The 230,686-nt window shown below is 38.3% G+C and carries 201 protein-coding genes, 9 tRNA genes, 2 rRNA genes, 2 pseudogenes, 1 riboswitch and 1 other annotated feature (1 of these 216 cut by a window edge); of the genes and pseudogenes, 117 read left to right on the top strand and 97 right to left on the bottom strand.

What is annotated here, in order from left to right; genetic code table 11:
• A protein-coding gene (locus C0T34_RS06800; RefSeq protein ID WP_098943775.1) for an SDR family oxidoreductase crosses the window boundary here: on the bottom strand, positions 1-222 show its start. The gene continues 600 nt to the left of window position 1, outside the view; only the first 222 of its 822 coding nucleotides appear in the window; it begins with the start codon at positions 220-222; its stop codon lies beyond the left edge, outside the window.
• A 357-nt stretch (positions 223-579) separates the two neighbouring features.
• Positions 580-709, top strand: a sequence feature (His leader region).
• A 44-nt stretch (positions 710-753) separates the two neighbouring features.
• Between C0T34_RS06800 and hisG the strand changes: the two genes are divergently transcribed.
• From hisG to hisIE, 8 genes are read left to right on the top strand one after another with little or no spacing between them, the layout of a single operon-like run.
• A complete protein-coding gene (hisG, locus tag C0T34_RS06790) occupies positions 754-1,653 on the top strand; it encodes an ATP phosphoribosyltransferase (protein WP_109849894.1) in 900 nt (299 codons plus the stop codon).
• A gap of 9 nt (positions 1,654-1,662) precedes the next feature.
• Positions 1,663-2,988 carry a histidinol dehydrogenase gene (gene hisD, locus C0T34_RS06785; RefSeq protein WP_109849893.1) on the top strand — a complete coding sequence of 442 codons (1,326 nt, stop codon included), beginning with the start codon at positions 1,663-1,665 and terminating at the stop codon, positions 2,986-2,988.
• Positions 2,978-4,060, top strand: coding sequence for a histidinol-phosphate transaminase (gene hisC / locus C0T34_RS06780; RefSeq protein ID WP_109849892.1), 1,083 nt, complete (start codon positions 2,978-2,980; stop codon positions 4,058-4,060). Before hisD ends, hisC begins: the two co-directional genes overlap by 11 nt.
• A 49-nt stretch (positions 4,061-4,109) precedes the next feature.
• Positions 4,110-5,177, top strand: a complete 1,068-nt coding sequence (hisB, locus tag C0T34_RS06775; RefSeq protein WP_109849891.1) for a bifunctional histidinol-phosphatase/imidazoleglycerol-phosphate dehydratase HisB — start codon at positions 4,110-4,112, stop codon at positions 5,175-5,177.
• A complete protein-coding gene (gene hisH / locus C0T34_RS06770) occupies positions 5,177-5,767 on the top strand; it encodes an imidazole glycerol phosphate synthase subunit HisH (RefSeq protein WP_098943780.1) in 591 nt (196 codons plus the stop codon). The genes hisB and hisH overlap by 1 nt, the downstream gene beginning before the upstream one ends.
• A 6-nt stretch (positions 5,768-5,773) precedes the next feature.
• Positions 5,774-6,511: a 1-(5-phosphoribosyl)-5-[(5-phosphoribosylamino)methylideneamino]imidazole-4-carboxamide isomerase gene (hisA, locus tag C0T34_RS06765; protein ID WP_109849890.1), complete on the top strand. Its 738-nt coding sequence runs from the start codon at positions 5,774-5,776 to the stop codon at positions 6,509-6,511.
• A complete protein-coding gene (gene hisF / locus C0T34_RS06760; RefSeq protein ID WP_098943782.1) occupies positions 6,493-7,266 on the top strand; it encodes an imidazole glycerol phosphate synthase subunit HisF in 774 nt (257 codons plus the stop codon). Before hisA ends, hisF begins: the two co-directional genes overlap by 19 nt.
• Positions 7,263-7,883 (top strand): bifunctional phosphoribosyl-AMP cyclohydrolase/phosphoribosyl-ATP diphosphatase HisIE, encoded by a 621-nt coding sequence (gene hisIE / locus C0T34_RS06755; protein ID WP_196556511.1) that lies wholly within the window; start codon positions 7,263-7,265, stop codon positions 7,881-7,883. Before hisF ends, hisIE begins: the two co-directional genes overlap by 4 nt.
• Positions 7,884-8,031: 148 nt before the next feature.
• Here hisIE and yiaY read toward each other — a convergent pair whose 3' ends face one another.
• Entirely contained in the window at positions 8,032-9,183 is a 1,152-nt protein-coding gene (gene yiaY / locus C0T34_RS06750; RefSeq protein WP_098943784.1) for an L-threonine dehydrogenase, read from the bottom strand.
• Positions 9,184-9,496: 313 nt separating this feature from the next.
• Between yiaY and C0T34_RS06745 the strand changes: the two genes are divergently transcribed.
• The 3 genes from C0T34_RS06745 to C0T34_RS06735 all read left to right on the top strand — a co-directional run bounded on the left by C0T34_RS06745 (position 9,497) and on the right by C0T34_RS06735 (position 13,957).
• Positions 9,497-9,994, top strand: a complete 498-nt coding sequence (locus C0T34_RS06745) for a YbaK/prolyl-tRNA synthetase associated domain-containing protein (RefSeq protein WP_098943785.1) — start codon at positions 9,497-9,499, stop codon at positions 9,992-9,994.
• Between the two features lie 431 nt (positions 9,995-10,425).
• Positions 10,426-11,775, top strand: a complete 1,350-nt coding sequence (locus tag C0T34_RS06740) for a dicarboxylate/amino acid:cation symporter (protein ID WP_204100975.1) — start codon at positions 10,426-10,428, stop codon at positions 11,773-11,775.
• Positions 11,776-12,613: 838 nt separating this feature from the next.
• Positions 12,614-13,957, top strand: coding sequence for a dicarboxylate/amino acid:cation symporter (locus tag C0T34_RS06735; protein WP_098943786.1), 1,344 nt, complete (start codon positions 12,614-12,616; stop codon positions 13,955-13,957).
• 74 nt (positions 13,958-14,031) lie between these two features.
• On the opposite strand, the gene nfsB is transcribed toward C0T34_RS06735, so the two are convergent.
• Positions 14,032-14,685 (bottom strand): oxygen-insensitive NAD(P)H nitroreductase, encoded by a 654-nt coding sequence (gene nfsB, locus C0T34_RS06730; RefSeq protein ID WP_109849889.1) that lies wholly within the window; start codon positions 14,683-14,685, stop codon positions 14,032-14,034.
• Positions 14,686-14,784: 99 nt separating this feature from the next.
• Between nfsB and C0T34_RS06725 the strand changes: the two genes are divergently transcribed.
• Together C0T34_RS06725 and C0T34_RS18300 are read left to right on the top strand one after the other, a co-directional pair.
• Complete coding sequence (locus C0T34_RS06725) at positions 14,785-15,153, top strand: helix-turn-helix domain-containing protein (RefSeq protein ID WP_075672530.1); 369 nt, start codon at positions 14,785-14,787, stop codon at positions 15,151-15,153.
• Between the two features lie 29 nt (positions 15,154-15,182).
• A pseudogene (locus C0T34_RS18300) lies at positions 15,183-15,278 on the top strand (type 1 fimbrial protein); the annotation flags it as partial.
• Positions 15,279-15,371: 93 nt separating this feature from the next.
• Here C0T34_RS18300 and gndA read toward each other — a convergent pair.
• On the bottom strand, positions 15,372-16,778 hold the full coding sequence (gndA, locus tag C0T34_RS06715; protein WP_023581264.1) for an NADP-dependent phosphogluconate dehydrogenase: 1,407 nt from the start codon (positions 16,776-16,778) through the stop codon (positions 15,372-15,374).
• A gap of 244 nt (positions 16,779-17,022) precedes the next feature.
• Here gndA and C0T34_RS06710 point away from each other — a divergent pair, with 244 nt between their 5' ends.
• The gene (locus C0T34_RS06710) at positions 17,023-18,603 is read left to right on the top strand and encodes a TerC family protein (RefSeq protein WP_098943788.1); all 1,581 of its coding nucleotides are present in this window, start codon (positions 17,023-17,025) and stop codon (positions 18,601-18,603) included.
• A 76-nt stretch (positions 18,604-18,679) separates the two neighbouring features.
• The gene (locus C0T34_RS06705) at positions 18,680-18,979 is read left to right on the top strand and encodes a hypothetical protein (protein ID WP_109849888.1); all 300 of its coding nucleotides are present in this window, start codon (positions 18,680-18,682) and stop codon (positions 18,977-18,979) included.
• A gap of 112 nt (positions 18,980-19,091) precedes the next feature.
• On the opposite strand, the gene dcuC (C0T34_RS06700) is transcribed toward C0T34_RS06705, so the two are convergent.
• The 5 genes from dcuC (C0T34_RS06700) to apbC form a co-directional block, all read right to left on the bottom strand.
• Positions 19,092-20,453, bottom strand: coding sequence for an anaerobic C4-dicarboxylate transporter DcuC (gene dcuC / locus C0T34_RS06700; protein ID WP_069367549.1), 1,362 nt, complete (start codon positions 20,451-20,453; stop codon positions 19,092-19,094).
• A gap of 275 nt (positions 20,454-20,728) precedes the next feature.
• On the bottom strand, positions 20,729-22,669 hold the full coding sequence (gene asmA, locus C0T34_RS06695; protein WP_098943790.1) for an outer membrane assembly protein AsmA: 1,941 nt from the start codon (positions 22,667-22,669) through the stop codon (positions 20,729-20,731).
• A 47-nt stretch (positions 22,670-22,716) separates the two neighbouring features.
• The gene (dcd, locus tag C0T34_RS06690) at positions 22,717-23,298 is read right to left on the bottom strand and encodes a dCTP deaminase (RefSeq protein WP_075672535.1); all 582 of its coding nucleotides are present in this window, start codon (positions 23,296-23,298) and stop codon (positions 22,717-22,719) included.
• Positions 23,299-23,365: 67 nt separating this feature from the next.
• Positions 23,366-24,007, bottom strand: a complete 642-nt coding sequence (gene udk / locus C0T34_RS06685) for a uridine kinase (protein WP_023581260.1) — start codon at positions 24,005-24,007, stop codon at positions 23,366-23,368.
• Between the two features lie 220 nt (positions 24,008-24,227).
• Positions 24,228-25,340 (bottom strand): iron-sulfur cluster carrier protein ApbC, encoded by a 1,113-nt coding sequence (gene apbC, locus C0T34_RS06680; RefSeq protein ID WP_075672537.1) that lies wholly within the window; start codon positions 25,338-25,340, stop codon positions 24,228-24,230.
• Positions 25,341-25,544: 204 nt separating this feature from the next.
• On the opposite strand from apbC, the gene metG reads away from it, so the two are divergent.
• The 6 genes from metG (at position 25,545) to sanA (ending at position 33,091) form a co-directional block, all read left to right on the top strand.
• Positions 25,545-27,572, top strand: coding sequence for a methionine--tRNA ligase (gene metG / locus C0T34_RS06675; RefSeq protein WP_098943791.1), 2,028 nt, complete (start codon positions 25,545-25,547; stop codon positions 27,570-27,572).
• A 134-nt stretch (positions 27,573-27,706) separates the two neighbouring features.
• The gene (locus C0T34_RS06670) at positions 27,707-28,180 is read left to right on the top strand and encodes a CidA/LrgA family protein (RefSeq protein WP_098943792.1); all 474 of its coding nucleotides are present in this window, start codon (positions 27,707-27,709) and stop codon (positions 28,178-28,180) included.
• Positions 28,174-28,875, top strand: coding sequence for a CidB/LrgB family autolysis modulator (locus C0T34_RS06665; RefSeq protein ID WP_192876265.1), 702 nt, complete (start codon positions 28,174-28,176; stop codon positions 28,873-28,875). Before C0T34_RS06670 ends, C0T34_RS06665 begins: the two co-directional genes overlap by 7 nt.
• Before the next feature lie 547 nt (positions 28,876-29,422).
• Complete coding sequence (cdd, locus tag C0T34_RS06660) at positions 29,423-30,307, top strand: cytidine deaminase (protein WP_109849887.1); 885 nt, start codon at positions 29,423-29,425, stop codon at positions 30,305-30,307.
• A gap of 213 nt (positions 30,308-30,520) precedes the next feature.
• Positions 30,521-32,218 carry an NAD-dependent malic enzyme gene (locus C0T34_RS06655; protein WP_088493349.1) on the top strand — a complete coding sequence of 566 codons (1,698 nt, stop codon included), beginning with the start codon at positions 30,521-30,523 and terminating at the stop codon, positions 32,216-32,218.
• Between the two features lie 141 nt (positions 32,219-32,359).
• Positions 32,360-33,091, top strand: a complete 732-nt coding sequence (gene sanA / locus C0T34_RS06650) for an outer membrane permeability protein SanA (protein WP_098943794.1) — start codon at positions 32,360-32,362, stop codon at positions 33,089-33,091.
• Here sanA and yeiB read toward each other — a convergent pair.
• From yeiB to C0T34_RS06635, 3 genes are all read right to left on the bottom strand, one after another.
• Complete coding sequence (gene yeiB, locus C0T34_RS06645; RefSeq protein ID WP_098943795.1) at positions 33,088-34,239, bottom strand: DUF418 domain-containing protein YeiB; 1,152 nt, start codon at positions 34,237-34,239, stop codon at positions 33,088-33,090. The genes sanA and yeiB overlap by 4 nt on opposite strands.
• A 14-nt stretch (positions 34,240-34,253) precedes the next feature.
• Positions 34,254-34,913, bottom strand: coding sequence for a GTP cyclohydrolase I FolE (gene folE / locus C0T34_RS06640; protein ID WP_023581251.1), 660 nt, complete (start codon positions 34,911-34,913; stop codon positions 34,254-34,256).
• Positions 34,914-35,061: 148 nt separating this feature from the next.
• Positions 35,062-36,231 (bottom strand): YbfB/YjiJ family MFS transporter, encoded by a 1,170-nt coding sequence (locus C0T34_RS06635; protein WP_098943796.1) that lies wholly within the window; start codon positions 36,229-36,231, stop codon positions 35,062-35,064.
• Positions 36,232-36,440: 209 nt separating this feature from the next.
• Here C0T34_RS06635 and moeA point away from each other — a divergent pair, with 209 nt between their 5' ends.
• From moeA to C0T34_RS06620, 3 genes are all read left to right on the top strand, one after another.
• On the top strand, positions 36,441-37,682 hold the full coding sequence (moeA, locus tag C0T34_RS06630; protein WP_109849886.1) for a molybdopterin molybdotransferase MoeA: 1,242 nt from the start codon (positions 36,441-36,443) through the stop codon (positions 37,680-37,682).
• A 5-nt stretch (positions 37,683-37,687) separates the two neighbouring features.
• Positions 37,688-38,455 (top strand): molybdopterin-synthase adenylyltransferase MoeB, encoded by a 768-nt coding sequence (gene moeB / locus C0T34_RS06625; RefSeq protein WP_098943798.1) that lies wholly within the window; start codon positions 37,688-37,690, stop codon positions 38,453-38,455.
• A 268-nt stretch (positions 38,456-38,723) separates the two neighbouring features.
• The gene (locus C0T34_RS06620; protein ID WP_109849885.1) at positions 38,724-40,424 is read left to right on the top strand and encodes an amidohydrolase; all 1,701 of its coding nucleotides are present in this window, start codon (positions 38,724-38,726) and stop codon (positions 40,422-40,424) included.
• Positions 40,425-40,513: 89 nt separating this feature from the next.
• On the opposite strand, the gene C0T34_RS06615 is transcribed toward C0T34_RS06620, so the two are convergent.
• Positions 40,514-40,978 carry a GNAT family N-acetyltransferase gene (locus C0T34_RS06615; protein ID WP_098943800.1) on the bottom strand — a complete coding sequence of 155 codons (465 nt, stop codon included), beginning with the start codon at positions 40,976-40,978 and terminating at the stop codon, positions 40,514-40,516.
• A 9-nt stretch (positions 40,979-40,987) separates the two neighbouring features.
• A complete protein-coding gene (locus C0T34_RS06610) occupies positions 40,988-41,566 on the bottom strand; it encodes a TIGR00730 family Rossman fold protein (RefSeq protein ID WP_109849884.1) in 579 nt (192 codons plus the stop codon).
• A 329-nt stretch (positions 41,567-41,895) separates the two neighbouring features.
• On the opposite strand from C0T34_RS06610, the gene rhtA reads away from it, so the two are divergent.
• Together rhtA and dps are read left to right on the top strand one after the other, a co-directional pair.
• Entirely contained in the window at positions 41,896-42,786 is an 891-nt protein-coding gene (gene rhtA, locus C0T34_RS06605) for a threonine/homoserine exporter RhtA (RefSeq protein ID WP_075672772.1), read from the top strand.
• Positions 42,787-43,060: 274 nt separating this feature from the next.
• Positions 43,061-43,567, top strand: a complete 507-nt coding sequence (dps, locus tag C0T34_RS06600) for a DNA starvation/stationary phase protection protein Dps (RefSeq protein ID WP_023581243.1) — start codon at positions 43,061-43,063, stop codon at positions 43,565-43,567.
• An 87-nt stretch (positions 43,568-43,654) separates the two neighbouring features.
• On the opposite strand, the gene C0T34_RS06595 is transcribed toward dps, so the two are convergent.
• From C0T34_RS06595 to dinG, 5 genes are all read right to left on the bottom strand, one after another.
• Positions 43,655-45,688 carry a TonB-dependent receptor gene (locus tag C0T34_RS06595; protein WP_109849883.1) on the bottom strand — a complete coding sequence of 678 codons (2,034 nt, stop codon included), beginning with the start codon at positions 45,686-45,688 and terminating at the stop codon, positions 43,655-43,657.
• Positions 45,689-45,749: 61 nt separating this feature from the next.
• Complete coding sequence (gene nrfD, locus C0T34_RS06590) at positions 45,750-46,895, bottom strand: NrfD/PsrC family molybdoenzyme membrane anchor subunit (RefSeq protein WP_098943804.1); 1,146 nt, start codon at positions 46,893-46,895, stop codon at positions 45,750-45,752.
• A complete protein-coding gene (locus C0T34_RS06585) occupies positions 46,892-47,716 on the bottom strand; it encodes a 4Fe-4S dicluster domain-containing protein (protein WP_098943805.1) in 825 nt (274 codons plus the stop codon). Before C0T34_RS06585 ends, nrfD begins: the two co-directional genes overlap by 4 nt.
• An 18-nt stretch (positions 47,717-47,734) precedes the next feature.
• Complete coding sequence (locus C0T34_RS06580; protein ID WP_098943806.1) at positions 47,735-49,291, bottom strand: [FeFe] hydrogenase, group A; 1,557 nt, start codon at positions 49,289-49,291, stop codon at positions 47,735-47,737.
• 947 nt (positions 49,292-50,238) lie between these two features.
• Positions 50,239-52,347: an ATP-dependent DNA helicase DinG gene (gene dinG / locus C0T34_RS06575; RefSeq protein WP_109849882.1), complete on the bottom strand. Its 2,109-nt coding sequence runs from the start codon at positions 52,345-52,347 to the stop codon at positions 50,239-50,241.
• A gap of 252 nt (positions 52,348-52,599) precedes the next feature.
• On the opposite strand from dinG, the gene C0T34_RS06570 reads away from it, so the two are divergent.
• The 3 genes from C0T34_RS06570 (at position 52,600) to fabZ (ending at position 55,076) form a co-directional block, all read left to right on the top strand.
• Positions 52,600-53,508: a LysR family transcriptional regulator gene (locus C0T34_RS06570; protein ID WP_098943808.1), complete on the top strand. Its 909-nt coding sequence runs from the start codon at positions 52,600-52,602 to the stop codon at positions 53,506-53,508.
• Between the two features lie 74 nt (positions 53,509-53,582).
• Positions 53,583-54,464, top strand: coding sequence for a dihydrodipicolinate synthase family protein (locus C0T34_RS06565; RefSeq protein WP_098943809.1), 882 nt, complete (start codon positions 53,583-53,585; stop codon positions 54,462-54,464).
• A 186-nt stretch (positions 54,465-54,650) separates the two neighbouring features.
• On the top strand, positions 54,651-55,076 hold the full coding sequence (gene fabZ, locus C0T34_RS06560) for a 3-hydroxyacyl-ACP dehydratase FabZ (RefSeq protein WP_098943810.1): 426 nt from the start codon (positions 54,651-54,653) through the stop codon (positions 55,074-55,076).
• A 61-nt stretch (positions 55,077-55,137) separates the two neighbouring features.
• On the opposite strand, the gene C0T34_RS06555 is transcribed toward fabZ, so the two are convergent.
• Together C0T34_RS06555 and purB are read right to left on the bottom strand one after the other, a co-directional pair.
• Positions 55,138-56,526, bottom strand: a complete 1,389-nt coding sequence (locus tag C0T34_RS06555; protein ID WP_098943811.1) for an MmgE/PrpD family protein — start codon at positions 56,524-56,526, stop codon at positions 55,138-55,140.
• A gap of 81 nt (positions 56,527-56,607) precedes the next feature.
• Entirely contained in the window at positions 56,608-57,975 is a 1,368-nt protein-coding gene (gene purB / locus C0T34_RS06550; protein ID WP_075672765.1) for an adenylosuccinate lyase, read from the bottom strand.
• A 403-nt stretch (positions 57,976-58,378) separates the two neighbouring features.
• On the opposite strand from purB, the gene metC reads away from it, so the two are divergent.
• From metC to sseA, 4 genes are all read left to right on the top strand, one after another.
• The gene (gene metC, locus C0T34_RS06545; protein ID WP_109849881.1) at positions 58,379-59,554 is read left to right on the top strand and encodes a cystathionine beta-lyase; all 1,176 of its coding nucleotides are present in this window, start codon (positions 58,379-58,381) and stop codon (positions 59,552-59,554) included.
• 34 nt (positions 59,555-59,588) lie between these two features.
• Entirely contained in the window at positions 59,589-60,956 is a 1,368-nt protein-coding gene (gene dcuC, locus C0T34_RS06540; RefSeq protein WP_098943813.1) for a C4-dicarboxylate transporter DcuC, read from the top strand.
• 283 nt (positions 60,957-61,239) lie between these two features.
• Positions 61,240-61,428, top strand: coding sequence for a hypothetical protein (locus C0T34_RS06535; RefSeq protein WP_174704117.1), 189 nt, complete (start codon positions 61,240-61,242; stop codon positions 61,426-61,428).
• Positions 61,429-61,441: 13 nt separating this feature from the next.
• Positions 61,442-62,284, top strand: coding sequence for a 3-mercaptopyruvate sulfurtransferase (gene sseA, locus C0T34_RS06530; RefSeq protein WP_109849880.1), 843 nt, complete (start codon positions 61,442-61,444; stop codon positions 62,282-62,284).
• A gap of 77 nt (positions 62,285-62,361) precedes the next feature.
• Here the strand turns inward: sseA and C0T34_RS06525 are convergent, their stop codons facing one another.
• The 3 genes from C0T34_RS06525 to rhlE all read right to left on the bottom strand — a co-directional run bounded on the left by C0T34_RS06525 (position 62,362) and on the right by rhlE (position 65,186).
• Entirely contained in the window at positions 62,362-62,610 is a 249-nt protein-coding gene (locus C0T34_RS06525) for a GlsB/YeaQ/YmgE family stress response membrane protein (RefSeq protein ID WP_098943815.1), read from the bottom strand.
• A gap of 209 nt (positions 62,611-62,819) precedes the next feature.
• On the bottom strand, positions 62,820-63,752 hold the full coding sequence (gene dusC / locus C0T34_RS06520; protein ID WP_098943816.1) for a tRNA dihydrouridine(16) synthase DusC: 933 nt from the start codon (positions 63,750-63,752) through the stop codon (positions 62,820-62,822).
• Positions 63,753-63,761: 9 nt separating this feature from the next.
• The gene (rhlE, locus tag C0T34_RS06515; protein WP_109849879.1) at positions 63,762-65,186 is read right to left on the bottom strand and encodes an ATP-dependent RNA helicase RhlE; all 1,425 of its coding nucleotides are present in this window, start codon (positions 65,184-65,186) and stop codon (positions 63,762-63,764) included.
• A 372-nt stretch (positions 65,187-65,558) separates the two neighbouring features.
• On the opposite strand from rhlE, the gene cecR reads away from it, so the two are divergent.
• From cecR to C0T34_RS06475, 8 genes are all read left to right on the top strand, one after another.
• On the top strand, positions 65,559-66,257 hold the full coding sequence (gene cecR / locus C0T34_RS06510) for a transcriptional regulator CecR (protein ID WP_098943818.1): 699 nt from the start codon (positions 65,559-65,561) through the stop codon (positions 66,255-66,257).
• 11 nt (positions 66,258-66,268) lie between these two features.
• On the top strand, positions 66,269-67,255 hold the full coding sequence (gene hlyD, locus C0T34_RS06505; RefSeq protein WP_098943819.1) for a secretion protein HlyD: 987 nt from the start codon (positions 66,269-66,271) through the stop codon (positions 67,253-67,255).
• A 13-nt stretch (positions 67,256-67,268) separates the two neighbouring features.
• A complete protein-coding gene (locus tag C0T34_RS06500; protein ID WP_098943820.1) occupies positions 67,269-69,038 on the top strand; it encodes an ATP-binding cassette domain-containing protein in 1,770 nt (589 codons plus the stop codon).
• Complete coding sequence (locus C0T34_RS06495; RefSeq protein ID WP_098943821.1) at positions 69,031-70,182, top strand: ABC transporter permease; 1,152 nt, start codon at positions 69,031-69,033, stop codon at positions 70,180-70,182. The genes C0T34_RS06500 and C0T34_RS06495 overlap by 8 nt, the downstream gene beginning before the upstream one ends.
• Positions 70,183-70,195: 13 nt before the next feature.
• Entirely contained in the window at positions 70,196-71,305 is a 1,110-nt protein-coding gene (locus C0T34_RS06490; RefSeq protein WP_109849878.1) for an ABC transporter permease, read from the top strand.
• Positions 71,306-71,370: 65 nt separating this feature from the next.
• Positions 71,371-72,786, top strand: a complete 1,416-nt coding sequence (locus C0T34_RS06485; RefSeq protein ID WP_109849877.1) for an AAA family ATPase — start codon at positions 71,371-71,373, stop codon at positions 72,784-72,786.
• Positions 72,761-73,396 carry a retron system putative HNH endonuclease gene (locus C0T34_RS06480; protein WP_109849876.1) on the top strand — a complete coding sequence of 212 codons (636 nt, stop codon included), beginning with the start codon at positions 72,761-72,763 and terminating at the stop codon, positions 73,394-73,396. Before C0T34_RS06485 ends, C0T34_RS06480 begins: the two co-directional genes overlap by 26 nt.
• 16 nt (positions 73,397-73,412) lie before the next feature.
• On the top strand, positions 73,413-73,853 hold the full coding sequence (locus tag C0T34_RS06475) for a glyoxalase (RefSeq protein WP_098943825.1): 441 nt from the start codon (positions 73,413-73,415) through the stop codon (positions 73,851-73,853).
• A gap of 137 nt (positions 73,854-73,990) precedes the next feature.
• On the opposite strand, the gene C0T34_RS06470 is transcribed toward C0T34_RS06475, so the two are convergent.
• From C0T34_RS06470 to moaA, 5 genes are all read right to left on the bottom strand, one after another.
• On the bottom strand, positions 73,991-74,701 hold the full coding sequence (locus C0T34_RS06470; protein ID WP_072070555.1) for a Bax inhibitor-1/YccA family protein: 711 nt from the start codon (positions 74,699-74,701) through the stop codon (positions 73,991-73,993).
• A gap of 194 nt (positions 74,702-74,895) precedes the next feature.
• Complete coding sequence (moaE, locus tag C0T34_RS06465) at positions 74,896-75,357, bottom strand: molybdopterin synthase catalytic subunit MoaE (RefSeq protein ID WP_098943826.1); 462 nt, start codon at positions 75,355-75,357, stop codon at positions 74,896-74,898.
• A 1-nt stretch (position 75,358) separates the two neighbouring features.
• Positions 75,359-75,604 carry a molybdopterin synthase sulfur carrier subunit gene (gene moaD, locus C0T34_RS06460; RefSeq protein ID WP_098943827.1) on the bottom strand — a complete coding sequence of 82 codons (246 nt, stop codon included), beginning with the start codon at positions 75,602-75,604 and terminating at the stop codon, positions 75,359-75,361.
• A complete protein-coding gene (gene moaC, locus C0T34_RS06455) occupies positions 75,601-76,080 on the bottom strand; it encodes a cyclic pyranopterin monophosphate synthase MoaC (RefSeq protein WP_098943828.1) in 480 nt (159 codons plus the stop codon). The genes moaD and moaC overlap by 4 nt, the downstream gene beginning before the upstream one ends.
• Before the next feature lie 39 nt (positions 76,081-76,119).
• A complete protein-coding gene (moaA, locus tag C0T34_RS06450; protein WP_098943829.1) occupies positions 76,120-77,100 on the bottom strand; it encodes a GTP 3',8-cyclase MoaA in 981 nt (326 codons plus the stop codon).
• A riboswitch (molybdenum cofactor riboswitch) is annotated at positions 77,090-77,232 on the bottom strand. It overlaps the preceding gene by 11 nt.
• A 279-nt stretch (positions 77,233-77,511) precedes the next feature.
• Between moaA and yvcK the strand changes: the two genes are divergently transcribed.
• Positions 77,512-78,450: a uridine diphosphate-N-acetylglucosamine-binding protein YvcK gene (yvcK, locus tag C0T34_RS06445; protein WP_098943830.1), complete on the top strand. Its 939-nt coding sequence runs from the start codon at positions 77,512-77,514 to the stop codon at positions 78,448-78,450.
• Positions 78,451-78,553: 103 nt separating this feature from the next.
• On the opposite strand, the gene C0T34_RS06440 is transcribed toward yvcK, so the two are convergent.
• The 6 genes from C0T34_RS06440 to bioB form a co-directional block, all read right to left on the bottom strand.
• Positions 78,554-79,504: a DUF1266 domain-containing protein gene (locus tag C0T34_RS06440; protein ID WP_098943831.1), complete on the bottom strand. Its 951-nt coding sequence runs from the start codon at positions 79,502-79,504 to the stop codon at positions 78,554-78,556.
• Between the two features lie 188 nt (positions 79,505-79,692).
• Positions 79,693-81,702, bottom strand: a complete 2,010-nt coding sequence (uvrB, locus tag C0T34_RS06435; protein ID WP_098943832.1) for an excinuclease ABC subunit UvrB — start codon at positions 81,700-81,702, stop codon at positions 79,693-79,695.
• A gap of 470 nt (positions 81,703-82,172) precedes the next feature.
• Positions 82,173-82,856, bottom strand: coding sequence for a dethiobiotin synthase (gene bioD, locus C0T34_RS06430; RefSeq protein ID WP_098943833.1), 684 nt, complete (start codon positions 82,854-82,856; stop codon positions 82,173-82,175).
• Complete coding sequence (gene bioC, locus C0T34_RS06425) at positions 82,849-83,613, bottom strand: malonyl-ACP O-methyltransferase BioC (RefSeq protein ID WP_109849875.1); 765 nt, start codon at positions 83,611-83,613, stop codon at positions 82,849-82,851. The genes bioD and bioC overlap by 8 nt, the downstream gene beginning before the upstream one ends.
• Entirely contained in the window at positions 83,588-84,751 is a 1,164-nt protein-coding gene (gene bioF / locus C0T34_RS06420; protein WP_109849874.1) for an 8-amino-7-oxononanoate synthase, read from the bottom strand. The genes bioC and bioF overlap by 26 nt, the downstream gene beginning before the upstream one ends.
• Positions 84,751-85,788, bottom strand: a complete 1,038-nt coding sequence (bioB, locus tag C0T34_RS06415; RefSeq protein ID WP_098943836.1) for a biotin synthase BioB — start codon at positions 85,786-85,788, stop codon at positions 84,751-84,753. The genes bioF and bioB overlap by 1 nt, the downstream gene beginning before the upstream one ends.
• Before the next feature lie 103 nt (positions 85,789-85,891).
• On the opposite strand from bioB, the gene bioA reads away from it, so the two are divergent.
• Positions 85,892-87,166 carry an adenosylmethionine--8-amino-7-oxononanoate transaminase gene (gene bioA / locus C0T34_RS06410; RefSeq protein ID WP_109849873.1) on the top strand — a complete coding sequence of 425 codons (1,275 nt, stop codon included), beginning with the start codon at positions 85,892-85,894 and terminating at the stop codon, positions 87,164-87,166.
• Positions 87,167-87,241: 75 nt separating this feature from the next.
• Here bioA and pgl read toward each other — a convergent pair whose 3' ends face one another.
• Complete coding sequence (pgl, locus tag C0T34_RS06405; protein ID WP_109849872.1) at positions 87,242-88,231, bottom strand: 6-phosphogluconolactonase; 990 nt, start codon at positions 88,229-88,231, stop codon at positions 87,242-87,244.
• Positions 88,232-88,380: 149 nt separating this feature from the next.
• Here pgl and C0T34_RS06400 point away from each other — a divergent pair, with 149 nt between their 5' ends.
• A complete protein-coding gene (locus C0T34_RS06400; RefSeq protein ID WP_098943839.1) occupies positions 88,381-89,202 on the top strand; it encodes a pyridoxal phosphatase in 822 nt (273 codons plus the stop codon).
• 79 nt (positions 89,203-89,281) lie between these two features.
• Here the strand turns inward: C0T34_RS06400 and modC are convergent, their stop codons facing one another.
• The 4 genes from modC to C0T34_RS06380 all read right to left on the bottom strand — a co-directional run bounded on the left by modC (position 89,282) and on the right by C0T34_RS06380 (position 92,384).
• Positions 89,282-90,346, bottom strand: coding sequence for a molybdenum ABC transporter ATP-binding protein ModC (gene modC / locus C0T34_RS06395; protein WP_109849871.1), 1,065 nt, complete (start codon positions 90,344-90,346; stop codon positions 89,282-89,284).
• Entirely contained in the window at positions 90,340-91,032 is a 693-nt protein-coding gene (modB, locus tag C0T34_RS06390) for a molybdate ABC transporter permease subunit (RefSeq protein ID WP_075672738.1), read from the bottom strand. The genes modC and modB overlap by 7 nt, the downstream gene beginning before the upstream one ends.
• 17 nt (positions 91,033-91,049) lie before the next feature.
• Entirely contained in the window at positions 91,050-91,820 is a 771-nt protein-coding gene (modA, locus tag C0T34_RS06385; protein ID WP_075672737.1) for a molybdate ABC transporter substrate-binding protein, read from the bottom strand.
• A 420-nt stretch (positions 91,821-92,240) separates the two neighbouring features.
• Positions 92,241-92,384, bottom strand: coding sequence for an AcrZ family multidrug efflux pump-associated protein (locus C0T34_RS06380; RefSeq protein ID WP_071788544.1), 144 nt, complete (start codon positions 92,382-92,384; stop codon positions 92,241-92,243).
• Between the two features lie 159 nt (positions 92,385-92,543).
• Here C0T34_RS06380 and modE point away from each other — a divergent pair, with 159 nt between their 5' ends.
• Positions 92,544-93,335, top strand: coding sequence for a molybdenum-dependent transcriptional regulator (modE, locus tag C0T34_RS06375; RefSeq protein ID WP_075672736.1), 792 nt, complete (start codon positions 92,544-92,546; stop codon positions 93,333-93,335).
• Positions 93,336-93,656: 321 nt separating this feature from the next.
• Here the strand turns inward: modE and C0T34_RS06370 are convergent, their stop codons facing one another.
• From C0T34_RS06370 to C0T34_RS06340, 7 genes and pseudogenes are all read right to left on the bottom strand, one after another.
• The gene (locus tag C0T34_RS06370) at positions 93,657-94,190 is read right to left on the bottom strand and encodes an SMI1/KNR4 family protein (RefSeq protein ID WP_239450321.1); all 534 of its coding nucleotides are present in this window, start codon (positions 94,188-94,190) and stop codon (positions 93,657-93,659) included.
• A 58-nt stretch (positions 94,191-94,248) separates the two neighbouring features.
• Positions 94,249-94,755, bottom strand: a complete 507-nt coding sequence (locus C0T34_RS06365; RefSeq protein ID WP_109849870.1) for a contact-dependent growth inhibition system immunity protein — start codon at positions 94,753-94,755, stop codon at positions 94,249-94,251.
• Positions 94,756-94,758: 3 nt separating this feature from the next.
• Positions 94,759-95,049 (bottom strand): annotated as a pseudogene (locus C0T34_RS18435) (hypothetical protein); the annotation flags it as partial.
• Between the two features lie 266 nt (positions 95,050-95,315).
• Entirely contained in the window at positions 95,316-95,762 is a 447-nt protein-coding gene (locus tag C0T34_RS06355; RefSeq protein WP_239450323.1) for a contact-dependent growth inhibition system immunity protein, read from the bottom strand.
• 524 nt (positions 95,763-96,286) lie between these two features.
• The gene (locus C0T34_RS06350; RefSeq protein WP_069369151.1) at positions 96,287-96,619 is read right to left on the bottom strand and encodes a hypothetical protein; all 333 of its coding nucleotides are present in this window, start codon (positions 96,617-96,619) and stop codon (positions 96,287-96,289) included.
• On the bottom strand, positions 96,616-102,000 hold the full coding sequence (locus tag C0T34_RS06345; RefSeq protein ID WP_109849867.1) for a DUF637 domain-containing protein: 5,385 nt from the start codon (positions 101,998-102,000) through the stop codon (positions 96,616-96,618). Before C0T34_RS06345 ends, C0T34_RS06350 begins: the two co-directional genes overlap by 4 nt.
• 15 nt (positions 102,001-102,015) lie before the next feature.
• Positions 102,016-103,557 carry a ShlB/FhaC/HecB family hemolysin secretion/activation protein gene (locus C0T34_RS06340; RefSeq protein ID WP_109849866.1) on the bottom strand — a complete coding sequence of 514 codons (1,542 nt, stop codon included), beginning with the start codon at positions 103,555-103,557 and terminating at the stop codon, positions 102,016-102,018.
• A 193-nt stretch (positions 103,558-103,750) separates the two neighbouring features.
• On the opposite strand from C0T34_RS06340, the gene modF reads away from it, so the two are divergent.
• Together modF and gpmA are read left to right on the top strand one after the other, a co-directional pair.
• Positions 103,751-105,217 carry a molybdate ABC transporter ATP-binding protein ModF gene (gene modF, locus C0T34_RS06335; RefSeq protein ID WP_109849865.1) on the top strand — a complete coding sequence of 489 codons (1,467 nt, stop codon included), beginning with the start codon at positions 103,751-103,753 and terminating at the stop codon, positions 105,215-105,217.
• A gap of 389 nt (positions 105,218-105,606) precedes the next feature.
• Complete coding sequence (gpmA, locus tag C0T34_RS06330; RefSeq protein WP_036938379.1) at positions 105,607-106,359, top strand: 2,3-diphosphoglycerate-dependent phosphoglycerate mutase; 753 nt, start codon at positions 105,607-105,609, stop codon at positions 106,357-106,359.
• Positions 106,360-106,434: 75 nt separating this feature from the next.
• Here the strand turns inward: gpmA and aroG are convergent, their stop codons facing one another.
• On the bottom strand, positions 106,435-107,493 hold the full coding sequence (aroG, locus tag C0T34_RS06325) for a 3-deoxy-7-phosphoheptulonate synthase AroG (RefSeq protein ID WP_109849864.1): 1,059 nt from the start codon (positions 107,491-107,493) through the stop codon (positions 106,435-106,437).
• A gap of 243 nt (positions 107,494-107,736) precedes the next feature.
• Positions 107,737-108,465: a nicotinamide riboside transporter PnuC gene (pnuC, locus tag C0T34_RS06320; protein WP_098943846.1), complete on the bottom strand. Its 729-nt coding sequence runs from the start codon at positions 108,463-108,465 to the stop codon at positions 107,737-107,739.
• 253 nt (positions 108,466-108,718) lie between these two features.
• On the opposite strand from pnuC, the gene C0T34_RS06315 reads away from it, so the two are divergent.
• Positions 108,719-109,606: an aminoglycoside 6-adenylyltransferase gene (locus C0T34_RS06315; protein WP_098943847.1), complete on the top strand. Its 888-nt coding sequence runs from the start codon at positions 108,719-108,721 to the stop codon at positions 109,604-109,606.
• A 178-nt stretch (positions 109,607-109,784) separates the two neighbouring features.
• Here C0T34_RS06315 and C0T34_RS06310 read toward each other — a convergent pair.
• From C0T34_RS06310 to C0T34_RS06260, 11 genes are all read right to left on the bottom strand, one after another.
• A tRNA-Lys gene (locus C0T34_RS06310) sits at positions 109,785-109,860 on the bottom strand.
• Between the two features lie 31 nt (positions 109,861-109,891).
• Positions 109,892-109,967 (bottom strand) — tRNA-Lys (locus C0T34_RS06305).
• Between the two features lie 154 nt (positions 109,968-110,121).
• Positions 110,122-110,889 (bottom strand): tol-pal system protein YbgF, encoded by a 768-nt coding sequence (gene ybgF, locus C0T34_RS06300; protein WP_098943848.1) that lies wholly within the window; start codon positions 110,887-110,889, stop codon positions 110,122-110,124.
• Between the two features lie 9 nt (positions 110,890-110,898).
• Complete coding sequence (pal, locus tag C0T34_RS06295) at positions 110,899-111,393, bottom strand: peptidoglycan-associated lipoprotein Pal (protein ID WP_075672729.1); 495 nt, start codon at positions 111,391-111,393, stop codon at positions 110,899-110,901.
• A gap of 45 nt (positions 111,394-111,438) precedes the next feature.
• Positions 111,439-112,734, bottom strand: coding sequence for a Tol-Pal system beta propeller repeat protein TolB (tolB, locus tag C0T34_RS06290; protein ID WP_075672728.1), 1,296 nt, complete (start codon positions 112,732-112,734; stop codon positions 111,439-111,441).
• Positions 112,735-112,876: 142 nt separating this feature from the next.
• On the bottom strand, positions 112,877-113,944 hold the full coding sequence (gene tolA / locus C0T34_RS06285; protein WP_098943849.1) for a cell envelope integrity protein TolA: 1,068 nt from the start codon (positions 113,942-113,944) through the stop codon (positions 112,877-112,879).
• A 28-nt stretch (positions 113,945-113,972) separates the two neighbouring features.
• Complete coding sequence (gene tolR, locus C0T34_RS06280; RefSeq protein WP_023581195.1) at positions 113,973-114,398, bottom strand: colicin uptake protein TolR; 426 nt, start codon at positions 114,396-114,398, stop codon at positions 113,973-113,975.
• A gap of 22 nt (positions 114,399-114,420) precedes the next feature.
• The gene (gene tolQ, locus C0T34_RS06275; RefSeq protein WP_075672726.1) at positions 114,421-115,107 is read right to left on the bottom strand and encodes a Tol-Pal system protein TolQ; all 687 of its coding nucleotides are present in this window, start codon (positions 115,105-115,107) and stop codon (positions 114,421-114,423) included.
• The gene (gene ybgC / locus C0T34_RS06270) at positions 115,107-115,502 is read right to left on the bottom strand and encodes a tol-pal system-associated acyl-CoA thioesterase (RefSeq protein ID WP_098943850.1); all 396 of its coding nucleotides are present in this window, start codon (positions 115,500-115,502) and stop codon (positions 115,107-115,109) included. The genes tolQ and ybgC overlap by 1 nt, the downstream gene beginning before the upstream one ends.
• Positions 115,503-115,811: 309 nt before the next feature.
• On the bottom strand, positions 115,812-116,219 hold the full coding sequence (locus tag C0T34_RS06265; protein ID WP_098943851.1) for a nuclear transport factor 2 family protein: 408 nt from the start codon (positions 116,217-116,219) through the stop codon (positions 115,812-115,814).
• Positions 116,209-117,579, bottom strand: coding sequence for an MFS transporter (locus tag C0T34_RS06260; RefSeq protein WP_109849863.1), 1,371 nt, complete (start codon positions 117,577-117,579; stop codon positions 116,209-116,211). The genes C0T34_RS06265 and C0T34_RS06260 overlap by 11 nt, the downstream gene beginning before the upstream one ends.
• A gap of 89 nt (positions 117,580-117,668) precedes the next feature.
• On the opposite strand from C0T34_RS06260, the gene C0T34_RS06255 reads away from it, so the two are divergent.
• Positions 117,669-118,556: a LysR family transcriptional regulator gene (locus tag C0T34_RS06255; RefSeq protein ID WP_109849862.1), complete on the top strand. Its 888-nt coding sequence runs from the start codon at positions 117,669-117,671 to the stop codon at positions 118,554-118,556.
• A 91-nt stretch (positions 118,557-118,647) separates the two neighbouring features.
• On the opposite strand, the gene ybgE is transcribed toward C0T34_RS06255, so the two are convergent.
• The 12 genes from ybgE to sdhC form a co-directional block, all read right to left on the bottom strand.
• A complete protein-coding gene (ybgE, locus tag C0T34_RS06250; protein ID WP_098943854.1) occupies positions 118,648-118,932 on the bottom strand; it encodes a cyd operon protein YbgE in 285 nt (94 codons plus the stop codon).
• The gene (cydX, locus tag C0T34_RS06245; RefSeq protein WP_088493409.1) at positions 118,932-119,045 is read right to left on the bottom strand and encodes a cytochrome bd-I oxidase subunit CydX; all 114 of its coding nucleotides are present in this window, start codon (positions 119,043-119,045) and stop codon (positions 118,932-118,934) included. Before cydX ends, ybgE begins: the two co-directional genes overlap by 1 nt.
• A gap of 12 nt (positions 119,046-119,057) precedes the next feature.
• Entirely contained in the window at positions 119,058-120,215 is a 1,158-nt protein-coding gene (gene cydB, locus C0T34_RS06240; RefSeq protein WP_098943855.1) for a cytochrome d ubiquinol oxidase subunit II, read from the bottom strand.
• A 14-nt stretch (positions 120,216-120,229) separates the two neighbouring features.
• Entirely contained in the window at positions 120,230-121,798 is a 1,569-nt protein-coding gene (gene cydA / locus C0T34_RS06235) for a cytochrome ubiquinol oxidase subunit I (protein ID WP_098943856.1), read from the bottom strand.
• Positions 121,799-123,282: 1,484 nt separating this feature from the next.
• The gene (gene sucD / locus C0T34_RS06230; protein WP_098943857.1) at positions 123,283-124,152 is read right to left on the bottom strand and encodes a succinate--CoA ligase subunit alpha; all 870 of its coding nucleotides are present in this window, start codon (positions 124,150-124,152) and stop codon (positions 123,283-123,285) included.
• Positions 124,152-125,318: an ADP-forming succinate--CoA ligase subunit beta gene (sucC, locus tag C0T34_RS06225; protein WP_075671649.1), complete on the bottom strand. Its 1,167-nt coding sequence runs from the start codon at positions 125,316-125,318 to the stop codon at positions 124,152-124,154. Before sucC ends, sucD begins: the two co-directional genes overlap by 1 nt.
• A gap of 161 nt (positions 125,319-125,479) precedes the next feature.
• Positions 125,480-126,685 carry a 2-oxoglutarate dehydrogenase complex dihydrolipoyllysine-residue succinyltransferase gene (gene odhB, locus C0T34_RS06220; protein ID WP_088493413.1) on the bottom strand — a complete coding sequence of 402 codons (1,206 nt, stop codon included), beginning with the start codon at positions 126,683-126,685 and terminating at the stop codon, positions 125,480-125,482.
• Positions 126,686-126,698: 13 nt separating this feature from the next.
• Complete coding sequence (sucA, locus tag C0T34_RS06215; RefSeq protein ID WP_098943858.1) at positions 126,699-129,503, bottom strand: 2-oxoglutarate dehydrogenase E1 component; 2,805 nt, start codon at positions 129,501-129,503, stop codon at positions 126,699-126,701.
• Between the two features lie 245 nt (positions 129,504-129,748).
• Positions 129,749-130,465 carry a succinate dehydrogenase iron-sulfur subunit gene (locus tag C0T34_RS06210; protein ID WP_006537662.1) on the bottom strand — a complete coding sequence of 239 codons (717 nt, stop codon included), beginning with the start codon at positions 130,463-130,465 and terminating at the stop codon, positions 129,749-129,751.
• Positions 130,466-130,499: 34 nt separating this feature from the next.
• Positions 130,500-132,266, bottom strand: coding sequence for a succinate dehydrogenase flavoprotein subunit (gene sdhA, locus C0T34_RS06205; RefSeq protein WP_023581183.1), 1,767 nt, complete (start codon positions 132,264-132,266; stop codon positions 130,500-130,502).
• On the bottom strand, positions 132,266-132,610 hold the full coding sequence (gene sdhD, locus C0T34_RS06200; protein ID WP_006537664.1) for a succinate dehydrogenase membrane anchor subunit: 345 nt from the start codon (positions 132,608-132,610) through the stop codon (positions 132,266-132,268). The genes sdhA and sdhD overlap by 1 nt, the downstream gene beginning before the upstream one ends.
• Positions 132,604-132,984 (bottom strand): succinate dehydrogenase cytochrome b556 subunit, encoded by a 381-nt coding sequence (sdhC, locus tag C0T34_RS06195; protein ID WP_129586864.1) that lies wholly within the window; start codon positions 132,982-132,984, stop codon positions 132,604-132,606. Before sdhC ends, sdhD begins: the two co-directional genes overlap by 7 nt.
• Before the next feature lie 623 nt (positions 132,985-133,607).
• On the opposite strand from sdhC, the gene C0T34_RS06190 reads away from it, so the two are divergent.
• Positions 133,608-134,891, top strand: a complete 1,284-nt coding sequence (locus C0T34_RS06190; RefSeq protein WP_098943859.1) for a citrate synthase — start codon at positions 133,608-133,610, stop codon at positions 134,889-134,891.
• An 80-nt stretch (positions 134,892-134,971) separates the two neighbouring features.
• Here the strand turns inward: C0T34_RS06190 and C0T34_RS06185 are convergent, their stop codons facing one another.
• Positions 134,972-135,733: a helix-turn-helix transcriptional regulator gene (locus tag C0T34_RS06185; protein ID WP_098943860.1), complete on the bottom strand. Its 762-nt coding sequence runs from the start codon at positions 135,731-135,733 to the stop codon at positions 134,972-134,974.
• Between the two features lie 101 nt (positions 135,734-135,834).
• Here C0T34_RS06185 and C0T34_RS06180 point away from each other — a divergent pair, with 101 nt between their 5' ends.
• From C0T34_RS06180 to C0T34_RS06155, 6 genes are all read left to right on the top strand, one after another.
• Positions 135,835-136,965: a multidrug effflux MFS transporter gene (locus tag C0T34_RS06180; RefSeq protein ID WP_109849861.1), complete on the top strand. Its 1,131-nt coding sequence runs from the start codon at positions 135,835-135,837 to the stop codon at positions 136,963-136,965.
• Between the two features lie 371 nt (positions 136,966-137,336).
• Complete coding sequence (locus C0T34_RS06175; protein WP_109849860.1) at positions 137,337-141,065, top strand: DUF4132 domain-containing protein; 3,729 nt, start codon at positions 137,337-137,339, stop codon at positions 141,063-141,065.
• A 25-nt stretch (positions 141,066-141,090) separates the two neighbouring features.
• Entirely contained in the window at positions 141,091-142,200 is a 1,110-nt protein-coding gene (locus C0T34_RS06170; protein ID WP_109849859.1) for an AAA family ATPase, read from the top strand.
• A 99-nt stretch (positions 142,201-142,299) separates the two neighbouring features.
• Positions 142,300-144,882: a DUF5682 family protein gene (locus C0T34_RS06165; protein ID WP_098943864.1), complete on the top strand. Its 2,583-nt coding sequence runs from the start codon at positions 142,300-142,302 to the stop codon at positions 144,880-144,882.
• The gene (locus tag C0T34_RS06160) at positions 144,869-146,023 is read left to right on the top strand and encodes a VWA domain-containing protein (protein WP_098943865.1); all 1,155 of its coding nucleotides are present in this window, start codon (positions 144,869-144,871) and stop codon (positions 146,021-146,023) included. The genes C0T34_RS06165 and C0T34_RS06160 overlap by 14 nt, the downstream gene beginning before the upstream one ends.
• A complete protein-coding gene (locus C0T34_RS06155) occupies positions 146,020-148,092 on the top strand; it encodes an SWIM zinc finger family protein (protein ID WP_098943866.1) in 2,073 nt (690 codons plus the stop codon). The genes C0T34_RS06160 and C0T34_RS06155 overlap by 4 nt, the downstream gene beginning before the upstream one ends.
• A gap of 97 nt (positions 148,093-148,189) precedes the next feature.
• Here C0T34_RS06155 and C0T34_RS06150 read toward each other — a convergent pair whose 3' ends face one another.
• From C0T34_RS06150 to seqA, 7 genes are all read right to left on the bottom strand, one after another.
• A complete protein-coding gene (locus C0T34_RS06150) occupies positions 148,190-148,933 on the bottom strand; it encodes a type 2 GTP cyclohydrolase I (RefSeq protein WP_109849949.1) in 744 nt (247 codons plus the stop codon).
• Positions 148,934-149,155: 222 nt separating this feature from the next.
• A complete protein-coding gene (locus tag C0T34_RS06145; protein ID WP_036912074.1) occupies positions 149,156-149,362 on the bottom strand; it encodes a YbfA family protein in 207 nt (68 codons plus the stop codon).
• Positions 149,363-149,709: 347 nt separating this feature from the next.
• Positions 149,710-150,003, bottom strand: coding sequence for a type II toxin-antitoxin system RelE/ParE family toxin (locus C0T34_RS06140; protein ID WP_098943869.1), 294 nt, complete (start codon positions 150,001-150,003; stop codon positions 149,710-149,712).
• On the bottom strand, positions 149,996-150,238 hold the full coding sequence (locus tag C0T34_RS06135; protein WP_098943870.1) for a type II toxin-antitoxin system ParD family antitoxin: 243 nt from the start codon (positions 150,236-150,238) through the stop codon (positions 149,996-149,998). The genes C0T34_RS06140 and C0T34_RS06135 overlap by 8 nt, the downstream gene beginning before the upstream one ends.
• A 157-nt stretch (positions 150,239-150,395) precedes the next feature.
• Complete coding sequence (locus C0T34_RS06130; RefSeq protein ID WP_098943871.1) at positions 150,396-150,878, bottom strand: DUF1456 family protein; 483 nt, start codon at positions 150,876-150,878, stop codon at positions 150,396-150,398.
• Between the two features lie 146 nt (positions 150,879-151,024).
• A complete protein-coding gene (pgm, locus tag C0T34_RS06125; RefSeq protein WP_098943872.1) occupies positions 151,025-152,665 on the bottom strand; it encodes a phosphoglucomutase (alpha-D-glucose-1,6-bisphosphate-dependent) in 1,641 nt (546 codons plus the stop codon).
• Positions 152,666-152,739: 74 nt separating this feature from the next.
• A complete protein-coding gene (gene seqA / locus C0T34_RS06120; protein ID WP_109849858.1) occupies positions 152,740-153,291 on the bottom strand; it encodes a replication initiation negative regulator SeqA in 552 nt (183 codons plus the stop codon).
• Between the two features lie 460 nt (positions 153,292-153,751).
• On the opposite strand from seqA, the gene ybfF reads away from it, so the two are divergent.
• The 4 genes from ybfF (at position 153,752) to fur (ending at position 156,493) form a co-directional block, all read left to right on the top strand.
• On the top strand, positions 153,752-154,534 hold the full coding sequence (gene ybfF, locus C0T34_RS06115) for an esterase (RefSeq protein ID WP_098943874.1): 783 nt from the start codon (positions 153,752-153,754) through the stop codon (positions 154,532-154,534).
• 212 nt (positions 154,535-154,746) lie between these two features.
• A complete protein-coding gene (gene ybfE / locus C0T34_RS06110) occupies positions 154,747-155,055 on the top strand; it encodes a LexA regulated protein (RefSeq protein WP_036912278.1) in 309 nt (102 codons plus the stop codon).
• Positions 155,056-155,328: 273 nt separating this feature from the next.
• Positions 155,329-155,856 carry a flavodoxin FldA gene (gene fldA / locus C0T34_RS06105; RefSeq protein ID WP_004244384.1) on the top strand — a complete coding sequence of 176 codons (528 nt, stop codon included), beginning with the start codon at positions 155,329-155,331 and terminating at the stop codon, positions 155,854-155,856.
• A gap of 190 nt (positions 155,857-156,046) precedes the next feature.
• On the top strand, positions 156,047-156,493 hold the full coding sequence (fur, locus tag C0T34_RS06100; protein WP_023581171.1) for a ferric iron uptake transcriptional regulator: 447 nt from the start codon (positions 156,047-156,049) through the stop codon (positions 156,491-156,493).
• Positions 156,494-156,572: 79 nt separating this feature from the next.
• Here fur and C0T34_RS06095 read toward each other — a convergent pair whose 3' ends face one another.
• The 4 genes from C0T34_RS06095 to nagE form a co-directional block, all read right to left on the bottom strand.
• On the bottom strand, positions 156,573-157,412 hold the full coding sequence (locus tag C0T34_RS06095; RefSeq protein ID WP_098943875.1) for a DUF817 domain-containing protein: 840 nt from the start codon (positions 157,410-157,412) through the stop codon (positions 156,573-156,575).
• Positions 157,413-157,961: 549 nt separating this feature from the next.
• Positions 157,962-159,356 (bottom strand): OprD family outer membrane porin, encoded by a 1,395-nt coding sequence (locus tag C0T34_RS06090; protein ID WP_098943876.1) that lies wholly within the window; start codon positions 159,354-159,356, stop codon positions 157,962-157,964.
• A 637-nt stretch (positions 159,357-159,993) separates the two neighbouring features.
• A complete protein-coding gene (gene glnS / locus C0T34_RS06085; RefSeq protein ID WP_098943877.1) occupies positions 159,994-161,661 on the bottom strand; it encodes a glutamine--tRNA ligase in 1,668 nt (555 codons plus the stop codon).
• Between the two features lie 197 nt (positions 161,662-161,858).
• Positions 161,859-163,901, bottom strand: coding sequence for an N-acetylglucosamine-specific PTS transporter subunit IIBC (nagE, locus tag C0T34_RS06080; RefSeq protein WP_098943878.1), 2,043 nt, complete (start codon positions 163,899-163,901; stop codon positions 161,859-161,861).
• Between the two features lie 354 nt (positions 163,902-164,255).
• On the opposite strand from nagE, the gene nagB reads away from it, so the two are divergent.
• The 13 genes from nagB to fghA all read left to right on the top strand — a co-directional run bounded on the left by nagB (position 164,256) and on the right by fghA (position 171,267).
• A complete protein-coding gene (gene nagB, locus C0T34_RS06075) occupies positions 164,256-165,062 on the top strand; it encodes a glucosamine-6-phosphate deaminase (protein WP_075671607.1) in 807 nt (268 codons plus the stop codon).
• Positions 165,063-165,186: 124 nt separating this feature from the next.
• The gene (gene nagA, locus C0T34_RS06070; RefSeq protein WP_098943879.1) at positions 165,187-166,347 is read left to right on the top strand and encodes an N-acetylglucosamine-6-phosphate deacetylase; all 1,161 of its coding nucleotides are present in this window, start codon (positions 165,187-165,189) and stop codon (positions 166,345-166,347) included.
• 13 nt (positions 166,348-166,360) lie between these two features.
• Entirely contained in the window at positions 166,361-167,593 is a 1,233-nt protein-coding gene (locus C0T34_RS06065; RefSeq protein ID WP_098943880.1) for an N-acetylglucosamine repressor, read from the top strand.
• A 411-nt stretch (positions 167,594-168,004) separates the two neighbouring features.
• Positions 168,005-168,081 (top strand) — tRNA-Met (locus C0T34_RS06060).
• 7 nt (positions 168,082-168,088) lie between these two features.
• Positions 168,089-168,173: transfer RNA gene (locus C0T34_RS06055), tRNA-Leu, on the top strand.
• Between the two features lie 27 nt (positions 168,174-168,200).
• A tRNA-Gln gene (locus C0T34_RS06050) sits at positions 168,201-168,275 on the top strand.
• Positions 168,276-168,316: 41 nt separating this feature from the next.
• Positions 168,317-168,391 (top strand) — tRNA-Gln (locus C0T34_RS06045).
• 32 nt (positions 168,392-168,423) lie between these two features.
• Positions 168,424-168,500, top strand: a tRNA-Met gene (locus tag C0T34_RS06040).
• 5 nt (positions 168,501-168,505) lie between these two features.
• Positions 168,506-168,580, top strand: a tRNA-Gln gene (locus tag C0T34_RS06035).
• A gap of 50 nt (positions 168,581-168,630) precedes the next feature.
• Positions 168,631-168,715, top strand: a tRNA-Leu gene (locus C0T34_RS06030).
• Between the two features lie 260 nt (positions 168,716-168,975).
• The gene (locus tag C0T34_RS06025) at positions 168,976-169,251 is read left to right on the top strand and encodes a metal-sensing transcriptional repressor (protein WP_036938507.1); all 276 of its coding nucleotides are present in this window, start codon (positions 168,976-168,978) and stop codon (positions 169,249-169,251) included.
• 19 nt (positions 169,252-169,270) lie between these two features.
• Positions 169,271-170,383: an S-(hydroxymethyl)glutathione dehydrogenase/class III alcohol dehydrogenase gene (locus C0T34_RS06020; RefSeq protein ID WP_098943881.1), complete on the top strand. Its 1,113-nt coding sequence runs from the start codon at positions 169,271-169,273 to the stop codon at positions 170,381-170,383.
• 53 nt (positions 170,384-170,436) lie between these two features.
• Positions 170,437-171,267, top strand: a complete 831-nt coding sequence (gene fghA / locus C0T34_RS06015) for an S-formylglutathione hydrolase (RefSeq protein WP_109849857.1) — start codon at positions 170,437-170,439, stop codon at positions 171,265-171,267.
• Between the two features lie 54 nt (positions 171,268-171,321).
• Here the strand turns inward: fghA and ubiF are convergent, their stop codons facing one another.
• Positions 171,322-172,509 (bottom strand): 3-demethoxyubiquinol 3-hydroxylase, encoded by a 1,188-nt coding sequence (ubiF, locus tag C0T34_RS06010; protein ID WP_109849856.1) that lies wholly within the window; start codon positions 172,507-172,509, stop codon positions 171,322-171,324.
• Positions 172,510-172,714: 205 nt separating this feature from the next.
• On the opposite strand from ubiF, the gene miaB reads away from it, so the two are divergent.
• From miaB to C0T34_RS05980, 6 genes are all read left to right on the top strand, one after another.
• Positions 172,715-174,145 (top strand): tRNA (N6-isopentenyl adenosine(37)-C2)-methylthiotransferase MiaB, encoded by a 1,431-nt coding sequence (gene miaB / locus C0T34_RS06005; RefSeq protein WP_109849855.1) that lies wholly within the window; start codon positions 172,715-172,717, stop codon positions 174,143-174,145.
• Between the two features lie 28 nt (positions 174,146-174,173).
• Positions 174,174-175,235, top strand: coding sequence for a PhoH family protein (locus C0T34_RS06000; RefSeq protein WP_109849854.1), 1,062 nt, complete (start codon positions 174,174-174,176; stop codon positions 175,233-175,235).
• The gene (ybeY, locus tag C0T34_RS05995) at positions 175,228-175,695 is read left to right on the top strand and encodes an rRNA maturation RNase YbeY (protein WP_109849853.1); all 468 of its coding nucleotides are present in this window, start codon (positions 175,228-175,230) and stop codon (positions 175,693-175,695) included. Before C0T34_RS06000 ends, ybeY begins: the two co-directional genes overlap by 8 nt.
• Before the next feature lie 71 nt (positions 175,696-175,766).
• Positions 175,767-176,648, top strand: coding sequence for a CNNM family magnesium/cobalt transport protein CorC (gene corC / locus C0T34_RS05990; protein WP_023581153.1), 882 nt, complete (start codon positions 175,767-175,769; stop codon positions 176,646-176,648).
• Positions 176,649-176,655: 7 nt separating this feature from the next.
• Positions 176,656-178,179, top strand: coding sequence for an apolipoprotein N-acyltransferase (gene lnt, locus C0T34_RS05985; protein ID WP_098943884.1), 1,524 nt, complete (start codon positions 176,656-176,658; stop codon positions 178,177-178,179).
• Positions 178,180-178,250: 71 nt separating this feature from the next.
• Positions 178,251-178,514, top strand: coding sequence for a hypothetical protein (locus tag C0T34_RS05980; RefSeq protein WP_226892323.1), 264 nt, complete (start codon positions 178,251-178,253; stop codon positions 178,512-178,514).
• Between the two features lie 16 nt (positions 178,515-178,530).
• On the opposite strand, the gene C0T34_RS05975 is transcribed toward C0T34_RS05980, so the two are convergent.
• The 4 genes from C0T34_RS05975 to C0T34_RS05960 form a co-directional block, all read right to left on the bottom strand.
• The gene (locus C0T34_RS05975) at positions 178,531-179,034 is read right to left on the bottom strand and encodes a protein disulfide oxidoreductase (RefSeq protein ID WP_098943885.1); all 504 of its coding nucleotides are present in this window, start codon (positions 179,032-179,034) and stop codon (positions 178,531-178,533) included.
• Complete coding sequence (locus C0T34_RS05970) at positions 179,034-179,765, bottom strand: DsbA family protein (RefSeq protein ID WP_098943886.1); 732 nt, start codon at positions 179,763-179,765, stop codon at positions 179,034-179,036. Before C0T34_RS05970 ends, C0T34_RS05975 begins: the two co-directional genes overlap by 1 nt.
• Complete coding sequence (locus C0T34_RS05965) at positions 179,765-181,804, bottom strand: protein-disulfide reductase DsbD domain-containing protein (protein ID WP_109849852.1); 2,040 nt, start codon at positions 181,802-181,804, stop codon at positions 179,765-179,767. Before C0T34_RS05965 ends, C0T34_RS05970 begins: the two co-directional genes overlap by 1 nt.
• Positions 181,805-181,888: 84 nt before the next feature.
• On the bottom strand, positions 181,889-182,278 hold the full coding sequence (locus C0T34_RS05960) for a metal resistance protein (protein WP_109393421.1): 390 nt from the start codon (positions 182,276-182,278) through the stop codon (positions 181,889-181,891).
• 365 nt (positions 182,279-182,643) lie between these two features.
• Here C0T34_RS05960 and C0T34_RS05955 point away from each other — a divergent pair, with 365 nt between their 5' ends.
• From C0T34_RS05955 to nadD, 8 genes are all read left to right on the top strand, one after another.
• The gene (locus C0T34_RS05955) at positions 182,644-183,537 is read left to right on the top strand and encodes an amino acid ABC transporter substrate-binding protein (protein ID WP_109849851.1); all 894 of its coding nucleotides are present in this window, start codon (positions 182,644-182,646) and stop codon (positions 183,535-183,537) included.
• Positions 183,538-183,652: 115 nt separating this feature from the next.
• The gene (locus C0T34_RS05950) at positions 183,653-184,393 is read left to right on the top strand and encodes an amino acid ABC transporter permease (RefSeq protein WP_069370058.1); all 741 of its coding nucleotides are present in this window, start codon (positions 183,653-183,655) and stop codon (positions 184,391-184,393) included.
• The gene (gltK, locus tag C0T34_RS05945) at positions 184,393-185,067 is read left to right on the top strand and encodes a glutamate/aspartate ABC transporter permease GltK (protein WP_006537724.1); all 675 of its coding nucleotides are present in this window, start codon (positions 184,393-184,395) and stop codon (positions 185,065-185,067) included. The genes C0T34_RS05950 and gltK overlap by 1 nt, the downstream gene beginning before the upstream one ends.
• On the top strand, positions 185,068-185,793 hold the full coding sequence (locus tag C0T34_RS05940) for an amino acid ABC transporter ATP-binding protein (RefSeq protein ID WP_098943889.1): 726 nt from the start codon (positions 185,068-185,070) through the stop codon (positions 185,791-185,793).
• Positions 185,794-186,119: 326 nt separating this feature from the next.
• Positions 186,120-188,702 (top strand): leucine--tRNA ligase, encoded by a 2,583-nt coding sequence (leuS, locus tag C0T34_RS05935; protein WP_098943890.1) that lies wholly within the window; start codon positions 186,120-186,122, stop codon positions 188,700-188,702.
• Positions 188,703-188,714: 12 nt separating this feature from the next.
• Positions 188,715-189,263 (top strand): LPS assembly lipoprotein LptE, encoded by a 549-nt coding sequence (gene lptE, locus C0T34_RS05930; protein ID WP_098943891.1) that lies wholly within the window; start codon positions 188,715-188,717, stop codon positions 189,261-189,263.
• The gene (gene holA, locus C0T34_RS05925; protein ID WP_109849850.1) at positions 189,260-190,294 is read left to right on the top strand and encodes a DNA polymerase III subunit delta; all 1,035 of its coding nucleotides are present in this window, start codon (positions 189,260-189,262) and stop codon (positions 190,292-190,294) included. The genes lptE and holA overlap by 4 nt, the downstream gene beginning before the upstream one ends.
• Positions 190,287-190,958, top strand: coding sequence for a nicotinate-nucleotide adenylyltransferase (nadD, locus tag C0T34_RS05920; protein WP_098943893.1), 672 nt, complete (start codon positions 190,287-190,289; stop codon positions 190,956-190,958). The genes holA and nadD overlap by 8 nt, the downstream gene beginning before the upstream one ends.
• A gap of 10 nt (positions 190,959-190,968) precedes the next feature.
• Here nadD and C0T34_RS05915 read toward each other — a convergent pair whose 3' ends face one another.
• On the bottom strand, positions 190,969-191,715 hold the full coding sequence (locus C0T34_RS05915; RefSeq protein WP_098943894.1) for a DUF1722 domain-containing protein: 747 nt from the start codon (positions 191,713-191,715) through the stop codon (positions 190,969-190,971).
• 391 nt (positions 191,716-192,106) lie between these two features.
• On the opposite strand from C0T34_RS05915, the gene rsfS reads away from it, so the two are divergent.
• From rsfS to crcB, 10 genes are all read left to right on the top strand, one after another.
• On the top strand, positions 192,107-192,433 hold the full coding sequence (gene rsfS / locus C0T34_RS05910) for a ribosome silencing factor (protein ID WP_098943895.1): 327 nt from the start codon (positions 192,107-192,109) through the stop codon (positions 192,431-192,433).
• Positions 192,434-192,435: 2 nt separating this feature from the next.
• The gene (gene rlmH / locus C0T34_RS05905; protein WP_004246050.1) at positions 192,436-192,906 is read left to right on the top strand and encodes a 23S rRNA (pseudouridine(1915)-N(3))-methyltransferase RlmH; all 471 of its coding nucleotides are present in this window, start codon (positions 192,436-192,438) and stop codon (positions 192,904-192,906) included.
• 37 nt (positions 192,907-192,943) lie between these two features.
• The gene (mrdA, locus tag C0T34_RS05900; protein WP_098943896.1) at positions 192,944-194,839 is read left to right on the top strand and encodes a peptidoglycan DD-transpeptidase MrdA; all 1,896 of its coding nucleotides are present in this window, start codon (positions 192,944-192,946) and stop codon (positions 194,837-194,839) included.
• A 5-nt stretch (positions 194,840-194,844) separates the two neighbouring features.
• Entirely contained in the window at positions 194,845-195,957 is a 1,113-nt protein-coding gene (mrdB, locus tag C0T34_RS05895) for a peptidoglycan glycosyltransferase MrdB (protein ID WP_098943897.1), read from the top strand.
• 10 nt (positions 195,958-195,967) lie between these two features.
• Positions 195,968-196,987, top strand: coding sequence for an endolytic peptidoglycan transglycosylase RlpA (gene rlpA / locus C0T34_RS05890; protein WP_098943898.1), 1,020 nt, complete (start codon positions 195,968-195,970; stop codon positions 196,985-196,987).
• A 122-nt stretch (positions 196,988-197,109) separates the two neighbouring features.
• Positions 197,110-198,321: a D-alanyl-D-alanine carboxypeptidase DacA gene (gene dacA / locus C0T34_RS05885; RefSeq protein ID WP_098943899.1), complete on the top strand. Its 1,212-nt coding sequence runs from the start codon at positions 197,110-197,112 to the stop codon at positions 198,319-198,321.
• Positions 198,322-198,521: 200 nt separating this feature from the next.
• Entirely contained in the window at positions 198,522-198,785 is a 264-nt protein-coding gene (gene ybeD, locus C0T34_RS05880) for a DUF493 family protein YbeD (protein WP_036912266.1), read from the top strand.
• 160 nt (positions 198,786-198,945) lie between these two features.
• The gene (lipB, locus tag C0T34_RS05875; RefSeq protein ID WP_098943900.1) at positions 198,946-199,590 is read left to right on the top strand and encodes a lipoyl(octanoyl) transferase LipB; all 645 of its coding nucleotides are present in this window, start codon (positions 198,946-198,948) and stop codon (positions 199,588-199,590) included.
• Positions 199,591-199,691: 101 nt separating this feature from the next.
• Positions 199,692-200,657 (top strand): lipoyl synthase, encoded by a 966-nt coding sequence (gene lipA, locus C0T34_RS05870; protein ID WP_075671558.1) that lies wholly within the window; start codon positions 199,692-199,694, stop codon positions 200,655-200,657.
• A 13-nt stretch (positions 200,658-200,670) separates the two neighbouring features.
• On the top strand, positions 200,671-201,045 hold the full coding sequence (crcB, locus tag C0T34_RS05865; RefSeq protein WP_023581134.1) for a fluoride efflux transporter CrcB: 375 nt from the start codon (positions 200,671-200,673) through the stop codon (positions 201,043-201,045).
• Between the two features lie 99 nt (positions 201,046-201,144).
• On the opposite strand, the gene cspE is transcribed toward crcB, so the two are convergent.
• Both cspE and C0T34_RS05855 read right to left on the bottom strand, forming a co-directional pair.
• A complete protein-coding gene (gene cspE / locus C0T34_RS05860; protein ID WP_023581133.1) occupies positions 201,145-201,354 on the bottom strand; it encodes a transcription antiterminator/RNA stability regulator CspE in 210 nt (69 codons plus the stop codon).
• Positions 201,355-201,551: 197 nt separating this feature from the next.
• Positions 201,552-202,025, bottom strand: a complete 474-nt coding sequence (locus C0T34_RS05855) for a methylated-DNA--[protein]-cysteine S-methyltransferase (protein WP_098943901.1) — start codon at positions 202,023-202,025, stop codon at positions 201,552-201,554.
• A 283-nt stretch (positions 202,026-202,308) separates the two neighbouring features.
• On the opposite strand from C0T34_RS05855, the gene C0T34_RS05850 reads away from it, so the two are divergent.
• The 7 genes from C0T34_RS05850 (at position 202,309) to proX (ending at position 210,221) form a co-directional block, all read left to right on the top strand.
• Positions 202,309-202,533 carry a glutaredoxin family protein gene (locus C0T34_RS05850; RefSeq protein WP_098943902.1) on the top strand — a complete coding sequence of 75 codons (225 nt, stop codon included), beginning with the start codon at positions 202,309-202,311 and terminating at the stop codon, positions 202,531-202,533.
• An 11-nt stretch (positions 202,534-202,544) separates the two neighbouring features.
• Entirely contained in the window at positions 202,545-202,964 is a 420-nt protein-coding gene (nrdI, locus tag C0T34_RS05845; RefSeq protein WP_109849849.1) for a class Ib ribonucleoside-diphosphate reductase assembly flavoprotein NrdI, read from the top strand.
• A gap of 5 nt (positions 202,965-202,969) precedes the next feature.
• Positions 202,970-205,096: a class 1b ribonucleoside-diphosphate reductase subunit alpha gene (gene nrdE, locus C0T34_RS05840; RefSeq protein ID WP_109849848.1), complete on the top strand. Its 2,127-nt coding sequence runs from the start codon at positions 202,970-202,972 to the stop codon at positions 205,094-205,096.
• Positions 205,097-205,120: 24 nt separating this feature from the next.
• On the top strand, positions 205,121-206,089 hold the full coding sequence (nrdF, locus tag C0T34_RS05835) for a class 1b ribonucleoside-diphosphate reductase subunit beta (protein ID WP_088493463.1): 969 nt from the start codon (positions 205,121-205,123) through the stop codon (positions 206,087-206,089).
• A 623-nt stretch (positions 206,090-206,712) separates the two neighbouring features.
• Positions 206,713-207,912 carry a glycine betaine/L-proline ABC transporter ATP-binding protein ProV gene (gene proV, locus C0T34_RS05830; RefSeq protein WP_088493464.1) on the top strand — a complete coding sequence of 400 codons (1,200 nt, stop codon included), beginning with the start codon at positions 206,713-206,715 and terminating at the stop codon, positions 207,910-207,912.
• Positions 207,905-209,104, top strand: coding sequence for a glycine betaine/L-proline ABC transporter permease ProW (gene proW, locus C0T34_RS05825; RefSeq protein WP_098943907.1), 1,200 nt, complete (start codon positions 207,905-207,907; stop codon positions 209,102-209,104). The genes proV and proW overlap by 8 nt, the downstream gene beginning before the upstream one ends.
• A gap of 121 nt (positions 209,105-209,225) precedes the next feature.
• Positions 209,226-210,221: a glycine betaine/L-proline ABC transporter substrate-binding protein ProX gene (gene proX, locus C0T34_RS05820; RefSeq protein WP_109849847.1), complete on the top strand. Its 996-nt coding sequence runs from the start codon at positions 209,226-209,228 to the stop codon at positions 210,219-210,221.
• A gap of 105 nt (positions 210,222-210,326) precedes the next feature.
• Here the strand turns inward: proX and C0T34_RS18405 are convergent, their stop codons facing one another.
• Entirely contained in the window at positions 210,327-210,458 is a 132-nt protein-coding gene (locus C0T34_RS18405) for a hypothetical protein (protein WP_259568489.1), read from the bottom strand.
• A 48-nt stretch (positions 210,459-210,506) separates the two neighbouring features.
• Here C0T34_RS18405 and C0T34_RS05815 point away from each other — a divergent pair, with 48 nt between their 5' ends.
• Positions 210,507-210,857: a ribonuclease G gene (locus C0T34_RS05815; RefSeq protein ID WP_098943908.1), complete on the top strand. Its 351-nt coding sequence runs from the start codon at positions 210,507-210,509 to the stop codon at positions 210,855-210,857.
• Between the two features lie 83 nt (positions 210,858-210,940).
• Here the strand turns inward: C0T34_RS05815 and C0T34_RS05810 are convergent, their stop codons facing one another.
• Positions 210,941-213,274: a TonB-dependent hemoglobin/transferrin/lactoferrin family receptor gene (locus tag C0T34_RS05810; protein WP_109849846.1), complete on the bottom strand. Its 2,334-nt coding sequence runs from the start codon at positions 213,272-213,274 to the stop codon at positions 210,941-210,943.
• A 550-nt stretch (positions 213,275-213,824) separates the two neighbouring features.
• On the opposite strand from C0T34_RS05810, the gene C0T34_RS05805 reads away from it, so the two are divergent.
• The 8 genes from C0T34_RS05805 to emrB all read left to right on the top strand — a co-directional run bounded on the left by C0T34_RS05805 (position 213,825) and on the right by emrB (position 223,379).
• Positions 213,825-214,460 (top strand): CDP-alcohol phosphatidyltransferase family protein, encoded by a 636-nt coding sequence (locus tag C0T34_RS05805; protein ID WP_098943910.1) that lies wholly within the window; start codon positions 213,825-213,827, stop codon positions 214,458-214,460.
• Positions 214,457-216,226, top strand: a complete 1,770-nt coding sequence (locus tag C0T34_RS05800) for a bifunctional alpha/beta hydrolase/class I SAM-dependent methyltransferase (protein ID WP_109849845.1) — start codon at positions 214,457-214,459, stop codon at positions 216,224-216,226. The genes C0T34_RS05805 and C0T34_RS05800 overlap by 4 nt, the downstream gene beginning before the upstream one ends.
• A gap of 104 nt (positions 216,227-216,330) precedes the next feature.
• The gene (locus C0T34_RS05795; RefSeq protein ID WP_109849844.1) at positions 216,331-217,662 is read left to right on the top strand and encodes a phosphatase PAP2/dual specificity phosphatase family protein; all 1,332 of its coding nucleotides are present in this window, start codon (positions 216,331-216,333) and stop codon (positions 217,660-217,662) included.
• Positions 217,663-217,672: 10 nt separating this feature from the next.
• On the top strand, positions 217,673-218,080 hold the full coding sequence (locus C0T34_RS05790) for a hypothetical protein (protein WP_098943913.1): 408 nt from the start codon (positions 217,673-217,675) through the stop codon (positions 218,078-218,080).
• Positions 218,081-218,246: 166 nt separating this feature from the next.
• Entirely contained in the window at positions 218,247-219,455 is a 1,209-nt protein-coding gene (locus C0T34_RS05785) for an MFS transporter (protein WP_098943914.1), read from the top strand.
• A gap of 492 nt (positions 219,456-219,947) precedes the next feature.
• Positions 219,948-220,475, top strand: a complete 528-nt coding sequence (mprA, locus tag C0T34_RS05780) for a transcriptional repressor MprA (protein ID WP_023581117.1) — start codon at positions 219,948-219,950, stop codon at positions 220,473-220,475.
• Between the two features lie 192 nt (positions 220,476-220,667).
• Entirely contained in the window at positions 220,668-221,846 is a 1,179-nt protein-coding gene (gene emrA / locus C0T34_RS05775) for a multidrug efflux MFS transporter periplasmic adaptor subunit EmrA (RefSeq protein ID WP_098943915.1), read from the top strand.
• A gap of 15 nt (positions 221,847-221,861) precedes the next feature.
• Positions 221,862-223,379: a multidrug efflux MFS transporter permease subunit EmrB gene (gene emrB, locus C0T34_RS05770; protein ID WP_098943916.1), complete on the top strand. Its 1,518-nt coding sequence runs from the start codon at positions 221,862-221,864 to the stop codon at positions 223,377-223,379.
• A 93-nt stretch (positions 223,380-223,472) separates the two neighbouring features.
• On the opposite strand, the gene C0T34_RS05765 is transcribed toward emrB, so the two are convergent.
• Complete coding sequence (locus tag C0T34_RS05765; protein WP_098943917.1) at positions 223,473-224,636, bottom strand: tRNA/rRNA methyltransferase; 1,164 nt, start codon at positions 224,634-224,636, stop codon at positions 223,473-223,475.
• Between the two features lie 230 nt (positions 224,637-224,866).
• On the opposite strand from C0T34_RS05765, the gene C0T34_RS05760 reads away from it, so the two are divergent.
• From C0T34_RS05760 to C0T34_RS05745, 4 genes are all read left to right on the top strand, one after another.
• Entirely contained in the window at positions 224,867-225,568 is a 702-nt protein-coding gene (locus tag C0T34_RS05760) for a tRNA-uridine aminocarboxypropyltransferase (protein ID WP_098943918.1), read from the top strand.
• 28 nt (positions 225,569-225,596) lie between these two features.
• Positions 225,597-228,266, top strand: coding sequence for a bifunctional acetate--CoA ligase family protein/GNAT family N-acetyltransferase (locus C0T34_RS05755; protein ID WP_109849843.1), 2,670 nt, complete (start codon positions 225,597-225,599; stop codon positions 228,264-228,266).
• A gap of 178 nt (positions 228,267-228,444) precedes the next feature.
• Positions 228,445-229,803 (top strand): CDP-diacylglycerol--serine O-phosphatidyltransferase, encoded by a 1,359-nt coding sequence (pssA, locus tag C0T34_RS05750; RefSeq protein WP_098943920.1) that lies wholly within the window; start codon positions 228,445-228,447, stop codon positions 229,801-229,803.
• 139 nt (positions 229,804-229,942) lie between these two features.
• Positions 229,943-230,290 (top strand): YfiM family lipoprotein, encoded by a 348-nt coding sequence (locus C0T34_RS05745; protein WP_098943921.1) that lies wholly within the window; start codon positions 229,943-229,945, stop codon positions 230,288-230,290.
• 76 nt (positions 230,291-230,366) lie between these two features.
• Here the strand turns inward: C0T34_RS05745 and rrf are convergent.
• Positions 230,367-230,482 (bottom strand): 5S ribosomal RNA (gene rrf, locus C0T34_RS05740).
• A 117-nt stretch (positions 230,483-230,599) separates the two neighbouring features.
• Positions 230,600-230,686, bottom strand: a 23S ribosomal RNA gene (locus C0T34_RS05735); the annotation flags it as partial.

The following is a 230,686-nucleotide window of genomic DNA, read 5'->3' as shown; positions in this document are numbered from 1 at the left end:
GATAATCAAGACATCCGTTTCCATTAAGTAATCAAAATCATCTCTATCACATTCAATTGCGGGTGTTAAATTCACTAAACAGCAGTCAACGCCACTCATTCTTGCTGCTTCTACGCCATCTTCGGTAGTTTTAGTCCCTTTAACTTGATAGCCTGCATCACGCAACGCAACGGCAAGTGGTAAACCTAACCAACCTAATCCTACGATGGTTATTCGTTTCATTTTGCTCCCCTACTTAAATGGCTTAATCAAAGTATGCTATATAATTTTCGTTTCGCCATTACTTATAAATACTACTTATATTTCGTGAACGTTTAGCATCTCCCTATATACTCTCCTACTTGTTCCATTAAGTAAATAAGAGAAATATTAAAATCACATTAAAAACAAAAGGTTATAAAATAATTAAATTATTATTAAAAAATAGGTTGCTTTCTGCTTTGTAAATCATGTAGGTTGAAAGGCAGACAAATTCTAAATGCAGGTTACTAAATACAGATTAACAGTAACGGGCATTATTAAATAACAAATAGTGTTATTAGCTAGGAAAATAATTATGTATAGCATTCAACTAAACCATCATCATCACCATCACCCTGACTAGTCTTTCAGGCGATGAGTGCTGGAAGACGTTTAAGAAACGCTTCCGGTGGTCTGAATGCAGATAACAACTAAAACCCCGGAAGGCAACTTCCGGGGTTTTTTTATAGCTAATTTTCATCACAAAAATATGGACAATGATAGGGTAATATTATGTTAGATAAAGCAAGATTAAGAATCGCAATGCAAAAATCAGGACGTTTAAGCGATGATTCTCGTGCTCTTTTAGCGCGTTGTGGCATCAAAATTAACTTAAATCAACAGCGCCTTATTGCTTACGCTGAAAATATGCCAATCGATATTTTACGTGTTAGAGATGACGATATTCCAGGATTGGTAATGGATGGCGTTGTTGATTTAGGGATCATCGGTGAAAATGTTTTAGAAGAAGAATTATTAAAACGTCGTTCTCAAGGTGAAAACCCAAGTTACTTGACGCTACGCCGTCTCGATTTCGGTGGCTGTCGCTTATCTCTGGCAACCCCTGTCGATTTCAACTATCAAGGTGCGGAATGCTTAAATAATACTCGTATCGCAACCTCCTATCCAAATCTGCTCAAACGTTATTTAGATCAAAAAGGTATCAAGTTTAAATCGTGTTTATTAAATGGATCTGTTGAAGTCGCGCCTCGTGCGGGCCTTGCTGACTCTATCTGCGACTTAGTTTCTACTGGTGCAACATTAGAAGCGAATGGATTAAAAGAAGTTGAAGTGATTTATCGCTCAAAAGCATGCTTGATCCAACGCGATGGTGAAATGGAAGCCGATAAACAAGCACTTATCGACCGCTTACTGACACGTATCCAAGGTGTTATTCAAGCTCGAGAATCAAAATACATAATGTTACACGCGCCAAGTGATTGCCTTGATGATGTGATTGCATTACTTCCGGGAGCTGAAAGGCCGACTATTTTACCTCTGGCTGGTGACCAAAGTCGTGTTGCAATGCACATGGTAAGTAGCGAAACCCTATTCTGGGAAACAATGGAAAAGCTTAAAGCATTAGGTGCAAGTTCAATTCTTGTTTTACCAATTGAAAAAATGATGGAATAAGGTGAAATAATGAAAACGGGTTTTAATACATTAACTTACTGGAATAAATGCACTAAAGAACAGCAACAAGTGCTATTAACTCGCCCTGCTATTTCTGCATCAGGTTCAATTACAGAACAAGTTGCTAGCATCATTTCACAGGTACGCAATGATGGGGATAAAGCGCTTAAAGCACTTAGCCAAAAATTCGATAAGGCAGCGCCGGAAAGTGTTTTGGTGTCAAAATCGCAAATCGATGAAGCCTCATCAAGACTTGATAGCAAAATAAAACAGGCAATAGCACAAGCGATGAATAATATTCGTCGCTTTCATGAGGCGCAAATTCCCAACACTATTAACGTGGAAACGCAGCCCGGTGTATTTTGTCAGCAAGTCAGCAGACCCATTGATGCAGTAGGGCTTTATATTCCCGGAGGTTCAGCGCCATTACTATCAACGGTAATGATGTTAGGTATTCCAGCCCGTATTGCTGGTTGTCGCAAAGTTATTCTTTGCTCACCGCCCCCTATTGCTGATGAAATTTTATATATTGCTCAACAAATTGGTATTGATGAAATCTTCCAAGTCGGTGGTGCGCAGGCGATTGCAGCCATGGCATTTGGTACGGAATCTATTCCTAAAGTTGATAAAATTTTTGGCCCCGGTAATGCTTATGTAACTGAAGCAAAGCGCCAAGTAAGTCAATCGCTACAAGGTGCAGCAATCGATATGCCAGCGGGGCCATCTGAAGTGCTAGTGATTGCTGATGCAGACGCAAATCCTGCATTTATTGCTGCTGACTTACTTTCACAAGCTGAACATGGCCCTGATTCACAGGTTGTATTATTAACACCGGATGAAACACTCGCCAGAGCCGTTATAGCGGAAACTGAAACACAACTGGCACTATTAAGCCGTGCTGAAATCGCGAAACAAGCACTTGCAGAAAGCCGTGTCATTATTACTCGTGATCTCGACCAGTGTATTGAAATCAGTAACAGCTATGGCCCAGAACACTTAATTATTCAAACCAATGATGCTGATGCTCGTGTTGATAGTATTACCAGTGCTGGCTCTGTTTTCCTTGGTGCTTGGTCGCCTGAATCAGCAGGAGATTATGCTTCTGGAACTAATCACGTTCTGCCGACTTATGGCTATACAGCAACCTACTCAAGCTTAGGCTTAGCTGATTTTATGAAACGCATGACAGTACAGAAACTCACCGCACAGGGATTATCTGATTTAGCGCAGACCATTGAAATATTAGCGCAAGCAGAACAACTCACAGCACACAAAAATGCTGTCACACTTCGTGTTAACGCTTTAGCTCAGGGGAAAAAGAGTGATGAAAACTGAATTTGATATCAATACACTTGCAAGAAAAAATGTACGTGAATTAACACCTTATCAGTCTGCTCGACGCTTAGGAGGAAATGGTTCTGTTTGGTTAAATGCAAATGAATACCCTATTGCACCTGACTTTACTTTTAATGAAAAAAACTTAAACCGTTACCCTGAATGTCAGCCTGTTAACGTCATAAATCGTTACGCAAAATATGCAGGTGTAGAGGCTAATCAAGTCTTAGTGAGCCGTGGCGCAGATGAGGCGATTGAGCTCCTTATTCGTGCGTTTTGTGAACCGGGTAAAGACGCGGTGCTTTATTGCCCACCGACATATGGAATGTATAGCGTTAGTGCTGAAACCTTCGGTATAGAACAGCGTGTTGTCCCTACACTTGCTGATTGGAGTCCAGATGTCAAAGCCATCGCATCACAGCTTGATAATGTAAAACTTATCTATCTGTGCAGTCCTAACAACCCGACAGGAAATCTTATTGAACCTTCACTTATTCGTGATGTATTAGCGTTGGCTAAAGGCAAAGCCATTGTTGCAATAGATGAAGCCTATATTGAATTTTGCCCACAAGCATCAATTGTTTCATGGCTTGAAGATTATCCGAATTTAGTTATTTTGCGAACCTTATCGAAAGCTTTTGCTTTAGCTGGGCTTCGTTGTGGCTTTACACTTGCCAACCCTCCTGTCATTGAATTATTACTAAAAGTGATCGCACCATACCCACTTTCAACACCTGTTGCAGATATTGCTGCGCAAGCGCTAACAGATGCCGGTATTGAGATAATGAAAAAACGAGTGGCGGAAATTTCACGCAACAGAGCTATTTTATCTGATTCGTTAAAAAAACTGCCTAATGTTGAACAGGTGTATAACAGTGAAACCAACTATATTTTAGTGAAATTCACTGATGCGACTCTAGTTTTCCGTACTTTATGGGAACGAGGGATTATTTTACGCGATCAACAGCGTCAATATGGGCTTAATGGCTGTTTGCGTATTTCTATCGGTACAGCAGAAGAATGTGATAGCGTGATTAATGCCATAAAAGATATTCAAACTGCAAACGTATAAAACATTAAAAACGATAACAATAAAAAATCGCAACTGAGGGATCTCAACCATGAGCCAAAAAATTCTTTTTATTGACCGTGATGGTACTTTAATCACTGAGCCACCAACAGATTATCAAGTTGATAGACTTGATAAACTCGCCTTTGAAAACGGCGTGATCCCCGCACTTACTGCTCTGCAAAAAGCGGGTTATAAACTCATTATGATCACAAATCAGGACGGATTAGGCACAGAAAGTTTTCCTCAAGCAGATTTCGATCCGCCTCATAATTTAATGATGCAAGTTTTTTCATCTCAAGGGATCTCATTTGATGATGTTTTAATTTGTCCTCATAAACCTGAAGACAACTGCCCTTGTCGCAAACCAGAAACAGGGCTTGTCACCCAGTATTTAGTTGATGGCGCACTAGATAAAAATAACAGCTACGTCATTGGCGATAGACAAACTGATATTCAGTTAGCTCAAAATATGGGTATCAAAGGCCTGCTTTATAATGCCAATGAACTCAATTGGGCTGTTATCACAGATCAGCTAACAAAAAAAGATCGCTATGCCCACATTGAGCGAAAAACCAAAGAAACACAAATTGCGATCGATGTTTGGCTTGATCGTGAAGGCGATAGCCAGATCAGCACTGGTGTCGGTTTCTTTGATCACATGCTTGATCAAATTGCCACACACGGTGGCTTTCGTATGAACATCAATGTTAAAGGTGACTTAGTTATTGATGATCACCACACGGTGGAAGACACCGGCCTTGCTTTGGGTGAAGCATTACGTGAAGCATTAGGTGATAAACGAGGTATTGCTCGTTTCGGCTTTACATTACCAATGGATGAATGCCTTGCAAGTTGTGCGTTAGATATCTCTGGTCGTCCACACCTTGAATATAAAGCCGAATTTAAATATCAACGTGTCGGTGATTTAAGTACAGAGATGATTGAACACTTTTTCCGTTCACTCTCTTACACCATGGGATGCACATTACACCTGAAATCGAAAGGCAAAAACGATCACCACAAAGCTGAAAGCTTATTTAAAGTCTTTGGCCGTACATTACGCCAAGCCATTCGTGTCGAAGGCAATACTTTACCAAGTTCAAAAGGTGTTCTGTGATGAAAGTGGTTATTCTTGATACGGGTTGTGCCAATTTAGCCTCTGTCGCTTACGCCGTTAAGCGACTTGGTTATGATCCAATTATTTCCTATGAAAAAAATGTTGTGCTATCTGCAGATAAACTCTTTTTACCCGGAGTAGGAACTGCTAGAGCCGCGATGGAACAACTCAAAGCACGCGAGCTAATTCCGCTAATTAAAGCGTTAACACAACCTGTTTTAGGTATTTGTTTAGGAATGCAAATATTGGCTTCACTAAGCGAAGAAGGTAAAGACATTCCTTTATTAGGTTTAGTTGATGGCACCATAGATAAGCTTGATACGGCAGGATTACCACTACCTCATATGGGTTGGAACCAAGTATTAGCAAAACCTGGTCACCCTCTTTTTCGTGATCTTGGTGATGATGCTTGGTTTTATTTTGTTCATAGCTACGCTTTAGCGCTCAATAAATCAACGATTGCTGAAACTGAATATGGCTCGCGTTTTAGTAGTGCAATTCAAAAAGATAATTTTTATGGAGTGCAATTTCACCCAGAGCGTTCAGGAAAAGCTGGTGCTCAACTTATCAAGAACTTTTTGGAGATGTAACCCGTTATGATTATTCCAGCATTAGATTTAATTGATGGAAAAGTAGTTCGTTTACATCAGGGTGATTATGCAAAACAGCGTGATTATGATGATAATCCACTGACTCGCTACCAACAATATGAGAAAGATGGTGCAAAATTACTTCACTTAGTGGATTTAACTGGTGCAAAAGATCCTTCAGCTCGCCAAATTCCGCTATTAAAAGAACTTGTTGCTTGTGTCACTGTGCCTGTACAAGTGGGTGGTGGCATTCGCACAGAAGATGATGTGAAATTGCTACTCGATGCAGGGGCAAGTCGAGTTGTTATTGGCTCAACCGCAGTCAGCCAACCTGAAATGGTAAAAACATGGTTTGAACGCTATGGTGCAGATGCCATTGTGTTAGCCCTCGATGTTCGTATTGATAAACAAGGTAAAAAATGGGTAGCTGTCAGTGGCTGGCAAGAAAACTCACCCTACACACTTGAAGATATCATCGAGCTTTATCAAAGTGTCGGATTAAAACATGTGTTGTGTACCGATATCTCTCGTGATGGCACATTAGCCGGCTCTAATGTCGAACTATATAAAGAAATTAGCCAACGTTTCCCCGATATTTTATTCCAAGCGTCGGGCGGCATTGGTGATTTACAAGATATCGCAGATCTTCCAGCATCAGGTGTTGCCGGTATTATTGTTGGTAGAGCATTATTAGAAGGTAAATTTACATTAAAAGAGGCGATATCATGTTGGCAAAACGCATAATTCCTTGTCTTGATGTCCGAGATGGACAAGTTGTTAAAGGTGTTCAATTTCGTAATCATGAAATCATTGGTGATATTGTTCCTCTCGCTGAACGCTATGCCAAAGAAGGTGCGGATGAACTGGTATTTTATGATATTACAGCATCTTCTGATGGTCGTGTTGTTGATAAAAGCTGGGTATCGCGTGTCGCTGAAGTGATTGATATTCCTTTTTGTGTTGCTGGTGGTATTCGCTCTGTTGAAGATGCAGGGAAAATTCTCTCATTTGGTGCAGATAAAATTTCAATAAACTCCCCTGCACTTTCCGATCCTTCACTGATATCTCGTTTAGCAGATCGCTACGGTGTGCAGTGTGTTGTTGTGGGTATTGACACTTGGTTTGATGAAAAAACCGATGAATATTTAGTTTATCAATTCACTGGCGATGAAAAACGAACACAACAAACGCACTGGAAAACCCTCGATTGGGTACGTGAAGTTCAGAAGCTAGGCGCGGGTGAAATTGTTTTAAATATGATGAACCAAGACGGTGTGAGACAAGGTTACGACCTAAAACAACTTGCTCTAGTACGCCAAGTTGCAGATGTTCCTATTATCGCATCAGGGGGAGCTGGCGAAATGTCACACTTTCTTGATGCATTTAAATTAGCCAATGTAGATGGCGCTCTTGCAGCCTCTGTTTTTCATAAACAAATAATTAATATCAACGAACTAAAACAGTATCTTGCAAAGAATGACGTTAAGGTAAGAATATAATGAATAATGAAACATTAGCGCAATTAGATTGGGAAAAAGTCGATAATCTCATGCCTGTGGTTATCCAAAATGCCATTTCAGGCGATGTATTAATGCTAGGTTATATGAATAAAGAAGCATTAAATGTCACTCTAGAAAGTGGAAATGTTACCTTCTATTCACGTACTAAACAGCGTTTATGGACAAAAGGTGAAACCTCAGGCAACTTCCTAAAATTAGTCAATATTTATCCTGACTGTGATAACGATACTTTACTTATTTTAGCTAATCCTATCGGCCCTACTTGCCATAACGGTACTGAAAGTTGTTTTGCCCCAGCACAAAGCCAATGGGGATTTCTCTATGAACTTGAGAATTTATTACGTGACCGCAAAAATGCCTCACCAGATAGCTCTTATACTGCCCGCCTTTATGCCAGTGGTACAAAACGTATAGCCCAAAAAGTGGGAGAAGAAGGTGTAGAAACCGCGTTAGCTGCCACTGTTAATGACCGAGAAGAGCTAAAGAATGAAGCCTCAGATTTGCTCTATCACTTAATGGTACTATTACAAGATCAATCACTATCACTCTCTGATGTAATAGGTTGCCTGCAAGAGCGCCATAAAAAAGCCGAATAATTTCTAGCTAATTACCCCCCCTCTAGAACTACCAGACTAGAAAGCGATACTTAAACAAAAAGCACCTCAATCAGAAATTCTGAGGTGCTTTTATTACTCAGTTAAGAGATAAAACAACAAGCATTAGTTGTCATTTATTTCTTACACATTACATTGCTTGGCGGAATAACTCGATAACATCACTTTCAGAACCCTGAACTGGGTTAGTGATTGCACAAGCATCTTTCAGCGCATTTTCAGCTAATGTTTTGAAGTCTTCTTCTTTCACACCTAATTCTTTCAGGCCTGCAGGAATACCAACATCTTTAGCCATTTTACGAATTTCTTCGATACACGCTTTAGCACCTTGCTCATCGCTCATTGCAGAAACATCAACACCCATTGCTTGTGCGATATCTTTTAAACGATCTGCGGCTGCTTGAATGTTATAAGCTTGAACATGGGGTAATAAAACCGCATTACACACACCATGAGGTAAGTTATAGAAACCACCTAATTGGTGAGCCATAGCATGCACATAACCTAAAGAAGCATTATTAAATGCCATACCTGCTAAGAACTGAGCGTAAGCCATGTTTTCACGAGCTTGTGCATCACCACCATTATCAACAACTTTACGTAAAGATTCGCTGATCATAGTGACAGCTTTTAATGCACACGCATCAGTAATTGGGTTTGCAGCACTTGAAACATACGCTTCAACAGCATGAGTTAATGCATCCATACCTGTTGCCGCAGTTAAACCTTTTGGCATACCAATCATTAATTCTGAATCATTTACAGATAACAGAGGCGTAACGTTTTTATCAACGATAGCCATTTTGATATGACGCGCGGTATCTGTGATGATACAAAAACGTGTCATTTCTGAAGCTGTACCTGCTGTGGTATTAATAGAAATAAGTGGTAATTGAGGTTTTTCAGAGCGGTCAACACCTTCATAATCCGCAATTTTTCCACCGTTAGAAGCGACTAACGCAATGCCCTTCGCGCAGTCATGTGGAGAGCCACCACCTAAAGAAATTACACAGTCACATTGATTTTCTTTCAGCAGAGCTAAACCCGCTTCTACGTTTTCAACAGTAGGGTTTGGTGCAGTTCCGTCATAAGTTACGCTAGAAATACCAGCTTCTGTCAGTAACTTACTGACTTTATCAACAACACCCAGTTGATTTAAAATGCTATCAGTGACGATCAACGCTTTATGAAAACCGAAGTCTTTCATTGAACTTACAGCATCAGCAAGACAACCAGCACCAATTTTATTTACAGAAGGGATATAGAATGTTGAAACTGCCATTATTGACTTCCTTTTTAGTAATTAAATCTACGTTTTAATATGTTCTATTCTTTTTATTCTTAAATTGATCATCATCAAAATAATGAATAAATATCAATTTGTTTATAATGTTAGTACAGGTAATTAAATAAAGAAGTCCAATTACCCTATTAATTCAATAGGATAATACTATTAACATATTATCATTTGTAACAAAATAATTTGAAAAGCTTATCAAAATAATCAAAACCAGCCGTGAACATCACAGCAGAATATTTTTTTTAAAGTCGTATAATGACCCTAAATAAATAACTTATTAAATCAGGAGCCATTGATGTCTTTGACTATTTTTGAGCAACTTACTACTTTATTAGATAACAACCACGCTACTTATCGTGTAATGGAACACCCTACCGCAGGTCGTTCTGAAGAAGTTGCAAAAATCAGAGGAACACAATTAGGACAGGGAGCAAAAGGACTTGTTTGCCATATAAAAGGTAACGGCATTAAACAACATGTTCTTGCAATATTACCCGCCGATAAACAAGCCGATCTATCAAAACTTGCTCACCAAATTGGTGGAACAAGGGCATCTCTAGCAAGCCCTAAAGAAGTGGATGATCTTACTCAATGCGTATTTGGTGCAATCCCTCCTTTTAGTTTCCACCCTTCATTAAAACTTGTGGCTGACCCTCTGCTCTTTGAACGTTTTGATGAGCTTGCTTTTAATGCAGGAACACTAGAGCGCTCAATTATTCTTAATACGCAAGATTACAAACGTATTGCACAACCTGAATTAATCTCTTTTATTCGAGATGAAGAAAGTGAGTAATAAAAATAACTGATTTATTTTTAACAATTACCCTAATCATAATTCAGTTAAGGGTAATTGTTATCATGATATCTATTCTTATTGTATATATAGATTTACACACCAGAAAGTAATATTAGATAATCTAACCTAAAAAAACGCCAACATTTAACACCAAAAATAATCAATAAATCAGAATAAATTCCATTAATTTCATATTACCTTGGCTATAACGCTACAGAATGTACAAAACAGAAATTTTTAACTATTTTTTTCGATTCAGCACTCAATAATTAACTAAATAGATTTTATGTTATTGACCTGATTTACTCGTACATTTAAGTTAGCTCCAATAAAAATACAATAATGTAAAATCTTATTTACATGTCGGTTATTTTCTAACATACAAATAAATATATAAACAATGTACCAATAGGTGCAGGGAAATCTTCATGCAAACTTCAACTAAAAAACAACCACTTTATAAAGTGCTATACGTGCAAGTTATCGTCGCCATCTTACTCGGTATCTTGCTTGGGCATTTTTACCCTGACGTGGGTGAATCCTTTAAACCGCTTGGTGATGGATTTATCAAAATTGTAAAAATGATCATCGCACCTGTTATCTTCTTAACTGTGGTAACAGGTATTGCAGGTATGAATAATATGAAAGCGGTAGGTACTGTCGCGGGTAAATCCATGGCTTACTTCCTGAGTTTCTCTACCATTGCATTAATTATTGGTTTGATTGTCGCGAATATTATTCGTCCTGGTGATGGATTGAATATTTCCCCTGCCTCATTAGATGCAAGCAAAGTAGAAAGTTATGTAGCAAAAGCACATGACTCTTCGATTGTTGGTTTCTTGATGAATATCATCCCTGATACTGTTGTCAGCCCATTAGTTAACGGTAATATCTTACAAGTTCTGTTTGTTTCTGTGGTCTTTGGTATTGCCTTAGCGTCTATTGGTACTCGAGGAGAGCCGGTTCTTAAGTTTTTACAAAACTTTTCTGAACCTGTATTCAAAATGGTCGGTATGCTAATGAAATTAGCCCCTATCGGTGCTTTTGGTGCAATGGCCTTTACTATTGGTAAGTATGGTATTTCATCAATCAGTAACTTGGTATTACTTGTTCTAACTTTCTATATAACTTCATTATTATTCGTTCTTGTCGTGTTAGGTGCTGTTGCAAAATATAACGGCTTCTCTATTCTCTCGTTAATTAAATATATTAAAGATGAACTTTGGTTAGTATTAGGTACCTCTTCTTCAGAAGCAGCATTACCTAGCTTAATGCGTAAAATGGAAAATGTAGGTTGTAAAAAATCAGTTGTCGGTTTAGTTATTCCAACAGGTTATTCCTTTAACTTAGACGGTACTAACATCTACATGACCATGGCGGCTCTATTTATTGCACAAGCGACAGGTATTGATCTTTCATTGACAGAGCAGATCACACTACTCTTAGTTGCCATGATAAGTTCAAAAGGTGCAGCGGGTGTGACTGGTGCTGGTTTTATTACTTTAGCTGCCACCTTATCTGTTGTACCTAGTGTTCCTGTCGCGGGTATGGCATTAATTCTAGGAATTGACCGCTTTATGTCAGAGTGTCGTGCATTAACTAATCTTGTGGGTAATGCTTGCGCCTGCATAGTTGTTGCTCGTTGGGAAAATGCTTTAGATAAAGAAAGAATGAATGATGTCTTTAGTGGCAGAGCATCAAGTGAATTTATTGAAGATGCTCCATTAGCGCCTATTGAAATTGAATCTGACAATGCAATTAAAATCCCAGTAAAATAAAGACCATTTTCTATGATCTATAAAAGAGCGCTGATGTGCTCTTTTATTTTTTATATTCCTTACCACTACGAACAAACACTTGTCTTTTTTATAATTTATTTATTATTGTCTCTTTTTCTCATAGATTATTATTTGCTTATTTTTATGATTTTTTAAATATTGGTTGGGTGGTTCTGCCATAATAATTGTTAGTAGTATTGTTCTTTTTTATATCGTTGTTGTGTCACCGTGTTTTCTCTCTATATATCGCTATTTATTTTGTTGCATTTGCTTTAGCAATAAAAATTCTGTTTTCTGCAATCATGCTACTTCGTTTTTTTATCTTGGTAAGAGATACTTCAGAGTTTCCTTCAATACTCGCCTTTATTATTGTTCTTTCTGAATGCTTATTTGTTTGTTGGTTAGAGTTTATTTATATTGAAGGGTTTATCAGTAGCTCATTTCTCCCTTAACAAAAAACTCAATAAAAACAAATAATTATAATCACACCCCCCATTTTCCCCTCCTCACCCCATATTTTTTACATTTTAATCATTTTATTCACCAAAAAACAAAACAAAATATACATAATTTTAAAGAAATACAATAAATTAAAACAAATTATAATTTCATTAACTTATTGATTTAAGAAAAATAAATTCCACAAATAGCGATAAATTGAAATTAAATCTAATTTTTTAGATGAAGAGCACAATATTTGATAAAATCAACTTTATTTTATTGACCTGATTTACGCATACCTTTAAGTTACCTGTCACAACATAATAAATGTAAATAATAATTTACATCATAATTTCTTTTTTATTTAGTCAATATCTTTCAGTTACAGGGAATTTTTATGCAGACTTCATCCCGCAAGCTCCCCTTTTATCGTGTGTTATATATCCAAGTTATTATTGCTATCATTTTCGGTATTCTATTAGGACATTTTTACCCTGATATTGGTGAGTCATTCAAACCTTTGGGTGATGGGTTTATCAAAATAGTAAAAATGATCATCGCACCTGTTATCTTTCTAACCGTAGTGACAGGCATTGCTGGTATGAATAATATGAAAGCCGTCGGAAAAGTAGCTGGTAAATCAATGATTTACTTTCTTACATTTTCTACGATTGCGCTCATCATTGGATTAATCACTGCCAATGTTATTCGTCCTGGTGATGGTTTAAATATCTCTCCTGAGTCATTAGATAGTAGCCGAGTAGAAATGTATGTCACACAGGCACATAACTCTTCTCTCGTTGATTTTTTCATGAATATCATCCCTGATACTATCGTTAGCCCACTAGTAAACGGTAATATCTTACAAGTACTGTTTGTTTCTGTGGTTTTTGGCTTAGCATTAGCATCAACAGGATCACGAGGTGAGCCTGTATTAAAATTCTTACAACATCTTTGTGAACCCGTCTTTAAGATGGTTGGTATGCTAATGAAATTAGCGCCGATTGGTGCTTTTGGCGCAATGGCTTTTACAATAGGCAAATATGGTATTTCTTCCATTGGCAATTTAATGTTGTTGGTAATTACTTTTTATTTAACCGCATTACTTTTTGTGTTAGTGGTTTTAGGTGCGGTTGCTAAATATAATGGCTTTTCTATCCTCTCTTTAATTAAGTACATAAAAGATGAGCTCTGGCTTGTATTAGGTACATCTTCATCTGAAGCCGCACTACCTACATTAATGAGTAAAATGGAAAAACTGGGTTGTAAAAAATCAGTCGTCGGCTTAGTTATTCCTACAGGTTATTCCTTTAATTTAGATGGCACTAATATTTATATGACCATGGCTGCCCTATTTATTGCACAAGCAACGGGCGTTGATTTATCGTTAACAGAACAAATTACATTACTCTTAGTTGCTATGATTAGCTCAAAAGGCGCAGCAGGTGTGACAGGAGCTGGTTTTATTACTTTAGCTGCAACATTATCAGTAGTACCTAGCGTTCCCGTCGCAGGTATGGCATTAATTCTAGGTATTGATCGCTTTATGTCAGAGTGTCGTGCATTAACTAATCTTGTCGGTAACGCTTGCGCCTGTATTGTTGTCGCTCGCTGGGAAAATGCATTAGATAAACAAAGAATGAATGATGTTTTTAGTGGGAAAATATCTAAAGAGACTCATTTAGATACCGATCTTACATCAGATAAAATAGATATTACTGAGCTTATTAAACAACGATAATCATTAACTAAAATAAAAGCTATAATGAAAAAACCTCACTTAATAAAGTGAGGTTTAAATCAAAAACTTAAAATCTAAATATCTGTGATAATTTCACTTTGTGGCAATCTTGATTTTGGCAAATTGTAGTTGAAATCATCTTCTTCTCTATAACCTAATGCAACAATTGTCACAGCATGAAGACCTTTATCATTTAAAGAAAATGTTGAATCTATTTTTGATAAATCAAAACCTTCCATTGGAAGAGCATCTATTCCTAACGTTGCGGCACCTAGTAATAGTGATCCCATATTTAAATAAACCTGCTTCTCTATCCAATGAGATAAATCACCAAGTTGTTTTTCATGTAGATTAACAAAAAATGATCTTGCGAGATTATTTTGCTCTTTAAATTCGGCTTCTGGATATCGTCCTGCTTGATCTTCTAATTCAAGCAAATGAGAGAGATATTCTTCAGATAACGTATTTCTTGCACACATAACCACAACATGTGAAGCACTTAATATTTTCTCTTTATTGAACTCATATCCACCCTCTGTTGAGCCAGCAATTTTCTGCTTAGCATCATCAGTTTTCGCGATGATAAAATGCCATGGTTGAGTGTTCACACTTGATGGGCTTAGTTGTAATAATGCTTTAATTTGTTCTAATTCTTGCTCAGGGATCACTTTGTTTTTATCAAAATGTTTTGTCGCATAACGTGTTTTCAATATCTTTAATAAATTCATTTATTACACCTATTCCAAAGTAAGACACTTGTATCGAGCACATTTTAATTATAATTTACTATCTGACAAGTACGTACAATTTATGTATATAGGATACAAATGGATACTGTCAAAAAGAATAGATATAACGACTACACCTATGATGGATGCCCTGTTGAAGCGTCTTTAGAGCTAATGGGAGGTAAAGGAAAAGGTATGATCCTTTACCATTTACAGGGAAAAATACTGCGATTTAATGAGCTAAAAAGAAAACTTATTTCAATAACGCCTCGAATGCTGACTAAACAGTTACGTGAACTTGAATCTGATGGGCTTATTGAGCGCAAAGTGTATGCTGAGATTCCGCCCAAAGTTGAATATAAACTCAGTGAAGATGGAGAATCACTCTCTCACGTTTTAGCGGCACTACAAAGCTGGGGAGAAGAAAGAGCAATACCTCTATTAGAAAGATCTGCCAATAGAAAATGATATGTGAAGATTGAGGTCGACACTTTTTAGCCACATTACCTTATACCATTCAATATTATGCAACAAGCACAACAACGGCTGGTAAAGTTAATAGTAGTGTTGTTTATACCCTGCAATATAAATAATTGGATATTTATTTTCATTAAATAAAAAAGGTACTCAATTTGAGCACCTTTTCTTTGTTATATTTTAATTATATAACCTAATATTAAATCTATTTATTCCATCCACTCTGTATGGAATACGCCATCTTTATCAGTACGTTTATAAGTATGCGCACCAAAGTAGTCACGTTGAGCTTGGATTAAGTTTGCTGGTAACACTTCTGCACGATAGCTATCGTAGTAAGAAATAGCAGCAGAGAATGTTGGAGTAGGAATACCTGCTTGCACTCCATAACAAACAACATCACGTAAAGCTTGTTGGTAATCATCAGCAATTTGTTTGAAATATGGTGCTAACAGCAGATTTGCAATGCTTGCATCTTCATTATAAGCATCTGTAATTTTTTGCAGGAATTGAGCACGAATAATACAACCCGCACGGAAAATCTTCGCGATTTCACCGTAGTTTAAATCCCAGTTATATTCGTCTGATGCTGCTTTCAGTTGTTGGAAACCTTGAGCATAAGAGACAATTTTACCTAAATACAGTGCGCGACGTACATTTTCAATAAAGGCTTTTTTATCGCCAGAGAATGCTTTGGGTGTTGGGCCTGATAATACTTTAGATGCAGCAACACGTTGATCTTTTAATGAAGAGATATAACGAGCAAATACAGACTCAGTGATAAGAGTAACTGGTACGCCTAAGTCTAAAGAGCTTTGGCTAGTCCATTTACCTGTACCTTTATTTGCCGCTTCATCAAGAATAACGTCAACAAGGTATTTACCTTCGTCATCTTTTTTACGGAAAATATCCGCAGTAATTTCAATCAGGTAGCTACTTAATTCACCTTTATTCCACTCGGTAAAGGTTTCTGCTAATTCTTCATTAGTTAGACCTAAAGAGTGTTTTAATACTGAATACGCTTCTGCAATCAGTTGCATATCGCCATATTCGATACCGTTGTGAACCATTTTCACATAGTGACCCGCGCCATCAGCACCGATATAAGTCACACAAGGTTCGCCTTCAGCAACAGCCGCAATTTTCTCCAATATTGGAGCAACTAATTCGTAAGCTTCTTTTTGTCCACCCGGCATGATTGAAGGGCCTTTTAATGCGCCTTCTTCACCACCAGAGACACCAGTACCAATGAAGTTAAAACCTTGTGCTGATAATTCACGGTTACGACGAATGGTGTCTTTAAAGAAAGTATTTCCGCCATCGATAAGGATATCGCCTTTATCTAAATGCGGTGTCAATGCAGCAATTGTTTTATCCGTTGCTTCACCCGCTTTTACCATTAATAAAATACGGCGCGGTTTTTCTAACGAATCAACAAACTCTTCAATAGAATAATTCGGAACCAGTTTTTTACCTGGATTTTCAGCGATAACTTCGTTGGTTTTATCGCTTGAGCGGTTGTAAATAGATACAGAATAACCACGGCTTTCAATATTTAGCGCAAGGTTACGTCCCATAACTGCCATACCAACCACGCCGATTTGCTGTTTTGACATGAAAATAACTCCCGTCTGAAAATAAACCTGCCAGTATCAATGTACTGACAATTTGTTAACCTGATCACATAGTAACTCACTCTCTCACTTGGTGGTAGTTATTGATGTAATTGGTATCACAATCTTTTAGACAAAATGAAATTATTCCCCTGCGATCGATAATAATTTATTGAAAATTTCCTTCAAATTGCTCATTATTCCCAAGTCGGCATATGCCGTCTTTATAGAAGGTAAAACAAACTGTATGGAATGGATCTTGGATCCGACGATCTGGGTAGGACTTTCCACCCTAATTGTTCTCGAAATCGTACTTGGTATTGATAACCTTGTTTTCATTGCTATTCTGGCAGATAAACTCCCAGCAAAACTAAGAGATAAAGCTCGTATAACAGGCTTATTGTGTGCCCTTGTTATGCGGATTGTGTTGTTATTTAGTCTCTCTTGGCTTATCACTCTGACAAAACCTCTTATTACACTGTTTGATCACCCTTTCAGTGCGAGAGATTTAATTATGCTTCTCGGAGGGATATTCTTGCTGTTTAAAGCCACTATGGAGCTTAATGAACGGCTAGAAGGTAAAGATCACAACGAAGGGAAACAACGCAAAACGACCAGCTTTTGGTCTGTTGTTGCACAAATTATCGTGCTAGATGCGGTATTCTCGCTTGACTCAGTGATAACCGCTGTGGGTATGGTTGATCATTTAGGCGTTATGATTGCGGCTGTCACTATTGCAATGTTCTTGATGATCCTTGCAAGTAAGCCTCTAACAAATTTCGTCAATAATCACCCAACCATTGTTATCTTGTGTTTAAGCTTCTTGCTGATGATTGGTTTTGCATTAGTTGCCGAAGGCTTTGGTTACGCCATTCCAAAAGGTTACCTGTATGCAGCGATTGGCTTCTCTATCATGATAGAAGTCTTTAATCAGCTAGCACAATTTAACCGTCGTCGCTTCTTGTCTGCTTCCCGCTCTTTACGTGAACGCACAGCAGAAGCGGTGTTACGTATTATTAATGGTAAGTCTGAATCTTCTGAATTAGATCCTCACACATCTGATTTAGTCTCCAGTTCAGAAGAAGTGTTTGATCCTCAAGAGCGCCAAATGATTGTGCGTGTGCTTGGTTTAAGCCAACGTAATGTGAACAGTATCATGACGTCTCGCCATGATGTTGAATACGTAGACTTGAATGCAACACAAGATGATATCCGCCAATTGTTGGAAAAGGATCCGCACTCTCGCCTCGTGATCACGGATGAACAATATAGCGATGAACCCATTGGTGTGGTCAATATTATTCAACTGTTGAATCAACAATTGCGTAATGAGCCTCTAAACTTACGTTTACTGGTCACACAACCATTGATCTTCCCTGAAGGTTTATCCTTGCTGCAAGCGTTAGAGCAGTTCCGTAGTGCTCATACACACTTTGCTTTTGTCGTAGATGAATTTGGTTCAGTAGAAGGGATCGTGACGCTGACTGACGTTATGGAAACCATCGCGGGTAACTTGCCAGTCAGTTCTGAAGAAAACGATTCGCGTCATGACTTAGTTCAAAATGAAGATGGGTCATGGACAGTTAATGGCTTTACACCACTTGAAGACTTAGTGCTTTATATTCCAATCAAATTGGATGAAAAACGTGAGTATGAAACCTTAGCGGGCTTGTTAATGGAACACTTACAACGCGTACCAACCGTTGGTGAAAAAATCTTGATTGATGGTATTGAGTTTGAACCATTAGAAGTGAATAACCATCGAATTAATAAAGTACGTATCGTTGAACCTAAAACTGACGATAATGAGGACGTAGACGAAGCGTAATCTCAATTAACACTTTAAATATCCGCCTTTATGGCGGATATTTTTTATCTGAAGATTGTGTCTACTGGAAAATAATATGCATACCAATGTCAGCGTTAAAATCGTTTGGTTAACCTCTGTTGAAGGAGGAAGACTATCACCACCTCCTTTGAGTGGTTTTTATTATCCAACCACTCAACTACCTTACGAACCAAATAATTGGGACCTTGCGATTGAAATCTTTCACACACAACAAGAGTCTAAACATTGGATAAGTGAGGGTAATATGCAATTTTTAGTTGAACATGCCCCTCATCATTTATTAGAAGAATTAGAAAAATTTGAAATATATGAAGGTACTAAAAAAGTCGCATATGCCTTTATTCAGTTTAAATAATTATTTTCTATACAACTTTTCTTAAGCCAATAAAAAACGGGCTTTGTTTTATCACAAAGCCCGCCAATAAAATTTAAAACAATAATCTTAGATTAATTCAATACAGTAACAATTAACCCAATGTACTTGGTACAAGAATTTCAGTCGCAACAATGACAATAACAAGACCAACTAATACAGGAACAGAAACACGTTTCATCACTTCGAAAGGTGAAATTTTTGCCATACCTGATACTGCAACCACAACACCAGAAACAGGTGATAATGTACGGCCTAAGTTTGAAGCTTGTAACATTGGAATCGTTAAATAAGCTGGGTTAACGCCCATATTGCTTGCTAAACGAGGAATTAATTCAACAAATGCATAGAATGGTGCGTTACCAGAGCCTGTGGTCATTGCCGCTAACATGGTAATTAATACCAATGCAATCATCATCACAATCGCACCTGAACCTAATGACTGAGCACCTTCAATTAATGCATTAATAAAGCCAACTGTTGTTAAACCTTGAGCAAATACCCCTGCTGCGACTAATAACATAACAACTTGAGCAAATGCATCTGCCATACCGCGGTAAGCAACTTCTAAACCTTCAAAAACTTGTTTTGCACTGAAGCTGCGAATAAATTCGATAATAGCCGCTAAAATCATACAGATGATGATAATGGCAACGATATGAAGTTCTGGTAACCATTTACCATCAAAAACGAGAACACCGATAATTGGTGTGAAAGGTAAAATCGCATAGAAACTTGGTGCGTGAGTTTTGATCTCATTCACGTCTAACATTTCTGTTTCGATATGCTCTTTACGGTCAAGATAACGCTGCCAGAAGAAATGAGCGATACACATACCAATAATTGCAGCAATAGAGATAGGTAATGTGGTTTTAAATGCGAAATCAATCAGCGGCATTTGAGACGCTTCAGCGGCTAAAATAACATCACCTGATGTTGGCGCTAAAATAATAGAAGCTGGAGACGCACAAATTGCAGCAGCAGCACCGCGACTAATTCCCATATTCACCATAACAGGAAATAGAGTTGCCATTAACAACACCCCTAAACCTGTTGCTGATGAAACAGCCAGTGACATCAAACATGCAACAATGTAAGCCGCAACCATCAAAAGATATGGTGAGTTAATCATTTTTAGTGGGCGTGATGCTAATTTAACAACAACATCATTAGCACCGATGTGTGTCATATAAGAAGCAAAACCACAAAGTATCATGATCATCATACCTAAATCGCCACCACGGCTCATTAGTAGATTTTTCACATACTCAACAATATCGATTAAGCCATAGCCTGTCGCAGTTGCACTTGCAGGTAAAACAGCTCTTCCCATAATAACGCTGATGATCAGTAATAACAGACCACCTGTCATTAAAACACCGGTTGGTGAATAGCCTTTTACAATATAACGTCCAACGCCTACAGCAACGAAGGCGCCGATAAGAATTTCAATCATTTATTTATCCTGTCTAACGTAGTCATTTATAAAATGAAGTTTTTTATTTTTATCATCATTTTTGCGTTTAGTGCGATTGACACACTCTGCCCAAAGGCAACGTTGCAGTGTATGACATATATCAAAAAAAACGACTATTTTTTTACATATACATAGCACGAATGCTTACTTTTCATTCAAAACATAAATTAAATGATAGATATAAAGCAAAAAGCACACCATTATCAAAATAGTGTGCTTTTATTAAGAATGTGATGAAGTTAAAAATCGTGAAATTAGATTTTCTTCAATAGCTGATTAAGTGCTTTTACTTCAGGGCTTTCAGCATCTTGTTTATTTAGCCAATTATCGATGGCTTGTTTCGCTTTTTGCTGTAATTGATCACGCAGTAATTTTTCAATATTAAGTTCATATTGCACTGCATTCCAATCCCCATAAAGCCTTAAAGGAATATCAATTTTAGCCAGTTGGCGAATAAATTCATTTTCTTTACCCCACCCTTTTTTAATATTAACCAATAATGTTACATCAAGATCATGACGTTGAAGGTTAACTTTACCCTGCCCTTTAATTTGATAAGCATCAGCTTGAGCATCAAGGGAACTAACCGTCAATTGTCCTTTTGGGGTTAATTTAAATTGGGCAATGACATTATCTGCTTGGGTGTAACTCTCAATATCTTCAGGATAAATTACTTTATCTGTCGCTTGAGCGACTGATTGCTGAATAACCTGCGGGACATTTAATCCTTGCATTTTAAATTGGCTAACAGATGTATTGAGCGTACCTTGCCAATAATGATAAAAGGCTTTTCGGTTATATCCCGCACCTTCTAAATTCCCTTTTACCGAAATTAATCCACTGAAATTTTCAGGTTGATTAAACACACGCAATAGCGGCTGTAATGGAATATTGTTCATTGTGACATCCACGCTGATATGTGCTGGCACAATGCTTGTAGAGATAACAGTTGGAAGTGAGAAGTCACCTTGAAGAACGTGCCCTGTTAAGGTTTGAATATTCAGCGAATTAGGATTATTTAGCGCATCAAGTTTAAAATTATTAATCTCTAAATCTTTATAAAGAAGCTTATTCAGTGCTAATTTCAGGGTAAATTCAATATCCCCCCAATGCGTTAAATCATATTCTTTATTTTCAATAGTAACCGAAGTAATAACCGGCTTTGCCATAATTGTGGTATTTGGCGCTGGCGCTGCATGTGCAGTATTAAATAATGAAAATGATGATGGCGCCTTATTATCTTTAGGGGCCAATAATACGGTTTCCGTTGTTTTAGCCGCAGCTAGCTCTGGTAACAACGTATTTAAATTTAATTGTTCACCTTTTAAATCAACCTGATAACGTGTTTTACCTGCAAATTCCGCACTGATATTACCTTGCAGTTGGCTATCATTAGCAGTGAGATTTAAGTTATCAAGTGAAATTTTTCTCACACCTTCATTTTGGATCGTAAAATCTGAGGTTAAACTTCCTGCTATGCCATTTTCAGGGATACCTATTCCTGATAAAGCATAATCTAACTGTGTGATATTACCTACAATTTTGTAAGGATAACTGTTCATATCCGCATTAGCGGCAACATTTAGAGTGATCTCACGACGGTCACGATTCACTTTCGTGGTCATCTCAAGACTAACTTGTTTTTTCTCGTCTGTTTTCAACGATAAATTAATATCACGTAAATTAAGCTGCTCACCATCTTTCATTTGCCAAATAATTAAGCTGTCTGAAATTTTTATTTTGGCGATATTCAATTGCCAATTATTGGCTCTAGGTTCGATTACTGGTACTGGGCGAGAAATATCTCGAGGAGTAGAAGGCGGTGATATTTTAGGAATAGCTTTGCTTTCTGGTGTTTGGCGAACAACGGCACCTTTAAGCATGACTTCTTTTACTTCAAGTTGATGAGAAAGTAGCGGTAATAACTCAACATCAAGACGCATATTATCGGCTGTAATTAAAGGCATTTCAGCACCGGGTGCTGTCAATGACATTTTACCACTAATAATGCTTAACTTTGGCCATACATGCCAACGCATATCATCTTGTAATGTAAGTTTATAACCGCTTTGTTTTTCGACCCTTTCAACAAGGTATCCACGGAAATCATTCGGGTTAATGAGTAAAACTAACGCTGTTAAGCCTGCCAAAATCACCACAAGCAAAATAGCCAGTGTTGTCAGAAACCTTTTCATACAATTACCCGTTTAGTGAAATATGATAATAATGATTATAAAGATAGTTAATCTTCACTAATCCGACTACCAACTGCACCTTGTTGATTTTTATATTTTGCATCTTGACGACGATTATAAGGTCTATCAGCAGAACCAGACATAGGTTCAAAGCTTAATGCACCAATCACCATACCCGGTCTTAATGCAAGAGGCAGTTTACCTGAATTGAAAAACTCTAATACGATTTGTCCATGCCAGCCGGGATCAATACGATGAGCGGTAACATGCACCATTAAACCTAAACGAGCTAATGATGAGCGTCCATCTAACCATCCAACAACATTGTCAGGCAAAGTGACTGATTCAAGTGTCACAGCTAACGCTAATTCACCAGGATGTAAGAAAAATGCCTCACCTTCAGGTAAAACAATTTCATCACTCATTACACGCTCTAGCGCTGCATTCACTTCTGCCTTAGGGCCACTTAAATCAATATAAGCTGCAGTATGACCTTGGAAAACACGGAATTGGTTTCCTAAGCAAACATCTGCTGTTGCGCCGTTAATTCGCTCGATGGGCGGGCGGGGTTCAATGACTAATTTACCTTCATCCAGCCACTGAATAATATCACGGTCGCATAATCGCATTTTATTTCCTTCTTCAAATTAAACAGGCAGTTTCATCATGCATGAAAGCTGCCCACAAATGAATCTATTATTCGCAGAACTGACCAATTTTTGCTTTCAGAATATCAATCGCAACACGGTTTTTACCCCCTCTAGGAACAATAATATCGGCATATTGTTTAGAAGGTTCAATAAACTGGAAGAACATAGGACGAACGGTTTTATTATATTGTTCAATGACTGAGTCTAAGCTACGTCCACGTTCATTCACATCACGTTTAATTCTACGCATTAAGCAAATATCTAATGGCGTATCAACAAAGATAGAGAAATCCATCTCTTCACGCAGGCGTTTATCTGTTAATAATAAGATGCCTTCAATGATAATAACTTTTTTGGGTTGAAAAGGAATGGATTCTGCTTTGCGAGTGTGAGCAACGTAGTCATATTGAGGGAGTTCGATGGTTTTTCCTGCTTTGAGTTCACACAAATGCTGATATAAAAGTGCGTGATCCATCGAATTTGGGTGGTCATAATTGACCTTATATCGTTCTTCCATCGTTAAATCACTTTGGTCACGATAATAACAATCTTCTGGTATCACACCGATATTATGATCACCTACTTGCGCTCTTAATTCGCGGTAAAGCGTACTTGCAATAAGACTTTTACCCGAAGCAGAAGCTCCAGCGATACCTACAATTGTGCACTGATGTGCTGTGTCAGCCATAATCAAAAACCTGGTTTGAAATAAAAAGAGGGATAACGTAATAATATGTAAATATTACGCTAGCGCAGATTATAGTTTTGAAATCACTCTGGTTCCAGCGTAAAACCAGAAATCTATTTGTTTTTTATCAAAAACAGTCGGAAATCGCATGTAAAAAATGGAAAGCCAAATGACTCTCCATTTAAATCAGCAAATAATTCAATGTATTATTGAACAGCAATTACACTGCGCGGAAAGAAATTTCCGTTGGGATTGCATCTCCATCCCAATACATTTGAGCAGAAACTGTTGATGCGATTTCGCGATAAATATCAGCAAACTCGCCTTCAGGATCACGCATCACTGTTGGTTGTCCGCGGTCTAAGTCTTCACGTAAAGAGATATGAAGAGGAACTTGACCTAATAATTCGCAATGATACTTCTCAGCCAATTTCGCCGCACCACCAGTACCAAAGATAGGTTCAAGGTGACCACAGTTGCTACAAATATGTGCGCTCATGTTTTCAATAATACCTAATACAGGCACATTGACTTTCTTAAACATGACAATCCCTTTCATCGCATCCACCAGCGCAATATCTTGTGGTGTTGTTACTACAACAGCAGCAGTTACTGGGATATTTTGAGATAAGGTTAATTGAATATCACCTGTTCCCGGTGGCATATCGATAACCAAATAATCCAAGTCAGGCCACAGCGTATCTTGGAGCATTTGCATTAATGCTTTGCTCGCCATAGGACCACGCCATACCATCGCATTATCATCAGTGACTAAATAACCGATAGAGTTAGACGCTAAACCATAAGCCATAATCGGTGCCATATGTTGTCCATCAGGAGACGTTGGACGCTCCATTGTGGTACCCAACATATTAGGAATAGACGGACCATAAATATCAGCATCAAGAATACCTACTTTAGCGCCTTCTTGTGCAAGTGCTAATGCAAGGTTAACTGCTGTACTTGATTTACCTACGCCACCTTTACCAGAGCTCACTGCAAGAATATTACGAACACCATTAACACCAGGCAGATCATTTGCGCGACGTAAGGTTGAAATATTGTGCTTGAGTTTCCATTCAATGGCTTTTGCACCAGTGATGTTGCGAAGTTCAGCTGTTTTTTCTTCGATTAGGACTTGGAAAGGTTTTTTCCAAACAAATGGCATCACTAATTCGATATGAAGAACATCGTCAATCATCGCACATTGATGTAATGCTTTTAGAGAAAGCAGATTACGTTTCAATGTCGGGTGTTCAAAAGTAGACAAGACACCTGAAACTTTTTCGTTCAGAATCTCAGGGGTGGTCTGCTCGGGGGATTTATCACTCATCCCGGCTCCTCTCGTTTTCATTATTTATTAAATATATGAGTGCATCTATCATATCAGATAGTAGATGACTACGATAATGCCTTACCTCAATTTGCCAACTGAAATTTCTCTTGCAAAAACTCGATTATTGCCCTAGCGACATCATGACGGATCGGTTACCATCAAAGTCCCTTTTATTAATTTTATGGAAGTAAGATCCTTACTATGTCTCACGTCGCGAATAAATTATTGGTAACCTGCGCGTTACCTTATGCTAACGGTTCAATTCATCTCGGTCATATCCTTGAGCACATTCAGGCAGATATCTGGGTCCGTTATCAACGAATGCGCGGCAAAGAAGTTCATTTCATCTGCGCTGACGATGCCCACGGCACTCCAATTATGCTGAAAGCTCAACAATTGGGTATAACTCCAGAAGCCATGATTGAAGAAATGAGCAAAGAGCATCAGCAGGATTTTGCAGGCTTCAATATCAGTTATGACAATTATCACTCTACACACAGTGAAGAGAGTCGCCAATTATCGACTAAAATTTATCTGGCACTGAAAAAGAATGGTCACATCAAAAGTAAAACAATTTCTCAGCTTTATGATGAAGAAAAAGGCATGTTCCTGCCTGACCGTTTTGTAAAAGGCACTTGCCCTAAATGTAAAGCGCAAGACCAATATGGTGATAACTGTGAAGTTTGTGGCTCAACTTACAGCCCAACAGAATTAATTAATCCACGCTCTGTCGTATCAGGTTCAACGCCTGTAATGCGCGAAACAGAACACTATTTCTTCGACTTACCTGCATTTAGCAATATGTTACAAGAGTGGATCCGCTCTGGTGCACTGCAAGAACAAGTTGCGAATAAAATGCAAGAATGGTTCGACAGTGGTTTACAACAGTGGGATATCACTCGTGACGCGCCTTATTTCGGTTTCGAAATTCCTGATGCACCGGGTAAATATTTCTATGTATGGCTAGATGCGCCGATTGGCTACATGAGTTCATTCTTAAACTTATGTGAAAAACGTGGTGATTTAAGTTTTGATGAGTTTTGGAATAAAGACAGCAAAGCTGACCTTTATCACTTTATTGGTAAAGATATCGTCTATTTCCACAGCTTATTCTGGCCTGCAATGTTAGAAGGTAGCGAATATCGCAAACCAACAAACTTGTTTGTTCACGGTTATGTCACCGTAAATGGTGCGAAGATGTCAAAATCTCGCGGCACCTTTATTACTGCTCGCGCTTATCTTGACCATTTTGATGCAGATTGCCTACGTTATTACTATGCAGCAAAACTTTCATCACGCATTGACGATATTGACCTAAACTTAGAAGACTTTGTTCAACGTGTAAACAGTGACATTGTTAATAAAGTGGTTAACCTTGCATCGCGTACAGCAGGTTTTATCAGCAAGCGTTTTGATGGCAAATTAGCAGATTCTTTAGATGATGCTAAGCTTTATCAACACTTTGTTGATATGAAAGAAACCATTGCACAATCATTTGAAAATCGTGAATTTAGTAAAGCTGTTCGTGAAATCATGGCATTAGCAGACGAAGCTAACCGTTATATCGACGAAAAAGCGCCTTGGGTAGTGGCAAAACAAGAAGGTCAAGATGCTCAGTTACAAGCAATCTGTACAATGGGAATTAACTTATTCCGCGTGTTGATGACGTATCTGAAACCAGTATTACCTTCACTAACAGAACGTTCAGAAGCCTTTTTACAAACCCAATTAACATGGGATGCACTAGAACAACCACTGTTAGGCCAAGAGATCACTAAATTCAAAGCGTTGTTTAACCGCATTGAAATGGATAAAGCCAATGCAATGGTTGAAGCATCAAAAAGCACCATTGCACCTGTAAAAGAAGTGACAGGTCCATTAGCAGATTCACCAATTCAAGAGACCATCAAGTTTGATGATTTTGCGAAAATCGATATGCGTATTGCTGAAATTAAACAAGCCGATTTTGTTGAAGGCTCAGACAAACTGCTGAAACTAATTTTGGACTTAGGAGGCGAAACTCGCCAAGTATTCTCAGGTATTCGTACTGCATACCCAGATCCTAAAGTGTTAGAAGGTCGCTTAACGGTAATGGTGGCAAACTTAGCACCTCGTAAAATGCGTTTTGGTATTTCAGAAGGCATGGTAATGGCAGCAGGCCCTGGCGATAAAGATATCTTCTTACTCAGCCCAGATTCTGGTGCAAAACCGGGCCAACAAGTGAAATAACAACCAAGATTCATTTGCCAAATAAATACATGGCGGGGTTCTATTAGAGCCCCGCTCTTTTTTTATTGTGATCCATAGCACACTTTCAAAATCGGTGTATGATAATTCTGTTAGTTGATTTGGGACACTTACTTATGAAATCTAAACGGGCACGATTGCAGATTACACTTTGGCATTATCTACGATCTTTTTTGGTACTTTATCTTTGTCTTTTTGCTGGTAATCTTATTTCAGCCCTCCTACCCTTTGCGGTTCCAGGCAGTATTGTTGGGTTACTGATCCTTTTTGGTTTACTTGCTTTCCAGCTTATCCCTTTGCGTTGGGTTAAACCTGGCGCCAATATCCTGCTGAAAAATATGTCATTACTCTTTATCCCTATCGGGGTAGCCGTAATGAATTATTATGATTTACTTAGTCAGCAGCTTTTCCCTATCGTTTTAGCCTGTATAGTCAGTACGTTTGGGGTTATGGCACTGGTTGCTTACTGTTCACATTATGTTCATCGGGAGCGTATTATCGTAGGTTCAAAACCAGATCAAGTTGAAGATGTTATTGAAACAAAAGAAAAAGATGATGATAAAGCATTAAGTGAGAAGAAAAAATGTTAGTGTTAATGAATATATGGTGGTCACTTCCTTTAACCATAATTATCTTTTATTTATCACGTAAACTTGCTGCTCGTTATAAATTACCTATATTGAACCCTTTACTTATTGGTATTGCGGTTATTATTCCTATCTTGTTAATTACACATACTCCTTACGAACACTATTTTGCTGGTAGTCGTATTTTAAATGATTTATTACAACCTGCCGTTGTTGCTTTAGCTATCCCGCTTTATCAGCAATTACACCAAATTCGCGCACAATGGAAATCACTGATAAGTATTTGCTTTATTGGTAGTGTTGCTGCCATGGTCAGTGGTACTGCGATTGCCTTATGGGCAGGAGCAACTCCCGAAATTGCCGCATCAGTCTTACCTAAATCAGTCACAACACCTATCGCAATGGCAGTTGCAGACTCCATAGGTGGTATTCCTGCAATCAGTGCTGCATGTGTTATTGCAGTAGGTATTTTAGGTGCCATTTTTGGTCACACTCTATTCAAGATATTGCGAATTCCAACTCACGCCTCTCGGGGATTAGCGATGGGAACCGTTTCGCATGCAGTAGGAACAGCAAGAGCGGCAGAAGTGGATTATATCGAAGGTGCTTATAGTTCATTAGCATTAATGACCTGCGGGATTATTACCTCTTTACTTGCTCCGTTTATCTTCCCTATTATTTTGCATCTTTATAGTTAATCTCATTTCCAGTGGTAAAACAAAAACCTTCGCCTAATTAAGACGAAGGTTTTTTTATGCCAATTCAGAAATTAATAAAGATACTTCGGTTAATTCACCCTTTCTAAGTTTCAATGCCATATTAATCATTGATGTAAAATGTGCATTTTTCACTATTTCAGTATCAACTAAGCCTTTAGAAGCAAGCCAATTTGCAATTTCACTTCAATCATAAAGGGGGTTTTTTCCTATAACACGCAAATAAGGTGTTGGAAATTTTCCATTAATTCATTCGCTATTTACAAGAAATAAACGTTTATTTTATAAGTACGGCATTAATAGATTTGGATTAGCGAGTTATCACAGAAGTGTTCAATTAAAATTTCATTCCCTTTGGAGATTTTTCATCTCACTATTTTTGAGAAAAATGCTATAAATTTGAGATATATCTCTCAATTAATGAATTTGTTGCAATTGTTTCATTGAAAATATGATTTTCATCACATATAAGAATGGGTAAAGATGCCTAGAATCTTATAATACAGAAAGATTAATGGGAGACTCATGTATGCATACTCGTTTTCAGGCAGTTTGGTCAGATTTATCCCCTCAGTTACAACAAGCACTTGCTCCTTATCTTGAGCAGGATGAATTCCCTGCAATGTTTACGGCAGAACAGGTCAACGCCATAAAAACACAGTTACAATGTAATGATGATGCCTTAGCCCTAGCACTTTTACCTGTTGCTGCTGCTTGTGCTGTTGCACCTATCTCTAATTTTAAAGTCGGTGCAGTTGCGCGTGGTGAAAGTGGTAATCTCTACTTCGGTGCCAATATGGAATTTGCTGGCGCTCCGCTACAACAAACTGTTCACGCTGAACAAAGTGCTGTGACTCATGCATGGTTACGTGGTGAATCTCGCTTAATCTCCGTCACTGTTAACTATACACCTTGTGGTCACTGTCGCCAGTTTATGAACGAATTGAACAGTGGCACCCATATTCAAATTCAGTTACCGGGTAGAAAAATGGCAACATTAGGTGATTATTTACCTGATAGCTTTGGCCCGAAAGATCTCAATATCACCTCTTTATTAATGGACAAAGTTAATCACGGTTACAAAATTGATAATCCTAGTGAATTAGCACAACAGGCACTACAAGCCGCTAATCGTAGCCATGCACCTTATAGTGAGTCACATAGTGGTATTGCTGTTCAAATGAAAAGTGGCAAGATTTTCCAAGGTAGTTACGCAGAAAATGCCGCATTCAACCCAAGTTTACCGCCATTACAAGCCGCATTAATTTTGTTAAATATGGCAGGTGAAAGTGTAATGGATATTGAATCTGCTGTCTTAATCGAAAAAACAGAAACAATTTTAACGCAATGGGATGCAACACAAGCAACATTAACTACTTTAGGTTGTCGCCAAATGCAACGCATCACTTTGTAAAAAGTTTTAACTTATTCCTCTAAAAATCTCTCCTAAAAAAGCATCAGCATGTAAATTTTGCTGATGCTTACCAGAAAAAGTTGTAACAACCGTATCTATCTCTCATTTCTAAGCATAAAAATCATAAAAAAATAACATAAGCTGTACATATTTTTATTATTTTGTAGGATCTACAATTGTCATGTGACTAACTGCCTTACAAGAGTATTTTTCATGGAACTGGAACACGAAAGTAAACGCCCTCTCTACATCCCGTATGCAGGTCCCATCCTGCTTGAATTTCCCCTGTTAAATAAAGGTAGTGCTTTCAGCGAAGAAGAACGCAGCACCTTTAACTTACATGGTTTACTGCCTGAAGCAGTTGAAACCATCGAAGAGCAGGTCGAACGCGCTTATCGCCAATATCTTGATTTCAAAAACGATAACGATAAACATATTTACCTACGAAATATCCAAGATACCAATGAAACCCTGTTTTACCGTCTATTGGAATCTCACCTAACTGAAATGATGCCTATCATTTACACACCAACAGTAGGTGAAGCTTGTGAACATTTCTCTGATATTTATCGTCGTGCTCGTGGTTTATTTATCTCTTACCCTAACCGCGCCAATATCGATGATATGCTACAAAACGCCACGAAACAGAACGTAAAAGTCATTGTTGTAACAGATGGCGAACGTATTCTTGGTCTAGGTGACCAAGGTATCGGTGGTATGGGTATTCCTATCGGTAAACTCTCTTTATATACCGCGTGTGGTGGTATTAGCCCAGCGTACACACTGCCTGTCGTACTTGATGTTGGTACTAACAATCCACAACGTTTAAACGATCCTCTGTATATGGGATGGCGTCATCCTCGCATTACAGGTGATGAATATAACGAGTTTGTTGATGAGTTTATTCAAGCTGTTAAACGTCGCTGGCCAAATGTTTTACTGCAATTCGAAGATTTCGCACAAAAAAATGCGATGCCTTTATTAAACCGTTATCGTGATGAGCTATGTTGCTTTAACGATGATATTCAAGGTACAGCGTCTGTTACTTTAGGTAGCTTAATTGCAGCAAGTCGTGCTGCTGGTCGCCAATTAAAAGACCAAACTGTCACTTTCTTAGGTGCAGGCTCTGCAGGTTGCGGTATTGCTGAGCAAATCATTGCCCAAATGAAATCTGAAGGTTTAAGTGATGAGCAAGCGCGTGAACGTATCTTTATGGTTGACCGTTTTGGCTTATTAACAGACAAACTGCCAAATCTACTTGATTTCCAAAGCAAACTTATTCAAAAAAGTGAAACCATTGCTGATTGGGAAACCGAAAGCGATGCAATTTCACTGTTAGAAGTGGTTAAAAATGCAAAACCAACTATTTTGATTGGTGTTTCAGGACAAGCAGGTTTATTCACTGAAGAAATTATTCGTGAAATGCACAAACACTGTGAACGCCCTATCGTAATGCCATTATCTAACCCAACTTCTCGTGTAGAAGCGCGCCCTGAAGATATTATCAATTGGACTGATGGACAAGCTTTAGTCGCAACGGGTAGTCCATTTGCACCAGTTAAATACAAAGATAAAGAGTATCCAATTGCACAATGCAACAACTCTTATATCTTCCCAGGTATTGGACTAGGTGTTATCGCTTGTGGTGCAAAACGTGTTACTGATGCCATGTTAATGGTTGCAAGCCGTGCATTAGCAGATTGCTCACCAATGGCAAAAGATGGTGATGGTTCACTGTTACCTTTACTGGCTGATATTCAGCAAGTTTCGCGTTATATCGCAAAACAAGTTGCAAAAGAAGCTCAAGTACAAGGTGTTGCTACCGTAACTTCTGATTCAGCATTAGAAGAAGCTATTGAACGTAACTATTGGTCACCAGAGTACCGTATTTACAAAAGAACCTCGTTCTAAGTAGCTTGAAACACTAAGTACCATTCTGAAAAGCGCGTCATTACTTAATATGAAGCGCTTTTTTCTTGCTTCCCTACCTCCGCTCAAGTAGCCTTAAGCATTATGAAAGTCATTCATTATTTGCGTCATTAAGGCAAGGAAATGCTAAAACGCCTCATTTATCTCTTTCTCACACTTTTTATTCTGCTTGCTGTCATCTTGATTGCCTGCGATCGCTGGATCGGTTGGAAAACCAATCCTTATATCTTTGAAGATGTGGATACGCTACCTGCTAAAAAGGTAGGAATGGTATTAGGCACATCGAAGTACTATACCAGCGGTTATATAAATCAGTTTTATCAATACCGCATCCAAGGCGCTGTTAATGCTTATAATAGTGGCAAAATTCAGTATTTATTACTCAGCGGTGATAATGCCAAGCACAGCTATAATGAACCGAATACGATGCGTAAAGATCTCATTAAAGCAGGCATTCCGGCCTCTCGTATTGTGATGGATTTTGCAGGATTCAGAACACTTGATTCAGTAGTACGAACAAAAGAGGTATTTGGTACAGACGGATTTACCATTATCACTCAGCGCTTTCACTGTGAACGAGCCGTTTTTATCGCATTAGAAAAAGGAATTGACGCACAATGCTTTGCGGTTGCATCCCCTAAAAGCATGTTTAAAGTACGTGTACGCGAAGTATTTGCCAGAGCAGGCGCAATGATTGATGTGTATATTCTAAACCGTGAACCACGCTTTTTAGGGCCGCCAGAAACTATTCCTGCAATACAATCTATTCCAGAAGGCATTAAAGGTTATCCTGCGGTTTCACCAGAGGAAGTCGAATCACTTCCTCTGAACGAAAATAATCATGAAAAAACCTAAAAGAATTGCGCTAATTTTGAAGTTGATTTACGCCAGATCCACTCTATTGGTCCTTGTGGAAAATAATGTAACCAAATCACAGCAAAAGCAATATTGATTGCCCAAATGATAGCAACAAAAGGCATCAATTCCGGTAGAGTATATTGATTAAATAGTCCCATACGCTGAAATAAATAAATCCCGATAAAGCTTTGCATTAAATAGGTTGTTAACGCCATTTTGCCAACACAACGTAAAGCATAGGCAAAATAAGAGTGTTGAATAATATCCCAACTCCAATAAAACAACGCAATATACCCCAAACTTTGCATCACTTGGATCAGCATGGTTAAAGGTTGTGCCAAAATAGCCGCCCAGCGGTAATCCCAATCAAGGTAATAATCCACCAGCACAATAGCTGTTTGTAAGCTTAAACTGATTGTGAGGAAATAAAGTGCCACATGGCCATAATGAGCACGACTAAATTTCTGCTGTAACCAACCCGACGCCATTAATGCAGAGCCCATCAACATCGCACCAAACAAAAACCAACTGTATTGACGTACTAGATTAAAAACAAAAAGACTTAGCTCATTCAAACGATAATAAACACTATTTAAATAAGGCCCTGTTTTCCAATCTGATTCAGCCAATTGAGAATATGGCGTGCTGTACCAAACGGTATCAATAAAGTCACGATAATAGTAAAACAACGCACCTAAAATAAGTGCGCCACAAAAATAGAGTATTACTCCCAATATAAACTGGTGTTTTGTCGCTATTGATTTAATAAACGCGAAAACAAATAAACCGCATATACTATATGGAAATAAAATATCACCTTCCCAAATGAATAGTGTGTGAATAAGGCCAATCAATGCCAGCACAACTAACCGCGATATATTAAAACGCGCTCCTTTATGCAAAAGGAGATAAAGCGTACCACCAAATAGCAACGCAAAAATAAAGAGGAATTTTCCTTGAGCAAACAGATTTAATGCCATCCATGTTATACGATCACCAAAAGAGGCTTCTCCCGAATGTAATGGGTTAAATGAAGCCACTCTTAATAATGCAAAACCTGAAATATTGAGCAATAAAATGCCAAGGATCGCCATTCCTCTCAACGCATCGAGAGCTTCGATACGTTGATGGGACGATTTATTCATTTTTATTTAAAATCTCAAAGATGACGAACAGCGCGCAAAAACTCCTGACGCGTATTTTGGCTCGATTTAAATAACCCACCTAACGAGGTAGTTGTTGTTGCACTAGTTGCATCACGAATACCACGAGCCTTAACACAGTAGTGAACCGCATCAATAGAAACAGCCACATTTTTTGTGCCTAGTAACGTTTGTAATGCGATAAGAATTTGCTGTGTTAAGCGTTCTTGAACTTGAGGGCGTTGAGCAAAGAATTGCACAATACGATTGATTTTAGATAACCCAATCACTTTATCTTTCGGGATATAAGCCACAATCGCTTTACCATCAATGGTAACAAAGTGATGTTCGCAAGTACTTGTTAATGTGATATCTCGTACTGTCACCATTTCATCAACTTGCATTTTATTTTCAATTAGCGTGATTTTTGGGAAGTTGTGGTAATCCAGCCCTGAGAAGATTTCATCAACATACATTTTAGCGATACGACGAGGTGTTTCAGCTAAACTATCGTCGCTCAAATCCAGATTTAACAGCTTCATCACTTCTGTCATATGATGTTCAATTTGCTGTTTACTCTCACTTGGAGAGAGTTTTGGTTCACGAAGAGGCGTTTCCAAACCGCGTTCAACTAACGCAGCATGCACCCATTGCGCCTCTTTACTTAATGATGACATTGGACTCTCCGATAAACACATTAATTAAGTAGCTGTTATCACACTGAGCAACAACAGCCTACACTTTAGATGACCTCAATCACATTATCCAGCGATACCGCATTTTTCGTTATGAAATTATTGCATTTTTGTATGAGCTATTTTTAGTTTACTGATGTTCTTTTTCTTTTAAACACACCAGAAAACCACCGATTATCAACACAATAAAAGCAACATAAAGTGCAGGTTCTAATTTTCCTGTTAATGCGGTTGAAAGTGAAGAAATTACGGGGCCAACTAATTGTCCGATGGCATAAAAAGTGGTGAGTAAACCCGCCATATAACGCCCATGATCAGGTGCTAGTTCTCTGCCTCGTAAAAAAGCAAGCTGTACAGCGCACATAAGACCGCCACCAATTAAGAAAGCGCCTATTGCAAGCCCTGTTATCGTCGGTATCCACTCTGCAATCAAAATACCTAATGCTTGTAACCAAAGCGTAATAGCTAAGCGTAACTGCGTATTTAGTATGTTACGCGTTAAAATGGCGATCCCGATACACAATGCAGCTGAAGCACCAAAAACAGGCCAAACAAATTGCGCGATCAAGCTACCCGGAAAACGCTCTGCCGCCATTTGAGAAAGAAATGTGGCAGGTAAAATATAACCAAATCCAGCAAAGGTATAACCCCAAATCAGCTTTTTCATCGCTGGGGTGAGCGTTAAAGGGGCAACTTTTACTTCTTCTCTGCTCATTTTCCAAGGTTTGGGAAGATGATAGCTCACATATATGGCACAAATAAAAGCAAGAGAACCATAAATTAACCACCCCGCCGTCGCACTCATTTGCCATTTCATAATTAACACGGCGAGAATACCGCTAATAAATATACCTGCACCCGTTCCTGCATAAACTGCCACACTTAATGCAGGTCGATTAAGACGAGCCAGTAACTCATTAGCCCATGAAGCCACCAACACTAGCGTCCAACCACTTGCCCAGCCAATAAAAAAGCGCGCAATACTATGTGTAAAAGCATCATTTAAAAAAGCAGATAACAGAGTGATTATCACCGCGCCCCAAAGACCAGCCCACAAACGATATCCTACACCTTTAATGGCTTTCATCGCATCATAAGAGCCCGCGAGGTAACCAAGATAATTAAATGCAGCGACAATGCCCGCACTTGTTAGCGTCAATTGATATTCTGCAATCATCAATGGCACTTGAGGTGTAAATGTAAAACGCCCTATTCCCATTGCAACCACTAAAGCAAGAAACCCACTAAAAGCGATATGAAAAGCTTGTGCTGAATGACTTTGGTGATTTGAAGTATTCATGGATATCCATTATTTTGTTTTATCATTTTAATGTGCCGCCCATTAATAACAGAACAAGCAACACATTAACCCCAGATAGTTAACATTTTTGTAATAAGAAGTTTCATTTCTTTCTATTCACAAGATGATCTCTGACATGATGATGTTCATCGTGATAGATTAGTATCATGAAATAAAACAGAACATTTCGATAGATCTTGGAGTATATGATGAGTCAATGTCACGTTAGCGGTTTATTATCTCTTGATGAAGCGCTAGAAAAACTACTTGAAAAACCGCTGGCAATTACCAATACCCTTAACATTCCATTAAATAACGCCGCAGATTATATTCTAAGTGAAGATATTACATCTCCACTGAATGTTCCGCCTTTTGATAATTCGGCAATGGATGGTTATGGACTTCGTTACGCTGACTTAGAAGCTCAAACTCCACTTCCTGTTGCAGGTAAATCGTTCGCAGGTATTCCTTTTGAAGGAGAACTTCCTGCAGGGCAATGTGTACGCATTATGACAGGGGCAATGGTTCCTGGAGGTGTTGATACTGTCATAATGCAAGAAGAAGCTGAAGTGACTGAAAATGGTGTCCGTTTTCCACACCCTGCTAAAAAAGGCCAAAATATTCGTCGTATTGGTGAAGATATTAAAGAAAACGACATTGTATTACCAGCTGGCACTAAGCTTTCAACAGCGCAATTACCTTTAATCGCCTCTTTAGGTGTAGCAACAGTACAAGTTTATCGTCGTTTAAAAGTGGCTGTTTTCTCAACGGGTGATGAATTACAAACCATTGGCCAGCCATTAAAAGCAGGTCAAATTTATGATACTAACCGCTTTGCGGTACGTTTAATGCTTGAAAAATTAGGATGTGAAGTCTTAGATTTAGGGGTTATTCCTGATTCACCGGAAAAACTGCGTGAAACCTTTAAAAAGGCTGATAAAGAAGCAGATTTGGTGATCAGCAGTGGTGGTGTTTCTGTGGGTGAAGCCGATTACACCAAACAAATTCTTGATGAAATTGGTGAAATTGGTTTTTGGAAACTTGCCATTAAACCGGGAAAACCTTTTGCCTTTGGTCGATTACATAATGCATGGTTCTGCGGTTTACCGGGTAACCCAGTGTCAGCAACCGTGACATTCTATCAATTGGTTCAGCCTTTGATCGCGCGGTTGTCAGGCTTTAGCCATTGGAAAGCGCCACAACGTTTCCAAGCTATTGCTCAATCACCATTAAAAAAATCAGCAGGTCGCCTTGATTTTCAACGTGGTATTGCAAGTATTAATGCAGAAGGTGTATGGCAAGTAGATACCTCTGGTCATCAAGGCTCACACGTTTATAGCTCCTTTAGTGTCGCTAATTGCTTTATCGTTTTAGAGCGTGAACGCGGTAAAGTTGCAACTGGTGAAACTGTTACTATTGAGCTATTTAATTCTCTATTAAAAAGTGAATAGCCTTTATGAGTATTGAATTAACCGATGAAGAAACGCTGCGCTACAATCGCCAAATTGTATTAAGGGGTTTTGATTTTGACGGGCAAGAGGCGCTGAAAAGTGCCTCTGTATTGATTGTTGGCGCGGGTGGCTTAGGATGTAGTGCCTCGCAATATCTTACCGCCGCAGGTGTAGGAAAACTCACATTATTAGATTTTGATACAGTTTCCCTTTCTAATCTTCAGCGCCAAATTCTTCATCGCGACGCCACGATTGGTCAACCTAAAGTGCTATCTGCAAAAGCGACATTAGAAGCCATTAATCCTCATGTCACGATAGAAACCGTCGATGCATTACTTGAGGATGAGGCTTTAGCCGAGCTTATTAGCCAACATAATATTGTTATGGATTGTACTGATAATGTGACAGTACGCGAGCAACTTAATCGTCTCTGCTTTCATCAGAAAAAGCCCCTTGTTTCTGGTGCAGCCATTCGAATGGAAGGCCAAATCAGTGTATTCACCTACCAAGATGACGAGCCTTGCTACCGCTGTTTAAGTCATCTTTTTGGTGATAATGCGTTAAGTTGTGTTGAAGCTGGTATAATGGCGCCTGTTGTGGGTACCATTGGCACATTACAAGCAGTTGAAGCCATTAAATTACTCACTGGTTATGGTGAAAACTTACATGGTAAGGTATTGATGTTTGATGCCATGCGTATGCAATTTCGTGAATTCAAATTACCTAAAAATCCGCATTGTGAAGTGTGTTCTGCCAAATCACCAGATAACTAACCACTTTCTATCTTAAATAAGGTAAGTCTAACTTCTTTAAACTTACCTTATCACCTTTTAAAGAGAGAGGTATTAATCTGTTTTTTAAGCATTTTAATTGCCCTCTAAGTCGTATTTTTCGTTAAGTCGATGTAATAAGCTTGTAGTATTCACTCTGATTTAATTCTACTATGACCGCCCGCGTCAAAACGCAACAGGATGCCCTATAAGCAGAATAATCATTTAAGCATGCGTTCTATGTGCTTAAAACGCAATACAAGGTAGAAGAATGACATTTCAAATTGCAGACACTCTCTATTACAACGGGCTTATTTATACCGCTGATCAAAATAACAATATTGTTGATGCTATCGCGATCAGCCAAGGTGTAATTATTGCTTCTGGTAAAAAAGAGGGCTTACTTTCTTACTGTAATGAAAATACTGAGCAGATTGATTTACAGGGAAGAATAGTCATGCCGGGCATTATTGATGCACATATGCACCCATTTTGGGGTGGCGCAACATTAGCGGGTTGCCATCTTGATTATCAATCGCTCTCTATCGATGACATTTTATTGCGTATTCAGAAATACCTTGATGAAAACTTTATTGATGGTGATACCGAATGGTTAAAAGTCTCCGCATGGTATCGTGAAGGTATGCAACCTGAAGGCGTGCAAATGACACGTTATCACCTTGATACCTTAAATACGACTCGTCCTATTTTGCTCTTTTCTAGCGATTGTCATAGTGTTCTTGCTAATTCTCGTGCTTTAGAGTTGTTAAATATCACCGCCGAAACACCCGATCCACCTGATGGAAATATTGAGCGTGATGGTGATAGAACACCTATTGGTATTCTTGAAGATGCGCCAGCAATGCAAGCCATTGATAGGTTACCGCCACTAACTGAAGCACAAAACCTGCAAATAGCCCGTCATGTTCAAAAATTATTAAATGAACAAGGCGTGACCACTATAATGGATGCGCGTGTAGGCGAGCCTCAATTACGCGCCTTTAATACATTAAGAAAAGCAGGCGAGCTGACTCTTCGCGTGGAGAATGCCGTTGAAATCACACCGGATGATGTACCTTGTATTGAAGATATTCCAAACGCTGTACTCCATGCTGCCACTCATTTTTCACAATGGCATCAAATCAGCGAAAATGCTCAACCTAGTGTTGCAATCCGCCATATCAAACTTTTCCTTGATGGTGTATTGCAAGCGCCGATTATGACAGCGCGCTTACACACACCTTATCGTATCAATGTTGGCACTGATGACACGCCACACTGGCAAGATTCTGATCATATTGGCGATCTCTATTTTCCACCTGAAATTTTAACGCCGCTAGTCACCGAAATTGCCCGTACTGGTTATCACCCTCATATTCATACTGTTGCTGAAGGTGCAATTAGTACGGCTCTTGATGCCATTAGTGCAATGCGTGAAGCCTTACCTGAGAAAGACATTAGACCGGGGCTTGCGCATAATGAATTGATGTATGAAAAAGATTACGCTCGTTTTACACAATTAAAAACCTACCCTTTTCTCTCCTTCCAATGGGCGGCGGCAGAACAGAGCAATATCGAAAAAGATATTGAAATGCTGGGTAAATCTCGCTGTGACTATCTAGAGACTGCTGGCAAGTTTATTGATGCTGGCGTTACTGTTGCTTTTGGTAGCGATTGGCCAATTGATCCACTTAATGAATGGTACGATTTTAAAGTCGCAATGACTCGTCAAAAAGATGCAACAAGTCCTCGTCTTGATAATGATCGTAACCTAACATTAATTGAAGTCCTACGTGCAGCCACTATTAATGCTGCTCAAGCATTGGATATGGATAGACAAATTGGATCATTAGAAGCCGGAAAATTTGCCGATTTTATTGTATTAGATAGAAACCTGTTTGAAATATCGGCAGAAGATGTTGAAAATGTCAGGGTATTGTGTACGATCATTGCGGGGAAACCCACAATTTAGCTGAATAATATAAGTAATAAACCCGTGTAAAGCGGGTTTATTTTTATCTATGCACTTAATCCTATGAGAATTAACGTAAATTGGATCTGCTATAAAGCAATCCCCATCACTGTGCTCACTTCTTTTAATCCTTCACGTTCGTAAAAACGTTTTGCTGCACCATTTTCAGCTAATACCGATAACTCGAGATGCGTCATTTTTTCTGATTTAGCCCACTCTTTCATCGCTGTTAATAATAAACTGCCTGCGCCTTGGCTACGTACAGAAGGATCGACAACAATATCATAAATATAAGCATATTTACGCTGAACCAAGCAGTTAAACATCGGTGTTTCTTGAATTTGCGCCATGCTAAATCCAACTACTTTACCGTCTAAATCTGCCACTAAAAGATGAAACTTATCATTTTTTATTCCATTAATAATAAAAGCTTCATCTTGCTTACCCGGTTTTAATCGATCGGGTTGTAAATTCGCCATTTCATTAAATAAATGGGTGTAAAGCGTATTAATTTCTTCTACATCAGACAAAATTGCTTTTCTTATTATTATCATTTTTTACCTTTATTTGTTGTAGGTTTTTACAGGGGGGGCAATATATGTTTCAAATTTATCTAATAATTGAATAGGACATTGTTCTACAATTGCCATATTGCGATATTTTTCATGTAAGAATTGTTCGTCCGCCATTTTATCAATCATCATTAATAATGGAGCATAGAACTGATTGATATTAAGTATGCCCAATGGTTTTTGATGCAAACCAATTTGGCTCCATGTAAAGACTTCACTAAACTCCTCTAATGTACCAAAGCCACCGGGTAAAGCGACAAAACCTTCAGCTAGTTCAATCATTTTACTTTTACGCTGATGCATGGTCTCAACAATATGCAGTTCAGTCAGATTGTTATGTGATATTTCACGCCCTTCTAATAGCGTAGGAATAACGCCAATCACCTTTCCGCCTTCGGCTAATACAGTATCAGCGAGTGTTCCCATAATTCCTACACTTGCACCACCATAAATTAAGGTAATATTACGTTTAACCAGCTCTTTGGCAAAAATAATTGCTTGTTCTTTATAAATAGGTGAAGCCCCTAAACTAGAACCACAATACACTGCGATAGATTTTATTTTACTCATTTTTTATTCTCTTTTAGCTAGTTAAAACGAGTTTGGAATTATACTGAAGGTACTTTTAATAAAAAAGGTTAAAAAAAGTGTTTTTACACTTTTTATCGCACATATATATTTAATCATTATCAACCCTTATACTTATAAGAGGCCGTTTTTTATTTTATTAAAAATAAATTAATTCTTAATAAAGCTAATTTAACTCAACCAATTTAAAATAAAAAATATTTATTAATGAATAACTATATTAAAACAGATAGTTTTAATTTATATTATGCGATCCTTTGTTCTCCGCTAACAAAGACACATACGATTGATTATTGACGAGGTTTTATAGGATGTTGTCAGCCAGACACTCAGCTAAATTACAGGTGTTTTACCCTGTGCTTCTTTTGCTTCTCTCCATGCTTTCAATTCAAAGTGGCGCATCCCTTGCTAAAAGCCTATTTCCTGTTATTGGTGCCCCCGCTGTAACGGCGTTACGTCTGTTATTGGGTACTTTGATCCTCTTTTTTATTTTTAAACCGTGGCGACTTAAGTTCACTCGAGAATCAATTATACCACTGTTTTTATATGGTTTATCTTTAGGGATGATGAATTACCTTTTCTACCTCGCCCTTGAAACCATTCCTTTAGGTATTGCTGTTGCCCTTGAATTTACAGGCCCTTTAGCTGTTGCTATGTTTTCATCGCGCAGAGCCATCGACTTTTTATGGATAATTTTAGTCATTGCTGGCTTAGGATTATTGCTGCCTATTGGCGATAATATTCATGGATTAGATCCTCTAGGTATCCTTTATGCACTGGGTGCAGGTGTGGGTTGGGCGTTATATATTGTATTCGGACAACGTGCAGGCAAAGGTTACGGCGCGGCAACGGTTTCTATTGGCTCATTAGTTGCTGCTTTTATTTTCGTTCCTATTGGTATGTTACAGAGTAGCCCAGATATTATGTTTAGCTGGTCAATTTTGCCTGTTGCATTAGCTATTGCGATTTTATCAACCGCTTTCCCCTATACTTTAGAAATGATTGCTCTTACACGCTTACCCGCTAAAACGTTCGGGACTTTAATGAGCTTAGAACCTTGTATGGGTGCCTTTATTGGTATTATTTTCTTACACGAACATTTGACGTTAATACAATGGGTTGCCCTCGCCTTTATTGTGTTAGCTTCAATTGGTTCAACGGCAACCATAAAAAGCAAAACCAAAATTGAAGAGGTTAAATAATTATTTAACCGTATTTATTTATAAGAAATAAATATTTATTTAAAAAGGATCTTATGATCCTTTTTACTTATTAAATAATAACTTTACTGGCCTATCATTGCTATTTTGTGCGTATTGTCTTACCCTAAATAGGTTATTTCGATAGATTAGATTTTTTTAATAGATGACCTATCAATTTAATAGTATCAATCGATAAGACTAACCATTAATAATTTACTATCATAATTAACAGAAATTAAGATATTGAGTTATTAATTATTTAGGGAGAACGATTATGAGTACTGCTAAATTAGTCAAATCCACACCTTCAACTCTGCTTTATACCCGTAATAACCTTGATGACAGCGTAAAACTACATGCTATCGAGTTATTGCAACAGATGGTGACGCAGTTTATCGACCTATCTCTCATCACAAAACAAGCGCACTGGAATATGCGTGGCAGAAACTTTATTTCTGTCCATGAGATGGTTGACGGTTTCCGCGATACCATTAATCAGCATACCGATGAGTTTGCAGAGCGTGTTGTTCAATTAGGTGGCACTGTATTAGGTACTGCACAAGTGGTGAGTAAGAAAACACCATTAAAAGCTTATCCTCTGGATATTCATGATGTACAAGATCACTTAAAAGCACTGGCTGATCGCTATGCTGTCGTTGCAAATGATATTCGTAAAGCTATTGACGAAGTTGAAGACGAAGATACCGCTGATATGTTTACCGCAGCATCGCGTGATCTTGATAAATTCTTATGGTTTATTGAAGCCAATATTGAGAATTAATCTACATATAAAAATACATTATTAATTGTGTTATTAATAATGAAAAAGGCTGTCATTTAAGGCAGCCTTTGTCTTTTTACTATAGAGTTAAAATTTATAGACGACACCAGCATTAACGCTAAAACCATTTCCTGGAAACAGTAAGGCATCGTTTTTATTCACAGTAGGATTCGCTAATGTACTTGCTGCGTAACGTTTATTCGTAATATTGTCCAAATTCAGATAAGTAGACCACTGATTATCATATTGATAATGTGCATTAAATCCTAACAATGCGTATGGTTTACTTTTTTGAATATTAAGGTGATTGGCATGATCAACTGCAACACTGGTTGGTGACCAATATACTGTGGGGCCAAATTTCAATCCATTTACTTGGTAATAAACTTCACCTGAAATAAGATTTCTAGGAACACCTGCAATATATTTCCGATTATATTCCCCCCCCATAAAACGAAAATCATTATAAGTCCATGTTGTTCGATAAAGAATATCACCCATTGGAAGCGGTTGAATTGCATTTAAACCTAACTCTACACCTTGGTGACGTGTTTTTGCTGGATAATTATAAATATCAACAATATTTCCTTCTGTATCATGCGAAGTGATATATTCATCTTTAATCAGGCTGCGATAGAATACTGCGCTAAAACTGATGTTGTCGGTTAACTCCACATCACTACCTATCTCAAAACTAGTTGCTTTTTGAGGTGATAGCTTTAAAAGGTTCACTTTATTTAATGGTGCCTTAGGGTTAATAATATCATTAAAAGAAGCTGGTTCATGGCTTATACTCACATTGGCAAACAAGCGAGTCTGGTAATTAGGATACCAAATAATCCCGACCTTTGGCGTTAGAAAATTAAATGACTGCTCAAGCTGATTATGACTAGAAAACAGATCCCTTTTTGCATGAGTACCTTTTAAATCAAGGTTAACCAATACACTATTTGTAATATGTATTCCCGCCCCTAAAAATGCATAAATATTTTCAGCTCGACCATCGAATCGTCCTAGCCAACCTTTAGGATTTTTTTCGATATCATCTTTCATTACAGAATGATCCCAAGCCAATGCGGTACGATAACTAATAAGCTCTGTCTCTAATTTATAATTAAGTTGAGCCCCTTTAGTGTAATAATTTACAAATTGATAATGGCTAGGCGTTTTAAAATTATCGTGTGTTTGTGAATACCACCAGCCAAATTGAATATCGTGAGCATCACTGTTCCATGTCGATTTATTGGCTATACGTAATTGCTCAACATTTCTATGAGGATCTTTTTTCTTGATTGCTGGTAATACCGATTTAGGATCGTCCTCAAGCATTTGTGAAGTTGCAGGACCTGGAACATCAAAACGCAAATCTGTCCAATTAATCCATATTCTGTTTTCAAAATTATCTGATGTGTAACCCAATGTTGAACGCATTGCTTTACGCTGGGAAGCTGAATGCTCACGATAACCATCATAATGGTCGTAGCTTAGGCTTATTCTTGCATCAATCGGATGATTTTCACTATCACCGCCGAATGCCATTTGCATACCTTGGCGCCCAAAAGAGCCCTGCTCATAACGCAATTGATTATGGCTATCTTTTCCTGTGTAAGTAATAAAGTCGAGTTCCCCCCCTAAATTATTACTTTGTAATTGAGTACTGTTAGCCCCCCGACGAATACTCACAAATTGCACATCATGCACATCAATCATGCTCGAATGAAAACTGCCATCCGCTTCATTCAGCGGTAAACCGTCTTGCAATAATAATACCCCTCTGGAAAGAGGTGCACTTTGAATACCAGATCCCCTAATACTTAAACGAGGTTGATCTAATCCACCAAATAAACTTTGTATAACAACGCCAGGTTGGTTTTTTAATGCGTCATTAAGTGTTAATAAACGATTTTCCTTATCTACAGTAATTAAATTTGTTCCTCCAGCAATATTACTTATTTTTTCAGCTTCAACATTATAAGTATGATTCGAGATATTTTCTGCTTTTGAACCACTCACAATTATACGTTCAGGTTTACTTTCATTCGATTGAGCATAATTAAATATTGTTGTTATCGAAAGCAAAGAAGATGAAATAAACCATAAGGTCTTTTTTAAAATAGGCATATTTATAGTTCTACTTATCGTTAAATAAAAATGCCCAACGTTAAATTGGGCATTTAATCTGTTAATGATTGGCTTCATCATGTTCAATAATGCGAAAATTCTCACAGATAAATAAATATGCAAGAACACCCATCGCAACAAGACCAATAGTGATGGTTAATTCTGGTAATGATGGCCAATAGGATACACCCGTTGATGTAACCATTCCTGTCACCACAACGTTATAACGATTTAAAATAACGCCAGAAGCGACTAGTACACCAAATGTAACTACCCAATGACGACGTTTTATTAATGGAGAAAAGCAGATAATCAGTGGAACAATAATGCCAAAACCGACTTCAATCCAAAAGAATAAAGACTCAAAACTACCTTCAAAAAGGTAACTCACTTTACCTTCAGCAATAATACTGCCGAATTTTAGAGCTAAATAAACAAGCATTGCATAACCTGAAATTCGAATTAATCCACTTAATACAGACATAGGAACTTTATGATTAAATGCTCTACCTGCTAATGCAGTTTCAACCGCTATCATTGCAGGGCCAACAAAAAATGACGATATTAAAAATTGAAAGAAAATAATTGGCGACCACCACAATGGATGTAATTTATCCACCATTAATAAATAGAGCGCCCCGAGTGATGATTGATGCATAGATGGAATAGCAATACCAATCACCAATAATACAGGTAATATTTTTCGGAAAAATTGATGGTATTTACGCCCGATACGCTCAGTTGCGACTTCACCAAATTCAATTAATTGCACACTGGTATAAACAGAAACACAAATAAAGACTTCAAAAAGCACTGAACTATGCCCTTGAGAAACTAATGGACGCCAAAAATTCCACCACTGTCCAATATCAAGGAAAAGCCCTACCATCACCAATAAATAGCCAATTAATGAGGTTAATGCAGCACTGCGCGCAATACTTGAAAATTGTTCTTGTTTAAAAACATAAACAATCAATGCAGTACCATATCCACCACCCGCCAACGCCACACCACACATCACGTCAAACGAGATCCAAAGACCCCACGGCCACTCATCATTAAGATTGGTTACTAATCCCAGTCCTGTGACTAAACGAAATAAAATAAGTCCGACTGCAATCAAACTAATGACAACAAGTACCCAGCGTACAGGTGTCATAGGAAAACGCCACTTACCAAAGCTGGTCGTATTATCGATAACACTCATTCTGATCTCCTTGTTTCATCATCCTTGCCATTTTTCTTTTGTTCTTGATGTAATTGCTCATCTTGGTTGACTCTATCTTTTCGGTGATTAAACATCGCGATACCGCCGAGGATCACAGCCCAAGTTGCTCCCGCAATTGGCGTATATTTCATAAAATCAGAAGTGTAAGAAGAGAGTGGTTTTTCAGTTAATCCTGTTTTAAACCCAAGATCTTTAAACGGCACATCAGAAATGTAGAGCCATTCCGTTCCCCCAACTTCCTTTTCACCATAAATATGCTGAACATAGTTAGGATTATTCGAAATGGTTTCTTTCGCTTTTTCTAATAAGGTTTGTCTATCACCAAAAACTAAAGCTTGAGTTGGGCATACTGCGACACAAGCCGGAGATTGTCCTTCTTCCACACGAGAAGAACACATCATGCATTTAGTGACATAAGGAAGTGATTTTTCCCATTCATATTTAGGAATATCAAATGGACATGCCACCATACAATAACGGCATCCCACACAAAGATCAGGATAATAAACCACAGGCCCAGCTGACGTTTTTTGAAATGCTTTTGCAAAACATGCCGAAGCACACGCAGGATCAATACAGTGGAAGCATTGCTCTTTAACGTAACGCCAAACCGCTTTATCTTCTTTTTCAACAGTAACTGTTTTTATAACCGTCCAGTTTTCATCTGCTAATTTTGCATTTTCGCCACTGGTAGGTTGTCTTTCTTCTATCCATTTATTTTCGTTGTACATTTTACATGCAACTGTACAACTACCACAGCCGATACACTTAGTAAGATCGACTAATACACCTTTAGACATAATGTGTTTCCTCAATCTTTAAGCTTTCTTTTTGTTAAAATGAATACTGCGATCTTGATAATGCGTATGAAGCAATTGATGAGCCCGCTCACCACAAGGTTCGCCTAAAAATTGTTTATAAATACTTTGAATTTCGCTGTTTTCATAACTTAAGCGGATTGTGGCGCGTTCATCTTTGCTATACAGCGCTTTCATACGTAATGCTCTAATTTCATCAGAAGGCGGTAATGCTGAGCGAGGTTGACCGCCACCCGCAATACATCCCCCTGGACATCCCATAAACTCAACGAAATGCCACGATTTTTCCCCATTTTGAATAGCTTCTAAAACGGGGCGAGCATTTCCCATACCAGAACAGACTGCGACACGAATTTCTCCTACACTCGGTATATTCACAGCGGCTTCTTTAATGCCTTCTAATCCGCGTACAGGTTGTAAATTAAATAGAGGCTCTGGTGGTCTTTCACCTGTAATAAAGTAGTAACTGGTTCTAACTGCAGCTTCCATAACACCGCCAGTTACACCGAAAATAGCACCAGCACCACTATATTCAGACATAAGACGGTCATAGTTTGCGGGTTGAAGTGAAGTTAAATCGATATTGTGGCTTTTGATTAATCTTGCGAGTTCTCTTGTTGTTAGAACGATATCGACATCGCGGAGATCTGGTTTTTCCCATAACACACTTGCACCATTCATTTCAGGGCGAGCAGCTTCTGATTTTTTAGCTGTACACGGCATAATGGCAACAGAAACAATTTTACTAGGATCGATATCTTGTTCTTTGGCGTAATACGTTTTTATCATCGAACCAAGCATTGTCATGGGTGACTTTGCAGAAGAGAGATTAGGAATTAATTCAGGGTAAAACATTTCACAAAATTTAACCCAACCGGGGGAACAAGAAGTAAATTGAGGCAATACACCATTATTTTGAATTCTTTGTAGTAATTCCGTTGCTTCTTCCATAATGGTTAAATCAGCAGAGAAGTTAGTATCAAAAACTTTATCAAAACCTAGTTTTCTAAGTGCTGCCACTTGAAGTAACTCAATGTCTTCACCGGGCTTCATACCAAACTCTTCACCTAATGCAACTCTTGTTGCTGGCGCTGTTTGTACAACAACATGCAAGGCTGGATCTAATAACGCTCTAATAACCTTGTCTGTGTCATCAACTTCTGTTATTGCTCCTGTTGGGCACCAAAGAGTACATTGACCACAATCGATACAAGGAACACTATCAATTAGCGGTAAATCATAGTTTCCCATTACGGTTTGTACTTTTTCACACACCTCAACGCATTGACCACATAAAATACATTTTTTGTCATCACGACAAATGGCAACGTTGTTAGGATCAATAGGGATACGACCCCTTACTTGAACTGGGAAAGTGCCTTTCGCATTATATTGCTCAGGAACCCAACCTGTACCACCAGAAATATTGCCATCACATCCCGCTGTGACAGCGGTTACCCCTGCGGCTAGGCTTACCTTTCCAGCAAATGAAAAGAAAGAGCGTCGAGATAATAATTTCTCGTCACTTTCTTCTTTTGTAGGAAGAATAGATTTCATCTTTTTACAATGCTCCTGCTTTAATATATAAGTAAAATTACCGTTTAAAGGTAATAATATATAAAGAGTTAAAAGTTATTTTTTGTTAAAAATATTTGTATTATTTCATTAATAAAAAAATCAATACTTAAAATAAGCATCGATTTAATGTGAAATGAATTTTTTATGTAAAAACACCCTATCAGCAATCATCGTTTCATTTAAGAAAATCAGGAGAGATTTTTTTAATTCAATAAGTGATAGGGTGTTTATGAGAGATATTGTACTGAAGAGAAATTAAAAAAAAATAGCTTACAATCTTATTGATTAAATATAGTTAACTTTATTGACGCATATCAAAATAAAAATAATTTCATAAAAAAACCTCTATAGAGAAACGATAGAAAATCAAACAAATAAACCAAAAAATTAATTAAAAATCAATGCATTATAATACGTGTTATTTTTTATAAATTTATTGAGCGTTTATCTTAACTAAATAAAAAAATGATTACTGTGCAATATTTAATAAAAATATATATAATTATAAAAATATCACATGAATAATATCTAAATAAAATATGCACTTTTTCTAAATTAATAAAAATAAGTATATTATTATATAAAAATTTATTTTGTTGTAATTATATTAATTTATGTAAATAAATTATTATATTTCAAATAAAATACAATTTTATTTTCTTAATATTAATAAGATTCATAAAAAATGCAAGTTAATAATATTAGACACATTAAAACCTAAAAATAACAAGGAAATGATTAAATATATTTAATCATAAGGTAAGATATGTTGTTTTTAACAAAAAATATAATCTCTATTTTATTAAAAATAAAAAATTATAGTAAACAACCTCTATTTGTTAATAAGTTATTTATAATCATATAAAAATAAGTTAGGGAAGAATAAATCACTAATAAAAGAGAGATCTCTATAAAATAATAAAAAGTTATTTCTCTTTAGGCATCTCTGGTTGATAAATAGGGAAAATAGGTAACGCGGTTAATAAACGCGAACCATAGTTTTTTGTTAGCAAGCGTCTGTCATAAATCACTATTTCACCGTGACAAAGATGACTACGAATAAGGCGCCCAACCTGCTGAATTAAATTAAACGATGCACTCGGTAAACTCTGCACTTCAAAAGGATAACGTTTTAGCGATTTAAGCCACTCTCCTTCTGTCACAATCACAGGATCTGTCACAGGCGGAAAAGCAATTTTATGAATATGCACCTGCGTTAAATAATCCCCTTTTAAATCGAGCCCTTCTGCAAAAGATTGCAAACCTATCAACACGCTATTATCACCCGCATCAATACGCTTACAATGTGTTTCGACTAATCGATAGCGTGGCTGATCGCCTTGCACTAATAAGCACAAACGTAAATCTTTCACTTCTTCTAAAAAGCCTTCCATTGCTCGCTGGCTACTAAATAAAACCAATTGGCCTCTGTGGTTATTCTCTTCCATACTGTGTCGAAAATAACGCGCCATCTCTTTTAAATGTTCACGTTCATGGCTCATGGTCGGTTCATAACGCATTTTAGGAATAACTAATCTACCTTGCTCTTTATGTTCAAAAGGCGAAGACAATGTAATAAAGCGATCATCAAAATGCTCACTTAAGCCTGTTAATTCTTGAATACGAGAATAGCTATTTAATGAGCGTAATGTCGCAGAAGTAATAACCACATGTGGGATATTTTTCCACAACAATTGCGTCAGTTGTTCGCTAACACGAATGCCAGCACAATGAAAATAGAGATGAGACTGCTTTTTATCGTAACGGCGCGTTAACCATTTGGATACTGGCGCTTTTGAGGTTTGCTCTAATGTGGCTAAGCGCCACAGTTTTGCCATATTTTCTAAATAACCCACCATTCTACTGGTCGTTAAAATAGCACGATGTAAACGTACAACATCTTCTTTTGCAGTACGCTCTGTCAAATCATTTAAAATGGCTTCGCCCAACATTTTTAAACCATCTGTTAGCTTAAATAATGTCTGGCAACTTAACAGAAGTTGTTCAGGCAATTCACCTAACGGGAAGAGGTATTCATCTTGCTCACTACGTTCTGGCAATAGTGCGCGTGTAAATGTATCAACCTCTTGATAAGCTTCACGCAACTTAGCGATATGGGCATCAAAACGAATAGGATCAGCCAATTTAGGCGGCCTTATCGGAATAAATTGCGCTAAATACTGGCTAACATGGCGAGTGATATTATCAAGCTGATTATTAAGAGCAACTAAGGTTATTTCCCCTTCAACTTCAAGGGCATCTCGCGCAACATCAGGAATATGGTGCCCTTCATCAAGTACCAAAAGTAGATTTTTAGCATCTGGCAACACAGATTCACTTTCCATTGCCGCCATCACTAAAGCGTGATTGGTAATAACCACATCCACTTCATCAATTTCACGGCGGGCAATAAAGAAAGGACAACGATGATAATATTGGCAATTGCGCCCTAAACAGTTCATCTTATCCGTGCTGATTTTACGCCATAAGCTATCTGTTAATGCGCGTTTATGGTGATCACGCAAACCATCCCAACCAAAACTAGTGAAATCATTTTTCAGCTCTAGGCAAATTTCTCTTTCTGCACTTGTCGCCACATCAACTTTATCCTCAAGCAAAAACATTAAGTCAATTTGCTCACCTTCTGTTGCACAAATCGCATCTAAATTGCGAGGGCATAAGTAACGTCCACGACCAAAAGCGCCAGTAAACGTAAGATCAGGAATGATTTTTTTAAGTAATGGTAGATCTTTACTATAAATTTGATCTTGCAGTGCCACATTGGCTGTACTGATTATCAGTGGTTTTTTCTCATCACGACTAATTGCAATCCCCGGAATAAGGTAAGAGAGTGTTTTACCCACGCCAGTTGGGGCTTCTATCACTAAATGACGCCCCATTTCATCAGAAAAAGTCTTAGCCACCTCAGCTATCATTTCACGCTGTGGCGCACGCGGAATAAACCCTTCGATATGCTCAGGTAGGGCTTTATACCACTGACTTATTTGATTTTTAACTGATTGAGAAAGGGACATAACCACTCTGTAACTGATTTTAAGAAAGGCGCCATTGTCGCATAACACTGTATAAAAATCAGTAGTTACCTTCGTTTGCTCTCCTTTTTCATCAAAGAATGGATAACATCTCGAAATTATTGAGCTTTGTTATAGATTATTAATTCAACTCTTCATAGTATGAGTATTCATTACGTAACATCTAAAATAGTCTTATAAAAAATGTGATTTATTGGTTTTATTAAACACAACACCAGTTAAGAGATATCTATAATGACCTCTGCAAAGCGCCCTATTTTTAACTTAGAACTTGATTTGCTCCGAACCTTTGTTGCTGTTGTCGATGGAAATACCTTTGCAGCGGCGGCTGAGTCTGTTTGTCGTACACAATCTGCCGTAAGCCAGCAAATGCAACGACTTGAATCGCTGATAGGCAAAGAGCTATTTGCTCGCCAAGGACGAAACAAAACGCTGACAGAAGCAGGTACGCAATTGCTTAATTATGCTCGCCGTATTTTGCGTTTGAATGATGAAGCCTGTCTTTCATTGATGCATGAAGAAATTGATGGGATCTTAAAAATTGGCTCTCCAGATGATACGGCAAACACGATTTTACCTGATCTTCTCGCGCGTTTTTCTGGAGCCTATCCTCGCCTCATCATGGAAATTATTGTTAAACGTAGTCCGTTTTTAATGTCTATGTTAGAAAACAACGAGCTTGATTTAGCCATTTCCACTGAAGAACATGTGGGTTATCCCAAAATTGTATTACGTGTTTCCCCCTCTTTATGGTATTGCGGAAAACACTTCCGATTTGATCTTGATGAACCCTTACCGTTAGTTGTATTAGATGAACCCAGCACATACCGCGATATGATGATAAATCACCTTGATCAACAAGGTATTCGTTGGCGAATCGCTTATATTGCAACCACGCTTTCTGGTGCCAGAGCAGCAGTGCGGGCAGGCTTAGGTATTATGGCGCGTTCAATTGAGCTTTCAGGTGATGACTTACGTATTTTAGGTGAAAAAGAAGGCCTACCTCCTTTACCCGCAATTAGCTATAACCTGTATCTCAATGCCAATAGCCCAGGAAAAGCAGCACAAATACTGTTTGATTCATTAAAAAATGAACAAAATGAAGTGATTAATCATGCTGACATAACACTTCAACAAGAGTAGAGATTTTAAAGCCCTTAAATCGTGTTGATAACCAAAGTAATAAAATATTAAAACCATAAAACAGGACACTGATTATGACCCAATTTCATGGCATTTTTCCTTACCTTGTTTCACCTGTTGATCAAACAAAAGGCACCATCCTCGAAGCTTCATTACGCCGATTAGTCGAACATTTGATTTTGTGTGGCGTTCATGGTTTAAGTCCATTAGGTAGCACGGGGGAATATGCTTATCTCTCTCAAACACAACGCAATGAAATTGTGCGTATTACAGTTGATCAAACCGCAGGTCGAATTCCCGTTATTGCGGGTGTTGCAGGCTTTTCAACTGCTGATGCTTGTCATCAAGCTGAACAATACGCTCAATTAGGCGTCGATGGCATGGTCTTAATTTCACAAAAAATGTACCCGTTAAGCGAAACCGCACAAGCCGGTTATTTCCGAACTATCGCCGAAGCGTTTCCTGAAAAATCCATGACAATTTATACCAACCCGGGACTTTTGGGCGATGTTCTTCCTATCTCTTTATTCAATGAGCTTAGCTATATCCCGAATATTGAATATATTAAAGATGCCTCAAGCAATACAGGTCGCTTACTCACCATGATCAATACTTTTGGTGAGCGCGTTAAAATCTTTAGTGCTTCAGCTCATATTCCATTGTTGGTGTTAAAACTTGGCGGTGTAGGTTGGATGGCGGGCCCTGCTTGTGTGCTGCCAAAGCAATGTGTTGAACTGTATGAGCTAGCAATAAAAGGCGATTTTGATACAGCACTAGCAAAACAAAAAGAGATGTGGCAAATCAATGAAGCGTTTACAAAGTACTCGCTCGCATCATGTATTAAAGCATCCTTAAATATTCAAGGCTTTGAAGTCGGCTCACCTATTTTACCGCAAGAGCCTCTAAATGAAGCAGCAATGAACGATCTACGCCAAATTATTGCTCGCCTTGATTAATAAACTATTCTTATTCAGAAATAACAAAGGCTAGATTTTTCCTATTTTGGTCTTTGTTATTTGTTTAACTCAATTTTCCTATCAAAAATACAGGTCAATGCTGTACCATATTGAATAAGAATGAAATAATAACCACCGTTGTTGTAAAACTGAGCTTGCCCTATCACCATAACGAGGAGAAAATATATGCCCATTTCCGTCAGTGAAATAATGGAAATATTGCCTCATCGTTATCCATTCTTATTAATTGATCGCGTTATTTCTGAGCCAGCTGAACTTGCCAGTGGCAAATTAACAGCCATTAAAAATATCACAACCAATGATACGGTTGTTTTTGGTGAGTTTTATCCACCTTTATTACTACTTGAAAGTATGGCTCAAGCTTCTGGCGTTCTTGCCCATTACTACCTTTCACCAATGGGTAAAGATCAACAATGTTATTTTGCCAGTATAAAAAATGCGCGTTTTTATGACGTGGTAAAAGCGGGCGATCAGCTACATATTGAGATCCAATTTCGCCGACAACGACGCACAATTGTTAGCTTTTCTGGTATGGTGAAAATTGGTGAGAAGGTAGTTTGTACATCTGAATTTATGTGTGCGAGACAATAAGTAAAGGATTGGTAGTTAAAACCAATCCTTTATACAATCACCTTGTTTGCATTATTTCAGCCTAACCTTCTATTTCTTTAATACGTAATAATTGTGTTATCTCTGAAACAGTGACATTGTCGAAATGCAGTATTTTTTCAACTAACTGTGCTGATTGTTCTGCTTCTATCACCAAAGATGCATTATCGTAAAACTTACTGATCACATCTTTATCTGCCATTGGATTTTTCGGATTACCGTATTGAATGTCTAATCTTTCCGTGATCTTCTCGCCATTTTTTAATGTCACGAAAATTAATCCCGGGAAATAGGTAGGAAATGGGATCTCCCCTTTTTCGGGATAACGATAACTTACACGCTTCGCTAATAACTGAATATCTTCCCGTTGTAGGTTTTCAGGTAATAATGAAGAGAGCGTTAAAGCGTTATCTAGAAAACCCGCAGCAAATAACCATGGCAAACTAAATTTAGCCCCATACGCGGTTTGAGGTGCCCATTTTGTTTCAAGTGGCTCGCAAATCAAAGCAGCCGCTACCGGATCGACAACACACTCAACACTATCAATATCATCAGCCATGATCCCTTTTTTCAGCAAATTACGCCCACAATCCACAGTCGCATGAGCGAAATGGCATACCGGATAAGGCTTAATAGAAACATTTAAAAATTCCCACACATCACCTAATCCTAATGCCACTTGTTCTGGTTGTGCTTGCTCTTTAATACCATGTGTTTGATAAAGACTATAACGACCTTCAAATATTGTGTCAGGACCTGTCATTCCGCCTTTTGCTAATGATGCTGCGATAATACCTGATTGTGCAGCCCATCCCGCATGAAAGCATTTAGAAGATGAACTGTTAGTAAGATATTCTGCCACACCTCCTGCTTGGCTTCCTGTTAGGCCTATTGCATTCACAGTTTGTTCTGGCGTTAACTTTAATAGTGAAGCGGCACAAGCTGTTGCGCCAAAAATTCCAGCAATTGCTGTGGCGTGAAAACCTCGCTGATGAAATCCACTATGGCTTGCTAAGCCTACTCTTGCTGCCACTTCCCAGCCAATCACCCATGCCGTTAAAATATCTTTTGATGACGCACCAATAGACTCACCCAATGCAAAAGCAATCGGCGTTAATACCGCGCTACCATGTGCAATCGAATCAGTGTGTGTATCATCAAAATCTAAGGCATGTGATGCAATACCATTTGTCAGTGCCGCCACCGTAGTGCTTGCTGTTAGCGAACTTCCCCAAATCGGAATGTTACCTTGGCTATCAGGTAAAAAAGCCACACCTTGACGACTTTGAATCGCACTTTGTTGCACACTTCCAGCAAGTGCAACACCTAATGTATCTAATAAATGAATTTTGGCTCGGCTAACAACTTGAGCAGGTAAATCAGAGAAAGTGGTTGTAGTAATAAATTGGGCTAACTGCTGACTCAATGTCATAAACACCTCGTAATAGATAAGAAAAAGCCAGCAATATCACCGGCTTTTAGATAATAAGAAGGTTGGATGTAATTAAGTCACTTAGTCATTTAACCAGCCAGAGGCTTTGGTTTGTGCGACAACACGATCAACTTGGGCGGGCGCATTACCGACATATGTCGTTGGATCTAAAAGTGCATCAAGCTCTTCTTGAGTAATGTGATCACGAATACGGGTATCGCGATTTATCGCTTCAACGAAGGTTATGCCTTCTTCTTGCCCAGACATTGATGCTTCATACACAATTTCATGTGCGGTTTGTTTACCCGCTTTATCAGATAATGCAAACATCACACGCTCTGCCAGCATAAAGCCACCAAGAATATCCATATTTTCGCGCATTTTCTCAACATGCACATTCAGTCCGCCTATTACTGTTTTCATATTATCGAAAATGACAGACAGCATCAGGCACATTTCTGGCATGATCTTCCATTCCATTTTCCAGATTGCACCATCACGCTCATGTTGGTGTTTCATCATATCCGTTAAAACAGAAAGATTCGCTTTTAGGGTATTACTCACACAGGCCGCATTTTCAACAATGGCAGGATTACGTTTATGTGGCATGGTCGAAGAGCCCACTTGTCCTTTGCTGAAAGGCTCGGATAGCTCATCAATTTCGTTATGTGCTAATAGTAGGATTTCATTAGCAATTTTACCTAGAGTTCCGCTAATTAAGCCCATTAACATGCCATATTCACTGAATCTATCACGCGCAGGTTGCCATGAAATTTCAGGTACACCTAAACCTAAGCGTTTTAATACACGGGCTTCTAATTCATCAGCTTTATCGCTTAAAGAGGCCTTTGTACCCACCGCGCCAACAACACTACCGACAAATAAGCGAGGTTCGATCTCTTTAAGACGTTGATAATGACGCGCTAACTCTGTTAGCCAAATTGCAGTTTTATGGCCAAATGTAATTGGCAGAGCTTGTAAGGCTAATGTACGCCCAACCATTGGAGTGTTGCGATGTTGTTCACTTAATGAAAGTAACGCACGACCTAATACTTTGATATCACGTAAGAAAGTATGATGAGCATCTTTTAGTTGCAGTACAAGACCCGTATCAATAACATCTTGTGTTGTTGGACCAAAGTGAACGTATTCCCCATAGTGTTCTGGGCAAGCATGTTCTAAACCACGAATTGTTGGCACTAATGGATGGCGAGTAAGACGCACTTGTTCTAATACATAATCCATATCGAGCTTTTCAAGTTTCGCGGTGTCTGCAATCACTTTTGCAGCCTCTTTTGGGATCAAACCTAATTCAGCTTGCTCAATCGCTAATGCGGCTTCGTAATCAAGCCAATTTTGCATTCTAGTTTTATCAGAAAAAATAGTTCTCATCTCTTCTGTTGACCATAAATTCTTTAATAAAACCGAATCAAAAACGCTGGTTCCCATAATTATTTCCCCTGTTAAAAGAATAATAAAAAAATCGTTTTTTTAATCAAACGACTTGTTAGATTGTTATTTTATTTATGCAATATAATCTCAATAAAAACACTTTGATAATTTTAATCTAATTTCAAATATTTCTAATCAATTAAAAAATAGCATTAATTCAAATGGTTATAAATAACCCTTTATTTATTACTTATAACTTTTGAATCTTAAATGTTATTTAAGATTTAATTAGAATAATTAATGCTAAAAAGTTAGAGGAAGATCATCATTTTTAGAAAATAGCTATTTTAAAAATAAATAAGTTTGTTATAAATAATAGAAACAAAATAAGCGAAAACAGTAATTAATCCTTTTATTTAATTACCGGGGAACTCTATTTCTATATTTGGAGATATTAATAATGAAACAAAATAAACAAACAAAACTGATACACAGTGGACGCCAAGAAATCAAAACCTCAGGCCCCATTAACCCACCCGTAATGAGAGCCAGTACCATCGTTTTTGACTCAATTAAGAGTTGGCGTGATGTTCGTGATCGTCGCGCAACAGAGCGTGTTTTAAGCTACGGCGCGCGTGGTACAGAAACCGCATTTGCCCTTGAAGCTTTAGTAACTGAATTAGAAGGAGGCTATCGCGCTCAGTTATTCCCTACCGGATTAGCAGCTATTGCCGTCACAATTATGGGATATGCTCGCAGTGGTGGACATGTTTTATTTGCTGATTCGGTTTATGAGCCTGTTCGTAAAATTGCATCGGCTTTTCTTGAACCTAATAACATTGCTTATAGTTTCTTTAAAACCGATGGTTCTGATTTTGAACAAAAAATTCAACAAAATACACAGCTTATTTTTGTTGAATCACCGGGATCACTCCTTTATGAAATGCTCGACCTGCCTGAAATTTGCCGTATTGCTCATGAGAGAGATATTCCTGTCGGTGTTGATAATACTTGGGGCTCTGCATGGCTTTATAACCCGCTGGAATTAGGCGCGGATGTCTCTGTTATCGCGGCAACCAAATATTTATGCGGTCACTCTGATGTGATGATGGGCATTATGGTTGCGAATGAAAAAGCATGGAAAAAAATTGGTACATTACCTGAAGCATTAGGTCAAGCCAGTAGCCCAGATGATGCAGCATTAGTTCTTCGTGGTATGAGGACATTAGGTCAACGCATCGCGGCGCATGGTAAATCAGCACTAACCATTGCACAGTGGTTAGAGACTCGCCCTGAAGTTGAAAAAGTCTGGTTCCCTGAATTACCTAATCACCCTCGTCATGATTTATGGAAACGTGATTGCAAAGGCAGCAATGGTCTATTAACCATTGAATTTAAACAAGAATATACCACTAAACAATCAGAGCAATTTATTGATGCGCTTGAGCTTTTTGGCATTGGTGCTTCTTGGGGGGGATTTGAAAGCCTCGCTTTACCTGCCAATGTTGTCGGTGCGAGAACAGCATCTGATTGGCGTGAAGGTCATGGTCCTTTTGTCCGTTTACATATTGGCCTTGAAGCAACGGATGATCTTATTGCAGATATTACACAAGCTTTTTCAGCATTAAACCAATAACAAAAAATATTGCATCATTACCGGGGAATTCACTATGACAGGTTTAATCATTGCCGCGCTGGTAACAGCGTTGGTGGTTTATTTACTGGCGCGAGGTTATAAACCTCAGCCAGTATTATTACTCGGCGGATTATTGCTATTACTCTTAACAGCATCTCTCGACCTTAATCCGTTATTGCCAGAAAATAAATCCACCCAATTTAAATACTTTGATATTTTCCAAATCTTTACGGATATTATGAGTTCTCGCCTAGCGGGTCTTGGTTTAACATTAATGGCAATTGCGGGTTTCTCTCGTTATATGGAACACGTTGGCGCAAGCCGTGCTTTATTCGCTATTTTTGAAAGACCATTAAAAGCGATAAAATCGCCTTACTTATTATTAGTGATTTCATTTTTAGTCACCCAAATCTTGGTTATCTTTATTCCTAGCCATGCAGGTTTAGGTATGCTGTTAATGGTCACCATGTATCCGATATTAATTCGTTCTGGTATTAGCCCACTTTCCGCTTTAGCCGTAATTGGATGCTGCCAATTTATCGACCATGGCCCTGGCTCTGGTAACGTGATTATGGCGGCGAAAACAGCGGATATTGAACCTGCCGTCTACTTTGTTCAACACCAGTTACCGATCACAATTCCTATTATTATTGCCGTTGCGATCACTCATTTCTTTATTCAACGCTGGTGGGATAAACGTGAAGGATTTGTTTTTGACCCAACAACTATTGATGCAGTAAAAGAAGAAGGCAATAAAATTCCACTATCTTATGCCTTATTACCAGTGATCCCTTTAATTCTCATTATTGGTTTCAGCCCTTTGTTACACCCGTATATTAAATTAGAAGTCACCACAGCGATGATTATTAGTACCGTGATTGCACTTCTTTTTGAATATGTTCGCTTACGCGATGCAAAAGCAGTAATGAATAGCTTTATGTTGTTCTTTGAAGGAATGGGTAAGCAATTTGTCTTAGTGGTATCGTTAATTGTATCTGGTGAGTTCTTTGCCAATGGTTTACTAAAAAGTGGTGCCGTCGATACGTTAATTAGTTCTGCCCAAGATGCAGGTTTTGGTATTGCAGCCATGATCATTGTAATGAGTGCCATTCTTGCATTAGCGGCATTTTTAATGGGTTCAGGTAATGCAGCATTCTTCTCATTTGCCGCCTTAACACCCAAAATTGCCGCCTTCTTAAAAGTCGATGTCATTACCTTAATTTTACCAATGCAAATAATGACCAGCTTTGGACGTACCGTTTCACCAATTACCGCAGCCATTGTCGCCATTGCAGGTATTGCGAATGTCTCGCCTTTCCAAATAGTTAAACGTACCGCCATTCCTATGGCTGTCGCGGCTATTGTGAACTTAGCAATGACATTCTGGTTTTTATATTCTTAATTAAGTTGCGTTACCCTTACCCTTAAACTCATTTACTCCTGAGTTTAAGGGATTTTTTCTTATCATTGACTGTAACCTTTGATTGAAATAATTAACGTCAACATTAACTCTACTCAGGCTATTTATAAAAAATAAATAGCCTGTTTATTTTTATCTATCCCCCCCTTTTTTGCCTAAAAATAAGACGTTTTAGCCACTATCATTTGCTGATTAAACCGACTTAGTACTTGTTTCAACTTCATATCTCGATATACTTTTGCGCAACATTCATCTGCAAATGAACATTATGAAAAAAATAATTATTGTGATTATCGCGCTACTTGCTTTTGGTTCTATCGGTGGTGTTTTCCTTGCCGGCTTAAATATCTATACGCGCTCCACAACACCAATAGAAACAGAACAGACTCAACCTGAAACATCACCTACACAGCAATTTCCAGCTATCCCAGACAGCTCACCTTCTGCTAAATAAATGAGGTCGCACCGTGGAATACGATTACTTTGTTACTCCCCAATGGTTATTTGAACATCAAAATGATGCTGATCTTGTGATCCTTGATGTAAGCGCACCAATGCCAACTCAACAGATTGACTATCAAGCGCTTTACCTTAAGCGTCATATTCCACATGCCCATTTTTTTGATCTTGATGAAGTCGCAGATAAAACCACATCACTGCCACATATGCTGCCTTCTGATACCCTATTTTCAGAAACACTGACACAATTAGGTATCTCTAATACCACGACCGTTATTATTTACGATCAAGGTAACTTATTTTCTGCACCAAGAGGTTGGTGGACATTAACAACACTAGGTTGTCGTAATGTGCGTATTCTTGCTGGTGGTTTACAAGCATGGGTTGAGGCTGGATTTGCAACAGAACAAGGTGAGGCAATAAAAGTATCGGTACAGTCTCCTTTTGTGGTTGAACGTCATGCACAACGTTATGCCAATAAACAACAACTTCTTGATAATTTAGAAACTAAGCAAAAACAGATGATCGATGCTCGCTCTGCTGATCGTTTTTATGGTAGAGCACCAGAGCCTCGTCCGGGCTTGCGCAGTGGACATATTCCTGGCAGTAAAAACGTTCCGTGGAATGAATTAGTTATTAATGGGCAATTAAAACAGAAAGCTGAGTTAAAGCAGATATTTGAACAAGCAGGTGTTGATTTATCACAGCCTATTATTGTTACCTGTGGCTCAGGTATGACTGCGGCAATTTTATTTTTAGCATTAACCGTATTGGGTTGCCAATCTATTGCGCTCTATGACGGCTCTTGGGCGCAATGGGGTGCTGAAAGTGCCCTTCCTTGTGACTGCTAATTTAATCCGTTTATGCTTTAAAAAAGTAAACCCGCATTATGCGGGTTTATTATCAATATCTATTGGGTATGGAGGTATTAACTTGCGAAGATTTTTGCAAGATAGAGCACGACAATGGCACCGATAACAGCAACAACAAAGCTACCAAAGTTAAACCCATCAACTTTACCTTTGCCAAAAAAGTTACTAATCGCACCACCAACAACCGCACCCACAATACCCAGAATACAAGTCCATATCAGACCAATATCATAAGAGCCTGGCATTAAGAATTTCGCCAAAATACCTGCAATTAAACCAAAGATAATCCAAGCAATAATTCCCATATTCCCCCCTAAAATAGTCATGATATAAACAACATACCTAAAAATGTCACTTATTGAGTGTAAGTCGAAAAAGTGATTATTTCCAATTATTAGAAATAAATTACATAATATTTAAGATAAATGGATGGTGGATGGATTATTTCTTAATGAATAAAAAAATAGCGCTGATTAATTAGCGCTATTTTTTATTGGATAAGATTATTTTTAAACTACAGAGACTCTATTGCTACTGCAATTTCTGGCGACGTTTTTAATGTTCTAATTTGCCTAAATAACTCATCTGCCTCTGGATACTCTTTGCGTAAATAGCTAAACCACTGCTTAATACGTGATGCATGATAAATCGTCGTATCTCCACGCTTTTCTAATCGAACATAGCGCTTTAATAATTCAATCACCTCTTGCCAAGGCATTCTAGCTTCGATGCCTTTTACAACACGACTTAAGTTAGGGGTATTCATTGCACCGCGGCCAATCATTATCGCATCGCAACCAGTTGTGGCTAAGCAGGCTAATGCATCTTCACGGTTCCAAATTTCGCCATTAGCAATTACAGGTATTGAAAGCCTTTGACGAATATCACCAATTGCCTGCCAATTAATTTTTTCGGCATTATAGCCATCTTCTTTTGTTCTGCCATGTATGGTGATTTCCGTAGCACCACCTTGCACCACCGCATCTGCAATCTCATGACTATACGCAGAAGAATCCCAGCCAAGTCTCACTTTAACAGATACAGGCAACTCTGAAGGCACTGCATCACGCATTGCTTTTGTTGCTTGATAAATCGTTTCCGGCTGTTTTAGAAGTGAAGCACCACCACCGCTACCATTGACTGTTTTTGAAGGGCAACCGCAGTTTAAATCAACCCCCCAAGAGCCTAAAGAAACGGCTCTAAAGGCATTTTCAGCCAACCATTGTGGATGTTGTCCTAATAATTGCACCCGTACAAGCGTGCCACTTTTTGTGCGACTTTCGGTATGTAATTCAGGACATAAGCGGTAAAACGCTTTCGTTGGCAATAATGAATCTACAACTCGTACAAACTCTGTAATACAGAGATCGTAATCGTTAATCGAGGTGAGTAACTCTCTCACAAGGGGGTCTAAAACCCCCTCCATTGGCGCTAATAGAACTCGCACTTTTTAACCTCAAAACTCTTTTCTAGCTTTTGACCAAGGGCTTTGATTATCACTACCTTCATCACTTTTACGTGAACGACGAGGCCCTAATTTTCCGGTACGAGAGCCATCTCTATTACGGTAGTTTTCTTTGCTTTTATTACGTCCAGACTCTTTGCCTTCGCTATCGCCGTCTTTACGACTATTGTTGCGATTATCTTTACCACGAATATCTGCACGTCCATGACCACCGCCACTTCTACGTGGTGTATTATTCTTTGGTTTTTTATGCAAAGGCGCTGCTTTAATTGAAGGGTCAGGATCGTAACCTTCTAACGCTAAACGTGGAATTTCACGTTTTAATAAACGCTCAATATCAGCTAATAAATCATGTTCATCAACACAGACAAGTGAAATAGCCTTACCCGTTGCAGCAGCGCGGCCTGTTCTACCAATACGGTGAACATAATCTTCTGCAACTTGCGGTAATTCAAAATTGACAACATACGGCAGTTGGTCGATATCAAGACCACGAGCGGCAATATCTGTTGCAACTAATGCTTTTAATTTACCATCTTTAAAATCAGCTAATGCGCGAGTTCTCGCACCTTGGCTTTTATTGCCGTGAATGGCTGCTGATTTAATACCATCTGCATTTAAATGTTCAGCAAGTTTATTCGCACCATGTTTAGTACGGGTGAAAATCAGCACTTGAGACCAATTTTCTAAACCAATTAAATGTGATAACAGCTCGGTTTTACGCTTTTTATCAACTAAATGCACATGTTGATCAACAGATTCTGCGGCTGAGTTTCTTGGTGCAACGGAAATACTCACCGGATCATTTAATAGCGAATTGGCAAGACCAGTGATCTCTTTAGAGAATGTCGCTGAAAATAGTAAATTTTGACGTTTTTTCGGTAATTTATTAATTACACGGCGAATATCGTGGATAAAGCCCATATCTAACATACGGTCAGCTTCATCAAGCACTAAAACTTCAACACGAGAAAGATCAACTGCATTTTGATGTTCAAGATCGAGTAAACGTCCCGGTGTTGCAATCAGTACATCAACACCACCGCGTAATTTCATCATTTGAGGGTTAATGCTTACTCCACCAAAAACGACTAACGAACGAATTGGAATATAACGACTATACGCTTTTACGTTTTCAGCAATTTGAGCCGCTAGCTCACGCGTTGGTGTCAAAATCAGCGCTCTAACGGGTTGACGACCTTTTATTTTGGTTGCTGATTGAGACAGCTTTTCCAATATTGGTAATGTAAAAGCTGCTGTTTTACCTGTGCCCGTTTGCGCACTCGCTAATACGTCTTTACCCGCCAAAATCGGCTCAATCGCCTGCTGTTGAATAGGGGTTGGGGTTTTATACCCTTGTTCATCAATAGCGCGGAGAAGCGCCTCACTTAAACCAAGCGATGTAAAATCGGTCAAAACAGTAGTCTCCTACAACCAGAACGTATAACACGGTGATTGAAATTAAAATGACGGGCTTTCATACTGTCAATCTATAGGTAATATTACTCTATAAGAGCTATCATTTTTCAATATAGACAGTGATGAAAGAGAATGAACCTTGTTAGGTTAACCTAATAACCCCTATTCTAACAGTTTTTGCTGTATTCAGAATACAAAAATAATTTTCAATAATAGATTGCACTTTTTTTATTACACATCACCTTTATTTGATTATTTATCACAAATTTTCCCTATTGTTCAATATCATCTAATATAATACGCCTTGTTATCGCTGTTTTTAATATCATTGGTTTTGTTACATTTTACTTAAGTAAGGTATCTTCTATTATGTCAGACACCCAACAGAAGACGACGCGCGGTGAACTAGCAAAACGACAATTATTGGAAGCGGCATGTGAGATCTTTGGTAAAAATGGGCCAGATGCTGCCACTACACGCCAAATTGCACAAGCTGCTCAACAAAATATTGCCGCTATCGCTTATTATTTTGGTTCCAAAGAAGGGTTATATCTCGCCGTTGCACAGCATATTGCTGATCTTATTCGCCTTGATTTTGAACCTACCGTTGCCATTCTTGACGAATTTCTTGAGCGGCCTAACCCAACAGAACATCTCCCATTACTGCAAACGCTTATTACAGATAGCTTTTTACAATATGCTCAACTGGTGCTTGATAAAGCCAATATTCATCTTAGCCGCATTATGGCAAGAGAACAGCTTGTTCCAACCGAAGCCTATTCTTTGATCCACCAGCAAGCGTTATCGCCTCTTTTAACGCGCGTAAACAAACTATTAGCTATCTATATTGGTTTAGATCCTGCACTGCCTACAACGATGTTACATACTCACGCTATTTTGGGAGAAGTGTTATCATTTCGTTTAGTTAGGGAAACTATCCTAAGACAAACTGGATGGGATAGAATTGGTAAAAATGAGTATCAGGTTATTTCCAACACCTTAAAAACTCATATCGCTTTGTTACTCAACGGATTAAGAGAGATTTACACTAACACTCATCACGCATAAATAGAGTTATTATGAAAACTAAAAAAGTCAGTTTCTTTATTATCTTAATGATTATTATCGGTATTGTTGCAGGTATCTATTATTACGAAGAAAACAAAGAGTCTGAATTAGTACTCTATGGCAATGTCGATATACGTACAGTCAACCTTAGTTTTCGTGTTGCTGGAAGATTAGACACATTACAAGTTGATGAAGGTGCTCCTGTCCAAAAAGGGCAATTATTAGGCAAGCTTGATGATGCGCCCTATCGCAATGCACTAAATAAAGCTTATGGTGAGCGTGATAGTGCAATTGCTTCGCTCGCTTTAATGGAAGCGGGATATCGCACTGAGGAAATCGCGCAAGCTCAATCTGATGTGTCATTAAAGCAAGCCGCTTGGCAATACGCAGATAATTTTTATAAACGCCAGCAAGATCTTGCTAACCGAAAGGTAATTTCAGCCAATGATTTAGATAGCGCAAGAAATAATCGTAATCAAGCTGCTGCTGCATTGAAGGCGGCACAAGATAAGCTAAATCAGTATCAAAATGGTTATCGAAAAGAAGACATTGATGTGGCGAAAGGACAAGTTATGCAAGCTAAAGCCGCCGTTGCTCAAGCTGAATTAAACCTCCAAGACACGCAATTAATCTCACCATCACAAGGCACAGTACTAACTCGAGCTGTGGAGCCCGGCACGATGTTATCCGCTGGAAGCCCTGTATTTACAGTGTCATTAACTAATCCCGTCTGGGTCAGAGCTTATATCAGCGAAACTCACTTAAGCGAAGCCGTTCCTAATCGAGAAGTTTATCTATACACCGATGGACGTAAAGATAAGCCTTATCACGGTACGATTGGATTTGTTTCACCAACAGCTGAATTTACCCCAAAAAGTGTTGAAACACCGGAGTTAAGAACGGATTTAGTTTATCGTCTAAGAGTGGTTGTAACGGATGCTGATGACGCATTGCGCCAAGGTATGCCTGTCACCTTAAAATTTGCCTCCTCTCATTAAGTGTGGGGGAAAAATGGAACACACTAATTACACTATCCAACTTCAAGGTGTTGAGAAATGCTTTACAGGGCTAGAAAGCCCCGCTGTTTCGTCATTAACAACCACCATTACAGGTGGCTCTGTGACAGGTTTAGTTGGCCCTGATGGTGCAGGTAAAACAACCTTAATCCGTATGCTTGCAGGTTTATTAAAGCCTGATGCGGGTGATATTCATATTTTAGGAATGGATCCGCAAAAGCAGAGTGTTGATGTCAGAGCTATTCTTGGCTATATGCCACAAAAATTTGGTCTTTATGAAGATTTAACAGTATTAGAAAACCTCAATCTTTATGCTGACTTAAAAAATGTTGTCGGCGATGAGCGCAAAAAAGTTTATCACCAACTGCTCACCTTTACCGATCTCACTCGCTTTACATCTCGCCTAGCAGGCAATCTTTCAGGAGGGATGAAACAAAAGCTGGGTCTAGCTTGTACTTTATTAGGTAGCCCTAAAGTTCTGCTTCTTGACGAGCCTGGCGTGGGAGTCGATCCCATTGCACGTCGTGAACTTTGGCAAATGGTACATGCTTTGGCCAGCGATGGTATGTTGATACTATGGAGCACCTCTTATCTTGATGAAGCTGAGCAATGTAAAAACATTCTCTTACTTAACAAAGGAGAGCTACTTTACAGTGGCATTCCTCAAGATCTAACAGCAAAAATGGCAGGCCGTTCTTTTCTACTCAATGTTGAAGGTCATCAGCGTAGAAAAGTATTGCAACAAGCAATTATTCAACCTCAAGTTACTGATGGCGTTATTCAAGGACAATCCGTTCGTTTGATCTTGAAAAAACAAAGCAATCAAACTGAATTACTGAACGCTTTGGGTAAACCTGATGCGAAGCTTATTCCCGCTACACCACGCTTTGAGGATGCTTTTATAGATTTATTAGGAGGTGGCCCTTCTCATAAATCTGAATTAGCTGAAATTATGCCACAGATCCCTCCTGCACCTAATGAAACGGTAATTGAAGCACAGCAGTTAACCAAAATGTTTGGTCAATTTGCAGCGACCGATCATGTTGATTTCCAAGTTAAACGAGGTGAAATTTTCGGTTTGCTGGGCCCTAATGGTGCTGGTAAGTCGACAACCTTCAAAATGATGTGTGGTTTATTAGTCCCCACTAGCGGCAAAGCACTTGTGTTAGGTATGGACTTAAAAGAGAGCTCAGGTAAAGCGCGTCAGCATTTAGGCTATATGGCACAAAAGTTCTCACTTTATGGCAATTTAAAAGTGGGACAAAACTTGAAATTCTTCTCTGGTGTCTATGGCTTACATGGTAAACAACAGCGCGATAAAATCAACGATATGATAACTGCCTTTGGCTTAGAGCCGATGGTAAATCAAATCACTGAAACCTTACCTTTAGGTTATAAACAGCGCCTTGCTCTTGCGTGCTCATTAATGCACGAACCTGATATCCTCTTTTTAGATGAGCCTACATCAGGCGTTGATCCACTAACACGACGAGAATTTTGGCTACATATTAATGGTATGGTTGATAAAGGAGTGACCGTGATGGTTACCACTCACTTTATGGATGAAGCAGAATATTGTGATCGTATTGGTTTGGTTTATCGCGGAAAAATCATTGCGGCTGGCGAGCCTGATTCACTCAAAAAAATGGTTGCTAGTGACGATAATACAACCCCTTCAATGGAAGATGCTTTTATTGGATTAGTGCTGGATTACGATAAAAAACTTGAAAGTGAAAATGATAAAGGGAGCGAAAAACATGCGTAATTTAGCTCAATCCTCTCATGCCCGCTTTTCTTGGCGACGTCTATATGCCTTGTGTTTAAAAGAAACAAAGCAAATAACTCGTGATCCCAGTAGTGCCTTAATTGCTATTGTTATCCCACTTACTTTGCTGTTTATTTTTGGTTATGGCATCAATTTAGACTCAAGCAAATTAAATATTGGTATTTTAACTAATCAACAAAGCCAACCAGCGCAAGAATTAGTTTATACCTTCACGAATTCACCATATATCAATGCAACTATTAGCGATAATCGACAATTATTAATTGATAAAATGCAGGCAGGGCAAATTCGAGGCATTGTGGTTATTCCCGTTAATTTTGCCGAATTACTCGCTCGACAAGATACTAAAGCCCCTATTCAAGTGATCACCGATGGCAGTGAGCCCAATACCGCAAACTTTGTTCAAGCTTATACCAAAGGGGTTTGGCAAATTTGGTTGCAACAACAAGCTGTCAGTAAAGGTATTGATACTACGCCATTAATTGAAATAGAGCCTCGTTATTGGTTTAACCCTGCAGCAATTAGCCAGCACTATATTATTCCGGGTGCTGTCACTATTATTATTACCGTAGTGGGCGCTATTCTTACCTCGTTAGTGATTGCCCGCGAATGGGAAAGAGGCACTATGGAAGCCCTACTTTCCACCCAAATAACACGCACAGAACTCTTACTTTCAAAGCTTATTCCTTACCAAGTGTTAGGCAGTTTTGTCATGGTGTTATGTATGGTAGTCACCGTGTTTGTGCTTGGTGTACCTTATCGAGGATCGTTGTGGATTTTAGGCGGGATCACCTCGCTCTTTTTAGCTACCGCTTTAGGCATGGGATTGCTTATTTCTACGCTAACGCGTAATCAATTTAATGCCGCGATGATTTCGCTAAATGCTGCATTTTTACCCGCAATTATGTTATCAGGCTTTGTTTTTGAAATTGATAGTATGCCCATATTTATTCAAGTGGTGACCTATTTTATTCCTGCACGTTATTTTGTGAGTAGTTTGCAAACGCTATTTTTAGCTGGCGATATTCCGTTGATATTGATGCTAGATATGTGGCTATTAATTGTATCGGCGATATTTTTTATTGGATTAACGGCGTTAGCAACACGTCGTCGATTAGATTAAAGGGAGAGCTTTTATGTTTTATCGCCTTCTCACCCTGATAATGAAAGAGTTACAGTCATTATTACAAGAGCCTCAAACACGTATTATTTTAATAATGCCAGTTATCTTTCAGATGATCTTATTTCCATTTGCCGCGACGTTAGATGTTACCAATGCCTCTATTGCCATTTTTGATGAAGATAATGGTAAACAATCCATTGAGTTAACCCAACGTATCGCCAAAGCGAGTGCATTCTCTCAAACTCTTTTACTTAAAAATGAACATGAAATAAAAGAGACTATTGATAATCGTAAAGCGCTTTTATTAGTTCGTTTTCCGCAGAATTTAAGTGCTGATCTAGAAAGCCATGTTCCTGTTAAATTGCAAATAATCCTAGATGGTCGAAATTCTAATAGTGCGCAAATTGCCGCTAATTATGTGCAACAAATCGTACAAAACTATCAAACTGAATTAGCAGCTAATACACCTTCTTTACTGAATAAAACAGAACTTGTTGTTCGCAATTGGTATAACCCGAATTTAAATTACAAATGGTTTATTGTGCCTTCTTTAGTAGCATTGATTATTACCATTGGCGTGATGATAGTTACTTCGCTTTCTGTTGCTAGAGAGCGCGAACAAGGCACATTGGATCAACTGTTAGTTTCGCCACTATCAACATGGCAAATCTTTGTCGGCAAAGCGGTTCCAGCAATGGTTGTGGCAGCTGTTCAAGGTACCATCGTATTAATCATTGGAATATTCGGTTATCAAATTCCATTTTCAGGTTCATTAGTCCTGTTTTACTTTACCATGCTTATTTATGGCTTATCGCTGGTGGGTTTTGGCTTATTAATATCCGCATTAAGTTCGACACAACAGCAGGCTTTTATTGGTGTGTTTGTGTTTATGATGCCAGCCGTTTTATTATCCGGATATATTTCACCAGTAGAAAATATGCCCGTTTGGCTACAACATGCCACATGGATAAACCCAATTCGTCATTTCACCGATATCACAAAACAGATTTACCTTAAAAATGCCGACATTACTGTTATATGGCACAGTTTATGGCCTTTATTAGTGATTGCCACAGGTACTGGCTCTTTTGCATATTATCTTTTTCAAAGGAAGATTGCTTAAAATCTGTACTTTGATAACTAACTCTAATAGACTGATCACAAAGAAAAAATCAATAGGCACGCAATATGCAAATCAGCAAACTACGACTTGAAAATTATGGTGTTTTTACTGATGCTGAATTCACGCTAGCCACAAAAGAGGGTAGCGAGGATGGTTCTAATATTACAGTGTTTATTGGTAATAATGGTTCAGGTAAAACCAGTATTTTAGATGCGATAGCAACAGGTTTGAGCTGGTTTGTAGCGAAGTTGGAAGATAATAATGCTCAAGGTAAATCTATTAATGAATCTAAGATTAATCTTTTAGCTTTAGAATCCATAATTTCTTTTGAAAAGAAAGAAATTGGAAAAAGTAATGGAGAAAGATACCAGCTCGATGAAATATCATTAAAGTTATCAAAAATACGCAAACATGCAGAAAATAATCTCATGAATTCGTATATTACTGATAATATTAAGTCTTTCACTTCACCATATCGTAAATTACTTACTAAAAATACAGAAAAAGAAATAAACTTGCCCATTACAGCCTACTATGGTGCAACTCGCCATACTTATGACTCAACAATCAATAGTGCAATTCAGCCTAATAATAGCCATCAATTTGACATTTTATCCGCCTATAAAGGGGCTTTAGAGGCTAAAACAGATTATGCTGATTTCTTTGCTTGGTTTCGTTATCGGGAAGATGTAGAGAATGAAACGGCTCCTCACACTAGCATTATGAAGTTGCTAGAAAAACACACCGATGTAAACAGTGAAATCTATCAAAGTATGTTGGCTGAGCAGAAAAAACTGCAAGATAAAGCACTAACTGCTGTACGTGAAGCCATTAAAATTTTCTTATCTGATGATAGTTCTGCGATTGAAAATATCTATATTGAGCGTACTCCTGATCTTTCCATGAAAGTGGTAAAAGACGGTACACACTTCTCTATTGAACAACTCTCTTATGGTGAAAAGTCGTTGCTAGCAATGATTGGAGATATAGCGCGCCGTTTAACAATTTTAAATCCAACTTTGAATAATCCTTTAGAAGGCAAAGGTATCATCTTAATTGATGAACCTGATGTGCATTTACATCCTCAATGGCAACGACGATTAATCACCTTATTGGATAAAACCTTTCCAAATTGCCAATTTGTATTAACAACACACTCACCATTATTAATCAGTGATCATAAAGATATTTTGGTCTATAGCATTGAAAAAGGTCAGGTTGAAGAAGTCTCTTCACTTTATGGGCAAGATATCAATAGCGTACTGTCAGAAATTATGGATACTGACTTTATCAATCAAAAAGTGCAAAGCCAAATCGGCGATATTCTTGATGCGATTCAAAATGCTGATATTGCAACAGCAAAAAAATTATTAGCTGAATTAGAACAAGATGTTTCAACAAATAATATTGAGCTAGTTAAAGCACGATTATTACTAAAGAAAAAGGAAGTTCAGCTTGAGAAGGAGCAGCAAAAGAAATGATTATGAACCCGCAAGTTTAACTCAATGGAAAAGGCAAAATAAACATAAAAAATACGCTGATTTAACCTCAGAAATTCGAACAGAAATAAGAGAAGAGTTGCTAGAAGAGCAGTTCTATTTATGTGGTCATTGTTGCCAGCAAATAAAATCAGTTCATGACTGTCACAATGAACATATTGAACCACAACAATTGGCACAAAAAAGAACGCTTGATTTTATTAATCTTATCGCCAGTTGTAATGCTAAGAAACAATGCGGTGATTCTCATAAACATCACTCTCTTCCACTCACTCCACTTATGGATGAGTGTGAGACTGAATTACAATTTTCAATTAGTGGTAGAGTTAATGGTGTAACTTCCCGTGCTGAAAAGGCAATTGAAATATTAAATTTAGGCTCGAGCACTCATCCCAATAACTTATTAATCAATAAAAGAAAAAACGCTATTGAGCAAATCCTCTTTATTAATGGAATTAATCCTAGTGAAGGGTTAGAAGATGACGATTTACTTAATGATTTAATTGTAGAGCTAGCAAAGCCTAATGATGATGGAAAACTAGAAAGCTTTTCACCCATTATTATCAATATATTGAAACAGTGGTTAGCTTAACGATAAGGGTACTTTTATGACTCCTTTTATTTCTGGTATTAATATTCTCTTTGTTGCAGGCTTTGGTCCAATTACTCATGATAATGCACAAAGCCAGCTATTTTATAAAGATGCGCTGAATCTGCCGTTAAACCCCATGGAAGGTAATAGCGATTATTTATCAACATCAGAAGGTGAGCTAAAAGGTGTTAAACACTTTGCACTATGGCCTTTAGAGCAAGCAGCTATGTCTTGCTTTGGTGATAATAAATGGGTTGACTCTCTGCCTGTGCCACAATATTGGGTTGAGTTTGAGGTGGAAGATATTGATAGCGCAACTGAGGCTCTAAAACAAAAAGGCTATCAGCTGCTAGTTGATAATCGCATTGAACCTTGGGGACAAACAGTCACTCGTTTGTTAAGTCCTGAAGGCGCTTTAGTCGGTTTAACTATTACACCTTGGTTGCGAGATAATTAAATTTCATTCTATTTCAATTATGTGCAACAAAAAAATTCTCTTAATAAAAGTACAAAAAAATCCCACAACTTATAAAGTTATGGGATTTATTTTTTATGCTGTTTTTAAACTACGTTTATCCGCAGATATCGTTAAAATTAACGACGGTCGCCTAAAATACGCAGTAACATTAAGAACAGGTTGATGAAATCTAAATAAAGCGTTAATGCACCCATAATTGAGTAACGGCGCATATTTTCTTTATCTTCTTGGTTAATTTCATTACCCATATCTTTTAATTTTTGTGTGTCGTAAGCAGTTAAACCTGCGAAAATTAACACACCTGCGTAAGAGATAACCATGCTCATCATTGAGCTTTGCATAAAGATATTAACGATAGAAGCGATAATGATACCAATTAGCCCCATAAACAGGAAGCTACCCATACCCGTTAAGCTACGCTTAGTCGTATAACCGTAAATGCTTAATGCGCCGAACATTGCCGCACAAATAAAGAATGTGCTCGCAATTGAAGATGCGGTGTAAAGCAGTAATACGCTTGAGATAGTCACACCCGTTAACACGGAATAGAGCATAAATAATGAGGTTGCCATGGCTCCACTCATTTTATGAACCATACCTGATAACACGAAAACTAACCCTAATTGAGCAATGATCAGACCAAAAAAGACGATCTTGCTTGAGAAAATCATTGATAATAATGCTTCGCTTGATGCAACGTAGAATGCAACAAACGCAGTTAATAACAGACCTACAGTCATCCAACCATAAACCTGAGCCATAAAGGTTTGTAGGCCAGAACCTGTGCGCTGTACGATTGAATCATTTGAACGTGAAAATCGATCCATGATGATTACCCTTTAATCATAGTGATAACGTTAGGTTTAACGATAACGTCTATTTCAGTAAAGAGCCCATTATGGGCTCATTAGAATTTAATTTTATCACACTGATTTTACATTTCCATGAAATAAACTGTATGAAATGTCATCATAAAATAAATTGAGGTAAAGTTTTGTAGCATTAAATTGAGTGTGGTGATTTATTCCCAGCGCTCGGCTGAGTCATAATCACTTTGACGTGCATCAACCCATCTATCATTATTTTCAGAAAGCCCTTCTTTTTTCCAAAATGGCGCGCGCGTTTTTAAGAAATCCATAATAAATTCGGCGGATTCAAAGGCGCTATTACGATGAGAACTGGTTACACCGACAAACACTATCTCTTCACCAATATGCAGAGTTCCTACGCGGTGAATAACACTTACACGCTGTAGAGGCCAGCGTGAGCGGGCTTCGTTTACAATATCTGTCAGTGCTTTTTCAGTCATTCCCGGATAGTGTTCAAGCGTGAGCGTACTCACTTCATCACCGAGATTATGATTGCGAACTTTACCGGTAAATGTCACAACAGCACCATCACTGTCACACTCTGAAAGCCATTGGTATTCATCACCAACGCTAAAATTTTCGGTTTGTACTGAAATACGAGTTGATGCGCTCATCTTATCCTCCTGTAACAGGTGGGAAAAAGGCGATTTCATCACCATCATTAATAACGTGAGAGCTTTGAACAAAGGATTGGTTTACCGCAGAGAGTAACTTGCCATCTTCTAACGCGAGTGACCAACGTTCACCTTTAGTGATTAATGCCTTACGTAAATCGTCTACCGTGTGGTACTCACAATCTAATTCAAGAGAATCAACACCAACTAATTCACGGACTTGAGCAAAAAAGAGAACTTTAATCATGCTTCCACCTTAAAGTGACCAGATTTGCCACCTGTTTTTTCTAATAAACGTACAGGCCCAATCACCATATCTTTTTGAACGGCTTTGCACATATCATAGATGGTCAATGCTGCTACTGATGCCGCAGTTAATGCTTCCATTTCAACGCCTGTTTTACCCGTTAAACGGCAAACAGATTCAATGCGTACACGGTTAGATTCAGTCAGTGCTTCTAAACGCACTTCAACTTTAGTTAATAACAGCGGATGGCATAACGGGATTAATTCCCATGTTCTTTTTGCTGCTTGAATTCCTGCAATTCTTGCCGTCGCAAATACATCACCTTTATGATGTTTGCCTTCGGTGATCATGTTTAATGTTTCTGCTGACATTTCAACAAAGGCTTCAGCACGCGCTTCTCGCACTGTTTCAGCTTTAGCGCTAACATCCACCATGTGAGCTTCACCGGCGGCATTAATATGAGTTAGTTGAGACATGCACAACTCCTGAAATTAACGAAATAACAGAGCGAAAAACTACCCACCAATAACAGATAAGTTCGGTGTAATACCGCTATCGCCTTGATGAAGAAAATGGGTTTCTCGTTTATGAAGAAGACCACCCTGAATACGCTGTTGTAATGCTTCTTGTTGACTATCATCAGCAAGTAAGTCGCGTAGAGGAATACCATTTTCACCAAATAGGCAAAGATGGAGATTACCAATAGCGGAAACACGTAAACGGTTACAAGTTAAACAAAAGTCTTTCTCATAAGGCATGATCAGACCAATTTCACCTTGATAATCAGGATGGGTAAATACTTGAGCAGGCCCGTCACTACGAGCGCGAGGAATTTGTAACCAACCTTCATTGAGTAAGCGTTGGCGAATAACTTCACCAGATAAATGAAAGCGGTTGAAAATATCACTACCGTCACCAGTTTCCATTAATTCGATAAAGCGCAGTTGGATAGGTCTGTCTTTGATCCAATTAAGAAAATCAGGGAGGTTTTTATCATTCACATTGCGCATTAGCACAACGTTAACTTTTACTTTTTCGAAACCAGCAGTGAATGCAGCATCAATGCCTTCCATCACTTGGCTAAATTTATCTTGCCCAGTAATAGCATGGAATTGGCGAGGATCGAGGCTATCAACACTCACATTAATCGCACTTAAACCCGCATCACGCCATTGGGCAACATCTCTGGATAAACGATAGCCATTGGTTGTTACTGCGATTTTTTTGATAGACGCATTGTCTTTAATGGTTGCGATAATATCAGTAAAATCACGACGCATCGTAGGTTCGCCACCTGTTAGGCGAATTTTTTCTGTTCCTAATGCGGCAAAAGATTGTGTCAGTCTGCTGATTTCATCTAACGAAAGAAATGATTTATGACCGTTAGGCTTATAACCATTAGGCAGGCAATAAGTACAACGGAAATTACAAACGTCTGTAATTGAAAGACGTAAATAGAAAAATTTGCGGGAAAACGCATCAACGAGTTCTTGCATAGTAACACCTTTCCAAATCGGGAGATGCTGGCATTTCTACCTTGCACCCTGGTGACTTATTTCGTCACGGCCAGAACATCATATCTTGTAAACACACGACTTAGACGTTAAGGCTAGGAGTTAATCTTTACCTGTTTTTCACAGGTTTCTAATACCTATATATTTATTGTGGATTCTACCTGCTAATTTTTCAAAAAGCGAATAATGTTTTCGCTATATAATTTATAATACAACGACTTACGACATTTTAGTCTCTCTATTAACATAAGTAAAAGTACTTTCATTGATTAAATATTAAGCTATCAAAAGTAAAATTAAACTAGGAATGTGATGAAATCACGTCGTGATCATAGGCTTAAAATTTAATTGTGATAAATTAGCGGCAAATTTTTAAAGATGAGTAGAACAAATATGCGAAATCGCACGCTAAGTGATTTAGATCGTGTTGTTGCCCTTGGTGGTGGTCATGGCCTTGGACGTGTGCTTTCAGCACTCTCCTACTTAGGCTCTCGTCTTACTGGTATTGTTACAACAACAGATAATGGCGGTTCTACTGGCCGTATTCGCCAAGAGGAAGGCGGTATTGCATGGGGAGATATGCGCAACTGTATTAATCAGTTAATTACAGAACCTTCCGTTGCTTCTGCAATGTTTGAATACCGTTTTTCTGGTACTGGTGAGCTGGCTGGGCATAATTTAGGTAATCTAATGCTTAAAGCACTCGATAACTTAAGTGTTCGCCCTTTGGAAGCCATTAATCTTATTCGTGGATTATTAAGAGTGAATGCTCACCTTATTCCTATGTCTGAACAAGCCGTTGATCTTATGGCGATAGACGACCAAGGAAATGAGATTTATGGTGAAGTCAATGTTGATATTTTACCTAAGATCCCCCAAAAACTTGATCTCTACCCTAAAGTCCCGACTACACGAGAAGCCATTGAAGCAATTGAACAAGCAGATTTGATCTTAATTGGTCCGGGTAGCTTTTTTACCAGCTTAATGCCTTTGTTATTACTGCCAGAACTTGCGCAAGCATTACGCCGCAGCAGTGCAACAACGATTTACATTGGTAATTTAGGCAAAGAGCTAAGCCCTGCAGCTGCGAGTATGACGATGTCTGATAAAATCGCCATGATGGAGAATTATATTGGTTTACAAACAATAGACGCGGTGATTATTAGCCCTGAAACTCAATATGAATCGATGAAAGGTCGATTAATTGTACAAGCGCAATTGGAAGCCAAAGATATTCCTTATCGTCACGACCGCCATCTATTAGGCAAAGCTATTGAGTTAACGTTGCAGCAATTAGGACAACGTAATTCATCACCTCAAGCTGTTAAATAGGATTTAATTACTTACTTTCATAAAAAAACCGCATCTGCAATAAACAGCAAGTGCGGTTTTTTGTTGGTAAAAAACAATATCACTATTGGTTTTCAGCGCGTTATTAGCTATTAAGTTGTTTTAATGTAATACGCTGGCTAATCGCATCTTCAATTTCATCAAGTGTCATTGGTACATCATTTTTCATCAGACCAAGGCCTGCAACAGTACGAGAAAACGACATTAAATCTAATGGCGGTAAATCCATGATCCAATTCTCTTCTGTTGCTAGTGTATCTTCAGCATTTAGAATATTTTGTATAACATCCGTAAAAGCTTGATGAGAAGATACCCAATCTTGATCACCACTTGCCCAAAACCAACGAGCAGCAATAAAGTTTCTCCACATATCTTCCCAACCATCATAAATACGACGCAACATTGATGCGCTCATTAATGACCATGTTTGGGCTTCTTGTTGAGTAATATAACCTTGCTGGCAACCTTCTAAACAGAGCTTGTTAAAACGGCAGAGATCCCAAATAAGATATTTCACATTTTGGATATTCATGCGATTTGTGCTCATCATATCGATTTGCCATAAACGCTCATTTTTATCGTGTTCAGTTAACTCAGAAAGTAAAATATCATTTTTTAATGACTGAACATCGTCTTCTTTGCCATCCAAAATTTGGTCACGTAGCTGATAAAAATCATTAGTGTGACCTTGAGTGAGCAACCAAAATAGTTGATAAACTAAATCCCAACGGTCGTTAATTCCCCAACCTGCTGATAATCCACCATCATCTTTACCTGGATCGTATTCGTTATATGCCCACTCATTCATTGCGGCATAAGGTGCTGCAACATATAAACCCCATTCATTGGGCAACAACTGACCTGACGTATTTTCTGCTTCAGATAAAATGGGCTCCTGCCCTGCTGTTGATGGTTTTTGTAACTCACTATCTTGTACAGCAAATTTGCGTAGCCATTTAAAAAGCATAATAAGAAGAATAACACCAAGAATTACCCCTGCAGAGCTGGGAAACCCTGCATAAACATAACCACTCATTCACTGTCCTTAATGTCTTTTTTATCTTTGTAAATAATTGACGCTTTGTTTGTTGTGGTATTTAAACAGTTGAACGCCATTAAGGGAATATCAAACAAGGCAAAAAATGGAAGATAGAAGATAAAAAGGAATAATCCCTGTAAAAATACGGATATCCCTTTATCAATTTGTGAGCTTAATTTCTTTGATTAAGAGTTAGCAATAAACTGAGCGCGTAATGCCTGCAACTTATCACGAGTACTCGCCGCTTTCTCAAATTCAAGATCTTTTGCATATTGATACATTTCGGCTTCTAAGCGTTGGATCTCTTTCTCCAATTCAGCCGTTGATAACAACGGATAATTTTCATGAATATCCGCTGCCTTATGCCCTTTCTTATTACGTCCTTGAGAAGGCTGGCCAATCTTAAGGATATCGCCCACTTTCTTATTTAACCCTTTAGGCACAATGCCATGCTCAAGATTAAACTGTTGTTGTTTCTCACGACGGCGTTCAGTTTCACTTATAGCTCTCGCCATTGAATCAGTAATTTTATCGCCATATAAAATCGCTTTACCTTCTAGGTTACGAGCTGCACGACCAATGGTCTGAATCAATGAACGCTCTGAACGTAAGAAGCCCTCTTTATCAGCGTCCAAAATCGCCACCAAAGAGACTTCTGGCATATCCAAACCTTCACGAAGTAAGTTGATACCCACTAAGACATCAAACTCACCTAGGCGCAAATCACGAATAATTTCGACACGCTCAACAGTATCAATATCAGAGTGTAAATAACGAACACGCTCGCCATGCTCCTCAAGATATTCCGTTAAATCTTCAGCCATTCGTTTTGTCAGTGTTGTTACCAGCACACGTTCATTTTTTGCTGCACGAATACGAATTTCAGAAAGTAAATCATCAACTTGCGTACCAACTGGTCGCACTTCGACAATGGGATCAAGTAAGCCTGTTGGCCTTACGACTTGCTCAACAATTTCATCACCCGATTTTTCAAGCTCATATTTACCTGGCGTCGCTGAAACATAAATTGTTTGTGGTGCTAATGCCTCAAACTCTTCAAAACGTAATGGGCGGTTATCAAGTGCAGAAGGTAAACGGAAACCATATTCAACGAGGGTTTCTTTACGAGAGCGGTCGCCTTTATACATTCCACCAATTTGAGGAATAGTAACGTGTGATTCATCAATCACTAATAAACCGTTAGCAGGAAGGTAATCAAACAGAGTTGGAGGTGGCTCACCGGGACCTCTACCTGACAAATAGCGGGAATAGTTTTCGATACCGGAGCAATATCCCAACTCATTCATCATTTCGAGATCAAATTGAGTGCGCTGTGTCACGCGTTGCTCTTCTACCAGTTTATCGTTAGCTAAAAGCACTTTGCGTCTCTCTGCGAGTTCTTTTTTGATTTCTTCCATCGCTTCAAGAATACGTTCACGCGGGGTGACATAGTGCGTTTTAGGATAAACGGTAAAACGGGGTACATTGTAGTGAATTTGCCCCGTTAAAGGGTCAAACAGTGAAAGACGTTCGACTTCTTCATCAAAAAGCTCAACACGTAATGCATAATCATCAGATTCAGCAGGAAAGATATCTATCACTTCACCACGGACACGAAATGTACCGCGCTGAAAAGCTTGATCATTGCGAGTATATTGTAAATCAGCAAGGCGACGTAAAATGGCACGTTGGTCGATTATCATGCCATTAGTCAGATGAAGCATCATTTTTAAATAGCTATCAGGATCACCCAAACCATAGATAGCAGAAACCGATGACACAACAATAACATCTTTACGTTCTAGCAAGGCTTTAGTGGCTGATAGACGCATTTGTTCGATATGTTCGTTAACAGAGGCATCTTTTTCAATAAAGGTATCAGAGCTTGGAACATACGCTTCAGGCTGATAATAATCATAATAAGAAACAAAGTATTCCACTGCATTTTCAGGGAAGAATTCTTTCATTTCACTATAAAGCTGTGCTGCCAATGTTTTATTTGGCGCCAACACCATAGTCGGACGATTTAGATTGGCAATCACATTGGCAATCGTAAAGGTTTTACCTGAACCTGTTACCCCCAAAAGAGTTTGATGAGCAAGACCATCATCTAATCCTTCACAAAGTGAGGCAATAGCAGCAGGTTGATCACCACCCGGTTTAAATTCAGAATGCAGTTTAAAATCTTTGCTCATATTTTCTTCTCCTCGCTTACACTCCTTATGATACTGGATAAAAATCCAGCTTCAATCTCTATCTAATAAAATTTGTCTGAATAATTAGCATAAGTTATCCCCAGTTTTGGAACTGGAGTTTTTTCAAAAAGCAACCCCCTTTATTGTGAATTATTCAAAGAAACACACTGACATCATTCGCTCTATTGATTTTATTTAATTAATTGATATATAAGAATTAAAAATAAAAGTTGAGAATAACGCCAATCTTTAGCAATGCCTTGTATTCTCTCTATTCAGAGTATTTTTATAATGGTAATACACAAGGTTATCCACAGGAATAGTGGATAACTACACAAAGTTGTTATCTCTCGGTAGGTTACGTCTTTTTTTCCACCTTAAAATATCCCTCAAAATTGGCGAAATTTATTTTTTTTATTTTTTTATTGGTATAAAAAATGGACTTTTATAACTTACTTAATAATGACCGATCAACTTAGTTTTAAACAGGAAAGATCGAGATAAGGAGTAAAATCATGCTCTTTTACTTCGTTTAAATAGGGTATTTTACCTAAGAATGGAGCTTTAATATGCTGTTTTAATGTTGTCAGATACTCTTTCTGATATCGCCCTGCTGGCTCAACTTCGTTCGCAATCCAACCCGCCAATGTTAAACCAGATTGAATAATTGCTTGTTGCGTTAATAACGCATGATTAATACAACCCAATTTAACACCCACAGTCAAAATAACAGGTAGCTTTTCATTGATAACCCAATCAGAGAAAAATTGGTTTTCTGATAGTGGTGTAAACCACCCCCCCGCTCCTTCGACTAAAACCCAATCGGCTTGCTGGTTTAAGTAAGACAATCCTTCTGACATCACATCAAAATCAATAGGTTGGTTCATTTCTTGACTAACAATATGTGGCGATGTAGGCGTTTCAAAACAGTAAGGGTTAATACGCTGATAATCTAATTTTACCGTACTGAATTTTTGCAGTGTAAGTGCATCTGAATTACGTAAACCTTCATTTAGCCACTCACTTCCTGATGCAACAGGTTTATAGCCCAGAGTTTGATACCCTTGATGTGCCGCACATTGCAATAGAGCACTACTTACCACGGTTTTACCTACTTCTGTATCTGTGCCTGTTAAAAACCATGTCTTAGCCATGTGATATTTTTCCTATAACAATTTGATAGGTAAGTAAATATTTACCTGATTCTGTTTTCCACACATTTTCTAGTGCACGGAATTTTTGTCGTGTCATTAACCCTTTTTGTCGATCACCCTGCACAAAATTGGCGCCAACCCCCTTCAAAGAAGCAAATAGCGCATGTAATGAGTTGTATTGTTCAGTGACAGTTTCAGTAGAAAATTGGCAATGAAAACCACGACACGCTTTCTCAATATCTTGAAGCGATAAAAAGGGATTTACATGAGGGTGTTTATCAAGAGATTGCCAAGCATCTCTGACTTCTTGCAGTGTCAACGTAGTGAGTGTTGAGAAATAAAGAGCACCTTTTACATTGACTGTATTCATTAATGTTTTAATAGCGCCAGATAAATCCTCACACCATTGCATCGCTAAATTACTAAATACAATGTCCACACTTTGTGGTGCAATCGCGCAGTGTTCGATATCACTTTGTAAGTAGCCATTAGCTCGTTGTTGTTGTTTTGCCATTTGTAGCATGCTGTGTGACAGATCAAGTGCAATAACAAACTTGCCTTGTTGCTTCCATTTTTGGCTGAAATATCCTGTTCCACATCCTGCATCTAACACAATATTGCCACTATCCTGATGCGCTAAATCCATTAGTTTATTGCCGCTATAACGCTGAATATTAGCGTGATTATCGTAATGAATAGCTGCTTTACCAAAAGCTTGAGCTATACGTTGTTTATCTGTTTTGACTGAAGAAAACATGAAGCGTCTCGATTAACAGCTTAATATCTGAAAGGTGATGGCGAGTAGTTAACGTTATTCGTAAACGTGCACTTTGAGGGGGTACGGTGGGTGGGAAAATTGCTTTTACCCAAAGTCCTTTAGATTGCAGATAATCTGAAAGTGTTTGGCATAATTGTTCATCACCAATAATTAATGGCTGAATAGCCGTTTTTGAAGGTAATAATTTAATCGGAAGTGAAATTACACCTTGGCGAAAGGTATCAATTAATTGTTGAAAATATTCCCGTTCATTATCCGCTTGCTTAATAACATTCAAAGCAGAGTTTAAGGCTATAGCTTGTGCCGGTGGCATTGATGTACTATAAATAAGATGCCGAGCATATTGTTCAAAAAACTCTGCGGTTGGCTTATTACAAAGCACAGCCGCTCCGCTGACACCAAACGCTTTACCAAAAGTGACTACCAATATTTCAGGTTTAATCCCTGCATCATCGCAACTACCTCGGCCTTCTTTACCTAAAACGCCAATACCATGCGCATCATCGACCATTAACCATGCATGATGTTTTTGGCTTATTGTTGCTATTTCTCTTAATGGTGCTTTATCTCCATCCATACTAAATACCCCTTCTGTTACCACTAAGGTTTTATTAGCTGACGTTTTATTAAGCCGTTGAGATAAAGAGCCAGGAGAATTGTGTAAAAATCGCCATAATGTAGCAGGTGATAATACTGCAGCTTCCATTAGAGAAGCATGACAAAGTTTATCTGCAATAATTGCATCATCTTTTTCAAGTAATGCCGAAATGATACCTTGATTAGCACTGTAACCGGATGAAAATAACAGTGCATTATCGTAGCCTAACCAATCTGCAATATGCTGTTCTAACTGCGAATGAGCTTGTGTAAATCCTGTGATATGACCTGATCCACCGCTACCTACACCGTATTCATCGGCACCTTGTTGCCATGCTTTAATAACGTCCGTATGTTGACTGATACCTAAATAATCATTGCCTGAAAAATTAAGGTATTTTTCACCGGATGTGGTGATCAAAAAACGCCCATCCGCTTGTTTGATCACTTTGCGTTTTCGCCATAATGGCGTATTTCTACGCACATTAAGTTGTTCATTTAAATAGGTTTCCCAGCTCATTACAGTGCCGCGTTATAGAATTGTTCAGTGTCTTTATTGGCAACAGCTTGTATCAAAGCTTCTTCTTGCTGATTGTCACCCATAGATACTGCTAATCGTTCAGGATTTAAGCCTAATTTGCGGAATAATTGGTGATCTTTATCTTCGGTTGGATTGGTTGTCGTTAATAATTTACAACCATAGAAAATAGAGTTAGCCCCAGCCATAAAGCAGAATGCTTGTGTTTGTTCACTCATTTGCTCACGCCCAGCAGAAAGACGCACATAAGAGCGAGGCATCATGATACGAGCAACGGCAATAGTACGAATAAAATCAAAAGGATCGACATCTTCATTATCTGCAAGTGGTGTCCCTTTTATTTTGGCAAGCATATTGATAGGCACACTTTCAGGAGGCTGTGGCAAATTAGCTAACTGCACCAACATTGCTGCCCTGTCTTTAACTTCCTCGCCTAACCCTAAAATCCCGCCAGAACAGACTTTAATGCCAGCATTACGTACTTTATCAAGCGTATCTAAGCGATCTTGATAGGTACGCGTTGTCACTATACTGCCGTAAAATTCGGGTGAGGTATCAAGGTTGTGGTTATAAAAATCCAGCCCGGCATCTGCTAAGCGGTTAGCTTGTGAATCATCTAATTTGCCGAGTGTCATGCAGGTTTCCATGCCCAATGCTTTAACCTCTTTTACCATTTGCTCAAGGTAAGGCATATCGCGCTCATGTGGGTTTTTCCATGCAGCTCCCATACAAAAACGCGTTGAGCCTGCTGCTTTGGCTTTTTTCGCAGATTCAATCACTTGCTGCACTTCCATTAAGCGCTCTTTCTCTAATCCCGTTTTATATCGCGCACTTTGGGCACAATATTTACAATCTTCAGGACAAGCCCCTGTTTTAATGGAAAGCAAAGTACTCACTTGGATTTGCGAAGGGTCAAAATGTTGACGATGAACTTGTTGTGCCTGAAAAACCAAATCTAAAAATGGCATATCAAACAGTGCTCTGGCTTCTTTTAGTGTCCAACGTTTTAGTGCGCTCACAATGCAATCTCCTTTTTAAAAGTGATTGCCAGTTTAAATAATAGGGTTATCATGTCAACTAAAATTGATCACCATTGGTTTACATGATTAAGTGAAAAATATAATGACACCTGAAGATATCGCTTTCGATTTACGCCATATTTGGCATCCATACACTTCGATGAGTAATCCGTTGCCTGCTTACCCTATTGTCAGTGCAAAAGGCATTGAATTAGTCTTGGCTGATGGTAGAAAACTGATTGATGGAATGTCTTCATGGTGGGCAGCAATTCATGGATATAATCATCCTGAGCTTAATAATGCAGTTACCACACAATTAAACAATATGTCTCATGTAATGTTTGGTGGTATTACTCATCCACCAGCAGTATCGCTTTGTCGTAAATTATTGACGATAACACCAGATCCTCTTGAATGCATATTTCTAGCAGATTCGGGTTCAGTTGCTGTTGAAGTCGCGCTGAAAATGGCCTTGCAATATTGGCAAGCTAAAGGTGAAAAACGTCAACGTATTGTGGCGTTAAAACAGGGCTATCATGGTGATACATTTGGTGCTATGTCAGTGTGTGATCCCGATAACTCGATGCACAGTCTCTACAAAGGTTACTTACCTAATCATCTCTTTGTGGATGCACCAAAAACCGGTTTTTATGAAGAGTGGGATCCGGCTGATATCAACTCATTACGCTCAACACTAGAGCAACATCATCAAGAAATTGCGGCCGTTATGCTTGAACCCATTGTTCAAGGTGCGGGTGGAATGCGAATTTATCATCCTGAATATTTAAAGCACGCAAGAGTTTTGTGTGACGAGTTTGATGTACTACTCATTGCCGATGAAATAGCCACTGGTTTTGGTCGAACAGGTAAGTTGTTTGCCTGTGAACATGCTGAAATATCGCCAGATATCATGTGCGTAGGTAAAGCATTAACAGGTGGGTATATGACTTTATCAGCCACCTTAACTACACGTCATATCGCAGAAACCATCAGTCAAGGTGATGCAGGGTGCTTTATGCATGGCCCTACTTATATGGGAAATCCTTTGGCTTGTGCTGTTGCTGATGCTAGTTTATCTCTATTAGCAAAAGGCGATTGGATAAACCAAGTTGCAGAAATTGAAAAACAACTAAAACGCGAGCTATTACCGTTAAAACAGGCTAAAAGTGTCAAAGATGTGCGCGTTTTAGGTGCGATTGGTGTGGTCGAAATGAACGAGCCAGTCAATATGGCAAAATTACAAAAAATCTTTGTTGATGAAGGGGTTTGGATCAGACCTTTTGGCAAGCTTATTTATATTATGCCACCGTTTATTATGCCACCAGTAAGCCTCACTAAACTCACTCAAGCTATTGAAAAAGTGGTTAGTCTCTCATAAATCTTTCATAAAAAATAAACCTCTAGCAAGGCAATATTCTGCTAGAGGTTCACAGTGATTTTTATACTGTGACAGTTATTTCGTCACGACGGTAACCCACATTGCGCCTTTACCTACTGGGTAATACGCTAATTCAGTTAATGCACCAGTGTGTTTATCAATACGAGAGACAGAGGCAAAATCTGATTTTTGACCACAAGAAATCAGGTAATTTCCTATATTATCAAGATTAAAACCACGAGGCTGTGTTTGAGTTGGGTAATAACCCACAGGTTGCAGATAATCTCCCGACTCTGAAATTGCCATCGCACAAATAAAGCTTTCTGAGCGCTCGCTCGCATAAAGAAAACGGCCATCTGGTGTGATATGAATATCTGACGCCCAACGGGTACTGTTAAATGTTTCAGGGACGATATCGACCGTTTGCATTAAACGATATAAATCCCCCATACGACGGTATACATTGATTGTCGCATCTAATTCATTCAGGCAATAAAACACATCACCATTAGGATGAAATGCCATATGACGAGGACCTGCATTTTGTGCTGTTGTCAGCTCTTCAGTGCCCGCCTCTGTTAAATAACCCTTTTCTGATAAATTAAATAAACGAATATGATCTTCACCTAAGCAAGGAACAATCAGTTGTTTATTATCCCAATCGATATTGGATGAATGAGGTTTATTTAATCCTTCAATAATTTGAATAGCTGATTGAGGGATCCCCTTCTCATTAATAGGCAAAACTGCCAAATTGCCTTGGTGATAAGAAGGAACAAATAAGAAACGCTCTGTTTTATCTAAACATAAATGGACAGGCGTACTTGGAATGGAAGTGATAGCCTTTTGCTCTAACTGGCCGTCGTCCGCAATCACAAATGTCACCACACTAAAATGAGGACGAATACCCACATAAAGGTATTTCCCATCTGCACTTGCAATCATGGGTTGTACTTGCCCTGCAACCTCAACAACCTGCAATAAATCCATTTCACCTTCAGTGTTTAATGCATAAACATGGATTTGTTGACTCTCTGGACTTGCTATGTAGACTACCTGTTTCATCCCTTCTCCTCAAAACCGATTACCCATTGATTTATAAAGAATAACAGAACAACTAACGATAACCTGTCACGATTAAGCTAGTTTATCTTTTATTGGTTAACGTGTACCATCAACGACATTGCATCTTAATACTATCAAGGGGCTTATTTATGTCATATCGCGTTATTGCTTTGGATCTTGATGGCACACTGCTTGATGACCAAAAACGTATCCTGCCAGAATCTTTAGAAGCACTCAATCTTGCAAGAAAAGCAGGTGTTAAAGTCTTAATTGTAACAGGTCGTCATCATGTTGCTATTCATCCATTCTATCAAGCACTCGATCTTGATACCCCTGCGATCTGCTGTAATGGAACTTACCTTTATGACTATATTGGTAAGAAGGTACTAGAATCCGATCCATTAACTACCCAAGAAACCAGCGCAGTATTAGATCTTGTTAAACAAACAGATGTACATCACTTAGTTTATGCTGATGATGCAATGATGTATGACCAACTATCAGCCCCTGTACAACGTACTTTGAAATGGTCAGAAACATTGCCTACTTCACAGCGTCCAAATTTAATCAAAGTCGACGATTTTTATAAAGCTATGCATGATGTTAATGCCATTTGGAAAATTGCGACAACAACGCCTGATCACGATGAGTTACGCACTTTAGTTGAAAAAATTGAGCAACAAGTCGGTTTAGAGTGCGAATGGTCTTGGGTTGATCAAGTTGATATCGCTAAAAAAGGCAACAGTAAAGGTCGTCGTTTACAACGTTGGGTTGAAGCGAATGGCATGAATATGAGTGATGTTATTGCCTTTGGTGATAATTTTAATGATCTTAGCATGCTAGAACATGTTGGCTTAGGTGTTGCAATGGGTAATGCTTCAGATGAAGTGAAAGCTCGCGCTAGAATGGTCACTAAGGTGAATTCACAACCGGGTATTGCAGAGACTATTCATAAATATATTTTGTCTTAGTCTTATTTTTACCATTCCCCAAAAGTAAAAGACCTCATTTAAGATGAGGCCTTTTTTATCGACAAATACAATTGATAAATCAAAGATGACGACTTAGCGAAATGCTCTTTATTTGCGCATAAAGCCATTGCCCTTCTTGAATATTCAATTCATCTTTTGCCCAAGGCGTGATCCTCGCCCATAAATAATTACCATCATTGACAAGTTTCACATCAACTTGGCCATCATTTTTAATGGTTTCAACCACTTTCATATGCAATATATTACGAATACTGCTATTTGATGGACGAGTGGTAGTCAGTGATACATCAGAAGCATCGATACGAACACGCACATCACGACCAATTTTAGCCTCAATTTGAGGCAACCACAGCACTTGGTTACCGAAAGCCGTTGCTGTCATATCGTAATGGCTATGGTGTTCTACTACCATCACATTCGCGATACTGCTGAGTGTCTCTTTTTGTAACCACGGACGTAATGCACTACTTGCCCATACATCTTCCAGCTTACCTGTCGCCTTAATTTTTCCTGCATCCATTACAATGACGTTATCTGCAAGTCGAATAATTTCATCAAGGCTATGGCTCACATACAAAATAGGAATTTGTACATCTTGTGAGAGCTTTTCTAAATACGGCAGTAACTCACGTTTCCGCGGTAAATCAAGCGATGCTAAAGGCTCATCCATTAGCATAATATCGGGTGCTGTTAACAACGCTCGCCCTATGGCAACACGCTGTTTTTCGCCACCTGATAATGTTATCGGAAAACGCGCAAGTAAATGTTCGATACCTAACAAATGAATAATGCGATCAAACTGCACTTTCATTGTTGGAGACATACCGTAAAGCAGATTTCCTTTTACTGTGTAATGAGGAAACAGTCGTGCATCTTGGAATACATAACCCACTTTGCGTTTTTCAGGTGGCAGATAAATTTTCTTTTCTGTATCCACCAGTGTGTGATTATTTAATACAATCCGTCCTGAATCTGGCTTGGTTAAACCGCCAATCACATTAATCAATGAGGTTTTACCGGCTCCGGATAAACCAAAGACTGCGGTAATACTTTCTGTTGGTAGTTCAGTATTGACTTCCAGACGCAGTGATCCTAGCGTCTGTTTAAAATTCATCTCTAGCATACGCCCCCCAATCTTTTACGACCCCAACGAGTTAGCCACTCTGAAGCCATTAAAGAGACGAGCGCCAAAATAATTGCAATAACACATAAACGGGCGGCATCCATTTCCGCACCCGGTGTTTCAATTAAGGTATACATTGCCAGAGGGATCGTTCTTGTTTCCCCTGGAATATTGGAGACGAAAGTGATTGTTGCGCCAAATTCTCCCAATGAGCGCGCAAATGCCAACACAATCCCTGCGATAATCCCTGGCATAGATAAAGGTAACGTTATGGTAAAAAAGACGCGTATCGGTGATGCCCCTAAGGTTCTCGCCGCTTGTTCCATACGTTGATCGACAGCTTCTAATGCTAATCTGATCGCTCTAACCATCAGTGGAAATGCAACAACTGCGGATGCAAGTGCTGCGCCTCGCCAACTAAAGGTAAAGCTAAAACCAAACCAGTCATACAACCATTCACCAATAAATCCACGTCTTCCCATACTGATCAGTAAAAGATAACCGACCACAACAGGAGGTAGAACTAAAGGTAAATGAATAATGCTATCAAGCAATGATTTACCAGGAAAACGTACCCTAACTAAAAGCCAAGCCATAAAAATACCAAAAGGTAGACTAATAATAACTGCAATAGTCGATACCTTAAGGCTTAGTATGATGGCTTGCCATTCGTATTCACTTAACATCTCCAAAAGTATAATTCCTACAGTGGGCTAAAGCCGTATTTCTTAAAGATTTCTGCGGCTTGAGGTGTTTTCAGATAGTCATAAAAATCACGAACTGCTTTATTGTCCTGACCTTTTACAACTGCCATTGGATACTCAACAGGTTTGTGGCTATCAGCTGGGAATACGCCGACCACTTTCACTTTATCACTCGCAACCGCGTCAGAACCGTATACGATACCTAATGGTGCTTCATCACGTTCAACCAGCGCCATACCACTACGTACGTTATTAGTACGAGCCATATCTGGGCTTACTGTATCCCATGCACCTAAATATTCTAATGATTCTTTTGCATAGATACCAACAGGCACATGGTCCGGATCGCCAACAGCTAGTTTTCCGCCATTAAGTAAGGATTTCCATTTGGTTTCCTTATTAATAACAACGTCATTTAATTTACTATCTTTAGGGGCAATGAGTACTAAATCATTACCTAATAGTGTATGACGTGAATCTGCAACCATTAAATTTTTATCGATTGCGTAATCCATCCACTGCTGATCTGCTGAAATAAACAGATTTGCAGGTGCACCTTGTTCAATTTGGCGAGCCAGCGTTGAAGAAGATGCATAAGATGCAACAACTTCAGTTTGCTTTTCTTGCTTATATTGTGCCGAAATTTCATTAAGAGCATTGGTAAGAGAAGCGGCAGCAAATACCGTTACTTTTTCCGATGCAAAACTTTGGCTTACTAAAGCAAAAGAGATAACTGCGCCAGCAAGTAACTTGCCTGATAATTTTTTCATGTTCTAATTCCACTTAAATTAAAGGATGACACGCTGTATATACCAAGATACAGCGTAAAATGAAAGAATTAGATGTTAGAAACTGGTTATATATCAATAAATATAGCCATTAAAAAGAAACAGAAAATGGAGATAGATACGCACTCAACAACACGACAATTTGAAATGTGTGAATAGATACTCTAAATAATTCAAGTCACAGCTAGGCGACAAGTGAATGAGTCGCTAGGAGCATACATAAGTATGTGACTAGTGCGAATGAACACAGTCAACGACGCTGTGGCTTGAAGTATGACGAGTATCATGAGTGTGTGGCTAGTGCGAATGAACACGCTGTGGCTTGAAATATGGCAAGTACGCGTAGATAAAAAAACAGCCCTTTACAAAATAAAGGGCTGTTCTAAATCAGGGAGGGAGAAATTATGATTTTTTGTCTGCTTTTGGCTGACTTGGTGAAATCAAGTTAAACACTTCACCTAAACCATAAATGATGCCCATAATCAGTACCATTACAACAGGTACCATCAAGAGAGCAAACCCTAAACTTTTCAACAATTCAAGCATGATAACCTCTTTATCATGGTATATTCGGAAAGCCAGAGTTGGCATTTCTTCACGAATGACGAATAATAACGCTATAGATGTATATATTCTAGAGAATTATCGCTTTGTGTCGGCACAAAAAATGCGATAAACACACAAAAAAAGAAGAAGCCTATCATTATGCAAGCAGAAATATTATTAACTCTTAAACTTCAAGATAAGCTCTTTGCCGATCCTCGTCGCGTAGCATTGTTAAAACAGATCAAGGCGACGGGTTCAATTAGCCAAGGGGCAAAAATGGCGGGCATTAGTTATAAAAGTGCTTGGGATGCCATTAATGAAATGAATCAACTCGCAGACGAACTTCTTGTTGATAGAGCAACAGGCGGTAAAGGTGGCGGTGGTGCAACTCTCACACATTATTGTGAGCGCTTACTTCAACTTTACGATCTGCTCGGTCAAATTCAGCAAAAAGCCTTTGATGTATTGAAAGATGATTCACTCCCTCTGGATAGTCTTTTAGCGGCTATTTCTCGTTTTTCACTACAAACCAGCGCTAGAAACCAATTTTTTGGTACGATTATTGAGCGTGATAACCTACAAGTTCAACAACATGTTAATGTGCAACTTGCAGATAGAAAAACAACTATTCGTGCTGCTTTGACAGAGAAAAGCGCTGATCGTCTAGGACTTAAAAAAGGTAAAGAAGTACTGATTTTAATTAAGGCACCTTGGGTCAATATTGAAAAAGGAACTTCTTTAACACAGCAATATGATAATGCGCTTTCAGGCACACTCACTCAAATTGAGACCGGAAGTGAAAACAGCGAATTAGTGGTGACATTAGAAGGTGGACAAGAAGTTTGTGCCACATGTTCTAATCAGCACGTTAAAGAGCAAAAACTGCATATTAATGATAGCGTAACCGCTTTATTTAATGCTGATCAGGTGATTGTCGCAACACTGTGTTAATCATTAATATGATTGCTTTTAAATAAAAAATAAAACCATCACTTAGTTATTATTTTAACAATAATATTAAGTGATGGTTTTTAATTGATAAAATTATAAAAAGTTGCCTTACACTTGGTTGATATAAGATGATTTTAATATCCATTTAAACTTTCCGACTAATACAACGCGTAAACGCCTCTTTTATTGAGGCACCTAAAACCTCATTACTATAATTGCTTTTTAATGTAATAATTGCACTATCAGGTATTCCCTTACCGACCCAATGATCCATACATAAGATGTTATTTGTGATTTACACTCAATATCAAAGCTAATTTTTTATAATCTCAACAAATCACCTGAAAAATAAACTGGTGTAGGAGTTATAAAGCTTTCGTTATAAGAGCTAATTATATGTCCTAGATATTCATTAAAATTCTTATCTAACGCTCTTACCTTATCTTCATTTTCATCATAATGATAAACTAAGTTAGGCTGATCTGAGTACGTTAACAGAAAATAATATTGAGTTTCTGATTCTATTGAAATAAAAAATGGCTTTTGCTCTAACATATCCCACAACTCCAGATTATATAACTCCTCTCTTAAGCCGTATTGGAATAGAACATGCCCTCGTATAAACCATTCTTTGTAAAAAATGAGAGGATCATCCCCAAAAAAACCACCACTACAACGCCCAATACAATTCAAAAAATCATAAAGTTGATCAGTTGCTTTAATATCATAAAGACGTTCAATTTTTTTTATCTCATCATCAGAATACCCCTTTATTTTATGAATATTGATTGGAAGCTCTGGATAGACAGTATGTAAATAATTTATTAATTGATTATTTTTCATAGATAAATTCATATAATAAAAAATCACCTTACCCATAATTAGGCATAAGGTGATTTTATTTAGTATCCATTTAAACTTTTCGACTAATACAACGCGTAAATGCTTCTTTTATTGAGGCACCTAAAACCTCGTCACTACAATTGCTTTTTAACGTAATAATTGCGCTATCAGGTATTCCCTCGCCGACCCAATGATCCATACGTAAATGGTTTAGAGGACTAATAGTAATTTCATCATCTGTAAGCTCTAAGCTACATCGATTCATATTATTAAAAAGTGCTGTTTTATTTTTATAATCATACTCTTTAATTATTTTTTTTATCCAGTCTTGATAAGGTTTTTTATCCTTATACATTTGATTAAACTTATCTGAACTTCCTTTAATTTGTTCACTTTTAATCAGAGCGAGTTTTGCATAACAACCTAATTCTTCATCAAGAATATCATTAGGTAAAACTTTATAGCCTTTTTTTAGATCCATTATATAGATAGAATGACCAGAAAAAGTTAATAAAATATAATGAGCGTCATTATAATAAACACTTGCTCTTAATTTATTATTTTTTAATTTAAACATTAATTATTCCTCAATAATCGTAATATTAACTTTTATATTTTTTGAAGATGCATTTTTGATAGAGTCATTAATAGCATCCCATTGTTCTTTAGTGGTTTTTTCTGGAACTCCTAATTCTAATGTTTTTAATTTTACATCTTTTTTAGAAATTTCTGTAATTCCACGTCCATCGCCACTATATTTATCCATAGTTGAAATATATGTATTTAATGTATTTTCTATTGATTGTGGATTTTTAAGTCTTGAGGCTGTTTGGGTATTTAATGTCTTTACACTAATATATTCACCTGTATTAGCATCATAATGAGAGGATCATCCCAAAAAACCACCACTGCAACGCCCCATACAACTTAGAAAACCATATAGTTGTTCTGTTACGTTAATACGATATAAACGTTCAATTTTTTTATCTCATCATCAGAATACCCCTTTATTTTATGAATATTGATAGGAAGCTCTGGATAGACAGAATGTAAATAATTTATTAATTGATAATTATTCATATAATGAAAAATCACCTTACTCATAATTATCATAAGATTATTTTATTTAGCATCCATTTAAACTTTTCGACTAATACAACGTGTAAATGCTTCTTTTATTGAGGCACCTAAAACCTCATCATTACAATTGCTTTTTAACGTAATAATTGCGTTGTTAGGTATGCTTTTACCAATCCAATTATCCAATCGTAAGTGATCATAAGGAATAATAGATATGATACCATCAGTCACATTTACACTACATAAGTTCATATTTTTGAATAGTGTCGTTTTATTTTTATAATCATACTCTTTAATTATTTTCTTTATCCATTCAGAATATGATTTTTCATCATTACGCATTTCATGATATTCAGATGAATTAGCATCTAATATTTCGCTTTGGATTAATGCATTTCTTGTAAAAAAACCCAAATCAGCATCAAGTGGATCTTTGGATAAAACCTTATAACCTTTTTTAAAATCCATCAAATAAATACCACTTTTTGAAAGGGTTATTATAATATAATAATCATTGTTAAAATAGACATTTGCTCTTGAATTATTTTTTTTGATATAGACACTATTTACTCCTCAACTATTGTAATATTAATCTTAATATTTTTTGAAGATGCATTTTTGATAGAATTATTTATTGCATCCCATTGTTCTTTGGTTGTTCTTGCAGGAACACCTAGTTATAGAGTTTTTGATTTAACATAACTTGGTAAAATCTCAGCACTTTCCTTTCTTTCTCCAGAATATTTATCAATTTAAGTATTTTTAAATAAAAACCACCACCTAATTATTATTTTTAAAATAATATTAAGTAATGGTTTTGGATTGATTAATATTTCTATTAAAGATTATTATCTAATTTATTTATTTTGAATACATGCGAGTAAAATAATCACTAATTTTATTGTTATCGAGCAATCTATCTTTGGTAAAATCAATACTATCAGAGACTACAATATATTTTCTTAACTCTTCAGGAATATCTTCTATCGTTGCATAAATAGTTGGAACAATAAAACGAAAACAGTTACCTATTTTGGTAAATTTACCGCAACAAGTAGTTTTAACCTTAATTTTTTATCCTTTATTTTTTTTGAATATAAATCTAATGATGATATATTGATATCTTTAAATTCACCATTAAATCTAGATAATTCAAACTCAACAATAGAATCTTTATTAACTAATAATGTATACAGATCATAATCTTCTTCTAAAACATGCTCCAAACAATATACACTTATTATATTAGAGAATCTATTTTTTAAAAGACAATTAATTTTTTCATTTTTTAGAATAGAACCTTCATTTTTAATTAACCTATCCTTAATAATCATTTCTTTTCTAGAACCAATTAATTTCATTTTAGTCTTCCTGGCGTTACCGTTACTAAATTACCTAAATTATCCGTTAAAATTGTTATGATATTCGTTGAGTTTTTAGTAAATTTATCAATACCAATATATTTATCTAATATAATAACTCTTTCATACAATTTTTCATCTTTACTATTGATGATTCTACTAATTTTTATTTTTGAAATATCATTACTTTGAAGTATTAGCTTTAAATCTACTTGACTTATAGTGAATTGGCTAGCATTTTTATCTGAAAAATGCCGATGAATCACATGTACCCAACCACGCTTTAAGTTACCATTATCAATATTAATCCTAGATTGAACAATAGGATATTCTAATTCATTTTTAGAAACTACTGTTTTGGCTCCATTAGATACTTTATATCCATTCGTAGTTACTCCTGAATATGTTATAAGTTCCCCGTTGTTGATTATTTCAATAACTTTTTTATTTGCTGCTATTAATAATTTTTCTTGTTCTACTATCGGTTTTATAGCAGTAATATTTAATTTGCCTGACGTTATTAAAGACTTTGAGCTATTAGCTAACATGCTCGAAAAAGCTTTAGCACTTTCTTCTGAACTTGCTAACACCTTATAACCACTGCCAAAAGTGACGCCTGCTATTGCTGCTTCTGGAGCCGATATCCCTGCAATATTAATACCTAGCTGATTAGTACAATAAACCCAGTTAGCTTTACAGGTATTAAATGCAACTTGAGCAATAGTGATAAGTTCAGGTGTTGCTGCAATGACAGTATGACCAGCAATAAAACTTGCACTTCCTCCTAAGCCAAAAGCGATTGCAACCATTCCTGCATTTTGTCGATTTACAACTCTTTCTGCTGCTGCAACATCTCCCTTCGAAGCTGCGATCATATCTTTATTATTTTCTAAGGCTAAATTAGAAAACATATGCTCACTGTAATTATGCCGATAAACCAACTCAGCAGAATTAGCCGCAGAAAATACGCCCTCAGGCTTACGAGTCACAATAGCGCCTGTCAGTGCACCAATTAATTTAGTGAGCTGTGTTTTTCCTTCATTGCCCTGTAGTGCCTCTTGAATTAATGCAACTTGTCTGTCAGTTTCATTTAAATAACTAGGCTCAAATAATTTACTTTGTAGTGATATCGCCGCTATTTCTGCCGCTAAGGCACCCGCGACAGCTCCTGTAACACTACCTCCTGCAATTTCTGCACTAATACCTGCCACGATGGAATGACTTAACACCTTTCCCGCATGTCCTAATACAGCACCGTTATCACCAATTAGGTTGGCACCTTCTGCATGGAATTGACTGCCAATATTGCTTAATAGCGCGGTTTTAAAATTATCAATAAAACTGCCACCTTGAATGGCAGTGCCCAATGTTGAACTAACGACTGAATGAGAGGCAACGCGTTGTGCAACTTGATTCCATGTTGCGCTATCGGTCGCAAGTAACTTGCCTGTTGAAGGTAATGTTCCACCTTGGATTGCCTGATCCCAACCCATAAATTGGTCAAGACCTTGCAATGCCCCTGCAACCACCATACTTGTAACGACAGACTTGACAGTGTCGCTACGACCGAGTGATTCAATAGTTTTATAAATACTGCCTTTGTTCTCAGCTAAAGAGACTGTAGCTTGAGATACTAAAGAGGCAAAACCCGCTTGTGCCGCAACCGATGCCGTCGAAGCCACACTGGCTGATGCACCTGCCGCAATGGTGGCTTCACTTGCCATTCCACCAATGGTTGCCGCGGTTGCTGTACCGTAAGTTGCAACCCCTACCGCGATAGCAATGACCGCACCGACAACAGGATTTAATTGCTGAGTTTTATCATCCCAATTGGAATAAGTGTCTTTAACTAAATTCCAATTAATATTTTCTTGATGTTGGAGATCTTTAAGCCAAACATATTCTGGTGTATTACTTAAAACAGTTAATGCTTGTTCTAGTGATTCTTTTTTCTTAGCTTTAATATCCGCAGATATGCCTTTTGGGGCATCAATTGTGAGCATTCCACCAATATAAAGTTCAGGTAATACCCATATTCCTTTGGTATATCCCTGATCACGCTGAGTAATATAAATATCTTTTGAATTGGTAATAACTTGTTTAAAGGCCGTGTTTTTTACTGCTTTAAAATTAACTTTTCCTATTTTACTGGTTAACTTGGCATTTTTTGCTGTATCAATTTTAGTAGCTTCTAAAGTGATATCATCTTTAGCAAATAAATTAATATTGCCATTAGTAATAAACTCGGTAACTTTATTATTGGTGTCATAAAATGTTTTCGTATATTTCTTTTTAGTAACACACAAAGTCCGCCAATTACATTTTTTCTTTTCTTCTTTGTAGTAACTCGATTCTTCCATCGCTTGCGCGTAAAGGAATCCTCCTTTAGCGGCGATATCCATCTCTTTATTTGCAGTTAATTTTGATGCCTGAAATAAAATACTGCCTTCAGATAATAATGTTAAATTATTACCACTATTAATTTCAGTACTGACTTGTTTACGAAGTTCTTCTAAATCAGAACCCGACTCTTTACGAAAATGCGTTCTTACTGATCCCAATTGAATATTGTCACCACTTGAAATAGTGACATCACCCTCTGATTTAAATGAACTTCCTTCTGTGATTAATGTACCTGATGACGCAATAGAAATGCCTTTATTGCCAGTTATCGTTGCTGTGGCATACTGGATATCTTGAGCATTTTCATGGGGATCTTTGATAGCAGAATAAGCGTTTGCACCCAGCTTTATATTTCTACCGGCTAATACAATGACTTTATCTTTTGAATTTAATATGGTTGAAGTTAAATCAATATCACGAGCGGCGTTTAAAATAAGGTTATTGTCTGAAAATAATTTAGATTGTAATTGAGGATAATGAATATCACTAAAGAAAGGATCGGCATCTTTTATTGATTTAGAGGAAAGAAAAATATCCTGTCCGGCATTAAAGGTTATGGCTTTATTACTATTATATTTTATTCCTTGACTAATAATATCTTTACCTGAAGTAAAAGCTATATTATTACTTTCCAAAATCCCCATGTTAATTAAAAATGCTGGAATATACCCACTATCTCTAATAAAAGGTACTAAATTAAAAAGAAAAGATTCATCACGATTTATTTTAATATCTTCTAGCGCAGATAAATTTAATTCATTGGATTTATTAATTATTACATTTGAAATATCAATATTTTTCCCAGAATTAAAATATATTTTTTCAGGAATATCAACATATGGTGATTTAATACCTTTTAGAGTATAAAATGTGGTAGGATTAAATAAATGACTAATATTTCCCTTTTTAGTTATAGCAGAAAAATATTTTGCTGTTACATCTATATTCTCAAATTTTATAGTATCTATCGATGTCAAACTTATATTTTCATCAGCTAGCAATTTTGAATTATTTATGTTTATACTTTTATCAGCAATAATAGATAAAGAATCGTTTGCTGTTAAATTTAAAGAAACATTCACATTATTAGCATTTAATAATATATTTTTAGCTAATATAGTATTTTCAAAATCTGATAACCCTCTGAATTTTTTTATTTCTTTTTCTGTAAATGGAAGTTTACGCTCTAAATCTATACTATTTTTAAAATCTAATACTAAATTATTACCTGCTTTTATTATATAATCAGAGACATCATTTACAGAAAATTCATAATGACTACCCGTTTTCACAAAAGGAACAAAATGACTTACCTTATTAAATTTAGCTTCATCAAGCTTATATTTTATTATATCATCCCGATAATAAAGATGAGCATTATCATTAGAATAATGTTCCCATTTATTAAGATATGCAGAACGATAATAATATAATTTTGCACTGCTTCCTGTTGCAATTAAATTATTATCTGCAATAATTCTAGATTGGTTATTAATAAAATCATTAGATTGTATATATAAATTATTTCCTGAAGAAATAATACTAGGAACATATTTATTACTTTTTTCAAAACATGAACGTTCTACATTAACTCCTCCATTATTTTTTAAATCTAAAATATCAAACCATTTTTTATAAGAGAAATTTTTTAACTCAGGAAATGCAATAACTAAAAGAAAATCATCAGTAGGACTTCTAGATGGAAGGAGAAGGTGATTACCGATATTTATAGAGAGTTTAGAATCAGGCTCTTGTTTTATCTCTTTAAATAAAGGTGTTATAGATTCATTAACCAATTTCTTAGTTCTAATAATCAAATCACCCTTTTCTGTTTTTATCGTGGCGGATTGATTTTCAATTAAAGTGCTTGGTTCACCCTGCGCATTTCTCTGTATCCATAAATTATCTTTCGCTTGAATAAGCGCCTTTTCGCCTTTATTAGTGAGTTTATCTGCAAATAAACGTATATCTTTCTCTGAGATAATTTCACTATGATTAATCAGCGTATTAGTTGCTAAAGTAATATCTCTTTTGGCTTTTAACTTTGTATTACTATTAATTTGTAGTTCTTTACTACTAACATTAATATCTTGATCAGATTGAATATTGCCATTAAAGGTAATTTTTCCATCAATGGTTAAATTCACACTGTTTTGGTTTGTTTTAATATGACTTAAATTAACACCAACACCTTTTTCTGTGCTAACTAGACGTATTTGATTAGCATACATTCCACCTAACGCTTTTGTATCAATAGATAGCGTAGGTTTAACGCCTTCACCATTAATGCTATTTACTGTACCTTTATCAAAATCAATACGGTTATTTCCTTGCATTAAAGAAAGGGTTTTAGCGTTAATTTTTCCATTTAATTCAATACTACGGCTGATAATGTCGGCATAATCCTGAGTTTGGAGATCTATACCTTGCGTACCAATAACAACACCGCCTTTTTTCACTTCTATTGCCGAATAAGCACCTTGAGGGTTAAAAAGAGGTTTTCCTGTTGTGAGCGTAATTGCTGGGGTATTTATAAACGAACAGCCATCACACGTAATGCCATTTGGATTAGCAATAACAACTTTCGCTTGTTCTCCTGCAACTTCCAGTTTTCCTTGTAATTGTGAGCGCCCATTTCCCACCACTTCATTAATAATTAAATGAGCAGCACTACCTTTTAAATGGGTATTTGCATTCACTTGTTTGGCTAATTGTGTGTTAACAGAAGTTGTCGCATTATTAAGTACAACACCTTGCTTGCTAACATTGAACGAATGAAACTTATTATGAGAAATACCAAGATTATTAGGTGTTGAAATATTAATAATAGGAACAGTATTTTGTTGATTAACTTTAATCGTTTTATCGGATGGCGTAATTGCTAAACTCCAAGCTGGATGTAATGGATAAATAGCAATGACATAAGCTATGCCATAACTTATTAAACGTTGTTTCCAAGAAATATCCTTTTCACACATAAAAACTCCTAACATTTAAATAGCAAGAGAAATGGACCAATAAAAAGACCAGCAATCTGGCTTTAATGATCTGGGATAAAACATAGGTTTATTAATTAATATCTGAGAAGAAAAAGTGGAATGATAGAAAGAAATGCCTATTGCACTTCCAATTATTTTGTTCTTTTCGGTTTCATATTGATCTGAATGAACAACACCATAATCAAGCGCAAAAATAAAATTCCATTTTCCTAAAAAAGAACTTATTGGTGATATACTTATTTCATTGCGCCAATAAAATCCGCTATTAGCATTAAAATTTGTTTTTTTATACCCACGAACAGCCTTTATTACATCTATTGCTATTTTTTCCGAACCATAAAGATTATCAGGCGTATATTGACTATGAAATGAAGTAAGATAGAAAAATTGATCAGTTAATAAATATTGATAACTTAAATTTAAACTTAATTTTCGATAATGGCTACGAGGTGAATTATCAGCAATATAATCAGGTGTCGCACCAAAAAGAGAGATCCCAAACTCAGCAGTTGGATTAATGATTAAATATCCATTATGTAAACTTAAAGTATATTCAGGGCTAAATGATAAAGAAGTCAATGTGGGACTATTTATTAATAATTTTTGTTGTGCTAACTGTGTTTTTGCTTTCTTATGCTTTAACGTTCCCTTTAGTGTTATTCGTTGTTTATTATCTCGATAAACTAGACGACTAATATCAAATTGCTGATCTCTATTTTTGTTTTTATAAATATATTTGTGATTATTTTGGAAGGAATAAGATGAACTACTATCAGATAACTGGTATTGATAAAACCAATAGTCATAAGGGATATTCACACTTGCAGTATAAGCACGAGAATAGTGAGCATGAGGGAAATCTGTATTTGTTTTTAGTGAAAAAATCCACTGTTCACCCAAGCCAAATAAAGAATCTATTGTTGTCGTGTTAGTAAGTAAGATCTTTCCTGTTGTTTCTGTTCCTGAATTATCAATTGTTAATCGATTCTTTAAAGGGAGTTTTTTAGCTTTTCGATTAATAGTTACAGATGAATATCCCACACTATCGCTTGGTTGAATATCCAAGGCATATTGCGCTGTTGTTAACCGATTAAGCTGTTCTAATCCATGTTCTAAATCTCGTAGATTTAAAACTTCTCCTTTAATAGAAGGAAAAATAATATCAATTAATCTAGATGAAACACCATCGATAGAAATATTTTTTATTCTGCCTTCAATAATCCTTATTACTAACTTATGATTAGAGAGATCTTGCTCTGGAATAATAGCTTGTGAAGTAACATAACCTTTTTCAATATAATTATTAGTAATTGATTTAGCGACCTCTTGCATATCATTTAATGTTAGACATTGTTGTAGATACGGTGAAATCACTTTAGATATATTTCTATAATCTAATAGAGTACTTCCTGTAAGATCAACTTTATCAATAAGAAAGCAATTACTGTTTACATTTTCATTATTCAAAGAAAAACTATTCTTACTAATGAGTAAAAATATAAAACAGAATAAGTTTATGTTTTTAAATTTATGCATATATAAATCATCCTTAAAGAGATATTTATATATTTACATAAGAAACACATTTTAAAAGTTATCATTAAATAGTAGGTGTATAAGACTTTTAGAAAAAGTTCTTTCAGCAAATATTGACAAGTTTCTATTAACCCTATATTGCTAGATACTTAACTTGCACTTAGCTTACATTAAAAAAATAAGGCTAATAATAATGAAACACTTACAACTCAACAAAACACAATTCCGCTTAAGCGATAAACTCTGTTTACAAATTGACAATTTAGCCATAAACGAAGGTGAAAGTTGGGCATTTGTAGGCAGTAATGGAAGTGGCAAAACTGCCTTAGCAAATGCATTATGCCAAGAAGGTATATTGCTCTCTGGTGAATTTATCAGCACATTTTCTCGTCCAATTAGCCTCTCTTTTGAAAAACTACAAAAAATGATTGAAGAGGAGTGGCGTCGTAATAACACAGATTTATTAAGTGAAGGTGAAGAAGATACTGGTTTAACCGTAGCCCAAGTTATCCAAATGCAAGTTAAAGATGATGACAGATGCTTTTTATTAGCCAAACAATTTGGTGTTGAATACTTGCTATCAAGACGATTTAAATATCTTTCTACTGGTGAATCTCGAAAAATATTGCTTATTCAACTCTTAATGAATAAACCTGATTTAATTATTTTAGATGAGCCTTTTGATGGGTTAGATGTGGATTCTCGCCATGCTTTAAATGAATTGTTAACACTATTACATCAACAAAATCTAACTATCGTACTAATTCTAAATCGTTTTAACGATATTCCTGATTTTATTCAGTATGCAGGTCTACTGATTAATTGTGAATTGGTAGCCAACGGCAAGAAAGAACAAGTTTTATCTGACTCAGTAATAGACCAATTATCTCACAGTGAAACGCTAGAAAATCTCACATTACCTAAACAAGATTCGCCTGATGCCATTCCTCAACTATCACCGACTCTTTCTCCTATTGTGCTAAACGATGGTGTAGTGAGCTATAACGACAAACCTGTTCTTCACCATTTAAACTGGGAGGTAAAACCTCAGCAACATTGGCAGATTTTAGGCCCTAATGGTACAGGGAAATCGACATTATTAAGTTTAATTACGGGTGATCACCCTCAAGGCTATAGCAATGACTTAACGCTATTTGGCCGTAAAAGAGGAAGTGGTGAAACAATATGGGAAATTAAACGCCATATTGGTTATGTCAGTAATGCCTTACATCAGAGTTACCGTGTTTCTTCAACGGTAAAAAATGTCATTATTTCAGGTTTTCATGACTCTATAGGCATTTATCAAGCAATTACAGATAAACAGTTTAAACTCGCTGATGAATGGTTAGCGTTAATTGGTTTAACCGCACATGCTAATCATCCATTCCATTCCTTGTCGTGGGGTCAACAACGCTTAGTTTTAATTGTTAGAGCATTAGTTAAGCACCCTACTTTGCTCATTCTCGATGAACCACTGCAAGGATTAGACACAACAAACCGACTCTTAGTACAGCGTTTTATTGATATCATGATAAGCCACAGTAATACGCAACTTTTGTTTGTAAGCCACCATCAAGAAGATGCGCCATTATGTATTACTCATCGATTGACTTTTATTAAAGAAGGCGAAATTTATCGTTACCAGCAAGAAATTTGTTAAATGTTGATTTTTACTGCCATAATCAGGGCAATGATTTTATAAATTAACGCTAAACTTAGGTCTGAATTTTTATTTAAATCGACATTTTCTTGCTTGTTATTTAAACAATAATAAATAAAAGATCTGTCGTTTTTATGGACGTCATTTTCGTCTATTTTTTACACAAAACGGATATTTTGTTTTTTTACGCCGATCCCGCTAGATTAATAGCTTGAACGATTAAGCAAAAGGTGTGACAACTGCGCAATAATTCATCGAATAAACGACATTTTTGACTTAATCCCCCTTGTTTTGTCACTTATGTTTGGCGTTCTTGTCGATGATCCATATAATGATTGAAGTGCTAATTTTAAACTTATATTAAGAAAGTAATTATAGGAGTCTAAACTATGGCAGTAACTAAGCTTGTGCTAGTTCGACACGGTGAAAGTGTATGGAACAAAGAAAACCGTTTTACAGGCTGGACTGACGTTGAGCTGTCCGAAAAAGGCCGTAATGAAGCGCAAGAAGCAGGTAAACTGCTGAAAGCTGAAGGTTTCGTTTTTGACTATGCATATACTTCTGTTCTGAAACGCGCAATTCACACCCTGTGGAACATTCTTGATCAAGTTGATCAACAATGGCTGCCAGTTGAAAAATGCTGGAAATTAAACGAACGTCATTACGGTGCTCTGCAAGGATTAAACAAAGCTGAAACTGCTGAAAAATACGGTGATGAGCAAGTTAAACAATGGCGTCGTGGTTTTGCTATCACTCCACCAGAATTAACTAAAGACGATGAACGTTTCCCAGGTAAAGATCCTCGTTATGCATCTTTAACTGCGGCAGAACTGCCATTAACAGAAAGCCTAGCATTAACTATCGACCGTGTAACACCATACTGGGAAGAAGTTATCAAACCACGTGTTGCTTCTGGTGAGAAAGTGATTATTGCAGCTCACGGTAACTCACTGCGTGCTCTGGTTAAATACCTAGACAACATGAGCGAAGATGAAATTCTTGAGCTGAATATCCCAACAGCTGTACCTTTAGTTTACGAATTTGATGAAAACATGAAACCAATCAAACGTTACTACTTAGGTAATGCTGACGAAATCGCAGCAAAAGCAGCCGCTGTTGCTAACCAAGGTAAAGCGAAGTAATTTTACTGTTATTTTGAGTTACATAAAAAAAATGCCACTTTTAAAAGTGGCATTTTTATACTTTTAATTTAATTATTACGCTTTATTACGACGAGCGACAACTGCATTTGCTAATTGGCGTAACAGCGTTTCTGTATCATCCCAACCAATACAGGCATCTGTGATACTTTTACCGTAAACCAAAGGTTCACCACTCTCTAATGACTGACTACCTTCCACTAAATGACTTTCAACCATAACACCAATTAATGCTTTTTCACCTGCGCTAATTTGTTGGCAAATATCAGCACCAACTTCCATTTGTTTCTCAAATTTCTTGCTACTATTGGCGTGGCTGAAGTCAACCATCACATTTTGTGGTAAACCTGCTTTTTTAAGCCCTTCTTTTACCGCTGCAACATGTTCAGCGCTGTAATTTGGCTCTTTACCACCACGTAAAATAATATGGCAATCGCCATTACCCGCTGTGCGCACAATGGCTGAATGACCCCATTTGGTTACAGAAAGAAAACAGTGTGGTGATCCTGCGGCATTAATTGCATCAATAGCAACTTTAATAGTTCCATCTGTACCATTTTTAAAACCAACAGGACAAGATAAACCTGAAGATAACTCACGGTGTACCTGAGATTCAGTAGTACGAGCTCCAATAGCACCCCAACTCATTAAATCAGCAACGTATTGAGGTGTTATCATATCTAAAAACTCGCCAGCAGTTGGCAAGCCACTATCGTTGATAGTTAATAAAAGATTACGAGCGATACGCAAGCCTTCATTAATATCAAAGGTATGATCCATATGAGGATCATTAATTAAGCCTTTCCAGCCTACTGTTGTGCGTGGTTTTTCAAAATAAACACGCATAACAATTTCAAGTTTATCTTTAAGCTCTTCTCTAATGAGGCTTAAACGTTGCGCATACTCCAACGCAGCTTTCGGATCATGAATAGAACAAGGTCCAATTACCACTAATAGACGATCATCTTTTCCTGCTAGGATTTGATGAATAGCTTCACGGGCATGACGAACTGTAAAAGCCGCATTATCAGTTGCTGGAAACTTTTCCAATAAAGCAACTGGCGGTAAGAGTTCATTAATTTGTGTTATTTTAAGGTCATCATTTTGATAATTCATTCCCGTGTATCCACTCTATGTTATCTAGTCAATGTTATTATTGCTTTTCCAATCTAACCATTCATTTTCTATCTGTAAACACCCTTTCAACCTAAAGCACCTATAGTCACCTTTCTAAAAATTTCAATATAAAGGGAAATAGCGCATTTAAGCGAAATAATGATTCAAAATTGCGGTAAAGATAAGAATAAAAACAACGAATAGTAAGGCTGGAGAGAAAGATAACTCTGCCAGCCTTTTTTATTAGGAGAGATAATTATTTCTGCTAGAGCGTTTTGCTGTTTTGATCCACAAACGGGAACCATTAATAGCGATAGCCAGTAAGATGATATATTCAATAGACATTGCATAAACGCCCTGTTTGTAGAATATAACAATACTAATCACGTTAATAACTGACCAAACTAGCCAGTTTTCAACTAATTTACGCGTCATTAAGATCATCGCCACAATGGAAAGAACTGTCATTGTAGAGTCCCAGAATGGGTAAGCATCAGGTTCAAGAACTGGTGTAGCTAAATTTGCACCAAAGACATTTAATATATCAACAGCAACAACGGCTAAATAACCAAATACAGTATCAATATTGAAAGTAAGAGCAGCAATGGCAGCTATCGAAACAACGATTAAGAAAAGACGATGACTCGATTTTAACCAACGTATTCTCAGCGTAGCTTGCTCAAAGTCATTCACTCTGCTCCATGCATACCATCCATAAATATTAGCGGCAAAGAAAAATATTTGAAGGAGTAAGCTGGCGTATAGCTGAATTTGGAAAAAAATAATGGCAAACAAGGTGACATTAATAAGTCCAAATAAATAGTTGATAATTTTTTCCTGGCTTGCCAGCCAAATACACAATAGACCAGCGATAGTGCCAACAGCTTCAATCCATGAGAGTGGATATCCACCGTCTCCGAGTGGGATATTGACTAAAATATTATTGATACTAAACCAACTCATCACATCCATTTTACAACCCCGACTTAATCATAGAGAAAAACAAAGAAAATATGGGTTATTGCGACATCTTTGCAAAGTAGTAAAGATATATTATAAATTCATATTTATAATGGTACTTAGTTTATAATATTAAACATTATTCTTCTTATTTAGAAAAATAACAAAAAAATGTTTCACATACTAAACAAATTATTCTAATTTTACTTTTTATACAATAAAAACGACAAATAACTTTATTACATTTTACTTATTAGAGAGAAATATGGAGCCAACAACACGTTTAATCGATCGCATGCTATCTTTTGCTCTCCTCGATCCTAGAATTGAGGCAGTAGTACTAACAGGATCGTTAGGACGCAATAGAAAGATAGACAGTTATTCTGATATTGATATAGAGCTTATCGGTTATGGTGCGACAGAGCTCGCAAAAAACCAACATTGGTTATCACAATTCGGTGATGCTCTTGTCAGCTTACAGCTGGAGTGTGAAGATCCCAAAAGTAAGTTTTGGCCTATTTATTTACATGTCTTAGCTCAAGGTCGCAAAATGGACATTATGATGGCAGAACCTGAGCGTATTTTTAACATGAAAACTGAAGGACTTAGCCCAGTTTACCAGCGTGGATATCAAATCTTACTTGATAAAACGAGTTTATGTGACGGGCTTCCTGAAATTAGCACTATAACGCCCCCTACGCTTTCAAAAGAGCAAGCATGTAACAATGCTCAAGAATTCTGGTTTGAGGCGACACAAGTCGCTATAGCCATTCTACGTCATGAATTTTGGTCTGCAAATTATCGTATACATGATATGCGTGAATGGCTGATGGCGTTACTTGAACAAGTTGCGTTACACAATGTACCAACGCAAGATGTTTGGTATCAAGGGAAAAACTTAAAAGAATGGCTACCTAAATTTTATTCATTACGATCATTGGAAAGTACTCTTGCAATGAGTACCCCCTATGAATCAGCAGCAACACTTTCGATTATAATGGCATTTTTTCTTGATGCATCGAAACGCCTCAATCACCCTATTGATACAGCAATAAAAACGCAAAAATTGGTCAGTGATTGGTTAATCGATAATGAATTTTTGACTGAAAATGAATACACCCAAATCACGTCATCAATTATTTGTCATTACTGATTTGAATGTCATTTTAGATTAAGGCTAGGTAGTTTTTTCCATTTTGAGAAAACTATCTTCATTGTTTAATAAAGCGATAAATTGCACTATCAAGAAACAGAAAAATAGTTAAGTGTTTCTTTATTATTTAGGAAATGATAATTTAGGGAATGATCGATATACAGAGAGATGTTTGAAATGGTGGGTCGTGGGCGATTCGAACGCCCGACCAATTGATTAAAAGTCAACTGCTCTACCGACTGAGCTAACGACCCATTTCAATAAAAACGGATTGGTATTCGAAAATGGTGGGTCGTGGGCGATTCGAACGCCCGACCAATTGATTAAAAGTCAACTGCTCTACCGACTGAGCTAACGACCCTTTTTCGAACTCGCCACATTCTCTGTGGCAACGGCGGGTAATAATACTGATTTAATGTTTTTGTGCAACGTTTTTTTTCAAAAAAAAATTCAACCGTTGAAAAAACAATCATTTAACCCCGAAAATGCAACATTTTACATTACGGGGTCAATAATTAGAGTGTTCCTAGCTGCTTTTGCGCTAATTTAGCGCCAGCGCTATTTGGATATTGCTTAATCACTTGTTGGTAAACAGCTTTAGCATTATCCTTTTGCCCTTTCTCTTGCATGATCAAACCAATTTTATAAAAGGCTTCACTTGCTTTTTGAGATTTTGGATAGTTTTTAACAACGATAGCAAATGTGCTTGCAGCCTGATCCTTATTACCTTTTAGATAATACATCTGACCCAACCAAAATTGTGCATTTGATTGATAGCTAGACTTTGGATAGTTATTGATAAAGTTGTTTAATTCAACAATCGCCTTATCGTAATCTTTAGAATTCAATACGATATCAATTGCTGCATTATAATCGGCCTTCTCATCACCTTGTCCTGAGCTAGTTGCAGCAGAAGGTGCTGAAGAAGCAGTATTATCAGGTTGAGTGGCTTCTGTTGATGTTGAAGCTCCGCCACCAAGGCTATCTAATTGTTGATAGATATTGCGTTGGCGTTCAACAACTTGATTTAACTGGTATTGATTTTCCTGAATTTGACCACGTAACATATCAATATCACGCTGAGAATCAGCGAGTTGTTGCTGTAATTGGGTCAAAAGCTGACTGTGAGCATTTGAAAAACGCTCAAGTTGGGCGAGTCGTTCATCGGTCGAACCTGAACCGATATTACTGATTGGCGCTTGGGCAATAGCGGCTACAGGAGCCGCTACGCCAACCAGTAACAACAGACTCATCAAGAAAGGTCTGAAGTTACTGTTGTTCATGCCGTTCTCTTAGTAATCCAGTACTGCACGACGGTTTTTCGCGTAAGCGGCTTCGTCATGACCCAGTACAGCTGGTTTTTCTTTACCGTAAGAAACGATTGACAGTTGATCAGCTGATACGCCTTTACCTTGCAGGTACATTTTCACAGCGTTAGCACGACGTTCGCCCAGAGCGATGTTGTATTCTGGAGTACCGCGTTCGTCAGCATGACCTTCTACAGTGATACGTACTGATGGATTTGCACGCAGGAATGCAGCGTGTGCGTCTAACAGGTTAGCGTAGTCTGAGCTAATGTCATATTTGTCAAAACCGAAGTAAACGATGTTTTGTTGTTTCAGTTGTTCTAATTGCTGACGTGCTAATTCTTCAGCAGTAGGACCTTGTTCAACAACTGGTACATTGTTTGTATCAGCTTGATCGTCGTTTTTGTTTGAGCTACATGCTGCAACAGCAACGAGTGGTAATGCTAACATCAACCCTTTAAACACTTTGTTTAATTGCATCTCTATTTGTTCCTTTATTTGTTTGCCATACATAATTTTTATGCATCACATAAACGGTGACCAGGCAGGTGCTTTAACCTGACCATCAGTCGCCGGAAGACGCGCTTTGAAACGTCCATCAGTCGATACTAGCTGCAAAATGGTGCCTAAGCCTTGTGTAGAGCTATAAATAACCATTGTGCCGTTAGGCGCGATGCTTGGCGTTTCATCCAGAAACGTATCTGTTAGATATTGTACGGAATTCGTTTCCAGATCCTGCTTAGCGATATGTTGCCTACCGCTTTCAGAACTCACCATAACTAAGAAACTACCATCTGGGCTTACTGCTGGGTTCTGGTTTTGTTTACCTTCCCAAGTAATACGCTCTGGTGTTCCACCGTTAATATTAACCTTATAAATCTGAGGATTTCCACCTTGATCTGAAGTATAGACCAAAGTTTGTCCATCAGGCATCCAAGTTGGCTCGGTATTATTACTTCTGCCATTGGTTACCTGTGTCATATTCCCACTCGCTAAATCCATAACATACAGATTTAAGCTACCGCTCTTAGAAAGAGCAAATGCAAGTTTAGAACCATCTGGTGAAAACGAAGGTGCACCATTATGTCTTGGGAATGATGCAATTTGGCGAATTTCACCTGTTGCTAATGTTTGTACCACTAAAGCAGATTGACCACTTTCAAAGGTCACATATGCAAGTTTAGCACCATCTGGCGACCATGCTGGTGACATTAATGGCTGTGATGAACGATAAACACGATCTTGGTTAAATCCATCATAATCTGAAACGCGCAATTCATAAGGATATGCGCCACCATTTGTCACAACAACATAAGCAATACGTGTACGGAATGCACCACGAATACCAGTCAGTTTTTCAAAAACTTCATCACTAGCAGTATGTGCAGAGTAACGTAACCATTTAGATGGCACTTTAAACTCACTTTGAGATAAAACTGCACCCGGTGAGCCAGCAACATCCACTAACTGATAGCTAACTAAATATTGACCATCCGCTGATGGTTGCACACGTCCAACGACAACAGAATCAATGCCTAATGCAGTCCAAAGTGCAGGTTGGACTTCAGAAGCAGTAACCGGTTGTTGAGGTATACGAGATACATCAATCGGATTGAATTTTCCGCTATTTCGTAAATCAGCTGCAATGATACCAGCAACATCTTCTGGCATTTGACCAGTACCTTCCCATTTAAAAGGAACGACACCGATAGGGCGAGCAGTATTCACCCCTTGTGTAATTTCAATTCGAACCTCAGCGTTGGCCAGAGTGGTTACGCATAAAATTAAAAGTCCGAAAATAACATTTAATGCCTGCTTCATCATGTCTCCCTTTTATTATTGCGGTTATTACGCAATAACGCACAGAATAGTAACAAACGCTTTTCAACAACACCATACAACGCATCAATAACATTCTAAAATAGCTATAAATTAGTGTATGTTTTCCTACTATCAGACAGTTTTATGGCTTAAACTCAATTGTCGGTGATTTTACTTTCTCGTAAATATCCTTTGGTGGCTTAGGTAATGTTGCCATTTTAGCCGCTTGTAATGCGACTTGGCATAAAGCCGGATCTCCACCTACCGCTTTCGCGCTTACCAACATTCCGTCTGGTGCAATACTTATTTTAAGATCACACTTACGACCTTTGTATAAATCAGAATCAAAAAACTTCTGCTCAATAGCAATTTTCACTTGCCCTGTATAGCGATCAATACCAGCATCATTCGCACCAGTGCGATTTCCACCACCTTGACCCGCTGCTGAGGCACCGCTTTGTTTGCTACCATCAGCCATTAAGCCATCGAGTAAACTATCAACGGCCTTACTCTGCTGTTGAGCCGCAGCTTTGGCTTTAGCTTCCGCAGCAGCTTTAGCTTTTGCCTCTGCTGCGGCTTTTGCTTTAGCATCCGCTTCAGCTTTCGCTTTTGCATCGGCCTCTGCTTTAGCTTTAGCTTCTGCCTCGGCTTTAGCTTTCGCCTCTTCTGCTTTTTGTTTCGCTGCTAACTCAGCTTGTTTTTTTGCTTCGGCTTCAGCTTGTTGTTTAGCATCCGCTTGTTCTTTTAAGATGCGATCACGCTCTGCTTTCGCTTGCGCAGCCGCTTCTTCTGCAACTTTTTGTTCTTCTTTTGCTTTTGCAGCGGCTAATGCAGCTTCACGTTTTTGAGCTTCTGCCGCCTCTTTAGCTTGTAAACGTTCAACTTCTAACGTTTTCAAACGTTCTTGTTCTTTTATTTGCTGCTGACGCAACTCTTCTTCTTGTTGCTCTGCACGCTCTTTACGCACTTGCTCGGCTTTTTGGACGTTAGCTTGTTGTGCTTTCTGCTGATTATACTGTTGTACCACAGCATTAGGATCGACCATAATAGCATCAATAACTTGCCCGTCTTGTCCACCGCCACCACCTAAATCCCATTTCTGAGTTAATGACCCCCAGATAAGCAATGCGATAACGAGTAAATGCAAGGCGGTAGACAAGATAACTGAACCGCTCAATTTACTTCGGATTGGTTTCGTCTTCTTTCCCACGCTATCATCCAAACTTATTTCAACCTAATTACATAGGCTGAGTCATTAAACCTACAGATTTAACACCTGCTTGACGTAACATGTTGAGCGCTTTAATTATCTCATCATAAGGAACATCTTTAGCACCGCCAATAAGAAATACAACTTTCGGATTTTTTTCCAATTGTCGTTTGGCTTCAGCCATAATCTGTTCTTGTGGTAATAATTCTAATACTTCCTGATCAACACGAATGTTGTATTGCCCAACACCTGCAACTTCGACAATTACAGGAGGGTTATCGCTACTTGAAACAGTTTGTGTCTCTGTTGCTTCAGGAAGATCAACCTCAACACTTTGCGAGATAATAGGTGCTGTTGCCATAAAAATAAGTAACAGCACTAATAATACGTCTAGCAAAGGAACAATGTTAATCTCTGATTTTACGCCTCGGCGGCTACTGCGACCCCGTGCCATCAGCTCTCTCCTTCTGCGTTAACTATTTCTTTTCTGCGGAGGCAAAAGCTTGGCGATGTAAAATCGTCAGGAACTCTTCCATAAAGTTATCGTAACTTTGTTCCAGTTTATTTACACGCTGCGTAAACCGGTTATAAGCCATAACTGCGGGGATTGCCGCAAATAAACCGATAGCTGTTGCAATTAGAGCTTCAGCAATGCCGGGTGCGACCATTTGTAATGTTGCTTGTTTAACACTACCTAATGCAATAAATGCATGCATGATCCCCCAAACTGTACCGAACAGACCAATATATGGGCTGATCGAACCGACAGTACCAAGGAAAGGAATATGATTTTCTAAAGATTCTAATTCACGATTGAAAGAGACACGCATCGCCCTTGATGCACCATTAACAACCGCATCAGGTGCATGAACGCTTGCTTGATGCAAACGTGCAAACTCTTTAAAGCCAGAATGAAAAATCTGCTCTGAGCCAGATAACTCATCACGACGAGCTTGGCTATCTTTATATAAACGTGCCAAATCAGTACCTGACCAGAATTTATCTTCAAAATCTGCAGCTTCACGATCGGCGGCATTCAGAACTTTAGTTCGCTGAATAATAATCGCCCAAGATGCAATAGAAAATCCGATTAAAAGCAACATGATCAACTTGACTAAAAGCCCTGCTTTTAGGAAGAGATCGATAACATTCATGTCAGCCACTACTTAAACTCCGCGATAATGGACTTAGGAAGCGCTACAGGCTTCATTTTTGATGAATCTACGCAGACAACGAGCACTTCTGCGCTACACAATACACAACCATCTTCATTAATAATCTTTTGAGAAAATGTCATTGAAGCACCACGCAATGTAGTAATTTCACTTTCTATTTGCAAAAGATTATCAAGTCGAGCTGGCGCAATATATTCTATTGATAATTTACGTACAACAAATACAACATGATCATACTCCCGTAAATCATGCTGATAAAAACCTTTTTCTCTGAGTAGTTCAGTTCTAGCACGTTCAAAATACTTCAGATAACTGGCGTGATAAACAACACCACCGGCATCAGTATCTTCATAATAAACACGAACAGGCCAAAGAAACTGCATATTACCTCCCTTACATTTCCCGAGTTAAGTCCATAAATAATGTAGTTATAAGTTACCTAACTATACTTAAGAGGTCGCTCTAAGGGAATCGTAGTAACGTAAAGAATAGAAAATGCAGTTTTCAGGCGCCAATCATAAACTCTTCTTTGCAACACGCAATATGCTTTGTGCTCTGAATAGAAAAAATATTTTCATTAAGACAGCATAAAAATGCTTGCTAATTAGAAATTCATAGATTGCCTTATTTAGTAGTATTATTTTTAATGACAGAAAAAACCTGTTAAAAAACTGGTTTTTCATATAAATCAATCAATTACTTGATATTGGTGTTTCATGAAGATAGTGCCACTGCCAACACTCATCATGAGAATTGCGTCTCAATAACACCACAGATCCGCGCATAAGAATTTTCTTATTTTCACTGTGTGTTTCTTGATATCTGACAAGCGCCAAACAATCAGACTGGTAAATTATTTTATAATTGTCCGTTTTTATTTTCAGACCACTTTTTTTTCCTGCATTTTGTCTGAACATCGCGATAACGTCATCATAACTCACTGCTTTTCCACTGATCCCTACCATTGAAAACTCTTGAGATAAAAGATTTTCTATTTTTGTAATCGCATCAACTGATAGGGGATATTGCGTAAAAACTATTTCAATCTCGTCATGCAAAGATTCAATACTTTCTATAATTGAGTCAGTATTAAAATTCATCTTGTGTTTCCTGTGTAATAACTTTTTTCTTTAGTGTAAATAATAAAGCAAGAGGTAATATGCCTATTAATGTGCATATTAAAAAAGTCATGCTATAAGCTGTTTGTGGTAAACAAAAAAGAGAAAGAATATTAAATAACATAGCAACCATAGTTGCCCCGACACTAAAAACAACCTGTCTATTAATATTCCAAATAACACTTGCTTGAACTAATTTTTGTGCGTCGAAATCATACAACGCCGTGGTTTGTGCGGTATTAGCGCCAATCCCACCACCCACACCGATAATTAGATAAGCAACAATAAGTAATGGAATATCGCTACTGCTATTTACAAATATTAATAAAGAAATACCAATGCTATGTAATAGCAATGCAATAATAAATAAGCGTTTCATTCCCAATTTATTATAAAGCGCACCACTTGTTGTCATTGAAATAAAAGCACCCAGTGCATACAACAACATAAAAATACCCGTACCTTTACCGGTAAATTTTAAATATTGTTGTAAATAAAAAATAGCGAGAATATTTACTCCAGTAAAAACACCTGGAATACAGTAATAAATAAAAATAGAGAGTGATAAATTTCTATTTTTTAATAATGCTAAATTAATAACCGGTGATGAATGGTGTCGATAATGGTAATAATAAAGTACAGCAAAAATTATTGAGAATACGGCAATCAATAAAGCAAGTAATGTTGAGTGGTATTCACCATAAGTAGATAACGCAAACAATCCAGATACAATGATCAGACTAATAAGAATGATACCTTTAATATCTGGCATAGCGTTTTCTTTAGGTACAGGCTCTTTTACCCAGATAAAAGCTAGAAACGCGGTTAACAATGAGAATGGAATATTGCTATAAAAAACCCAACGCCACGAAACAACATCAACAATAAATCCACCTAATGTCGGCGATATTGCAGGTGCAATTAAGACTATTGCCATAATTAGCGTAGAGATTTTGCTTCTCTCATGTCCTTGAAAATATTGAAAGGTTAATGCTTGCCCAATTGGAATTAGCAATCCACCACTCATGCCTTGAATAAAGCGCCAAAAAACAAGTTCACTAAAAGTGTGAGAGTATCCCACTAATGCAACGGATAGACTAAACATCAACATTGACGTTACCATCAATACTTTAATTCCAAAACGTTGGGATAACCAGTGGCTCAATGGAATAATTAACGTTAATCCCAAAATATAACTATTTGAAATCCATGTAACAGAAACGATAGAGATCTGCATATCATCCGCAATTGCAGGTAATGCAATCGCTGACATAAAAATATTAATACAATCTATAAAGAAGCCCAGCAGAAATATAGATGCAATTCGATAGCGGTAAGTCATAAAAATCCTCCGCGCATAGAGTACGAAAGATTGACGAATTTCGTCTATCTGACAAAATAGAATTTATTGTTTAATCAGAGTAAACAATCATGCAAAACCAAATTGATCGAATTCGCTCTTTTATTGCAGTTGTTGATACAGGATCATTTACTCAAGCCGCAAAATATTTACGCCTAAGTAAATCAATGGTAAGTATTCATATCAAAGCATTAGAAACAGAATTGGATGTGTCATTACTCAATCGTAATACGCGACGATTCTCACTCACTGAAACAGGCGAAATGCTTTATCAAGATTTCCGCCTCGTGTTAAGTCAGTTAGAACAAACATTAGATAAGGCACGATTAAGACAACAAGAATTACAGGGATCGTTGCGATTAAGTTCGACTGCGGAATTTGGTGAACACTATATTTTTCCGTTACTTAATCAATTTATGCAATTACATCCAAATCTAAAAGTACAGTATGCGTTTAATTCTTCTATTGAAGACTTAATAAATCATAAACTTGATCTCGCGATCCGCCTTGGCACATTGAAAGACAGCAATTACCGATCTACAAAGCTGGCTGATTATGAGATAAGTTTGGTTATCTCTCCTGATTTATTGCAGAAGTTCTCAATAAAAACTATCGACGACTTGAGCGCTATTCCTTATTTAGCAAATAGTAATTTACATCAAAGTAAACTTTCATCATCTTCCAAATTTAATACCCTACTCTCTCAGTTAGCTCAAGATGCTTATTTTGAAACCAATACAATTGCGGCATTAAAAAAAATGGCACTCGCGCACTCTGGAATGACTATTTTGCCACATTGGTACATTCAACAAGAGTTATTAGAAAAAAAATTAGTTGTGCTATTTCCTGATGTTTCCCTGTTAACGCAATCCGTTAATATTATTTTCCCTTATAGCGAATATATTCCAAGAAAAACACGTCTCTTTATTGATTACTTAAAAGAAAATATCCAGCTATAACGCTAGATGTGAGAGGGAATTTAGAAGAAATAGTTAGGAAATAAAATACCTTATTTCTTTCTCATACACTGAGCAGAAATAAGGTATTTTCTTAAAAGAAAAAGTAACTTAGCCCAACAACTAAAATAATAATTGCAGGGATTGGATGTAATAAACATTTTGCGACAATATGTTTAGGGCGAAATGCTAAACCAAAAGTTGCACCAGCACACACAGACCAAATAAGAAGGATCCCTTGCCAAATTGCTAGTGAACTGGTGTTCGCTGCAAATCGGCTAGGATCCCACATGACACAAAATGCCATTACCAACGCCATGATTAAAACAAGAGCCCGAATAGGGCCCTTGTCTAGTAGTTGGTAGCTTTTATCCAACATTATTCTTCACTTGCTGAAGTTTTTTTCGCTTCAGCGTGCTCGAAAGCCAGTCCTGCGATCACCGCAATACTACAAGCGAAGAGCGTTCCGAGAAGCCATGCAAAATACCACATTCTCTATGCTCCTTAGTACAGAGTATGATTATTGCCTTCGATAAATTTCTTATCGAGGCGACCATGCATTTTCCAGTAACACCAGATGGTGTAAAGGAGAACGATAGGTACGAAGATAATCGCAACAACTGTCATTACCTGAAGAGTAAACAGGCTAGAAGTTGCATCCCACATTGTTAAGCTCACATCTGGGAAAGTGCTTGAAGGCATCACAAATGGGAACATAGTCACACCACAAGTCAGGATAACACAAGCAATTGTCAGTGAGGTGAACAGGAATGCCCAACCACCTTTATTTGCTTTAGTTGCAACAATCGCCAATAAAGGACATAACAGACCTAATGCAGGCAGAGCCCATAATACTGGATAGTTGTTGTAGTTAATCATCCATGCACCAGCTTCATGAGAAACTGTTTTTAGTAGTGGAGATGAAGGACCTGCAGTATCAATAGCACTTGTAATAACGAAACCATCAATACCATAAATTAACCACACGCCAGCTAATGCAAAAGCAACGAAAGTGATTAAAGAGGTAATGTAAGTTGTTTTACGAGTACGCTCGTGTAACTCACCCGTAGTACGCATTTGAAGATAGCTTGCACCATGTGCAACAATCATCATTAAGCTAACAACACCTGCTAATAAACCGTATGGGTTTAATAAGCTTAATAGGTTAATAAGCGCGTTAGTTGTACCATTATAAGATACACGTTGCATGCTATCGACTTCTAATGGAACACCTTGTAATAGGTTACCAAAAGCAACACCGATAACTAATGGTGGAACGAAGCTACCAATAAAGATACCCCAATCCCACATGCCACGCCATTTTGGTGATTCTAATTTAGAACGGTAGTCAAAGCCTACTGGACGGAAGAATAATGCCGCCAGTACGAAGATCATACCGAAATAGAAACCAGAGAATGCCGCAGCATATACCATTGGCCATGCAGCGAATAATGCACCACCTGCTGTGATTAACCAGACTTGGTTACCATCCCAGTGAGGTGCAACAGAGTTAATTAAAATACGACGTTCAGTGTCATCTTTCGCGATAACGCGTAGTAACACACCGACACCCATATCAAAACCATCAGTGACCGCGAAGCCAATCAGTAAGATACCAATCAGTAGCCACCAAACAAACCGCAATACTTCATAATCAAACATAGTGGACTCCTGTGTTACTTACTTTGTGCAGAAGATGCATTCTTCTGTTCAAAGTGATAGCGACCCGTCTTCAGGCTACTCGGCCCAAGGCGACCAAATTTGAACATCAGGAACATTTCAGCAACTAGGAACAGTGTGTACAGACCACAGATAAGACCCATAGATACTAGGATATCAGCCTGTGTCAGTGAAGAAGTTGCTACAGCCGTAGGCAGGATTTCACCAATCGCCCATGGTTGACGTCCATATTCTGCAACAAACCAACCTGCTTCAACTGCGATCCACGGTAATGGAATACTAAACAGAGCAGCACGTAGTAACCATTTATAGTTACCAATACGGTTAGACAGAACTGTCCAGAAAGAAATCGCAACAACCAGTAACATCAGGAAGCCTGCGGCAACCATGATACGGAATGACCAGAACAGTGGTGCGACATTAGGAATAGTGTCTTTTGCAGCAGCTTTGATTTGTTCTTCTGTTGCATCAACAACTTTATCAGTATAACGCTTCAATAATAAGCCGTAGCCTAAATCTTGTTTAGCGTCATTAAATGCAGCACGAATAGCAGGATCAGTATTACCTGCGCGTAATTCGCTTAATAATTCGTAAGCTTTCATACCGTTACGGATACGAACTTCATGCTGACCCATCAGATCGTTAAGACCTAATACAGGCGTATCGAAAGAACGCGTTGCAATAATACCCATGACATAAGGGATTTGTAATGCAAACGAGTTTTCCATTTTTTCTTGATTAGGGAATGCAATCAGATTAAATGCAGCTGGAGCTGCTTCTGTATGCCATTCACCTTCAATTGCAGCCAGTTTAGTTTTTTGTACGTCACCCATTTCGTAACCAGATTCATCACCCAGTACGATAACAGATAATACAGCTGCGATACCAAAAGTAGCAGCAACTGCGAAAGAACGTTTTGCAAAACCAATATCACGACCTTTGAGCAGGTAGTAAGAGCTGATACCCAGAACAAAGAATGCACCAGTACAGTAACCAGCAGCAACGGTATGAACAAATTTAACTTGAGCGACAGGGTTTAAAACCAGATCAGCAAAACTCAACATTTCCATTCGCATGGTTTCAAAGTTAAAGTCTGCAGCGACAGGGTTTTGCATCCAACCATTCGCAACAAGGATCCACAGAGCAGAGAAGTTAGAACCGAAAGCAACTAACCAAGTTACCATCAAGTGCTGCTTCTTACCTAAGCGATCCCAGCCAAAGAAGAACAATCCGACGAAAGTTGATTCTAAGAAGAACGCCATCAGACCTTCGATTGCTAGAGGCGCACCGAAGATATCACCGACGTAATGAGAGAAATATGACCAGTTAGTACCAAATTGGAACTCCATGGTCAACCCAGTTGCGACACCCAGAGCAAAGTTAATACCAAATAACTTACCCCAGAACTTTGTCATATCTTTGTAAACTTGTTTACCCGACAGAACATATATCGTTTCCATGATTGCCAGCATAAACGCCATACCCAGCGTTAATGGGACAAACAGGAAGTGATACATTGCTGTTAAGGCAAACTGTAACCGTGACAGTTCGACAATATCAAACATCTTGACTCCTTGCTCCTAGCAGGAAGACACCGACTTGCGGCAACCCGACTCTATTAAATTATAAAGCCTCATAACTACCAGCAATAAATGCCTCTAAAAACAACAACGAATATTAAAGACCAAAAACACAATACCTTACAAATAGTACGCTTATATTTACATATAATAAATATATTTTGCGTGACCCAGATTTGAATTCTGAGCTTAGGTCAACAATACGACTTTTAGGTTTGTAATAGCATATTTGATCGTGTGCCAATTTAAGCATATTCAGAAATTTTTGCCACAATTAATAACTTGACCCACATCAAAAAAACACTTTAATGTTAACTAGTTGCGAATAAATTACCCAATAGTTACCATTGTGTTAATGCAATGTTGTTTTTATTCTTAAGTGTAATTTACCTCCTTATATTTTCCATAATAAAATTAACTTTTTATTTTCATAAAGGACTTAAAAATAAACACTTTTAATTGTGTTTTATTAATTTTAATATCAATTCTATTTTTTTGCAGGTAAATAATAAATATTTTAAAAAAATAATCTATTAATTAATAAGTTGAAATTTACAAAAATGTAAATATAAAAAAATCACTCTATTATTTTATCTAATCAAGATATATAAAAAGTCCAATATGGATTATCAATTTTTAATATTATTTATTTTTTAGTTTCTCTTTTATTCTAGATAAATTAAGTGCAATAAATCTGTATCTAACAAATAGAACGTAAAATCACTATTAATACAATAAATAAATAACCTTTTAAATCAACATGATATAAAACAAAAACAAGTCATTTATTGAAAAATCGCAAGAAAAAATAAAAAAATCTTTCATTGCGTTTTCGTATTCAAACAAAGTGATTTTCAAGATACTAACCAACTTCTTATTATCAATTCTTATAGTAATAAGGAGATCATAATTCCCCTTTAATCGTCATTTTGATGTTCTAACATAATGAAAAGATATTTTTTGCTATTAAAGACCTTATCTCCCCTACTCCTCATTCATTCATTAACATGTTTAAAAGCCCATTTCCTTAGTAAAAATCAGTGTTACAGCGTGATCCTAGTACAGGTTTAAAGCTAATTATTGAGATATTTATAGAAGTACCTATATTGCGAGCAGCATAAAATAAGTGTTCATTTTTTCTGTTAATGCTCTTTTTTACTAAAAACATGCATTTAAAATATTATTTTTAACAATTTAGGGTATCTATTCATGGCTTATATCATTACTTTTAGGCGTCACAAGAACGTTAATAAATAGAGAAATAATATTTCGCACACATAACAGTTTTCAAAAAAACGATATAAAACAGTTTATTAGAGTAAATTCAGGTAGGATATTGATGTATTAATTACAATATTAACTATTGATATAGTTTTTTAAATGAAACTAAAAATAAAAAATGCCAGCTCCTTTTTTAGAAACTGGCATTCGAGATAGTATCAATCTGAAATTATTAACAGAATTGTTACTTATTTGATCAGTGATTTAATCGCTTCACCGATATCGGCTAAGCTACGAACTGTTTTAACACCTGCAGCTTCAAGGGAAGCGAATTTCTCATCTGCTGTACCTTTACCACCAGCAATAATTGCACCCGCATGTCCCATACGTTTGCCTTTAGGTGCTGTTACACCAGCGATATAACCGACTACAGGCTTAGTGACATGATCTTTGATATAAGCAGCCGCTTCTTCTTCCGCTGTACCACCAATTTCACCAATCATCACAATCGCTTCTGTTTGTGGATCTTCTTGGAATAGCTTCAGAATATCAATAAAGTTAGAACCCGGAATGGGGTCTCCACCAATACCAACACAGGTTGATTGACCTAAACCAACATCCGTTGTTTGCTTAACAGCTTCATAAGTTAATGTACCTGAACGAGATACAATACCTACTTTACCTGGTAAGTGAATATGACCTGGCATAATGCCAATCTTACATTCACCCGGAGTGATAACACCCGGACAGTTAGGGCCAATCATACGTACGCCAGCTTCATCTAATTTAACTTTAACAGTCAGCATATCCAGTGTAGGAATACCTTCTGTAATAGTAATAATTAGTTTGATACCTGCATCAATCGCTTCTAAGATTGAATCTTTACAAAATGGCGCGGGTACATAGATAACTGTCGCCGTTGCACCTGTTGCTTCAACGGCTTCACGTACTGTATTGAATACAGGTAAACCTAAGTGCGTAGTGCCGCCTTTACCCGGCGTAACACCACCGACCATTTGCGTACCATAAGCAATAGCTTGTTCAGAGTGGAATGTTCCTTGGCTACCAGTGAAGCCTTGGCAAATTACTTTGGTATTCTTATCGATTAAAATAGACATTATTTTGCCTCCGCTGCTGCAACAACTTGTTTCGCGGCATCCGTTAAGCTTTTAGCAGCGATAATATTTAATCCACTATCTGCTAATTTTTTGGTGCCTAACTCTGCATTGTTTCCTTCAAGACGAACAACCACAGGAACATTAACGCCAACTTCTTCAACTGCGCCAATAATACCGTCTGCGATTAAGTCACAACGAACAATACCGCCGAAAATGTTGACTAATACAGCGCTGACATTTTCATCTGACAAAATAATCTTAAATGCTTCAGTTACGCGCTCTTTTGTTGCACCACCACCTACATCGAGGAAGTTTGCAGGCTCGCCACCGTGAAGTTTAACAATATCCATTGTACCCATCGCTAAACCAGCACCATTAACCATACAGCCAATATTGCCATCTAATGCAACGTAGTTCAGCTCCCATTGTGCTGCTTGCGCTTCACGAGGATCTTCTTGTGAAGGATCGTGCATTTCACGCATTTCTGGTTGACGATATAACGCGTTGCTATCTACGCCTAATTTACCATCAAGACAAATCAGATCGTCTTCTTTAGTAATAACCAGTGGGTTAATTTCGATTAGAGCAAGATCACGCTCTAAGAAAATAGAGGCTAATCCCATAAAGATTTTAGCAAATTGACTAACTTGCTTGCCTTTTAAACCCAGTTTAAATGCTAATTCTCTTCCCTGATAAGGCATTGGGCCAGTCAGTGGATCAATAATTGCGCGATGAATAAGCTCTGGTGTTTCTTCAGCCACTTTCTCAATTTCAACGCCGCCTTCTGTTGATGCCATAAAGACAACGCGACGGGTACCACGGTCAACAACCGCACCAAGATAAAGCTCTTTAGCGATATCGGTTGCTGCTTCAACCAAAATCTGTGTAACAGGCTGACCGTTAGCGTCTGTTTGATAAGTGACTAAACGTTTGCCTAACCATTGTTCAGCAAATGCGCGGATCTCTTCTTTAGATTTAACGACTTTTACGCCGCCCGCTTTACCACGTCCACCCGCGTGAACCTGACATTTCACGACCCAAGGGCCTTGACCGATTTTTGACGCAGCTTCTTCTGCCTCGCGCGGTGTGGAGCAGGCGAAACCAGCAGGTGCTGGTAATCCATACCGTGTGAAAAGCTGTTTTGCCTGATACTCGTGTAAATTCATGATGTTCTATCCATAATCTTGTTGAAAGTCGGGCTTTCTTATTTTTTTGACTATAAGCCAGAGAAATCTGGCTTCACGAACACACTGTACTTCTTTGATGCTTGTGTCTGTTGCTAAGTAGGCAGGAGGAGCATCTCCTGCCTAAAAGCGATATTTATTACCTATACATCCAGTAATAAACGAGCTGGATCTTCTAGCATCTCTTTAACGGTTACTAAGAAACCGACAGACTCACGACCATCAATTAAACGGTGGTCATAAGACAGAGCCAGATACATCATTGGTAGAATAACAACCTGACCGTCTACTGCCATTGGGCGATCTTTAATTGCATGCATCCCTAAAATGGCACTTTGCGGTGGGTTGATAATCGGAGTTGACATTAATGAACCGAAAACACCACCATTTGTGATAGTGAAGTTACCACCTGTTAAGTCTTCAACAGTTAACTTACCGTCACGACCTTTTACAGCTAACGCTTTGATATTTTTCTCAATATCCGCCATGCTCATAGCATCTGCATCACGTAATACTGGCGTTACCAGACCACGAGGTGTTGATACTGCAATACTGATATCGAAGTAGTTGTGATAAACCACATCAGTGCCATCAATAGAAGCATTCACTTCTGGATAGCGTTTCAGTGCTTCAACAACCGCTTTAATGTAGAAAGACATAAAGCCTAAACGTACACCGTGGCGTTTTTCGAATGCTTCACCATACTGAGCACGTAAATCTTTGATTGGCTGCATGTTGATTTCGTTAAACGTTGTCAACATTGCAGTGGTGTTTTTCGCTTCTAGCAAGCGCTCTGCTACACGCTTACGTAAACGTGTCATTGGTACACGTTTTTCGCTACGGTGAGATAACAGTGCTTGAGGAACTTCTGCTACCGGTTGTGTAGTTGATTTATTCGCAACATGACCTTCGATATCTTGGCGAGTTAAACGTCCGCCTACACCACTGCCTTTCACATCCGCAGGGTTAATATCGTGTTCAGCCACTAAACGACGCGCAGTTGGACTTAATGCATCGTTATTGCCTTTTTCAGCAATATCAGCACTTTGACGCTGTGCTGGAGTGCTATCTTGAGCAGGTTTCACATCAGCTGGAATGCCTGTGCTATCACCTAAACGAATGCGACCTAGTAATTGGCGTGAACCAACAGTAGCGCCTTCTTCTTCAAGAATACTTTCTAAAACACCTGCTTCACTTGCAGGTACTTCTAAAACAACTTTATCTGTTTCGATTTCAACCAGCACTTCATCGCGTTGAATGCTATCACCAGGTTTTTTATGCCAAGTTGCGACCGATGCGTCAGCAACTGATTCAGGGAGATCCGGTACTAGAATATCTACACTACTCATTTTCTATCCTTATTTATTCAACTTTCAGTGCGTCTTCAACCAGAGCTTTTTGTTGCTCCTGATGAACAGAGGTATAACCAACTGCTGGAGAGGCTGATGCAGGGCGTCCTGCATAACGTAATGTTGCGCCTGCTGGAATAGCATCACGGAAGTTATGCTGACTACAGTACCAAGCACCTTGATTCAGAGGCTCTTCTTGACACCAAATAAACTCTTTTACATGAGCATAAGGTGCGAGAATTTGCGCAATATCTTCGTGTGGGAATGGATACAGTTGTTCAATACGAATAATGGCAACGTTGTTTTGCTCATTAGCACGACGCTGTTCTAATAAATCGTAGTAAACCTTACCGGAACACATAACAACACGTTTCACATCAGCAGGTTTTAAATCATCTATTTCACCAATGACAGGTAAGAATTTACCATTTGCTAACTCATCCAATTCAGAAACCGCTAATGGATGACGTAACAGTGATTTTGGTGACATTACGATAAGTGGGCGACGCATACCACGTAACGCTTGACGGCGTAACATATGGTAAACCTGAGCCGGAGTTGATGGCACACAAACCTGCATATTTTGTTCTGCACACAGTTGCAGATAACGTTCTAAACGTGCAGAGGAGTGCTCTGGGCCTTGGCCTTCATAACCGTGCGGTAACAGCATGACTAAACCACACATACGACCCCATTTTTGCTCACCAGAGCTAATAAATTGGTCGATAACTACTTGGGCAACGTTTGCGAAGTCACCAAATTGTGCTTCCCAAATTGTTAAACCGCGAGGTTCTGTTGTGGCATAACCATATTCAAACGCAAGTACAGCTTCTTCTGTTAATACAGAGTCCCAGACATTAAATTGTCCTTGAGCATTATGAACATTGGCTAATGGTACATAAACAGAACCATTTGTTTGGTTATGAATAACAGCATGACGATGGAAGAATGTACCACGTCCCGCATCTTCGCCAGAAAGACGAATGGTGATACCTTGGTCAACTAAAGTCGCATATGCTAATGTTTCTGCTGCACCCCAATCGAGTAGTTTTTCACCTTCAGCCATAACAGCACGGTCAGCATAAATTTTCTCAACACGAGATTGCATCACGATTTCTGAAGGAACGGTACTCACACGACGCGCTAAATCTTGTAAACGCGTTTTTTCTACTTTATGTGGATACTCTTCATTCCATTCATGATTCAAATACGGTTCCCATGTGTAAGAATGTAGACCCATTGGGCGGTATTCTTCAACAACACAATCACCACGATCCAGCGCATCACGATAAAGATTAACCAGTTCAGTCACATCATTGGCATCAAGCAGTGATTGAGCAACCAGTTTATCCGCATAAATTTTACGTGGTGTTGGATGTTTTTTGATTTTTTGATACATCAGAGGCTGAGTTGCATTTGGCTCATCCGCTTCATTGTGACCATGACGACGGTAACAAACGAGATCAATCATAACATCGCGTTTAAAGGTATTACGGAAATCCAATGCTAAGCGAGTCACAAAAGCTACCGCTTCAGGATCATCTGCATTAACGTGGAAAATTGGTGCCTGAACCATTTTCACAATATCAGTACAATATTGTGTTGAACGAGCATCTTTTGGATTTGAAGTCGTAAAACCAACTTGGTTATTGATAACAATACGAACTGTACCACCAACTTCATAACCACGCGCTTGAGACATGTTCAAGGTTTCTTGTACAACACCTTGACCTGTTACTGCCGCATCACCATGAATAGTGATAGGAAGAACCATATTGCTACGCGCTTCATCTAAGCGATCACGACGAGCACGAACAGAACCAATTACAACTGGGCTAACAATCTCTAGGTGAGATGGGTTAAAGGCTAATGCGAGGTGGACTTGAGCCCCTTCAGTCGCAAAGTCAGATGAGAAACCTTGGTGATACTTAACGTCACCGGTTCCCAAATGTTCTTTATGAATACCGGCAAATTCATCAAATAAATCAGCAGGTTTTTTACCTAGGATATTAACCAGAACGTTTAAACGTCCGCGGTGCGCCATACCAAGAACCACTTCACGAGTGTCTTGTTTACCTGCATGGCGAATTAAATCTTTTAACATCGGAACTAATGCATCACCACCTTCTAAAGAGAAGCGTTTTGCACCTGGGAATTTCGCACCTAAATAGCGCTCTAAACCTTCAGCTGCTGTTAGCTCTGTCAGGAAGCGTAACTTTTCTTCTTTAGTGAATTGGTCTGCAACATTTACTGATTCTAAACGTTGTTGTAGCCAGCGTTTTTCTTCAGTATTAGTGATATGCATATATTCAGCACCGATTGAACCACAGTAAATGCGTTTCAGTGCTTCATATAAATCACCTAATTTCATCGTTTCTTTGCCGATAGCAAAAGAACCGACGTTGAAGGTTTCTTCAAAGTCTTCTTTAGTTAGATTATGGAAAGCAGGATCTAAATCTGGAACAGATTCTTGTTTCCATAAACCAAGCGGGTCAAGATTAGCGTTTTGATGACCACGAAAACGGAAGGCATTGATGAGCTGCAAAACTTTAACTTGTTTTGAGTCCATTGCCGGATCGCTTACCGAGGTATGATATCGAGTGGATTCTTTTGCGAGGCGTCTGAAGTAGTCGCGGGTTTGAGAATGCGACTGTTCTATGCCTTGACTTGCGGGCAGTTGTTGAAAAATCTCTCTCCAACTTTCGTCAACAGAGTTTGGGTCAGTTAGGTAATCTTCATAGATATCTTCTATGTAAGACTGATTCTCTCCTGCTAGAAAAGTTGATTCTAGCCAGTCCTTCATTGCGCCGTTCTGCATTATGATCCCTTAAGCTATACAGCTTTAGTTCGCCGTGGATAACTAATACCGTGATTAAACGGTGTCGATTGCAAGGTTCTCTTATGACCCGCTATCTCGCAGGTTCTTTAAATATGGAGCTTTAGCTCTCAAGGAACCTTTAAGCACTGTCTTACAGTGTTTAAAGGTGCCTTACTATTTTTACCGCAAACGTCTAACTTAGTTTTTCCATTAACCGCCCTAACTATTTTAGGGCGGTTATTATTTTATGCACTACGTTTTAACAACATTGACTTAATATGACCAATCGCTTTTGTTGGATTGAGTCCTTTAGGACATACGCTGACACAGTTCATGATGCCGTGACAACGGAACACACTGAATGCATCGTTAAGATCATCAAGACGAGATTCAGTTTCTGTATCGCGACTATCAATCAAGAAACGATAGGCTGCTAGCAATCCAGCAGGCCCGATAAACTTATCTGGATTCCACCAGAATGACGGGCAAGAGGTTGAACAACAAGCACAAAGGATACAATCGTAAAGCCCATCAAGCTTTTCACGCTGTTCTGGTGACTGTAAGTTCTCACGAGCAGGAGGATTTTTGCCATTATTAATTAAATACGGACGAATTTTCTCATACTGTGTATAGAACTGAGTCATATCCACTATTAAATCACGAATTACTGGTAAACCGGGTAACGGTCTGATCACAATTTTCTTACTTCCTTTCTGTAAAGATGAAATAGGTGTGATACAAGCCAAACCATTTTTACCATTCATGTTCACGCCATCAGAGCCGCAAACACCTTCACGACAAGAACGACGGAACGATAAGGTAGGATCTTTTTCCTTTAGCTGAATTAATGCATCCAATAGCATCATGTCACGCCCTTCAGGAACTTCGAGGGTGTAATCTTGCATATGCGGCGCATTATCAACGTCGGGATTGTAACGATAAATCGAAAATTCAAGTTTCATATTTAAGTCTCCGCAACTTCAATAACACCGCTAATTAATATGTACGCACTTTTGGTGGGAAGGCTTCACGCAGTTTTGGCTGCATATTGACTTCACGTCGTGTCATTGTTTCGGTTTGCGGTTGATATAATGTATGGCATAACCAGTTCGCATCATCACGCTCTGGGAAATCGAAACGGCTATGAGCTCCACGACTTTCTGTACGGAAGTTTGCAGACACCGCAGTGGCATAAGCAGTTTCCATCAGGTTGTCTAATTCTAAGCACTCAATACGCTGTGTATTAAACTCACTTGAATTATCATCCAGTCGTGCATTTTGTAAGCGCTCACGAATAACTTTCAGTTCTTCTAAGCCTTTAGCCATTGCATCACCTTCACGGAATACCGAGAAGTTATGTTGCATACAAGATTGCAGTGCTTTACGGATCTCAACTGGGTCTTCACCAGAACGGTTGTTTTCCCAACGATTTAAGCGCGTTAATGCCGCTTCAACATCAGAATCGCTCGCATCACGCATAGTACCTTGTTCCATTAGTGACTCTTTTAAGTGAACCCCTGCTGAACGACCAAATACCACGAGGTCTAACAGTGAGTTACCCCCTAAGCGGTTTGCACCATGAACAGATACACAAGCAATTTCACCGACTGCGAACAATCCAGGAATAACAACGTCCTCACCCTTCTCGTTCACACGAATAGCTTGACCCGTTACTTTTGTTGGAATACCACCCATCATATAGTGACAAGTAGGTATAACAGGGATTGGCTCTTTAACTGGGTCAACGTGTGCGAAAGTACGAGAAAGATCAAGAATACCTGGTAAACGAGACTCAAGAACTTCTTTACCCAGATGGTCGAGTTTCAATTTCGCATGAGGACCCCAAGGGCCATCACAACCACGACCTTCACGAATTTCAATCATGATAGAACGTGCAACCACATCACGACCAGCAAGGTCTTTGGCGTTTGGTGCATAACGTTCCATAAAGCGTTCACCGTCTTTATTCAACAGATATCCGCCTTCACCACGACAACCTTCGGTCACTAACACACCTGCACCCGCAATACCGGTTGGGTGGAATTGCCACATTTCCATATCTTGCAGAGGAACACCTGCGCGAACCGCCATACCTACACCATCACCGGTGTTGATATGCGCATTTGTGGTTGACTGGTAAATACGACCCGCACCACCAGTCGCTAAAATCGTGGCGTTTGCTTTGAAATAAACGACTTCACCCGTTTCGATGCAGATTGCAGTACAACCAACAATATCGCCATCTTGGTTTTTCACTAGATCCAGTGAATACCACTCTGAAAAGATGGTTGTGTGATTTTTTAAATTTTGCTGATAAAGGGTATGTAACAATGCATGCCCAGTACGGTCAGCGGCAGCGGCTGTACGTGCAGCTTGTTCACCACCAAAGTTTTTTGACTGACCACCAAACGGACGTTGATAAATACGGCCATCATCTAGACGAGAAAATGGGAGTCCCATATGTTCCAGCTCTAAAATTGCTTCAGGGCCGGTTTTACACATATATTCGATAGCGTCTTGGTCACCAATATAGTCGGAACCTTTTACCGTATCGTACATGTGCCATTCCCAGTTATCCTCATGGGTATTACCGAGTGCAACAGTGATACCACCTTGAGCTGAAACGGTATGAGAACGAGTAGGAAAAACTTTAGAAATTAGTGCACAAGACAGACCCATTTGAGAAATCTGTAAAGCGGCACGCATACCTGCACCACCCGCACCAATAACAACAGCATCAAACTCTCTTACTGGCAGATTCATTACACACCCCACACCACAATTGTTCCATAAATAAGATAAACCAACAGCGCAACAACAATAATCAGTTGTAAAGTCAGGCGTAATGCCAGCGGTTTAATATAGTCCGTTAACACTTGCCACATTCCGATCCACGCGTGAATAAGAATAGAAAGCAAGGTCAAGATGGTGAACACTTTGGTTAAGGATGAGCTAAAGAATCCGCGCCATACCTCATAGGTTATTTCTGTTGTAGCAATAAATCCCACAAGATAAAGAACATATAAAACGATAATAATGGCTGAGGCACGAAGGAATAACCAATCCTGTATGCCAGTACGGCCTAAAGTAGAAGAATTACTTACCATACTAATACCCCCGCCAATATTGATAAAATCACGGTAATAACCATTGATGCTGCCGCTGAATTGCGACCTACAATCAAGGTTTCATCAATAAAGCCGAAGTCCATTAACATATGACGAATACCACCACAAATGTGATACGCCAATGCTGTTAGGATGCCCCACAAAATAAATTTCGCGAAGAAGCCAGTCATAATTTCAGCAGCTTGCTGAAATCCTTCAGGAGAGGAGAGAGAGGTGCCAAGTAACCACAGTAAGATGCCAACTGCGACTAACATGATAACCCCAGAGACACGATGCAAGATCGATGCGATAGCAGGGAGTGGAAACTGTATCGTCTGTAAATCCAGATTGACAGGTCTTTGTTTTTTCACAATTTATGCCCACACAGCTTTTATAATTTTTCCTTCCTCCGGACCTGGATGGAAATCAAACAGCGAATGGGGTACAAAGGCACATTTTAAGTAAAATGTTAAATCCGTCTATTTTACAAAAAGTGTGGATTCGTTACGCTGGTTCTCCATACAACAACGGTTCCGGAGACCTGCGCGCAGTATAAGTGCTTCACAAACTTATTACAATTACCACACAACTTGTGTGCCCGACATTTGCCTCGAACAGTGAGAGGGATCACTATTTAATACATCTGATGCAAAAATGATTATCATTTTTGACACATGCACAACATTTTTCTTACATTTACTGCATTATTTTAATGTTTATGTTTTTTTTGTGCGCAAACACGCTTCCAGAAACCTCAAACTTATGTAAAAGTGATAGCAGTACTAATTCTAAGTGCATTGCATAAAAAAGCACCTAAAAAAACATAACATCAAAAGCTCCTTAACATAAGTGACACACTATAGACCTAGACATTACGGGCATTAAATAAAACTCGGCTGGGTACCTTACATCAACTATAGTTTCACTATCGAAGTGCATCTTTATGAAGATACTCTCGACTTTGTTAGGAGACATATAAGCGCTAAGGAGATTATAAATGGCTGATAACAAAGCTAAGCTAACGATTGCTGAAACATCTGTAGACTTGGACGTTCTATCCCCTACACTCGGTTCCAAAGTTATTGATATTCGTACTCTCGGCTCCAAAGGTTATTACACCTATGATCCCGGCTTTACCTCAACCGCCTCTTGTGAATCAAAAATCACTTTTATTGATGGTGATAATGGTATCTTACTTCACCGTGGTTTCCCTATCGGGCAATTAGCGACTGAATCAACATACTTGGAAGTCTGTTATATCCTGCTGTACGGTGAAGCACCAACACAGGAGCAATACGATAAATTTAAAACCACAGTAACTCGTCACACCATGATCCATGAACAAATTACCCGACTGTTCAATGGTTTCCGTCGTGACTCACACCCAATGGCAGTACTGTGTGGTGTTACAGGGGCTTTAGCTGCGTTCTATCACGATGCATTGGATGTTAGTAATCCTGTTCACCGCGATATCACGGCTTATCGTCTACTATCCAAAATGCCAACAGTGGCAGCGATGTGTTACAAATACTCGATTGGTCAACCTTTCGTTTATCCAAGAAATGACCTCTCCTATGCAGGTAACTTCTTGCATATGATGTTTGCAACACCATGCGAAGAGTATGTCGTTAACCCAGTACTTGAACGCGCAATGGATAGAATTCTCATCCTTCACGCCGATCACGAACAAAATGCGTCAACCTCAACTGTACGTACAGCAGGCTCTTCTGGTGCAAACCCATTTGCCTGTATCGCAGCAGGCATCGCGTCACTTTGGGGACCAGCTCACGGTGGTGCTAACGAAGCTTGTCTACGTATGCTGGAAGAGATCAAAACGGTTGAACACATTCCTGAATTTATTAAACGTGCAAAAGATAAAAATGATTCCTTCCGTTTAATGGGCTTTGGTCATCGTGTTTACAAAAACTACGATCCTCGTGCAACAGTAATGCGTGAAACCTGTCATGAAGTGTTAAAAGAATTAAACCTCAACGACAGCTTACTGGAAGTGGCAATGGAATTAGAACGTATTGCCTTAAACGACCCGTACTTTATTGAGAAAAAACTGTACCCTAACGTTGACTTCTACTCTGGTATTATTCTGAAAGCGTTAGGTATTCCATCCAATATGTTTACTGTTATTTTTGCGATTGCACGTACAATTGGCTGGATTGCTCACTGGAATGAAATGCACGAAGATGGTCTGAAAATTGCGCGTCCTCGTCAGCTTTATACTGGTTATGATGAGCGCGATTTCAAAAGTGAAATTAAAAAGAAATAATTGAATTTTATTAATTATTTATCTTGCTAAGCCCCGTTTAAATCGGGGCTTTATGTTTTAAAGTTATCGATAAAATTCAATCAACTTTTCAAATATTCTTGTGGTGTTTGCCCTGTCATTTTTTTGAAAAAAGTAATAAAGGCGCTGTCACTGGCAAATCCTAATATCTGGCTAATATCAATATAGCGATGATGGGTAGCTAATAATTCAATGGCTTTCATTAACCGCCACTGTTGGCGCCATTGTTGATAGCTCAGCCCCGTCTCTTTGTAAAACAAGCGTGTGATCGTTTTTTCACTCGCCCCTACATACTTTGCCATTTCTTGTAATGCTGGCGGTAAATCATCAAAGGATAAACGACTTAGCCGTCTATCTTTAGGCATAAATAAATGATTGGGTTGCCGCGGTGCTTGAGTGATTTCATCAAAAAAAACGGCCAATAAATTTGCGTAGCGCCCTTCTTCCCATTGAGTATCAAAATCAGCAATAGAAATTCGTTCTAATATTTCTCGCAAAAGAGGTGAAATCGTTAAGATCTCGCTCTCACTTGGAAAAATATCATGGAATTTATCACTGATATAAACAGAACGATATCCAACAGAGGCATACATTTCGACTCGATGTTCAAGTCTCGGAGGTATCCACGCAATCCTCATGGGGGGTAAAACAGAAACCCGAGAGGCTAAAGTAATTCGCATACATCCTGACTGCGTAAATAATAATTGCCCTCTATCATGAGAATGAAATCCTGAATCGTGCTTTCCCATTTCCGCTGCAATACCCACAACTGATGCAAGATGCTCTTCTGGCACAAAGTGGTCGTATTGATTAAGCCAAGCCATTACTTGTCCTATTTGAAAAACAATATGTCTTTATATTTATAACGAGACATTCATTATCTCTGTATTCTGCTCATCAAGATTTAAGGATGTAGGATAAAAAGATGAACAAAAAACTCTCTTTATGGTTAGCAATTGCGTTAATGATGTTTCCACAAATTGCAGAAACCATTTATAGCCCAGCACTTACTGATATTGCAAACGGCTTTCATGTCAGTGCAAACGAGGCTGGACAAACACTTTCGCTCTATTTTTTTGCGTTTGCATTGGGGGTCATTATATGGGGTCGGTTATGTGATGTCATTGGTCGTCGTCCGACAATGTTAGCTGGGTTGTTTATTTACACTATTGCTTGTCTTGGTGTTTTTATGACACAAGATTTTTCAATATTACTTGGATTGCGCATGCTTTCCGCTTTTGGTGCTGCGGTAGGCTCAGTTGGTACACAAACTATTATGCGTGATGTCTATAGTGGTGATGAGTTAGCAAAAGTATTCTCAGTCATGGGAGCCGCTATCGCATTAAGCCCAGCAATAGGTATGTTAAGTGGTTCATTGTTAGTCAGCTATGCAGGTTATCAAGGAGTATTTAGTGGCCTAGCCCTTCTGGCTGTTATTTTACTGTTATGGAGTACTTTTGCTTTACCTGAAAGTCGCCCTGAAACAATAAAAACAGCACCGTTAGGAAAAACTGCAATAAAAATGCTTAAGGATAAGCAAATTGCTAAAACTGTATTATTAATTGCCTTTTTTAATATCAGCCTTTTTGCTTATTATCAGTTAGCACCTTTTATGTTTGATAAACAAGGTTATAGCGCAAACACCTTTGGATATAGTGGCATTGTGTTAGCAATAGGTGTCGGTATTGGCTCTTATATTAATAAAGCATTATTAAATCATCATTGGCCATGTGGAAAATTAGTTTTACTTGCCAGCTTTATTGCATTAGTTAGTGCTACGGGTGTTTATTTTTTACGTGACCACATCAGCTTTATTATCCCAATGATGACGAGTGTTATTGCTTATGGCATTGCGATTCCAAATATCTTAGCCACAGCATTAGCACAATATAAAGATCGTTTAGGCACTGCGGGTGCATTATTAGGCTTGTTCTACTATTTGTTAATTGGTGGCGGGCTTGCACTTGCTGGATGGGGACAAAGCTTAGCAATCACTTTACTAATTTGTAGTCTAGGTTCATTGCTACTCTCTTCTTCTCGTCAAACGACAAAATAATAAGTCTAAAAGAGCTCCTTATGCTTAATGTGAGCTCTTTTTATTTTGCTCTTTTTGCTGTTAATTTTTCAATCAATTTAGCTAAGGGTTAATGCTTATTTTATTAAACAGACAATTCTTAAATTTTTCAAATACCACAAAAAATGCCTTTATTATCACTTCTTCATTTTCAGCACTTTTTCCTGATATAGCGTTTTATATATTGCAGAATTGAATATTAATAAAGCTAGGTTAGCTTTTTTAGCGTTTATATCTATAAATTTAACAAATGATATATCTTGCCTTCGTTTCCAACAGTGATAATCAAATTGTTCGTTTCGCTATTTCATGGTAAAAAAACTGTTTATCCATACATAGCTTAAGGAACTGGCGTGATAAAGAAAATCTTAGACATTTTCCCTATTTTTGGGAAAAAAGACGTCGATATTACTGAGAAATATCTCCAAGAATCTCTTGTACTGCTTGCGATATTTGATGAAGGGTTACCTAAACAAACATTAGATTATGTACTTACAGGCCAAAACCCTGAAATTCTTTTTGAATTAAATAAACTGGATGCAGCAAAAGCAGCCGTTTATTTTCATCGCGCAGGAACATTAGAATGGTGGTATGCCAGTAATGTTGATACAGGAAAATATAGTAAAGTTATCACCCAAGGTCTTAATGCCCGCCATAAGCTTTACTCTAAAGTTGGCGAAAGCTTTTCTTTAGAACAAGTCGCTCGTTATGCAAAAGTCATTGCAGCTGCATGCCAAGATATCAATATCAAAGTGACAACAACTGAAGTGCCAACTTGGGTTATTTACCTGTTAGTTGATGCGTTTTACACCACTTATGATAATGCACGTAATCTTAATTTAGAACATCGTAAACATTGGAGTATGGAATTTATCGCTAATATGGTCGAAGCAGAGGCCAATATTCCAGGCGAAAATGCATTATTCGCAGTATTCGATAGAAAAGATATCTCTGAATATTATGCATCTAATCTTAAGCGTATTTATGAACTTCATGATTTAAAAGATTATCTACTTTCACATCAAGAATTTATTAGAACGGAATTAATTGAAAAACTGTCGGCAAATGGTTTAGTTGAGCTAATTAACTATCTAAATAAACATACGATATTACGCGATACTTTCGCAGATATTATTGTTTTACTTGCCACCAGCAGTTTAAAAACAGTGAAAAAAGCCGCAGAACCTATTTTGAATACCTTGCCGGCTGAAATTGTAAAAGAAAATTTAGCCCATGTTTTAATGAATGGTACACCAAAACAACGTACACAAGCGGCTGATTTATTTGCTCGCCAAGGTGAAAACCGTGATGTACTTGAAGAAGCGTTAAAACATGAAACCTCAAAAGCGGTCATCAAGAGCATTGAAAGTGCTCTACAACGTTTTAGCGTTGCAGATAACGCAAGCACCGTTGATGCCATCGAAACGCCTGATTTTACACCATTAGAAGATACAGCATTACCCGATAGTGCCCGTGATATTATGGTCAATAACTTCAATGAGATCTTGGTTAAAGCGAAAGAAAATGCTGAACGCGAAATTGAAGAAAATAAAACATCGAAGCACTCTTATAATTGGGCACAGCGCCATTTAAAAGATTTATCTAAAATTGATGAAAAACAGTGTCATGCAATAGTTGATAAACTCAACAGCGGACAAGGCACTATTCAGTCAAATGAAATTCAAATTATTAAACATAAAAATCGTGTTTTAAACTTGCCTGAATATACGCTATTCCACGCTGTTCGTGTGATAGTTAATAATCGTCAACATGCCGATCACTTCTCTTCTCACTATTTTAATGGCGAAATTCCTGAACGCTTATTTAGTGATATTGAATTGCGTCACCTTGAAGATGTATTGCAACGTTGCAACTTTAAAAATGCAGCCCGTGTCACAGCGGCACTATGCTTAGAATCTTATCAAGATGGCTTACGCCGTTTTCGTAAACCAGAACAAGTTTGGCCTTTCTTCATTCAACATACTGATTATATCGCAGAAGCGCTAAACTTAATGCCAAACCAAAGTGAACATCGCTATCGCCAATTTGAGATTTCACAAGGTATTGAAGTATTAGGACGTTTCCCAACAATTCCTGCACAATTTGTTCCGCGCATCATGGAATTGGCATTAGGCGAAAATAAAACGCACCGCGTTTCTGCACAAAAATTATTAGAAACACTGCCTAATATTCATTTAAGTGCACAAGAAGGATTAACTTCTAGTAAACAAGAGATCCGTGTTACAGCCATTGAATGGTTAGCTCGCTTAAATAAGCCGGACTCCTTACCCGCGCTTAATGCCTTATTGAAAAAAGAGAAACGCGAAGTAGTACGAGCTTCTTTACTCACTGCATTAGAGCAATTAGGTGAAGATATTTCGAGCTACTTATCGCCAAAAACCTTATTAGCAGAAGCTGAAAAAGGCCTTAAAGCCAAAGCACCAGCAAGCCTTGCTTGGTTTAATTTTGAGGCAATCCCTGCATTAACATGGGAAAACAAGAAAGCGGTTGATCCAGCGATTATTCGTTGGTGGATTATTCTGGCAGTAAAATTAAAAATGCCAGGAGGAAACGCGTTATTACAACGTTATATCGGTCTGCTCTCTACTGATAGCCAACAGAAACTTTCAAGCTTTATTCTGCATACCTTTGTTGCTCAGGATATTAAAGGTCCATCACTTGAAGAAGCAATGGTCGAAGCACAACGTGAAGCGCCAGGGCGTTTAAGCAATTATCAAAACTGGGCGAAGCGTTATCCTGAATATTACGCTAAATATCAAAACTACACGTTAGAACAAGTGGTTGAAGAGATTAAAAACGAGGTGTTACGTCGTTATTTAGGCTCTGCAATCAGCGATAAAGGTATGTTAGCGCTTATCTGCGGTATTGAAGGTCATGTTGCAGTATCTGTATTACGTAACTATATGCGTGATCACTATCAGCGCCGAGCTCAAATTGAAGCCATGATTGACGCTGTAGCATCAAGCAATGATCCAATTATTATTCAGCTTCTTCTTTCATTATCACGCCGTTATCGTACCGCATCTGTTCAAGAAAAAGCCCGTAATTTAGTCACGCAAATTGCTGAACGTAATGGCTGGAGTGCAGATGAATTAGCCGATAGAACTATTCCAACCGCAGGTTTTGATGATACCGGAACATTAGTGCTGGAATATGGTGAGCGTATTTTCACTGCAAAAATGGATGCAAAACAAAAGCTTGTTCTGTTTAATCCGGAAGGTAAAGAAGTTAAAGCCTTACCTGCTGCGCGTAAAAATGACGATGCTGAGCTTATCAAAGAAGCGAAAAAGCTCTTCACTTCGAGTAAAAAAGAACTTAAACAAGTTATTGAGCTGCAAAGTGTACGCTTATATGAAGCGATGTGTGCTCAACGTCAGTGGTTAAGCGCCGATTGGCAAGAATATATCTTAGCACATCCAATCATGCATAAACTGATTGAACAACTGGTTTGGCAAGAAGTGAAAGATGGCAAGGTTATCAATACATTCCGCCCTTCTGATGACGGTGCATTGCTTGATCTTGAAGATGATGAAGTGTCTTTACAAAACGATTCGTTGATCCAACTTGCTCACGCAGCATTGGTCAATGAAGATGAGCGTAAGGCATGGATCGCTCACTTTAAAGATTACAAAGTGAAATTCTTGTTCTCTCAAATGGAACATAAGATCCCAGAATTAGATCTGAAACAAACTGAAGTGGAAGATAGAAAAGGTTGGATCACAGACACCTTCACTTTACGCGGTATTTTAACCAAAATGGGTTATCAACGAGGCCCAGCAGAAGATGGTGGCTCATTCTCTCACTATTACAAATTCTTCTCTAGTTTAAACTACTACGTGAATATCGGTTTCAGTGGTAGCTATGTTCCAGAAGAAAATATTCCAGCTGTCTTATTTGATTTAAGTTTTGAGAAAAATCAGCAAGATTACTGGGATCGCAATAATGTTGAGCTAAAAAATGTACCACCGATTCTATTAGCAGAAAGCTATGCGGATTATCTAAAAATCGCTGAAGCTTGCGCAGGATTTGATCCTGAATGGGAAAAGAAAACACCTTGGTAAAAGATAGGGATAATTAGGAAAGAATATGGCTAAAAAAGCACCCGCAGATCAACAAGCAATTAGGGAAAGTGCTGAAGTTCGATTTGCTCAAGAGTTAGAGCGTTTAACAAAAGCTGATGCTAATAATCCTAAACCACAAGGATGGCTTCGCTCTCCCCGTGCTGTACGCCAATTTATTTTAGGTGATGATGCATTAAGCATCACACCTAAGTTTTTCGGCGATGATGCGTTGGTTGATCGTGCAATTGTCACATTATTGGGTAAACAAGGTTTAATGCTGGTTGGTGAGCCGGGTACGGCAAAATCGATGCTCTCAGAGCTTTTTGCTGCTGCCATCAGTGGTGATTCAGGATTAACTATCCAAGGAACTGCCGGCACAACAGAAGATCATATTAAATATTCTTGGAACTATGCATTGCTATTAGCAGAAGGCCCAACAGAACGCGCTTTAGTGGGATCGCCACTTTATCAAGGTATGTTACAAGGTAAAATTGTTCGCTTTGAAGAGATAACTCGTTGTCCTCCTGAAATTCAGGATGTGCTGGTTTCTTTGATGTCAGAGAAACAATTGATGATCCCTGAAATGGGGGATGGTGCGCGTATTAGTGCAAAACCGGGATTTAACCTCATCGGTACAGCAAACTTACGTGATCGCGGTGTTCATGAAATGTCGGCCGCATTAAAGCGCCGTTTTAACTTTGAAACAGTGAAACCTATTCGTGATCCTGCATTTGAAATCAGCCTTATCCAATCACAGCTTGAGAACGAATTAGGCTCTTTAGCCAATGAAGTCACTGTACCAGCAGATGTTGTGGAATTACTGGTCACAACATTCCAAGAGTTGCGCTCAGGTAATACGAAAGATGGCGGTAATATCAAAACACCAGATGCGGTTATGTCAACCGCAGAAGCTGTGAATATTGCTTATGCTTGTGCCTTAGAAGCGCATTATTTAGGGGATGGAGTGATGAATGCAGGCGCAATTGCCCGCCAATTAATCGGTGTTGTATTAAAAGACAATGCTGATGATATCAAGCGTATTCGTTATTACATGGACAACGTAGCTAGAGAGAGAGCAAGAAACAGTAAAGAGTGGAAAGCTTTCTTTGATGCATCAAAAGAGTTTTGGCAATAAAACGCTAAAGCTTGTAGCTACACACTAAAATACGTTATTTATCTATTAAAGGCAGAGTTAACTTACTCTGCCTTTTCACCCAGAAAAGGGATCGACACGGTGACGCTACCTTCAATACCTTTGCCAGAAAGAATTGACCAAGCACGACTGAAATGGACGTCGTTACAGCAACAACATCTCTATTTTGCCCCTGTACGCCACCATAGCCCTGCTTGTGCTTATGCGGTTTTATCATTAATTGATTCTGTAAAACCTAACTATATTTTAATTGAAGGCCCAGATACCTTTAATTCACTTATTCCTAGCCTAACAGATAAAGATACCCTGCCTCCCGTTGCGATTATGGGGCAAGCTGAGTATTTGCATAATGATGGAAACCAAGATGAGCGTGAGAAATCACTGCACTCTGCCTATTTTCCATTTTGTGAATATTCTCCTGAATGGCAAGCTTTGCGGGGTGGTTTGCGCATCAATGCCAAAACACGTTTTATTGATTTGCCTTGGGCTGCACAAGTTAATAACGAAGAGTATAGTGACTCGCAAAGTCGAAGCTTACAAAAAGAACGTTATTTAGCACATAGCCAGTTTATCGCGCAATTAGCTAAAAAATGCCACTGTCGTGATCATGATGATGTTTGGGAACATCTTTTTGAATTACGTAGTATTGAAGCCTTAGCTGATTGGCAAACACTTTTTAATGACACCTTTATTTGGTGCGCACTTGCACGTCTTGATTATGAGCCTGAAGTGCTTGAATCTGAAGGCTCTTCACAACGTGAAGCACATATGCTCGCTCATATTCAAACCATCAAACAGCAAGAACCCAATGCCAAAATTGTAATCGTCACAGGGGGATTCCATACCCTTGCACTAATTGAAGGTCTATCTAATTCACAATCTCAATCTTTCACCATTTCTAGCACAGAACAAAAGCAATTCACTAAAATGCAAAAAATGGGTGAAAATGAGCAAGCTTGGCTTATTCGCTACAGTTTTGACAGACTAGATGCACTTAATGGTTATGCTTCTGGCATGCCTTCTCCTGCATTTTATCAACAAGCTTGGCAAAGTTTGATGCAACAACATCATGATAAATTGGAAAATAATGATGTCGCCAAACAGCCAACTCAAGTTTATCGCAATAAAATGGGGATTGCTTTTCTAAGCTCAGTGGCTCAGGCAATTAGAGAAAAACAATTTGATAATCCACCGAGTTATTTAGCTGTAAAACTCGCAGCCGAACAGAGTTTACGCCTTGCTTTATTAAGAGATCACGCAGGTACAGGTCGCTATGATTTGCTCGATGGTTTACAAAGTGCCTTTATTAAAGGTAGCTTAGATGATAGCCAAAGTGAATTATGGGCTGAAATCAAAACCTGTTTCTCAGGTTATCTCTTAGGTAAAATCCCATTAGGTACGGCAACACCTCCTTTAGTTAATGAAACCTATGAACGAGCTAGAGCTTTTCGTTTCAAACTTGATGATACTTTAGCAAAAACAACTAAATGCGATGTTTATCGTAACCCACAGCATCGCTTAAGAAGTCGTTTTTTACATTTATTGGCTTTCTTGGAGATCCATTTTGCACACCGTGTAAATGGCCCTGATTTTCTTTCTGGTCATCAATTAGATCTGTTATTTGAAGAGTGGCAATACGCTTGGACACCTAATGTAGAAGGTGAACTGATTTCATTATCAGAGAAAGGCTCTCAACTTGAAGCTATCGCTCTAAATAAGCTGTTATCAATGGAGAAACAGCTTGAAGAACAAGGGCAAAGTCGTTCGAGCCAGAGTGCAGTTACGTTATTAATCCAAGCTGCACTAATTGGACTCCACCAGCGCATTCCATCACTCTTTAAACTGTTAGATAGCTATATTCAGCAAGATTTTCGTCTTGAGTCACTGACTCAGTGTGGACATAAACTGATCCATTTATGGCGAGGTCGCCAATATCTTGATATTACGGATGAACTTTCACTTGAAAATCGCCTACATCAAGTTATTCCACAAGCTTTCTTTTGTTTAGAACAACTGGCTCAAGGTGATGAGCAACAACAAGAAAACAATTTACAAGCTCTGCTCTCTTTACGTGAATTGATTGAATTTATGCCATCGCTCAATAATCAGCATGATTATAAAAGTGATTTCTATCAGCAACTCAATCGCCTTGATGGTCAATTAGATACAGTACCTTTATTAAAAGGTGCAGTAGATGCCTTACGTTATTTAGGTTCATATATTGATGAAAATACATTAGTTACCACACTAAATACGACCTTTAGTACCGGCAGTTCTCCTGAACATGCCATTGGTTATTTCGTTGGTATGATGCGAACCGCGCCAGAGCTAGTTATTCGCCTTCCGTTATTGGTCGATCACTTAAATACCTTGCTACAGCAATGGGATGAAGAACAATTTATTCAGATCTTGCCTGATCTGCGTTTTGCCTTTAGCCAACTTAATCCCAAACAAAATGCAGAGCTTGCACAATATATTGCCAACGATATTGGTTTAGATACGCAAGCGTTATCTTTATGGCAGTCAGAATTTAGTGCTAAACAGATGCTTGAAGCCACTAAACTCAACCAAAAATTACAACAACGAATAATGGAACAAGGCATGATTTCTTGGTTTGATGCTAAGAAAATAGAGAAAGGAGATACTAATCATGAGCCAGCATAATGACGATGTGCCTGAAGATAAAATAAAACAAGCAAAACGCTGGCGCCTGATTTTAGGTCAATATGCTGATGATGCTCTTGGGCAAGCGACTTTTAATGCTGATGATTTAAAAGTTGAGCGTACACTCGACTTTCTCTATCGTCGTGAATATCAGCGCCGAGGTCTCCGCCAAGAACGAGGGCGTCATGGATCACTCGATGCATCGCAACTTACCGCGGTAAACTGGCTAAATCAAGCGCGTAAGCTATTCCCTAATAGCACCTTTGAACGTATGCAATCACAGGCTATTGAACGTTATCAAATCAGTAGTTTTCTTAAAGATCCCAATACGTTAAAAGCGATGGAGCCAACAAAAGCGTTAGCGAAAACATTATTAAGTTTACGTGGACGCATGAGTGAAGAAACGCGAGATGCGGTTAAAACGATTATTCGTAAAGTGGTCGATGATATTTTGCGTCAAATTCGCAATAACTTTCGCCAATCATTAACAGGTCGCCGTAATCGTTTTAGACGCTCTTTAGTGCCTAATAGTCGCAACTTTGATTGGCGTGCAACCATCGCTGCAAACTTAAAACATTACGATACTAAAAATCGCCGTTTAGTGATTGAAACTCCTTACTTTAACTCACGGATGCAACAACATTTTCCGTGGGATGTCATTCTTTGTGTTGACCAAAGTGCGTCAATGTCTAGCTCAATTATGTATGCGGCTGTTTGTGCCAGTATTTTAGCCTCTTTACCTGCTGTTAATGTCTCTTTAGTAGTTTTTGATACCCAAGTTGTTGATTTATCGCATTTAGCAGACGATCCCGTTGAAGTTTTAATGACCGTACAATTGGGTGGTGGTACTGATATTGCAGGCGCAATGCAATACTGTGAAAGTTTGGTCAAAAACCCTAAACGCACGGTTATTTCACTTATCAGTGACTTTGAAGAAGGTGGCTCATTAAACCGCTTATTAGATTGCACGCAACGCCTTAATAGCCAACAAGTTAAATTATTAGGTCTAGCTGCACTTGATGATGAGGCTCAACCTGCTTATGACTCTGCAATTGCACAAAAGCTTGCAGATAGAGGCATGCAAGTTGCAGCGTTAACACCTGAACATTTCGCACAATGGTTGGCAGAGGTAATGCAATGAGTTGGCAAACTGTTTACTTTCATTACGATGAAGATGCGCTCACTGTATTTGCTAATGCAGGATTATTAAGACGCGCCAAAAAAGATGTTGATAACGAAAAAGTTTCTCTCACTGATGCCAATACTGGGCAATTTAGCAGTGATGGACAAAATGTTATTTTACACGAAGCGGGAATTCAACAAGCTAGTTGCGATTGTTCTGCATCAGGTTGCTGCAAACATATTTTAGCCGCTGTTTTATGGCTACAAGCTAATAATAATGCTGATAATTCAAGTAACGATAATAGTGATGAAACATCATCAGAAGCTATTGCGGAGCCTGTTGAAATCTCTCCACTGTTACCCGCGTTATTCACGCTTGATCCGGAAACATTAATTAAAAAAGCAGGGAAACCTGCCTGTCGTGTGGCGATTAAATTAGTTGAGCAGTGGGAAACAATAACATTGAATTTAGAAGACACTGGGACACAATTAAAAATTCAACTCCCTGATGTTGATGAGCCTGTTATTTTCTTACAAGGTAGTGGCTACGATGGCATGTTATCACCTTTTTCTGACTCACAGAAAAAAGCATTCCACCTTGCTATTGTGGCTAAAATATTTGAACAACATGCTCAACCATGGAGTTGGCCTGAAGATTTAATCATTGTGCAATCTTCAAAGCGCCCTCTCAATGAAGAAGAAACAGCGTTAATTACGACGGTTGAACAATTTATTTATGATTTATTACGCCAAGGGCTATCACATATCAGCTTAAGCAGCGCCACTCAATTGCACTTATTGAATATGTCCGCTCGAGCAGAAGGCTTACCTCGTTTAGCGTCTTATTTACGAACATTAAGCACTCAAGTCAAACTATTAGCAGAAAGACATTTCACTATGGATGAAAGCAATGTCTTGCGCTTGCTGGCTCATATTTCAGCCTATCTATTTCAATTATCCAATGCGATGCCAGAACAGTTAAAAGCGTTACGAGGTCAACTTCGTCGTCAATATGATGATAAAAAAAACAGCCTCTCTCTTATCCCTATTGGTGCAAATTGGTGGACGGCACAGAGTGGTGCATTAGGAGCAACCTTTACCTTTTGGGATAAAGAAGAGAAACAGCTCTTACAAGCGACTCAAGCACGCCCTAATCAACTTGATACTCTATTTAATCGTTATAGTGTTTGGAATAGTTTGTCGTTATGGAAACAAACATCCGATAAATTAATGCGTCGCCCTTTTGTATTACAAGAGCCACGTATTTCTGATGAAGGAAAACTGGCAACTATTGGCGAAAGCTTCGCACAAAGCCAAACTGATTTTCTTGATATTACCGATTATCACAATCTACAAACTGAATTAGGGATCAACAATTGGCAAAAGTTACCAGACTATTTTGCTAATCAACCTGAAGGATTTCTTTCTCCTCTCGTCTTACATATCAAAAGCTATAAGCCATTAATTTGGTACGAAATAGAGCAATGTGTTATTTGGGATGTTTCAGATAATCATGATAATTCAGCCTTCTTACGTCTTTATTGGGAAGGAACAATACAAAATAATCTGGAAGAATTACGTTATCTCACTAAGCGAGAATTAGAGATAGTAGCAGTTACTGTTCAGCCTGTTCGACGTGATTTAAATATGGATTTATTGCCAACGACTCTTTGGCTCAAAACGGAAAAAGGCATTGAAATGTTTTATCTCGATTTTGACCAGTTTCCACGAAAGAAAAAACAATCAGGGTTTATTAGTCGTATTCAAGAATATATGGCTAAGCGTAAGCAACAAACGGCAATGCATCACAGTGAACCGACATTAGCACAAAAGTTCTGCCGCCCTATTTTGTCTGTATTAGAAGCCCAAGCATGTACTGGACGGGAATTACTTTCTGAAATGCAAAAACAGCAGTTAGAAATAAGCAAGCATACTGCTGACGATTTAGGAATGACATTAATTGCCAACCAATTGGCTCGTTATCTGGCATTAACTACACGTGACTCTCAGGCTTTATTACAGTTAATTTGGCTATGCGATAATCTGCAACAATTACAAAGCCCATTGCCTATTCAGCTTAATGAGTAATAAATATCCCCCGATATAGCCGAGGGATTTATATATACAAAAAAAAGCTATCTCTCTTTAATTAGAGAGATAGCTTATAAAATAAGAATAAGTAGGCTTATGCTGGATTATCAATATCAACAAATGTCACATCGAAGTGATGTGTTTGAGCAAGCCATTCACCTAAAGCTTTAATACCATAACGCTCTGTCGCATGGTGTCCCGCTGCAAAAAAATGAACGCCCATTTCTCTTGCAATATGAATAGTCTGTTCCGATACTTCACCTGTTACAAAAGCATCCACACCCTGCTCAGCAGCATCTTGAATAAAGCCCTGTCCGCCCCCCGTACACCAAGCAATATTACGAATAGTTTCAGGAGCATTATCACCGCAATGCAATACATTGCGTTGTAACGCTTTTTCTAAACGTTCTTTTAATTCAGTAGGCGTTAAAGGTAAATCAAACACACCTTTGGGTACTAACGGTAATATTTCACCTTCAACTTTAACGCCCATTTTTAACGCTAATTGAGCATTGTTACCTAAAATTGGGTGAGCATCTAACGGCAGGTGATAACCAAAAAGATTAATGTCATTACAAAGTAATGTCTTTAAGCGGTTGCGCTTCATTGAACGAATAACAACGGGCTCATTTTTCCAAAAGTAACCGTGGTGTACTAAAATTGCATCAGCATTTAATCGCACAGCTTCATCAAGTAATACTTGGCTTGCAGTCACGCCCGTTACTATTTTTTGAACATGAGGGCGTCCTTCGACTTGAAGTCCATTAGGCGCATAATCTTGAAAGTTCTCAATACTTAACTTCTCATTAATCACTAATTCCAGATCAGTATTCTTCATTTCATTTTTTTCCCTGTTATCACGAATGCCACTATTTATATAACAATAAGATAAATAGCAATAGGTTAATGGCATTCGTTTAAATGACTCATTATTGTTTATTGTAACGTAAAAATTGAAGATTATTTGAGGATAAGAAAAAACAAGAAGGTCGCATCAGAAAAGTGCTTAAAAAGGGATAAAGATAACGCCTACTTTTGCAGGCGTTATCTTAATATTCTGTTATTTGTGACTATTTAGCGCCACTTCCGATTTTGCCAGCCAAACTGGTTTATCACTTGTTTTAGACCATACACGGTGTATATAGCTATAAAATTGTGCGCGTTTAGGATGGAAAATCATAACAGGAAATGCCACAACACCTAGCGCAACAGCACCAGTACGACGGGCTAAAACATGTTTTTTTGTATATTCGTTATAAGCTGGCATAGTGCTCTCCTGTATAGAGATTAATTTGATAACTGAAATTTTACCTCATTTGATGAAATTTTACTACTGATCAGACCACTCAATTCGTGCGAAAAATCACCTTTATTTTGCTTGATATGTAATTAAATTTCATGATTGAAACAAAAATAAAACATAAATAACATAATTATTAACAATATTAGATCGGTATTTTTACTTAATGAAAGTTATAGTAAATAATTTCAGCCATATATTATCAGAAAGGAAAAAAATCAAACCAGTGAGGAGATATGAGATATTCAAGAATGAGGTTTACTGCTAAATAGTATTATGATGAACAATATATTCAACAGTGAATAATTAAATATTTATTCAGGAAAATCAAGAGAATCAACATCCATTGAATGGTGAATAAGGCGAGCAATAAATAAGGTATTATTCTTTGGTAGATAATAGATTGAGTGTTTTTTAAACTCCAATCGTCTCATGCCATTACACACCCAACTACACTCTCGCCCAATCCAGGATGCTCTAGCAAGTAGCTCAAATGTCCGTTTCAAGTCATCATGATATTTCTTTGCCTGAATTACACCAAATTGTTGTATGGTATAACGCGCAATTTGATAAATATCTTCTTCTGCTAACTCAGAAAGTTTATACATTTAAATCCTTTTCAGCCCTTGCAAAAATATCATCCATGTTATTTTTACTTTCTGGTGAATTCACACCATCTAGCACCATTTTTCGAACTATTTGGATCCGTTCTTCTCTGATTTCCATCATACGTAAAGCGTCTCTTATTACTTCAGAGGTATTTCCATAACGTCCTGAGTTGATCATTTCACCAACAAAGCTATTAAAGTGTTCACCCAAAGTCACACTAGTTACTCGAGCCATAAATCCTTCCTATATTGTATTACTTAGTAATACTACGTTAGCAGTAAATTCATTCTTTCGCCAGTTAATACCATAAAAAAATACCCCAAAATCGAAAACCAATTTTGGGGTATTATTTAATAAATAGAGAATTTTATATCTTAAAATACCCTAAACTTTATTTCTTAACCGTTTTGCCTTTACCACGTAGGGTTTCGGTTAACCCTTTCAGGAAGTATCTTACAAGCTGATCGCCACAGTTACGGTAGTTTTTATGTCCTGGTTTACGAAATACAGCGCTTAATTCAGGCTTAGAAACACGGAAATCCGCAAGCTCATAAATCTTTAGAATATCCACATCTTTTAATTCAAAAGCGACACGCAGTTTTTTTAGAATAATGTTATTTGTAATACGCTTTTCAACTTCAGGTGCTGGGAAGTTTTCATCTTTTCCACGACGATAAAAAATTAGACCATTTAAAAAATGTCCCATTGCATTGTCGTCACATTCGACAAACTCAGGTTCATCGTCTTTTTTCAGCCAGCTATTTACTAACTCTTTTGTAACTGTGAAATCAGCCAATTTCATGATTTCAACAACATGTGCATCACTTAGGTCCAACATGTAACGTACACTTCGTAAAACAAAATTATTTTGCATTGTATTGATTATCCACTCTATTTTTAATTCTAAATCAACCTCAATGATGGATATCAATGCTGTGATCTAAAAATATTCAATAATTAAAAAAATACACTCTACCTTTGGATAGAGTGTATTCTATATAAATAGTTTATTGCACTAACTTATTTGTTAGCAAAAACATTATTTACTATTTCAATCGCTTCTTTTTCAATTAATTCACGATGCTCAGGGCCTCGGAAGCTTTCGCAGTAAATCTTATATGCTTCTTCAGTGCCAGAAGGACGAGCCGCAAACCAACCGTAATCAGTCATCACTTTTAAGCCACCAATAGATGCGCCATTACCTGATGCATGTGTTAAACGTGCAGTAATCGGATCGCCTGCTAATGTGCTTGCAGTCACCATTTCAGGTGATAAGCGTGACAAAAGCGCTTTTTGTTCATGAGTTGCTGATGCTTGAATACGATTATAGCTTGGTGAACCAAAGCGTTGTGCTAATTCGTTGTAATGCTCTTGCGGATCTTTGCCTGTTACCGCTTTCATTTCAGCAGCTAACAGACATAAAATGATGCCGTCTTTATCGGTTGACCATGGTTTGCCATTAAAGCGTAAGAAAGATGCCCCTGCACTTTCCTCACCACCAAAGCCAAACTCACCACTAAATAAACCTTGAACAAACCATTTGAAGCCAACTGGTACTTCTACAAGTTCACGACCTAAATCTGCCACAACACGGTCAATCATTGCACTTGAAACCAGTGTTTTACCCACTTTTACATCTTTAGCCCATTGTGGACGATGACGGAAAAGATAGTTAATTGCAGCCGCTAAGTAGTGGTTAGGATTCATTAAACCAGAAGGAGTCACAATACCATGACGATCGTAATCAGGATCGTTAGCAAAAGCTAAATCGAATTTATCACGCAGTTGTAATAGACCTTCCATTGCCCAAGGTGATGAACAGTCCATACGAATAACGCCATCATGATCCAATGTCATAAAACGGAAGGTCTGATCAACTTGATCGTTAACTAATTCAAGATCAAGGCCATAATACTCACCGATGCATTTCCAGTATTCGATACCAGAGCCACCTAATGGATCAACACCCAATTTTAAGCCAGCTTTCTTAATTGCTTCCATATCGACAACGTCACCTAACGCTTTGACATAAGGCATAATTAAGTCTTGAGCTTGAATATAACCACTTGCTAATGCTTCATCATAAGAAAGACGTTTGATGCCTGCTAAATTGTTTTCAAGCAGTTCATTGGCACGTTTCTCAATAACTGAAGTTAAATCTGTATCAGCAGGACCACCATTTGATGGATTATATTTAATACCACCATCTTCAGGCGGATTGTGAGATGGAGTGATCACGACACCATCAGCAATATCTTGATGTGCTTCGTTGTATGTCAAAATAGAAAAAGAGACCGCCGGTGTTGGTGTATAGCCATTATTTTCTTGAATAATCACTTTAACTTTATTGGCAGCTAGTACTTCTAAAACAGAAATAAATGCAGGCTCTGACAGTCCATGAGTATCTTTACCCACGTAACATGGCCCTGTTACTCCATTTTTAGCACGTACTTCAGCAATAGCTTGTGCAATTGCCAAAATATGTGCTTCATTGAAGCTATGGCGATTTGCACTTCCGCGATGACCAGATGTACCAAATTTCACACGATGAGCGTTATTGCTAGCTTGTGGTTTAAGTGAATAATATTGAGACGTTAATTGCGCCACATTAATCAGATCACTTTGACGAGTATGCTGCCCTGCTCTTGGATGAATTGCCACAAATCTTCTCCTATTTGACATCACAATCACGCTTTAAACAAAAGCCTTTGTAATGCATCAATTAACAATAGTGGTTAGATAGTTCCACACACCTTATCAATCTCATTTGCAGGAAATTGCATATCCTGCATGATGCTTTGTACCATCGTTCTCTTACGCTCTGTATTCGAGTTAGTGATAACCCAAAACGGCGTGCCTGAAATATGGCGCGGTTTTGTATGACGTCCACTATCGAGTAGTGTTTGTTCATCACCAGCAAAATAGATACGTGTTCGTCCATGTACTGTTTCAGCAGATTGAGTAAAAGTAGCGCTATCTAGGCTATATAACGTAGAAAGGATCTGTAAAAAGCGATCAACTGATTTTGTTTTTTCTGCATAACTGTCAGATAACAGCAATTCTCGCATTTCACGGATCGGATTTTTTGCTGGTGTAATCGATTTAGGTTCAGCTTCCTGTTTAATAACAGATGCTTGTACTGACTCTGTGACAACGACTGGTTGTGCGGGCTGTTTGGCATCGAGCTTCAGTAGACGCCTTAAAATATCTGAAGCGCTTTCACCGATATGTCTAGTTTCGCTAGCAATATAGCGGTAAAGTTCGTCATCAATTTCTATCTTTTTCATTGCTACCCAGTACTGTTTTCAAAAAAAAGTAATTAGGATTATAAGATATAATCTTTAAAAACAAAATAGGTAAATTTCAATAACTTAAAGAGGATCTATTCAAGATCCTACCGTTTTAAAGGCTAAGCTCGGTATTTATCCTATTGTTTATCTCGGTATCATCTTCTATTCTTTGAACTTATTCGCACAAAGTCAGCTTTAAATTCCGCTATATCACACCACTCCAGCCTCCAAATAATATAAAATTCTAATTATTTATTTTTGAGCAATGTCAAGATTTCAACTTTTTAAATAAATTTAGAATATATATCTAGATAATAATGATTTTATGGTTTTTTATAAATTTATCTTATCAATTATTTCTGAACTTTATCACTCTTTCATATTATTACGATAAGTTGGCTTAGCCACCTTGTGCATGTCATCATAGAAGAAAATCGCAATTATTTTGGTCATTAATATGAAACTCAATACATTATTAAATTATCAATTACACCAACCTGAAACGACACCTGCATCCAATTTACCTATCGTCTTGATCCACGGACTTTTTGGTGATTTGAATAATTTAGGCGTTTTAGGTCGCGCACTTCGCCAAGATAATACCGTGATACAAATTGATGTGCGTAATCATGGGCATTCTCCTCATAGTGAAAGTATGAATTATCAAGATATGGCGCAAGATGTGCTCACATTACTTGATAGTTTAAATATCTCAAAAGCCATTATTATTGGTCATTCAATGGGAGGCAAAATTGCGATGGCGATGACAGCATTAGCCCCTGAGCGAATCGCCAATATTGTTGTGATTGATATGTCACCTGTTGCTTATAACGTTCGTCGCCATGATAAAATTTTTGCTGCACTTGAAGCCGTAACAAAAGCTCAAGTTACACGCCGTCAAGATGCGGTGGAAATCATGCGTCCTTTTATTGAAGAAGAAGGTGTGATCCAATTTTTACTAAAATCATTCAAAAATGGTGAGTGGCTATTTAATTTACCTGCAATAAAAAATGCCTATTCAGACATTATTGGCTGGCAAGAGGTGCCTGCTTGGCATCATCCTGTATTATTTATTCGAGGCGGTTTATCACCTTATATCTTAGATGAATATCGTGAAAATATAGCTCGCCAATTTCCTCTCGCGACCGCTTTTGTTGTTGCAAACACTGGACATTGGGTTCATTCAGAAAAACCAGATACCGTTATTAAGGCAATTCGCCGCTTTTTAGAGAAATCTTAGTTAATAAACTTAACAACTTAAAATATTGCCACTGAAAAAATGATAATTTAGTAGAATGTATAATTATTATACTTAAAAACAGTATCTGTTGATAAAAAGACCAAATCACAATAGGTTAAAGTCAGGAAGCAGTGGCGAGACATCACTATGTGGGGTATTATTGGGCGTTTCGCAATTTAGTCATTGGTATACGCCCTTTCACAGCAAAATTTATGGCAAAAGAACAAACTGATCGCACCACACTGGATTTGTTCGCAGATGAACGCAGACCTGGGCGACCCAAAACAAACCCGCTTTCTCGGGATGAACAGCTTAGAATTAATAAACGTAATCAATTAAGACGTGACAGAGTTAATGGCTTACGTCGAGTTGAGTTAAAATTAAATGAAGATGCTGTAAATGCTCTCAATGAGTTGGCGACAGAAAGAAACGTCAGTCGTAGTGAGCTTATTGAAGAAATATTACTTGAGCAATTGGCGCAAAATCACGCCTTAAAAATGCATCAAAACAAGAATAGCTAGCAGATAAACCACACAAATTCGACAGAATTAGCCTGCTATTTTCGTCAAAATACATTTTTAGTTTTCTACTATGAAAACACAATGCTTATCTTTCACTAGTAATTGTTCAAACACAGACAAATATACTCTAAATATTTTGAAGTGTAGCTAGGTGACAAGTAAATGAGTCACTAGAAACATGCAAGTAGTATGTAACTTGTGAAAATATACGTAGTCAATAACGCTACAATTTGAAATATAACGAATTTAGAATAAAAGAGGTTATCTCACTTTATGGCAATCATAGGAATATTCTTCGGCAGTGATACTGGCAACACTGAAAATATTGCCAAAATGCTTCAAGAAAGACTGGGCGCTGATAATGCCGAAGTTCATGATATTGCAAAATCCAGTCAAGAAGACATCGAAGCGTTCGATATTCTGTTACTGGGTATTCCTACTTGGTATTATGGTGAAGCACAATGTGATTGGGATGATTTTTTCCCAACACTAGAAGATATTGATTTCAATGGTAAGCTTGTTGCGCTCTTTGGTTGTGGTGACCAAGAGGATTACGCAGAATATTTCTGTGATGCAATGGGGACTATCCGCGATATTATTGAGCCTCGTGGTGCTGTTATCGTAGGTCATTGGCCAACAGAAGGTTATCATTTCGAAGCCTCTAAAGGGCTTGCAGATGATAATCATTTTATCGGTCTTGCCATTGATGAAGACCGCCAACCAGAATTAACCGAAGAGCGTGTTGACGCTTGGGTTGCTCAAATCAAAGAAGAAATGAGCCTAGACGAAATTCTGGGATAAAATAAATACTCAATATTGAGAATGATAATTATTCAATGGTGTGCTAAGATAGTGTGATAGGTAGGGGTGTTTATTTTTAAATATCATGCCTATAATCAATGAGGTTATTTATTCACCCGAGCATTAATGAATAAAACCTATTTGTGAGCACAAAAATTAAATTCACCATTAGCAACAGGATTAAATCCGCATGACCGACAATAATAAAGCGTTAAAAAATGCTGGGTTAAAAGTTACACTTCCTCGCTTAAAGATCTTGGAAGTGCTCCAGGATCCTGAGTGCCATCATGTCAGTGCTGAAGATCTCTACAAAAAACTCATCGATATCGGTGAAGAGATTGGTCTGGCAACAGTGTATCGCGTCTTAAACCAATTTGATGATGCTGGTATTGTTACCCGACATAATTTTGAAGGTGGTAAATCAGTATTTGAATTAACTCAACAACACCATCATGACCATTTAATTTGTCTTGATTGTGGTAAAGTTATCGAGTTTACAGACGATGCAATTGAATTACGCCAAAGAAACATCGCTGAACGTCATGGTATCAAGCTTTCCAATCATAGCCTTTATTTATATGGCCACTGCGCTGAAGGCAATTGTAAAGAAGATAGCCACGCACATGATGAGAAATAATTCATTCTGGATAATCTCTCAGTAAAAAAAAGGAACTGTAAACAGTTCCTTTTTTATTGCCTAAAATCCGAGGATAACTCTACTTAGCCACACTGATACTGTGTTTAATATGTTTTAAATGAACCACAATAGTAAATGTAACAATAACCAATAGTGACCAAGAGCCCCATTTGCCTGCATGTACAGCAGACCAAGCACCAATTTGGTTAGGATATTGCCAAACACCAAAAAATGTACCGAAATTCTCAGCAAGCCAAATAAAGAAACCTATCAGAACAAAAGCAAGTAATAAGGGCATTTTTCGCTCTGTATCATAAGGCGTAAAATAAACCACACTACGGGCATAAAGACCTAAAATAAAGGCAGTTAAATACCAGCGATAATCACCAATAAAGTGATGAGAAAAGAAATTAATATAAATCGCAAGTGCAACTAATGTTGCCAGCCAATAAGGCGGATAATTATCTATTCGGACTTTTAAAAAACGCCATGCTTGAATTAAATAACTTCCTACCGCGGAATACATAAATCCTGTAAATAAAGGAACTTCCCATAATTTCGTGTAAGCAAAATCAGGGTATTTCCATGAACCAATTGCCGCTGATGTTTTAAATAATTCCATCACAAAACCAACAATATGGAAAAAGCAGATCGCTTTTAATTCATCCCATGTTTCTAACTTTCCCCGCACCATCCATAATTGAAAAGCGATAGCGAGAATAAGAAGCACATCATAACGGGGTATCCCAAAGACACCTTTACTTGGCGTTGCAAATAAAATAAAAAAGAAAAACCCGGCAAATAAACAAGAACGCGCCTCTTTTACACCAAAAAAAAGAAATTCAACAATAAATCGTTTTATACCTTTAAAGGGCTTCAATGGTGGTTCTAATAAAAAATCGTCCAATCGCTTTAACATGCTTCTTCCTGAAAACTTGCATTATCAAACAGCATTCAATGCAGAATAATAAATAAGGTGAGATCAAATGAATGGCAAGAAATTTGCCATAGAATAAAAAAACCTACAAGGATGAAAAGGACTAAAAAGAAAGGAATGAAAAATAAAGGTATTTACCCCCCACTACGATACCCACTCTGACTGCCTTTACTTAGGGTAAATACCTTACGCAAATTCTGCGAAATAACTGAAGCACTGGAGATAAACATAACCCACTCACATTTATCTCAGGCGACATGACATGACGACTTTACTTCATTACTTTTACTACATACTGCGATTTTAAAACGACTCTTACTACTTTTTACTTCAACTCTTTTACTTCTACTTTTCTACTTCTTACTACTGCTGACAACTTCACTTTATTAACAAGGCTTATTTATAAAGCTCTTTTTAATTACTGCATCCCTACCTTCCTACTACTTATTTTTACTTATCGTAATCGTATTTAGCTTTTTTAGTTTTATTCAGGATAAAGTGCAATTAATACACTTTATCCTTATGCCAATATTAGAAAATAGTGAATGGCATTATCACATTAAACTTAACATCTTTTTCATCTTGGAAAATATTACCAAAACCACCTTCATAACTAGGAATATCAGAGTGGTTATCATAACGGGTATAGTGAAGTTTAAAGAGAGTGCCTTTAGCGCGACCTTCTTGAACTGTATACATAATATCCGCATTCCATGCACTTTCTCTGATACGCTGACCTTGGTCATAAATGGCTTTACCACTTGGCTTAGCATCCCATGCGTAAACATAAGAAGTACCTACCGCCCAGCCTGACAGATCCCAGTTTTTCAGATCATACATCACGCCAGCATAGAGTGCTTTTTCACCATTGGCGTTAAAGTCAGAACGGCCATCCCACCAGACATCAAGACGACCATTAGAGGTTGCCCAGCCCGGGGTCATGCGTTGTAAGAAATAACCTTGATTACCTTCAGCTTTAACCCATGTTCCTTCTACTTTGAAGTCAAATACATTGTAGGTATAACCAAAAGTCAGTGCTTGTAACCATGCCAGCCCATCATAAACGTCATTAACACCTCCACCGGTAACTTTATCTTTAGCACCGTAGAATTGGTAAGACGTTCTTAATGCATTGTCAGCAATTGGGAAATCATAAGAAACTTTACCAAAATACTGATCGATATAACCATCGGCCTGACCAAATGCAGCTTCTAATACTAGGCTGTTTTTAAAATCATATTTGGCGCCGAAAGAGTGAAGATAGCTGATATTCGTTTCTAGATCAGCTTTACGGAAATTGTACATATTCCGATACCATGGTGCTTTGTATTCATCGGTCCACATATAGGAGAAAGACAATTCACCACTTTTATCGAAATCAAAGACAGCACCCGCTTCAGCTCCACGGTAAGTTCCCGGTAAGAAGCTCCAGTGTGGACGCAATAAGCTTTGGCCTTTAGGTTGAATATATCCACCTTGAGCCCAGAAGTTGCCTAATTTGAATTTCGCAGCCGCTTTATAAACGCTCATGCCGCTGCGATCGCCAGTCCATTTTTCATCCCAGCGACTTTTTGCATCACTAAAACCGATTTCGTTAGGTGCCGCTGGGCCACTGTTATTCAATTCAGCCGCACCAAAGGCAGCTAAATCAATACCAATAAAATTACCGAGGTAACCTGATGAGAAATCTAGATTAGCGTTGAAAGTAGAATGGTGTAAGTTAGCTTTGTATTTGCCGTAATCAGGGCTATTTGGTGTTAACTCTTTTCTATCACGGTCACGTTGCCAATAAAAAAGACCGCCTGTTAAGGTTGAGTCATCAATAAACCCTTCAGCATGAGACATTTTTGCAGGTAGTGCAGTTACAAGCAATGCGCCCATAACGGCAAGTGCCACCCTGCCTGGTTTAGCATGTTGCATAACCATAGCATTGTTTCCTCTTTGACTTTGACTAAAAAAGAAATAAGCACAATGCCTATTTCCAAATATAAAACCCCAAGTGGGGAAAAAACCTAAATTAGGTTAGAAACAGCATATTTTTCGCGACGCGAATTATCAACCCAAAAAAAAGAATTTTTATCAAAATATGACAAAGGGCACATAACTAAATGATCGTTTCATTTTCTTTCTTTTATAAGGATTGATTAAAAATGAATATAATCGATTGATTTAATTATATTTTATAAAGCAATCTTTAAATGATATAAGATTTCTTTTTATAGAAAGGAATAATAAGTAGTATTTATAAATAATCTTTTTTAACGATGTAAAATATGAGGTGTGAATCACACTTTTCTTATTACAGCTTTATTTAACGTGATGATCTGAAGAAACAAAAGAATAAAGCGATAGTGAATAAACTATTTCAAACGAAACAAATAGAAATTTATCACCTAAAAAAAGAAAAAATGAGAGATTAATTAAATTATGAATAGTAAATATTTAATATCAATAGATGAAAAATGAAGCGAAATAAGCTGTAAAACAGATAAAAAAATGCTCGATAAATAATTACCGAGCATTTTATTCATTAAGATACTAATGTGACTTAAAGTACGTCAAATTAACCTTGTTGAGAAATCTTCGCCCAAGTGTCACGTAAGCCCACAGTACGGTTAAACACAAGTTTATCCGCTGTTGAAAGCTTATCAGCACAGAAGTAGCCTTCACGCTCAAATTGATACGCTTTCTCGATAGCTGCATCTTTTAAGCTACGTTCAACAAAACCTTCACGAATAACTAATGATTCAGGGTTAATTGTTGATAAGAAATCATCTTCTGCTGCTGGGTTTGGTACGCTAAACAGGCGGTCATAAAGACGGATTTCAGCAGGAATAGCATGTGGAATGCTTACCCAGTGAATAACGCCTTTTACTTTACGTCCATCAGCAGGATCTTTATTTAGAGTCTCTGCATCATAGGTACAATAAATGGTCGTAATTTCGCCTTGTTCGTCTTTTTCAACACGTTCCGCTTTAATAACATAAGCATTACGTAAACGTACTTCTTTACCTAGCACCAGGCGTTTATATTGACGGTTTGCTTCTTCTTTGAAGTCAGCGCGATCAATATAGATCTCACGGCTAAATGGTACTTCACGCGTTCCCATTTCTGGTTTATTCGGGTGATTTGGCGCAATAAGAATTTCTTCGCCTTCTGGCATATTTTCAATCACTAAACGAACAGGATCGATAACTGCCATTGCGCGTGGTGCATTTTCGTTTAAGTCATCACGAATGCAAGATTCCAGAGCTGCCATTTCAACGTTATTTTCTTGTTTCGTCACACCAATACGTAGACAAAATTCACGGATAGATTCTGCGGTATAACCACGGCGACGTAAGCCTGAAATTGTTGGCATACGAGGATCATCCCAACCATTCACAATGTTTTCTGTCACAAGCTGATTCAGCTTACGTTTTGACATCACTGTGTATTCAAGGTTAAGACGTGAGAATTCATATTGGCGAGGATGACAAGGGATAGTGATATTATCCAGCACCCAATCATATAAACGGCGGTTATCTTGGAATTCTAAAGTACATAAAGAATGTGTGATATTTTCCAGTGCATCAGAGATACAGTGGGTAAAATCATACATTGGATAAATGCACCATTTGTTTCCAGTTTGGTGGTGTTCAGCGAATTTAATACGATAAAGCACAGGATCACGCATAACAATAAATGGTGATGCCATATCAATTTTCGCACGCAAACACGCTTTACCTTCTTCAAAGCCACCAGCACGCATTTTTTCAAACAGCGCTAAGTTCTCTTCTACGCTACGTGAGCGATAAGGGCTGTTTTTACCTGGCTCTTTTAATGTACCGCGGTATTCACGAATTTCTTCAGCACTTAACTCATCAACGTAAGCTAAGCCTTTATTAATCAGCTCAATCGCATATTGATAAAGTTGATCAAAATAATCTGAGGAGTAATGAATGCTACCTTCCCATTGGAAACCTAACCACTGAACATCTTTTTGAATTGAGTTGATGTACTCAATATCTTCTTTTACTGGATTGGTATCATCAAAACGTAGATTACATTTTCCCTGATAATCTTTAGCAATACCAAAATTCAGGCAAATTGATTTCGCATGGCCGATGTGAAGATAGCCATTAGGTTCAGGTGGGAAACGCGTTTGAACGCTATTATGTTTCCCAGTAGCCAGATCTTCGTCAATAATTTGACGAATAAAGTTCGTTGGGCGGGCATCTGCCTCATTCATGGTCATTTTTTCCTCAAAGCAAAACGCATAATTAACCCACTATAATCCAATAAGCAGGTTTCATAAATACCTTAGCTAAATACACCCCTGAGATATTTATCAAAATAGAGATAAAAAAACGGGAAGTTCGAAAGACTCCCCGTTTTATCGTCTTATTTAACCATCTCTTTATAGAGGATTAAATATCTAGATAGAATTTATTTTAACACGTTGTAGATAACCGTTTTATTTCCGACCACAACACCGGAAACTTGTTCAGCAATCTTATCAAAATCATCGATATTGCTAACAATGACAGGGCTTATCATCGATTTGGCATTAGCGTTCAGATATTCAAGATCTAATTCTAAGATAGGTTGACCGACTTTAACGTCTGCACCTTCTTCAACTAAACGCTTAAAGCCTTTGCCACCTAATGCAACGGTATCAATTCCCATATGCACGATGATTTCGACACCATTGTCAGTCTCGATACAAAATGCATGGTTTGTATCAAAAATCTTAACAACAGTACCTGTCGCAGGCGCCATCACGATATTAGAGGTTGGTTTGATTGCGACACCATCCCCAACAACACCACTAGAGAACGCTTCATCAGGTACATCTTTCAATGCCACAACTTCACCATCAAAAGGCGCAATCATTTCAAGTAACACTTTTGCATTAACATTAGCTTGTTTTACCGGTGTTTTTTCAGTAGACACGGTTGAAGCTGATGTACCTTCATAAGCGGCAACTGGGCCTTGTGTTAATACATCACGCATAGCGTTAGCGACTAATTCAGCTCGTGTACCCACAATCACTTGAACACTTTGTTTGTTTAAGCGAATAACACCTGATGCACCTAAACGTTTTGCATAGGCATCATTAACAACTGTGGAATCTTTTACATTTAAGCGTAAACGGGTAATACAAGCATCAATACCCGTTAAGTTATCAGAACCACCGATCGCTGCAATATATTGACGAGCTTCTTGTTGAATACCTTCTTTACTATTTGCTGGCGCTGTTTTGATATCTTCATCATAACCATCAGCAGTTTCATCACCAATCACATCATCTTCACGGCCTGGAGTTTTCAGGTTGAATTTGGTGATAGTGAAACGGAAAATACCGTAATAGATAAAGAAGAAAACAATACCTTGAACAATCAGCATATACCAATGAACAGCCAGTGGGTTACGTGAAGATAAGAACATATCCACTAAGCCTGCACTAAAACCGAACCCTGAAATCCACTCCATGCTTGCAGCGATATAAACAGAAATCGCCATTAAGAATGCGTGAATAACATAGAGCACTGGTGCCACGAACATAAAGGAGAATTCGAGCGGTTCAGTAATACCTGTGAAGAAGGCAGCAAATGCACCTGCAATCATGATACCAGCAACTTTTGCTTTGTTCTCTTTACGTGCACAGTGATAGATCGCAAGAGCCGCACCCGGTAAACCAAACATCATTACTGGGAAGAAACCAGCTTGATAACGACCGGTTACACCCACAGTTGCTAAGCCAGAATCGATAGCTTGCTGACCTGCTAAGAAGTTAGGAATATCGTTAATGCCTGCAACGTCAAACCAGAATACAGAGTTCAACGCATGATGTAGACCGACTGGAATTAATAAACGGTTAAAGAATGCGTAGATACCCGCACCTAATGCCCCCATATCTTTAATGCTTTCACCAAAGCTGACTAATCCACCATAAATTACAGGCCAGATATACATCAGAATAAAGGCGACGATGATCATTAAAAATGAGGTTAGGATAGGAACTAAACGACGGCCACTAAAGAATGACAGTGCGCGAGGCAGTTCAACGCTACTAAAGCGGTTATAAAGCTCGGCAGAAAGTACACCAACCAAGATCCCAACAAACTGGTTATTTATTTTACCAAAAGCAACTGGAACCTCTTCTAAAGGCAGGCCTTTGATCATTGACACTGCTGCTGGAGAGCAAAGCGTTGTCACGACTAAAAACCCTACAAATCCTGTTAAAGCGGCAGCACCGTCTTTGTCTTTCGACATACCATAAGCAACACCAATAGCAAACAAGACTGACATATTGTCGATGATGGCAGCACCAGATTTGATAAGTAAGGCAGCAAGCGCGTTATCGCCACCCCAGCCTACTGGGTCAATCCAGTAGCCAATCCCCATCAGAATTGCTGCTGCAGGTAATGTAGCAACAGGCACCATCAGCGCCCGCCCTATCTTCTGCAGATAACTTAAAATATTCACAAACTCCCCCTTGGATAGCCCCTATGCGGGATCTTATTCATACTCATTCATATTTTATAATAAAATTGATGAGCTAATTATTTAATTCCATTTTTAGTCTAAAAAAATTATTTTGTATCGCAAATTAATTAGTCATAATTTGTGATTAAAGTCACTAATATCGTATAATTTTTAGCTGAAATGCTGGCTAAGTCAGAAAGCTTATTTTATGATTAAAAATATCTTTTGGCGGGACATTTCGATCATCAGCTAAAAATGAAAAGAAATTCGTGTTATAGATGAGCCACTGATAATCACACGATGAAATAACACGTTACTGAGTTATCAGATTTGTCTTTTTTCTATGAGGTTACTATGAGGTTAATCCCCCTATCCACGGCAAAACAAGTTGGTAAGTGGTCTGCAAATTACATCGTTGAGAAAATCAACGCGTTTAATCCAACTGCAGAGCGCCCTTTCGTACTTGGTTTACCGACTGGTGGCACGCCATTGGCGACATATAAAGAGTTAATTGAATTACATCGTGCAGGAAAAGTCAGCTTCCAACACGTTGTGACGTTCAATATGGATGAATATGTTGGTATTCCATCAGACCATTCACAAAGTTATCGTACATTTATGTATGAGAACTTCTTTAATCATATTGATATTAAAGATGAAAATATCAATTTATTAAATGGTAATGCTGAAGATCCACAAGCAGAATGCGAACGCTATGAAGCTAAAATCAAGTCTTATGGCAAAATCAATCTGTTTATGGGCGGTGTAGGTAACGACGGTCACATTGCATTTAATGAACCTGCGTCATCACTCTCTTCACGCACTCGAATGAAAACGCTAACTGAAGATACACGCTTAGCAAATTCACGTTTCTTCGACAATAATGTTAATCATGTTCCTAAATATGCACTAACAGTTGGTGTCGGCACATTATTAGACGCTGAAGAATTAATGATTTTGGCAACCGGTTTTAATAAAGCGCAAGCAGTACATGCTGCAACAGAAGGCGCTGTTAACCATTTATGGACGATTTCCTGTGTTCAACTTCACCCTAAAGCAATTTTAGTGTGTGATGATCCTGCAACAATGGAATTACGTGTAAAAACATTACGTTACTTCCAACAGATTGAAGCGCAAGAGTGTCAGAAATACCAAGACTAAGTTTAGTAAAATAAGTACCTACTGATTAAGTAGCGGAAAAGGCTAAGCTCTCTTACTTATCAGCCAGAATTTGCTGGCTGATATCGGCTTTTTAGATTGACTTCCCTTATCAGGAGACAAAGGTATGTTTGCCTTAACAAATGCTGTTATTTATACAGGTTACGACCGTTTAGAAAACCACGCCATTATTATCAACGGCTCCCGTATTGAGCAGGTTTGCCCACTGGATCAACTGCCAAAAGATATCACTGTTCGTGATATGAAAGGTGCAATTGTCTCTCCTGGTTTTATTGATTTACAGGTAAATGGTTGTGGTGGTGTGCAATTTAATGATACGCCTGAAAATGTCACCGTTGAAACATTAGAAATTATGCAAAAAGCGAATGAACGCTTAGGTTGCACTAGCTATTTACCAACGTTAATTACCTGTTCTGATGAATTGATGAAAATAGGCATTGAAGCAACGCGTGCTTATATGAAGAAACATGAAAATAAAGTGTTGGGATTACATTTAGAAGGCCCATATATCAATGTGATTAAAAAAGGGACTCATGATCCACAATTTATTCGTCAACCGAGTGCTCAGATGATTAGCTATTTGTGCGATAACGCTGATGTCATCGCCAAAATCACCCTTGCACCAGAAATGGTTGATGAAAAGTATGTTCGTCAATTAATCAAAGCAGGTATCATTGTTTCTGCGGGTCATTCTAATTCGACTTATGAAGAAGCACGTAAAGGGTTCCGTAATGGTATTTCATTATCGACTCACCTTTACAACGCAATGCCTTATATTACAGGCAGAGGCCCAGGGCTTGTAGGTGCCATTTATGATACACCTGAAGTTTATGCTGGTATCATTGCTGATGGTTTACATGTTTCATGGGCAAATATTCGTAACAGTAAGCGTTTGAAAGGTGAAAAATTACTTTTAGTCACAGACGCAACTGCGCCAGCGGGGCTTGATCCTAGCAAAAATGAGATGGATAGCTTCGTTTTTGCTGGTAAAACCATATATTATCGTAATGGCCTTTGTGTCGATGCAGATGGTACATTAAGCGGATCATCACTAACCATGATTGGTGCAATTAAAAATAGCGTGATCCATGTAGGCATTCCATTAGATGAAACATTGCGGATGGCAACACTGTATCCTGCTCGTGCAATTGGAATGGAAAAAGAATTGGGAACAATTGAAGCTGGAAAAATTGCTAACCTCGCTTCTTTTGATAAGGACTTCAACCTTTGTACAACGTTTGTCAATGGTATCGAAATAACTGAATAACTAATGGATGTATATGCTGATGAGTCATAACAACACTGAAACGCAAATTGGCAATATCGATCTTGTTAAACAACTTAACAGTGCGATTGTGTATCGGCTGATTGATCAACACGGGCCAATTTCCCGTATTCAAATAGCCGAACAAAGCCAACTAGCGCCAGCCAGTGTGACTAAAATTACTCGTCAGTTGCTTGAACGAGGCTTAATTAAAGAAGTTGATCAACAAGCATCAACGGGTGGACGTCGCGCAATTTCTATTATTGTTGAACACCGCAATTTTAATACCGTCAGTGTGCGATTAGGGCGTAATGATGCCACTGTTGCTCTCTATGATCTAAGTGGAAAAGTCATCATTGAGCAACACTACCCTTTAGAGCAAAGTACTCAAAATGAAGTTGAAGCTCTTCTTATCAATGCAATTGATGATTTTATTAAACAAAATCAGCGTCGTATTCGTGAGCTTATTTCAATTTCTGTGATCTTACCCGGCCTTGTTGATCCAAATAAAGGCATTGTTCGTTATATGCCTCATATGAAAGTGGATAATTGGGCTCTGGTAAATAGCTTAGAAAAACGTTTTAGCTTGCCTTGCTATGCTGGGCATGATATTCGCAGTCTTGCGCTAGCTGAAAACTATTTTGGTGCTACAAGAGATTGTGAAGACTCATTACTAGTCCGAATCCATCGTGGTGCAGGTGCTGGTGTTATTATTAATAATAAAATTCTGCTCAATCAACGTGGTAACTTAGGAGAGATTGGTCATATTCAAATCGATCCTCTAGGTGAACGTTGCCATTGTGGTAACTTTGGTTGTTTAGAAACGATTGCATCCAATACAGCTATCGAAGCCAAAGTGCGCTATCAATTAGAGCAAGGCTATCCAAGTCAGTATTTATCGCCAGCACAGTGCCAAATCCAAGATATTTGTCGAGCCGCGGTTAAAAATGACCCACTAGCAGTCGAAACCATCAAACAAGTGGGTTTACACTTAGGTAAAGCTATTGCGATTGCTATTAACCTATTTAACCCACAAAAAGTAGTTTTAGCGGGTGAATTGACTGAAGCAGCCGAAGTTTTACTTCCCTCAATTCAAAGTTGCATTAATACACAAGTATTAAAAGAATTCAGAGAAGAGCTTCCTGTCGTCACATCAGAGCTTGATCATCGTTCTGCCATAGGGGCTTTTGCCTTGACTAAACGCGCGATGCTTAACGGAGAATTGCTTCAACAGCTGTTAGAAAAGTAATTTATCGTTGATAAATCATACTTTTTGCGTTGAATGTGCACTTTTCTGATTTTTATTGTGAAATAAGTCTAAAATTCAATCAGTAATATTCAAAGAAAAAGAAATGTAGCGTGAGTTTTTCACCTCGTTTCTTTTTTTATGCCCATTGTTCTCCATCTTTCCCCTCTTTGACTTAATATCATTTCTCTTACTGCTTTGTTTTTTCTTTTTATTCACACACTATTGCGCCTTATTCTTTGAGATATTTTTTCATCAACAAGGTTGTTTTTTGGATCTTTTTTCGACAAAATGATTAACCATCGAGCAAACGGACACGTTTCTCGAAAATTAATGCAAAAAGCAGTTGACGGATTTGTCTGTAATACGCATAATGCGCCCCGCAACGCCGACGAAGGTTATGCAAAAAAAGATGGCTATGTAGCTCAGCTGGTTAGAGCACAACACTCATAATGTTGGGGTCACAGGTTCGAATCCCGTCATAGCCACCATCTTTTTGCGGGAGTGGCGAAATTGGTAGACGCACCAGATTTAGGTTCTGGCGCCGCAAGGTGTGCGAGTTCAAGTCTCGCCTCCCGCACCATTTTAACCTCGTCAAGAATTTATCAGTTGGGATATCGCCAAGCGGTAAGGCACCAGGTTTTGATCCTGGCATTCCCAGGTTCGAATCCTGGTATCCCAGCCATATTTCTGATAAATAAGTGTGTTGACAATTGAATTAGCGGATGGGGTATCGCCAAGCGGTAAGGCACCAGGTTTTGATCCTGGCATTCCCAGGTTCGAATCCTGGTACCCCAGCCATCTTTCAAAAGAAAGATAGCTAGATTCAATACGGCTATGTAGCTCAGCTGGTTAGAGCACAACACTCATAATGTTGGGGTCACAGGTTCGAATCCCGTCATAGCCACCATTTTTTGGGATATCGCCAAGCGGTAAGGCACCAGGTTTTGATCCTGGCATTCCCAGGTTCGAATCCTGGTATCCCAGCCATATTTTGAAAGAGAGACTCGCTGAGCGAGTCTTTTTTTCTCCAAGTTGTTGCGGGAGTGGCGAAATTGGTAGACGCACCAGATTTAGGTTCTGGCGCCGCAAGGTGTGCGAGTTCAAGTCTCGCCTCCCGCACCATTGATTACTAACGTGTTTATCACGAATCAACAGATAAGACTCGCATAGCGGGTCTTTTTTGTTTCTGTCTCTTGCGTTTTTCCTATCCGCTATCTAAATATCATTTCTTCTCCATCTTTTTTTATCCCTCTGCTCTCAAAGACCAATAAGCTCCACACCAACATTTTTATTTATTCTCATCATTCCACACATTATTGCTCTCTCTGTACATATACCGCCCTAAATACTATACTCCCCTATAGTATATTTAAGGATTATGTATGCCACACTCACCAGCAGAAAAAAAAGCCGCGTTAACTCGTGTAAGAAAAATTAAAGGGCAACTTCTTGCATTAGAAACTGCCCTTGAAAATGAAAACGAATGCGGTCAGGTATTACAACAAATTGCCGCCATCAGAGGTGCTATCAACGGCCTGATGGCTGGTGTGCTCGAAAGTCATTTACGTGAAGGTCTTATGGATGCCGTCGCTTCTCCTGAAGATCAAAAAAATTCCGTTGATGATGCCATTTCACTTATCCGCACTTACCTGCGTTAATAACAAAAAAGGATACACCATGAAATCTCGTGCTGCGGTCGCATTTGGACCAGGAGAACCTTTAAAAATCGTTGAAGTTGATGTGATGCCACCAAAAGCAGGTGAAGTACTCATAAAAATCAGCCACACGGGCGTTTGCCATACAGACGCTTTTACGCTTTCTGGTGATGATCCTGAAGGTGTATTCCCTGCTATTCTTGGTCATGAAGGCGCAGGTGTGGTTGTCGAAATCGGTGAAGGTGTCACCAGTGTTAAACCTGGCGATCACGTTATTCCTCTGTACACAGCTGAATGTGGCGAATGCTTATTTTGTAAATCAGGCAAAACAAACTTATGTGTTGCAGTCAGAGCAACGCAAGGTAAAGGTTTAATGCCAGATGGGACAACACGTTTTTCTTACAACGGACAGCCTATTTATCACTATATGGGATGCTCTACTTTTAGCGAATACACTGTGGTGGCTGAAGTTTCTTTGGCAAAAATCAATCCAGAAGCCAATCACGAAGAAGTTTGTTTATTAGGTTGTGGCGTAACAACAGGTATTGGCGCAGTTCACAATACAGCAAAAGTGCAAGAAGGTGACTCTGTTGCTGTGTTTGGTTTAGGCGGTATTGGTCTTGCCGTTCTTCAAGGTGCAAGACAAGCCAAAGCTGGTCGTATTTTTGCTATCGATACAAATCCTGAAAAATTTGCATTAGCGCGCCAATTTGGTGCAACTGACTGCTTAAATCCTAACGACTACGACAAGCCTATTCAGCAAGTACTTGTTGAAATGACACAATGGGGTGTTGATCATACTTTTGAATGTATTGGTAACGTTAATGTCATGAGAGCCGCGTTAGAAAGTGCGCATCGCGGTTGGGGTCAATCCATTATTATTGGTGTAGCCGGTGCAGGACAAGAGATCTCAACCCGTCCATTCCAATTAGTTACAGGGCGCTCATGGAAAGGTACTGCTTTTGGCGGTGTTAAAGGACGTAGTCAATTACCCGATATGGTTGAAGATGCAATGAAAGGTAATATCGAACTTAAGCCTTTTGTTACCCATAAACTGCCATTAGAAAAAATTAATGAAGCTTTTGATTTAATGCACGAAGGTAAATCAATCCGAACTGTTATTCATTTCGATTAATCATTCTCAAACCTATGTCTCATAGGTTTGTCTTTGTTTTTAAAGGAGTCAAAATGGAAAGGATTGAACGTCACGCTTGTTTTGGTGGTTGGCAAGAAGTTTATCAACATACTTCAAAGACGTTAAATTGTGAGATGAAATTTGCCATCTATCTTCCTCCTATGGAAGAAAAGCAAAAATACCCTGTTTTATATTGGTTATCAGGCTTAACCTGCAACGAGCAAAATTTTATTACTAAATCAGGTGCTCAACAATTTGCAGCACAGCACCGCATTGTTTTAGTGGTACCTGATACTAGCCCTCGCGGTGAAAATATCGCTGATGATAGTGCTTATGATTTAGGACAAGGTGCTGGTTTTTACCTTAATGCGACACAATCGCCGTGGAATGCTCATTACAATATGTATAACTACATTGTTGATGAACTTCCTGCGCTAATAGAAACGCATTTTCCAGTGACTCATCAACGAGCTATTAGTGGACATTCAATGGGTGGACATGGTGCATTAACGATTGCATTGCGAAATTCGGCACGTTACAGCAGTGTGTCAGCGTTTTCTCCGATTGTGGCACCATCAGTTGTTCCTTGGGGTAAAAAAGCGTTTAGCGCTTATTTAGGCGATGATATGACACAGTGGCAACAATATGATGCGGTTGAATTAATTAACCAAGCAGAAAGTGTGTTACCTATGCGTGTTGATGTCGGACTTGATGATCCTTTCTATCAAGAGCAACTCAAGCCTGAATTATTTGCACAAGCTTGCGATACAAAACAGTTCTCTTATCAATTGAATTTACATCAAGGGTACGATCACAGTTACTATTTTGTGGCGAGTTTTATTGGCGAGCATATTGCTTTTCATGCCAAGCATTTAAAAGCGTAACAATTATGCGATGATCTTATTGTTGATATCCAACTTAGATCATCGCATTTCTAATTATTTAATGCCTAACGCATAACGCAATGCCGCTTCTTTCGCTTTTCCTGCATGCTGAGCGGCTAAAAGGCCAATATTTCTAACAACTTTTAACCCCGGTAGCTGGTGACTAAAGGTATGATAAAATACGTCCATACCCGCTTGCATAACTAAATTATCAGGCATACGACGACGCTGGTATTTTTTCAATAACGCCATTGAATCCCAAGGCTCGAAATGTTTTTTAGCATCAGCCACTAAGTCCAAGAAACAATCCACATCACGATAACCTAAGTTAACGCCCTGTCCTGCTAATGGATTAATGGTGTGAGCCGCGTCTCCCAACAAAACAATTCCTTTATCAACATAACGACTTGCATGCTGACGTGTTAATGGGAATGAACCTGCTGCAATAGGTGTCGCTTTGCCTAATCGCTCAGGGAAAGCGTGTTGAATTTCTTTTTCTAACTGCACCATCGACATGTTTTGCAGTTTTCTAATTCTGTCAGGCGAATCATACCAAACCAAACAAGCCCAATTATCAAAAAGCGGTAAATAAGCACGAGGCCCTGAAGGGTAAAAGCGTTGCCATGTACCCTTTTCAGGAGGTAATTCTGTTTTCACCGTGATCAGCATACAAGATTGGCGATATTGCCAGCCATTGCTACCAATACCCGCAAATTGGCGCACTTGAGAATTGGCACCATCCGCACCTACCACTAAATTTGTAGTGACTTCACTGCCATCAGAAAGCGTCACTTTCCATTTATCATCTAAATAAGTCATTTTACTTAGACTATTTGGACATAATAAGGTGATATTGCTATAACGTTCAGCCTCTTGCCAAAGAGCTAATTGCAAAATTCGGTTTTCAACCATATATCCTAATTCAGGTAAACCTAAGCTTTTAGCATCAAAGATTACATGGGCATTTTCTTCTTCCCATGTTTCTAAGGTAAGATAAGGCGCAGAACGCATAGCTAAAACATGTTGCCATGCACCTAATTGTTTTAATAGACTAACGGACGCGCAACTAATCGCAGAAATACGGATATCAGGATGAGATGACGCATCAAAAGGTGCTGGAGACTGTCGTTCAATCATTGCAACACGCAATCCTTCTTGCGCCAGCCCAATTGCAACAGCAGCGCCAATCATCCCGCCACCAGCGATGATTGCATCAAAATCGTTTTTTACATTACTCATCATTGTTATGCCATAACTCATTACTTTAAATAATAGGTAAGCGCTGTTTCAGTTTATTTCTATTAAACTAAACGCCATAGAGAATTAGCGCCGACTTGCTCTAGTCACTGACCACACAAATGACTACAATAACCGCCTTATTGGCTTATTACACGCAACGTTTTCCAATGATTAGCTATTGTCTCACTGAAAATACCGGATTTACACAATGTCGACGATAAAAAAACTGTACATTAAAACTTGGGGCTGTCAGATGAATGAGTACGATTCATCCAAAATGGCAGACCTACTCGAAAGCACCCACGGTTATCAGTTAACCGATGTCGCCGAAGATGCGGACATTCTACTGCTAAATACCTGTTCTATCCGTGAGAAAGCACAAGAAAAAGTCTTTCATCAGTTAGGACGTTGGAAATATTTTAAAGATAATAAACCCGATATTATCATTGGCGTCGGCGGTTGTGTTGCTTCTCAAGAAGGTGAATACATCCGTCAACGTGCGCAGTGTGTCGATATTATCTTCGGACCACAGACTTTACACCGTTTGCCTGAAATGATTAATCAGGTTAAAGGGACTAAAAGCCCAGTTGTCGATATCAGCTTCCCTGAAATCGAAAAATTTGACCGTTTACCAGAACCTCGCGCTGAAGGCCCTTCTGCTTTCGTTTCCATCATGGAAGGCTGTAACAAATACTGCTCTTTCTGCGTAGTTCCTTATACTCGCGGTGAAGAAGTTAGCCGCCCTTGTGATGATGTGCTATTTGAAATTGCTCAATTAGCGGCACAAGGTGTGCGCGAAGTAAACTTATTAGGTCAAAACGTTAACGCCTATCGTGGTGCAACTTTTGATGGTCAAATTTGTAGTTTTGCTGAATTAATACGCTTAGTCGCCGCAATTGACGGTATTGACCGCGTTCGCTTTACTACCAGCCACCCTATCGAATTTACTGACGATATTGTTGCCGTTTATGAAGATACACCAGAATTAGTCAGCTATTTACACTTACCAGTACAAAGTGGTTCTGACCGTATTCTAACATTAATGAAGCGTAACCATACTGCGCTTGAATATAAGAGCATCATTCGCAAACTACGCAAAGCACGTCCTGGTATTCTGATAAGTTCAGACTTTATCATTGGTTTCCCGGGTGAAACTCAAGACGACTTTGAAAAAACCATGCAATTAATTGCGGATGTTAATTTCGATATGAGCTTTAGTTTCATCTATTCAGCACGTCCAGGCACACCAGCTGCAGATTTACCTGATGATGTCAGTGAAGATGAGAAGAAACAGCGTTTATATCTGCTACAACAACGCATCAATCAGCAAGCGATGAACTTTAGCCGTGCAATGTTAAATACTGTACAGCGTATTCTGGTCGAAGGACCTTCACGTAAAAATGTGATGGAGCTTTCTGGTCGTACTGAGAATAACCGTGTGGTTAACTTTGAAGGTACACCGGATATGATTGGTAAATTCGTTGATGTTGAGATTGTTGACGTTTATGCCAACTCACTACGTGGTAAAGTCGTTAGAACGGAAGATCAAATGGATTTACGTATTCACGAATCTCCAGAATCCGTTATTGCACGTACACGTAAAGAAGATGAATTAGGGGTAGGTCTTTACCAACCTTAATTGATCAGATTTAACAAAAGGATAATCAGTGACAGTAATAGCACATGCACAGGTAGCGACCCAAGAAATCTTCTTAGAGCCAGCTGACAATGCCCGTTTAATGAGCCTATGTGGCCCATTTGACGATAATATTAAGCAACTTGAGCGCCGTTTAGGTATCGAGATTAATCATCGTGATAACCGTTTTAAACTCACGGGAAAATCATTGTGCGTCAATGCAGCCGCAGGTATTTTACGTCGCCTGTATGTGGAAACTTCGCCAATTAAAGGCGTGATCCCCGATATCGACCCTGAACAAATTCACCTAGCAATCAAAGAAAGCCGTGTGCTTGAGCAAAGTGATGAGCATGTTCCTGAATTTGGGAAATCGACCAATATTCGAACTAAGCGAGGGGTGATAAAACCTCGTACACCAAATCAGGCACAATATATTGCCAATATCCAGGCCCATGATATTACTTTTGGTATTGGACCTGCGGGTACAGGGAAAACTTATCTGGCTGTTGCTGCCGCTGTTGATGCTCTAGAACGTCAAGAAGTGCGTCGTATTTTATTAACGCGTCCTGCGGTTGAAGCCGGTGAAAAACTGGGCTTTTTACCAGGCGATTTAAGTCAAAAAGTCGATCCCTATTTACGACCACTTTATGATGCGTTATTTGAGATGTTAGGTTTTGAAAAAGTTGAGAAACTAATAGAGCGTAATGTCATTGAAGTCGCGCCCCTCGCCTATATGCGTGGACGTACATTAAATGACGCCTTTATCATTCTTGATGAAAGCCAAAACACCACCATCGAACAGATGAAAATGTTCTTAACGCGTATTGGCTTTAACTCTAAAGCGGTTGTCACTGGGGATATTACCCAAATTGACCTGCCAAGAGGCAATAAATCAGGCTTACGTCATGCCATTGAAGTTTTATCTGATGTCAATGACTTAAGTTTTAACTTTTTCCACAGTGAAGACGTTGTTCGCCATCCTGTGGTTGCCAAAATTGTTATCGCCTATGAAGCTTGGGAAACGGAAGATCAAAAACGCCGCCAAGCTATCAAAGCAGAAAAAGAGAAGCTTCAGAGAGAAAATCATGAGTGAAGTTATCCTTGATTTACAAGTAGCAAGTGAAAATACGCAAGGGCTTCCTACTGAAGCCCAATTTATGACATGGTTGGAAGCGGTGTTACCACAGTTTCAACCTGTAAGTGAAGTGACTATTCGCATTGTTGATGAAGCAGAAAGTCACAAACTGAACCTCACTTATCGCGGAAAAGACAGACCGACTAACGTGCTTTCTTTTCCTTTTGAGGCACCGCCTGAAATCGAATTGCCTCTATTAGGTGATTTGATTATTTGCCGTCAAGTAGTAGAAAAAGAGGCGGTTGAACAGAGTAAGACTGTTGAAGAGCATTGGGCACACATGGTTATTCATGGATGTCTACATCTTTTGGGCTATGATCACATTGAAGATGATGAAGCCGAAGAAATGGAAGGTTTAGAGACAGAAATCTTACAAAATTTAGGTTATGCAGATCCCTATTTAATTGAAAAAGAGTAACAGTTCTCTTATTTTTATGATAAATACTATATCTAATTAACCATTCAATGAGGAAAAATAGTTAAAACGCCATGAGCGACGACCAATCTTCGAGTAACGATAACCCTGGTCCTAAGAAAGGGTTTCTCACACTGCTTAATCAGTGGTTCCACGGTGAACCTAAAAACCGTGATGATCTGATGGAGCTTATCCGCGATTCTGAACAGAAAGAATTAATTGATCCTGACACCCGCGACATGCTTGAAGGGGTAATGGATATTGCTGAACAACGCGTTCGGGACATAATGATCCCTCGCTCTCAAATCGTCACACTAAAACGCAATCAAACCCTTGATGAATGTTTAGATGTGATTATTGATTCAGCACATTCCCGTTTCCCTGTCATTAGCGAAGACAAAGATCATATTGAAGGCTTATTAATGGCAAAAGATTTACTGCCATTTATGCGTACTGACGCAGAGCCATTTAGTATGGATAAAGTCTTACGCTCTGCTGTTGTTGTGCCTGAAAGCAAACGGGTTGATCGCCTATTAAAAGAGTTCCGCTCTCAACGCTATCATATGGCGATTGTGATCGATGAATTCGGAGGCGTATCTGGGCTCGTCACAATTGAGGATATTCTTGAACTTATCGTAGGCGAAATTGAAGATGAGTATGATGATGAGGATGATATTGATATTCGTCCGTTGAGTCGTCACGCTTACTCAGTTCGAGCTTTAACCCAGATAGAAGATTTCAATGAAGCGTTCGGTACACATTTCAGCGATGAAGAAGTTGATACAATTGGCGGTTTAGTTATGCAAGCCTTTGGTCACCTTCCTGCTCGTGGTGAAACTATTACCATTGATAATTACCAATTTAAAGTTGTTATGGCAGATAGCCGTAAGATCATTCAGGTTTATGTGCATATCCCCGATGATGCGCCAATCCCTGAACTAGGTAATGATGCATAGGATATCAATGAATAAGATCTCTTTCTTAAACCGCCAGTGGGTTCGCGCCCTTCTGGCGGTTTTTTTCGGTGCCATTGGCACATTAGCATTTTCGCCATTTGATTTTTGGCCTGCGGCGTTAATTTCACTACTCGGCTTATTACTGATAATCACTCACCGCACAGCTCGTCAAGGTGCATTCCTTGGTTTTGCTTGGGGATTTGGGTTATTTGGTAGCGGTGTAAATTGGGTTTACGTCAGTATCGCTGATTTTGGTGGTATGCCGTTTGCAATAAATATCTTTTTAGTGATTTTATTAGCTCTCTATTTATCACTCTACACGCTATTATTTGCAGGATCACTGAATAAGTTTTTCCCCAAACCAACACTCTGGCGGTTTGTATTTGCCGCTCCTGCGCTATGGCAAATCACCGAATTTTTAAGAGGTTGGGTATTATCAGGCTTTCCTTGGTTGCAGTTTGGTTATAGCCAGATTGATGGCCCATTAAAAGGTATTGCACCTATTTTTGGTGTCACCATGATAACGCTACTTTTAACCGTTATTAGTGGATTAATTGCATTTACAATCTATCGTAAATCAATTTACAGCCTTGTGATTGCACTGCTTTTATTAGTATTACCTATCAGCTTTAAATCCTATCAGTGGTATCAACCTTTGCCTGATGAAACGCAAGAAATTGCATTAGTCCAAGGTAATATCGCACAATCTTTAAAATGGGAACCAGGTACATTAGAGAGCACATTAAAGACCTATCTCACCTTAAGTCGTCCTTTTATTGGTAATGCAAATCTCATTATTTGGCCTGAATCCGCGATCCCTGATGTTGAAATTCAACAACAAAACTTTTTAGCAGAATTAGATAAGCAATTAAGAGAGCAAGATACCCATTTAATGACGGGAATTATTGATGCTCGGCCGACATTAGAAGGCTATCGTTTTTACAATAGTGTCATCACATTAGGTGAACACTATGCTTATCAATACCCAGCAACAGATCGCTATAACAAACATCACCTTGTTCCTTTTGGTGAATATGTACCATTAGAATCACTATTACGCCCACTTGCGCCTTTCTTTAATTTACCGATGTCATCATTAAGCCAAGGTGAATATGTACAACCTCAGCTTACTGTTAATGATGCCAAAATAACCGCAGCTATTTGCTACGAAATTATCTTAGGTGAGCAAGTTCGCGCTAATTTCAAACCTGATACACGGTTCTTATTAACGATTTCTAATGATGCGTGGTTTGGTAATTCAATTGGACCTTGGCAGCATTTTCAAATGGCGAGAATGCGCTCTCTTGAGTTAGGAAGACCATTATTACGCTCAACGAATAACGGCATTACCGCCTTTATTGCAGCCAACGGTGATGTAATTTCTCAACTTCCTCAATTTGAAGAAGGTGCTTTAGCGGAAAAAATGACACCAACAACAGGATTAACCCCTTATTATAAATGGGGTAATACACCATTGTGGATACTGGTTGGATTATTTTTTATTATCGCCTTTATTAAACGCCGTAATTAAAAAGAATAAAGCCCAACCTTATTAAGTTAATATTAATTAGGTTGGGCTTTCTCTAATAAAAGGGCTTTATCATGAAACATTACCCTGAACATATTCTCGATATTATTTGGCAAAGAGCTAAAAAAATATCAACAGATAATGAAACAAAGGGCTTTCGTACGGATAAAGAAAATAAATGGCTCCAACGCCAAATGTTCAATCTGCAACAACATGAATTTGGCTGGGTATTATCAAAACAACCAGAGTCAATTAGCCAACTTATTGAAGATAAAACCATTGTACCTGCACATTGGAAAACAGCAATTACCGATAAACAAAAACAAGAGACTGACTAAAATTCTGATAGCTGATTTAGATAGACGCCCACCATAAACGTAGTTTTAATCCCCACGAAGATGACCAACCACTTGTAAATCCTACCATTTCTCCTTTATAAACAATAACAAATGAAGGTGTTGCACTAATTTCCCACTGTTGAGAAATATCCCCTCGAGTATCATTTATGATAGGAAAAACTAGCCCTTTCGACTGAATGCCACGCGCTAACTTTGCGTTATCACCAGAACGGATCGCAACTGACATCACGTTATAACCATCTTGTGCTAACGAATTCACTGATGGTGTTGTTAGTTTACAAACTCCACACCACGTTGCCCAAAAATAGATTAACAAGGGCTTTTCAGCACTCAATTCAGCCAACGAAACAATTTTATTATCAACAGTATAAAGTTCAGGTAAATTCGTTAAGGATGGTGGCGTAGGTTGTCGCCACCAATCCATTGCAAAAGAAGCTATAACGAAAATGACAACCAGAACAATCAGTTCTTTACTCCACTTTCGTAAGCGACTACGCATTATTTTTTCACTTTAGCCAGTTGCTCTTTTACAATCACTTCTAGCTGAGCGTAATCAACGGCACCCGGAATAACCATATCGCCAACGACAGTTGCAGGTGTACCTTGGATACCTAATTTACGAGAAAGATCCAAGTTGTTTTGTAACGCTTTTAAGCTTTCATCCGTCAATTTCACTTTGCTTGTATTGGTTGTTTTCATTGCATCATCAATACTTGCATTATCTAGCATTGTTTTCTTCTGCATTAAACGTTGGTGTAATGCTAAGAATGCTTTTGGATCTTCTTTCCAAACTGAAAGTACAGCTTGAGAAGCTTTTGCAGAACTTTCACCTTTAAATGGCAATGGTTTAATCACCACGGCAACTTCAGGATAATCTTTTGTGATTTTTTCTAATAATGGATCGAAGCGTTTGCAGTAAGGGCAGTTATAATCAGTAAAAGAAACCAACACTAACTTAGCGTCTTTTGCACCAATACGAGGACTTGCAGCATCATTATATAACGCGTCGTGCTCTGCTTTTAATGCAGTACGGAATTGAGCTTGTTGTTCATCTGCTTTTTGTGCTTGTAATGCAGTGATAGCTTCTTCCAGAATTTCTGGGTTTTTGATCAACGTATCACGAACCAGCGCGCGAACTTCTTTTTCCTGATCAGCACTTAATGCCGCAGCTTGCACATTTGCACCAAAAAGTAACGAAGAGATAACCAGTGCAGAAAGTGTTTTTTTCATTATTGGGCTCCTTTAGCCTCTGAAAGAACTGTCAATGTTGAATCTTTATTTAAAATAGGAGGTAAAACCACGCCATCTTTATGGCAAGGTCCATAAACTTGATTAAAGGGTACTGCAACTTGACCACGTTGTTTTAAAAACTGAGTGATTTTATCAGAGGGTTTAGTCCAATCTCCTCTTAATGCAACAACATCTGGTGCTGAAAGTGCAGCCTGAATATCTTCTCGCAATAATACATTGTATTTGTTTGCTTTGCAGGTAACACACCAATCTGCTGTTACATCGACAAATACACGTTTATTATCTGCTAATGCTTGGTGTATCGCTTCTTCTGATAAAGGTTGCCAATTTATCGTATCTTGGCCTGCTAGTGTTTGGCTCGCTGGTTGCTCCACAAATAGGTAGGTGCTTCCTCCTAAAAAGAGGGCAATAATAGCCGAAATAAATACCGTTTTTTTGCCATAATGCCGTGCTATCGCAAACAATAAAAGCAGAGTAATGGCAATAAAAATAGCCATTACGATTGGCAATCCTAGATGTGGAATAAGTAATGTAATTAACCAAATACTGGACAATAACATCATAAAACCTAAAACCACTCTTAGGCGATTCATCCATTTACCCGGTTTTGGTAGCGCTTTAGCGGTAGATGGAAATATAGCCACTAAGATCCAAGGCAAACTCATTCCAATCCCTAGAGCGGTAAAAATAAGCCATAGTTCATTTAGAGGCGCAATAAGTGCATAAGCGACAGCTGTTCCTAAAAATGGCGCTGAACAAGGCGTTGCGAGTAAAGTTGCAAATGCACCTTCCCAAAAGTGTCGGCTATATCCTTGTCCACCTGCTGTTGCCATTTTAGTATTTATATTGCTACTTAAACGCAGTTCAAATAATCCAAATAGATTTGCAGTAAAAATAGCAGTAACTAATACCATAAAACCAATAAACCAAGGACTTTGGAACTGGATACCCCAGCCTAAGGCTGCTTGGCTATAACGTAAGCCTGTCATAAACAGAGCTAGTGCCCAAAATGAAACTAAGATGCCTAGAACAGAAACAGAAAATTGCTTGCGAATAACTCCTTTATCACGATTTTCAAGATGCAGAATTGATCCCATTTTCATCGCAAGTACAGGTAATACACAAGGCATCAAATTCAGAATTAAACCACCCAATAGCGCAAAAGCGAGAATACTCCAAAGCCCAACACCTGAATTGGTGGTGGGAGCAATCTCCGCTCCTCCATGTCCTATGGTGTCATTAACTTGGCGAGAAAAACCTTGGTCAGTAATAACAAAAGAAAGCGCCTTACCAGAAATATCACCGGCAGCGTCGCCCCAATCATCAGTCACATCGACGGTGACAAATAGGTTTTTATCTTGGTGATTTAATTTTGGAATGCCATAAAGGATACCTTCAGGGGGATCGAGATAAATATTAGGCTTAACCCAAGCACCTTGCTCTCTTTGTAAAGAGATAGTGAGTTGGCTATTGTTATAACCAGAAGAAACTGATGATACTAATCCTGTTCCAACAGGAATTTTTGCCATTGCCTGATTATATTGCCATTCAAAATCAGCTGGCACAGGTTCAGTAAGATTCAAGTCTAAAGTGTAATCAGTCAAAATACAGACATTACTGCATGTTGATAAAGTTAAAACTCCCATTAAACGATCAGTCTGAACAGAGGATAGCTCAATAGGAAAAACAACTTGTTTGTCATAGCCTTGAGTATGAATACCCGCCACATCAAAAGCTGAAGGTGATGGCCAATGCCAAGTTATTGCGCTTACATCTTGCGACCAATTAATTTCAGGGGCAACGCCACCTTCTCCTGGAGAACGCCAATACGTTTTCCATCCAGACTCAAGCTGTACCTCAAGTAAAAGTTTCACGTCACCTGCTGGGGACTTTTGTGCTGTCGCCCTAACTTGTGCATGAGAATTATCAGGCATGGTTAGCCAGCCTGTATCTGCTGCTTGAGAGGTAGATAAAGTAAATAGCGTTAGTATCAACGCCATAATAAAAGAACGAAACATAACAACTCCCTAAAAATTCCTACAACGCTACACATAGAGCCACGCCCAAATTAGACGCGCAATCTTTTAGCTAAAAGGAAATTTCTAATCCCTCAAAATACAATAATGAAGGTGAAGTCTGATTGGAGGAGGTGGATGATGATGTTTTTTCTGATTACGCTGGCGCGACACATAAATGGCTGCCATGCTTAACAATAACAATACAGCCCATGAATGGAAAAATGGCTCGATTGTTAATGGGGGAACAGATAACAATGATTTGGCGCTTAATTCACAGGTAGACAACGAATAAGTGTGTTCTGTTACGCTATTCTCATCGGCAATTGGTGTTGATAGTGGGTATTGTGTTTGAGAGACAGCCGTTGCTAAGCGCTCACTAATGATGTGGGCACCTAATGAACGCTGAACAATACAACACAAGATCAGCAAAACTGTTATCACCACTAGCCAGCGACCTGACCGCCAATTACTCATAGATGTTCCTCATCAATATGACTCGCTATCTTAACGGTAATCTACAGACAAACAACTCCTTAAGACAAACTTTACAAATCCCTACTTAGTTTATTTTTCGCATTATCTCAATTTTTCATCTTTAACCTTTATTTCTATAAGGTTTCTACTACAATCATTTTAAATATTGAAAACAACTTCCAAAAAAATATTCAACTACATTTGATTTCATTCTTTTATTGAGAGATACCTCTCGTATTTCACAAATTACACTTCCCAACAGTATGTTATTTGTTCTATCTATTAACATTATCAAAACAAATTAAAACAAAAAAGCAACACCAAGCAAAACACAAATATTACTTATCACCACGACAGGAGTTATTATGCGCATGCGTAAACTAGCATTATCATTAATGATTTTAGGGGCTGCAGTAGCTGTGCAAGCAGAAGAACTCACTGGAACCTTAAAGAAAATCAATGACAACGATATTATCATCGTTGGACATAGAGAATCCTCTGTTCCTTTCTCTTACTATGATAATCAACAAAAAGTAGTTGGTTATTCTCAAGACTATTCCAACCTCATTGTACAGGCTGTGAAAGACAAAATAGGCAAACCAAACTTACAAGTTCGTCTTATTCCTATTACTTCTCAGAATCGTATTCCATTATTACAAAATGGCACATTTGATTTTGAGTGTGGTTCAACAACCAACAATGAAGCTCGTCAACAACAAGCTAGCTTCTCTAATACTATTTTCATCGTAGGTACACGTTTACTAGCGAAAAAAGACAGTGGAATTAAAGATTTCGCTGATCTATCAGGTAAAAACGTTGTTGTAACATCAGGAACAACGTCTGAAATGTTACTCAACAAATTAAATGATGAGAAAAAGATGAATATGCGCATTATCAGCGCAAAAGATCATGGAGACTCATTCCGTACACTTGAATCAGGTCGTGCCGTTGCCTTTATGATGGATGACGCATTACTGGCTGGTGAACGTGCTAAAGCGAAAAAACCGGGTGAGTGGGAAATTGTAGGAACCCCACAATCTGAAGAAGCTTATGGTTGTATGTTGCGTAAAGATGACGCTCAATTCAAAGCGTTAATTGATGAAACTATCGCTAAAGCACAAAAATCAGGTGAAGCAGAAAAATCATTTAATCGCTGGTTTAATGCACCGATCCCACCTAAAAATCTTAACTTAGAATTCACCATCTCGGATGAAATGAAAGCCTTATTTGCATCACCAAATGATAAAGCATTGAACTAAAAACACATAAGTAATTGATGCAAAACAAATAATTATAAAGTATCTGTTGGACAGACAGATCAGTGAAGTTTGGGGCAGCCGTTCCCTGCCCCTCTTTTTCACCGGAGGTGAAATCATGTCGATTGATTGGGATTGGGGGATATTCTTCCAAGAAGCCCCATTCGGAAACACCACATACTTAGGATGGCTGATTTCTGGCTTCCAAGTCACTATTGCCTTATCTCTATGCGCTTGGGTTATCGCCTTTCTTGTCGGTTCTTTATTTGGAATTTTACGCACCGTACCTAATCGTTGGCTTTCAAGCTTAGGCACTGTTTATGTTGAGTTATTCCGTAACGTACCACTTATTGTTCAATTCTTTACGTGGTATCTCGTCATTCCTGAATTATTGCCTCAATCTATTGGCGACTGGTTTAAAATGGACTTAGCGCCAAATGTGCAATTTTTTGTCTCATCAGCACTCTGTTTAGGTTTATTTACCGCAGCGCGTATGTGTGAACAAGTTAGAGCCGCAATAAACTCATTACCTCGTGGTCAAAAAGCTGCAGGCTTAGCATTGGGCTTAACTTTACCCCAAACCTATCGTTATGTTTTATTACCCAATGCATACCGTGTCATTATTCCACCAATGACATCCGAAATGCTCAATCTCGTGAAAAACTCAGCGATTGCTTCTACCATCGGGCTTATTGATATGGCGGCACAAGCAAACAAACTACTCGATTATTCAGCAAAAGCGTATGAGTCATTCACAGCAATCACACTGGCCTATGTATTTATCAATGTCATCATTATGCTAATAATGCATTGGCTTGAAAAACGCGTTCGCTTACCTGGCACAACAGGAGGTCAATAATGTACGAATTTGACTGGAGTTCTGTTGTTCCAAGCCTACCATTTTTAGTCGATGGAATGGCTATCACACTAAAAATCACTATCACTGCTATTGTGGTCGGTATTTTATGGGGAACGGTGCTTGCTGTTATGCGCCTATCAACCTTTAAGCCTATTAGCTGGTTTGCCGCCGCTTATGTTAATACCTTCCGTTCTATCCCTCTAGTCATGGTATTACTGTGGTTTTATTTAATTGTGCCTAACATATTACAAAATGTTCTAGGCCTTTCACCGAAAAGTGATATCCGTTTAATTTCAGCAATGATAGCGTTCTCTTTATTTGAAGCAGCTTATTACTCTGAAATTATAAGAGCAGGTATTCAAAGTGTTAGCAAAGGGCAATTTTCAGCCTCACTCGCGTTAGGTATGACCAAGTCACAAACAATGCGTTTAGTGATCTTACCTCAAGCCTTTCGAGCCATGATCCCGCTTTTACTGACTCAAGGAATTGTATTATTCCAAGATACATCCTTAGTTTACGTTTTAAGTCTTACTGACTTTTTCAGAACAGCGGCAAATATTGGAGAACGAGATGGAACACAAGTTGAGATGATCCTCTTTGCTGGTTTTGTTTATTTTGTCATTAGCTTCGCCGCTTCGATGTTAGTGAACTTTCTTAAAAAAAGGACTACCTAGATGATTTCCCTAAAAGACGTATCCAAATGGTATGGTCAGTTTCAAGTACTGACTGAATGTTCCACTGAAGTTAAAAAGGGGGAAGTTGTTGTTGTCTGTGGGCCTTCTGGATCAGGTAAATCAACACTGATCAAAACAGTGAATGGCTTAGAGCCTATACAACAAGGCGAGATCCTTGTTAATGAAATCAAAGTGAATGATAAACATACTGATCTTGCTAAATTACGAGCAAAAGTGGGTATGGTATTCCAACATTTTGAACTCTTCCCTCACCTCTCTATTATTGAAAATCTTACACTGGCACAAGTTAAAGTGCTTAATAGAGAGAAAACTGCCGCAAAAGAGAAAGGGTTAAAACTATTAGAACGTGTGGGATTAGCAAGCCATGCTAACAAATACCCAGCTCAACTTTCAGGTGGTCAGCAACAACGCGTCGCCATTGCTCGCGCATTATGTATGGACCCGATTGCAATGTTGTTTGATGAACCCACATCAGCACTTGATCCTGAAATGATTAATGAAGTACTTGATGTAATGGTAGAGCTAGCAAATGAAGGTATGACGATGATGGTAGTGACCCATGAAATGGGTTTTGCTAAAAAAGTTGCTGACCGTATTATTTTTATGGATGAAGGTCGAATTGTGGAAGATAGACCTAAAAATGACTTTTTTGATAATCCAAAATCAGCGCGAGCAAAAGATTTCCTCGCTAAAATTCTGCACTAATCTCCACATCCCCTCTGCTGGCGTGCTTTTTTAGCACGTCAGTTCAAAATAATAATTTAGATTAACCTCGCAATTAAATATCAAGTAATCTTATTTTTTCGCAATATCACTATTATTTTTTCACAAAATACGCATTTATTGTCTTTTTGCCTTAACTCTTTCCAAGATATCTCGCAATTGTCTTGAAAAAGTTATGCAAACAGTGGCTTTCATTGAGATCAATAGTTGTGGCTATTAGACAAAATCAGCTATGCTATGCAAGTCTTAATTTCATAATAGCGGTTACCCTCCGGTAGCCATTAATTCACCATAGGATTATCGGTGCCATGCAAGAACAATATCGTCCCGAAGATATAGAGCAAACTATCCAGGAACACTGGGAAAAGAACAATACATTTAAAGTGACAGAAGATAATAACAAAGAAAAATATTACTGCCTGTCAATGCTACCTTATCCTTCTGGCCGACTACACATGGGACACGTCCGTAACTACACCATTGGTGACGTGATTTCCCGTTATCAACGTATGCTAGGTAAAAATGTCTTACAACCTATTGGTTGGGATGCGTTCGGTTTACCTGCAGAAGGTGCCGCAGTAAAAAATAAAACAGCTCCAGCACCATGGACTTATGAAAACATCAATTACATGAAAAACCAGTTAAAAAAACTGGGTTTTGGTTACGATTGGGATCGTGAAGTCACTACTTGTACTCCAGAATATTATCGCTGGGAACAGTGGTTCTTTACTAAGTTATATGAAAAAGGCTTAGTTTATAAAAAGACCTCTGCTGTTAACTGGTGCCCACACGACTTAACCGTTTTAGCCAACGAACAAGTTATTGATGGCTGTTGCTGGCGTTGTGATACCCCTGTTGAACGTAAAGAAATTCCACAGTGGTTTATCAAAATTACCGAGTATGCTGAAGAGCTGTTAAACGATTTAGATACGTTAGATGAGTGGCCTGAACAAGTTAAGACCATGCAACGTAACTGGATTGGTCGCTCAGAAGGTGTCGAAATTAAATTTGATGTTGCTGATAGCGACGACACAATGACCGTTTATACAACGCGTCCAGATACATTTATGGGTGTCACTTATGTTGCAGTTGCAGCAGGTCACCCATTAGCGCAAAAAGCTGCTCAAAATAACCCTGAAGTTCAACACTTCATTGATGAATGCCGTAACATGAAAATGGCAGAAGCCGATATGGCAACAATGGAGAAAAAAGGGATTGCAACGGGTCTTTATGCTATTCATCCATTAACTAAAGAGAAAGTCGCCATTTGGGTTGCTAACTTTGTATTAATGGAATACGGCACTGGTGCTGTAATGGCGGTTCCAGGTCATGATGAACGTGACTGGGAATTTGCAACTAAATACAACTTACCAATTAAAGCCGTTATTGCAGATGCTGAAGGTAATCAACCTGACTTATCTGAAGGTGCATTAACCGAGAAAAATAGCCTGATTAACTCTGGTGAGTTCTCTGGATTAGACAACCAAACTGGCTTTAACGCAATTGCAGATAAATTGGCACAAATGGGTGTTGGTGAGCGTAAAGTTAACTACCGTTTACGTGACTGGGGTGTTTCTCGTCAACGTTACTGGGGTGCGCCAATTCCAATGGCAACTTTAGAAGACGGCACTGTTGTTCCTGTCCCTGAAGATCAACTGCCTGTGATCCTGCCAGAAGATGTAAAAATGGACGGGATCACCAGTCCAATCAAAGCAGATCCTGAGTGGGCAAAAACCACAATCAATGGTCAGCCAGCGCTACGTGAAACTGATACTTTCGACACCTTTATGGAATCTTCTTGGTATTACGCTCGTTATACCTGCCCTGATTACGATAAAGGCATGTTAGATCCGAAAGCAGCTAATTATTGGTTACCTGTTGACTGGTATATTGGTGGTATTGAACACGCCATCATGCACTTAATGTATTTCCGCTTCTTCCATAAACTGATGCGTGATGCAGGTTTAGTGAACTCTGATGAACCAGCAAAACGCTTACTGTGCCAAGGCATGGTATTAGCTGACGCGTTCTACTACACTGGTGAAGATGGTGCTCGTCATTGGGTATCTCCAGCTGAAGCTATCGTTGAACGCGATGAGAAAAACCGCATCATTAAAGCAACTGACAGTGAAGGTCATGAACTGACTTATGCTGGCATGAGCAAAATGTCTAAATCTAAAAATAACGGTATCGACCCACAAACGATGGTTGAACGTTATGGTGCAGATACCGTTCGTTTATTTATGATGTTTGCTGCTCCACCAGAATTAACTCTGGAATGGCAGGAATCTAGCGTTGAAGGTGCAAACCGTTTCTTACGTCGTTTATGGCGTTTAGTTCACGAGCACACTCAAAAAGGAGCGACACAGTCTCTTGATCTTTCTGCACTAACAGAAGAACAAAAAGATTTGCGTCGTGACTTACATAAAACGATTGCGAAAGTATCTGATGACGTAGGTCGTCGTTTAGCCTTTAACACCGCGATTGCTGCCATTATGGAGTTAATGAATAAATTAACTCGTGCAACACAAGAAACAGAACAAGATCGCGCTTTAATGCAAGAAGCATTAGAAGCCATTGTTCGTATGCTTTCTCCAATCATCCCTCATGCTTGTTTTGTTATGTGGCAGGCATTAGGTGGAAAAGAGGACGTTGATGTTGCACCATGGCCTGTTGCTGATGAAGAAGCAATGGTTGATGACACCAAACTGATCATCGTTCAAGTGAATGGTAAAGTACGTGGTCGAGTCACTGTTCCTGCTAATTCAGAAAAAGAATATGTTCAAGAAATGGCGACAAAAGAGTACAGTGTTGCTAAATACCTGGAAGATGTGACTGTTCGTAAAGTCATCTATGTTCCAGGAAAATTACTGAACATCGTTGTTGGCTGATAAGGAGGCCTAGTGCGATATCTACTTTCGCTATTTTTCGGTTTAGCGGTGTTAATCACCGCTGGCTGTGGTTTTCACCTTCAAGGTAAAACTCAGGTTCCAGCAGAATTAAAAACGCTTTATCTTAGCTCTGGTGACCCTTATGGCCCATTATCTCGTGTAATGCGTCAACAACTTAGACTGAGTGGTGTTCAGCTTGTTGGAAATCCAACGGCAAATATCCCTATTCTAAAAATTGTCGGTTCATCAGAAAGTAAAGAGACCGTTTCTGTGTATCAAGACGGTAAATCAGCAGAACGTCAGTTAACATTTGTGCTTGATGCACAAGTAATTATGCCTGATGGTACGATTTATCCAATTTCATCACAGGTTTCACGTCCATTCTTTGATAACCCATTAGAAGCATTAGCAAAAGATGCCGAAAATGACATTATTAAGCAAGAAATGCGTGAACAAGCGACAGCAATATTAGTACGTAAATTATTGGTTGTTCACAATGCTGAACGCCAAAAAGCCGTACAAGCTGAGCAGGCAAAACAGATAATCTCACCCGCCAAATGATCCGCTTATATCCAGAACAACTGAATGCGCAGCTCCAAGAGGGGCTGCGCCAAAGTTACCTACTCTGGGGTAATGAACCTTTGTTACTCCAAGAGTCTCAAGATGCTATTCAATCCGCTGCTAAATCCCAAGGATTTGTCGAGCATTATCAATTTACCCTTGATAATAATACGGACTGGAATGAAATTTACTCGCTTTGTCAATCGCTAAGCCTTTTTTCTCAAAGACAATCTCTTTTACTGCATTTACCTGAAAATGGTCCCAATGCTGCGATGTCAGAGAAACTTACTCGCCTATCGCAAGAATTACATCAAGATTTATTGTTGATTTTACGTGGCAATAAACTCACAAAAGCACAAGAAAACAGTGAATGGTTTAAAACATTAAGCCAACACGGAACCTATATTTCTTGTCTAACACCTGAACTTGATAAATTACCTAATTGGGTTGCGCGGCGAGCAAAACAAAAAGGGTTAGCGCTGGATGAACAAGGTAATCAATTACTTTGCTACTGTTATGAAGGGAATTTATTGGCACTAGCACAAGCCATTGAGCGTCTTTCTCTGTTGTACCCTGACGGTAAGCTAACGCTCCCAAGAGTAGAAGCGGCGGTCAATGATGCGTCACATTTTACCCCTTATCACTGGGTTGATGCATTACTTGCAGGGAAAACACAACGTGCATGGCATATCTTGCAACAACTCAAAAGAGAAGACTCTGAACCCGTTATTTTACTCAGAACTTTACAACGAGAGTTAATGCAGTTGATTACGCTACATCGAGAATCTAAAACAGCTTCGTTAAAAACGATTTTTGATAAACATCGAATTTGGCAAAACCGACGCCCAATATTCACAGCGGCACTTCAACGTTTATCTGAACATCAATTACTAACAGCCATACGATTACTTGCAACGATTGAAATTACTATTAAGCAAGATTACGGACAAACTGTTTGGCCCTCTCTTAGTGCTTTGGGCTTATTACTTTGTGGAAAAGCATTACCAGAAGGATTTGTAAGTCATGCCTAAAACCAATCACTCAACACATTTAATTAACCAAGCCATCGCTTTATATGGTGGCACATTTGATCCTATTCATTATGGGCATTTGCGTCCTGTTGAAGCTCTTTCAGGGTTAATCGGCTTAAAAGAAGTGATTTGGTTACCTAACAATATTCCTCCTCATCGCCCTCAACCAGAGGCGTCTTCTCAACAACGTCTTGAGATGGTACGTCTGGCTCTTGAGCCATATTCTTCATTTAAAGTCGATACTCGTGAACTTGAGAAGCCAACACCTTCTTATACTATTGAGACATTAAGAGACTTCAGAAAAGAAATCGGCAATAAACAACCCTTGGCTTTTATAATTGGTCAAGACTCATTGCTATCAATTAATACATGGCATCAGTGGGATCAACTATTGAACGTATGCCATTTACTAGTTTGTGCCCGCCCCGGTTATCAAACGCATTTCGAATCAACACAAATGCAAACATGGCTGACCAAACATCAAACTCATCAGCAAGAAGATATTCACTGTTTACCTACGGGTAAAATATTTCTGGCTGATACGCCTCTTTATAATATATCAGCAACAGATATTCGTGCTCGTCACAAAGCAGGTTTAGATTGTCACGATTTACTACCTAACTCTGTTGAAGACTATATTCGCCAGCAACAACTCTATAAATAATTAATTAAGACTAAAGTTGCTCTCTTAAATAATTAAAAGTGAACGGATAAGGCGAAAAATAGCGTTGATGGCTCAAATACTCATCAGGATAAACTGTTAACCAATATTTGAGTAAATCATAAGGTTTAGATAAAGGCACGATACCTTGACGATATTGTAAAATTGTCTGTGCCATTTCTTTTTTTTGTTGTGAGCTTAGATCCCGCTTAAAATACCCTGCCATATGCATTAACGCATTAGTTTGCCCTTCTCTATTTGCTGCAACACTAAATGCCTTCATTAGCTTTTCCTGATATTTCGATGCAACTTCTTCAAGAGGAATAGCATCAGAAAAATTAGCAATATCACGCCCCAACTCTCGATAAGCCACTTGTGAATAAGCCATAATTAAATATTTATATCGGCTATGAAATTTAATCAAAGCCCCTTTAGTTAATGATTGATTAACCTGTTGTTGGTAATCAAATAGTGTGAAAAATTGGGTAAGAAAATGGTCTAGAACAATAGGCTGTAAAAATTGATCAATATTTAATTGAGGTAAAGTAAAATTTGGGGGTGAGGAAAGGCTGTCTCCTTTTTTTCCAACATAACCATAAAGTGGCAATAGGTTATCTCTATTTTGAGCCTCTATCTGCATAATACCTATCTTTTCCGCCTGAACAGTATCGCAAAGCAATGCTAATTTTTCTTGTAATTGGTGATTAGTGTTACTCATAATTTCTGAAGATATCCCGAGATAATTCACTTTTCTTTCCATTCTTTTTCTCTCCAATTAAAAAGTCTGAACATTACACGGTATAATCTGAAGCTAACAAAGTAAAAACACATCTAATTAGGTGTTTCATGAGCATTGACAGACGAGGTTTAGCTGTTATTCTCACCCTCAGTTCCCTTAAGGGAACTGTAAGGTAAAACTGTCGTCTAAACGGAAAAGTTCTTATCTGCCTTCTTTTTGTTATTTATTATGACGCAGTTAATGGGCATATATGAATTTTTCTAAATCAAACGTCGAAAAACAAGAAAATAAGGTTTATGTTCTTGTTATTGCTAACTAGAATTAATCATCCAGTAAAATAGATTTATTGGTATAAATTCCTTTAAAATAGCGTTTATTATTTTTTCGACTAAATCAACCCATTAGATTAAAGGTGATCCTTTTGCAAGGTTCTGAATTACAGCAATTTATTATTGATAAACTTGAAGATTCTAAAGCTCAAGACATTATTACATTAGATGTCCGTGGAAAATCAAGTGTAACTGATTACATGATTATTTGTACGGGTACATCAAGCAGACACCTCATGTCAGTTGCAGATAATCTCGTTGATGATTGCCGCGAAGCGGGATTACAACCTTTAGGTGTTGAAGGACAAGGCGTTTCTGACTGGATTGTCGTTGACCTTGGTGAAGCCATGGTACACGTTATGCAAGAAGATAGTCGCCGTATGTACGAACTTGAAAAACTCTGGAGCTGAGTTTGAAATTACAGCTCATTGCCGTTGGTACAAAAATGCCGGACTGGATACAGACCGGCTTTATGGATTATCTTAATCGATTCCCCAAAGATATGCCTTTAGAACTTATCGAGATCCCCGCAGGCAAGCGAGGAAAGAATGCGGATATTAAACGTATTCTCGAAAAAGAAGGTGAACAGATGTTAGCTGCAGTAGGTAAAGGAAATCGTATCGTCACTCTCGATATTCCCGGCGCTCGCTGGGATACGCCAAAACTTGCAGAACAACTTGATCGATGGAAGCTTGATGGTAGAAATGTCAGCTTACTCATTGGTGGCCCGGAAGGATTAGCGCCCGCTTGTAAAGCTGCAGCTGAACAAAGCTGGTCTTTATCTCCTTTAACAATGCCACATCCCCTTGTTCGTGTTGTGGTTGCAGAAAGCCTTTATCGAGCATGGAGCATTACCACAAACCATCCTTATCATCGTGAATAATCAATAATTGGCGGGTCAGTAAGTGAAGTCAAATGGGATGAAAAGAAAAAAACGTACCCCGTTTCGAGATTATACTGCGGAATCAAAGCTATTTATCCGACGTGTAATTGTCGCATTTTCAGTAATTATTATATTGAGTGGTGTTTTGGTTTTTAACCTCAATCACTTACAGATCGCTCGCCATGATGATTATCAGACACGTTCAAATGATAACCGAATTAAATTAGTACCGATTGCTCCCAGCAGAGGCATTATTTACGATCGCAAAGGTATTCCTCTTGCTCTCAATCGTACTATCTACCAATTAGAAGTTGTGCCTGAAAAGGTAGCAAACTTACAAGAAACTCTGGAAAGTTTAAGGGATGTTGTTGACTTAACTGACGAAGATATTGCTACATTTGAAAAAGAGCGCAAGCGCTCACGTCGATTTAGCTCTATCGCCTTAAAAACAACATTAAGCCAAGTACAAGTCGCGCGTTTCGCTATCAACCAATACCGCTATCCCGGTTTAGAAATCAAAGGCTATCAACGTCGTTATTATCCTTATGGTTCAGCATTAACGCATGTAATTGGCTACGTAGCAAAAATTAATGATAAAGATGTTGAACGTCTTGATAAAGAAGGTTTATCACCTAACTATGCTGCAACTCATGATATCGGTAAGTTAGGCATCGAACGTTATTATGAGTCTACTTTACACGGCACAACAGGCTATGAAGAGGTTGAAGTTAATAGCCGTGGTCGAGTTATTCGCCAATTGCACGAACAACCGCCACAAGCAGGTAAAGATATTTATCTTACCATCGACCTTGAACTGCAAACCTATATTGAAACATTACTCACTACAAGTCGAGCTGCAGTTGTAGTAACCGATCCTCGCAATGGTGAAATTTTAGCACTGGTATCAAACCCTAGCTACGATCCAAACTTATTTGTTGGTGGGATTTCAAATACTGAGTATCAAGGGTTACTAAACAACCCTGATAGACCGCTGATCAACCGAACAACTCAAGGCCTTTATCCACCTGCATCAACCGTGAAACCCTTTATGTCTGTTGCAGCACTGAGTGAAGGTGTAATCACAGCCAATACAACAATTCATGATCCCGGCTGGTGGCAACTCCCTGGCTCCGAAAAACGTTATCGAGATTGGAAACGTTGGGGACATGGAAAACTTAATGTCACAAAATCTATCGTAGAATCTGCGGATACCTTCTTCTACCAAGTTGCTTATGATATGGGAATTGATCGTATATCAACTTGGATGGGTCGTTTTGGCTATGGCGAATATACAGGTATTGATCTCTCTGAAGAGCGCAATGGCATCATGCCAACGCGTGAGTGGAAACAGCAACGTTATAAAAAGCCTTGGTATCAAGGTGACACGATCCCAGTAGGTATTGGGCAAGGTTATTGGACAGCAACGCCAATTCAAATGACAAAAGCTTTAATGACATTGATTAATGACGGTCAAGTTAAAACCCCTCACCTACTTTACGGTACAAAACTAGGCAATGAAATGTTGCCTTATGTTGATACTGAAACCCGCCAAATTGGCGATATCAACTCAGGTTATTGGGAACTAGCAAAACACGGTATGTATGGTGTGGCTAACTTCCCGAATGGTACAGGTCGCCGAAGTTTTGCTGATGCACCTTACAAAGTAGCTGCAAAATCAGGAACTGCACAGGTGTTTAGTTACGAAACCTACAATGCGAGCCAATTGGCAGAACATCTTCGTGACCACAAATTGATGATTGCCTTTGCGCCTTATGATAAGCCAACTGTAGCCATCTCTATTATCCTAGAAAATGGTGGTGCAGGCCCTTCTGTCGGTGATATTACAAGACAAATTCTTGACCACATTCTCCTTGGTGATAACAACACTGTATTGCCAGCATCTCCACCAGCACCACGTGGTTCAGAGGAATAATACTCATGACTGAAAATAATAAGAAAAAATCCTTCTGGGCACGGGTCCATATCGACCCATTATTCTTACTTTGTATTATTGCATTATTAGGATACAGCGCATTTATTATGTGGAGTGCCAGCGGGCAAGATCCAGAAATGATGCAACGTAAGTTAGGACAGATTGCTATGGGTTTCATGATCATGATAGTCATGGCGCAAATCCCACCAAGAGTCTATGAAAGCTGGGCTCCTCATCTCTATTTCTTTTGTGTTATTTTACTTATTCTTGTTGATGTCTTTGGGCAAATCAGTAAAGGGGCACAACGTTGGCTAGATTTAGGTATTGTTCGTTTTCAGCCTTCAGAAATCGCAAAAATAGCGGTGCCTTTAATGGTCGCTCGATTTATGAATCGCGATGTGTGCCCTCCTACATTACGTAATACGGCTATTGCTCTGGTACTTATTTTTGTACCAACTTTATTAGTCGCTGCACAGCCCGATTTAGGAACATCCATTCTTGTTGCCGCATCGGGTTTATTTGTTCTTTTTCTTGCGGGAATGAGTTGGCGTCTTATCACCGTGGCTATTATTCTTGTTGCCGCCTTTATCCCCATACTCTGGTTTTTCCTCATGCATGATTACCAGCAAGCACGGGTAATGATGCTTCTCGACCCTGAATCAGACCCGCTTGGGGCAGGATATCATATCATCCAATCTAAAATTGCCATTGGTTCTGGTGGATTACATGGAAAAGGATGGTTACAAGGCACTCAATCTCAATTAGAATTCTTACCAGAGCGCCATACAGACTTTATTTTTGCTGTATTGGCGGAAGAACTCGGATTAATTGGTGTTTTGATACTACTGACTCTTTATATACTCTTAATCGCGCGAGGCCTTTACCTTGCAACAAAAGCACAAAATACATTTGGTAGAGTAATGATTGGCGGGTTAATGCTAATTTTCTTTGTCTATGTCTTTGTCAACATAGGAATGGTGAGTGGCATTCTTCCTGTTGTAGGTGTTCCGTTGCCACTGATGAGTTATGGAGGCTCGGCTCTTATTGTATTAATGGCCGGATTTGGTATCGTGATGTCGATTCATACACACCGAAAACTACTATCGAAAAGTTTATAATGAGGTTTTTATGCGTCTGCAATGGGTTTTGATTGGTATCAGTGCATTGCTACTGTCAGGGTGTGTTATTGATAAACCGAATACCAATAAACAGCCAGTGCCATTACCCAATGTGCCAGCTCAACGTGTTCTCGGTGCAGAGCCACGTTACGAGCCTTATCACCCTACGGCAAATCAAGATTACCGAAAAAATGGGGTGGTTTACCGTATTGTGGCTGATCCAGCAAACTTTAGTGAGCGAGGAGAAGCAGTTGTCTATGATAGTTTAGCGATGAGTCGTTTAACTACCATTGGTGAACGCGTTAATCCCTATGAGTTTGCAGTCGCTCATCCTACATTACCGATCCCAAGCTATGCGAAAATCACAAACTTGCTTAATGGGCGCACAATGGTTGTACGTATTAACGACCGTGGCCCTTACGTCAATGGAAAACAGATCCAAGTCACTCCAGCGGTTTCTGATAGCTTACGTTTAATGCCGACAACACCATTGCTTATTGAAGGAATTGTTGTTGACCAAAATGGCCATATGAGCGGTATTGGTACACATGGTGCGCAGATAGAGAAGAAAACAACCGCATTGCCTGAGCGCCCTAACTTTAATGCTCAGCCAGCAACAGTAACACCGACGCCATTAACAATCTCAACGTCAGTCAACAACACTGTACCTATCAACAACACTACGCCTGTTGAGCCATCGGCTCCAGTGCAAGTAAAAGCGCCTACTCCAGCTCCGGTACCAGTTTCAACGCCAGCTCCTGCAAAGGTGGAAGCACCAAAACCTGTATTATCCTCAAATTCCATAGCACAAGGCTTTTATGTCCAAGTTGGTGCTCTCAGTAACGAAAATAATGCACAGTTTTGGCTCAATGATTTATCGTCATTATTTAACACCCAAGGTGTGATCAACAAAACAGATGGATTATATAAAGTGCAACTCGGCCCTTATTCATCTAGAGATCAAGCTGAAACGATAAAAAACAAGCTAAAACAAGTTAAAGATATCACTGGGTTTATTATTACCCAATAAAGGATAATTTTACGTAAAATCCTTTTTATATCAGCAAATTCAAGCGTAGAATCGTCTGGATTTGCTGATATTTTATTTATCAGTCCCTATTTTTCCCTGAATTTTCGGATTAAACAAACAGAATGAAACAGATACTCCCAGCAAAATTACTAAGAACAAGCCTATTAAGCGCCACTTTTGCTTTACTCACAGTAAGCCATCAAGGTATTGCGGAAGATTCCCTAAAAACAATGATACCTGCGGTTCCTAGTATCGAAGCCGAATCTTATATTCTTATTGATTATAATTCTGGGAAAGTATTGGCTGAAATGAACGCTGACGTTCGCCGTGATCCTGCAAGTTTAACCAAAATGATGACCAGTTATGTTATCGGTCAATCTATTCGTGCGGGTAAAATCTCTAATAGCGATATCGTACCCATTGGTGAAGAAGCATGGGCAACGGGTAATCCTGTTTTTCGTGGCTCTTCTTTAATGTTCTTAAAACCGGGTGATCAAGTTACTGTTGCGCAGTTAACGCGTGGTATTAACTTACAATCAGGTAATGATGCTTGTGTCGCAATGGCCTCTTATGTTGCAGGAAGCCAAGATACATTTGTGACCATGATGAACGATTACGTTAAACGCCTCGGTTTACAAAATACACAATTCCAAACCGTTCATGGTCTTGATGCTCCAGGACAATATAGCTCGGCTCGCGATATGGCACTAATTGGTGCTGCATTAATTCGCGATGTACCTGATGAATATGCTATCTATAAAGAAAAAGAGTACACCTACAACAATATCCGCCAAACTAACCGAAATGGTTTGTTGTGGGATACCAGTTTAAATGTTGATGGTATTAAAACAGGTCATACAGCATCAGCAGGTTATAACCTCGTCGCGTCTGCAACTGAAGGCGATATGCGTTTAATTTCTGCGGTTATGGGTGGTCATTCATCTAAAGGTCGTGATGCTGAAAGTAAAAAACTACTTACTTGGGGTTTTCGTTTCTTTGAAACTGTAAAACCATTGCAAGTGGGTAAAGAATTCGCAGCTGAACCTATCTGGTATGGTGAAACAGATAAAGTACAATTAGGGGTAGATAAAGATGTCTATTTAACTATTCCTCGTGGCCGTTTAAAAGATTTAAAAGCAAGCTATGTTCTTGATAATGTAGAATTACATGCGCCAGTAGCTAAAAATCAAGTTGTGGGAACCATTAATTTCCAACTTGATGGTCAAGTTATCGAACAGCGCCCGCTAGTTGTGATGAATGAAGTAAAAGAAGGTGGTTTTTTTAGCCGTATTATCGACTATATCAAATTATTATTCTCACGCTGGTTTGGCTAAGTCTTGAAAAAGGCAAATGTGACCACATATAACTTTTATACAGATATTGGCAGAAACACATTTACCATTTCCATATTTACCCTAATTACCAGTATCGCATTCCTTATTATGTAAGGAATGCGCTTTTTATTTGCTAAGATTAGGTGTAGAAATAAATTATTAAAACAACAGCGCCTGTTGTCTTAAGGAATTACATTATGATGAAAACAAAATTAAATGAACTGTTAGAGTTCCCATGTTCTTTCACTTATAAAGTGATGGGTCATGCAAAACCAGAATTAGTAGATCAGGTCGTTGAAGTCATTCAACGCCATGCACCTGGTGATTACACGCCTTCAGTAAAACCAAGTAGTAAAGGTAATTACCACTCTGTTTCTATTACCATCAACGCAACTCATATTGATCAAGTAGAAACATTATATAAAGAATTAGGTGAACTTGAACTGGTACGTATGGTTCTGTGATCTCTTCTTTTAGCAAATGACTTTTTAAAAGCGCCTTTCATTAAGGCGCTTTTTCTTATTCTGCATTTCCTCATTTCTCACCCAACCTCGGAAAAAAAACATCTCAATCTGGTAGTTCATTTACTGGAGCGTTATACTGCTCTTCACAATTACGCTACAAATGAAGATTTTCACGGTGCAAGACAAGACAATCATTATTCGCCAATTAGGTGTGAAACCCTATTTACCGGTTTCTGATTCTATGCATCAGTTTACGGAAAAACGGGAAAGTCACACACCTGATGAAATATGGCTCGTTCAACATGAAAAGGTTTTTACCCAAGGCCAAGCAGGTAAAGCTGAACACTTATTAAATACGGGGACTATCCCTGTTATTCAATCTGATCGTGGTGGTCAAGTGACTTATCATGGCCCCGGTCAACAAGTGATGTATGTTTTAATTGATTTAAAACGCAATCATGTAGGTGTTCGTCAATTAGTCACCGCTCTTGAAAACACTGTTATAGACACGCTAGCAGAGTTTAATGTAGAAGCTTATGCTCGCGCTGATGCACCCGGCGTTTATGTGAGGGGTGATAAAATTTGCTCTTTAGGATTGCGTATCCGTAAAGGTTGTTCCTTTCATGGACTTGCGCTCAATATCGATATGGATTTATCTCCTTTTGCTCGAATAAATCCTTGTGGTTATTCTGATCTAAAAATGACGCAGTTAATTGATTTTGCACCGAATACGACAACGACACAGGTAGCACCGTTATTAGTTAAGCATTTTTGTACACAACTAGGATTTCAACCACAGCAATAAAAATGCTATAATTTTTTTAACATTTGTCATATTTTTTTAAAACCCTGATTACCTCAGTCACATCGTGTTAATCACTCTAGATAACTGGAACTGGCACAATTATGAGTAAACCTATTCAGATGGAACGCGGAGTTAAATATCGCGACGCCGATAAAATGGCACTTATTCCTGTTAAAACAGTCGCTACAGAACGTGAACAACTGCTACGCAAACCTGATTGGATGAAAATAAAGCTACCCGCTGACTCAAGTAAAATTCAGGGTATCAAAGCAGCAATGCGTAAAAATGGCCTTCATTCCGTCTGTGAAGAAGCCTCTTGTCCTAACCTTGCTGAGTGTTTTAACCACGGAACGGCAACCTTTATGATCTTGGGCGCAATTTGTACACGCCGTTGCCCATTCTGTGATGTCGCTCATGGTCGCCCTAATGCTCCCGACCCTCAAGAGCCAGAAAAACTCGCTCAAACCATTAAAGATATGGGATTACGCTACGTCGTAATTACGTCCGTAGACCGTGATGATTTACGTGATGGTGGAGCTCAACATTTTGCTGATTGTATTGCTGCAATTCGTGCAAAAAACCCAACAATCCGTATTGAAACATTAGTTCCTGATTTCCGTGGTCGTATGGATAAAGCACTTGAAATCCTCACTGACACTCCACCAGATGTCTTTAACCATAACTTAGAGAATGTTCCTCGCGTTTATCGCCAAGTACGTCCAGGTGCTAACTATCAATGGTCGCTGACATTGTTAGAGCGTTTTAAGCAAGCTCACCCAGATATTCCAACAAAATCAGGTTTGATGGTCGGTCTTGGGGAAACCAACGAAGAAATTATTGACGTTATGCGTGATCTGCGTAAACATGGGGTAACGATGCTGACATTAGGGCAATATTTACAGCCAAGCCGTCACCATCTTCCTGTTCAACGCTACGTCAGTCCTGACGAGTTTGAATATATGAAAGAGCAAGCACTTGCGATGGGCTTTACCCATGCAGCTTGTGGGCCGTTTGTTCGCTCGTCTTATCATGCTGATCTTCAAGCTCAGGGGATTGAGGTTAAATAACAATTTATCTCTCATGCTTAATATTGCAATTGCTGTATTTATAGGTGGTGGTTTAGGTAGCGTATTACGCTGGCTGATTAGCTACCGCCTAAATTCTATTTTTCCTCATTTTGCCACAGGTACCTTTATTGCTAACTGCATTGGTGCTTTTATTATTGCCTTTGGTATCGCTTGGTTTAGCAAAGCACCACATATTGATCCTATTTGGAAAATTATGCTAACTACAGGCTTTTGTGGTGGCCTGACAACATTCTCAACCTTTTCTGTCGAAGTTGTCGCACTCTTAACTGAGGGGAAGATAGGATGGGCATTAAGTACGATGGGCGCTAACTTGGCAGGCTCATTTTTAATGACTGCATTTGCATTTTGGTTACTACGCGAGATGTAATGCTTGGAATATAAAAACCCGTTAAATAACGGGCTTTGCTCTAGATATATAAAAACCCGTTAAATAACGGGTTTTTACTTGTCTCAAAGAAGTCGTTAATTAGATAGCGACAACGTTTGCAGCAGATGGCCCTTTCGCGCCGTCAGTAACTTCAAACTCTACTTTTTGACCTTCAGCAAGGGTTTTAAAGCCTTCTGATGTAATAGCGGAAAAGTGTACAAATACATCTTTGCTGCCATCTTCTGGAGTGATAAAACCAAAACCTTTAGTTTCGTTAAACCACTTAACGTTACCTTTTAATTTAGACATCAAGTTTACCTTTAAAATAGAAAATAAACGCAAGCGTTTTGCGTTGGCTATAGTAAAACAAAAATGATGATTCCCTGTCCACAGTCTAGATCACGAAACTCACATTTTTTTTCTGCCAAATGATTAATATTCAGACAAATCCCATGCCTTAACGCATAGTTCACTTAAGAAACAATACTTAATACTTACAATCTGAACTATTCATCGAATTCTACTTTTTCATATTGAAGTAGCCAACGCTTAATATCTAATCCACCAGTATAGCCGACTAGCTTACCGTTATGACCAATAACTCGATGACAAGGAATAATTAAAGAAATTGGGTTGCGTGAGTTTGCCATTCCTACCGCTCGGCAATAATTGACCGAACCTAATGTAAGCGCCAATTTTTTATAACTCCAAATTTCACCATAAGGGATGGTTTGTAATGTCTTCCAAACACGGCTTTGAAATTCCGTTCCTTCTGGCGCTAATGACACCGAAAATGTCGTGCGTTTACCTGCAAAATACTCTTTTAATTGTTTTATACATTGATTAATAACAGGGCTTGAATTTACAGCAACCTCTTTGTCATTCACAAAATAGAGACTTGTGATCCCTTTTTCATTTGCAGTGATAGAGATATAAGGTTTTGGAAAGCCTTTAGGTGTATCGAGATAGTCTTGGTACATAATGTTTTCTCTGCTGATTTGTCTTTAGCAACCAGATTAAATCATGCTTGATTGATAAAGCAATCATCTAATTTCTCGTATATCTAATAAAAATTGATCAATCGAGCGATCTAAAAATAAAATTAGTGCACTAACTGTTTAATTTTAATGATAATCATTATCAAAAATAAAAACCACCATATATTGTATGGTTGAAAATAAATAACTCTATATATAGTATTTAAGTACTTCTCATTATGGATGTGAAAACAGACGCATCCATATTTTTATAAGGGTTATTTTTATGTCTGTTATCCTCTATACCAAACCGAATTGCGTTCAATGCAGTGCCACAGAACGCGCTTTAAAACAGAAAAACATTCCGTTTGTTTCAGTCGATCTTACCAAAGATACACAAGCTCTCGCCCGTATCGTTTCTATGGGATATCGCCAAGTACCTGTTGTAGTTCACGGTGAACAACATTGGTCGGGTTTCTGCCCTGATAAAATCAGACAGATCACGCTCTAAAGGAGTTCCTCATGCAAACTGCACCTTTGATCTATTTTTCAAGTCGCTCTGAAAACTGCCATCGCTTTGTACAAAAACTTAATTTAAATGCGACCAGAATTATTGAAGCTGAAACATTGCTTGCAACGCAACCCTTTGTGTTGCTTTGCCCAACTTATGGTGGCGGTGGTACTAAAGGTGCAGTTCCTAAGGCGGTTATTCAATTTTTAAATATTTCTGGAAACCGTCAATTAATACGTGGAGTCATTGCTTCTGGAAATACTAATTTCGGTGCAGCTTACGGTTTAGCTGGCGATATTATTGCACAAAAATGCCAAGTCCCTTTTTTATATCGATTTGAATTATTAGGCACACCAGAAGATGTATATCGCGTAAAAACAGGTTTAAGTACATTTTGGTCAAGTCTTACTGACCAATGCGTTACGAGATAATTAACATGACACAATCAACAGAACAACTGGATTACCATGCATTGAATGCCATGCTAAATCTCTATGATGAGCAAGGTAATATTCAGTTTGATAAAGATAAACTAGCGACACACCATTTTTTTCGTCAACATGTAAATCAAAACACTGTATTTTTTCATGATCTAAAAGAAAAACTCGAGTTCTTAGTACAACAACACTATTACGAAGCACAAGTGTTAAAACAATATGAATTTTCATTTATAAAACAACTATTTAAACATGCTTATAGTAAAAGATTTCGCTTTCAATCATTCCTTGGCGCTTTTAAGTACTACACCAGTTACACCCTAAAAACGTTTGATGGAGAGCGCTATCTTGAGCGCTATGAAGATCGTGTTTGTATGGTGGCTCTCACGCTTGCACAAGGCAATACTGATCTTGCTATTCATCTTGTAGATGAAATTATTAGTGGCCGTTTTCAACCCGCTACGCCGACTTTTTTAAATTGTGGAAAACAACAACGTGGTGAATTAGTTTCCTGCTTTTTATTGCGTATAGAAGATAATATGGAATCTATCGGTCGATCGGTAAATTCCGCGTTACAGCTTTCTAAACGTGGCGGTGGTGTTGCATTTTTGCTCACTAATTTACGTGAAGCAGGTGCACCGATTAAACGTATAGAAAATCAATCTTCTGGTGTGGTTCCTGTTATGAAAATGCTTGAAGATGCTTTTTCTTATGCTAATCAGTTAGGTGCAAGACAAGGAGCTGGCGCTGTTTATCTTCATGCTCATCATCCAGATATTTACCATTTTCTTGATACAAAAAGAGAAAATGCAGATGAAAAAGTGCGAATAAAAACGCTCTCTTTAGGCGTTGTTATCCCTGATATCACGTTTGAATTAGCGAAACGCAATGAAGATATGTATCTCTTCTCACCTTATGATGTAGAGCGTGTTTATGGCGTACCTATGTCGGAAATCAGTGTGAGTGAAAAATACAGTGAGATGGTGAATAACGCGCAAATTCGTAAGAAGAAAATTAAAGCGAGGGAGTTTTTCCAAACACTTGCCGAAATTCAATTTGAGTCTGGCTATCCTTATATCATGTTTGAAGATGCGGTAAATCGTGCCAATCCTATCGCTGGTAGAATTAATATGAGCAATCTTTGCTCTGAAATTTTACAAGTAAACAGCGCCAGTGAGTATCACCCAGACTTAAGCTATCGCCATATTGGTCATGACATCAGTTGTAACTTAGGTTCTATGAATATTGCTATGGCAATGGATTCACCTAATTTTGCACATACCGTCAGCACGGCAATTAGAGCATTAAGCAATGTCTCTGAAATGACGAAAATTGAGTCCGTTCCTTCTATTGAAAAAGGTAATCTCGCTTCTCATGCCATTGGTTTAGGACAAATGAATTTACATGGCTACTTAGCGCGTGAAGGGATTTATTACGGCTCTGAAGAAGCATTAGATTTCACTAATATCTATTTTTATACCGTCACTTACTATGCGTTGTTAGCTTCAAATCAATTAGCCATTGAAAAAAAACAGCAGTTTAAAGGCTTTGAAAATTCGAAATACGCAACGGGTGAATATTTTAATAAATATGTATCACAACAATGGTTGCCTAAAACACAAAAAGTCCACCAGCTATTTAATCAATCTAATGTTCATATTCCGACACAGGAAGATTGGCAGGCTCTCAAGCTATCTATTATGACGCATGGGATCTATAACCAAAATTTACAAGCGATACCACCAACGGGATCTATTTCCTATATTAACCACTCTACATCGAGCATTCACCCTATTGCCGCACCAATAGAAATTAGAAAAGAAGGTAAAATTGGGCGAGTTTATTACCCAGCTCCCTTTATGACTAATGAAAACCGTCAGTATTATCAAGATGCATATGAAATTGGGGCTGAAAAAATTATTGATACTTATGCTGAGGCTTCTCAACATATCGACCAAGGTTTATCGCTCACATTATTCTTTTCTGATGAAGCAACAACCCGAGATATTAACAAAGCGCAAATATATGCATGGCGTAAAGGTATTAAAACCTTGTATTACATTCGTATCCGACAATCTGCATTAGCAGGTACTGAAATCAAAGGCTGTGTTTCGTGCGCACTTTAATAATAACAATAAGGAGAACATAGCATGTCATCACCTTTATTAAGTCACGTTAATGCGATTAATTGGAATCGCATTGAAGATGAAAAAGATTTAGAAGTTTGGAATCGCTTAACCATGAATTTTTGGTTACCTGAAAAAATTCCACTCTCTAATGATATTCCTTCATGGAACACCCTGAACCAAGCTGAAAAACAACTCACAATCCGTGTTTTTACAGGGTTAACTTTGCTTGATACGATCCAAAATACCGTAGGCGCACCGACTTTGATGCCTGATGCACTCACGCCTCATGAAGAAGCCGTGTTATCTAATATCTGTTTTATGGAAGCGGTTCATGCTCGCTCTTACAGCTCGATATTTTCTACACTCTGTTTAACAACCGATGTCGATGAAGCATACCGTTGGAGTGAGGAAAATCCTTACTTACAAAAGAAAGCAGAAATTATTTTGCGTTATTATCAAGATGAAGATCCTTTAAAGAAAAAAATCGCCAGCGTCTTTTTAGAATCCTTTTTATTTTATTCAGGATTCTATTTACCAATGTATTGGTCAAGCCGAGGAAAATTAACCAATACAGCCGATTTAATTCGTCTTATTATTCGAGATGAAGCCGTTCATGGTTATTATATTGGCTATAAATTTCAAAATCAGTTATTAAATAAATCCGAATTAGAGAAGCAAGATATTAAAGATTTTGCTTTCTCATTATTATTAGATTTATATGACAATGAAGTGAAATATACCGAAGATCTTTACGACACGGTAGGTTGGACAGAAGATGTCAAAAAATTTCTTCATTATAATGCAAATAAAGCATTAATGAATTTAGGGTATGAAGCTTTATTCCCTGATGAAATAACTGATGTAAGCCCTGCTATTCTTTCTTCATTATCACCAGATGCAAATGAAAATCACGATTTCTTCTCTGGTTCAGGTTCATCTTATGTTATTGGAAAAACCATTAACACTGAAGATGACGATTGGGATTTTTAAGGTTTATTAACCTAATTGAAGGTAAAAGAAACCACACAATACATTCAATTTAATTATGTATTCCATATAAAGCATAATACACTGAAAAATATAGATTATTTTTTGGTGTATTTTTATTTGTTCACTAAACAATCTAATTGATTGATTTTTGCCGTTCAATATTGTCAAAAAATCAATTTTTTTCGAATTATTCCAGCCTATTTCTAGTATATAAACCTTATCACAAGATATTAAGCAGTAATTTATCTAATGAATTGCGATTTTTTTTCATTTAATTTCTCTCTCTATTTCCCTTCTATTTTGATATTAAGTTTTCGTTTTTATTGAGATCCTAATCAAATTTGCAATATCTCTAAAAATAAAGTTATTTCAGTCAGTTAGAGGTAAATATATCTTTTAATAAATTTTATTTATTTCACTTTATTTAATTATTAATCATATTAAAAATAAAGAAAATACAGCTAAATTATTTAATTAATTATAATTAACATAGGGTTGTCAGACTCAATCATTGTGGTAGGGTATTTCCCTTACTAAAAATCTTATTTAGGAAAAATAACAACACTTATTAATTAATATCTAAATTATTCCTTTCAATATTTAAATAGGAAACTATATATTGCATGGCAATTAAACTCGAAGTAAAAAATCTCTACAAGGTATTTGGTGAGCACCCTAAACGCGCTTTTGAATTATTAAGATCTGGTATGAATAAAGATCAGATTTTTGATAAAACAGGGCTTACAGTGGGCGTTCAAAATGCAAATCTGGCAATTGAAGAAGGCGAAATATTTGTCATCATGGGATTATCTGGTTCAGGTAAATCCACACTAGTCCGCCTTCTCAATCGTCTGATCTCTCCAACAAAGGGAGAGGTGCTTATTGATGGTGAAAATATTGCCACTATGTCGGATAAAGAATTACGACAAGTGCGCCGTAAAAAAATCAGTATGGTGTTTCAGTCATTTGCACTAATGCCCCATATGAACGTGCTTGATAACACCGCATTTGGAATGGATCTCGCGGGATTAAGCAAAGATGAGCGTTATAAAAAAGCGATGGATGCCTTAGAGCAAGTCAACTTGGGCAGTTACGCAAACTCTTGGCCTGATGAGCTTTCTGGTGGGATGCGTCAACGTATCGGTCTTGCACGTGCACTTGCTAATGATCCCGATATTTTATTGATGGATGAAGCCTTTTCAGCACTCGATCCATTAATTCGTACAGAAATGCAGGATGAGTTATTAAGCTTACAAGGTGATAAACAGCGCACCATTGTGTTTATCTCCCATGATCTGGATGAAGCTATGCGGATTGGCGACCGAATTGCCATTATGCAAGGTGGTGTTGTCGTTCAAACGGGTACACCAGATGAAATACTCAACAATCCAGCAAATGATTATGTGCGTACGTTTTTCCGAGGTGTTGATATTAGCCACGTATTTAGTGCAAAAGATATAGCCAAACGTCGCCCTGAAACCTTACTGCATGTTGCGCCCGGTTTTGGTCCTCGATCTGCCTTAAAAGTACTCGAAGATGAAGATAGAAACTTTGGCTATCTCATTGAGCGAGGAAGAAAATTTGTTGGCATTGTTTCTGTCACATCTCTTGAAGAGGCGCTGAAAAATAAACAACCTATTGAGTCAGCTATTTTATCTGAGCCTTGTGCCATTAATGGTGATACACCGTTAAACGAGCTGATTTCAACTGTTGCACAATCTCCCTGTGCAATTCCTGTTATTGATGAAAAAAACCGTTATATCGGCTTAATTTCTAAAGGAATGTTACTACAAGCACTGGATAAGGAGACGCCAAATGAGTAATACAACAGTTCAAGAAACAGCTTTGGATACAAATATCCAAGAAACCGCAACAAGCGATACTACGTCAGAGACAACCAATAACGTAAATGATGATCCTTGGGCAACAACTGATACTACTACAACAGAAAGTGATCCTTGGAGTAGTACTGACAGTTCATCAACAGATGCCGATCCTTGGGGGACTGGCAGTGGTACTGAAAATATTGATACCTCATCCGCTGGCAGTGATTGGTTAGATGCAACACCAACGGATGTAGCACCTGATTCATTCAATCTAATGGACCCGTTTCATAATACGCTGATCCCCTTAGATTCATGGGTTACTGATGCGATTGACTGGATTGTGTTGCACTTTCGCCCTGTTTTCCAAGGTATCCGTGTACCGGTTGATTTAGTCTTAAGTGGTTTTGAAAATTTCTTAACTTCAATGCCAGCACCTATCGCCATTATTCTATTTTCTCTGATTGCATGGCAGCTTTCAGGCAAAGTTATGGGTGTCGCTTCTTTTATCTCATTAATATTAATTGGTGCGATTGGTGCTTGGTCTGAAGCTATGGTTACCCTTGCATTGGTACTAACCTCGTTACTGTTTTGTCTTATTATCGGGCTTCCATTAGGAATATGGTTGGCTAACAGTGATAGAGCCTCCAAAATTGTTCGGCCTTTACTCGATGCGATGCAGACAACACCTGCATTTGTCTACTTAGTTCCTATCGTCATGTTATTTGGTATTGGTAACGTACCGGGCGTTGTGGTTACCATTATTTTTGCCTTACCTCCAATTGTGAGATTGACCATTTTAGGGATCAAACAAGTCCCTGAAGATTTAATCGAAGCAGCACAATCATTTGGTGCAAATCCTCGTCAAATGCTGTTTAAAGTACAATTACCACTCGCCATGCCAACAATTATGGCAGGTGTAAACCAAACGCTAATGTTAGCGCTTTCAATGGTTGTTATTGCATCAATGATTGCCGTTGGTGGATTAGGTCAAATGGTATTACGCGGTATAGGTCGTCTTGATATGGGACTAGCTGCTGTAGGGGGGGCAGGTATTGTTATCCTCGCCATTATCCTTGATCGATTAACACAATCTTTAGGTCAAAACAGTCGTCATAAAGGCAATAGATGTTGGTATATGACAGGACCTATCGGCTTAATTTGTCGACTCTTTGGCAAAAAAGTATCGTAATAAATATTTTTACTATTAATTAAAAATCAATAAAGAACATCACGTTCAATCAATATAAGAAATAGAGGCGACAGTTCGCTGTCGCTATTTATCTCTTACCATAACAACAGAAGGAAAAACTATGCGTAATCCAGTTATCTGGGCAACAGTATTGTCCGCCACACTGATAAGCACCCAGTTATCCGCTGCTGATTTACCTGGAAAAGGGATTTCGGTTCAACCCGTGCAAAGTACGATTTCTGAAGAAACCTTTCAAACTTTAATCGTTAATAAAGCACTAGAACAATTAGGTTACACCGTTCAGCCAATTAAAGAAGTTGACTATAACGTTGCTTATTCTTCTATCGCCAACGGTGATGCCACTTTTATGGCAGTCAGTTGGGTTCCTCTTCATAATTCACAATATGCAGCGGCAGGAGGTGATAATACCTTTTATCGTAAAGGGGATTATGTCGTTAATGCCGCTCAAGGCTACTTGATTGATAAGAAAACGGCAGAGAAATATAACATTACGAATATTGAGCAATTAAAAGATCCTAAAATTGCTAAATTATTTGATGCCAATGGTGATGGTAAAGCCGATTTAACGGGTTGTAATCCGGGATGGGGTTGTGAAGAAGCGATCAATAATCACTTAAAAGCCTATGGATTAGAAAAATCTGTTACACATAACCAAGGTAACTACGCGGCAATGATGGCAGATACCATTACTCGCTATAAAGAAGGCAAACCCATTTTTTATTACACATGGACGCCTTACTGGATAAGTGATGTATTAAAACCGGTTAAAGATGTTGTTTGGTTACAAGTGCCTTTCTCTTCATTACCGGGTGATGATAAAACCGATACCACATTAGCAAATGGTAAAAACTATGGCTTTCCGCCAAGTACCATGCATATTGCAGCAAATAAAAAATGGGCTGAAGAAAATCCCGCTGCGGCAAAACTCTTTGAAGTTATGAAAGTGTCTGTTGCCGATATTAATGCGCAAAACTTACGTATGCATAATGGTCAAAAATCACAGGCAGATATTGAACGTCATGCTAATGCATGGATCAAAGCACATCAAAAAACCTTTGATGGTTGGATTGAACAAGCTCAAGCGGCTGCAAAATAATCAATAAACAATCTTCATTTAAGATTGTCACAAAACAGGCCACATTATTGTGGCCTGTTTTTATTTATAAAAAACTAAATTTACATGTAATTAGATAAAATGAGTTTATATAAAAATTAAAAATAATCTTAATACTACTTTATTATTAAGATTATTCTTTTTATTAAAAGCTATGTTCTCCCTTTCTTTCATTCTCTCATTTCTTCCATTATGATTATCCTTTTCTCCAGCAGCCATTTTGGCATTCTCATTTTTATATTTATTATTTTAGATAAGGAATAAACTGTGTCTTACACTAACAAACCCGTACCTGAAGAAATTAAACGTTGGAACTGGGGTGCTTTCATGTTTAATATTATTTGGGGTTTTGGTAATAAATCCTATCTTCCATTATTAGCACTTGTTCCTTTACTTAATCTTGTTTGGATTTTTGTCTGTGGTATTAAAGGGAATGAATGGGCTTGGAAAAGTGGTGATTACAATTCTGTTGAAACCTTTATGAAAGTGCAAGAAACATGGAACAGAGCGGGCTTTGTTTACTTTATTATTAGTATTGTTATGGCTGTTATTTTCTTTATTTTCTTCTTCACAACCATGATGGCAATGATTGCAACTTCTGCATCACATGGTTATTAATTCAATATAACGAATATTGAATTCTTAGTGTCAATAAACCCCATAATATCTATGGGGTTTATCTGTTTTTATTTTCGGTAATATTAGAAACGTTTTACCACAGTAAATCGATAATCACGTCCTACCCCTGAAACTGATTCACCTAAATAGGGGTAATAATCTCGGTTAAATAAATTCGCGACCGTAAAACGAACTTCCGTATTATCTATAAAAGAAGGTTCCCAATTCGCAAATAGACCATGGATTGCATAACCTTTACTTTTTGGTAATGACCAATAGCCAGCATCAGGATCGGCATCCATTGGTGAACGACGCTGAGCACCAATAAAATCACCCGTCCATCCCATATTAACGTTAATACTTGGTACTTTTACACCAAGGGTAGCATGTAAAGCGTCAGGTTGTATCTCAGCAATCCATGTTTTTTGACCAAACCACGGGTCGCGCGGTGATTGGTCACGTTTTCCTTTCATTGTTGAATATGCTAAACGGCCAAATACATTAGGGCTATTATAAAAGGCTTCGATTTCCAACCCTTGGATGTGGTAGCCCGGTAAATTACGGTAATTACCAATCGAAGGTGGGCAATTTCCATTATGTCCATCCATCTTTTGACTTTCACAATAGACACCGCGACGGCGGAAGATTTCGTCTTTACCACGAGTATCAAATAGTGTCGTTCTTAACTGCAGTTGATCTTCTTGCTGAATAACACTTTCAAAATCCACAATTGCACCAATTCGTGCAGCTCTTACTGTTTCTTTGTCTAGATGACGGCTCGTTCCTGTTAAGCTAGAAACTCTTCCTTGAACTTCATACTGCTCATCAATCAATGGAGCTCGCCATGTATAGGTTAAATCACCAAAGAATCTGAAATTCTGATTCATCTTCCATAATAAACCTAAATGTGGTGTTGCCCCGCTATAAGTCACATCAGAGTAATCATGCCCATAATAGGGATCAGGATCTTGATAGGTAATCGCTCGGCTTCCCTTGCCTTGATTTTTAACGATATCGTAGCGAACGCCCGGAGTTATCGTCAGATTTCTATAGCTCATCGAATCTTGAAGATAGAAACTGGTTGTCGTTTGCGTACCTTCTGGCATATAAGGAGGCGCATAATATCCATAGTTATAATTTGGATTTTTAGCTTTATCACGAGTAAACATTAAAACATCACGATCATTACGATGCCAACGTGTTCCTACTAATACCTTATGCTCTAAAGCACCTTGCATAACTGTGCTTTCATTTTTAATTTCAATTTGATGATTTCGATAATCTACCCAACTTTGATTGCCCATACTGCCACTAAAATAGGAGCTCGCTGTCTCTGGGCGACTATCATTTTGTTTGGTTTTTGAGTAACCGTAGGTGAGCGTTAAATTAATTAAATCGGAATCAACCGGCTGAATATTCCATTTCACACTAAAGGTGTCATCTTTTTGATCACGATAAACTAATTTGCGTTTCATCGCCGCATCAAAACCATATTTATCCACTTCAGCTTGGCTAGGTTTAGCTAATTCATCACGTTTAGCCGCCCAAGGCGTCCAACCATCACTTTCTGATCGTGATGCTGATAACGTTAATGTTTGTGCTTCCGTTAAATAGATATTGGTCTTAATTAAAAAAGAATCCTGATCTGACTGTGAATAGCCAAATTTAGTCCCATCAGGACGTCGCAGATCGTCACTTTCACGACGGTTAAAATAGAATAATCCATCTGCTTGCCCATCCAGTAATTTACCGTATACCGCACCACTATAACGATTTTGTCTATCGTTAGTATGGTGGCCATATTTTAAAAACATCCCAATATTCTGATCGGGTAGTAATAAATCATCGGGATCTTTGGTTTCAATTCTCACCGAACCACCAAAACCGCCATTTCCTTGAGTAATATTATGAGGCCCTTTATCAACATCTATACGACGGATTAATTCAGGATCAATAAAAATTGAACCTTGGCGATATTTCTCAAAGGTTTTAGGCGTACCATCAAGGGTAATTTTAATATCTTCAGGATTACCCATCCCCCAGATATTTAATGTTTGACCGCCCGGTCTTGGTGAACCCGATGATGAAATTCCGGGTAATTTATCCACCAGCTCTGCAATATTATTAGGCTGAATTCTATCGATATCTTTTAATGTCAGAACGGTACTTCCCGCATCAACACTTGAGTTGAGTTCACCTGATACATAGATAGGTTCAATAATAATCTTTTCACGTGATTTTGGTTGTGCTGGACTTTCCGACTTTGTGGATATCGTTATTTCTGGTTTTACACTTTCAGTTGCATAGCTATTTAACGAAGTGAGTGAAGTCAATAATAATGCTATCGCTGATGACGAAAATGAAAATATCCCAATTCCCTGACGATAAGCATCATTTTTTGCTAAGAAATGGATCATAATAGTAGTATCTTTTTGTATGGTTATTAGTTTGATAGATGATTAGAGCTGTAACTAACAGCGCTAATTATGATAATGATAATAATTATCATTATCTAGCTTTTTTGTACTTATCACTCAATACAGATAACTACACTATCGATACACTCTTGTTAGATTTAAATTTCATCTAAAATAATATTTATAATAAATTAAACTAATTTCATTAGTTATTATAAGGTATTTAATATCTCTTATTTTCATTTTCTTCATTTAATTCCCTAATTATAATTACGTACATATTACTAAAGAAAAATTAATCATTTTTAAAATAAAGAGAATAAAACAGACACGGAACAGTCTGATAATTACAATTTTACGGATCTTATTTTCTCTTTATTTTGAGAGCTAAATAATTATTAACTCAAGTAAATTTTAAGTCTTAGTTTTATGTTTAAATCGTAAATAAATTAAAGTATTGAAATAAAGATATTCAATGAGATAAAAATCAGCTAATAATAAAATTATAATTATGAGGTAATATACGCACTTTTGAACACAAGGATGCGTCATGACAATTTATGACCTAAAACCCAAATTTCAAGCTCTATTACGCCCTTATGTAGAACAGTTATTCACAAAAGGGATCACAGCAAATCAGGTCACACTTTTTGCCTTACTGTTATCCATTGCTGTTGGTGGATTACTTTTGCTTTATCCTTATCCCCATTTATTTTTATTGCTCCCTTTTGTCCTCTTTTTTCGTATGGCGCTTAATGCCATAGATGGCATGCTTGCACGAGAACATAATCAAAAAAGTGCGCTTGGGGCGATATTAAATGAAGCCAGCGATGTTATTTCAGACATTGCACTCTATCTACCTTTTGCTTTTATTTTTCCACAAGCCTATTGGTGGATCATGCTGGCACTCTTTTTAATGATAATGACTGAGTTTTTAGGCGTGCTTGCCCAAACTATTCATGCGTCTCGTCGTTATGATGGCCCGATGGGAAAAAGTGATAGAGCCTTTATTTTCGGTGCTATCGCCTTTTTTATTGGATTATTCCCCTCACTGACATTATCAGAAAACACGCATTATCTTTTTATTATTATTAATTTATTACTTTTGTTGACTTGTTATCACCGAATTCATCGCGCACTAAAAGAAGCAACGATGACAGATAAAGATAAGGATACATCGTTATGAATCAACAACCGCAATATCAAACTCAAAGGAATATGATTGAGTCTGAATTTACCACCAGCGATAAAACACCTCTGTATTATCGCCATTGGCCTGCTCAAATTACCACTGAACCAAAAGCAATTATTTTATTTCACCGAGGTCATGAACACTCAGGTCGTGTTTCTCATCTAGTGGATGAGTTAGATCTTCCTGATTTTTCAATGTTTGCTTGGGATGCTCGAGGTCATGGTAAAAATCAAGGCGCTCGCGGTTATAGCCCATCAATGGGAACTTCAATAAAAGATATAGACGAATTCGTTCATTACGTTTCATCCAACTATAATATTCCAATGGAGAATATTCTGGTTGTTGGTCAAAGTGTAGGCGCCGTTTTAGTTACTGGTTGGGTACACGATTATGCCCCTAAGATCCGCGGTATGGTGTTAGCTTCCCCTGCATTTAAAGTGAAATTATATGTCCCTTTTGCACGCACAGGCCTTGCCTTGATGCAAAAAGCTCGTGGGCTCTTTTATGTTAATTCATACGTGAAAGCCAAATACTTAACCCATGATCAAAGTCGCATCGACTCTTTTAGCCAAGACTCGCTGATCACTCGTCCTATTGCCGTCAATATTTTATTAGAGCTTTATAAAACGGCTGATCGTGTTGTTGAAGATGCAAGTGCAATTACTTTACCAACACAGTTGTTTATTTCAGGCAATGATCATGTGGTTCACGCTAAGCCTCAACATCTTTTCTATGAACGTTTAAACACATCTATCAAAGAAAAGCATGTCTTACCTGGCTTTTACCACGATACTTTAGGTGAGAAAGACAGAGTTATTCCTATCAATAAAATGCGCAGTTTTATTGAAACCTTATTTGCACAACCACTTTATCAACATGATTACCAACATGAAGATATTTGGAGTCATAGTGCAGATGTTTATCGCGCATTACAGACGCCTCTTCCTAAATATTGTCCAAAAAGACTTTATTACAAAGTACTTAGCCGTTCTATGAGTACTTTAGGTAAAGCATCTGAAGGTGTTGCTCTAGGCTACGATAAAGGTTTTGATTCCGGATCGACGCTGGATTATGTCTACCGTAATCAGCCTCAAGGGAAAGGCTTATTTGGTCGGGTTGTTGATAGACAATATTTAAATAGTATTGGTTGGCAAGGCATTCGACAACGTAAAATCAATATTGAAAATACAATCCGCTACGCAATTCGCCAATTAATACAAAATAATATGCCAGTGCATATTATGGATATTGCAGCAGGACAAGGGCGCTATATTTTTGATGCCGTTAATGATTATGGTAAGGTCGATTCGATTTTAATGCGTGATTATAGCGCCATTAACGTTGAACAAGGCAATATTGCGATTAAAGAGCGTCACTTAGAAGACAAAGTACGTTTTGAAGAAGGTAACGCCTTTGATGCAGAAAGCTTGAGTGCGGTTTCTCCGTCACCAACTTTAGGTATTGTCAGCGGGCTTTATGAATTATTCCCTGAAAATCATCTGCTAAAAGAGTCTTTAAAAGGACTATCACAAGCCATTCCAAGTGGCGGTTTATTGATTTATACCTGTCAACCTTGGCACCCTCAGCTTGAAATGATTGCGCGTGTATTACCTAGTCACCAAAACGGACAACCTTGGATCATGCGTTGTCGTAGTCAAGGTGAAATGGATGCTTTAGTCAATGAAGCTGGTTTCGAAAAGTTAGATCAACAAATTGATCATTGGGGTATTTTCAGTGTATCGATAGCAAAACGTCGCTAACAGAATGCACCATCAATAACCGAGCTATCGCTATATGGCAACATATAGCGATAGTTTTAAGTCATTGTAAAAATAGAAACATAAACAAAGAAAGGAATTTTAGTATGGGTGGAACCCAACACACTCAAATAACATCATCGAGAAAAAGTATCTGGCTTGCTGGTATTGTATGGCTGTTGTTTCTTGCCCCATTTTTCTATTTAACTTATATGCAAGTTAACACTTATACTTCCACTTTATCTGATGTTTCTTCTTTTGTTTATTCATGGGAAAAAGCGATCCCTTTTTTACCTTGGACAATCATTCCTTATTGGAGTGTGAATATTGCCTATGGTATTTCACTGATTATTTGTACAACGTTAAGAGAACAATTTATACATGGGCTACGTTTAATTGTTGCCTCTCTTATTGCTTGTGCTGGTTTTTTATTATTCCCTTTAAAATTTAGTTTTATTCGCCCAACAACAGAAGGGTTTTCTGGTTGGTTATTTACCCAATTAGAAGGTTTCGATTTACCTTATAATCAAGCCCCTTCTTTGCACATAATCTTATTGTGGATACTTTGGTTACGTTTTCGCGCACATACTCCAAAATCATGGCAATGGTTTTTAAATTTATGGTCATTGCTTATTGCTGTTTCCGTACTGACAACGTGGCAACATCACTTTATCGATATTATTACGGGCTTTGGTGTCGGCGTGTTTATTTGTTATTTATTACCAATAAACTCTCGTTGGAAATGGTATTTTACAGGTAGTAAACGCAGTTTACGTATTGGTAAAAACTATGCGTTATCAGCAATGGTGTTTTATCTGTTATCTTTTGGCTTACAAGGTTTCTTTTGGATTTTTCTCTGGCCTGCAATCACATTAACTTTTGTGACTTTAGGTTATTTAGGGGCAGGCGCTTCTATTTTTCAAAAAAATGTACAGGGTGAAATTCCCCTTTCTGCACAGATAATCCTATTACCTTATCGCTTTTTTGCTTGGTGTACTTATCGCTATTATTTAACTCGTTGCCAAACGCCCAGTTTAGTGACTGAAGGTATTTTATTAGGCGGACGCCCTCTTTATAAATTAAAAGCGAACGCCGTCTTTGATTTAACCTGTGAGTGGCCAAGAAACAAGTTTAGCCAAAATCAGCTTTATTTAGCGCAGCCTCAAATCGATTTATTACCATTATCTCCTGATGATATCAGCAAAGCCATGTTGTCTATGGAACAGCTTAGCCAAGTAGGAACAGTTTATATTCATTGCAAATTAGGCTATTCGCGCAGTGCAACTGTTGTAGTTGCATGGTTAGTTTACAGTGGCACAGTAGATACTTTGGAAGAAGCGATAAAACAGGTATATAAAATACGCCCTCAAGTGATTTTAAATCCAGAAACACAAGAGGCATTACAAATTTGGTATTCGAATTTCCAACGAAATAAATAACGAGATAACGATGCTGACAACAAAAACCAGCGGTAAAGTGATTGTGTCTTTAACACAAAGTTGGCGCTATTTACTGCTTTTATCACTATTACCTTATATAAGCACATGGCCTGTATTTAGCCTTCATTTTCATAATAAACTGGCATTCTTTGTTGCTTCTCTTTTATTTTTATTTACGCAATATCACCTTTTTCGTTTATGGCTTGATAGCCATTTTTTTCAGGCACTTTATCGCTATCAAGATGATGTTAGCTTTGATGAAAGCCTCTCTACGTTATTTCCTAAACGCCCCAAAAAACAGACGATGGAAGCCCGCTGGCTAGGGACTAAACGTCTATTTTCTTTTGCTGTGATTGGCGTTTCAGTTCAATGGATATGGTGTTTGACTATGCTCTTTTTTACGCTTTTTAGTTATTAACAAGCTAAAGTTAATGTTTATTCATAATATAAAACAATATGTTATAAGAATAAAATCTAAGGGTTTATATCAAATTAATTGAACATCTCTATCACAGTAATTCTTTTCTCAAAAAAATGACTCATGTTACTATCATTTACCTTATAAATGATTTGTTATGAGTATTATGGAAAACACCGCACCACAAACATCGCTAAGCAAAGGTCTTATTTTACTAATGGCGGTTGCCACAGGTATGGTTGTTGCCAGTAACTACTATGCACAACCCCTACTTGATTCAATCGCAAACTATTTCCACATATCCGCAACCTTGGCTGGATTTATTGTTACCACAGCCCAATTAAGTTATGCCGTAGGGTTAATGTTATTAGTGCCTCTTGGCGATATTTTTGAACGTCGCTCACTGATTATTACCATGACATTAATTTCAGCGAGTGGCCTATTAATTACCGCTATGGCATCCAATATCTGGGTGATGTTAATAGGAACTGCGCTCTCAGGTATGTTCTCCGTTGTAGCTCAAATTCTTGTTCCTTTTGCAGCAACCCTTGCAGCACCTCATCAACGAGGAAAAGCTGTCGGCACGATTATGAGTGGTCTTTTACTCGGGATCTTACTGGCGAGAACTGCATCTGGGTTAATGGCGTCATTTACTAATTGGCAGGGTATTTTCTGGGTAGCAAGTATTTTTCTGTCGATTTTAGCTATCACTTTATGGCGTTGCTTGCCCACTTATAAAAGTGAAACAAACTTAAATTATTTCCAGTTGCTAGGTTCTATTTTCAAATTATTTGCAACAACGCCTGTATTAAGAACTCGTTCATTAGTTGGCGCACTTATTTTTGCTCACTTTGGTTTATTGTGGACCTCAATGGCCTTTCTATTGGCTTCTGATCCTTTTAATTACTCGGATGCCGTGATTGGTTTATTTGGTCTTGTGGGTGCCGCAGGTGCATTAATGGCAGGAAAAGCAGGCGTATTAGTGGATAAAGGAAAAGGCAAGAAAACCACCACTGTAGGATTAGTCATCCTCTTTCTTTCTTGGGGCTTTATCATTATTGCACCTTATTATCACTGGATTGGGCTCATCAGCTTTATTATTGGTGTTGTCCTGCTAGACTTAGCTGTTCAGGGTGTTCATGTCACCAATCAGAGCACCATATACCGTATTTTACCTGATGCTAGAAACCGCCTAACTGCCGCTTATATGACAAGCTATTTTATTGGTGGTGCATTAGGATCTTTACTATCAGGCTATGCTTATCATCAATATGGATGGACAGGTGTTTCCATCGCTGGATTAGTCATCGGTATTATCGGTCTTATTGTTTGGTTTTTAGGTTATAAAAATGATCCAATAATCCACGCCGAATAATTTTCAGACCCAAGGATGGGTTACATTATTTCTTCAATCCCACTCTAATCAGAATAAAATGTGAATGTTTTAACAGCGTGATTACTATTAATGTATATCATCATCCCATTCTTTATTAAGAAAATTATATCAATCTCATCAATAAAGCACTATATAAATAATTTCACTTCGATATTATCAACATAACAACCATTGGTAGTGATAATAAATTTATTACGTGTTTTATCGTAAAAAATGATCCCTTTTTTCGCAAATAGACTACTATTCATTGTCAGATAAGTGATAAATTGATTTTATTAACTTATTGTAAAGAGATAAGTACCTATTCTTTTTTTTGTGTTATCATTCATAAAATTTATGAATCAGGTAACATAATCAAAAAAACATAGTGACTATAAATAATAAAAATTGCTAAATTGTGTGTTTAATATACCATTTAACATGTTGATAACAGCATTATCCTAATTTTCGAAACTAACAAGGTGTCTAAAAATGGAAAGCTCATTTACGCCAACAGAAGAATTACTAAACACTCGCGCTACACAACAGAAATCGCTTAACAAAGATATTCCTTATCAAGAAATTTTGTTAACTCGCCTTTCTATGCATGTTCAAAGCAAACTTCTTGAAAGTCGTAATAATATGTTGAAGTCTCAGGGTATTAACGAGACATTATTTATGGCACTAATGATTTTAGATACGACAGAAAATCGTAGTATTCAACCATCAGAATTAAGTGCAGCTTTAGGCTCTTCAAGAACGAATGCAACACGCATTGCTGATGAGCTTGAAAAGCAAGGTTGGATTGAACGTCGTGAAAGCCATAATGACCGCCGTTGTTTACATCTCCATTTGACTGATGCAGGTGAAGAGTTTTTAAATAGCTTATTACCACCGCAACATCAGTGCTTAAAACAAATCTGGTCTGTATTAGATCAATCTGAACAAAGACAGCTTGAAACGCTAATGCGTAAGTTATTATTACAATTAGATACTTTGGCTGAAAAAGGTTGTGAATAAGTAGCATAATAAATAGTTTTATTGATCTAATCCTATTTACGCCATAAATCGGCAAACATACTTACCCATTAGCATTTATAATTTACCTTCACGCTAATAATTATTCTAAGATTGACTTTATAATTATGTTTCCAGTTTTAATACTGGAAACATATCTAATGATGTTTTTCTGGTTTTATGGAGATCTTCTAAATGAGTGTTAATGAGGAAACTACCCCCCCTCAGGCTCCCATTCGCAATAAAAAACGAACTCGCCGAAATGTTCTACTATTGCTAACCATCCTATTTATTGTTGCTGGTGTAGCTTACACAGCTTACTGGTTTATGGTGTTAAGACACCATGAAACAACAGATAATGCTTATGTGACTGGCAATCAAATCATGGTGATGCCACAGATTTCTGGTTCTGTTACCACAGTTTATGTGGATAACACCGATTTTGTAAAAGCGGGTGAACCCTTAGTTTTATTAGATTCAAGTGATGAAAAACTGGCATTAGAAAAAGCAAAAACAGCATTAGCTAATAGTGTTCGCCAAATGCATCAGCAAATCATCAACGGTCGTCAATTAAAAGCAAACATCGTTTTACGCGAAACTGAGCTCACTAAATTACAAAATGATCTTCGTCGTCGTGAAGTTTTAGGTGAACGCAACGTCATTGGTAAAGAAGAACTTCAACACGCCAGAGAAGCTGTTTCTACCGCAAGAGCGGCTTTAGAAGTTGCAAGAGAGCAATATAATGCTAATCAAGCAATTATCTTAAATACACCAATTGCAAAACAACCTTCTGTTTTACAAGCATCAACTGATGTTCGTAATGCATGGCTGGCCTTAGAACGTACTAAAATTTTAAGCCCAACAGACGGCTATGTTTCACGTCGTAGCGTTCAAGTTGGCGCACAAGTCTCACCGGGTAAACCTTTAATGGCCGTTGTTCCTGTAACGGGTATGTGGATTGATGCCAACTTTAAAGAAACCCAACTCGCCAATATGCGAATTGGTCAACCGGCAAAGATCACGACTGACTTTTATGGTAAAAAAGTCATTTATCACGGCACTGTATTAGGTTTAGATATGGGAACAGGTAGTGCTTTCTCATTATTGCCTGCGCAAAATGCTAGTGGTAACTGGATAAAAGTCGTTCAACGCTTACCTGTGCGTATTTCATTAGATGAAAAAGAATTAGCAGAAAAGCCTCTGCGTATTGGTCTTTCTTCTGAAGTAACTGTCGATACGATTAACCTTGATGGAAAAGTATTATCACACAGCGAACGCCAAACACCTGCTTATCATACTGATGCTTTAACAATTGATATGTCAGAGATTAATAAACTGATCAATGAAATCATTGAACAAAATGCAGGACAATAAAGGCGAGGTGTAAAGGTGATCAAAGAGCCATTACAAGGAGGAAGACTTGCCTTAATGACCATCGCCCTTGCGTTGGCCACCTTTATGCAAGTTCTCGATTCTACAATCGCTAACGTAGCCATTCCAACTATTGCAGGAAACTTAGGTGCCTCTAACTCACAGGGGACTTGGGTTATTACCTCTTTTGGTGTGGCAAATGCTATTTCTATCCCAATCACAGGTTGGTTAGCAAAACGTATTGGTGAAGTTCGACTCTTTATGTGGTCAACGGCACTTTTTGCGTTAACATCTTGGCTTTGTGGCATTTCACAAAGTCTTGAAATGCTTATTTTCTTTCGTGTGCTTCAAGGTTTAGTTGCAGGACCACTAATTCCTTTATCACAAAGTTTGTTATTGAATAACTATCCACCTGCCAAACGAAATATGGCACTTGCACTATGGTCAGTGACCATTGTTGTAGCACCTATTTTAGGACCGATTTTAGGTGGCTACATCAGCGATAACTATCATTGGGGATGGATATTTTTTATTAACGTTCCATTTGGTGTGTTGATTATTATGTGTATATCGAACACCTTAGCTGGACGTGAAACAAAAACTGAAATTAAACCAATAGATACCATTGGCCTTGTTTTACTTGTCGTGGGTATTGGTGCGTTACAAATCATGCTCGATCAGGGTAAAGAGCTCGATTGGTTTAATTCGACAGAAATTATAGTTCTCACCATTGTGGCAGTGGTTGCACTTAGCTTCTTAATTGTTTGGGAGTTAACAGACGATCATCCAGTGATAGATCTTTCTCTCTTTAAGAGTCGAAACTTTACCATTGGCTGTGTCACGCTCAGTCTCGCCTATATGATCTATTTTGGCACCATTGTTTTACTACCACTGCTTTTACAAGAGGTCTTTGGTTATACAGCAACATGGGCAGGATTAGCATCAGCATCTGTAGGTTTATTACCTTTAATTATCACACCGATTATAGGTAAATTTGGTGGTAAAGTGGATTTACGCTATATCATCAGCTTTAGCTTTATTATGTTTTCTGTGTGTTTTTATTGGCGATCTTATACCTTCGAACCAGGAATGGATTTTGCCACTGTGGCATGGCCTCAATTCTGGCAAGGTTTAGCGGTTGCGTGTTTCTTTATGCCATTAACGACAATGACATTATCTGGACTACCTCCAGAAAAAATGGCATCAGCATCAAGTCTTTCGAACTTCTTAAGAACATTGGCTGGAGCAATTGGCGCATCGTTAACCACAACGGTTTGGACACAAAGAGAATCACTTCACCATGAAACCTTTGTAGAAAAAATTAATCCACTCGATCCTGATTCACAAATGGCGTACCAACAAATGAATGATCTTGGTCTTTCAAATGAACAAGCATCTGCATATTTAGCCAAGACGATTACAGAACAGGGATTAATTATTTCAGCCAATGAGATTTTTTGGTTAGCAGCTGGTATTTTCCTTATCATGATGATCGTGGTTTGGTTTGCTAAACCGCCTTTTTCACCTGGAAAATAATATAAGTAGCATAGACCGTATAAATAAAAACCCCGCTTAAATCATAGCGATTAAGTGGGGTTTTGTACTATTCTTTAAAAAACTTTAAAGCAATTAGCCTTGGTGCTGACGCCACCATTCTGCTAATAACACGCCAGAAGCCACAGAGACGTTTAAGCTTTCAACGTGGCCAGTACCGCCGATGTAAATGCTCATATCACCTTGATTTAAAGTGCTTTCACTTAAGCCATCTTTCTCTTGACCTAAGATAAGAACCATTTTCGCCGGTAATTGTGCTTTTGATAATGGTACACTGCCTTTGTGACTTGATGTTGCCACCAGCGTATAACCCGCTTTTTTAAATTTATCTAACGTTTGAGCAAAGTTATCAGCATCAATACCTTGGATATATTCTGCACCACCTTCTGCGGTACGAACAGCAGCGCCAGATTCTAATACAGCAGAATCAGGAGAGATAACCCCTTTCACACCAAAGTGCGCACAGCTACGCATAATTGCACCTACGTTATGTGGATTACCCACATCTTCAAGTGCTAATACGCAATCATGTTCAGGTGCACCTTTCAGATAGGTTTCTGCATCATGACCAACACGTTTTTTAATTAAGAAGCACACGCCACCATGGTGATCAGTACGAGCGGCTTTCACCATCTCTTCTTCTTCAACAACGTGATAAGCTTTACGATTTGCCGCCATCCATTTTAATGCATCTCGAAAACGTGGTGTCACATCTTGTAAAAACCAAGCACGAACAATCGCATCAGGACGATTTTTAAACATTGCTTGGCAGGCATTTTCACCATAAATACGCGTCTCTTCTAAACGCTGGCGACGCAGCTGTTCAGGATCGATTTGGCTTTTACCAGTAATGCCATCGTGCTCTTTAATTGCCTCTTCACCAGCAGGGCGAGAAACCGTTTTCCACGGAGAAAAACTTCCGCCTTCGCTATCGCGAGAAGGTTTTGATTCATTACGTGATGCGCCACGCCCTGAAGGCTTACCTGCACCGCGGTCATCACGACGAGAAAATTTGTTATCACCACGTCTGTTATCGCGATTTTTATCGTCGCGGTTATCGCCACGTCTATTATCACGATTTTTGTCGTCACGGTTGTCACCGCGTTTGTTATCACGGCTATCACCACGACCATTTTCAGGACGGCGGGATGGTTTTTTAGGTTTATTATCGGCATTGTCCTCACTACGGACATACATTACTTTTACTTTGCCGTTTTTACCTTCATAAGAATCGTTCATTTGTCTCTCCAACTGCAATAGGGGCGCAGATTACATGATAGTTTAGCAACTGTCACCGAGAGAATCACGCACAGGAATCGATAAACTAATCAGGATCAATTGATAATTAACTTCATCTCATAAATAACTAATATATCAGTATGATTTTTATGATAAAAACATACTAAATAGTTTGTTTGTTTTGAACATGATAATATTCGATTCTTTTTATAAGTATTGGTCAATCTGTTATGCATGACAATGCAGTCTCTCGACTTCGTCAATATCGACTTTCGATTTCAACTCGCCCTTTTAAAGCGCGGGGTTTTCGTACAAAACGTTGCACTTTTTGCTTATTACCTGAAAAACAGTGTCTTTGTGACACGATTATCAATCAACCAGCAAAAAGCCAATTTTGTTTATTGATGTATGATACTGAAGTGATGAAGCCAAGTAATACGGGGAAATTAATTGCCGATGTATTACCAGACACACAGGCATTTTTATGGTCCCGAACTGAGCCAGAACAGGCCTTGCTTGATCTAATCAATACACCTGATAAGCAAGCTTATGTTGTGTTCCCTGAAAGCTATGCATCAAGTGAACGAGTTGTATACAACCAACTCCCAGCCAATAGCAAACCGCCTTTGTTTGTCCTCCTTGATGGTACTTGGAGTGAAGCTCGCAAAATGTTTCGCAAAAGCCCTTATCTCGATTCATTGCCTCTTTTTTCTTTAAATGAGGCAATTAAATGTGAGTACGTACTTCGCCAAGCAGCAAGAGAAGATCAACATTGTACGGCAGAAGTAGCGGCCTCTATTTTAGAGAATGTCGGCGATATTCAAGCCTCACAACAGCTTTTTTCTCATTTTAGTTACTTTCGTCAACAATATTTACTTGGAAAACCAGACCGGAGTCAGGCAAAAGAAGATCAAATCAGCTACATTGAATAGCAGTTGATAATGAAACTCTGGAGTGGATATGAGCCAACGAGGTCTTGAAGCACTATTACGTCCTAAATCTATTGCGGTGATTGGTGCCTCTGAAAAATTAGGTCGAGCAGGAACCACCATGATGAAAAATTTGCTCAGTGGTGGATTTAATGGCCCAGTGTTTCCGATTAATCCCGCTCGTGGCTCTGTCTCTGGTGTTTTCACTTATCCTTCTATTGATAAATTACCTCAAGTACCTGATCTCGCGATTATTTGTACACATCATCGTCGCAACCTTGAGCTACTAAAACAATTAGGTGAGTCTGGCTGCAAAGCCGTAATTGTACTTTCTGCACAACCTGAACAATTTCAGCCAATAAAATTACTTTGCCAGCAATATCACATCCGTTTACTTGGCCCAAATAGTTTGGGACTTTTAGCACCGTGGCAAGGTTTAAATGCCAGCTTTTCACCACTTCCCGTTAAAAAAGGAAAGCTCGCTTTTATTTCGCAATCAGCCGCTGTCGCCAACACAATTTTAGATTGGGCATATTACCGCAATATTGGCTTTTCCTATTTTATTGCATTAGGTGATAACCAAGATATCCAAGTCGATGATTTACTAGATTTTCTGGCAAGGGACACTAAAACCAGTGCTATTTTATTGCATCTCGAACATATAAAAGATGCGCGACGTTTTATGTCGGCATCCCGTAGTGCTTCGCGCAACAAACCGATTCTGGTGATAAAAAGTGGTCGAACCCAAAAAGCTCAACTGCTATTAGGTGATACACCAAGTTATGACGTGGCTTATGATGCAGCTTTTCAACGTGCAGGGTTATTACGAGTACAAGATACTCATGAAATGTTTTCTGCCGTTGAAACTCTTAGCTATATGACGCCTTTAAAAGGCGAAAGATTGATGATTATGAGTAATGGCTCTGCACCTGCTGCAATGGCCATTGATGAACTATTCTTGCATTCAGGAAAGCTTGCACAACTTACGGATGAAACAAAACAAAAGCTACAAAGTGTTATTCAAGAAGAAAATATCATTCGTAATCCACTGAACTTAGGTGATGATACAACCGTTGATCGTTATATTTTGGCATTGAATTGTTTGTTAGATAGCCATGATCATGATGCATTACTCCTTATTCACACACCTAGTGCCATAGCCCCTAGCATTGAAACGGCACAACGAGTCATAGAAGCCATCAATAAACACCCTAGACGTAAATGGCTTACCGTTTTCACTAATTGGGGCGGAGAATATTCATCTCAACAATCGCGTAAATTATTTAGCGAAGCTGGAATTCCAACTTATCGAACACCTGAAGGTGCCGTCACCGCATTTATGCATATGGTGGAATATCGTCGAAATCAGAAACAGCTAAAAGAAACACCAGCATTGCCTCTAGATATCAAAATGAATACACAACAAGCACATCGTTGCATTGAAGAGGCATTAAAAAATAAGCAATATCGATTAGACACACACCAAGTTCAGCCAATTATGGAAGCTTACAGCTTTAATACACTTCCTACTTGGATTGCTCATAATGCACAAGAAGCTGTCAATATTGCTGAAAAGATTGGTTATCCTGTTGCACTGAAATTGCGTTCTCCTGATATCCCTCATAAGTCCGAAGTACAAGGTGTTATGCTTTACCTTCGAGACAGCACAGAAGTATCATCAGCAGCACATGCCATTATAGGGCGCGTTACAGAACTTTACCCTCAAGCGCAAATTCAGGGTTTATTGGTGCAAAGTATGGCAAATCGCGCTGGCTCTCAGGAATTGCGCGTCGCGATAGAGCAAGATCCTATTTTTGGCCCATTAATTGTCTTAGGTGAAGGGGGGGTTGAGTGGCAAATAGAAACTAAAGCTGCTGTTGCTTTACCACCTCTTAATATGGCACTTGCCCGTTATCTGGTTATTAACGCGATAAAAAGCGGAAAGATACAACCTAGAAGCGCTTTACAGCCTCTAAATATATTAAGTCTAAGTCATTTTTTGGTACAGGTTTCTCACTTACTTTTAGATTGTCCACAAATTGTCAGATTAGATATTCACCCTCTACTTGCTTCAGGTAATGATTTTACATTGCTCGATGTTGCAATGGAGTTAGCACCACTACAAGGCGATCCTCATCAAAGACTCTCTATTCGCCCTTATCCCAATGAATTAGAAGAAACATTCTTCCTAAGAGATAACAACCCTTGCTTTATCCGCCCTATTTTGCCGGAAGATGAACCGTTACTGAAAACGTTTATAAACCAAGTGACAAAAGAAGATCTTTATTATCGATATTTTAGTGAGATCAGTGAGTTTACACATGACGATCTCGCGAATATGACTCAAATTGACTACGATCGAGAAATGGCTTTCGTCGCGATCCGAAATCCAGAAGATCAGCCTGAAATCATTGGTGTTGCTCGTGCAATGGCAGATCCCGATAATCAGCATGCAGAATTTGCTATTCTTGTGCGTTCTGATTTAAAAGGAAATACTTTAGGTCATCAACTTATGACTAAACTTATCAACTATACTAGAGAACATGGCATTAAACGTTTAACCGCGATAACAATGCCTGAAAATCGCAACATGATAAGTTTAGCGAAAAAACTGGGATTTTCTGTTGAAGTACAATTTGATGAAGGAATAGTCAATCTTGATTTACAGCTTGGATCTTCAAACGATAGCCCAATGCTATAATCATTAGAGAAAGTTTCTTTATGTGATTGTTCACGCATCCTTTGATAAATTAGCTATATATGATGATTTTATGCGTACATCCCATATAACTAATGTTATGATCAGAAGATCGGTTAAAGAAAATCTACATGGACGATGGCTCCATCTGCCATCATAAACAAGAGAATTAAGCACTGTGATGTTGTCTAAACTAAAACTTGCTAAGCATCAACAACACCTTGCACAACTGCCTAAATTAGCTCAGTCAGTTGCTGATGTTGAAACGCTTTATCAGACGTCCGCGTTTCGCAGCACCTTATTGAAATACATAGCTCAAGCAAAGAAAGAGATCTTTATTACAGCTCTTTACTTAGAGCATGATGAGGCTGGTGAAGAGATCCTTGATGCGCTTTATACCGCAAAACAACAACGTCCTGAATTATCCATTACCGTTATTGTTGACTGGCACCGTGCTCAACGTGGGCGTATTGGTGTCTCTGCTGATGCAACAAATGCAGATTGGTACTACCACGTTGCACAGCAGCACCCTGATATTGAGATCCCTATTTACGGCATTCCCGTAAACACTCGTGAAGCATTAGGTGTATTACATCTTAAAGGCTTTATCTTTGATGATACCATTATCTATAGTGGTGCAAGTATTAATAATGTTTACTTGCATAAACTAGATAAATATCGTTATGACAGATATCACATTATCCAAAATAACGAATTAGCTTTCACAATGAAGCAATTTATTGTGTCTGATCTTTTGCAATCAGAAGCAATTCAACGACTGGATATTAAAGATAGAGTTCGTTGTGCCGAAATTAAAAACTGTATTCGTCAATTTCGTTTCAATTTACGCACTCGTGATGGCTATGATATTAAAGCCAATGCTTCTAATAACGAGCTGGCAGTAACACCTTTAATGGGGTTAGGTAAGAAAAATATCTTAAATAAGACAATTTCTCACCTTATGGCTTCTACTGAAGAAAAGCTTGTTATTTGTACACCTTATTTTAATTTGCCTGCGATCCTTGTACGCCAAATTAGTCATTTATTAAGAAATGGCAAACAAGTCGAAATTATTATTGGTGATAAAACAGCAAATGACTTCTATATTCCACCAGAAGAACCATTTAAAATTATTGGTGCTTTGCCTTATCTCTATGAAATGAACTTGCGTAAATTTACCCAACGTTTCCAGCGGTTTATTGATAGCAACCAATTAACAGTAAGACTTTGGAAAGATAGCGATAATACATATCACTTAAAAGGTATGTGGGTAGATGATAACTGGCAATTAATTACTGGTAATAATCTTAATCCGCGTGCATGGGGATTAGATTTAGAGAATGCCATATTAATTCATGATCCTAAACATGAATTACATGAGCAACGACACAAAGAGTTAGAGTGTATTCGCCAACATACTATTGTCGTGAAACACTACCAAGATCTAGAAAGTATTAAGCTTTATCCTCTAAAAGTGAAGAAATTAATTAAACGCTTACGACGTATTCGTGTTGATAGATTAATCAGCCGCATACTTTAATTGATGCTTCATTTGATAAGCCTTGCTAAATTACAGCAAGGCTTTTTTGTTTAATAAAATTCTTTTCTCAAATCATCCCTTATCTTTAATAATCTTCTATATTAAAAACATTGTTATCAGTGAAAAGGCTTTTATTTTTATGAAACTAAAGCTCAAATGTTGTTCTCTGATTATTTTATTATCAATAATGACTTTAAATGGTTGCCAATCATTTCATTTTGCCAATGATAATTGGAAAGGCAAAGATAAAGCTCAGCATTTCTTATTTTCAATGGCAGCGTCCGCGGGCGCAAATGCGTATGCAGATCATCAAAATTATGGTCATAGAGAGGGATTATTAATAGGGCTCTCATTTTCGATTAGTTTAGGTGTAGCAAAAGAGCTTTATGATAGTCGCCCAGAAGGTACTGGCTGGAGTTGGCATGATTTTGCTTACGATGTTGCAGGAGCGGCTGCGGGTTCATTGCTTTATCAGCAATTAAAATAATTTTTTATTCAGAGTAGCTAAACCTCCAAACGCAAAAAAGCCAACCCATTGGGTTGGCTTTCTCGTCTTATTTAATGCCTGGCAGTTCCCTACTCTCACATGGGGAGGCCCCACACTACCATCGGCGCTACAACGTTTCACTTCTGAGTTCGGCATGGATTCAGGTGGGTCCGCTGCGCTATGGCCGCCAAGCAAATTCTGTTTTATTACCCGTTATTGTGTATCTCTACGCAATAACCAGCAATATCAATCTTAAACAAGCCTACTTCATCTACTGTCGTCTCTCAGACAAAACACCTTCGGTGTTGTCAGGTTAAGCCTCACGGTTCATTAGTACTGGTTAGCTCAACGTATCGCTACGCTTACACACCCAGCCTATCAACGTCTTAGTCTTAA

This window comes from Proteus sp. CA142267 (genome assembly GCF_003336825.1).
In the GTDB taxonomy this organism is placed as follows: domain Bacteria; phylum Pseudomonadota; class Gammaproteobacteria; order Enterobacterales; family Enterobacteriaceae; genus Proteus; species Proteus terrae.
This window is presented reverse-complemented; position numbering and strand designations above follow the sequence as displayed.

What these genes read in the sequence shown, in the direction of transcription:
- C0T34_RS18405 (WP_259568489.1), bottom strand. Translation starts at nt 210,458, where the DNA reads ATGGCTGCTGGAGAAAAGGATAATCATAATGGAAGAAATGAGAGAATG.
- hisF (WP_098943782.1), top strand. Translation starts at nt 6,493, where the DNA reads ATGTTGGCAAAACGCATAATTCCTTGTCTTGATGTCCGAGATGGACAA.
- C0T34_RS06315 (WP_098943847.1), top strand. Translation starts at nt 108,719, where the DNA reads ATGGAGCCAACAACACGTTTAATCGATCGCATGCTATCTTTTGCTCTC.
- C0T34_RS05915 (WP_098943894.1), bottom strand. Translation starts at nt 191,715, where the DNA reads ATGGAAAGAAAAGTGAATTATCTCGGGATATCTTCAGAAATTATGAGT.
- nrdI (WP_109849849.1), top strand. Translation starts at nt 202,545, where the DNA reads ATGCAAACTGCACCTTTGATCTATTTTTCAAGTCGCTCTGAAAACTGC.
- asmA (WP_098943790.1), bottom strand. Translation starts at nt 22,669, where the DNA reads ATGAAAAGGTTTCTGACAACACTGGCTATTTTGCTTGTGGTGATTTTG.
- pal (WP_075672729.1), bottom strand. Translation starts at nt 111,393, where the DNA reads ATGCAATTAAACAAAGTGTTTAAAGGGTTGATGTTAGCATTACCACTC.
- miaB (WP_109849855.1), top strand. Translation starts at nt 172,715, where the DNA reads ATGTCGACGATAAAAAAACTGTACATTAAAACTTGGGGCTGTCAGATG.
- pnuC (WP_098943846.1), bottom strand. Translation starts at nt 108,465, where the DNA reads ATGGATGTGATGAGTTGGTTTAGTATCAATAATATTTTAGTCAATATC.
- ybfF (WP_098943874.1), top strand. Translation starts at nt 153,752, where the DNA reads ATGAAACTCAATACATTATTAAATTATCAATTACACCAACCTGAAACG.
- C0T34_RS06255 (WP_109849862.1), top strand. Translation starts at nt 117,669, where the DNA reads ATGCAAAACCAAATTGATCGAATTCGCTCTTTTATTGCAGTTGTTGAT.
- moaD (WP_098943827.1), bottom strand. Translation starts at nt 75,604, where the DNA reads ATGATTAAAGTTCTCTTTTTTGCTCAAGTCCGTGAATTAGTTGGTGTT.
- hisD (WP_109849893.1), top strand. Translation starts at nt 1,663, where the DNA reads ATGAAAACGGGTTTTAATACATTAACTTACTGGAATAAATGCACTAAA.
- C0T34_RS05760 (WP_098943918.1), top strand. Translation starts at nt 224,867, where the DNA reads ATGCATGACAATGCAGTCTCTCGACTTCGTCAATATCGACTTTCGATT.
- tolB (WP_075672728.1), bottom strand. Translation starts at nt 112,734, where the DNA reads ATGAAGCAGGCATTAAATGTTATTTTCGGACTTTTAATTTTATGCGTA.
- moaC (WP_098943828.1), bottom strand. Translation starts at nt 76,080, where the DNA reads ATGTCTCAACTAACTCATATTAATGCCGCCGGTGAAGCTCACATGGTG.
- nagB (WP_075671607.1), top strand. Translation starts at nt 164,256, where the DNA reads ATGAGGTTAATCCCCCTATCCACGGCAAAACAAGTTGGTAAGTGGTCT.
- sucD (WP_098943857.1), bottom strand. Translation starts at nt 124,152, where the DNA reads ATGTCTATTTTAATCGATAAGAATACCAAAGTAATTTGCCAAGGCTTC.
- cydX (WP_088493409.1), bottom strand. Translation starts at nt 119,045, where the DNA reads ATGTGGTATTTTGCATGGCTTCTCGGAACGCTCTTCGCTTGTAGTATT.
- C0T34_RS06150 (WP_109849949.1), bottom strand. Translation starts at nt 148,933, where the DNA reads ATGAAGAATACTGATCTGGAATTAGTGATTAATGAGAAGTTAAGTATT.
- dcuC (WP_069367549.1), bottom strand. Translation starts at nt 20,453, where the DNA reads ATGATTGAAATTCTTATCGGCGCCTTCGTTGCTGTAGGCGTTGGACGT.
- yvcK (WP_098943830.1), top strand. Translation starts at nt 77,512, where the DNA reads ATGCGAAATCGCACGCTAAGTGATTTAGATCGTGTTGTTGCCCTTGGT.
- moeB (WP_098943798.1), top strand. Translation starts at nt 37,688, where the DNA reads ATGAGTATTGAATTAACCGATGAAGAAACGCTGCGCTACAATCGCCAA.
- tolR (WP_023581195.1), bottom strand. Translation starts at nt 114,398, where the DNA reads ATGGCACGGGGTCGCAGTAGCCGCCGAGGCGTAAAATCAGAGATTAAC.
- cspE (WP_023581133.1), bottom strand. Translation starts at nt 201,354, where the DNA reads ATGTCTAAATTAAAAGGTAACGTTAAGTGGTTTAACGAAACTAAAGGT.
- lipA (WP_075671558.1), top strand. Translation starts at nt 199,692, where the DNA reads ATGAGTAAACCTATTCAGATGGAACGCGGAGTTAAATATCGCGACGCC.
- C0T34_RS06725 (WP_075672530.1), top strand. Translation starts at nt 14,785, where the DNA reads ATGGATACTGTCAAAAAGAATAGATATAACGACTACACCTATGATGGA.
- C0T34_RS05850 (WP_098943902.1), top strand. Translation starts at nt 202,309, where the DNA reads ATGTCTGTTATCCTCTATACCAAACCGAATTGCGTTCAATGCAGTGCC.
- hisG (WP_109849894.1), top strand. Translation starts at nt 754, where the DNA reads ATGTTAGATAAAGCAAGATTAAGAATCGCAATGCAAAAATCAGGACGT.
- hisC (WP_109849892.1), top strand. Translation starts at nt 2,978, where the DNA reads ATGAAAACTGAATTTGATATCAATACACTTGCAAGAAAAAATGTACGT.
- C0T34_RS06485 (WP_109849877.1), top strand. Translation starts at nt 71,371, where the DNA reads ATGCAAATCAGCAAACTACGACTTGAAAATTATGGTGTTTTTACTGAT.
- ybgC (WP_098943850.1), bottom strand. Translation starts at nt 115,502, where the DNA reads ATGCAGTTTCTTTGGCCTGTTCGTGTTTATTATGAAGATACTGATGCC.
- C0T34_RS06585 (WP_098943805.1), bottom strand. Translation starts at nt 47,716, where the DNA reads ATGTCTAAAGGTGTATTAGTCGATCTTACTAAGTGTATCGGCTGTGGT.
- C0T34_RS06380 (WP_071788544.1), bottom strand. Translation starts at nt 92,384, where the DNA reads ATGCTTGAATTGTTGAAAAGTTTAGGGTTTGCTCTCTTGATGGTACCT.
- mrdA (WP_098943896.1), top strand. Translation starts at nt 192,944, where the DNA reads ATGAAAAGAAAAAAACGTACCCCGTTTCGAGATTATACTGCGGAATCA.
- hisH (WP_098943780.1), top strand. Translation starts at nt 5,177, where the DNA reads ATGAAAGTGGTTATTCTTGATACGGGTTGTGCCAATTTAGCCTCTGTC.
- gpmA (WP_036938379.1), top strand. Translation starts at nt 105,607, where the DNA reads ATGGCAGTAACTAAGCTTGTGCTAGTTCGACACGGTGAAAGTGTATGG.
- odhB (WP_088493413.1), bottom strand. Translation starts at nt 126,685, where the DNA reads ATGAGTAGTGTAGATATTCTAGTACCGGATCTCCCTGAATCAGTTGCT.
- nadD (WP_098943893.1), top strand. Translation starts at nt 190,287, where the DNA reads ATGCCTAAAACCAATCACTCAACACATTTAATTAACCAAGCCATCGCT.
- leuS (WP_098943890.1), top strand. Translation starts at nt 186,120, where the DNA reads ATGCAAGAACAATATCGTCCCGAAGATATAGAGCAAACTATCCAGGAA.
- nrfD (WP_098943804.1), bottom strand. Translation starts at nt 46,895, where the DNA reads ATGAGTGTTATCGATAATACGACCAGCTTTGGTAAGTGGCGTTTTCCT.
- proW (WP_098943907.1), top strand. Translation starts at nt 207,905, where the DNA reads ATGAGTAATACAACAGTTCAAGAAACAGCTTTGGATACAAATATCCAA.
- bioF (WP_109849874.1), bottom strand. Translation starts at nt 84,751, where the DNA reads ATGAGCTGGGAAACCTATTTAAATGAACAACTTAATGTGCGTAGAAAT.
- C0T34_RS06665 (WP_192876265.1), top strand. Translation starts at nt 28,174, where the DNA reads ATGTTAGTGTTAATGAATATATGGTGGTCACTTCCTTTAACCATAATT.
- modC (WP_109849871.1), bottom strand. Translation starts at nt 90,346, where the DNA reads ATGCTAGAGATGAATTTTAAACAGACGCTAGGATCACTGCGTCTGGAA.
- dps (WP_023581243.1), top strand. Translation starts at nt 43,061, where the DNA reads ATGAGTACTGCTAAATTAGTCAAATCCACACCTTCAACTCTGCTTTAT.
- C0T34_RS06615 (WP_098943800.1), bottom strand. Translation starts at nt 40,978, where the DNA reads ATGATAATAATAAGAAAAGCAATTTTGTCTGATGTAGAAGAAATTAAT.
- C0T34_RS06145 (WP_036912074.1), bottom strand. Translation starts at nt 149,362, where the DNA reads ATGCCAGCTTATAACGAATATACAAAAAAACATGTTTTAGCCCGTCGT.
- C0T34_RS05940 (WP_098943889.1), top strand. Translation starts at nt 185,068, where the DNA reads ATGATTTCCCTAAAAGACGTATCCAAATGGTATGGTCAGTTTCAAGTA.
- crcB (WP_023581134.1), top strand. Translation starts at nt 200,671, where the DNA reads ATGCTTAATATTGCAATTGCTGTATTTATAGGTGGTGGTTTAGGTAGC.
- C0T34_RS05975 (WP_098943885.1), bottom strand. Translation starts at nt 179,034, where the DNA reads ATGCGTAGTCGCTTACGAAAGTGGAGTAAAGAACTGATTGTTCTGGTT.
- C0T34_RS06155 (WP_098943866.1), top strand. Translation starts at nt 146,020, where the DNA reads ATGAGTTGGCAAACTGTTTACTTTCATTACGATGAAGATGCGCTCACT.
- C0T34_RS06490 (WP_109849878.1), top strand. Translation starts at nt 70,196, where the DNA reads ATGTTTTATCGCCTTCTCACCCTGATAATGAAAGAGTTACAGTCATTA.
- C0T34_RS06135 (WP_098943870.1), bottom strand. Translation starts at nt 150,238, where the DNA reads ATGGCTCGAGTAACTAGTGTGACTTTGGGTGAACACTTTAATAGCTTT.
- purB (WP_075672765.1), bottom strand. Translation starts at nt 57,975, where the DNA reads ATGGGAACCAGCGTTTTTGATTCGGTTTTATTAAAGAATTTATGGTCA.
- C0T34_RS05970 (WP_098943886.1), bottom strand. Translation starts at nt 179,765, where the DNA reads ATGAAAAAAACACTTTCTGCACTGGTTATCTCTTCGTTACTTTTTGGT.
- emrA (WP_098943915.1), top strand. Translation starts at nt 220,668, where the DNA reads ATGAGTGTTAATGAGGAAACTACCCCCCCTCAGGCTCCCATTCGCAAT.
- C0T34_RS05800 (WP_109849845.1), top strand. Translation starts at nt 214,457, where the DNA reads ATGAATCAACAACCGCAATATCAAACTCAAAGGAATATGATTGAGTCT.
- proV (WP_088493464.1), top strand. Translation starts at nt 206,713, where the DNA reads ATGGCAATTAAACTCGAAGTAAAAAATCTCTACAAGGTATTTGGTGAG.
- metG (WP_098943791.1), top strand. Translation starts at nt 25,545, where the DNA reads ATGTCTCACGTCGCGAATAAATTATTGGTAACCTGCGCGTTACCTTAT.
- corC (WP_023581153.1), top strand. Translation starts at nt 175,767, where the DNA reads ATGAGCGACGACCAATCTTCGAGTAACGATAACCCTGGTCCTAAGAAA.
- C0T34_RS06670 (WP_098943792.1), top strand. Translation starts at nt 27,707, where the DNA reads ATGAAATCTAAACGGGCACGATTGCAGATTACACTTTGGCATTATCTA.
- fur (WP_023581171.1), top strand. Translation starts at nt 156,047, where the DNA reads ATGACCGACAATAATAAAGCGTTAAAAAATGCTGGGTTAAAAGTTACA.
- hisA (WP_109849890.1), top strand. Translation starts at nt 5,774, where the DNA reads ATGATTATTCCAGCATTAGATTTAATTGATGGAAAAGTAGTTCGTTTA.
- moaE (WP_098943826.1), bottom strand. Translation starts at nt 75,357, where the DNA reads ATGAGCGCATCAACTCGTATTTCAGTACAAACCGAAAATTTTAGCGTT.
- C0T34_RS06735 (WP_098943786.1), top strand. Translation starts at nt 12,614, where the DNA reads ATGCAGACTTCATCCCGCAAGCTCCCCTTTTATCGTGTGTTATATATC.
- C0T34_RS06440 (WP_098943831.1), bottom strand. Translation starts at nt 79,504, where the DNA reads ATGAGTGGTTATGTTTATGCAGGGTTTCCCAGCTCTGCAGGGGTAATT.
- pgl (WP_109849872.1), bottom strand. Translation starts at nt 88,231, where the DNA reads ATGAAACAGGTAGTCTACATAGCAAGTCCAGAGAGTCAACAAATCCAT.
- nrdE (WP_109849848.1), top strand. Translation starts at nt 202,970, where the DNA reads ATGACACAATCAACAGAACAACTGGATTACCATGCATTGAATGCCATG.
- C0T34_RS06495 (WP_098943821.1), top strand. Translation starts at nt 69,031, where the DNA reads ATGCGTAATTTAGCTCAATCCTCTCATGCCCGCTTTTCTTGGCGACGT.
- C0T34_RS06160 (WP_098943865.1), top strand. Translation starts at nt 144,869, where the DNA reads ATGAGCCAGCATAATGACGATGTGCCTGAAGATAAAATAAAACAAGCA.
- C0T34_RS06340 (WP_109849866.1), bottom strand. Translation starts at nt 103,557, where the DNA reads ATGCATAAATTTAAAAACATAAACTTATTCTGTTTTATATTTTTACTC.
- nrdF (WP_088493463.1), top strand. Translation starts at nt 205,121, where the DNA reads ATGTCATCACCTTTATTAAGTCACGTTAATGCGATTAATTGGAATCGC.
- C0T34_RS06400 (WP_098943839.1), top strand. Translation starts at nt 88,381, where the DNA reads ATGTCATATCGCGTTATTGCTTTGGATCTTGATGGCACACTGCTTGAT.
- C0T34_RS05795 (WP_109849844.1), top strand. Translation starts at nt 216,331, where the DNA reads ATGGGTGGAACCCAACACACTCAAATAACATCATCGAGAAAAAGTATC.
- C0T34_RS06745 (WP_098943785.1), top strand. Translation starts at nt 9,497, where the DNA reads ATGTCTTTGACTATTTTTGAGCAACTTACTACTTTATTAGATAACAAC.
- C0T34_RS05950 (WP_069370058.1), top strand. Translation starts at nt 183,653, where the DNA reads ATGTCGATTGATTGGGATTGGGGGATATTCTTCCAAGAAGCCCCATTC.
- C0T34_RS05960 (WP_109393421.1), bottom strand. Translation starts at nt 182,278, where the DNA reads ATGAGTAATTGGCGGTCAGGTCGCTGGCTAGTGGTGATAACAGTTTTG.
- C0T34_RS06065 (WP_098943880.1), top strand. Translation starts at nt 166,361, where the DNA reads ATGCTGATGAGTCATAACAACACTGAAACGCAAATTGGCAATATCGAT.
- C0T34_RS06705 (WP_109849888.1), top strand. Translation starts at nt 18,680, where the DNA reads ATGCATACCAATGTCAGCGTTAAAATCGTTTGGTTAACCTCTGTTGAA.
- bioD (WP_098943833.1), bottom strand. Translation starts at nt 82,856, where the DNA reads ATGGCTAAGACATGGTTTTTAACAGGCACAGATACAGAAGTAGGTAAA.
- C0T34_RS06350 (WP_069369151.1), bottom strand. Translation starts at nt 96,619, where the DNA reads ATGAAATTAATTGGTTCTAGAAAAGAAATGATTATTAAGGATAGGTTA.
- moeA (WP_109849886.1), top strand. Translation starts at nt 36,441, where the DNA reads ATGAGTCAATGTCACGTTAGCGGTTTATTATCTCTTGATGAAGCGCTA.
- nagA (WP_098943879.1), top strand. Translation starts at nt 165,187, where the DNA reads ATGTTTGCCTTAACAAATGCTGTTATTTATACAGGTTACGACCGTTTA.
- C0T34_RS06655 (WP_088493349.1), top strand. Translation starts at nt 30,521, where the DNA reads ATGGAACTGGAACACGAAAGTAAACGCCCTCTCTACATCCCGTATGCA.
- yeiB (WP_098943795.1), bottom strand. Translation starts at nt 34,239, where the DNA reads ATGAATAAATCGTCCCATCAACGTATCGAAGCTCTCGATGCGTTGAGA.
- C0T34_RS06580 (WP_098943806.1), bottom strand. Translation starts at nt 49,291, where the DNA reads ATGAAATCTATTCTTCCTACAAAAGAAGAAAGTGACGAGAAATTATTA.
- C0T34_RS06170 (WP_109849859.1), top strand. Translation starts at nt 141,091, where the DNA reads ATGGCTAAAAAAGCACCCGCAGATCAACAAGCAATTAGGGAAAGTGCT.
- C0T34_RS06090 (WP_098943876.1), bottom strand. Translation starts at nt 159,356, where the DNA reads ATGGTTATGCAACATGCTAAACCAGGCAGGGTGGCACTTGCCGTTATG.
- bioA (WP_109849873.1), top strand. Translation starts at nt 85,892, where the DNA reads ATGACACCTGAAGATATCGCTTTCGATTTACGCCATATTTGGCATCCA.
- modE (WP_075672736.1), top strand. Translation starts at nt 92,544, where the DNA reads ATGCAAGCAGAAATATTATTAACTCTTAAACTTCAAGATAAGCTCTTT.
- ybgF (WP_098943848.1), bottom strand. Translation starts at nt 110,889, where the DNA reads ATGAACAACAGTAACTTCAGACCTTTCTTGATGAGTCTGTTGTTACTG.
- C0T34_RS06025 (WP_036938507.1), top strand. Translation starts at nt 168,976, where the DNA reads ATGCCACACTCACCAGCAGAAAAAAAAGCCGCGTTAACTCGTGTAAGA.
- folE (WP_023581251.1), bottom strand. Translation starts at nt 34,913, where the DNA reads ATGTCATCATTAAGTAAAGAGGCGCAATGGGTGCATGCTGCGTTAGTT.
- glnS (WP_098943877.1), bottom strand. Translation starts at nt 161,661, where the DNA reads ATGAATGAGGCAGATGCCCGCCCAACGAACTTTATTCGTCAAATTATT.
- ybgE (WP_098943854.1), bottom strand. Translation starts at nt 118,932, where the DNA reads ATGTTGGATAAAAGCTACCAACTACTAGACAAGGGCCCTATTCGGGCT.
- cecR (WP_098943818.1), top strand. Translation starts at nt 65,559, where the DNA reads ATGTCAGACACCCAACAGAAGACGACGCGCGGTGAACTAGCAAAACGA.
- C0T34_RS06710 (WP_098943788.1), top strand. Translation starts at nt 17,023, where the DNA reads ATGGAATGGATCTTGGATCCGACGATCTGGGTAGGACTTTCCACCCTA.
- C0T34_RS06610 (WP_109849884.1), bottom strand. Translation starts at nt 41,566, where the DNA reads ATGAGTAAAATAAAATCTATCGCAGTGTATTGTGGTTCTAGTTTAGGG.
- dcuC (WP_098943813.1), top strand. Translation starts at nt 59,589, where the DNA reads ATGACAGGTTTAATCATTGCCGCGCTGGTAACAGCGTTGGTGGTTTAT.
- C0T34_RS05955 (WP_109849851.1), top strand. Translation starts at nt 182,644, where the DNA reads ATGCGCATGCGTAAACTAGCATTATCATTAATGATTTTAGGGGCTGCA.
- modA (WP_075672737.1), bottom strand. Translation starts at nt 91,820, where the DNA reads ATGAAAAAATTATCAGGCAAGTTACTTGCTGGCGCAGTTATCTCTTTT.
- C0T34_RS05790 (WP_098943913.1), top strand. Translation starts at nt 217,673, where the DNA reads ATGCTGACAACAAAAACCAGCGGTAAAGTGATTGTGTCTTTAACACAA.
- cydA (WP_098943856.1), bottom strand. Translation starts at nt 121,798, where the DNA reads ATGTTTGATATTGTCGAACTGTCACGGTTACAGTTTGCCTTAACAGCA.
- C0T34_RS06470 (WP_072070555.1), bottom strand. Translation starts at nt 74,701, where the DNA reads ATGGATCGATTTTCACGTTCAAATGATTCAATCGTACAGCGCACAGGT.
- C0T34_RS06185 (WP_098943860.1), bottom strand. Translation starts at nt 135,733, where the DNA reads ATGGCTTGGCTTAATCAATACGACCACTTTGTGCCAGAAGAGCATCTT.
- rlpA (WP_098943898.1), top strand. Translation starts at nt 195,968, where the DNA reads ATGCGTCTGCAATGGGTTTTGATTGGTATCAGTGCATTGCTACTGTCA.
- cdd (WP_109849887.1), top strand. Translation starts at nt 29,423, where the DNA reads ATGCATACTCGTTTTCAGGCAGTTTGGTCAGATTTATCCCCTCAGTTA.
- metC (WP_109849881.1), top strand. Translation starts at nt 58,379, where the DNA reads ATGAAACAAAATAAACAAACAAAACTGATACACAGTGGACGCCAAGAA.
- C0T34_RS06190 (WP_098943859.1), top strand. Translation starts at nt 133,608, where the DNA reads ATGGCTGATAACAAAGCTAAGCTAACGATTGCTGAAACATCTGTAGAC.
- proX (WP_109849847.1), top strand. Translation starts at nt 209,226, where the DNA reads ATGCGTAATCCAGTTATCTGGGCAACAGTATTGTCCGCCACACTGATA.
- C0T34_RS06595 (WP_109849883.1), bottom strand. Translation starts at nt 45,688, where the DNA reads ATGCCTATTTTAAAAAAGACCTTATGGTTTATTTCATCTTCTTTGCTT.
- moaA (WP_098943829.1), bottom strand. Translation starts at nt 77,100, where the DNA reads ATGCAAGAACTCGTTGATGCGTTTTCCCGCAAATTTTTCTATTTACGT.
- C0T34_RS06620 (WP_109849885.1), top strand. Translation starts at nt 38,724, where the DNA reads ATGACATTTCAAATTGCAGACACTCTCTATTACAACGGGCTTATTTAT.
- C0T34_RS05785 (WP_098943914.1), top strand. Translation starts at nt 218,247, where the DNA reads ATGGAAAACACCGCACCACAAACATCGCTAAGCAAAGGTCTTATTTTA.
- sucC (WP_075671649.1), bottom strand. Translation starts at nt 125,318, where the DNA reads ATGAATTTACACGAGTATCAGGCAAAACAGCTTTTCACACGGTATGGA.
- aroG (WP_109849864.1), bottom strand. Translation starts at nt 107,493, where the DNA reads ATGAATTATCAAAATGATGACCTTAAAATAACACAAATTAATGAACTC.
- nfsB (WP_109849889.1), bottom strand. Translation starts at nt 14,685, where the DNA reads ATGAATTTATTAAAGATATTGAAAACACGTTATGCGACAAAACATTTT.
- C0T34_RS06265 (WP_098943851.1), bottom strand. Translation starts at nt 116,219, where the DNA reads ATGAATTTTAATACTGACTCAATTATAGAAAGTATTGAATCTTTGCAT.
- C0T34_RS05855 (WP_098943901.1), bottom strand. Translation starts at nt 202,025, where the DNA reads ATGTACCAAGACTATCTCGATACACCTAAAGGCTTTCCAAAACCTTAT.
- dacA (WP_098943899.1), top strand. Translation starts at nt 197,110, where the DNA reads ATGAAACAGATACTCCCAGCAAAATTACTAAGAACAAGCCTATTAAGC.
- C0T34_RS06210 (WP_006537662.1), bottom strand. Translation starts at nt 130,465, where the DNA reads ATGAAACTTGAATTTTCGATTTATCGTTACAATCCCGACGTTGATAAT.
- C0T34_RS06020 (WP_098943881.1), top strand. Translation starts at nt 169,271, where the DNA reads ATGAAATCTCGTGCTGCGGTCGCATTTGGACCAGGAGAACCTTTAAAA.
- rhtA (WP_075672772.1), top strand. Translation starts at nt 41,896, where the DNA reads ATGTTGTCAGCCAGACACTCAGCTAAATTACAGGTGTTTTACCCTGTG.
- udk (WP_023581260.1), bottom strand. Translation starts at nt 24,007, where the DNA reads ATGGCTGACACAGCACATCAGTGCACAATTGTAGGTATCGCTGGAGCT.
- ybeD (WP_036912266.1), top strand. Translation starts at nt 198,522, where the DNA reads ATGAAAACAAAATTAAATGAACTGTTAGAGTTCCCATGTTCTTTCACT.
- dinG (WP_109849882.1), bottom strand. Translation starts at nt 52,347, where the DNA reads ATGTCCCTTTCTCAATCAGTTAAAAATCAAATAAGTCAGTGGTATAAA.
- C0T34_RS05805 (WP_098943910.1), top strand. Translation starts at nt 213,825, where the DNA reads ATGACAATTTATGACCTAAAACCCAAATTTCAAGCTCTATTACGCCCT.
- C0T34_RS05765 (WP_098943917.1), bottom strand. Translation starts at nt 224,636, where the DNA reads ATGAACGATTCTTATGAAGGTAAAAACGGCAAAGTAAAAGTAATGTAT.
- C0T34_RS06475 (WP_098943825.1), top strand. Translation starts at nt 73,413, where the DNA reads ATGACTCCTTTTATTTCTGGTATTAATATTCTCTTTGTTGCAGGCTTT.
- cydB (WP_098943855.1), bottom strand. Translation starts at nt 120,215, where the DNA reads ATGTTTGATTATGAAGTATTGCGGTTTGTTTGGTGGCTACTGATTGGT.
- sucA (WP_098943858.1), bottom strand. Translation starts at nt 129,503, where the DNA reads ATGCAGAACGGCGCAATGAAGGACTGGCTAGAATCAACTTTTCTAGCA.
- bioC (WP_109849875.1), bottom strand. Translation starts at nt 83,613, where the DNA reads ATGTTTTCTTCAGTCAAAACAGATAAACAACGTATAGCTCAAGCTTTT.
- fabZ (WP_098943810.1), top strand. Translation starts at nt 54,651, where the DNA reads ATGCCCATTTCCGTCAGTGAAATAATGGAAATATTGCCTCATCGTTAT.
- lipB (WP_098943900.1), top strand. Translation starts at nt 198,946, where the DNA reads ATGAAGATTTTCACGGTGCAAGACAAGACAATCATTATTCGCCAATTA.
- gndA (WP_023581264.1), bottom strand. Translation starts at nt 16,778, where the DNA reads ATGTCAAAACAGCAAATCGGCGTGGTTGGTATGGCAGTTATGGGACGT.
- C0T34_RS06500 (WP_098943820.1), top strand. Translation starts at nt 67,269, where the DNA reads ATGGAACACACTAATTACACTATCCAACTTCAAGGTGTTGAGAAATGC.
- sdhA (WP_023581183.1), bottom strand. Translation starts at nt 132,266, where the DNA reads ATGAATCTGCCAGTAAGAGAGTTTGATGCTGTTGTTATTGGTGCGGGT.
- C0T34_RS06260 (WP_109849863.1), bottom strand. Translation starts at nt 117,579, where the DNA reads ATGACTTACCGCTATCGAATTGCATCTATATTTCTGCTGGGCTTCTTT.
- C0T34_RS06565 (WP_098943809.1), top strand. Translation starts at nt 53,583, where the DNA reads ATGACCCAATTTCATGGCATTTTTCCTTACCTTGTTTCACCTGTTGAT.
- gltK (WP_006537724.1), top strand. Translation starts at nt 184,393, where the DNA reads ATGTACGAATTTGACTGGAGTTCTGTTGTTCCAAGCCTACCATTTTTA.
- holA (WP_109849850.1), top strand. Translation starts at nt 189,260, where the DNA reads ATGATCCGCTTATATCCAGAACAACTGAATGCGCAGCTCCAAGAGGGG.
- C0T34_RS05810 (WP_109849846.1), bottom strand. Translation starts at nt 213,274, where the DNA reads ATGATCCATTTCTTAGCAAAAAATGATGCTTATCGTCAGGGAATTGGG.
- C0T34_RS06525 (WP_098943815.1), bottom strand. Translation starts at nt 62,610, where the DNA reads ATGGGAATTATTGCTTGGATTATCTTTGGTTTAATTGCAGGTATTTTG.
- C0T34_RS05745 (WP_098943921.1), top strand. Translation starts at nt 229,943, where the DNA reads ATGAAACTAAAGCTCAAATGTTGTTCTCTGATTATTTTATTATCAATA.
- hlyD (WP_098943819.1), top strand. Translation starts at nt 66,269, where the DNA reads ATGAAAACTAAAAAAGTCAGTTTCTTTATTATCTTAATGATTATTATC.
- C0T34_RS06555 (WP_098943811.1), bottom strand. Translation starts at nt 56,526, where the DNA reads ATGACATTGAGTCAGCAGTTAGCCCAATTTATTACTACAACCACTTTC.
- sdhD (WP_006537664.1), bottom strand. Translation starts at nt 132,610, where the DNA reads ATGGTAAGTAATTCTTCTACTTTAGGCCGTACTGGCATACAGGATTGG.
- mrdB (WP_098943897.1), top strand. Translation starts at nt 194,845, where the DNA reads ATGACTGAAAATAATAAGAAAAAATCCTTCTGGGCACGGGTCCATATC.
- C0T34_RS06130 (WP_098943871.1), bottom strand. Translation starts at nt 150,878, where the DNA reads ATGCAAAATAATTTTGTTTTACGAAGTGTACGTTACATGTTGGACCTA.
- seqA (WP_109849858.1), bottom strand. Translation starts at nt 153,291, where the DNA reads ATGAAAAAGATAGAAATTGATGACGAACTTTACCGCTATATTGCTAGC.
- C0T34_RS06370 (WP_239450321.1), bottom strand. Translation starts at nt 94,190, where the DNA reads ATGAATTTATCTATGAAAAATAATCAATTAATAAATTATTTACATACT.
- C0T34_RS06570 (WP_098943808.1), top strand. Translation starts at nt 52,600, where the DNA reads ATGACCTCTGCAAAGCGCCCTATTTTTAACTTAGAACTTGATTTGCTC.
- C0T34_RS06345 (WP_109849867.1), bottom strand. Translation starts at nt 102,000, where the DNA reads ATGTGTGAAAAGGATATTTCTTGGAAACAACGTTTAATAAGTTATGGC.
- C0T34_RS06740 (WP_204100975.1), top strand. Translation starts at nt 10,426, where the DNA reads ATGCAAACTTCAACTAAAAAACAACCACTTTATAAAGTGCTATACGTG.
- C0T34_RS06180 (WP_109849861.1), top strand. Translation starts at nt 135,835, where the DNA reads ATGAACAAAAAACTCTCTTTATGGTTAGCAATTGCGTTAATGATGTTT.
- modB (WP_075672738.1), bottom strand. Translation starts at nt 91,032, where the DNA reads ATGTTAAGTGAATACGAATGGCAAGCCATCATACTAAGCCTTAAGGTA.
- C0T34_RS06140 (WP_098943869.1), bottom strand. Translation starts at nt 150,003, where the DNA reads ATGTATAAACTTTCTGAGTTAGCAGAAGAAGATATTTATCAAATTGCG.
- uvrB (WP_098943832.1), bottom strand. Translation starts at nt 81,702, where the DNA reads ATGAGCAAAGATTTTAAACTGCATTCTGAATTTAAACCGGGTGGTGAT.
- C0T34_RS06095 (WP_098943875.1), bottom strand. Translation starts at nt 157,412, where the DNA reads ATGTTAAAGCGATTGGACGATTTTTTATTAGAACCACCATTGAAGCCC.
- pssA (WP_098943920.1), top strand. Translation starts at nt 228,445, where the DNA reads ATGTTGTCTAAACTAAAACTTGCTAAGCATCAACAACACCTTGCACAA.
- C0T34_RS05965 (WP_109849852.1), bottom strand. Translation starts at nt 181,804, where the DNA reads ATGTTTCGTTCTTTTATTATGGCGTTGATACTAACGCTATTTACTTTA.
- hisB (WP_109849891.1), top strand. Translation starts at nt 4,110, where the DNA reads ATGAGCCAAAAAATTCTTTTTATTGACCGTGATGGTACTTTAATCACT.
- ybeY (WP_109849853.1), top strand. Translation starts at nt 175,228, where the DNA reads ATGAGTGAAGTTATCCTTGATTTACAAGTAGCAAGTGAAAATACGCAA.
- modF (WP_109849865.1), top strand. Translation starts at nt 103,751, where the DNA reads ATGAAACACTTACAACTCAACAAAACACAATTCCGCTTAAGCGATAAA.
- ybfE (WP_036912278.1), top strand. Translation starts at nt 154,747, where the DNA reads ATGGCAAAAGAACAAACTGATCGCACCACACTGGATTTGTTCGCAGAT.
- fghA (WP_109849857.1), top strand. Translation starts at nt 170,437, where the DNA reads ATGGAAAGGATTGAACGTCACGCTTGTTTTGGTGGTTGGCAAGAAGTT.
- mprA (WP_023581117.1), top strand. Translation starts at nt 219,948, where the DNA reads ATGGAAAGCTCATTTACGCCAACAGAAGAATTACTAAACACTCGCGCT.
- yiaY (WP_098943784.1), bottom strand. Translation starts at nt 9,183, where the DNA reads ATGGCAGTTTCAACATTCTATATCCCTTCTGTAAATAAAATTGGTGCT.
- C0T34_RS05980 (WP_226892323.1), top strand. Translation starts at nt 178,251, where the DNA reads ATGAAACATTACCCTGAACATATTCTCGATATTATTTGGCAAAGAGCT.
- fldA (WP_004244384.1), top strand. Translation starts at nt 155,329, where the DNA reads ATGGCAATCATAGGAATATTCTTCGGCAGTGATACTGGCAACACTGAA.
- dcd (WP_075672535.1), bottom strand. Translation starts at nt 23,298, where the DNA reads ATGCGATTATGCGACCGTGATATTATTCAGTGGCTGGATGAAGGTAAA.
- C0T34_RS06365 (WP_109849870.1), bottom strand. Translation starts at nt 94,755, where the DNA reads ATGTTTAAATTAAAAAATAATAAATTAAGAGCAAGTGTTTATTATAAT.
- sanA (WP_098943794.1), top strand. Translation starts at nt 32,360, where the DNA reads ATGCTAAAACGCCTCATTTATCTCTTTCTCACACTTTTTATTCTGCTT.
- ubiF (WP_109849856.1), bottom strand. Translation starts at nt 172,509, where the DNA reads ATGATGAGTAATGTAAAAAACGATTTTGATGCAATCATCGCTGGTGGC.
- C0T34_RS05755 (WP_109849843.1), top strand. Translation starts at nt 225,597, where the DNA reads ATGAGCCAACGAGGTCTTGAAGCACTATTACGTCCTAAATCTATTGCG.
- apbC (WP_075672537.1), bottom strand. Translation starts at nt 25,340, where the DNA reads ATGAGTGATAAATCCCCCGAGCAGACCACCCCTGAGATTCTGAACGAA.
- C0T34_RS06635 (WP_098943796.1), bottom strand. Translation starts at nt 36,231, where the DNA reads ATGAATACTTCAAATCACCAAAGTCATTCAGCACAAGCTTTTCATATC.
- lnt (WP_098943884.1), top strand. Translation starts at nt 176,656, where the DNA reads ATGAATAAGATCTCTTTCTTAAACCGCCAGTGGGTTCGCGCCCTTCTG.